The following is a 205,622-nucleotide window of genomic DNA, read 5'->3' on the forward strand; positions in this document are numbered from 1 at the left end:
TCGATAGATCTGTTTGCCCTTGAAAATATTGCTTAAGTAATAATTCATTATCTGCAATACCAGAAGTCGATGTGCCCACCACAATCGCCAAACGTTTATTTTCAAAGGATGCGGTATAAGCTTTTAACTCTGTTTCAATTTCAGATAATGCGGTTAATGCAAAACGTAGATTACGTGAATCTACAGACTGTAAAGCATCAGGAACGCTCGAACATAATGGATGCGTATATTGCCCCACCCAAACATCACGATCAGCGATTAAATCATTACGCAAACTCAAGGTTTGCTGAGGCTGTTGTAATGCCTGTTTAATTTGATTAAGTTCGCAGCCTAATGCAGATAAACCAACACTAAATTGTATGCCTACTGCCATTGGAGCTGCATTTGCTGAAGGTAGATGTTTCATGGCGTAGGACTTTCTTCTGTCTGTAAGGTGTTCTCAATCGAACTCAGCGTCATGGTATAAGGGACTTGTTCATTAATCAATTCAATGCTTCCTTGTCCCTGTTTAAGCTGCAATACAGGTTGCTTTTCAATATAAACAACCTGCTTGTCTGCTTGTTGTTTCATCTCTACAGCTTGCTGCCCTAAATGCGAAAACTGAGGGTATGTCGCAAACAAAAGGTCACGCACCACAAACTCAAAAGGCAATAAACGCATTTGATCAATGCGTTGTTCAACATGAACCCGATGCCCATCAAACTGTAACTTAAATAATTGCTGGCCTGTCAAGCTCAAAGCGACCATATCCAGTACAGCACCCTTTTGCTGTTGATATAACAAGAAGCTAAAACTTTGCTGCTTCCACTGGACTTCAACCTGATCTTGCCTTTGATAAATCTGAGCCTGCCATAGAGGACTTTGCAGCCCTTTAGCATGTGGCATGATCTGACAACCATTTAAAAATATAAAGCTACCGAGTAATATCGTTGCCCATTTGCGTTGCATGGTTATCCCTCAAGTACCTGTTCTTGCGCCAAGCCTTCACGACAATATTCTGCCAAGGTGCTGAGTCTACGTTTGGCATTTTTATGGATTGGATTTTTTTCATCCCACGCATAACCAGCCAATAATGAAGAAATCATACGGCGAATACCTTCATTCTGATTTTGCGAGAACACCACATCTTGGAACTCACCTTCGTACCATGACTCAACATATGCACGAAATACCTGAATACCACGGCGTAATGGTTTTTCATATTCTTGTAACCAGTCGACTTGCTTACCTTGTAAAACTCGTTCAACTAACGGAACAGCCAAACTTGAAGATTTAAGAGCAATTGTCACACCTGATGAAAAGACTGGATCAAGAAACTCACCCGCATTACCTAATAGCGCATAGTTGCGGTCTGCCAAGTGTTTTACATTCGCTGAGTAGCCCACCAAGGTCCGCACTGGTGTATCAAACTTTGCACGGCGCAGGACATGTGACAAGCTTGGTTCATCAGCCAAAATACGCTTAAACATTGCCTCAGGTTCATTATCTTCAGCATTTTTGACCGTGTATTTATCAAAAAAATCTTGTTCTGCAACAACGCCGAAAGAAGCCCGTCCATCTGCAAATGGAATCAGCCAATACCATGCACGATGATCTTTTTCATGGACAGTAATTAAAATTTTATTACGGTCAAACTCCGAATCATCGGCAATACCATCTTCAATATGGGTAAACAGCGCACGTCTTACCGGAAAATTTGATGGGCTCTCTAAATCTAATAATTTTGGCAGAATCCGCCCAAAGCCACTCGCATCTAACAAAAATTTAGTTTGAATCTGATAACGCTGTTGTTCTTCATCGATTACTGTAAGTACAGGCTGTTCAGATGCAACATCAACATCTAAGACTTCATGTCCAAAGCGTATCTCTGCACCATAAGCTTGAGCCTGTTTTGCTAGTAAGTTGTCAAAATCTGCACGGCGAACTTGCCAAGTCGTTCCTGGTCCATCCGTAAATTTTTCTGTAAAGTCATAGAAGCTACGCTGTTTGCCACGTAAAAAAGCCGCCCCGTTTTTAAATTGAAAAGCATATTGTTCAACATGCTCACGGACTGTTTCTAATAAACCAGCCTCTTCTAAAAACACCATAGACTGCGGTAACAATGACTCACCAATCGAAAAACGAGGGAAATGCTGTTTTTCAATGACCGTAACGGTATAGCCCTTTTTTCGAAGAAGTGCAGCAGCAGAACTACCTGATGGCCCAGCCCCAATAATCACGATATCAATTTTTTCTAAAGTGCTCATAGCACAACTTCCTTTTTAATTTATTCAAATTATGAATGGTCTTGTAAATTTACAATATGTTTTTCATCTGCGGGCGTTAACAAAGTCGCATAGATAAACGAGAAAATAACCCCGAATAAAACCGTTAAACCAAAACAATGAATTGCATAAGTATGGCTAAATGAAAGTAATCCGAAGCCGAGTAAGGTCGACATCATACATAAAAATAATGCCATTCCAACTACTTGTGGGTGATCATGTCCATGTCGATAGAATATTGCATAGTCAACGCCAATCCCGATAATCAGAAAAGTCGCCATAATACTAAACAGGTTAATCTCGACACCTAACCATGCCTGAACAGCAAAAGTGCTTAGTAATGCCAAGCTAACTGGCAGGACTAAAGGTACAATCGAACTTAATCCATAAATAAGCGCCAAACCAACTGCCAGACCAATTAAGGCATAAATCAGAAGATGTTGAGCCTGCACTCGATGTTCAGCAAACATTTGCGACATTGCGGTAATCGGTTGTTGGAAATGTATATGCTCATTCTGAAGCTGCTTTAACGCGTCAGGTTGTTTTACCCCTGTCACCATGACTAATCGCTCATTGGCTTGAGGTTGTAAAAAAGCTAAAGGGTGATCTTTAAATACTGAAAAATCTAATAACGGTTGTGCCGCTAGTTGCTGTTGCCACTGTAAAACATCAGTGACATTTAAGCCCATACTTTGTGCATATTGCTGCAAAGTCGCTTTTGGAATATTTCTTAATAATTGTAGATTACTTTGCTGCTCTGCTAATGGTGGAATCCATTGTCCTAAAGCTTGAAATGCACTGATTTTCCCTTGTGACTGTAACTGTTGCAAATGTCCAATCAGTTGCTGCTCTTGTTGCTGCATTTCATTTGCAGATGCTGCACGCACCATAAAATAATCACTACTTTGTTGCTGACCAAATTGCTCACGAACCGCTTGGTCCTGCTGCTTTAAACTCGCATCCATACCTTGTAAGTTACGAATATCATCGTTACTTTTAAGATAGAAAAGACTCGACGTACCTAATGCTAAAATGATTGCAATCAAGCCATAACGAACTTTGGTTCGTTGCTGAAACCATAATCGTGCTTGTCCAATCCATGACAGTGCTTGTATAGCAGGCTGAGCATTGAGTGCTGGTAATCTTGGTAATAGCAGTACACTACTGATCCACGCCGCAGTTAATCCTACAATTGAAAAGACTGCAATCTGCTTAAACCCAGGAAACGGAGTAAAACTCAAAAAGATGTAAGCAACCAATGTAGTCATTAAGCCCATAAACAAACTTGGTAATAGCGGTTTTAAAATTTGAAAACCACCAAGCTTTCTATGCTGCGATTGCATCGCCATAAAATAAAATGAAAAGTCGACACAGACACCAATCAAACTCGCACCGAACACCAACGTCATCAGGTGAATTTCACCAAACACCCAATGTGTGACTGCAAACGCCACAAAGCTTCCAGTCGAAACTGCAATAAACTCGGTCGCTAACGGCCGCAGTGAGCGAAAGCCGAACCAAACCAGAAAAATTAAGCCCAGTGTCGAGCCAACACCAATGGTTGAGATTTCCTGCTTAGCCGATTGCGTCCCAAAATTTGAAAATAAAATAGTTCCAGTCCAATGAGATTTTAATCCCATTGCAGCTAACTTTTGCTTAGTTTGCTCAATCCAAGTAGAGGTCTGTTCTTGATAATCAATATTGTATGGGCTTTGCGTCAACTGTAATAGGAAAAGCCGAGAGATACCTTGCTCATGATGAATCGTGGCAAAGCCCTGCTCCATTTCAATATCTTGTTGCGACGGGGTTGCCAACTGCATGGCATAACGAGGGAACAATAATAGCGGGTCTTGCTTAAGTGACTCAGCAGTGACAGGCATGCCTGGACTCATCATCTGCATCAGACTTTGTTCAGTCAGCGCAGCATAGTCCTTTTTTTGCAATAAAACTTGATCTTGAGCACTCAACAACCCTGCTCGATGTTGATACAACTGTTTTGCAAAATGATCAAAATCAAGCTGTGGTTTGAGTGGCTGCCATAGCGCACTTTGCTTAGCTTGAGCTTTTAAAAAATGCGTCGCTTGTTGTATCGCAACTTCATCTTTGGCATCTACCACCACAAATACTTTATTGTTGAGTTGCTCATTCATGTACTGCTGAGTACGTGCAAGTTCTGGGTCTTGCTGAACTTTAGGCAATAACGCAAAAATATTGGTTTGAATATGAATATCTTTATTCAGCCACGTCACGCCAAGCCCCACCGCGATCAGTAGCAGAGCAATTAACCAAAGCGCGGTGAACTTATTTTGCCAGTTGGAAAATCGCATGCTCAGCAGCCGTTAGAGTCGTCGGTTGAGAAGTCTGGTGACTAAAGCGAATGGTCGTTAAATTATTCGCTTTCTCGGTAATCACGATTTGGTTAACGTACTGTTGACCTTGAGCATCAACACGCACAAATAACTTTTTAAACAAGCTACTTTGGGGAGTTAAGCTCATGCTCCAACCTGCTGGACTATAATTCGCACTTACCACATTAAAATTCTTTGCCAAAGCCTGTTCATTACCAGACATGAGCTGTAAGAATAAAGTCGCGACCGAACTATATGGTGATTGATCAACTTGTATTTGGCTAAATGTACGCTGAGTTTTCTGTACTAATTTGGTTGGGGTAACGATCAAATCTGCTTGCACAGGTCGTTTGATTTGCCACGCTACACCATAAGATTTTGAGAACAACAAAGAGCCGTTCGATACAAAAGTTTTATTCAACGATGGCAATTTTTTTTGCTGTTCGAAATCAGCACGAACCGTAGGAGATTGTGACAATTGCTGAAAAATTTGAGTGATCTGTGTTGGCGCTGCATAGACCGCACTTAAACTGCTCATCCAAACAGCAGCACCTAAACCTAAAGTTTTGATGAATTGAGACATCACGCATTCCTCTTCGGTTGAAACTCAGACCATGCATTCAAGCGATCAAACAAAACTTGTGGCGATTGAAAACACATTTCACGTGCTTCAATATTCACCGCAACCTGTGTGGTATAACCTTTAGTTAAACGTTTCCCTGACTCAGCATCAAAAATCAAATAATCGATTTTCAAACGGTTTTCCCATTCTTTTAAAATGGCCCGAACCCGAATCTTTTGTTCAAACTCAATACCGTATGCATAGCGAACATGGCTTTCAATCACAGGCCATGCATAGCCTGATTCTTTCATCTGCATATAGTTGTAATGAAATTGATCGAGCAATTTACAGCGCGCAATCTCAAAATATTTTAAATAGTGTCCATGCCAAACCACATTCATGGTATCGACATCATGAAATGGAATTTCAATGATTACATCTGCATGCATTGGCCCACCTTATCCCATAAATTCTGGTTGATTAAACAATTCAAGTTGGTCTAAACGATCAACAATCTGTTGTAATTCGGTTTGTAATGGTCGGTCTTCTTCGACAAATGCAAAGCTTTGTAAGGTCCATTGCATAAATGCCTGCAATGTCGGACTGAGCTGTGCCGTTAAACCTTTCAAATGAATCGCCTGCACACTCGCGCAGCAAAGTGCTGCAATGACCTGCTGGGTCAAGGTAATCACACGGCTCGCATCACGCGCAGCAATGGTTCCCATACTGACTTTGTCTTGGTTATGACATTCGGTTGAACGTGAAAAAATTGAAGCTGCCAAAGTGTTTTTTAAGGCTTCAGCCGTCCACGCTGACACTCCGATTTGTACCGCCTTAAAACCATGATTCAATGGTAAACGTTCAGCTGTCGCACCTGTTAAATTACGTGGCAAACCATGATTCATTTTGTGGTCAACCAACTGTGCAATTTGTCTATCCATCAAATCAGCAATATTGGCAATCATAATTTTTAAGCTATCCATTGCTTGTGAAATATGCCCACCGTAAAAATGACCGCCATGCAATACACGCATACCAACAGGATCAATCAATGGGTTATCGTTACTTGAATTCAGCTCATTTTCAATAAACTGACGTAACCATACTTTTGAGTCTTCAAACACACCAATAATATGCGGCGCACAGCGTAATGAATAGCGATCTTGCAAACGTGGGCTTTGATGTGCTGTTTGTACTTCACTGTTTAGCCAATCACGTAATTGTTTGGCAATGTGTTGCTGTCCCGGATGCGGCTTCTGTGCAAACAAGACTTCATCAAAATGACTAGGATTACCCTCTAACGCCAATACATTCAGGGCGGTAATTAAAGTACTTGCGAGTGCAATCTGCTCTGCTTTTTTATAATTCAAACAAGCAATCGCTGTCATCACCGCTGTGCCATTCATGAGCGCCAAACCTTCTTTAGGTCTGAGCGTTAAAGGCTGCATATTCTTTTCAGCATACACCTGAGCAACTGGAACAATTTGTCCATCGACATAAACATCACGCTCACCGACTAAAGTTCCCGCGATGTAAGACAACGGCGTTAAGTCACCACTTGCCCCTACCGAGCCTTCAGAGGGAATGACTGGAGTTACATTTTCGTTCAGCAACCAAACCAAACGCTCAAGTAATGCCAACGACACACCTGAATAGCCTCGTGCCAATGAACATAGACGCGTTACAACCACTGCACGTGCTGTGATGAGATCCAGGTTTTCACCCAAACCACAACCATGAAAACGTGAAAGATGCAGCGGCAACTCATTAACCTGATGTAATGGCACTTCAACTAAACATGAGTCGCCATAACCCGTAGTCACACCGTAGATCACCCCTTCCTCTTCAAGGAGCTGATCAAGAAAATCAGCACCTTTTTGAATCAGTTCACGCCACTCAGACGTTTCTGGTAAAGCAACCTGACATTCGCCTCTTGCTACAGAAACGATATCTTCAATACTCAGTGGCTGTTCACCTACGGTTAACACACGCATGTTATTTCGTCCAAAAATTATAAAAATTAAACCATTGATAAGGCGCACGCAGACAATGCTGTTCTAGGACGGCAACGTATGTTTTAGTGATGGTTTGCATACTTTCAATACGGTTAGCGCGAGGTAAATTTATCTGCTCGGCAATTGAATGAATATGCACTTGAAACTGCTGCTGCACCCGATAGCAAAACACTGCAATAACAGGCACTTTGAGTAAATTTGCTAAAATCCATGCACCTTGTGGGAACGCTGCTGACTCCCCTAAAAAATCAACATGCTGTACACGATCTGACTGCACAGGCACTCGGTCTGCCGCCACAATGACCCACTCACCTTGCTGCATTTTTTCTTGCAGCAACATTGCAGTTTCAATACCCAGCTCATCAACTGATAAAAGACACACATCCGCCTTATCATTTATTTTTTTCAAAAACTCATTAAATTTGGTCGCGTGCTTTTGGTAAACCAGCACATTAATTTTCTGCGGATGCTCTGATTTAATGGCGCGTAGCAATTCAATATTGCCAAAGTGAGAGACAATAATCAGAGCACCTTTTTGATAATGCTGAGAGAAGTTTTCATGTCCAAAAACTTGCAGTTCCTGCTCGGGAATATTACCTAGCCAGCCCTCAATCTTATCTAAAATACATTCACCAAATTGCATGAAATGCGCATAGCTATTTGTCCAATTTGGTTGGTGGCTAAAGGGAGATTGTGATCCAGCAAAATGATGCAGTTTTTGTAAATAAAGTAAGGAGGCCTGTCTTGCTGCGGCAGCAAATAACCAGTACCACATGATGACGAAGTACATCGCAAACTTGCATAACCAACGTCCACCAAAACGGTAAAACCACAACATCAGCATAAGGGGCAACATACCGCCTCGCTCTTTAATATCGTTCCATTTTGGTGAAGCTGAATCTGTCATAATCAACCTTGCAGCTTTTGTTTTAATAGCTTCGGTAAGCGAATCAGCATACCCATAAACAAAGTTGCATGCGCTTTGCTTAGCCCTAAGTTATCTCGCCAAGCATGAAAATGAGAAATACCCTGCTCTGGATAAACCACAGGTGTTGGTACATTAATAAAAGGTGTATTTTCCCATTTTAAACGTACTAAAATTTCACTATCAAACCCCATACGTGGCTGAAATTTAGCATTATTTAAAACCTGTATTGTGCTCTCAAGCGGATACACGCGAAACCCGCACATGCTGTCTTTAATTTCAAAAGACAAACTGTTTAACCACACCCAAAAATGGGTGATGTAACGCCCATATAAGCGCTTTTTAGGAATAGAGGCATCAAAGTATGGCTGACCAATCACCATTGCATCTAAATGTTGTCGAGACTGCTCAATAAATTTTGGAATGTCATCCCAGCAGTGTTGACCATCTGAATCGAGTTGTAATGCATGGCTTAAACCAAGCTCATAGGCTGCACGTAAACCAGTCATTACGGCTTGTCCCTTACCCTTATTCACATCATGTTCAATAAGATGAATTTGAGAATATTGCTCTGCCAATGCTTTTAAAATTTGGCTACAAGCATCATCACTTCCATCATTGACCAACACAATCGGTAGATCAAAACTGTCCAGATAAGAAATCAAATCTGCTAAATAATGTGGATGATTATAAACCGGAACAACAAAGCCGTAATTGGACTGCATTTTTAATCCTCTACTTCCATTTGCAAGGCAAATAATAGTCGCCCTGAAGCCAGAATCTGTTCTGAATCACGTAGTTCAAAACTCACTTTATGCTCTTTTCGAGCAAGCTTGAGTTGTACCACAGCATACGGACGAATCAGGTTTTGAAATTTTAACTGCTCATATCCCTGACACCAGCTCAAATCAGACCAAATTGATTTAGCAAAATGTTGTAAAAAACCTATTTGCCCAACCCCAGGATAAATCGGTTGTGTTGGGAAGTGTCCTTTAAAACAAGCTAACTCGGGTGGAAATTCCAACTCCCAAATGTAGTCATCTGAATTTTGAGACTGTGACAGCACCACAGGTTGTAACATAGGCTTAAATAGAGTTTTCAAATAGTTTTTATTGAGTTTGGACTGAGTATTTTGTGGTAGCTGGCTGAGGAAACGCCATTGACGAGGAATCGCGATCGTTTCCAAGCCGTCTTTCAACTGTTGTTTTAAATGATTAACAAAAGCTGATTTACCCTGTTGCTGTAACTGTTCACGAGCTTGTTCTGTTAGAACGATAATACAACCCAACATTTGGCGTTGCTCATGTTCAAATACCAATACATGACATTGCTTTACGGCATCTAAAGCCTGAATAGTTTGCTCGATCGCATCTAGACTTAAACGTTTTTCTTCAAGTTTTACAATTCGATCTGTACGTCCCATCAGCTTAAAGATCTGACATGTTGTATCTGTCCATACCGCACCATCACCTGTGGTAATCCAGCTATTCTCAAAGGCATGATTACTCTTGACCATAAGCTGTTGATCTTCAATACGAATAGCCACATTACTAAATGTAGTCCAAGCATCTTCATCTTTAGCGCGATGGGCAATACCACCAGTTTCCGAACTTCCCAAAACTTCAATAATCGGACGATTTAGTAAAGGACGAACACCACTTTCTAGCTTGCCCCCGGAACTAAAGACCATCTGGCAGTGTTGTAAAACAACATCGGTTGTCCAGCGTTTTAATAAAGCAGGACTTGAGATCAAATAATTGCTTAACCCCATTGTTTCTAATTGTTTTTGGGCTTGTACCACATCTTCAGGGAATGCCATTTGAGGATTATAAAAACTTCGACCTGTAGCAAGTGGTAGTAATAATTTAAACAGTAATCCATAAATATGTTGATGACTAACTGTTGCAATCGCAGTTGCATGTTCATCAAAGCTAAAACTCTGACTCAACCCTTGGACTTCGTTAAGTAATTGTCTAAGTGTTCTTGGAATTTTTCTAGGTTCTCCAGTTGAACCCGACGTATAAAAATAGAGTTGAGCCTGCTCTAAAAAAGCATCGTCTAACATTAAAGATAAAGGAACAACCTCTCCAATTTCTTGACGCTTTAAAAAATAAATCTGCTGTGCTGCAAAATCTTGTTCTAGTTCACGTAATCGATTGGGTGGCAAAAGTATTTGTTTTTTCGCTAACAAAGCAGCAAAGAATAAAACCAGAAACTCATAGCTATCTGCTTCCCATAAAGCCCAAGTTAGATTTTCCATTTGAGCAATTGCAGCAGCTTGTAACGCCACATCCTGCCAAAATTGATTAAAACTGGTCGAGTTTAGAGTACCGTCTATACAAAGTGACTGAGCTGAATCGATGAATTTCTGAAAATGGCAATACATAGTTTTTAATTAATGATTTGAAGAATGTAAACGCTGATGTCGTTTACGCAAAATAAATTCACCAAGGAACAAAATGCCCATCAGCACATAAGAAATAAAGCCATTATAAATGACCCAAACCTGAGTTGAGGTAAAAAACACTGTGCTTAAAGCAATCAGTGCATTACAAAAAAAGAAAACACACCAAACTTTGGTGACCTGTCTGGTCCACTGTACGCCAGAAGCAGGTAAATCAGGTTCAACAAGTCGGGCAAAGCGCTCAATCATAGACGGCGGCTTAATGAGCGTCAGCGCAAAAATAATTAATGCACCTAAACTCATACCCACTGGATATAGCTTTAGCCAAGCATGATCATGTGACAATAAACTCAGGCTACCGCAAACGATGGCAAAACCCGTTAATGGCCATAATAACGAGTTGCCTTTGCTAAAAAGTCTGATCACACCCAACCCGATGAGTAAAGCACTCACCCAGACAAATTGGCCATGTGTCAAACTCCAGCCCACAATAAAGGGATACAGCACAAAAAGTGCCGTCATTATCCCTTTAAGAATAAACTTCATTCAGCAGTCATATTCTGAATAACCGTCACCACATCAAGCACGGTTCTGACATTTTTAAAGTCTTCAGGCTTTACTTGCTTGCCTGTTAACTCTTTAATTTTTACAACTAAATCGACCGCATCAATACTGTCTACATCAAGATCAGAATAAAGGTTCGAATCGAGTTGAACAGTCTCTGGTTCAATTTCAAACAAATCTTCCATCCATTCGCGGAGTTTAGTTAGTACTTGCTCTTGAGATAACATCATCACGCTCCTTATGACTTCTGTTGTGCTTCAACTAAAGCAACCAAGCTCTGGATTGACTTAAAATGCTGTTTGGTTTCATCCGATTCTGCATTTAAATGAATGTTGTAACGCTTTTTCAAAGCCAGTCCCAACTCAAGTGCATCAATCGAGTCTAATCCTAAACCTTCTCCAAATAATGGAGCTTCTGTATCAATATCGGCAATAGTAATATCTTCTAGTGCTAGAACATCAATAATCATTTGCTTTAGTTCATCAGCAAGATTGCTCATTTCAAGATAACTCTTCATCAAAAATTTTATAAAAACTACGACTTAACTGACGAACTTGTTTAGGTCCTACTGTTAAATCATCTAACAGATCTGATACTTGCACAGCATCTAATACCTTGACCTCGATATGAAATGGTTGAGATGGTACGTGGTACCATTTTTCATTTTTGGTTAAAGTTGATGGTGTACAAGTAATAATTACTGGGCGAATTGGTACATTTGCACGAATGGCAATATTGGCTGCGCCTCGCTGAAACTCGTTTAGGGCCATCCCTTTTTCAGTGCGCGTTCCTTCCGGAAAAATTAAAAGAGAAGCCGCATTATTTTCTTTTAGACGCTTTACACAGTCTTCAACAAACTGCTGAGAACCTGCATTTAAAATATAACCTGCGCTTTGTACGGGTCCTTTGGTAAATGGGTTCGACCAAAGAGACTGCTTCACGACACAATTAGCCTGCTGCATCATACCAATTAGTACTACAACATCAATCAAAGTCGGATGATTGGCAATCACCAGCTCTTGGCGACTATTTTGTAGTTTTTCCAGCCCCTCTACCGAATAAGTCATGATGCCGAGTTTGACCATCATGTCGGTAAAGCCTTTAAAACTATGTTTAATCACATTTTGCGCACGTTGCTGCCGCTTTTGCGGATCAGAAGTGGTTGCATTGAGTACGGGGGCAATCACTGAGGCAATTGCCATACCCCCCAGCCCAAAACTGGCAAAACTAAAGCCAGTAGCAGCCACACGCCAGCAATAATTACTTTTTTGCTTGAGATTTTTAAGATTTAGCATTTGTTCCACCCAAATGCAGATGTTAACTGGTCAGCATCCTGCCAAAAATGAGCAAAAGCAGGAGCATCTGCTTCATCTCTATGCGTCCACGCAGTAATTTGTAAATTAGGTTGCTCTAGAGTAACGACAGCAGCCATCGCATAGGCAGGGAAATTGATTGCCTCAGCATAAATATTAGGTAATGGCTCATCATAAGCGACGACTAAGACCCGCTTAATCTCAGGCATTGACTTTAAAAGTGCATAAGCCTCAATCAAACCTTCAGTCCATGAACAGCTTAAGCTGGTAGAGGGAGTATCATCCTGACATAAAATTGAATAGAGGCCAGAAATTGCATTATGAACAGACGTTGAAAATTGTGTTGGCGATGGGGTTTGATCATTTAAAACATCTTGCAAGATATTTAATGTTTTGGCCTCATCACCATATTTTGATACCCAAACAATATAATCGGCCTTATTACTTTCTAATGCACCGATCGCACTATTTAAAGCAAGTTTAGCCAATGGTGATAAACGTCTACGCTGCATAGCTGGGATGCAGTCGAGAGCCGCATAGGAAGGCTGAGCATGTGTAAATATAAGCTGAGCAAGATGTAATGTTACCATGCTAAAAAATGAACCCTAAGCCGCGTTATTCTGTCGAAATATAAATTATTTTATAAAGATGCTGATTATAGCATTCGTTATAAAATTTACAAAAAATTACGTTTATCACTCACACTTTTTCATAACTCTTCGGAATAGCTCATTTATTTGCAAAAAAAACCCAAAGAAAACTTTGGGTTTTTGAACAGTAAAAAACTTAACGGTTAAATTTTTTCTCTGCTTTCTTAAATTTCTGAATATAGCGACGGCGACGTGCAGCAGTACGTTCATCAACCTGACTCTTACGACCTTCAAACGGGTTTTCAGAAGTTTTAAAGTCAATACGAACTGGTGTACCTTCAAGTTTATATACTTTACGGAACACGTTTTCTAAATAACGACGATAATCGGCAGGTGTCTTATCAACCTTATTACCATGGATCACAATAGTCGGTGGGTTCTGTCCACCCATATGTGCATAACGCATTTTAATACGACGACCGCTAATCATTGGCGGTTGATGAGCTTCTGTCGCGTCACTCAAAATTTGAGTCAATTTAGCTGGTGATACTTTTAAGTTCGCAGACTCATAAGCACGGTGGATAGAAGGATATAAATCACCTACCCCAGTTCCATGTAAAGCAGAAATTAAATGGATTTTTGCCCATGGAATAAAGTCAAAACGACGTTCAACATCAAGCTTACATTGCTTGCGGTCATATTCAGACATGTTATCCCATTTGTTGATGGCAATAACCATGGCACGACCCGCTTCAAGCGCATAGCCAATTAAATGCAAGTCTTGCTCAACAATACCTTCACGCGCATCGACTACAACTACGACAACATGTGCATCTTTCATTGCTTGCAAAGTTTTAACAATTGAGAACTTCTCAATCATTTCATCAACCTTACCTTTACGACGCACACCTGCTGTATCAATTAAGGTGTATTTACGGCCTTCACGCTCAAAAGGAATGTAAATAGAGTCACGAGTTGTACCTGGTTGGTCAAATGCCACCACACGGTCTTCACCCAGCAAACGGTTTACCAATGTTGACTTACCAACGTTAGGACGACCAATAATTGCTAAACGTAAGCCTGTATCTTTGTCATGTTCTTCAGGATTTTCATCTTCTGGAACTTCAGCAAGTACATCTTCCAGCATTTGCTGTACGCCACGACCATGGCTAGCGGCAACCTGTAATGGTTCACCCATACCAAGTTTATAGAACTCAACCAAAGCTGCTTCGGCATGAACACCATCTACCTTGTTCGCAACAAGATAAATTTTCTTACCTAAAGTACGTAGTTCACGAGCAATTTGCTCATCAGAAGCTAACAATCCCGCACGAGCGTCAACCACAAAAATAATAATATCTGCTTCGTTGATCGCTGTTTTTGACTGCTCGGCCATGTAGTTATCGATACCGCCTTCACTCTCACCGATACCACCAGTATCAACAACAATGAAAGACTTATTTTGATAAGTCGCATCACCATATTTACGGTCACGAGTCAGACCCGCGAAGTCGGCTACAAGTGCATCACGACTCTTGGTAATCTGGTTAAATAACGTTGATTTTCCGACATTCGGACGACCAATGAGCGCAATAACGGGTTTCATACAATAACCTTAATTCAAGACCAGCCATATCTCATGGCATGAGCATTAGAAACAATACAGGAGATATATTTTAAGGTCAGATATGACCATAATAAAAGACGGGGCTTTGAACTGATTTAATTCAAACACCCCGATATTTTTTTAACAGCGTAATTTGTTAAGCGGCTATTTTAGCACAAGCAAACGAAATTAACGATTCTGCCAAATACTTAAATCGCCTTTTCTGGTCGAAACGTAAAGTTGGTTCTCAATAACACGTAATGTATTGACCTCACCACTTGTTTTTGAACGACCAATCAACTTACCTGTTGCAGGATCAACAAGATGTAATACGCCATCTAAATCACCAACAATAAGGTCCGATCCCAACACAACAGGGTTACTTAAATGACGGTTTAATAAACTATCATTTTGCCAAACTTGTTCACCTGTCGTTAAATCATAAGCAGTTAACTTACCATCCGCAGAAGAAACAAATACTTTATTGTCATAAACTTCTGGACGCTTGGTGCTGCTTGAGTCTTCACTCCAAATTACACGTTGCGAAGCTAGATCAGTTACGGTCACTTGTCCTTGGAAACTAGTCGTTACCATAAACTGTCCAGCAACAGTAGGATCGCCATCGATATCAATCAAACGTTGAATATCAGAACGACCTTCACTTACCGCAACACGACGTTGGAAACGTGGAATACCACTAATCGTATCAATTGCATAAACATACGCATTCGCAGATGCGATTAATACGGTACGCGGATCAAGACTCACCGGTGATGCCTGACCACGTAAACTAAATTGGACATTTGGTAATTTATAAGCCCAAACTTGTTGGCCTGAAGCAGCATCATGGGCAAATACAGTACCATCATTAGCAATGGTAATAACACGTCCAGACTGAACTAAAGAAGGACTTAATAGTGCACCAGATAACTGTGCAGTCCACTTTTGTTCACCTGTTGCCTGATCTAAAGCAAAAAGCTGACCTTTACTATTACCAACAACAACAATTCCTTCAGCAGCTTCAACACCAGAGCTTAAGCCTAATTTGCTGACTTTTTTCTCCCAAAGGCGTTGCTTACCACGATATGCAGCAACTTCACCTTTTGGATCAAGCGTAAAGACCACGCCTTCACTTGCATCAAGCTGCAAACGTAACGGATCTGCCTTATCAGTAGAAGAAACACTGCGCGAAAACACGGGTACTAGAGTCTTTTTCGACTCAGTCAATTTCGGTAGCGGATTTGGTTTTGCTTCTTTTACTTTGTTGCTAGAACATCCCACCAGTACAGCTGATGCGATTGCAATTGCCAAAGGCAGTTTGAATTTCTGATTCATTAAGACTCTTCCACCTGTGTTTCCAAAATTGGGCGCTCAATCTGTGGATCTTCAACTAAAACGCCAACACTTTCGAGTTTAATTTGTAAAATTTGTCGTTCTTGTTTACGTTCCAGTAACGAATCCCATGCTGCCTGATACGCTTTTTTAGCAGAATCAACATCTTTCTTAGCAACAAAGATATCGCCACGTAACTCTTCTACTGTTGCTTTAAATGCAGGATCGACGTTACCAGACAAGGTTTTTAGTGCTTCATCATATTTGTTTTGCGCCAATTGTGCATCTGCTAAACGCAATTTTACAACCTGAATCAAACCTTCATCTTTGACTTTTGAATTTTCAACTTTCTTCAACGCTTTTTCAGCAGCTGCATAGTCCTGTTTTTCATAGGCTAATTTTGCTAACACAAACTGAGTTTGTATCGCCTGAACAGAATCGATATCATCTTTTACGATCTTATCTGCCGATGCAGTTACCGAAGTTAAAGCATTAGGATTATCAGCACTCGCATTTGCCTCATCCATTAACTGCTGTACTTTTGCAGTTTCTACTTGGCTGCTCGCAAGATTTCTTTTTTGCCAATATTCCCACCCAAAAAAGGCAATCAATGCAATGAGAATCCCGCTAATGATGGCAGAACCATATTTTTTTGCGAACGACTTTAAGCTGTCGAATTGTTCATCATCACTTACACTCATGTGATTGTCCTTTTCCAGATGTTTCAGTTTATTTTGTAAATTTTTCAATTAAGAATGGTACAAGGTCAGCTAGTGCAACTTGTGACTGCTCAGCTGTAGCCAACTCTTTGATAGCAAGTTGCTTCGCTTCCCATTCACGCTCACCCAAAATCATGGCGTAAACAGCCCCGGCCTGATCAGCTTTTTTCATCTGACTCTTCATGCTGCCTTGTGAACCTGTTTTAATTCGAATACTGCTATTTGCAGCTTCTAACTGGTCACGTAATTGCTCCGCTAAAATCAAAGCTTTGGTTTGATAAGCAGGTTCTGCAACCAAAAAGATTTCACAATCACGAATAACTTGAGCCTGTTCAACTTGCTCAAGTAGAAGCAATAAACGCTCCATGCCCATCGCAAAACCAACAGCAGGTACAGATTGATCTGCCTTACCTTTTAGCTGACCAACTAAACCGTCGTAGCGACCGCCAGCACATACAGTACCTTGCGAACCTAAAGCAGTAGTTGTCCATTCAAAAACGGTTTTATTGTAGTAATCCAGACCACGCACCAATTTTTGATTAATGACAAATTGGATACCCGCAGCAGTCAAATAATCTTGTAACTGCTTAAAATGATCCAAGCTTTCTTCTTTCAAGAAGTCATGTAATTTCGGCGCATTTTCTAAAATTTTCTGAGTAGATTCAATTTTAGAATCTAAAATACGTAAGGGATTCGTTGTTAAACGGCGTTGTGAATCTTCATCTAACGCATCTTTATGCTCGTTTAAAAACGCAACCAAAGCATTACGGTACTCTGTACGCTCATCAGTTTCGCCCAAAGTATTTAATTCAAGCTGAACTTTATCTGCAACGCCCATACGTTTCCATAAACGAGCAGTCAACATAATCAATTCAGCATCAATATCAGGAGTTGCAACACCGAAAGTTTCCACACCAAACTGGTGGAACTGACGATAACGTCCTTTTTGTGGTTTTTCATAACGGAACATAGGTCCCATATACCACACGCGTGGCGTAGCACCGCGCAACAAATTATGTTCAACCAAGGCACGAACACAGCCTGCCGTACCTTCCGGACGTAAGGTTAATGACTCTGGTGGATTGCCTTTATCGAAAAAGGTATACATTTCTTTTTCAACAATATCGGTAGCATCACCAATAGCACGTTTAAACAAACCCGTTTGTTCAACGATCGGCAAACGAATTTGTTGATATCCATAAGCATCCATTAAAGATGCTAAATGTTGCTCGAGACGTCTCCACGCTACTGTTTGCGTTGGCAAGATGTCATTAAAACCTTTGATTGCGACGATTGAACTCATGATGAACTACGAATAATTTCTTTAGATTTAGCTTCTTCAAGCTCTTGGACACGTTGACGAACCATTGTTTCGATTTCATCAACCAATTGATCGGTATCGATTAGATGGCTTTTTTCACCATTGCGATAAACCAATGAACGAGGCGCAGCCCCAACAACCCCGATATCAGCTTCTTTTGCTTCACCCGGACCGTTTACCTTACAGCCAATTACCGACACATCCATTGGAGTACGAATATCTTCTAAACGTTCTTCCAACGCTTGCATCACCTGAATAACGTTAAATTCTTGGCGTGAACAACTCGGGCAAGCAATAAAGTTAATTCCGTTAGAACGAAGCCCAAGTGATTTTAAAATATCAAAACCAATCTTGATTTCATCTTCCGGTTCGGCAGCAAGCGAAATACGCATCGTATCGCCAATACCTTCCATCAACAATCCACCAAGGGCAATCGCTGATTTCACCGTACCTGTACGGTAAATACCAGCTTCAGTTACGCCTAAATGTAATGGATTATCAATTTGCTGAGAAAGCAAGCGGTAAGCATCCATGGTTAGAAACACATTTGAGGCCTTTACACTAACTTTAAACTCATGGAAATCAAGACGATCTAAAATATCAATATGACGTAAAGCTGATTCGAGGAGTGCTTGCCCAGTAGGCTCGCCATATTTCTTTTGTAAATCTTTTTCTAGTGAACCCGCATTGACCCCAATACGCATAGAAATGCCATGATGACGCGCCGCAGCAACGACTTCACGCACTTTCTGATCTGAGCCGATGTTACCAGGGTTAATACGTAAACAGTCTGCACCATAATCTGCAACAGCTAAGGCAATTCTATGGTCAAAGTGAATATCTGCAACCAAAGGTACTGAAACGCGCTTGCGAATTGCACCAAATGCTTCAGCAGCCTCCATAGATGGGACCGAAACACGCATAATATCAGCACCTGCATCAACACAACGCTCAATTTGAGCCACGGTTGCATCAACATCGCAGGTTTCAGTGTTTGTCATACTTTGCACACTAATAGGTGCATCGCCACCGACATACACCGACCCAACACGAATTTTACGTGTTGGTCGACGTTTAATTGGGTTCTCTATCATTGTATCGCTCAACTCATGGTATTAGCGGGATAAACGGAATTCAGCTTTACCGTTTACCGTATATGGAGACAATGAAATCTGTTCTTGGTTTAAACTTAATGACACAGCTGTTGCATCATCAAGACGAATCTGGAATGGAGACTCACCATTTAAGCTTAAAGTTGATGACTGACGACCTGTCGCCAAAACTTTACCTGTTGCATCAACAATATGAACAGAAGTTGGTCGGTTAAAGTTTAACACCAATTGGTCACCCACTGTTGAGGTGGTACTTCCCTGCATAGGTAAAACTTCAACATTCGATTGATTTACTTTAGGTAAATCTGCATCGTCTTTCTTTGAAGTCCATTTTTGAATACCCATAACAAGCAATGACACAATACCAAGAATTACAACAGCAAGCAGAGCACGCTTTAACCATTTCTTATTACGATCGCTATTAGAACCCGGGAGTTTGCCCATGATTTTAATTGGCGAGTTATTTAAAGCATGATTTGGTAAAAGGCCCGTATCATTTGCATAAATCTCATCGAAGCGCTGAATAATCGCCGTCGCATCTGTATTTAAATATTTCGCATATGAACGGTAATAACCCTTAATAAAAGTCGCTTCTGGCAATGACTTATAATCATCTTGCTCTAAAGCGGTCAGAGTCTTAACCGGCATATTTAAATCTGAAGAAACTTGCCCTAACTCTTTATTCTGAGCAACTCGAATTTGACGTAAATACTCACCAGGACGTTGAATATTTCCTAAAGCAGAAGTCGGTAAGCTTGAGCCAGTTGGCTGCTGTGAATTAGGATTTATTTCCATACGGCCTCAGTACTATACTGTAATTGCAAATAACGTTGATATTCTGGACTTTCTGGGAACAAGGCACGTAATTGGTTTACTAACGCTTGCGTTCCCATTTTATCCGCATTGGCTCGAGCCACTCTTACACCAATCCAAAGTGCTCTTGCACCCTGATTTTTCTGCCCCACTGTATGAACATATTGCTCATACATTTGTGTAGCAGCCGGAATCTGCTGCTGCAAATAAAAAATTTCCGCTAACTCTAACATTGAAATATAAGAGTCGCGGTTAGCAAGGAGTGCTTGTTTGAATGTTTTTTCAGCATTCACAACATCACCCAATTTTAAATAAATACGCCCCAGATTTTCTAATGCCTGATAGCGTTGGTCATAACCTAATGTTGCGCCAGCAATACGGAATTGCTCAATCGCCTCATTATAACGCTCCATTTGGTATAAATAAGTACCATAATTATTATGTGCTTGAGCATTATCCGGTTCAGATGAAATTGCTCGTTTAAAATAATGTTCTGCTTTTTCTAAGTTGGTTTTGCTACCTTCTTGCTGTAGCAAAATCCCCATCATCATGTTTGCCGTTGCATCGCGGCTATCCACACTTAAAGCTTGATCAAGAGCTCGCTTTGCTGAGTCCAAGTCACCAGAACGGATATGTTCAGCAGCAAGTTGTGTACGAACTTTTACTGCTTTTTCTGGGTCTTTTTTTTGCGTATGCGTTGTCTGGCAACCACTTGCCAGAAATGCAACTGCAATCCCCATACATAAGACCGTTTTCAACTTTGGAATACTCAAAGCCTGCCCTCAATTTATCCTTGTGTACGCAAAATCTCTTGACGCTGTGTCACTTTTTTCTGCCACTGTTCAGCACGGCGGGTTCTGTCAGCCACTTGACCCACTAACTGCCCACATGCAGCATCAATATCATCACCACGTGTTTGACGAATCGTACACACAAATCCCGCATCAGACAAAGTTTTTTGGAACGAGATAATACGATTTCGGCTTGAGCGACCATATGGCGCATGCGGGAATGGGTTAAATGGGATCAAGTTAATTTTACTTGGTAAATTTTTTAATAATTTAATCATTTGCTGTGCATGTTCAGGCTGATCATTTACGCCCTCTAACATCACATATTCGATGGTCACATGTTTACGCGTACTTTCATTACCATCTTTGGCAATATAGCGCTGACATGCTGCAATTAACTGAGCCAATGGATATTTTTTATTAATTGGCACAAGCTCATTACGTAATTCATCATTTGGCGCATGTAAAGAAATTGCTAAAGCAACATCAATGTCTTTTGCAAGCTGATCAATTTTTGGTACAACACCTGATGTCGATAAAGTCACACGACGTTTTGACATGCCATAAGCAAAGTCATCAAGCATAATCTGCATTGAGCTTAATACGGCATCATAGTTGAGCAATGGCTCTCCCATGCCCATCATCACAACATTGGTCACTGAACGTTCGCGCTCAGCAACAGGCACTTCTTCCATATAAGAATAGTTTGCCATCCAGAGTTGCCCAATAATTTCATCTGGCGTTAAATCACGTTGGAAGCCTTGTTTACCTGTTGAACAAAATGAGCAATCTAATGCGCAGCCCACTTGAGAGGAAATACAAAGCGTTTTACGTAACCCAGTTTTATCTTCGGCAGGAATTAATACAGTTTCAACTAAAGAACCTGCACCCTCACCTACGCGAAACACCCACTTACGTGTACCATCTTTTGAATAATGACGGTGAACCACTTCAGGTGCTTTAATTTCACAAATCTGTTCAAGCTTCGCACGTAGTTTGCCTGAAATATTGGTCATTTCAGCAAAGTCAGTAACAAAGTATTGATGTATCCATTTCATGACCTGTCCGGCACGAAACTTCTTCTCACCAATATCTTCAAAGAATTTTTCTAACTCAGGACGAGACATGCCGAGTAAATTCACTTTATTTTCGGCAGCAGGGATTACCGGCGTGGACGAAGATTGCTGCTGTCCATCAAGATTTTCAGATGAAACGACCACTGCAGAACTCATGTGTATTTACCTAAACCATGTCAAAAAACTGAAGATATTGTTCAAGAATCAAACAATATTCTCTTAAGAGAATAAAAAAACCAGATAAGTAGTATACCACTTATCTGGTTTGAATGCTTTCGATTAACGAGTGCGTGGGCAGATCTCGTTGTCAGCAAAGAAGTAAGCAATTTCACGCTCTGCAGAAGCAACTGAGTCAGAACCGTGAGCAGCGTTTTCGTCGATGCTTACAGCAAAGTCAGCACGAATCGTACCAGGAGCAGCTTCTTTAGGGTTTGTAGCGCCTAAGATTTCACGGTGTGCAAGAACTGCATTTTCGCCTTCAAGAACAGATACTACAACTGGACCAGAAGTCATGAATGCAACTAAGTCACCAAAGAAACCACGTTCTTTATGCTCAGCATAGAAACCTTCAGCATCAGCTTGAGAAAGGTGTTTCATTTTAGTCGCAACAATTTTTAAACCCGCTTTTTCAAAACGAGCAAAAATATCACCGATGTGGTTTTTAGACACTGCATCAGGTTTTACGATAGACAAAGTACGTTCAATAGCCATGAGTGGCTCCTTTATTTTAAGATTTAAACTTTAAAAAATTTGCCGCATTATACCGATGTCATAGGCAATAATCAGCTTTGAATGTGTAAAAGTTGCGATTTTTTCTACTGTTTTTAGCGAACTTCGTCTATCCAGGCCATCTGAATGCCTTCTAGCAATCCTTCCGTCGATTTATTTGGGTCATCACTGAAGTCTGGTAATGCGCACACCCATGCATGTAAATCGGTAAAACGAATCCATTGCGGATCAACTTCTGGATGTGCTTCTGACAATTCAATGGCAATATCAATCGTATCTGTCCAACGTAAGCCCATAGCGGCTCCTATCTGTTTAATCTGCTAAATCACGAACTGTGTACTTTAGCAAATCCACAAACCTAATCGATAGCTTAAGCTGATAAAAATTACCGATGCCTATAAAGCGATGTTTAATAATGGCGCTACAAAAATAATCATCGCGGCGACGGCTGCACCAATTAGGGCACCTACGATTACATCACTTGGATAATGAAGGCCCAGTACCATCCGAGACAAAGCGACAAGCACCATAAATGGGAACATTGCTGCAAGTAGAACTGGCTGGATATAACCCAACACAATCGTCACCATGACCGCATGAAGCGTATGACCCGATGGAAAGCTAAAGTGATCAAGTGGTCTTTCACCAAGTACAATCACCTGATGCACCTGATAAGGACGCGGTCGCGTTGTTTTATGTTTTAAAAATTTATAGATTGCTGTTCCGACCGAACCGCCTAATAACAAGTAGATGATTTGAAGACTATAGGTGATGCCTTGCATGCCCCACACGATTGCCAGCATTAGATACCAAAACGGACCATCACCAACACGACTGATAATTTTGAAAAAAAGGGCAACACGCTGTGAGTGAGAGAAATTGTTCAGATATAAACAGCCTCTCAAATCTAAATCGAGTATTTTTATTTTTGCATTCTTAAATTTCATGGTCATTCTCCTATCTTAGGATACTTAGGTGAAGTCCAACGAGGGCTCCTTCACTACCTGATAAAATGCCTGCTCCAATTGCTGAACCGGAAGTTGCCAACCGCTTTGCTGTACTTTATGACAGGCTTGTACGCCCATTTCTCTAAGTTGTTGTACTGAAGGAAGCTGATAAATTTGTTGTATAAAGTGGTTTATTTGACCAAGTGGGCTTAACCAGCCATTCACACCATGGGTTAAATATTGATGTGCACATGCATAATCATACGCGATAACTGGTAAACCGCTTGCCATCGCCTCTAAAACTACGTTACCAAACGTTTCAACTTGGCTCGCAAAAACGAATACATCTGCACTCGCATAGGCAGCCGCCAAATCTTGACCTCTCAGACTTCCGGTAAAGATAACACCCTTCGCTTCAGGTAGTGACTTTAAACGAGCAAAATCTGGGCCATCTCCTACAATTACTAATTTAGTTTTATGTGGCTGAATGGTTTGCAGGTTCGCATAACTTTCAATGAGAACTTGCCCTTCTTTTTCGGGAGACAAACGCCCCACATAAAGCATAACGCGAGTATTCTCATCAGCATCCCATTGTTTTCGTAAATTTTCAGAGCGATGCTTAGGTGAAAATCTTGTTGTATCTACGCCGCGCCCAACCACAACCAGTGGACAAGTAATACCAAAACCGCGTAATGCTTCTTGAGTATCTTTACTCGGCACACAAGTTACTTGAGTGTTATTGTGAAACCAGCACAGATATTTTTGAATCGGCTTGACTAAAAAAGCCAAATCGAAGAATCGACTAAAATCTTGGAATGGTGAATGAAAACCACTCGAAATCGGAATAGCCTTTGCCTTAGCGGCTTGCATGGCAGTTAAGCCTAACGGTCCTTCAGTCACAATATGAACGACATCAGGTACAAACTTTTCAAAAGCTTTCGATACTTTTAAATATTGTGGCCAACCAAACTGTAAAGTCGGATATTTTGGAATCGCCTGCGACATCACCAGACATTCTTGCTCTGGCGTAAAGTCATGGCATTTTGCTTTTTGTTCTGGACGAATCAGTAAAATCTTATGCCCCTGTTTCTGTAAACCTTGGCATAATTGCAATAATGAAAGTGCCACACCATTGATTTCAGGTGGCCAAGTTTCGGTAACAATTGCAATTTTTAAACGTGGACGTACTAAATCATGCAGTGAATGCGTATTAGATAGTTGCTTTTGTTTAAAAAAGAATTGGAAGCTTTCAGGAAGTTGCTGTTGTTTTAATAGTGCTGTCGCGTATGAGCTTTGCATAGCGCCATCCATCAATGTATTTATTTTCATGCTTAAAGATTAAGCAGTTTTTTTGACAATTTGATGATAAATGCATGACAGTTTACTGACATGAAAAATAAAAAAAGCACACTGATAACAGTATGCTTTTTCTTAAATCCTAGCAACTCTTAGCGATTTTGCAATTTTGCATAATCCATCAGTACATTAGCAGCTTCAGTCACAAAAGTTTCTTCTTCTGGTAATGCAGGACGTTGTGATGCTTTCATTTTAGCGCGAGATTCAGCTAGAGCATCCAATGAAGCTTGATAGCTTTCCCAGTTTGCAAAAGGCTTTTGACCAGTTGCAGCACGGCGCTCATTCTCTGCATCTAAAGTTTGTTTTTCTAAGCCAAGTAATTCAGCACGGCGCTTATCAATATCAAGTACCACTTGTTTCTGATCACTCGTTACCTTAGCAATCGCAGTACGCTTATTTAGATATTTAAACTGAGCATCATTGGCAACACGTTGTTCAGAGAATTGAGACAATTTTGTCACATAAGGCTGAACAGAACCTTCTCGCTTAAATGGTGCAGTAGGAATTGTGTCCCACTTCAACGCATTCTTCGATTTACGCTCACCAAACTCTTCGTTATAGATATCGACGAGTTTAATATCTGGCACTACACCTTTATTCTGTGTACTACCACCCGTAATACGATAGAACTTACGCTGAGTTAAAGTCGCTTGACCATATGCAAGAGTATCAAGTTGTACCTGAGCTGTACCCTTACCAGTCGTTGTACTACCAATAATAATACCGCGCTCATAATCTTGAATTGCAGCAGAGTAAATCTCACTTGCTGAAGCAGATGCCAAGTTCACCAATACCGCGAGTGGACCTGTATAAATTTGCTGGCCGCCATCGTTATCTTCAAAGACGCTTACGTTGCCATTGCCATCACGAATTTGTACTACCGGGCCAGACTTAATCACCTGTCCCAACATGCGTGCAACTTCTTCTAATGAACCACCTGGGTCATTACGTAAGTCAATAATAATACCTTCTACTTTCTTCGCTTTTAGTGCTTCGAAAGCATTTGCAGTATCTTCAGAAACTGAACGGTATTGTTGACCCGCACGACGTGAACGATAGTCAAAATAGAATGATGGAATTTCAATTACACCCAACACATGCTTTTTACCATCACGTGTCACTTCAACGGTGCGTGAACGAACACCAGCATCTTCTTCTTGAATAACATCACGTACTAGGGTCACATTACGTGCCTGACTCATTGATGCACCAGCACCAAGAAGTTTTAATGTGACTTTTGTTCCGCGCTTACCACGAATAAGCCCAACAATTTCAGAACTTGTCCAGCCAATCACATCAACCATTTTCTCGCCTTCTTGGGCGACACCAATGATTCGATCTCCTGATTTCACTTGGCCAGACTTACTTGCAGGACCACCTTCTACAATGGTTTCAATCTTGGTGTAATCTTCGTTGCCACGTTCTGGACGAATCGACACACCAATACCTTCGAGTTGCAAAGTGGTTTGGCGATTAAGTTCGATCGCATCAATTGGCGGGTAATAGTTACTATGTGGATCATAAGTCGCCAACATTGCATTTAATGTTTTGTCCAAGACGTCATCGCTTTTCACACGACTAATTCTTTCAAGCTGACGCGTATAACGTTTAGTTAACGTTTGAGCTGGCGTTAAATCCTCTGGGCCAGTTAAGTCTTGACCATCAGCAAGTGAAGGATTCTCTTTAAGCGCTTTTTGTTTCGCCTGCTCTTCTTCACGGCTAATGGTTAAGTTGATTAACTGTGAAACCAACATTTTGCGCCAATGATTTTGTTGCTCAGCAGTCGTTTTAAAATACGGTGCTTTTTCACGATCAACTTCAATATAGCTATTAGGCTGCTTTAAATTTTGCTGTTGTTTTAACTCAGCTAACATGAACTCATAAAACTGTTTTAAACGTTCACGATATTGCTGATGAATGGCAAACGGTCCAGTCAAATTCCCCGCTTTTAATGAAGCACCAAAATTTGAACCATATAGTTTTTTATAATTTTGAACTTCAGCGTCTAAAAATAGTGAGTGATCTGGATCAAGACTATCTAAATACATATCAAGAATACGATTTGATGTCGTCGCATCCAGACGCATATTTAAATAATGTTGGCGATCAACTAAAGTTGCCAGCTGGCGAGCTACCAAAGCTTGTTCTTGCGTTGGCTGGATTGATTGAGAAACCACAGCAGTATTGGTTGCTGCTCTCGCTTCATTCATCGTATGAGTGAAGAATAAACCGCCAGTCGCGATCGCTACTGCACAAGCTATAGTTTGAAGTTTCATAAATTTTTAATACTTCCTTGGGTGTTCCTATCTTACACGCTCTGTTTTCGATATGAACTAAGCAGATTCAAAATCTTAACCAACTAAATTGTTTATACCGTGTAGTTTTATCATATTCTGTACTGACAAAATGTAGCAAAACATTGCAAAATTCGCTTATTGTTTTTCAATCAAAATTCAAATGGAACCAATATGATTGGCGCATTGATGCTGGACATCGCCGGCACAGAACTTACTCAAGAAGATATTGAACTATTACGCGCTCCGCAAGTCGGTGGCATGATTTTATTTGCACGAAATATTGAATCTCCACAACAAGTCCGTGCATTAACGGACCACATGCGTCAAATTCGTCCAGATATTTTAATTGCTGTCGACCAAGAAGGTGGGCGAGTTCAGCGCCTAAGATCAGGTTTTACCTTATTACCGGCCATGGGTCGTTTCGGTGAACTCTATATTACTCAACCTCAAAAAGCACTTGAACTAGCTGAACAGTGCGGCTGGCTCATGGCAACTGAAGTCTTGGCTGTAGGTATCGATTTTAGTTTTGCACCCGTTTTAGACCTCAATGCAATTAGCGATGTGATCGGTGACCGTGGTTTCTCTAAAAATATTGAGGATATCGCACCACTTGCTGGCGCATTTATGCAAGGCATGAAAAAAGCTGGAATGGCAAACACGGGCAAACACTTCCCGGGCCACGGTTCCGTAAAAGCCGACTCTCATGTTGCAGCTGCAATCGATAGCCGTAGCTATGACGAAATTTACAACCATGACATGCAAAGCTTTATTAAACTTATGCCTCAGCTTGATGCACTCATGCCTGCACATGTGATTTATGATCAGATCGATCCAAATCCAGCAGGTTTTTCACCTTTCTGGATTCAAGAAGTTCTACGCAACCGTTTGAAGTTTGATGGTGTACTTTTCTCTGATGACTTAAGCATGCAAGCTGCATGTGTAGCAGGTGGCGCAGATGCACGTATTCAAGCTGCTTTAACTGCTGGTTGTGATATGGGACTGGTGTGTAATGACCGTAGTGCGGCATGTACAGCACTTGAAGGTATTGCAAACTTAGAGCTACCAAATCAAGAACGTTTAGAACGCATGCGTGGTCAAATTCCACAAATTCAGATTGGTGAAACCTTATCGCTTGACGACGAGTGGCAAGCTGTCAAAACAGCCATTGAAGAGTTTAAAAATTCGATTTAAGTTAGTAAAAATTTTAATTGGCTACAAAAACCTATTCACTATCTGATACGCGGTTAAGTCATACGCAACCTGCTCATCTGCTGAAGGATATTGATTGCTTCAATATATTTGATAGATGCAGAAAGTGAACAGGTTTTGCGTATGACAATGGTTTTGGTTACTTTTCCCGAAAGAAAAGTAACTCCAACTGAAAGTTCATCCCAGAATGCCAACCTAATTGACAGGACTCCGTCATGCAGATTCATTCACTATCAATGCATTAGAACCTCTTCATTGTTATTAATAATGAAGATCACACAAAAACAATAAATCGAGCTCAGGACGAATGACACAACAACTTTCAAAACACCGCCACATCTCTTTTACAGCCCACTATACGGGTTATATCTGGTATCAAATGGGAATCTCTCATGAAGCACTTGCCACAACCAAAGGCAAATCATTGGCATATTTAGTTCACCCGATAGAATCATGGGCAGAGAAATATGTGGGCGGTAGCATGCGCACTACGCTCAAACAACGCCATACTATGCTTGATCATCATTTAGAACAACTCATTCAAGAAAATCCTGATTTACAAGTTCTAGAAATAGCATGTGGCCTGTCTCCACGTGGCTGGTGGTTTAGACAACGTTACCCTTCTATTACCTATCGGGAGCTTGATTTACCCGACATGGCACAAACCAAACAAAATGCATTACAACAAATTGAAAAAAATGCGCCCGAAATTTTATCAGTTGATTTATTTACCGAAGCTTTTGCACAAGCATTTGAAGTATTTGACCCAAACCGCCCGCTAGTTGTGATTAGTGAAGGTTTAATTAATTACTTTGATAAAGATTTATTAAAACAGCTGATTCAATCAATTGCACACTATGGTTCGTCTTTTAAAAATTTTCATTATTTAACTGACCTATACCCTGAACCAGTTAAAAACAAACTTGCGAGTATTATTTGGAATAGCAGTAAGTTACTTAAACTCATGTCTCGCAGTTCATTTAGTTTTCATTTCAAAAGTCCACAAGAGGTTAAGGACTTTTTTAAAAACACGGAGTTTCAGCAAGTTACTATTGAACAGCCACAAATATTCTTTGGGCAAATTTCTCAAGATAGCCATGAAGAGCATTTAGGCGATTTAGTCTGGACTATTCACGCGCAAATAAAATAACAAATATAAAAAATGGAAGCTCGAAATAAACGAGCTTCCATCTATAACGATCATGATTAAACTGCTTGTTTTTGACGAGCAATAAAACGGCTTAAACGATCAGCAAGTTCAAAACTACCATGTTTAAATAAAGCTCGAATACCTTGAACTGTACTTTCAAAAATTAAGCATTCAATTGCAAAAGTGCCTTCTTCATCTTCTAAATGTAGTGCCAAGTCACGCGGATGGTCGTTCACAAACTCAAGCTGCGAAACATTATCCATTTTTAAATACATACCGAAGAAAGTGACATCGACAATTGTTACAGGTACCTCTACATCAAACTCTCGGTGATTAAGTTGAGTTTTTGGCTGCAAGACCCGAACTCGCTCCTCACCACGGCGTTCCATGTTTTGCATTTGTTCACGTGTCATAGGAATAATACCATCCAAATTTTGGATAGATTCACCCTTCAAGAATGAAGTGAACAAACTCATAGTTTCTTTACGACGCTGGAGCTGTGGCACATGATCGGCATTCGCAATCAGTGCAAATTCCATATCTGGACATTGCAACGCAAAGTTCGCATTTTCATGAGGCAAAGTAAAACTGTCGTATTGCCCTGCTGCAACCAACGTTTTGCACTCTGGAATAGGTACATCTGTTAAACGCAAAAGACGATTACAGTTAATTTCATAACGTTCTCGCTCAGTACCCGTAAATTCGGCCATTTGTCTAAAAAATAATTTTTTAGCGGTTGGTGACATACGTGTTTTATCTAATTTGGCATGATTCACCAAATATAAAATTACCGCTTGCCCAAACTCTTCCATGCGGTTTTCTTGCATGAGTTTGAGTGACTCTTCCAAAATCATTCGCCAACTTTTACGAGTCTTTTGCATAACACCCATTAAGATCATACGATCCATCAAATCTGGGCGGTGATGAGCAAAACAAGAGGCAATGACTGACCCCAAGGACATTCCCATGACAGAAACTTTTTGTATTCCAACGATATCTAACCAACGTCCTAACATTTCAGATAAATCAGGCAGTTCTAAAGTACCCGCAGATATTCCTGTATCTCGATTGGTAATTTGCTGATTTGCGCCCATCGAAGGTAAATCGATTAAAATGACCGGACCGCTTTCAAACAATTGTTCAACACAATATTTATAAGAATTAAAATTCTGGAAAGCACCGCCCACAATCACAATTGGCGTATTGTGAATCGTTTTTGGATCGGCAATTGCCATATATTCAATTTTCCAGCCGTCGATCCATGTTGTACGAGCAGGTTGTTTAAAACTATCTCTATGGTAGATATCGAAAAAGCCAAAACCGGCATAAGCTTGGTTGATCTCCGAATCCATTTGAATAATGGAATTCATATCCTTGCTTCCTCCTTGCTGTAATTTTTTTATGCTGCAAGAGTTCCTTCTTGAACACGTAATCTTTTATGCACAAATCTTTAAAATTTGTATTTGTTTGTATTGCACAATAACATTCTAAACAATTGTCTGAAATATACGCAATCGCTGAATTGACCGCTCATCCTGTTTAAGCCGCTAATAGTTTGCAAAATATTTAAATGTTTTTTTATAGCGGTCACATTTTTGAAAAAAAGCCATTCATTGTTCCGCATTTGACTGCTACTATCGTAGTCATTGGTAAATGATTAAAAAATGCTATGCAAGATTCAATTGAACAATATATGCAAAAAGTTGGGCAACAAGCACGCGAGGCTTCTCGTGTCCTCACAAGTGCTTCTACCTCACTAAAAAATCATGCGCTCTCTGCTATTTATACTGCTTTAGAAAATAATCAGGCAGCTATTTTGGCAGCGAATCAAATCGACATGGATAAAGGTCGTAGCAACCAGCTCGACAGCGCCCTGCTTGATCGTCTTGAGCTTACACCTGCACGTATTAAAGGCATGTTGCAAGGTTTAAAGGACGTGATTGCACTTGTCGATCCTATTGGGGAAATTACTGATCTTGCATACCGCCCCACAGGCATTCAAATTGGAAAAATGCGTGTGCCTTTAGGTGTCGTTGGTATGATTTACGAATCACGTCCAAACGTTACCCTTGAAGCTGCATCTTTAGCGATTAAATCTGGTAATGCCATTATTTTACGTGGTGGTTCAGAGGCACTTGAGTCAAATAAAGCAATCGCTGAAGCTATTAAACATGGCTTAAAAGTTGCTGGTTTACCTGAACATTCAGTACAAGTCATTGAAACCACTGACCGTGCAGCTGTTGGTCATCTTATTACCATGGCTGAATATGTTGATGTTATTGTTCCACGTGGTGGTAAAAGCTTAATTGAGCGCGTAACCAATGAAGCTCGTATTCCTGTCATTAAACATCTTGATGGTAACTGCCATGTATTTGTTGAAGCACAGGCAGACTTGCAAAAAGCATTACCAATTACTTTAAATGCCAAAACACATCGTTATGGCGTTTGTAATGCGATGGAAACTTTGCTCGTTGATGAAAAAATTGCAGATATTTTCTTACCGCACATTGCTGAACTTTATGCTGAAAAACAAGTTGAGTTACGTGGCTGTCCAGAAACACGCCGTATTTTGGGTGCCTCTGTAAAACCTGCAACAGAAGAAGATTGGTACACCGAATATTTAGGGCCAATTCTTGCAGTTAAAGTGGTGAGCGGGATTGATGAAGCAATTGACCATATCAACAAATATGGTTCACATCACACTGATGCAATTGTGACTGAAAACTACACTTTAGCTCGTCAGTTCTTGGCTCGTGTAGATTCAAGCTCAGTCGTAATTAATGCATCAACTCGTTTTGCTGATGGTTTCGAATATGGCTTAGGCGCTGAAATTGGTATCTCCACCGATAAAATCCATGCCCGCGGTCCTGTTGGCTTAGAAGGCTTAACTTCTCAAAAATGGATTGTGTTGGGCGACGGTCAAATTCGTCAATAATTAAATCTATTAGTTCAAATAAAAAACGCCTGATCAATATCAGGCGTTTTTTATTATTCAAGTTATAAGTAATTATAAAAAAACCAGCCCGCAGGCTGGCTTTTTATTCGTATATTTATTAGAAAATAAAGTCCGTATTCACAAATTTAGAATAGTGCTCAGATACCATAGAGGCCAACATGCCCTTACTGTCATCTGTCTGTTTAGCAGCAATCATTGAACGGATTGAGAATGCACGAAGCGCATCATGCACAGACAGTGTACCTTCCGCAGAATCTTTACGACCACCGAACGGGAATACATCAGGGCCACGCTGACATTGACAATTGATATTCACACGACAAACCTGATGGACCAACGGATCAACTAAATGACCAATTTGCTCAGGGTCGCTACCAAAAATACTCACCTGCTGCCCATGATCAGAAGTAGTGACATATTCCAACACAGTTTCGATGTCATCATAAATAGAGACTGGTATCACAGGACCGAACTGTTCTTCACGATACAGCCTCATTCCCTCAGTCACTGGATAAACTACAGCTGGATAGAACATCGTTTTGCAGAATTCACCGCCTTCCGGATTAACTACTTTTGCCCCCTTAACCACAGCATCTTCAATAACTTCAGTCATGTAGGTCGTACGGTGCATACCTGGTAACGGAGTAATAAACACACCTTTTTCCCAAGGCATCCCTACTTTAAGTTTGGCCAGTTCAGCCGTTAAGCGGTTAACAAATTCATCAGCTATTGAGCGATGTACCATCAACATTTTGAGTGCGGTACAACGCTGACCATTAAACGATAATGCACCCAATAGACACTCTTTCACTGTCAGATCCAAATCGGCATCCGGCAAAATAATAGCTGCATTCTTCGCATCCAACCCCAAAATTGCACGCAGACGGTGAGATTTAGGATGTTGCTTCTTCAAGTGATCAGCTACTTTACTAGAACCAATCAGTGCCAGTACATTAATTTGCCCAGATGCCAGTAAATGAGGTACTACCAGAGAACCTGGTGCATAAATGGTATTGATCACACCTTTTGGAAATGAATCACGGAACGCTTCTAGTAACGGTTCAAACAACAAGGTCCCAAATTGAGGTGGTTTAAAAATGATGGTATTACCCATTAGCATGGCTGGGATCAGAGTCGCAAAGGTTTCATTCAGTGGGTAGTTGTATGGTCCCATACACAACACGACACCTAGTGGAGTACGACGGATTTGACCAATCGTACCTTCAGCAATTACAAAGCGGGAGTTGGCATTATCCAAATCCTTCAGGGCATCAATCGTTTGACGCATGTAGGTAATCGTACGGTCAAATTCTTTTTCTGAATCCGCCAAGCTTTTACCAATTTCCCACATGATCAGCTTAATAATTAGATCTCGCTGCTCCACCATGCGCTGAATAAAATTTTGCATACAGGCAATGCGCTCACCAACCTTCATCATTGGCCATTCGCCACGACCATTATTGTAAGCCCTTACCGCTGCTTCTAATGCTTCATCGCTTTCTTTTTCACCCATGACTGGATAACTACCAAGCTCAACTTGCTGTAGGCTACCGTCAGGCTGCTGAATCCAGATTGGAGATAATGTTTTCTTGGTTGCACCAGCCCATAGCTTTAATTCACCATCCACTAGTGAGACACGCTGATGAATTTGGGAGGGCAGACACACACTTTCAGGAATACTGTCCACTACTGGGAATTTAAGTTGTAGATTATTTAACTGATTCATTCTTCTTAATACCTTATTATTCGTATGTCTTTTATATATTCCCCGAACTCGCCACTGTAATCAGGTTTTATTCGGGTCAATATCACTATTATTATCCGTACTCACCTTGCTTGAACCGTAAACCACAAGGTGAATATCTTAAAGCGTTGATAACCTTTCTAGATGAAGTTACCCCCGACACACGCTATCAGTCACCCCTAGCTTCTGGATAACTTGTTCAATGATCTGTTCTGGTGTGAGAGCAATATCAATAGCAATTGCTTCATTCACATCAGGTTCCTCTAATGTGTCTAACTGTGTTTGTAGCAACGCTGGGTCAAAAAAATGACCTGATCTTTCTGCAAGTCGTTGCTGTAATAACTCATAAGAACCTTTTAAGTAGACAAACTTAACATTCTGGTCCTGCCCTCTTAAAATATCGCGATACATCCGCTTTAAAGACGAGCATGTAAATACAGCTGTTTCACCATCTCTCTGTTTGGTTTCAATGACCTGACGAATTGCTTGTAACCATGGCAAGCGGTCTTCATCAGTTAAGGGAATGCCTTGACTCATCTTACTTTTATTTGCAGCTGAATGAAGCGTATCGCCATCAAGAAACTCACAAGCCAAACGCTCTGATAACAATTCACCAATTAGGGTTTTACCTGTTCCACAGACACCCATTGCAATCACAATCATGGATTACTCACCTTTAATTATAAAATAGTGCTAAGCAGTAGCGTGAAAGATAAACCCAACACCGAAATGATCGTTTCTAATACTGACCAAGTCTTGAGTGTCTGCCCTACTGTCATACCAAAATATTCTTTGATTAACCAGAATCCTGCGTCATTTACATGTGAGAAAACTAATGAACCTGAACCTGTGGCAAGTACCAAAAGTTCTGGTCTAACCGCGACACCTGCCGTGGCTGCAATTGGAGCAACAATGCCACAAGCAGTAGCCATAGCGACTGTTGCCGAACCTGTCGCCAAACGAATCAATGCTGCAACAAACCAACCCAATAATAACGGCGACAAATTTGCCTTTAAGGCTGTAGAGACGATTTCATTAGAAATACCACTGTCACGTAAAATGCCGCCAAAACCACCGCCAGCCCCTACAATCAACATGATTCCGGCAATAGAAGCTAAACATCCGCCACAGAACTTTTCAATCTGTTCACGATTAAAGCCCTGCATTGTACCAAAGGTAATAAAGCTGACCAGTACGGCAATGAGCAATGCAATATCAGAAGTACCAATGAAACGTAGTAAATCGTTAGCGAAAGTTTTTGGTGCAAAGAATAGATCAGCCCAACTTCCAATCAACATTAATACGACAGGCAACATAATCGTAAATAAGGTAATTCCAAAGCTTGGTAACTCACGAGTTTCTTTCTTATCTGCCTCAACAAATTGCTTAAACAATGGATTGTTCTCAGGCAATTTGACATATTTATTGATCCAAAGTGCATACAATGGACCTGCCACAATGGCAGTTGGGATACCCACCAACAAACTGTAAGCAATCGTTTTACCGATATCAGCATGATAAGCCTGTACCGCAAGTAAGGCTGCCGGATGTGGGGGAATTAAGCCATGCACAACCGACAAACCAGCAACCATCGGCAAGCCAACAACCAGTAAGGATTTGCCTGTTCGCTTCGCAATGTTGAATGCAATTGGAATGAGTAGAACGAAACCTACTTCGAAAAATACGGGAAGCCCAACAATAAGGGCAATAAACATCATGGCCCAGTGAATATTTTTCTCACCAAACCACTTAATTAAAGTAATTGCTATTCGCTCTGCGCCACCCGACTCAGCCATCATTTTGCCGAGCATCGTACCTAGTGCGATTACAATCGCGAGGTGGCCTAGGGTTTTACCAGTACCAGCTTCATATGACTTAACAATATCGCCCATTGGCATGCCAACAGCTAAAGCTAAACCAAGTGAAACAATAATAAGAACCAGAAATGGATAAATTCTAAACTTCGCGATCATGACCACTAAAGCAATAATCGCGATTACAGTGTAGATCAGTAACATGCCACCCTGAACCGTCTCCATGGGACACTTCTCCTTGGAATAATTATTTAGGCACACAGCCTAAATAAAGGTCTTCAACCACAGTAATTCCTACTGTTAAGACATTAAATTTTTATATTTAGGTGTGACCAGCACAAACTGGTCACATCAATACAGCCTTTAAAGCACATAAAATGCACTTCATTTTTTATAAATATCGACTACATCTACGGTGCTCTCAACTGACTCGCAATTTGTGCCAAGCGAGTAATTTCAGCCCAGTCTTGTGCAGCTACAGTAGCTTTAGGTGTTAACCATGAACCACCTACACAAACCACGTTAGGTTGCTTTAAGAAATCCGGTGCTGACTCTGCAGTAATTCCACCAGTCGGACAAAAGCGTAAGTTTGGAAATGGACCATAAAATGCTTTTAGCATCTCAACGCCACCTGCTTGTTGAGCTGGGAAGAACTTTACAATGTCATAACCTAATTCAATTGCCTGAATCAGGTCACTTGGTGTCATCACACCAGGCAATAGAGGTAAGCCAGCATCTTGGGCAGCCAAATGTAAATCTTTAGTTAAACCAGGAGATACCCCAAATTGAGCACCTGCTTTTTTAGCTTGAGCACAGTGTTCTGGCTTAGTAATCGTACCTACACCCACCACAATGTCATCAGCTAATTGACTAGCACGCTCAATAGCAGTAAGACCAGCAGCGGTACGCAATGTAATCTCAAGAACTTTCACGCCACCTGCATGTAAAGCACGTGATACATTCTCACCTTGCTCAGCAGAATCAAATGCCAATACAGGAATAACTGGGCCTAATTTGACAATATCTTCAATTTTAATCATTATTTTTCAGTTCCTTTGATTCAAATCTGCTCTGGTGAATTTTCACCAACCAATGCACCAAATACAGATGCTCCATGTTCAGCTGGCGCAGCAGCAGCACGGAAAACACCAAATAATTCACGGCCAAAGCCAACTTCGTTTTCTGCCTGATGTTCTGGCTGAGCAACAGGACGCGACTGCCAAGTCTGTTCATCTATTTCAACATCGAGTACGCCAGCCTCAGCATCAATGATTAACATATCGCCTGTTTGCACTTTAGCAATCGGCCCATTTAGTAAGGCCTCTGGAGATAAATGAATCACCGCAGGAACTTTACCTGAAGCACCAGACATACGCCCATCAGTGACTAAAGCAACGTGGAAACCTTGATCTTGTAAAACACCCAACACAGGAGTTAAACGATGCAATTCAGGCATACCGTTAGCACGCGCACCTTGGAAACGAACAACTGCAATAAAGTCTCGATGTAATTCACCACGATCAAATGCAGCTTGCACTGCTTCTTGAGAATCAAACACAATTGCTGGAGCTTTAACTTTACGGTGTTCTGGCGCAACAGCAGAAATCTTGATCACACCACGGCCAAGGCGACCTTGCATTAAACGCAAGCCACCATCTGGTTGAAACGGCGCATCAATGCTACGTAGAACTTTGTCATCAAGGCTTTGAACCACACCGTCAACCCAAGTGAGCTTACCGTCAATCAGTTTTGGTTCTTTGGTGTAATGCTGCAAACCTTTACCAGCTACTGTCGTTACATCGTTATGCAACAGACCAGCTTCAAGTAAGTTACGAATGAGGAAAGCGACCCCACCCGCAGCTTGGAAATGGTTTACATCAGCCTTACCATTTGGATAGATTTTTGCGAGTAATGGAACAACAGCCGATAACTCATCGAAGTCATCCCAGTCAATCAAGATACCAGCAGCGCGAGCAATCGCAATCAAATGCAAAGTATGGTTGGTTGAACCACCGGTAGCGAGTAACGCCACAATGCCGTTTATAATGGCTTTTTCATCAATCACATGACCAATCGGCGTGTAGTTTCCACGCTCAACTGTTAAATCAAGTACACGAATCGCAGCTTCTGCAGTAAGTGCATCACGTAATGGTGTGTGGGGATGAACAAATGCGGCACTTGGCAAATGTAAGCCCATAACTTCCATCAGCATCTGGTTACTGTTGGCTGTACCGTAAAAAGTACAAGTCCCTTGTCCGTGATAAGCAGCTGACTCAGCTTCTAGCAAAGCATCTCGGCCAACCTGACCCGTTGCAAATTGCTGACGAATTTTAGCTTTCTCATCGTTAGATAGACCACTGGTCATTGGGCCAGCTGGCACAAAAATAGTAGGTAAATAGCCAAACTGCAAAGCACCAATGAGCAAGCCCGGCACAATCTTGTCGCAAACACCAAGACATAAAGCTGCGTCAAACATGTTATGAGACAATGCAATCGCTGTACTCATCGCAATGGTTTCACGAGAGAACAAAGATAGTTCCATGCCAGCATTACCTTGGGTAATACCGTCACACATCGCAGGTACACCACCTGCAAACTGCGCTACTCCCCCATTTTCGCGAGCGGCATTTTTAATTAAATCTGGAAATGTTTTATACGGTGCGTGAGCCGACAGCATTTCGTTGTATGAAGATACGATGCCAATATTTGGTTCACGGCCTACTTTAATAATTAATTTTTCATTATCGTCCATACTGGCAAAACCATGAGCCAGATTGGCACATGAAAGTGCTCCACGAGCAGGAAATTTGCCTTGTGCATGTTCGATACGTTGTAAATATGCAGAACGAGTTTTTTGACTACGTGCGATTACACGCTCGGTCACTTTTGCCAATACTGGATTCGGCAAGTCCATGCTGGACGCTCCTGTACAACCGGATAAGCCGGAACATAAAAATAGACCAAATGATATATTTCATCATCATTTGATAAGGGGAAGGAACAATATTATTAAGGCAAAAAGCGACATGCAAGCCCTAGTCAATTTTACGGTAATACCCGAGCATGGTTATTAAATACAAATTATGTTTAATTTTTAAACAAGAAACTGGTTTTATTTTTGACTATATTTACTGATATATTAGCCCCTAATAACTATGAGAAAATTCTCATAATATCAAAGCAATAAAATATTCTTATAAATGTATTGATACCGGCTTTTTTATACTAAGTTTTATATTAAAAATGTTTATGATTTATATATTTTAACCTATATATAAACGATTAAAATTTAATTTCATTTACGTATATTATTTGTAATACTCCCCTATAGTTTGATTAAAATAACAGCACTTCTTTTTTCTTAAAAAATTTATACCAAATATTTGAAAAATACATTAAATAGAAATTTACCTTTCATAAATATATACAAAAAACTCGTTTCTACATGTATAAAAAACAAGGAATACAGTGGTTAAGCTTTATACTGGACAAATGTTAGTTACAAATAATTTGATGGTCGATAGTGCTTAAGTCTAATGGGCTAAAGTCTATCTTGGACAGAAAAACAACACATGTTAAAACATGACAACCCGTTCAATCTGTATCGAAAAATAATACATCTTGAACAGGAAGTTAGGAAAACTATTTTAAATCAGGACTTGGGTATTTCAACGTGGCTACATCAGTATTAGTTATCAATTGCGGCTCTTCATCTATTAAATACGCACTGGTTTCAGAGCGTCGTGAAGATCGTATTTACGGTTTAGCAGAAAACTTGGGGGCAGCTGATGCTCGTATTAAGGGAATTACTGTAGGTGGTGAACCACTTGAACTTTCAATCCCTTATGCTGACCATGCCAAAGCTTTAGAAACTTTACTTGCACGTCTTGCCAACTACAAACCGCAAGCAATTGGACATCGTGTTGTACACGGTGGTAGTTTAACCAAAGCAGAATTACTCACTCCTGAAATTATTGAACGTATTCGTGCTGCGACACCTTTAGCCCCACTTCATAACCCAGCTCATTTAATTGGTATTGACGCAACCGTACGTCTATTTCCTGAATTACCTCAAGTTGCCGTATTCGACACTGCATTCCACCAAACCATGCCACCGCATGCATACCGTTATGCAATTCCTAAGTTTTTATATACTGACCACAATGTCCGCCGTTATGGCTTCCATGGTACAAGCCACGCCTATGTGTCTGACAAAGCGAGTGAGCTGGCAGGTAACCTGAAAAAAGGTGGATGGTTAACAGCGCATCTAGGAAATGGCAGTTCAACTTGCGCAGTGTGGAATGGACAAAGTGTTGATACCTCTATGGGTCTCACTCCACTTGAAGGCGTAGTGATGGGAACGCGTAGTGGTGACGTTGATCCAAGCTTACATAGCTTCCTTGCAAAAAACCTCGGTTGGGACTTAGCAAAAATTGATAAAGTTTTAAATAACGAAAGTGGCTTACTAGGCTTATCTCAACTGTCTAACGACATGCGTACAGTGATTGAAGCTGCCGAAAATGGCAACGAAGATGCTAGTCTTGCAATTGAAGTGTTTAGTTATCGCCTTGCAAAATCACTTGCTGCATTAAGCTGTGGCTTACCGACTTTGGACGGTCTAATCTTCACAGGCGGTATTGGTGAGAACTCAGCTTATATTCGTGAAAAAACCTTAGCGTATTTACCTCATTTTGGTTTGCAGCTTGATAAAGATCAAAACAACAACCTAAAACGTGGCACTGAAGGCCGAATCGACAATGGAACAGGACCTCAAATTTGGGTCATTCCTACAGATGAAGAAGGCCGTATTGCCAAAGAAACTCGTCAAGTTGTTGAAGCAGCAGAAAATACAGCATCTGTAGCAAGCCTTGCTTAATTAGAGCTTAGCGAAAACTCGATATTCGTTTATTTATAGGTTTATATGAATACAATTTTATTGATTCCTACAGGTGAAGGGGTTGGCTTAACCTCTGCCTGCTTAGGCATGATTTACGCACTTGATTGTAACGGGATTAAAGCAGGCTTTTTAAAACCATTTTCTCAAGAAGACCAAGAGCATCTTGACCGAACCACTTCATTATTTGGTCATTTATTTCAAAATAAAACTGTTCAATCTATTTCGCATGAAAAATTAACTCAGCTTATTGCCGCTGGGGAAGTAGATGAATTACTTGAAGAAGCTGTTAGCCTTCATCGTAGTGTTGCAGCAGACCATGATGTCATTATTGTGGAAGGCTTATTACCTAACGGACAAGACCACTTCGCCAGTGAACTTAACGCAAGTCTTGCACAAGCGCTTGATGCAGAAGTCGTGCTGGTCAGCACAGCAGATATTCAAAACCCGAAAAAAGCAGCAGAAAAAGTAGATGCTCATTTACGTCAGTTTGGCGGTGCAACATCAAATCGTACTGCTGGCGTACTGTTTATGCGTACCCGTGGATTAACCGAAGAAACAGCTCAAATTCCTGTTGCGTTTGATCCATCGTTACGACCGACTGAAGAAATCGCAAAATTTACGACTGAACTGCAAAAATATAATCGTTATTTTGGTTCTAGTGATTTACCGATTATTGGGCTGGTTCCATTTAGTAACACGCTAAGCGTACCTAGAACACTTGATATTGCAAATGTCATTGATGGGCAATGGGTACATCAAGGTGAAGCTAAAACACGTCGTATTTTGCATTCGAGTTTAATTGCTTCAAGCATTGAATACGAACTGAATAAGTTTATTGCAGGCGAATTAATTATTAGCGCATCTGAGCGTACTGACGTTTTACTTGCAAGTAGTTTAGCAACCAGTAATGGTATTCCTCTGGCTGGTTTGGTACTTACCGAAAGAGAAGCACCAGCACCAGAACTTTTAGAGTTTTGCCAAAGTGCAATTAAACAAGGTTTGCCGATTTTACATACCCGTTTAAACACGCTTGAAACTGCTCAGCGTTTATCTAATTTTGGTAATGAAATTCCAACAGATGATACTGAACGTGCTGAGCAAGTGACTCGATTTGTTTCAAGTCATATTGATGTTGAATGGCTTAAGCAGCACAGCAACAATGCCGCTACCCCTCGCCTGTCGCCATCGGCTTTCCGTCATGAACTCGTGCAAAAATCGATTGCAGCGAAAAAACGGATTGTGCTACCTGAAGGTGATGAACCGCGCACCATTCAAGCTGCGGCAATTTGTCAGGCACGTGGTATTGCTGACTGTATTTTGTTAGCTAAACCAGATGCTGTGCACGATGTTGCAAAAGCACGCGGTATTGAATTACCTGCTGAATTGGCAATTGTCGACCCTGATAGTATTCGTGATCAATACGTTGCACCAATGGTTGAGCTACGTAAAGGCAAACTCAACGAGCTGCAAGCGAAAGAACAGCTTCAAGATACCGTAGTGCTTGGCACCATGATGTTAGCCTTAGATCAAGTCGACGGTTTAGTTTCTGGTGCGGTACACACCACTGCAAATACGGTTCGCCCAGCATTTCAGCTCATCAAAACAGCCCCTGATTATTCACTGGTTTCATCAATATTCTTTATGCTTTTACCAGATGAAGTTTATGTATATGGCGACTGTGCGATTAACCCAGACCCGACAGCAGAACAACTTGCTGAAATTGCAATTCAGTCTGCTGACTCAGCGAAAGCATTTGGAATTGACCCACGTATTGCCATGATCAGTTACTCAACTGGTACTTCTGGGACAGGTGCAGATGTTGAAAAAGTACAGCAAGCAACTCAAATTGCTCAGCAGCGTCGTCCTGATTTACTCATTGATGGTCCACTTCAATACGACGCAGCTTCAGTTGAAAGTGTGGGACGTCAAAAGGCACCAGACTCACGCGTTGCTGGCCGTGCCAATGTATTTATTTTCCCAGACTTAAATACAGGTAATACGACCTATAAAGCAGTACAGCGTGCTGCAAATGTTGTGAGCGTTGGACCAATGCTGCAAGGCCTCAACAAACCAGTCAATGACTTATCTCGTGGAGCATTGGTAGATGACATCGTCTTTACCATTGCATTAACAGCAATTCAGGCAGAACAGCAAGCCGCTGCCAAATAATTAATAAATTCACCTTTACTACCTCTCGCCATTTGATATCCGCTCAAATGGCTTTTTTTATTTTAGTCATTCAAAAATAAATAATTTTCCGATTTCTCTCTTTTAAATCACATCAATATGTTCTTATGCGACTTTCGGTCAAAAGATCAACCAATCTCCCACAACACTGTCTTTTTGTCATATAATTTAGCCCGCTAGCTAACAGCCCGCTCAAGAGATTTTCTGGTATGACAACGATTATCAAACAAGATGACTTGATTACATCGATCAAGGACGCCCTACAGTTTATTTCGTACTATCACCCGCAAGACTTTATCCAAGCGATGAGCCGTGCTTATGATCGCGAAGAAAACAAAGCCGCAAAGGATGCAATTGCACAGATTCTAATTAACTCTCGCATGTGTGCGGAAGGTCATCGTCCAATTTGCCAAGATACTGGTATTGTTAACGTTTTCCTTGAAGTGGGCTTAGATGTTAAATTTGACTTAACAATGAGCTTAGACGATGCGGTAAACGAAGGTGTTCGCCAAGGTTACCTTGAAAACAGCAACGTTCTTCGTGCATCTGTACTTGCCGACCCTGCATTTGGTCGTAAAAATACAAAAGATAATACCCCTGCTGTAATTCACTACAAACTCGTTCCGGGTAATAAAGTAGATATTACTGTTGCTGCTAAAGGTGGCGGTTCAGAAAACAAATCTAAACTTGCAATGCTTAACCCATCTGACTCGATTGTTGACTGGGTACTTAAAACTGTTCCAACTATGGGTGCAGGCTGGTGTCCTCCAGGTATGCTCGGTATTGGTATTGGTGGTACTGCTGAAAAAGCCATGATGCTTGCTAAAGAAGCACTCATGGAAGAAATCAATATGGACGAATTACTTCGCCGTGGACCAGAGAACAAAATCGAAGAGCTTCGTATCGAAATCTTTGAAAAAGTAAACGCACTTGGTATTGGTGCACAAGGTCTTGGTGGTTTAACGACTGTTCTTGATATTAAGATTAAAGATTACCCATGTCACGCTGCTGGTAAACCAGTTGGTATGATTCCTAACTGTGCTGCTACTCGTCATGCTCACTTCCAGCTTGATGGTACAGGTGTAGCTCATATTCAAGCACCAAAACTTGAAGACTACCCATCTGTAACTTGGGACTCTTCACAGTCTAAACGCGTAAACCTTGATACCATTACTCAAGAAGAAATGGATTCTTGGAAACCAGGTGACACATTACTCCTTAGCGGAACAATGTACACAGGTCGTGATGCTGCGCACAAACGTATGGTTGAAATGATCGACAATGGTGAAGAATTACCAGTTGATCTTAAAGGTAAGTTTATTTACTACGTTGGCCCTGTTGATCCAGTGGGTGATGAAGTCGTTGGTCCTGCTGGCCCTACAACTGCAACACGTATGGATAAATTCACACGTAAAGTATTAGAACATACTGGCCTATTCGGTATGATCGGTAAAGCTGACCGTGGTCCTACAGCAATTGAAGCAATCAAAGACAACAAAGCAACTTACTTAATGGCAGTTGGTGGTGCGGCTTACCTCGTATCTAAAGCTGTTCGTAAAGCTGAAGTTGTTGCGTTTGCAGACTTAGGTATGGAAGCAATCTACAAATTCGTAGTTGAAGATATGCCAGTTTCTGTTGCAGTTGATGTAAACGGTACTTCAATTCACGCAGTAGCTCCAAAAATCTGGCAAGCGAAAATTGGAAAAATTCCAGTAGTCGATGCAGCAACTGGCTAATCAAGAAAAGCACCGAATTCGGTGCTTTTTTTATACATTCTTTTTTTATTTTAAAATCTGAAAAGAATTGTAACAATTACTTCGTTAATCTGTGCTATTAATGAAAGCACCCTCTTGCCAAATATTGAATATAGGTCATTTCATGACTATTCGCCCTATTCTTAAAAATCTCTCAATCAGCCTCTGCCTAAGCTGTATTACCACAAGCTTATTTGCCTCTCCTGCCAAATTAAGTTCAGTTAAAGAACTCATGCAAATGAGCCAAATTGATTATCTGCTTAAAGAATCAATTAATGAATTAACGCCTTACTATGATCAACAGGCAGAACAGATCGTTAGTAATATCACAGGTATCAAAACTTTAGGTTCAAAAGAAAAAGAGGCCGCGAAGAAGTTAGGTTCTCTCCTAAAAGATTCGAGCAATCAGCTGATTAGTAACCCCAAAACAGCTCAAGCCTTACAGGATATTTATCTTAAGACTTATACTGAAGAGGAAATTCAGGCTAATCTGAAATTTTTAAAAACCCCAGAAGGCCAATCAATTACGCGCAAGAACGTACAGATTATGGGACAAATTTCAGAATATATGATGGAGTTGGGACAGCAAACATTTAATGACCCTAAAGCACGAGATCATATGCAAGAAGAGATGCTTAAAATTCTTGCACCGTTGATGAAAGATAAAGAAAAGTCTTAACTTTTCTTTATCTTTTGCAGCTCATTACCAAGTTAAAGGATTCCATAATTTAAATGGTTTAATCAGATGTACATCTGATTTTTCATCATATTTAGCTGGCTTTAATTCTTGTGGTTTATGACGGATCTTTCCTGAAGCATCTTCAGCCACAAAGTTGTAGCTAGAAGATTTAAGCTCGGTAAATGCTATCTCTCTACGTCCAATATTGTCTTGCATTAACATAAATGGACCAGTATGTTCACTTCGGTCCATTTTATTTTCTTCATCATATTTCAAATAATAAGACGTTCCCGCCTCAACAGTGATATCAATATATTTTGGTTCTTGAAAATGGATACCAAGTAAAGGGCGACTCGCAGAAAGGCGATACGTTCCTGCTGGTAACTCAATCCAGTAATAATGATTATGTAATAGACTCGGGATACGCTTACCATTCACAAAAAGATTAATCGCTGCAATTTCCTGACGATTCCATTTCGTGTCGGGTCGATATAGATAAACTACAGCAGCCTGTTCATTTTGTGGTTTGATTGGAGCAAAAGTCTGACCCAATTTTTGGTTGACCCACCCTCCCACAGTAAAACCGCCTAAATGATATTGATCTAATAAACCTGGTTCTTTTTCAACATCAACTTTAGGTAGAGTCGCAGTCAATTCACTCGGATTTTTTTCTAAATGAGATGAACTTTGACAGCCCACAAATAGTCCGGCACAGCACAAAGATACGATTAAATAACGCATGGCATCCCTCAAAGCGTTTTGTTTTTGATTTATTTTTTACACCGCAAAACTATGCGTATTTTGTATTTTTAAGATTAACACTACCCATATAAATTGAAAACAAAAAAAGCATGAATCACTAACGCGATTCATGCTTTTTAGATGAATGAAATCTATGCAGACTTCGAATCAATAACCTTTAAATCTGCCTTAGCAACACTTTCATGCGTTGCAGCTTCTTTAGGTTGGCGCTCAGCCTGATAAACAGGTTCTGCTTCACCATTAATGACTGCTTCATTAATAATGACTGTTCCAACATCTGTACGACTTGGTAAATCATACATAGTTTCAAGCAGTACGTTTTCCATAATAGAACGTAGACCACGCGCGCCCGTATTACGTTCAAGCGCTTTTTTAGCAACAGCACGCAATGCAGAATCTTCAAAGATCAGATCAACATTTTCCATAGTGAAAAGATATTGATACTGGCGTGTTAATGCATTTTTTGGCTCAGTCAAAATTTGCATTAAAGCTTCTTCGTCTAGCTCTTCAAGTGTAGCAATCACTGGTAAACGACCAATGAATTCTGGAATTAAACCAAATTTCACTAAGTCAGTTGGCTCAACCTGACGGAACAATTCAGCAAGCTTTTTGGTTTCATCTTTGTTTTTAACGTCAGCTGTAAAACCAATACCGCCTTTCTCTTGACGCTGTTGTACAATTTTTTCCAAACCAGAAAATGCACCACCACAAATAAATAAGATATTTGAGGTGTCAATTTGGATAAACTCTTGCTGCGGATGCTTACGACCACCTTGAGGCGGAATCGAAGCAACTGTACCTTCAATCATTTTTAATAATGCTTGTTGTACACCTTCACCAGACACATCACGCGTAATTGATGGATTTTCAGATTTACGAGTAATCTTGTCAATCTCGTCAATATAGATAATGCCCTTCTGAGCCTTCTCTACATCGTAGTCTGCTTTTTGCAAAAGCTTTTGCACAATATTTTCAACATCCTCACCCACATAACCAGCTTCGGTTAATGTTGTTGCATCTGCCATTGCAAATGGAACATCTAAAAGGCGAGCCAATGTTTGCGCAAGTAAAGTTTTACCCGAACCTGTAGGTCCAATCAGTAGAATATTACTTTTAGCAATTTCTACTTCTTTAGACACATGGCCATTATGACCCACTTTCAAGCGTTTATAATGGTTATAAACCGCAACAGATAACGTCTTTTTGGCAAGATCTTGACCAATCACATATTGATCAAGCGCAGCACGTATTTCATGTGGTTTTGGCAATGCCTTACTCGCCCAGTCCCCTGCTTCAACCTGTTGGCTGGTTTGTACAAGGTCTAAGCAGACATCCACACATTCATTACAAATATATGCGTCCTCACCCGCAATCAGTTTCCCGACTTCAGACTGCGTTTTACCGCAAAATGAACAATGTTTTTGTCCTTGAGGATGTTCGGACATATTCACTCCACAAATAGAATCTTAAATATTAGGGCAAGATGCACTGCATAAATAACTAAATGGAGATCTTTTTCAACATCTCAAGTTATTTATATAAGAAGGTCCTTATGGACGCTTACTTAACACCTGATCAACCAGACCATATTCTTTAGCAGCTTGGGCTGTCATAAAGTTATCACGGTCAGTATCACGAGCTACGGTTTCATAGTCTTGACCACTGTGCTCTGCCATTAAGCGGTTCAAACGTTCTTTAATAAAGAGAATTTCACGCGCATGGATTTCGATATCCGATGCTTGACCACGGAAACCACCCAATGGTTGATGAATCATGACACGGGCATTTTCTAAACAATAGCGTTTGCCTTTAGCACCCGCATTTAATAAGAATGCACCCATTGAAGCAGCTTGACCCATACAATATGTCACGACATCAGGTTTAATAAACTGCATCGTGTCATAAATAGCCATGCCTGCTGTCACCGAACCACCTGGAGAGTTGATATAAAGGTGGATGTCTTTATCAGGATTTTCAGCTTCTAAAAACAACATTTGGGCAACGATCAGATTTGCCATATTGTCTTCAACTTCACCTGTCAGAAAAATGACGCGCTCACGTAAAAGTCGTGAATAAATATCAAAAGAACGTTCGCCGCGAGAAGATTGTTCAACCACAACAGGAACTAAAGCATTTTCAATTGTTGGAACATACATACGTTATTTATTCCTAAATTTTTTGTGACTTAACCTATGGCAACAATATGCGGGATAATTTCTCAAATTGCAAAAGGTTCGCACTGAAATATTATATTATTTATACCTAAGTACTTAATACCGCACTCAAATTGACCACTTAAAGAAAAACAAAAAAGGCGCCCGAGGCGCCTTTTTCTGACTTCTTAAAAGATTAGCCCATACGGCGAGCTTGTTGTTCTTTCAATAAGTCGTCGTAAGATACAGCTTTGTCAGTCACTTTAGCACCAGCTAAGATGTGATCAACAACTTGATCTTCTAATACAACTGCTTCGATTTGAGCACGTTGTTGAGCATCATTTTTGAAGTATTCAATCACTTCAGTTGGATCTTCGTAAGAAGAAGCCATGTCGTCAATGTAAGCATCAACGCGAGCTTGGTCAACTTCAAGTTTAGCATCAGCTAAAACTTTGCTTACCAACACGCCAAGCTTAACAGAACGCTCTGCTTGTTCTTTGAACAATTCGTCAGGAAGCATGCTCTTGTCGAAAGATTGCGCACCTGCACCACCAAATTGTTGAGTGAACTGTTGAACCATTTGTTGACGTTGACGGTCAATTTCTTGAGCAACCATTGCAGTTGGAACTTCAACTTCGTTCGCAGCAACAAGAGCATCAAAAGCAGCTTGTTTAACTTGGTTACGTAAACCATTGCGAACTTCACGTTCCATATTCTTACGAACGTCAGCTTTTAACTTCTCAATGCCTTCTTCTTCAGTTACACCGAAGATTTTTAAGAATTCAGCATCAATTTCTGGAAGTTTAGATTTTTCAACTTGCTTCACAGTGATTTTGAACTGAGCTGCTTTACCAGCTAAGTTTTCAGCTTGGTAATCTTCAGGGAAAGTAACGTCAATTACTTTCTCTTCACCAGCTTTCATGCCAATGATGCCATCTTCGAAGCCAGGGATCATACGACCTGAACCTAACACAAGTTTAAAGTCTTCAGCAGAACCGCCTTCAAACTTCTCACCATCGATAGTGCCTTCGAAGTCAAAAGTCACTTGCATGTCTTTTTTCGCCATGCCCTTGGTTACAGCCCAAGTTTGACGTTGTTTTTGCAAGTTTTCGATCATAGCGTCAACGTCAGCGTCTTTGATTTCAGCTGATTTACGTTCAACTTCTAAAGTATCGAATGCTTGTACAACAACTTCTGGATAAACTTCTACAGTTGCTTCAAAAACTAAAGCGTCTTCTTTATGTTCAACTTTCTCAATGTTCGGCATACCTACCGCATTGATTTTTTCTTGTTGAATTGCTTCAAAAACGCTATCACGAATGATGTCATTCACAACTTCTTGATAAATGCTTGCACCGTATTCGCGACGAACAACGTTTTCAGGTACTTTACCTGGACGGAAGCCGTTGATCTTCACAGTTTTGGCAGTGCGCTTCAAACGAGCTTCAAATTGCTCGTTAATACGGCTCGTCGGTACAGACACATTTAAACGACGGGCAACGCCCGAAACCGCTTCAGTCGTTACTTGCATGGCTTCCTCGATAAAAATTAGTTAGTAGGAACAGTTTTTAAAAAAGTGCTGTATTATATGACAACTTTCCAGATATACAAAATTAACCGATCAGTTCCTATAAGTGAATGCTATTTTTCCAAGAAATTTCACAGTAATTTTATGATTCTTTAAATATTTTTCATAAAGCCTTAAGTAAAACTAATTTTTTAGCTATTCTTTATAAATCTAAAATTACAATTAAATTTTGATTTTAATCGCTTTAACAAACAATGACTAATAATCAGTAGATTAGCTACATAAAAGTACAATTCACCATTTAATTATTCATTTTTACTTCATAATTCAATTGGCAAATCCAATTAACACAAACTGTACATATAAATAAGAATTATTATTATTCGCATAACCTTTTAGCTTTAGAGTCCTGAAGTCATGTCTTTGATTAGAACACGTAAAAAAATTGTTTCATCTGCAATAGCCTCATCGCTATCAATGATTGCAACAACAGCTATGGCACAAGAAGCAGTTTCACAATTACCAACGATTCATACTCAAGCGACTCAAGAAGAATCATTAAAAGTAGATCAGTCTGCAAACTCTAAATTCGTAGCTCCTCTCAAAGACACACCAAAATCAGTCTCTATTCTTTCTCAAAAATTAATTAAAGATACAAACTCTAATACCCTTCTCGAAGCTTTACGCTATGAGCCAGGCATTACTTTAGGTGCAGGTGAAGGCGGCACACCGTTTACCGACATGCCTTACATTCGTGGTTATAACGGTCAATCTTCTATTTATGTTGATGGTGTTCGTAATACAACGTCTCAAAATCGCGATATGTTTGCCATTGAACAAGTAGAAGTCATCAAAGGCTCTTCTTCTGCTCTTGGGGGTGGTGGTAGCGTTGGCGGAAGTATTAACTTAATCCCTAAAGTTGCTCATGAAGGTGACGTTTATCAAGGCAGTATCCAAGGCGGTACTGATAACTATCGTCATATCCAACTTGATGCCAACAAAGACTTTGGTAATGGCATTGCTGGTCGTGTAGTTATCATGGGTCACGAAAATGAAAAAGCTGGTCAGAGTAACGGCGCTGAATATGCTCGTGCTGGTATTGCCTCAAGTCTTGCATTTGGTTTAGATACGGCAACTCGCGGAACACTGAGTTACTACTATTTACGTAGTAACGATGAACCTGATGCAGGTATTCCGTTTAACAATGCAAACCCAACCAAACCTCCTGTTGGAGTTATTGTAACTCCTGGTGACGGCAAGCCTGTTGATGTAAAAGCTGGAACCTACTATGGCTGGAAAGCGCGTGATTTCGACAAACGCGAAAACCACATTGGTACGTTTAAGTTGGAACATGATTTTAATGAAAATCTTACCTTGTCTAATATAGCAACCTACAACAAATCTAAATCTGATTATGTTTATACGAATGCTGATGACTCTAAGGGTAATATTTACAGAGGCACAATCGCTCGCCGTGCGTTAAGCCGTATCTTAGATAGCGATGCTTATAGCGATCAGCTTTCTTTAAGAGGTAAATTCAACACAGGTAGCCTAAAGCATTCTTTTAATGTTGGTACTGAGTGGAGCTTCCAAGAAACTGACCAAGGCGTATACACCTTTACTAATGCTGATGGTGAAACCACCTCAACCATTTTGGACAGCAATATTCAAAACTGTACTTCAGCTGCTGCTGTGGCAAATGGCTGGTGTACGAGTTTAAATAATCCAGGCAATGGTGCCTTCTATGACACACGTGGAGCAATTAAAGCGCAATCTACGACACGCAGTCATAATGTAGGGGTTTATGCTTTAGATAGTATTGAATTTAATCCACAATGGTTACTTAACTTAGGTGTTCGTTGGGATAAATTTGAAACTGAGAAAAAATATAATAAGGACGTAAGTGGACGTACTCCTCATAAAACTGGTGATAAATTAGAAAGTGATACAGATTACTTCTCTTACCAAGCTGGTTTAGTTTTCAAACCAACCGAAGATGGTAGTATTTATTTAAGCTACGCTACATCAGCAAACCCTGTAGGTGTACTTGCTGAAGGCGATACAGGTTCAGATTCTATTAGCGACTCAGGTGCTGCAAGTGCGAGTGCAAATGATCTAAAACCAGAAGAAGCTCGTACTTTTGAACTAGGAACTAAATGGGACCTGTTTAACAATCGTGCGAACTTAACAGCAGCAGTTTTCCGTACTGAAAAGCAAAATACGCGTATTCAGATCGACCCAAATACGACAGCCAATGCTGGTAAAAGTAAAGTTGACGGTTTTGAGATTAGTTTGAACGGAAAAATTACAGACAAATGGGATGTTTCTACAGGCTATAGCTATTTAGATAGTGAAATTACTGAAGCGGCATACAATGCAGTTGCTCAAGAAGGTAAACCATTACCATTTGTAGCGAAAAACAGCGCTACTTTATGGTCTACTTACCGAGTAATGCCTCAATTGACTTTAGGTGCTGGTGTTGAATATCGTGATCAAGTTTTCGTAAATACGACTGCTCCGAAATACTTGCCAACCTACACTATTTACAATGCTATGGCTAAATACGACGTGAACAAGAACGTAAATTTACAGCTTAACATCAACAATATCTCTGATAAGCGTTATTTTACTAGTGCACACGCAGCTCACTACGCGTTTGAAGGTAATGGCCGTAATGCTGTCTTAGCGATTAACTTTAAGTACTAAGTTCAAATTCCATAATTTATTTATGGAATTAATTAAAATTCATATAAAATAGCCTCATCACGAGGCTATTTTTACAAATGAAGTCTCTATATAAAAGGTGTTTGTCGTGATTCATCATATCCCCAATGTTTTAAGCAAAGAGCAAGTTGCCGAGTTTCGTAAGCTCATGGAAGACGCCAATTGGGTAGGTGGAAAAGTGACTGCCGGCACCTTGTCTGCTTCTGTGAAAAGAAATCAGCAACTCTCCGAACAAGACCCCCTTACCCATCATTTAAGTGATCTTGTCATCAAAGCAATTTGGCAAAATCCAGTGTTTCAGGCTGCAGCCCTACCCCACAAAATTATTCCACCGCTTTTTAATCGTTATGATGAACATGAAAGCTTTGGTTTCCATGTAGATAACTCAATTCGCCTTATCCGTGGAACTTCTGAACAGCTACGCACTGATTTATCTTGTACATTATTTTTAAGTGAACCAGATGAATATGAAGGTGGTGACCTAGTGATTGAAGACACTTATGGTTATCACGAAGTCAAATTACCGGCAGGTGACGTAGTTCTCTACCCTTCTACTAGCCTACATGAAGTCAGCAGTATTACCTCTGGTACTCGTTTTGCTTCTTTTTTCTGGGTACAAAGTCTGGTTCGAGACGATAGTAAACGCCATCTCTTATTTAATCTTGATGAGAGCATTCGAGAACTACGCAAATCACACGGCGATAACTACCCAGAAGTCATGAAGCTCACCAACATTTATCATAATTTAATTCGTATGTGGTCAGAACTGTAACTATATTTATTTTTGCCTTTTTAATTCTTAACAAACTTTTTTTCCTTAAAAAGGCAAGAATATGAAAATAATTTTCCATAAAAAATAAAACAGCGCAAAATTAGAAAATTATTTTCTAAACTATTTAACTAAAATTATGATAAGAATTTTGCACAAGGTGTAATCATTGTTTAGATGTGATATATCTAAATATCAAGATTACCCCAGCAAACCATCAAACTTATTATTCTACGGTCTAGAGATGAAAACGAATTACTTGTTTGCCCAGCCTACTCAAGCAAGACATCATCTGCAACTCCTGATGCTGCGCCAAGCGCGCGTATAAAAATTTTGTCTGCTTTTTAAAGCAGCACTTCAAAATTACCTTTAATTTTTCTGAATTAGATACCATATATATTAAGTAGAGACGTTGCCTTTTAAATATATCCTAAATATATCCAGAGCAACCGCGCTACGAGACAAGGAGTTTTCTCATGATGTTGGCTGACCCTAGCAAAAAATACCGCCGTATGTACCAACGTGTGGATTTACCAGATCGCCAATGGCCAAATAACGAAATTACAAAAGCGCCAATCTGGATGAGTACCGATTTACGTGATGGTAACCAAGCAATTTTTGAACCGATGAACATGGAACAAAAATTCAAAATGTTCAAAATGCTTGTAAAAATCGGTTTTAAACATATTGAAATCGGTTTCCCTTCTGCGTCTCAAATTGACTTCGATTTTACTCGCATGTTGATTGAAGAAAATCATATTCCTGATGACGTATACATTGAGGTTTTGGTTCAAGCACGTGACCATTTAATTGAACGTACTTTCGAATCTTTGGCAGGTGCTAAACGCGCAATTGTGCATATTTATAACTCGAACTCTCCAACCTTCCGTCAAAAGGTGTTGAATGTAGATGTTAATGGTGCAAAACAGTTAGCAATTAATGCTGCTCAAAAAGTTAAAGAGTATGCTGCACAGTATCCTCAAACTGAATGGATTTTTCAGTACAGCCCAGAATGCTTCTCTGCAACTGAATTAGAAGTGGCTAAAGATGTCTGTGATGCCGTCACAGAAATCTGGGATGCACGTCCTGACCATAAAGTGATTTTAAACTTACCTGCGACTGTAGAAGTTTCTACACCAAATGTTTATGCAGACCAAATTGAATGGATGCATCGTAATTTGGCACGTCGTGATGGTGTGATCATTTCTGTTCACTGCCACAATGACCGCGGCTGTGGTATTGCTGCCTCAGAACTTGCAATTATGGCAGGTGCTGACCGTGTAGAAGGTTGTGTGTTTGGTAATGGTGAACGTACAGGTAACGTTGACGTTGCAGCAATTGCGTTGAACATGTACACCCAAGGCGTAGCGCCTGAGTTAGATTTTTCTAACATTAATGAAGTGATTGCAACGGTTGAAGAATGTACTGGTTTACCGGTACACCCTCGTCATCCATATGCAGGTGACTTGGTATTTACTGCATTCTCTGGTTCACATCAGGATGCGATCAAAAAAGGTTTCGAATACCAGAAAAATGAAGAAGTCTGGGATATGCCTTACTTACCAATCGATCCAAAAGATTTGGGCCGCGACTACGATGCTGTAATTCGTGTAAATAGCCAGTCTGGTAAAGGCGGTATCGCTTACTTATTGGAATCAAACTACAACGTTGTGTTGCCACGACGTTTGCAAATCGAATTCAGCCAAGTTGTTCAGCAATATGCTGATGAGAACGGTACTGAAATTAATGCCAAAGAAATCTGGACATTATTTAAAGACACTTATGTTGATGTGAAAAACCATCATTACACAGTTAAAAACTACAAATTATCTGACATTAACGGTACTCAGATTATCGAACTTGATGTGGATGTCGAAGGTGAAACTCAACAACTTCGCGGTGAAGGTAACGGGCCAATCTCTGCGTTCTTAAATGCTCTTCAATTACCAATTGACGTATTGAACTATGAAGAACGTAGTATTAGTTCAGGTGCAAATGCGAAAGCATTAACCTTAATTGAGCTTCAAGTAAAAGGTACTGGTAAAGGTTCGTTTGGTGCCGGTGTTCATGACAATACGGTCACCTCATCCATTGAAGCAATTATTGCATGTACCAACCGTTTGATTGATCAAGGCGTTTTAAGTACAGATCAGGTTGTTGCCGCTGCTGTTTAATTAAAAAAAAGACTTTGGAAAGGATACCTAGCTTGGTATCCTTTCTTTTTATTCCTGAAAGATTTAAAAGGCGAAATGTTCCCGTGTCTTTTCCAGCTGATTCAGTGGGGTTAGTCACTCCGCAAAAGTTCCAATTTGAAGAACCATTACACCTTGAATGTGATCGTGTTTTGCCACGTTTTGAACTAATGGTCGAAACTTACGGCACTTTAAATGCTGATAAATCAAATGCAATTTTAATCTGTCATGCTCTTTCCGGACATCATCATGCAGCGGGTTATCACCACGAAGATGATAAAAAAGCTGGATGGTGGGATAGTTGTATTGGCCCGGGTAAAGCAATTGATACGAATAAGTTTTTTGTAGTTTCGCTAAATAATATTGGTGGCTGTAATGGCTCAACTGGCCCGACCTCACCAAACCCTGAAAATGACAATCGCCCTTATGGGCCTGATTTTCCATTAGTAACAGTACGCGACTGGGTTAAAACTCAGGCCATGCTTTCTGACCGTTTGGGTGTAGATGTCTGGTATGCAGTAGTCGGTGGATCATTAGGAGGCATGCAAGCACTACAATGGTCCGTAGACTACCCTGACCGCCTACAAAAATGTGTGATTATTGCCAGTGCACCAAAGCTTTCAGCACAGAATATTGCATTCAATGAGGTTGCTCGTCAGTCAATCTTGTCTGATCCAGATTTCCATCATGGCCGTTATTTAGAAAATGATAGTTACCCGAAACGCGGACTAATTTTGGCTCGCATGGTAGGTCATATCACCTATCTTTCAGAAGAAGCCATGAAACAAAAATTTGGCCGTGATTTAAAATCTGGCAAATTTATGTACGGTTTTGATGTCGAGTTTCAGGTCGAAAGCTATCTACGTTATCAAGGTGAACAGTTCAGCCGTAACTTTGATGCCAATACTTATCTCATCATGACTAAAGCTTTAGATTATTTTGATCCATCACGTGAGTACGGTCACTCATTAACTGAAGCAATGGGGAAAACTAAATGTCAGTTCCTGATTGTGTCGTTTACAACTGACTGGCGTTTTGCACCAAGTCGTTCACAAGAAATTGTAGATGCGCTTATTACCAATCATAAGCCTGTAAGCTATCTCGACATTGATGCTGAACAAGGTCATGACTCGTTCTTATTCCCTATTCCACTGTATGTCAAAACCATGCGCGCTTTCTTAGGCGGTGAAGAACACTTAAAATCGACATCACTGGAGGCAAGCTAATGCGTATTGATCAACAACTGGCAGAAAAGTGGATTAAACCCGGCTCAAGCGTACTCGATTTAGGGTGTGGTGACGGTGAATTACTCGCTCATATGAGCCAAAAGCATCAAATTCGTGCTTATGGTTTAGAAATTGATCAAGAAAAGATTGCAATTGCCGTCAGTCGCGGGTTAAATATTATTCAACAAGATTTGAATCTCGGCTTAAGCCGCTTTGCTGACCAGTCATTTGACTATGTGGTTATGGCACAAGCTTTGCAAGCCGTAGATGCACCCGATGTTTTATTAAGAGACATGGTGCGTGTGGGTAAACAGGCCATTATTACTTTTCCAAACTTTGCGCATTGGAAGACTCGCTCTTTTCTTGCATTAAAAGGAATGATGCCTGTATCGGATGCTCTACCATATATGTGGTATAACACCCCCAACATTCATTTATGTACATTTAAAGATTTTGAAGCACTATGTGCTGAAAATCAGATACAAATTATTAATCGACTCGCCGTCAATGGAAATCAGCAGGGAAGCCTGTTAAGCAAACATGTTCCGAATTTGTTTGGTGAAGTCGCTATTTATCGAGTGAGTGCACTATGAAAAAGACATTATTTAGCACACTATTTGCAGGACTGCTAAGTATGCAGGCTCATGCAGATTATATCGCCCAGCCACAATCGGTTGCGAGTCAGGCTGCACGTTTTTCAACAATGGGGATTAATGATCTTCAAAAAGCAGCAAAAGCGGGTCAAGCAGGCGCGCAATTTTACCTTGGTACACACTACCAATATGGTAAAGATGTAGCAAAAGACGAGAAGCAAGCTTTCGCATGGTTTAAAGCAGCAGCTGACCAAGGTTTATCACCAGCGCAACTCAACGTAGGCCGTATGTATGCCGACGGTATTGGTGTTAAAAAAGATGAGTCTATGGCTCGTAAATACTTTGAAAAAGCAGCGAGCAATGGTGATAACCGTGCAAGCTATAACCTCGCGATGATGGAAGAGCAAAAGAAAAACTACGTGGGTGCTTACCAGTGGTATGAGCTTTCAACTCGTGATGGCATGCTCGACAATAAAGTGATTAGCCTCTCTGAAGGTAAGAAAACTGCTCTTGCAGCGAACTTGACTCAAGAACAAATCCGTACAGCACGTGACCGTGCGGATAAATGGATTCAGGCACAATAATAACGGTTTATCCGTAAAAAAACCTTACTCGACTAAAACCACCTTGTATGCTCTACAAGGTGGTTTTAGTTTATTAGGATATTCTCATTTATATTCTATTTGCTTCCCTCTATATCCCCTTCCAAAAAACACGTAACATAACTGATGTTCGATATTAGCTATAAAGTTTGGTTTTATTATGTCTACCCCACATTGGTTTGATCAGGGCAGTTTAGTTCTTGCCAGCAATAACAAAGGTAAAGTCGCTGAGTTTGAAAAACTTTTTGAACAGTTGAAGTTACCAGTAGAAATTATTCCTCAAGGTCGCCTTAATATTCCTGATGCAATTGAAGACGGCTTAAGCTTTATTGAAAATGCCATTATTAAAGCGCGTCATGCTTCTAAAATTTCGGGTAAACCTGCTATGGCTGACGATTCTGGTATTTGTGTACCAGTCTTAGGCGGCGCACCTGGCATTTATTCAGCACGCTATGCTGGAGAACATGGTGACGATGCAGCGAATAATGCAAAATTATTAAATGACCTTTTGCCCTACCGTAAAAATGGTGAAGTGATTGAAGGTATGTTTGTATGTGTACTTGCTTTGGTGACACATGCTGAAGATCCTTTACCACAAATTTTCCAAGGCATCTGGCACGGTGAAATTTTAGAAGCTGCACGTGGTGAAAATGGTTTCGGCTATGACCCACTGTTCTGGTTACCAGAGCTTCAAGTTTCTAGCGCTGAGTTGTCTAAAGAAGACAAGAATAAGATTAGTCATCGTGGACAAGCGATGCAGTTATTCAGAGAGAGCTTAGTATAAAGTTTCTTTCCATATAGCCTTTGAATACCACCTTAGAGAGTATTCGACTTTGTATAGGCAACCCTTACTTTTCAAAGATGAAAAGTAAGCAAAAATCTTTTGTTAGACTGATGGCACTTCCTTGTGCCACAGTCTAACTGGAGGCATCCATGCCGCCTTCGCACAAGCAAGTGTAGGGTTAGAATTAAATAATTAATTAGACGAACATGTGTAAAAACACTGCATAAATCGCAATACACACACAACTCACAATCGTCCCTGAAGCGATATAAGCCGCAGATCTTCCCGTCCCTTGATAATGTGTTTCTAGCGCTACAATATTGGCTGCTGGTGGCAGACAGAACATTAAAAACATCACTCCAATTTGCTGGCTGATATTTGGAATGGGTAAAAATCTATAAGTTAAGCCGCAAAGTACAACCCCACAGGTAACTTTAAATGCTTGAGCTTTCGTACTATAAATCAAGTCTTTTAAATGTACTCGAGTACGACGCAACCACATTCCCAAGACACACATGCCAGCAAAGGTCATTGCGAACTTAGCAACCTCATATACCCAATGTATAGCAGGGCTTTCGATATGCTGGGCCCCTAAAAGTCTGAGCACAACAGCACAAAATATTGAAATACACGGTGGAGATGACAGAACCTTTTTTAATATGCTGAGCTTACTTTGCGGTGCGGTGGTGACCGCCGTAACAGCCCATGCATTTCCAAAAAGAGACATTCCAATATATAGCGCAACAATTGGAGCCGTAGCATCAGGACCAAATAAAGCCATGGCAAAGGGAAAGCCAAGCCAGCCCATGTTGGTATAACTCACGCATAGCGCTAACAATCTGTCTTTAAATAAAGCTAAATAGGCAAAGAAAATAAGAAATGCTGAACCGAAGCTAAACAGCATCAAACTCAAACTACCTGGCTGATAAAATACCATGTTGTAAATAATAACAATTGGAATCAGAAGTCGTGCAAGCCAAGCTGAAAGAATAGGTTTTATGGTTTCTGCAATGGAAGTCTGAGCAAGTAGAAGTCCTGTGATAAATGCCAATACAGGCAGTAGTAGCGCCACACTCTCTCCTCTTGCTCATTAAAACTAGCTTGCTATGCTACACCTTTTCAAAATGAAATGTACTCTCCATTTCAAGTAATTTAAGTGGCTCTTTTCAAACTATGTATAAATAAAAAAAGAAGATGTTAAGTTTATAAAATGAACTTTTTAGGTTTTGAAAGTCATTCATTGTCTTAAAAATGACATATAAATGTCACATTACTGTCATGGCAACCTGTTGATATAAAGCAAACTGAAAAGAGGTATAAAATCATGGCTGGTTTATCTATTTGGCATGTCGTTATTTTTGCAATTGTCGTTATTTTATTATTCGGTACATCTAAATTAAAAAATATCGGTAAAGACGTAGGCGGTGCAGTAAAAGACTTTAAAAAATCAGTTCGTGAAGAAGATGAGACTACTGCTCTTAATACTCCACGTACAATTGATGCCCAAGTCAAAACACCTGACAGCACATCAGTAAAAAGCTAAAGGTTTTCGACCATGCTTGATGTAGGAATGACAGAGCTACTCTGTTTTGCAATTATTGCAATTTTAGTTTTAGGTCCCGATAAACTTCCGGAAGCCGCACGCTTTGCTGGTCGTTGGTATGTTCGTCTAAAACGTTATATTACTAATTTGCAAAATGAGATTGATCAAGAGTTGCGTCTTTCTGAGTTTCGAAAAGAAATGCAAGAAGAACTCAACCGCATTGAAGCACTAGAACGTAAAGTACAACAACAGCTTGAAGAAATTCAAAAGCAGAATATTTCTGAAAATATAGATAAGGCTGAGGCAACCAAATCAGTGCCCCAACCTATTCGGATATGTCTTCCTATATCAGGCCATTATAAAGTCCCATACATTAGAAAATTTATGCCTTTCACATCATCAACTGATATTTCAGAGACATCACCTGTTAAATTGAAGATTGCCGTATGAACCAACTGCCTTCAACCACTGTAAATAATCAGGAAAATTTAGACCAAATGCCAATCATGAGCCATTTGGTCGTTTTACGACGTCATTTATTTAGGATTGTCGGAGTAACCTTATTTTTATTTTTTTGCTTATTACCTTTTAGAAATAATACTTACCAATTACTATCTGAACCTTTGAGGCTGCAACTTCCGACATCCTCGTCAATGATTGCAACCGATGTCACTGCAACCTTTATGGCGCCTTTTAAGCTCAATTTATTTGTCGCGCTTGTGCTGGCAATGCCATTTATTCTTTATGAAATCTGGTCATTTGTTCGTCCAGCACTCTATCAAAAAGAACGTCATTTAGCACTGCCATTACTCATCGGTAGTATTGTCTTGTTTTATGCGGGCGTTGCTTTTGCGTATTACATTACTCTTCCGGCAATTTTACATTTCTTTATTAGTGTATCACCTGAAACTGTTGCACCGATGACGGATATTAATAGCTACCTAAGCTTTTGCTTAAAGTTATTTTTAGTGTTTGGACTGACTTTTGAAATTCCAATCGCGACACTTCTACTGATTTTAATTGGTGTGGTAAATACAAAAAGTCTTGCTGAAAAAAGACGTTTTATCATTGTGGGCTGTTTTTTCGTAGCCATGTTCATTACCCCACCAGATGCAATTTCTATGGTGATGTTGGCAATCCCGATGTGGTTGCTTTTCGAACTTGGATTATTGTTCGGTAAAATTCTTGAGAAAAGAAAAATTCAATCTGCTGAATAAAATAATATTTAAGAAAAAGCCTGAACCTCTAAGTTCAGGCTTTTTTATATAGACCACTTTTTAATCTATAAAGCAATAAACTGTCTTCAAAGTGACTTAAAAATGTAAGAAAAGTGTCATTTACAGTCCATAGAATCAACTCAACAAATATACTCACAAAAGTTACGGATTTATTATGACAACTGCTTCTAACCACCCAACACGTCGCGACATTTTAAAATGGTTTACGGGGATCCCTTTTCTTCCATTAGGTGCGATGGCTACGGCAGCAACGTTAGCAGGATGTAACGATAGTAATGATGATTCAGACGTTACCACTCCATCAAAACCAATTAACTTTAAAAATGCAACGTTCACGTCAATGCCTGCACCGTCTACTGTAGCAGAGATCGCAACAACAGCATGTGCATCAAAGCTTGCTATTTCATGGGAAGATGGCAGTAAAACCGAATATCAACTTGCTTACAAACCATTCTTTTTAACAGGTACAGAAGTTCCTGATGGTAAGGGTGGAAAAATTATTGCGGGTGGTTATTTTGACATTAATAATAAACCAATTATCGATAAATCAGTTGCAGGTAAAGAACGTCAATTCTTCTCTGACTGTCCAGATGGTAGTTCTCTGATTAGCTTCAAACAAGCGACTGGCAAAGATTTTACAGATGCAGACAAGAAAGCATTAGGTGTAACTGGCAACCCAGTGTTCCATGTGGTTCAGTTTGAATATTTATCAAAAGACCAAAACGGTGGTGATACTTACGGAAAATTATCATCTCCGATTGCAGTGCTTACTTTAGATCAAGACCCGAAAACTGGTCATTTGACTTTAATTAAATATCATAATGTAGACACTTCAAGTGCGCATGGTTTATGGATTACTTGTGGTGCAAGCTTATCACCATGGGGAACTCACCTTTCTAGTGAAGAATATGAACCAGATGCTTTCAACCAAAAGTTAGGTCAATCACTCTCAACACTTAAAGCATTCAGTAAAAATGTGTATGGTGATGAAAATGCGGCAAATCCATATAACTACGGTCATTTACCAGAAATTACCGTAAATGCAGATGGTACGGGTCATGTGACAAAGCACTACTGTTTAGGCCGTATTTCACATGAGCTTGTACAAGTTTTCCCAGATAACCGTACTGTATTAATGGGTGACGACTATACCAATGGTGGTCTCTTCATGTTCGTTGCAGATAAAGAGAAAGACCTATCTGCGGGCACACTCTACGTTGCAAAATATACAACAGTACTTACAGATACAACGACGGGTCAGATCTCATGGATCAAGCTTGGTCATGCAACAAGTGTAGAGATTGAAAACCTAATCAAGAGCGGTATTAAAGGAACTGATATTTTTGAATCGGTTCTACAAATTGCTAAATACCCAAGCGATGCAACGACAGCAGAAAAAGATGCTATTGATGCTGGAGATAAAGGTACGCCTGAACAACAAGCTTTGGCAAAAGCTGCGAAAGATCGTTTAAAACTACAACAAGCTGCTCAAAAAGCAGAACTAGAAGCACAAGGTTTCAAATTTACTTATTTGAGTAAAACTGGTGTTTATCTCAAGCTTAAAGATAACAGCGACAAAACTAAACTTGCAGCGGCTTTCCTTGAGACACACCGCTATGCGGCTTACGTTGGTGCTTCAATGGCATTAACTAAAAACGAAGGTACGACTGTAAATATCGCAGATAAACGAGCATATTCAGCTTTAGCTAACATTGTTGATTCAATGGTTGAAGGTGGTAGCGGTTACCTTGCTGAGCACAACGTTAAATTCCCGAAAATCACGGCTGGCGGTATTTTGGAGCATAAACTTACAGGCGGCCAAAAAGACAGCTCAAATGTAGCAATTAACAGTGAATGGGTACCTAGCCAATCTAGTCTTCTCATTAAAGGTAAAGACATTAGCTTTGACAGCTTAGGTAACACTGCTGACCCAGAACAGATTGCTAGCCCTGACAACTTGAAGTTCTCTGAAAAGCTACGTACGTTATTTATTGGTGAAGACTCTGGTAACCACTTAAATAACTTCTTATGGGCTTACAATGTCGACACTAAACAGCTCATCCGTATCTTGTCTACACCAGCAGGTGCAGAATCAACTGGTCTACACGCAGTCGATGAAGTAAACGGTTGGACTTACATCATGAGTAATTTCCAACATCCAGGTGATGAATGGAACCGTTTCTATAAAGAAGCTGATGGTGTTCGTACTGGTATCAGTGCAGATTTACTTTCGCAAATTGATACAGCGATTAATACCAACTACAGCAATAAATTTGCAGCAGCAGTTGGTTATATCACTGCCGACCCAATTGCTCCATCTGTTGTAAAAAAATAATTTCTACACTTTAAAAAGAAACCTGCTTTATGCAGGTTTCTTTTATTTTGGATCATCCGCGATTTTAAAAATCGACTTATACTTTCAACCAAACGATCAAATATTTCATTAACTTATCATCAAAACGTCAAAGCCTCGTCACATTCACAAACTAAGCTCATGAAGACTTTTAGAACAATCTCTTTATTTACTTAGGAATTTCCCATGACAGAGCTGACGCCATATCATGAAGACCAAGAATTGGATAATAATACTTCTGACAATATCCACTTCCGCGACATTTTAGAACAACACATTAGTCGTCGTAGTTTAATTACTAAAGCAGCAAGTGGTGCAGTAGCGTTAACTTTAGCCTCTACCTTAACAGGCTGTAACGATAGTGATGATGACTCAGGTTCAAACAACGGTGGAACCACACCTGTAGATCCAAATAAAAAACCAGAAAAATTAACTTTTACCGCAGTTGCGAAAAACCATAACGATATTGTGACTGTACCTGAAGGTTATGAAGCGAATGTCATTTATGCTTTGGGTGACTCAATCAATCCTAATTTTGGCGAATGGGACGATAATAATATTCCATCTGGCCCAAGCTTCCAGTTCCGTTCTGGTGATTGCCATGACGGTATGCATTTCTTTGGTTTAAATACGTCAAAAAACAACTTTGATGAAAGTGTTTCGACTGAAGGTTTGTTGGTGATGAATCACGAATATATCAACCAGACCTTCCTTCACCCAAAAGGTCCAACAAAAGTTGATGGACGCCGCCCTGAAGATGAAGTCATCCGTGAAACAAATGCACATGGCGTATCTATTGTTCACATTAAAAAAGATCCAACAACTCAACAAGTAACAATTGATAAAAGTTCTGCTTTTAACCGCCGTATTACAGCATCAACAGAGATGGATTTTAAAGGTGCTGCAGCGGGTTCAAGCCTGCTTGCAACTCGCTTCTCACCTGCTGGACGTCAAACACGTGGCACTCATAATAACTGCGGTAATGGTTATACACCTTGGGGCACTTATTTAACCACTGAAGAAAACTTTATTGGTTATTTCCAACGTTCAGGTAGCGATGAATATGCACGTACAGATGCAGAAAAAATTGCATTAAAACGTTACGGATTAGGTGTTAAAAAAGATGAACTTTATCAGTATGAGAAAGATGAAAAAGGTGCTCCTAAAAAAGATAAAGACGGAAAGATCATTTATTTAAAAGATAAAAATGGTGAGTTCATTCCTAACATTGATGAACAAGGGCGACAAATTTATTTAGGCGTAAGTTCACGCTACGGCTGGGAAACAGCAATTGGTCAAGTAGAGTCACAAGACTTGTATGACCGCTGGAATGCCGACGTAAAAGCAGCCCAAGCTACCCAAGATTACCGTAACGGTCCAAATACGTTCGGTTGGATGGTCGAGATTGATCCGTTTGATGGTCGCCAAAATCCGGTTAAACGTACCTCATTGGGTCGTTTTGCACATGAAGATAGTGCTTGCCGTGCCGTAGCAGGTCAACCATTAGCATTTTATATGGGCGATGATTCTCGCGGTGAATACATCTATAAATTCGTCTCTACCGCAGTGTGGGATGTCAAAGATGTAAATCGTGGTTATGCGGCTGGCGACAAATACATGAACGCAGGTAAATTGTATGTTGCCAAGTTTAATAACGATGGTTCAGGTCAATGGATTGAACTTGCTTATGGCAAAAATGGCTTAAATGAAAGCAACACGACCTACCCATTTAAATCTCAAGCGGATGTTGTCACATTTGCGCGCTTAGCAGCAGATTCTGTAGGTACTACAAAAATGGACCGCCCAGAATGGTGTACGGTCAACCCAGTGAACGGTGAAGTTTATGTCACCCTAACCAACAACTCAAATCGTGGTAAAGATTATGCAACTGATGCAGCTAATCCACGTAACTACACCGACCTCTACAACGGCACGAAAGAGCAAAAAGGTAATGTAAACGGTCATATCATCCGTTTTAAAGAAACCGATGACAAAACAACTGCTGAAACCTTCAAGTGGGATATCTACTTATTTGGTGCAGAAGCATCTATGGCTTCAAACATCAATTTATCTGGTTTGACAGACAACAATGATTTGTCATCTCCTGACGGGATGTGGTTCGACCCACGTGGTGTACTTTGGATTCAGACAGATGATGGCGCATATACCGATGTGACTAACTGTATGATGCTTGCTGCGTTACCGGGCCAAATTGGTGACGGCGCTGCCGCCACTACTTCAAACGGCCAACAAACGCTAGTCGGCGCTAAAGTGACAGACTCAACATTACGCCGTTTCTTGGTGGGTCCAAAGCAATGTGAGATTACAGGTATTGCCATGACACCTGACTACAAAGCAATTTTCATTAATGTTCAACACCCCGGTGAAGATTCTGCAAGTTATGCAACACCGGATAGTAACTGGCCAGCAACCCAGAAAGATCCAAGCAACAAAACTGCGCGCCCACGTTCAGCAACTGTGGTAATTACCCGTAAAGATGGTGGTGTGATCGCAGGTTAATTCTTAGATGATTAAAAATGCCGGTCAATTGATCGGCATTTTTATTATCATCGATTTAAAAGGATCTGCTGCTGAACAATTTGCCCACTATGTTCGCCTTGTTGAGTCTTTTCCAACCAAAGCCATTCGTTATTGGTCATTCTTAAAAAATTCGAACAGCGTGTACCATACACAGGACTTTGAATAAAGGTAGATGACAATAACTCTTCCATTTCTGGCTGAATGCCGGTATTGGGTAATAATGCCGTTGTGACCTTACGTTCATCTTCAAGAATATCCCATGCAGCATGTTGCAAAGTTAACTCTTCCGCCTGGTGCTGAAGCATAGGCAAAAACTCTTGCGTAAAACGTGTTCTTAAATGTCTAGTTTTTTCCCAATGTTCAGACATTAAACCATTTGAAACCACATAAACACCGTTAGCCAAGACTTGCGGGGCTTCACCACGATTACTCATATAAACCGCTTGATCAGCATTTCCCATAAACAGGTTAAAGCCAGCAAAGTTCTGTTGCTGCTGTTCTAATTGCTGAGCAAATCGAATCGGCAATAAATCAGATTCTAAAAAAGCCTGAACCAAATGGCCACGAGACGTTTCATATGATTTTTGATCTCGACCATCACGAAAATTGGTCAAGACAGCCCATCGGCCTTGAGGTGTAACGCCCATCCAAGTACCACCCGACTGTAAATCTTGCCCAGCAATAATCGGCGTATGATCCCATTGATGCAATAATGCGGTTGGTCGATGATAGAACTCATCCCGATTTGACATAAGACATAAGGGCATATCATCCAGAACATGCCATGCTAAAGCGACAATACACATCTTTTCTTATTCCCTATCTTTACACATTGAATGTACAACATTTTTCACATCATTCCGCTACAATCTGTCAAAACGTAAGATCAAGGAGCAGCAATGCTGACCTATCCTAATATCGATCCGGTCGCAATACATCTAGGACCTCTTCAAGTCCATTGGTATGGACTGATGTATTTATTGGCATTTTTATGTGCTTGGGGGCTTGCTTCCTACCGTGCCAAACAACGTGATGGCTGGACATCAGAAATGGTTTCCGATCTGGTGTTTTACGGTGCCCTAGGTGTCGTTCTGGGCGGTCGTGTCGGCTATGTCTTTTTCTATGAGTTTGATAAATTCCTTGAAAATCCGATTTGGTTATTCCAAGTCTGGACAGGTGGCATGAGTTTCCACGGCGGCTTTCTCGGTGTTATGGTTGCTATGCTATTTTGGTGTAAAAAATACCAAAAAACATGGTTCCAAACACTCGACTTTATTGCCCCATGTGTACCGACTGGCTTAATGTTTGGGCGCTTTGGTAACTTCATTGGGGGAGAATTATACGGTCGTGCGGTAACCGACCCAAATTATCCATTTGGTATGATCTTCCCAACTGATCCATTACAACTGGTACGCCATCCATCACAAATTTATCAAGCAATTTGTGAAGGCTTAATCCTATTTATTATCTTGTGGTGGTTTAGTTCAAAACCACGTCCACGTATGGCAGTTTCTGCTCTATTCTTAATGGGTTATGGCGTTGCACGCTTTGTGATGGAATTCTTCCGTCAACCAGATGCCGACCAAGGTTTTATTCTATTTGGCTGGATGACTAAAGGACAAATCCTCACCGTTCCAATGTTGCTGATTGGCCTCTGGATGATGTGGTATGCCTACCAAAAGAAAATTTATGATTGGGGCCCACAAAAGAACAGTTAATATGATAAATCAGAGGAGTTTCGGCTCCTCTTTTCTTTTTTATGCTACAGTTTTACTCTCCCAAAAATGAAGATATGCCATGCTGGAATTCTGGTTTGACACACAAGTCCCAACATTTAAAAAATTAGTGATTTTAATTATTACTTTGGCTATTTGTATTGGGCTATATCAATACCAGCCTTTGCCATTAGATACGATTCTAATGTTTACTGGAACGGGTGTTATTTTTTTAATCTGCCGCTATTTTAAATTACATTTTGCTCAAAAAAATCCAACTGGCTTACTTTACCGCCTGCTGACTTGGATCCCTATCGCACTGTTATTTGCACTTATCTTTGTTAAAACAATGCCGAACTTGCTGGTCTGGGGTGTCCAAGGAATCGCTTTTATGGCACTTGCAGCTTTTATCTTTTCACCTCAATCACTTTTTAAGAAATAGGTTTGGTTTTCATGTTGGCTTATTGGTACAACGCTCCGCGCCACATCAAACTTATCTTCATTATTGTTGTTTGTGTTGCAGTTTATGCTGCTAATCAAGTTCAGCCCTTATCGCCGACTTACACTATTCTTAGTCTTGTATTAGGTTTTGGACTTCACTTCGGACAATATTTAAAAACAAAAATTTCAGTTCGTAGCTCACATAAATCTAACTTTCAGTTTCTACTTAAAATTTATCCTCTCATTGTTGTTGCTATTGTGATGTGGGTGCTGCCACCTCAACACAATTGGACTGCAACAATACAAGCTTTAGGCTTTGTACTGATTGGCTTTTTCCTTGTCTCGATTTATCAAAATCGTGCTAAACGTTTTTAAGCATAAAACTTAGCTCGTTTTTACTATTCCCAAAGCATGCTATTATCTTCCACGGTTTATTGATCCATGAACCGTATCCCTTCTATTTTATGGAATTAATCCGAACTCGAGAGTGTTATGCGTGCATATTTAGACCTACTACAACATATCCTTGATAATGGCGGTGACAAAGGCGACCGTACAGGCACAGGAACCCGTTCTGTATTTGGTCATCAAATGCGTTTTGATCTCTCTAAAGGTTTTCCTTTACTCACCACAAAAAAAGTTCACTTTCGTTCTATCGTGATTGAGTTACTTTGGTTTTTAAAAGGCGACACCAACGTCCAATATCTAAAAGACAATAAAGTTTCAATTTGGGACGAATGGGCAACGACAGAACAAACTGCTCGTTTTGGCCGCCCAGAGCATGAGCTTGGGCCTGTTTATGGTCATCAATGGCGTAATTTCGGTGCAACAAAAAAGGCGGATGGTACTTATAACCAAGATGGTTTTGACCAGATTAAATGGTTAATTAATGAAATTAAAACCAACCCAAATTCACGCCGTTTAATTGTTTCTGGCTGGAACCCAAATGAAGCGGGACAAGTTGCATTACCACCTTGCCATACGCTCTTCCAATTTTTTGTACAAGATAACAAATTGTCATGCCAACTTTATCAACGTAGTGCAGATGTGTTCTTAGGTGTGCCTTTTAACATTGCAAGCTATGCTCTACTCACCCATATGATTGCTCAAGTGTGCGGTTTAGGTGTTGGTGATTTTGTCTGGACTGGTGGTGATACACATCTTTATGCCAACCATTTTGAACAAGCTAAACTTCAATTGACACGTGAGCCTTTACCGCTGTGTCAATTGAAACTAAACCCAGAAATAACTGATTTGTTTGATTTCAAATTTGAAGATATTGAAATTGTAGGTTATGAATCACATCCTGCAATTAAAGCACCAGTTGCAGTATAACAAAGGCTTAAATTCATTAGGTTACGGTTTAGAGAATAAAGATTATGGCATGGCAAAATGTAGAAGTTGTCCACGTTGTGGCAATGGACAAGAATCACTGTATTGGTAAAGGCAATGCGTTGCCATGGTATATTTCTGCCGACTTAAAACACTTTAAAGAAATCACCCAAGGCGGTGTGGTCGTAATGGGCCGTAAAACACTTGAGTCTATGGGCCGTGCTCTACCAAACCGTGTGAACTGGGTAATTACCCGTGACATTAACTGGCAATTTGACGGTGTTAAAGTTGCATATTCAATTGAAGATGCTTTAAACGCAGCTTTAGAAGATGTAAAAAATACCGAAAAACAAGCATTGTTCATCATTGGTGGCGGTGAGATATTTAAGCAAACCTTGTCAATTGCAGACCGCCTTGAACTCACTCATGTTGACTTAGATGTGCAAGGTGATGCACATTATCCAACAATACCGAGTGAATTTTATAAAACTGCGAGTGAACAACAAATTGATGAAAAATCAGGAACTTCATTCGAGTTTGCAACTTATAAAAAATAATTGTATGGATGCCTATGCACAATATCGGAACACGTGAATTTATTATTGCTCTACTTTTTGGGCTCCTACATAGTCTATTCACGCTGTTTATTGTGTTCTCTAGTATTTGGGTATGTGTAGCACTCTGGGTTCAACAACCTTTTGGATGGTTAGGCAGCCGCATACTCATCGGTATCTGGATTGCTTTTGCACTGAGTATGGCGGGCTTATATGTTGAAGGTCATATTATTAGCCGCCGTACCGATCTCCTGATTTATCTTTTAGCATTTGCCTGCTCTCTTGTTTGGTATTTTTCCATTACTGCACGTCAAGATCGCGACTGGAATCCAGAAGTTGCCAATATGCTGAGCTATGAAAAGCACGGCGATGTAATCACTTTACACAATGTTCGTAACTTCAACTGGCATCCTGATGGAACTTATGATGTGCGATGGGAAACCCGAACATTTGATCTTAAGCAATTAAATGGCATAAACATCATTGCCTCTTACTGGATGGGACCACAAATTGCTCATACACTGGTAAGCTTCGAATTTAAGAATCAGCAACCTTTAGTCTTCTCAATCGAGATTCGCAAAGAAAAAACTGAAGAGTTTTCAGCCATTGGTGGCTTTTTTAGAAAATATGAACTTAGTTTAATTGCTTCTGATGAAAAAGATATTGTCTATACGCGTAGCAACATCCGTAAAGAGCAGGTTTATAATTTCCCAGTCAATATGCCACGTAGCGAGCAAAAAGCGTTATTTTTAGAATATCTTAAGAAATCGGATGAGCTACGTGCAGAACCGAAGTGGTACAACACCCTTACGAGTAACTGTACAACTTTAATTTTTGATATGGTTCAAGCAATTAACCCCTATGAACTTCCTAAAGATTATCGTTTAATCGCTTCAGGTTACTTACCTAATTATTTATATGACCTTAAAGCACTTAATCAAAATATCAGTTTAAAACAGTGGTATCAAATTGCGCATATCAACCCAAGAACTGAAAATTTTGAACAGCTTTCAGATCAGAGTAGTCAACACTTCTCTCAAATCGTTCGACAAGGTTTACCTAAAGCTAAATGAAATAAGTAATCCACTTTTCTTTACTTTTTTATACATGCTTTACTTTGTATTTTAAATACATAAACCCTATTGTAATAGGCAGGAAATAGAGGGAAAAACAATGCAACAGGCATTATTTGGCGGCGGCTGTTTTTGGTGCGTCGAAGCTGTATTTTTACAAATACGCGGTGTAGAAAAAGTAACTAGTGGTTATGCAGGTGGGCACACGACTAACCCTACTTACGAGCAAGTATGTCAAGGAGACACTCAGCACGCTGAGGTGATCTTAGTCGACTTTGATGAAGAGCAAGTAACTTACTCCCAGTTACTCGACGTGTTCTTTGCGACTCACGATCCAACGACTTTAAATCGCCAAGGTAATGATATCGGCACACAATACCGCTCTGTTATTTACTATTATAATGAAGAGCAAAAGCAGGCAGCGGAACACACGATTCAGACTCTAAAAAATGACGATCTTGATATTGTGACTGAATTGTCTCCTGTTCCGACGTTCTATCCGGCCGAAGAATATCATCAGAATTACTATGCAAAGAACCCTTCACAAGGTTACTGTAACTTTGCGATTCCACCTAAGCTGCTCAAGCTATATAGTAAATTCCAGCATCTGATGAAAGATCAATAAATTAGAGCAATAAAAAAGCAACCAATTTGGTTGCTTTTTTATTAAGTAAACTAAATTTTAGTTTTCACTTACAAAGGCAATATCGCTCAGTCCGGCTTCACTGGCGCGAGACATTACCTGAGCAACAGTATCGTACTTCGACTCTTTATCAGCACGAAGTTGAACTGTTGGTTTAACATCGCCTTGACCTGCTTCTTGAAAACGTTTTTGAAGCTCATCTAGGCTAATTACTTGAGTATCCCAAGCCACTTCACCATTTGCATTGATACTAATCGTAATTGCTTTTGGTGGTGGATCAATAATTTCAGCAGTTGTTTTAGGAAGCGTTAATGGAATCGATGGGTTGGCAACTGTTGCTGTGACCAAAAAGATGATCATTAACACCAACATAATGTCGATTAGCGGAATGAGATTCATCTCATTCATGCCACTATCGTGGTCTTCACCCAATTGAAAAGCCATTAAGCTTGACCTCCAACATAACTTTGCTGTGCAGTTTTAACATCAGACTTTACAGTTGAGTCTTGCTGCAACATCGTGTCAATTAACAAGCTATGCGCTTGATCTTGTAAGTCATGAGCAAGACCACGGTTTGCACGTACACAAATGTTATAAGCCAATACCGCTGGAATCGCAACTGCAAGACCAAGACCTGTCATAATAAGTGCTTCACCTACTGGTGTAGCCACTTGAGCCAAACCTGCTTGTCCGCTTTTACCTACCGCAACAAGTGCATGGAAAATACCCCATACCGTACCAAACAAACCTACGAATGGCGCAATTGAAGCAATCGTTCCTAAAACCGAAATACCTTTATCAGCATTGGCTTTTTCAGCAGAAATCTGACGAAGTAATGCCTGCTCTGCAACCGCTTTACGCTGTTCAAAACTCAAAGGTTGTAACTTTGCTTTTAGCGAAGTAATAGCCTGAGAGAGTTGAGCATAAGCTTGTTGTTTTAGCTGGCGAGTCCCCATCAAACGTAAGATGAAAACTGTCCAGGTAGCAATCGACATTGCCAATAAGATAAAATACAGGGTTTTACTCACTGCATCTGCATGTTGCCAATAGATTGAAAAGTTCATATTGAACTCCTGATTAAGGTTAGCCGTTGGGACTCAAATTCATTTAAGGGGTTAAATCAAAGGGTTGCTCTGCTCTAATTGGATAAGCAACTCCATTTTCCATATAAGGTTTAAATTTCGCACCGCGAACAGCACGGACAACTTTGTCGTCTAGACTTGAAATACCACTACTTCTAGTCACTCGTACATTAATAATTTTGCCTTTTTCATCGGCTTCAATGAGTACAACAACAGAACGTGCTTCGCCTTGTAAATCTTTTGGAGAAACTGTTAAACGTGGTGAACGACTCCATTGTACCCCCGAACCACCGATTGAAACTCGTTTTGGTGATGGGTCTGGAGCAGGTTGAGCTTTAGGCGCTTCTTGTACCACTGGCTTCGGTTTTTCTACGACCTTTTCAGTAACAGTTGTCGTTGTAGTCACTACTTTGGTTTCAACTTTAGGTTCTGTCTTTACTGTTTCTTTTGGTGTTTCAGCTTTTTTCACCTGTTGAATTTTTTCCACTTTTTTCGGTGGTGTCACAGGCTTTTCAACAACTTTAACTTCTTTTACCTCTTTCTTAGGTTCCGGCTTTTTAGGCGGTTCCTTTGGTTTAGGAGGTAGTGGTTTTGGTTGCTCTTGAATTTTTACGAAACGTACCTGTAAAGGCTTCTTATCGATTGGCTTTAATTCAGCAGGCTTAATATGGCTAACTGCCCATAAGACCCCGATATGACCAATTGCAACCGCAATTAGTGCCGTGATGACTTTCTTTTTCATCGGATTGGGAGAGTTTAAGGCTGCGGAAGATTGACTCATAAGAATCTAATTACCTAATGGATGATGATTTCAGATTTCTATTTACAGAAACGATTTCAAACATCGGATAGAACAATAAAGTGCCACAATAATAAATGAGAAGTGTTTTCATTTGCAACTATTTTTTGAGAAAAACATTTGCTCAAGATTACTCATTTGTATTAGTTGAGTGTCTTTGCTTTTGTTTTCTCATAGTTACATGAATTGGAATCTCTTATTCACAATGTGTTTATTCTCACTTATATAGTTAGACTAATTTCACTGTGAATAGTCCGAATCCTAAGTACAACTACCCGATATTGTTACGTTATATCATTTCAACAATATTTTTGATATAAAAAAACACGCAAGAAGCGTGCTTTTTTAAAATAAGCGTTATTTAGAAAACAACTGTCTTATTACCATCAACAATAATACGGTCTTCTAAATGCCATTTTACTGCACGAGCCAACACATTACGCTCAACATCTTCACCTAGCTCACGAAGTTGCTCAACATTATAGTCGTGGCTTACACGCTCAACGTCTTGCTCAATAATTGGGCCTTGGTCTAGATCAGCAGTCACATAATGAGCTGTCGCACCAATCAACTTCACACCTTTTTCATAAGCTTGCTTATATGGATTAGCACCCACGAAAGCTGGCAAGAAAGAATGATGGATATTGATGATTTTCATTTCCCACTTTGCAACAAAATCTTCACTTAGAATTTGCATGTAACGTGCAAGAACCAATAAATCATTGCCCTGCATCATTTCATCAATTTGCGCATAAGCTTCAGCTTTATTGTCTTTAGTTACTTTGATTACTGTAAATGGAATACCGAAGTTCTCAACAGATTCACGTAAATCTTCGTGGTTAGAAATCACGTGTGTAATTTCACAAGGTAACGACCCACGCGCATGGCGCCACAATAACTCAAGTAAAGCATGGTCGACTTTAGAAACTAAAATACCAACCTTTTTAATATCGTTTACGAAAGCAAGACGCCATTGCATGCCATAACGCTCAGCAACGTTCGCAGCAAATGTTTGAATTAGTGCATCTTTACGTGACTGTAAATGATCAAGTTCAAATTCAACACGCATGAAATAACGTCCGCCCTGAGCTTCCGTCGCATACTGGTCAAGCGCGGTAATATTTGCACCCTGATGGTACAAAAAGCTCGATACAGCCTGTACGATCCCAGGCTTGTCTTCACAAGTAATCAGTAAACGGGCTGTATTGGCAGTGGTCATATTCATTTGGTTAATATCACTTAATTGAGTCAAATTTTTAATAAGCCGAGTATTCTAGCGCTCTAAATAGGCAAGCACAACTATTCATCTTTTAGGGACGACAAGCTGGCAAATAGATCAGAAGGTCCCAGTGACTCAAGCAACTGCTCGTAAGTTGCTCGGCTTTCTCCCATAAGATAAGGACCTTCAAGGAAAACCATTTGGCGTAAAGCTTGCCAAACCCATTTTTCTTCTAAATGGTTATTGTCACTAATATGGCCAGACATATATAAAAAGTTTGTCCAATTCGTTAATACAATCCATAAGTTAATAATGAGCGCTTCAATTTCAGATGGCGTCATTTTCATAAGACCGGCATCGACAAAGGCTTGATAAATTTTTTGTCCTTGCTGCATGACCTGCCCTGCAAAACGCGGATAAATCTTTTTAAAGTCTTCGTTACTTTCAACTAGATGATACACATCACGATGAATAAAACGGTAACTCCAGAGTTGACCACTTAACACTTGAAAATAGTTAATTTTATCATTGGTCGTTAGTGGTCTGTCTTCAGGTAAAGAAAGCATGTCCAGAGTCTCAACCTGATATTGGTACATTAATTCCTTAATGATTTCATGCTTATTCCGAAAATGATAATACAAATTTCCAGGACTAATACCTAACTCCGCAGCAATATGATTGGTTGTAACCGACCGTTCACCTCGCTCGTTAAAAAGCTGCAAACTGATTTGTAAAATCCGGTCCTTTGTCTTCAGAGCTTTAGGTTGAGACATTTTAATAACCTTTAATAATTCACATGGTTAAGACTTGAACACATAAACTGACTTGACTATTTAGAGTATTTACTCTAAAAAATAAGTATATCAATATATTTGGTAAGTACCGATGAACAGTCAAACAAAAACAAATCCAGAGACTCAGCTTCCTTATGATGTTAAGCATTTACATGATTTGCTTGAACAACAAAAGCTGGCTTACCTACGCCATCCGGTACCCACTGCTAAAGAGCGTATTGATCGTTTAGCTCGTCTTAAAAGAGTCTTGGTAAAATATCAAGATCAGATTGCCGAAGCAATTAACCTTGATTATGGCAATCGTGCAGTTATGGAAACAAAAATTGGTGAGCTACTCACCAGTTTGGAACAAATTAAATATTACAGTAAGCATCTAACTGCGTGGATGAAACCATCAAAACGCCATATTAGTGTATTACATCAGCCTGCAAAAGGTTGGGTACAATATCAACCTATGGGTGTCATTGGTATTATTACACCTTGGAATTACCCATTATTGCTTTCAGTGGGACCTTTGATCTGTGCGCTAGCTGCAGGCAACCATGCCATGATCAAAATCTCTAGCGCTTCTCCAAACTTTGGACGAGTCCTTGAAAGTGCATTAGCTGAAGCATTCCCACAAGAATTAGTGGCTGTGGTGAATGGTGGTGGTGTGATCTCTGATGCGTTTAGTCATTTGCCTTTTGACAAAATGATTTTCACAGGCTCAACTTCTGTTGGTAAAACAGTAATGGCAGCCGCAGCTCAAAACCTTGTTCCCGTGATTCTTGAGTTAGGTGGAAAATCTCCAGCCCTTGTGCATGCATCAATGGACATGAAAGATGTAGCTCAGCGTATTGCTGTAGGTAAATTATGGAATGCGGGACAAACCTGTGTTGCACCGGATCATATTTTCTTACCACGCGGTAAAACTGCCGAGTTCATTGAAAACTTTAAATTGATTGTGGCTGGAATGTACCCTCATTTCCGCAAGAACAATGACTATACTTCTATTATTAATGATAAACAGTACAACCGTATTCAGGGCTATCTCGAAAATGCCCGTGATCAAGGTGCACGTATTGTTGAAATTAACCCGCAAAATGAAATTTTAGATGATGTCCGTAAAATTGCACCGACTTTAGTCACTGGTGTGACAACTGCAATGGATATTATGCAAAATGAAATCTTCGGGCCTATTCTGCCAATTTTAGAATATGACCAAATAGAAGAAGTCATCGAGTTTATTAATAGTCGTCCGCGCCCTCTAGCAATGTATTATTTTGACTATGATCAAGCACGAGCTGACTATATTGCACAGCACACCCATTCAGGGCATTTCGGAATTAACATGGTGATTACCCATGTGGCACAAGATGATTTACCTTTTGGCGGAATTGGCGCATCAGGTATGGGTAAATATCACGGACCAGAGGGCTTTTTTAGTCTTTCTCATGAGCGTTCGGTGATGTCAAATCCAAAACTTTATAGCCTTAAATACATTCTTCCACCATTCAATAAGCCTATTCATCGTTTCATTTCGAAAACCTTGTTGCGCTAACTGATCAAGGCATGATCTGTTATACTAAATCATGCCTCGTTTTTACCAATTTCGCTTGTCTTTTAATCGTATTTTTGGTATAAAACGCCCCTTGAATGAATTCATCCGTTTACATTTAGTATGACTGGCCACAGATTTGCTGTTGGCTGAATCAATGGAGTTACACCATGTCTAAGGTTTGCCAAGTTACCGGCAAGCGTCCAGTCGTTGGTAACAACGTCTCACACGCCAACAACAAAACCAAGCGCCGGTTCGAGCCGAACCTGCACCACCACCGTTTCTGGTTAGAAAGCGAAAAACGTTTTGTACGTCTTCGTTTAACCACTAAAGGTATGCGTATTATTGACAAATTGGGTATCGAAAAGGTTGTTGCAGACCTTCGTGCTCAAGGTCAAAAGATCTAAGGAGTCTGAGCAATGCGTGATAAGATTCGCCTCGTTTCTTCAGCTGGTACAGGTTACTTCTATACCACGACTAAAAACAAACGTACTATGCCGGAAAAAATGGAAATCAAAAAATTTGATCCAAAAATCCGTCAACACGTGATTTTCAAAGAAGCTAAAATCAAATAATTTTAGCCTCGAAAAAAGCGACTTCTTTATGAAGTCGTTTTTTTTTGCATTTTTTTTATACTTATCTTTTTGTTAAACTTTATCTATATTCCGCCTTGGCATTTTTTATGCTTGTCTTTAGCCTAACTCACGTAAAAGGAGTTTTTAGTGCCGCATGACGTAGATTTAATTATTTTACTTGCTGTTGGTTTCGGCGTTGCCCTCATTTTTGGCTATCTGGCAGCCCGATTACGACTCCCTCCTCTTATCGGCTATTTAATTGCCGGCATTATTATTAGTCCAAATACACCAGGTGTAGAAGCAGATATTCATCTTGCTAACCAGCTCGCAGAACTCGGGGTCATGTTCCTGATGTTTGGTGTAGGGATGCACTTTTCATTAAAAGATTTATTACTTGTTCGACGTATTGCCTTACCAGGCGCAATTTTACAGATCGCTGTTGCAACCTTACTTGGTATTGGGGTTTCAATGCTATGGGGCTGGAGTTTTGGTTCAGCACTTGTTTTTGGTTTAAGTCTGTCATGTGCGAGTACGGTTGTACTATTAAAAGCTTTAGGAGACCGTGGTCTTTTAGATTCAGTTAACGGCAAAATTGCTGTGGGCTGGCTGTTAGTCGAAGACTTAGTAATGGTACTGGTTTTAGTACTCCTTCCTGCTACAGCAGTTTTACTTGGTGGCAAAGCGCCAGCAGGTGCAGATGGTAATATCTGGTTAACCCTTGGAATCACCTTATTAAAGGTGATTGGCTTTATTGCCTTTATGCTCATTGTAGGTAAACGTGTAGTACCTATTATTATGCAGTTCGTTGCACGTTTAGGCTCAAGAGAGCTATTTACACTGACCGTCGTCGCTGCTGCCGTTTCAATTGCTTATGGTTCATATGCCATCTTTGGGGTTTCAATGGCATTAGGCGCTTTCTTTGCGGGCATGGTCGTTAAAGAATCAGACTTTAGTCATCGTGCTGAGGAAGAGACTCTCCCACTACGTGAAATTTTCTCGATTTTATTTTTCGTTTCTGTGGGCATGCTGTTTGATCCACACATTCTTGTTGAGAGCCCACTCCATATTTTAGCTGTTATTGCGATTATTATGGTGGGGAAGACACTTGCTGCAATGGCATTGGTTTTATTTTTCCGCTATCCAATCAATACAGCTTTAACAGTCGGGGCAAGCCTTGCACAAATTGGTGAGTTTTCATTTATTTTGGCCACCTTGGGCGTTTCTTTAGGGCTATTAAGCTTAGAAGCTCAAAATCTGATTCTAGCAGGCGCTTTATTCTCAATTACGCTCAACTCGTTCATCTTCTCAGCCATTGAGCCTGTCCAACGCTGGATTCGTGAGCGTTCTCATTTAGCCCGACTTCTTGAACGTAGTGGTGACCCATTAGCTATGTTACCCGATGAAGTTGATCAAGCTTACTTACGCGATCAGGTCGTGATTGTTGGATATGGCGGCGTGGGGCGACGCATCACTGAAAATCTAATTAATGAGAATATTAAGGTCGTGATTGCAGAAGAGAATCGTGAAATCGTAGAAAAACTGCGTCAGGCAAATATTGCTGCGGTGAGCGGTGTTGCTACCGAACCGAGCGTTTTAATTCAAGCACATATCATGCATGCACGGCTTTTGGTGATCTCCCCTATGGATATTTTAGATATCCACCGTATTGTGAGTATTGCTAAGCAATTAAATCCTCAAATTCAGGTATTAATTTGCGCAGAAAGCAAAGAAGAAGCAGCAATTATCCGTGAAGAAAATATTGGCGAAGTGTTCTATGCAAAAGAAGAAATGGCAAAGAATATGAGTCACCATATATTAAATCAGATCGAGCTTGCCCATCAGTCAACAATTCATTAACCCATATAAAAAGCGTACTTAAAAGTACGCTTTTTTTAACTCAAGAATTTAGGCTGTTCGTCTAATACCTCAGCCTGCCACTCGTTTACCTGCTTCTCTAGCAGTCCAAACAATGCAGCCTGAATCATATGCTGAGCAACAACTGGAGTCTGCTCACCCAAGATTGCTTTGACTTCATCGCTAAATTGAATTTTAACCAAGGGTTCATTTTCAGAACCTGCATTACGCAAGGCGAGTTCACCACCTTCGAGTTGAACCAATTCCAACACTGCTTCTTGATTTCCAAATAACTCTTTCAATTGCTGTATAGACATATACTTCCTCCATGTTTCAACATGGTGGCAAAGCACCCTTGCACTTTGCTTCTCTTGTCTTATTTATATAGGCACACCTAGTCTAAATTTCAAGCATCTAGGCAGTTTAATTTTAGAACTCGACCATTTCATTACGAAAACCATCAATTAAATGGCTTAATTCTCGGTGCCATTCACGCAAGATTTTAACATCTGGCAACCAAGACTGAGGACCTTGTGTCACTTTAATAATGAGATTAGAAGAAGTTTCTTCTTCTGGAGTCGGTTCTTTTGGTTCTGGGGCGTATTGGCACATACGATAAGCACGTTTTAACTCCGCAACAAAACCATCTTTTGCCAATTGCTGCAAAACGGACACTTCAGGAGAAACCTGCCCTTTTGCCGCCATATGTTCCTCAATAGATTTTAAAGTAGGTTGCAAATCATTTAAACGGTAATAACGTACCAATTCTTGTAAGAACGCTAACATTGCGCCATGTAAATGAAATACAGCTGTTTCACGATAAGCTTGTACCTGCTGCACATGATCGGTCTGCTCTGCCTGTTGACACGCTAGACGTGCAAAATAGAGCTTCTGATTGGTACGATCGGCATGATAACGAGCAACACGTGACATAACTAAACTTTCCTGTTCTAAAATCGCCATTGCAATAGCTATTCTTAGCTTAACGACTCCATTGATAAAATCAACGTTATTTATGGTAAATCCAGCTCAACTTGATAAATTTTACGTTTAGCTAAAACTTTTACTGGCTGTCTTAAAAGGCGAACATTACTTAAAACCCAAGCAAAATACCCTTCACACCAAGCAGATGCACATGCTGGCTCAATTTCATCATTTCGCCAACTATGAACAGAGTCGACATCAACTAAAGCGACAGCAACTCCTTCTTCTTGATCACTATCTTTGTTCAGAAAGTTGTGGTTTTCGACAATTAATAGATCTTTCACTGGTAGCTGTGTAGGTGTCCATGAACGTACTTCAAGTGTTTTTATACCTTGAGCGATACGAGTACCATTTGGCGTTACAATCGAAAGGGCTAAAAATTGTCTTTTCATAAGAAAAACTTATTCTTCGGCTGCTTTAACTCGAATTCCATAGCCTTTAACTTTAAGCGTATTTAAGCCTTTAATTGCCTTAATCGCTTCACGTGGATTAGGCATTTCAACAAAACCAAAGCCTTTTGATTTACCTGTGTCTTTATCAGTCACAAGAACACATGTATCAACTTTACCATATGCCTTAAACAACTCTAAAACTTCAGCTTCACTTACAGCACGATCTAAATTACGAACTAATATCTTCATTTTCTAACCTTAATTGGCAATAAAAGGGAGGGCCAATATACATTTAAGTAATCACAGCGTCTTATACAGTAGTTTAGTCCAGATCGATACCAAAACCTAAATTTACTGCAGGAGATCTGTTCCATTGTTTTTTAGTAAATTGCTGAGGTACTTGTCTATGTATCTTTGCTTGAACTAAATGTGTAGGTAAATCATTTAAGAAATAACTCTCGACTTTACGACCTTGCTCGTCATACGTGTCTTGCGACCACGTATTAAGATTTTGTTTCGTCAAGATTAATTCATTTTCAGCACGTGTTAAGGCCACATACAGCACACGGCGTTCTTCCTCAACATCATCAAAATCACCCTGTGCTCTTGCATAAGGATATTGATTTGGCGATACATGAGGTACATAACAAACTTTCTGTTCAGCACCCTTAGCTGAATGAATCGTAATTAGAGTCACCAAATCTTGATCAGCAGCTTTTTCAATTTCAGAAACTGAAATAGGTTCAAGCACATATTCTTCAAGGAATTCACCCAACGATGCATGCTTACGCGCAAGTTGCTTAACCAAATCAAAGTCTTTTAAACGGCGTGACCAGTCTTTAGTTTTATAATTTTGCTCTAGCTGCTCGCCTAAAGCATCAAGAGCCAAGCCAATACTTGCTTCAACATGCTGCTGTAGTACGTCTAGCTGTTTTAAAATTAAAATTGCTTGTAAAGGGACCTTACCATGGCGTTCAAGTCGTTGACAGCGTTCTTCAACATCAGCGATTCCCATTAGCTCTTGGGCTAACTTACTCGCTCCAACATCACCAATTCCATCCCATAAGGTTAAAAACCGCATCCAAGCCAAATCATCATGAGGGTTGCTCACAATACGTAGCAGGCTCAGTACATCTTTTACATGGGCCGACTCAAGAAGTTTTACGCCACCAATAAAGCGATAAGGTATTTCAGCAGCAATAAAAGCGCCTTCTAGATATCGCGCACTATAGCCAGAACGCACCAAGACCATATGATCATGCCAGTTTGCACCTTGTTGATGGCGCGTTATTAAATCTTGTGCAATCCAGTTTGCTTCTTCAAACTCATTACCAAACAAATGTAGCTGTGGCTTTTGTCCTTGGCCACGATGTGCTTGTAGCTGTTTTTGATAATCAATTGAGCTATGCGCCAATAGCCAATTTGATAAATCTAGAATTTCTTGGGTCGAGCGATAATTTAAAGCTAGTGTAAGTACTTCTGCATCGGGTATTCGTTCTTTAAAAGAATGAATATTTTCAAAGTCTGCACCACGAAAGCCATAAATGGACTGCGCATCATCACCCACACAAAATAACTTCACTTTACCAATTAAGGGCTGTAACAAAGCCCATTGCAAAGGGTTTGTATCTTGCATTTCATCAACTAGCAATGCCTGACAGAAGCCTGCCACCCAATTGGTGAGCGCTTCTGAGTTTTGTAAATGCACCGCCACAATCGACAAGATATCATCGTAATCTAAAAAATTACGCTCTTTCTTACGTTGTTCATAAGTTTTCATCAACTCAGCAATTTGTGCCTTGTGCTCATAGGCTTCTGGAAATTGCTTAAGCAGTGCTTCAGAAAGCTTAGTTTGAGTATTTCTTGCATAGGAATATAAATCGCACAGCTCTGCCGCTTTAGGTAAAACATTATCTTTGTCTTTACCTCTTAATAAGCGAAACATCAGCAACTGATCATCACGATCAATAATACTAAATTGATTTAAACCAAAAGCTTGTGGATTACGGCGCAGCAAATACATGCAAAAAGTATGAAAAGTCGAAGCTCTTAGGCCCTTTGCCTGTGCTCCTACATGCTGCTCAACTCTTGCAACAATTTCACTCGCAGCACGTCGAGTAAACGTTAAAATCTGAATTTGGTTCGCAGGCAAGCCTTGATCAATTAAATAAGCGGCACGAGCAACAATCGTCTTAGTCTTGCCACAACCAGCACCCGCCAAAACTAAACAGTTCTGAGCAGTCGTAGTGGCTGCTTTTTTTTGCTGAGCATTTAGTTCATTAATTAATTTTGCAAGACTCATAACACATATCGCTAAAACACCAAGACATAGTTTAACAGACCCCGACAACAGATGCGTCAGCCCTCCTAAAAACAAAAAAGAGCACCTCAAGTGCTCTTTGATACAGTATTTTTATTTAAGATACTGTTTTTGAACTAGATGGCAGATGCTTAATCGCAGAAGCTAAACCTAGAAAATTAATTCCTTGGAACAAGATATCTATGGCAAGAAACATGCCTAACACCCAAAAAGGTGAATCTTTAGAAACCAAAATCAAAATACCTGTAGCGAGTGTTAATAATCCTGAAAATAAGGTCCAGCCCCATCCAGTAATTGGCTTAAGTAAAATCGCGTTTACTGTACGTATAGCCCCGGCAATAATCAGTGCTATAGATAATAAACTCGTCAAAACCACTGCTGTGGTGACGGGAGTAGAAAAAGCATAGTAGCCCGCCATTAGATAAAGCACACCAAAAAGTGCCCATAACCATCGGCTAGCACCTTTAAAAACACTCATGGCCGCGACAAGATGTAAAACACCTCCCACCATCATAAGTATTCCAAATAAAAAAACCACAGAAAAGGTCGCAAATGGTAATGAACTAAACAAAATCAGACCGAAGCCAATAAGCACAAAGCCTAATATCAAATACCACTTACGATCAGCATGTAACTGATTACGCACCAAATCATTACCGACAGTTTTCATCATGGCCACTCTTATTATCAGGTATTAGAATTTCATCTACCTAATAATAGTGATGTACTTCACATTTTTTGTCTGTATAAAATCTGCATCGTTTCTTATCAATTAATGTGGATAAAACAGTATTTATCCACAGTTTTATTTCACCCAGCCAATTTCTTGAGCTGTAGGTAAACCTATGATTGTTTCATGTAAACCATTCGGCATTTTACTGCTCTGCTCAGATAACGGTGTTCGACCACCCATGATTTCAGCATCAGTTTGTGGATATAAAGAGACTTTTTCAGGTTGCGCATAACCTAAAGGATAAAGTGGTTGTCCTGTTTGTAAATCATATTTGTCTTGTGCCCCAAATCCATGTAATAGCTCATGAACAATCACGACCTGATTTTGTGAGGCTTGTGTTTTGGTCGCAAATAAATTCACACTACCAATACGACCTTTTTCTAAAGCAGTCGAATGGATCAAAACTTTTTGATAATTTGGGTCGTAATAGTTTAAGTAAAGTTTGAGTGATGCCCCATTGTCTTCAGGTTGTTGATGGCGCCATGCATAAAAACGGAACTTTAAACTCCACCACATTACATGAAAGATATTGGCATTCTGAGGAACCTCAGGAGGTCGTTGCTGTAACGGTTGCCCTAAACGAATAATAAAGTTCCCTGATTGACCACGATAATGTTGTGACCACTGCTCTAAATATTTTTTTATTTTCTCAAAATCAGAGTTTCGCAACTGATGAATATAGCTCTGTGATGTCTGTAAACCATCGGCATTAATAGGATGTAAAACAACAACAATAGATTGATTCCAATCTTGGTTTTGATCTCGCCATGCCTGAACAGCAACAATCAATAAAATAATTAACAAACATAAAACTCGAATGTTTTTCCACATTCTTTTTCCCCATAAAATTAAAATTTTCTTTTATTGTTTTAGATATAAAAAATGCTAGCTGAGCTAGCATTTTTTATTGTGGACTTAATTAGCCCTCAACCCATTTACCATTTTGATAAATTAGGCTCCATTTAGTTTGTTTGCCTTCTGGAGTTTCCGAACCTACATATTGTGATTGATTCTTACGACTGAATTTCACAACTGTCGGATTACCTTCAGGATCTACATCTGGCGCTTGTAAAATAAATTGATATTTAGGATCAAGCTGGGCTGCAACACTACGTAATTCTGCAACTTTTGGCGCACGTGTTTCACGAATTTTCGGGAATTTACTTGCAGCCAAGAATAAACCAGCAGCACCATCACGTAACACAAAATAGTCATCATGTTTCGTTGAGCGTAAATGTTCCATTTTGATCGGTTCTACACGTGGAGGCGCAGGCTGACCGCTTTTCAAGACCTTACGAGTATTGTCACAGCTTGTACAAGCGAAATACGGACCAAAACGGCCAGTCTTAAGCTGCATTTCACCATCACATTTATCACACGGAATGGTTGGGCCATCGTAGCCTTTAATCTTGAACTCGCCTTCTTCAAGCTCAAAACCGTCACAGTCAGGGTTGTTACCACATACATGTAGTTTACGACCGCCATCAATCACATAGCTGTCCATGGCTGTGCCACATTTTGCACAACGATGTTTTGACATCAAGTCGGCAGTTTCAGCACCATCATCATCAGACAGGGCAGCTAAGGACTCAACAGGTGTTAAGTTCAAAGTACCTTTACAACGCTCTTTAGGTGGTAAGTTATACCCAGAACAACCTAAGAATACGCCTGTTGTACCTGTACGAATCTGCATTGGACGTGAACATTCAGGACAATGTACTGCGGGCACTTCAACCGGTTGGTTACGGCGCATTCCATGCTCGCCCTGAGCATTGGTAAGACGTTTCTTGAAGTCACCGTAGAAAGTATCAAGTAACTCTTTCCAGTTACGCTCGCCTGTTGCAACTTTATCGAGCTGCCCTTCAAGGTCTGCTGTAAAGGCATAGTTCATCAAGTTATTGAAACTTTCATCAAGTCGATCCGTCACAATTTCACCCATTTTTTCGGCGAAAAGACGACGGTTTTCTAACTTAACGTAGCCACGTTCTTGAATCGTAGAAATAATCGCTGCATAAGTCGAAGGACGACCAATACTACGTTTTTCAAGCTCTTTAACCAAAGAAGCTTCAGTAAAACGTGCAGGTGGTTTAGTAAAGTGCTGACTTGGTTCTAACTTCTCTAATTTTAAGATTTCACCTACTTTAATTGCAGGCAAAATAATATCGTCATCAGACTTGTTAGCACCACGCACTCGTGTAAAACCATCAAATACAAGCGTACGGCCTTTTGCTTTTAATTCAACATTTGCAGCTTCAACCGTTAAAGTTGAAGATAAATATTCTGCTGGGGTCATTTGACATGCAACAAACTGACGCCAGATCAAATCATATAAACGCTGAGCATCACGCTCTACACCCGCAAGTTGATCGCCTGTAAGCGCAACATTTGACGGACGAATGGCTTCATGGGCTTCTTGAGCACCCGCTTTGTTACCATAGCGGTTTGGCTTTGCCGGTAAATATTTCTCACCAAATTGGCTTTCAATATGAGCACGTACCATGCTTACTGCATCATCACTCAAGAACGTTGAGTCAGTACGCATATAGGTAATAAAACCTGCTTCATATAAACGCTGCGCCAGCATCATGGTTTTCTTTACAGAAAAACCTAAACGTGTACTTGCAGCCTGTTGCAATGTTGAAGTGATATAAGGTGCACTTGGATTCACCTTAGTCGGTTTATCTTCACGCTGTGCAACTTTATATTCAGCACCTTTTAAAACCTCTAATAGAGCATCGGTTTCAGCTTTATTTTTCAGTTTAAGGGTTTTACCAGCTTGCTTAACTGCTTCAAGACGAATGTCATCTTTCTTGGCTTGCGTGTCTGCAAAAACTTGCCAGTATTCTTCTGGAATAAAAGCACGAATTTCTCTTTCACGCTCTACAACCAGTTTCACCGCTACAGACTGTACACGACCTGCTGACAAACCACGGGCAATCTTTTCCCAAAGTAATGGCGAAACCATAAAGCCAACAACACGGTCTAAGAAACGGCGTGCTTGCTGAGCATTAACTCGGTTTAAATCTAGGCGCGTAGGTTGTTTAAATGCTTCTTGAATGGCATTTTTAGTAATTTCGTTAAATACCACACGGTGATAACGGCTGTCGTCACCACCAATAACTTCTCTTAGGTGCCAAGCAATGGCTTCCCCTTCTCTATCCAAGTCCGTTGCGAGATAGATTGCATCTGCATCTTTTGCAAGTTTCTTGAGTTCAGCAACAACATTTTCCTTACCTGGCAGAACTTCGTAATGAGCTTCCCAACCATGTTCAGGATCAACCCCCATACGATTAACTAAAGCCTGACTGGCTTTTTGTTCTTTTTCTGCTTCAGTGAGTTTCGTCCGGGCAGCCGGCTTTTTCTCAGTTGATTTGCTGCCACCTGTTGGCAAATCACGTACGTGACCTACAGAAGACTTTACAATGTATTGCGAACCCAGATATTTATTGATGGTTTTCGCTTTGGCAGGCGACTCCACAATCACTAAGGCACGTTTATGTGCAGCAGGTGCAGTAGATGCTGTGCTTTGAGATGCAGAGCGCGAGGTATTCGCCATATAAAATGTTATTCCTATACCAATAAATTTAAAAATCAGGCTTTAGCCAAGTTCAACAGATAAGCCTTCATCTCATCTAATTGTGTTGCTCTCAGGTCTGATTCCTCATCCCAATAAAGCCCTACACAGTTTGCCTGCATATCAATAGCATAAATCCCTTTTAATGCAATGGGAGAATCATTAAATTTCTCATCACCCTGAACCACTTTTAATTTGCCGTCTACAACGCGAGCGCGCATTAAAGATAAACGGGCATCGGGAATCAATACACTATAATAAGCAACCATGCTGGCACGCTTTTCAGTCGCCATTGGGACATGTGTCCATTCAGGTGCAACGATTACACGTGGGTGTAAACCCATTTTACGAGTTTTATCACGCATAATACCAAGTGCCTTTTCACGTGGGCTCACTCTTAAACCAAAAATGGAGCCTAGTACGAAAAGAACAATGATAACGGTAACCCAAATTCCCATATTGTCCATAGCAAAACCTATTAATCTCTTTTATTAGAGTTGCATAAGCTGACCAGAAAACGCAAGTTTCATCATAAAAATAATGCCCGATACAGGGGCAAGCTTTAAAATAGTCAGATTTCACAGTGCAAATTGCAATGAGTGGACTCAAATATCTTTAAGGATTCGGATGGCCATCAACAAGTGTCAGCTTTCCAAACTGGTCAATATGAGCATCCCCCCATTGTTTTAAAGCAAACAGAATTTTCTCAAGACTTTGTCCCAAATCAGTCAGGCAGTATTCTACTTTAGGTGGTACCTGAGGATAGACTTCCCGATGAATAATTCCATCTTGTTCCAATTCACGTAGCTGATTTGTCAGCATTCTTTGGGTAATACTCGGAACACGCTTTCGAATTTCATTAAACCTCAAGGTGCCTTCACTAAATAAATGCCAAAGAATGACGCATTTCCATTTTCCATCAATCAAGCTAATCGCTGCCTCCACTGAACAACCCGGAGAGCAATCAAAACTTGAATGTCTTGCCTTTGCCATTTTACAGTATCCTTTTTGACACTATGAGCGTTATTTGTCTGTAGTCACTTATTTTAAGCTTACGTTATGATCAAACTCTCAACAAGAGGAAGGATAATTATGAAAGCTGTGGCATATCAAAAAGCTGGTCCCATTACATCGCCAGAAGCACTCGTTGATATTGAACTCGATGCTCCTATTGCTGAAGGACATGATTTACTTGTTCGTGTACAAGCTGTCTCAGTAAATCCGGTAGATACTAAAATTCGACAGAATGTAAGCCCTGAGAATAATCAGTGGAAAACGCTTGGCTGGGACGCAGTAGGTATCGTTGAAGCGATTGGAGATAGAGTTTCACAATTTAAGATTGGCGATATTGTTTGGTATGCAGGTGCTCTTAATCGTCAAGGTAGTAATAGCGAATTACAACTCGTTGATGAACGCATCGTTGGCCATAAACCAAAAACTTTAGAAGTAACAGAGGCGGCAGCTCTCCCTTTAACTGCAATCACGGCTTGGGAGATGTTATTCGATCGCCTGCAAGTTCCAAAGAACGCGCCAGAAAACACAACAATATTAGTGATTGGTGGAGCTGGTGGTGTTGGCTCAATCACCATTCAACTTCTTAAACAGCTGACTAACCTAACAATTATTGCAACAGCTTCACGAGCAGAAACTCAAGACTGGGTTAAGCAACTTGGAGCAGATTATGTGTTAGATCATCGTCAACCTTTAGCAGCCCAAATCAAGCAATTAGGTTTAACTGCACCTTTATATGTGTTCTCAACTACTCAAACAGATCAGCATTTAGCAGATATTGTAGAGTTGATTGCACCGCAAGGCCGTTTTGGACTCATTGATGATCCTGAACAGTTAGATATCAAACCGTTTAAAACCAAGTCCGTATCAGTGCATTGGGAATTTATGTTTACACGTTCAATGTTCCAGACCGAAGATATGGCAAAACAAAGTGAACTATTAAATGAAGTCAGCAAGCTGGTTGATGAAGGAAAAATCAAAACAACTGTGACTGAAGTTATAAGTCCAATTAATGCTGAAAATTTAAAACGAGTTCATCAGCAAATTGAAAGTGGGACAACAAAAGGAAAGATCGTCTTACAAGGTTTTTAAACAAAATTGAAAATATTCCCAAATAAAAAGGCAAGTATCGAACTTGCCTTTTTATTAATAGTGGGGAGGTTTATTCGTTAATGGATCAAAAGGTGCAATGCCTTCTGATAAATCCGACGATTCCACACGTTGATAAAGAAATTGCATTTGTTTTTTCAAATCAGCTATTTCTTGAGTTTGAATAGCGAGTTGTTGATTTAATTGTTCAACTAAATCATCCAAAAATGTAATTCGCACTTGCAAATCTTCAATGGGTGCGGAAAATGACGCTTGATCATCATGATATGGTGGTTTAGTCATTTAAATCCTCATTTGAGATTCTGGAAAACATTATGGCCTATATTACCCTAAGGGATGTCCAACTTGCTTTTGGCGGACCTGCCCTGCTCGATGGCGCGAACTTTAATCTAGAACGTGGCGAACGAGTCTGTTTAATTGGTCGTAATGGTGAAGGTAAGTCTACTTTACTTAAACTGATCGAGGGAAGCCTATTACCGGATTCTGGTGAAGTTTCTATTCAAAATGGTTTAACTGTTTCAATGTTAGCCCAAGACGTTCCAATGGATTCAGGTAAGGTTGCTGACATTGTGGCTGATGGCGCAGGCGAAGCTGCCGAAGTACTTAGAGCTTATCATGAAGCAACTGATGCTTGTATGCTGGGAGATATGGAAGCTTGTGACCGTATGGGCAACCTACAGCATAAGCTCGACCAACTCGACGGCTGGGCACTCGAAAACAAGGTCAATGCTCTATTAAGTAAAATGGGACTCGATCCAAATGCAGATTTGGCAGATCTTTCAGGTGGACGTAAACGCCGTGTTTTACTCGCTCGTGCTCTTTTAACGCAGCCAGACGTATTACTTCTAGACGAACCAACGAACCATTTAGATGTTGAAAGTATTGAGTGGCTAGAAAAATTCCTACTCGATCAAAATAATTTAACGCTACTATTTATTTCGCATGACCGTTCTTTTGTAGACAGTATTGCAACTCGAATTGTTGAACTTGATCGTGGCATCTTACGTGGCTATGAAGGTAACTATTCACGTTACTTAGAGCTTAAAGCTCAGCAAATGGAAGCAGAAGAGAAACAAAATGCTTTATTTGATAAAAAGTTAGCTGAAGAAGAAGCTTGGATTCGCCAAGGGATTAAAGCTCGTCGTACGCGTAATGAAGGTCGTGTGCGCGCCTTAAAAGCTTTACGTGAAGAATCGAAAGCTCGCCGTTCACAACAAGGCAAAGTGAGCATGGCGACTCAAGAAGCAAATCGCTCTGGTAAATTAGTATTTGATATTGAGCACTTAAGCGTATCTTATGACGACAAACCACTGATTAAAGATTTCTCTACACTAGTCATGCGTGGTGACCGTATTGGCCTAGTCGGTGATAACGGTGTCGGTAAAACAACCTTAATTAAAGCTATTTTAGGTGAAATCGAGCACGGTGGTTCTGTTAAGACAGGTACACAGTTAGAAGTTGCTTATTTTGATCAATTACGTAATGCCTTAGATCTTGAAAAAACAGTAATGGCAAACGTTTCAGAAGGCTCTGACTTCGTTGATGTAAATGGCAACCGCCGTCATATCTACAGCTATTTACAAGATTTCTTGTTTTCACCTGAACGCGCACGTACACCTGTAAAAGCCCTTTCTGGTGGTGAGCGTAACCGTATCTTGCTTGCTAAATTACTGCTTAAACCATCGAACCTGATTGTGATGGACGAACCAACCAATGACTTGGATATGGTGACTCTTGAGCTTCTTGAAGAGATGCTTTCTGAATATAAAGGTACCCTGTTACTCATTTCCCATGACCGTGCATTTATGGACAACGTCGTAACATCGACTTGGGTATTTGATGGTAAAGGCAATATTGCAGAGTACATTGGTGGCTACCAAGACTATTTGCAGCAACGTCCAGATGATAAAGTCGTAGACCAAAAGTCTGATGTTAAAAAAGCTCAGGCAAAAGCCGAAGCTGAAAAAGCCGCTGCACAAAGTAATATTAAAAAGGTCAAACTGAGCTATAAAGACCAACGTGAACTTGAGCAACTTCCTGCCGAAATCGAGAAACTGGAAGTTGAACAAGCAGAGCTTTCTGACAAGCTGGCAGATGGTTCATGGTTTGTCAGTAATGCCGATGAAGCAACTAAAGCAAGTCAACGTCTCGCAGAAATTGAAGAGGTATTACTTGAAAAATTAGAACGTTGGGATGAGCTTGAACAAATGAGCAAAGGAAATTAATTTATTTGCTTTCGCCTAGAGTAAATAAAAAAAGCCTCCTTAAATTAAGGGGGCTTTTTATAAAATATCTATAAATTTGAAAGCTAAAAATCTATGAAAAATACATGATGAGTGATTAAGTTTAGTCAGCCTTAATAGTTCAAAATATCGCCCTGTTTGAATATAAGACTTATAAAAATAATTATGTTATATCTACCAATATAATAATATTCGAGTATTTTTCATGCTAGATCTTTCTCAAATTTTAGCATTCGGATTAATCTGCTTGGCGATGGTGCTTACCCCTGGCCCAAACATGATTTACCTTATTTCTCGTTCAATTTGCCAAGGAAAAACGGCGGGATTTATTTCACTCGCCGGTGTTGGCGTTGGCTTTGTATTTTATATGCTTTGCGCTTCTTTCGGGATTACAGCACTTATTGTTGCAGTTCCTTATGCTTATGACACCATCCGTATTGCAGGGGCAATTTATTTACTCTGGCTAGCATGGAAAGCACTACGTCCCAATGCATCCCCAATTTTTGATGTAAAGCAATTATCAGTAGACTCTCCAGCTAAACTATTTTTAATGGGTTTCGCTACAAATCTACTTAATCCTAAAATTGCGATTATGTATTTATCGTTATTGCCACAGTTTATTCATCCACAGCAAGGCAGTATTTTATGGCAATCCATTCAGCTCGGTACTATACAAATTTTTGTCAGCGTTTCGGTAAATGCGCTGATTGTGCTTTCTGCGGGTAGCATTGCCCTTTTTCTTCAACAAAAGCCTCTTTGGGCAAATATACAACGCTGGCTTATGGGAACGGTGCTAGCTGGACTTGCTGTTCGTATTCTTTTAGAAAATCGTCGATAACCGCGTTTTATTTCCTTATCTTAACAGCTCAATTCAACAGTGTATTACGACGATAAATTCAGTTCGTGATACACTTTTGCCAGTTTTAATTTCGAATTCTTTATATCGCTATGAGCCAAAAGCAGACTTATACGCCCGGTGAGTTTCAATGGTCCTTTTTATTGCCTAAATATTGGGGTATTTGGATTGCCATCGTTTTTTTAATGCTTTTGGCTATTTTGCCGTGGGCAATTCAATGGCGTCTGGCTCATGGCTTAGCAAATCTTGCTTGGAAATATTTAAAATCTCGCCGAAAAACGACTATTCGTAATTTAGAAGTCTGCTTTCCCGAATGGTCAGCCGAAAAAGTACAGCAACAAGCTAAGCAAGTTTTTGTAGATATGATGCTTGGTATTTTTGAGACATTAAACGCATGGTATAAGCCTTACTGGTTTAAAAACCGTGTCACTATTGAAGGCTTAGAACACATTACCAATGCTCAAGCTCAGGGCAAAGGCGTTTTATTATTGGGTACTCATAGTACGCTTCTTGATGCAGGGGGTTATGTGTGCGCTCAATATTTCGAGCCAGATGTCGTCTACCGACCTCAAAACAACCCATTGCTCGATATGCTGATATATCGTTGCCGTGGCACCATTTATAAAGCGCAAATCGATCATGATGATATGCGTGGTTTAATTCGTCATCTTAAAGATGGTGATGCAATTTGGTATAGCCCTGATCAAGACTTCGGACTTAAACAAGGGGTTATGGCACCCTTCTTTGGTGTGCCAGCGGCCACAGTAACTGCACATCGCCGTTTATTAAAAATCTCGAAGGCAGTCGCAGTTCCTTTATATTTTTATCGTCACGGTGATGTACAAGACCCTAAATATCATATCTTGATTGAACCGGCGGTCGACAATATGCCAAGTGAAGATGAAGTTGATGATGCAACACGTGTTAATAAGATTATTGAAAATCAGCTTCGTATCGCACCAACTCAATATATGTGGTTCCATCGTCGCTTTAAAACACGTCCAGAGGGATATGAAGAGATTTATTAAGATAAGGCTGTAATAATTTTAGATTAGTAATAGGCACAGCCTCGATTTAAAGTGATATTCAAATACTATCCAATAGGCAGACCTTACTTTTTAGGGATAAAAAGTAAGCAAAAATCCTTTGTTCCGCTGATGTTACATCCTTGTAACACAGCGAAACGGCGACATCCATGTCGCTATCACGATAGTAAACTCTGGATAATGATTTAGTTTGAGATGATGTATCTGTAGATGATCCATCTTTTATGAACGTATAAGGCAAAAAACAATGAAAGTGATGCAACTTCTCCCAGAACTTAATAGCGGTGGCGTAGAACGCGGCACACTAGAAATTGCACGTGCACTGGTTGCACAGGGCCATCAATCTTTGGTTGTTTCAAATGGCGGACGATTAGTATCTCAACTTGAAGCTGAAGGTTCTACTCATTTAACGCTGCCTATCCATAAAAAATCATTGTCGAGCTTGTGGCAAATCCGTCCTTTACGTCAGTTGATTGAACAGCATCAACCCGATATTGTTCATGTGCGCTCTCGTATACCAGCTTGGCTTACTCACTTCGCTTTGAGAAAAATACCTACAAACAAACGCCCGCACCTCATTAGCACAGTGCATGGCTTTTATTCAGTTAATCGTTATAGTGCGATTATGACTCAAGCTGAAAAAATCATTGCTGTTTCTGACAGTGTGGTTAAGTACATCACTGACCATTATAAAAACTGTCCACCGCAAGATATTGTGCGGATTTATCGAGGGATTGACCCAGCTGCTTTTCCGCATAATTACCAGCCTTCAGCACAATGGTTTAATCAAGTTTTTAATGACTTTCCTGAGCTTGAAAATAAGTTTTTACTTTGCTTACCTGGTCGTATTACGCGTTTAAAAGGGCATGAAAGTTTAATTGAACTGATGCAACAACTTCAGACGCAATATCCTCAGCTACATGCAGTTGTTGTCGGTGGGGCTGATGCCAAAAAGCAAGCCTACTTAAACGAACTACAAAGCACTATCCAAGCCAAAGGTCTTACAGATAAAATCACCTTTGTAGGCCATCGCTCTGATATTCGCGAATGGCTGGCTTTTAGCGATATTGTGCTATCTCTATCCAATCAGGCAGAAACATTCGGTAGAACAGCCTTAGAAGCGCTTTCAGTGGGTACGCCAGTGGTTGGCTGGAACCGGGGCGGTGTTGCCGAGATTTTATCGAATGTCTATCCGCAAGGTCTTGTTGAAGTAGAAAATGAAAAAGCCTTAATAGAGACTGTAAAAAATCATATTGAACAACCTCAAATCGTTGCTCCTGTCACGATGTTTAGCTTAAAAGATATGTGTGATCAAACACTAGAACTCTACCAACGCGTTTTGAAATAACCCAATAAAAAACCCGCGATCTTCGCGGGTTTTTTTAGACTAAAAAACTTCTCTCTTATTTAAGAGATGCTTCATAAGCAGCAGCCTTTTCAGAGTCGTATTGCTTTTCCCATTTACTGATTACAAGTACAGCAAGTGCATTACCGACAACGTTCAATGCAGTACGAGCCATATCCATAATACGGTCAACACCAGCAATAAATGCTAAGCCTTCAACAGGAATACCAACGCTACCTAATGTCGCTAATAAAACAACAAATGATACGCCAGGAACACCAGCAATACCCTTAGAAGTAATCATTAATGTTACAACCAAAATAACTTGTTGGCTGATTGACATTTCAATACCGTAAAGCTGTGCAATAAAGATTGCTGCGATACTTTGGTACAGCGTAGAACCATCAAGGTTAAATGAATAACCTGTTGGAATAACAAAACTGGAAATCGCTTTTGGGGCACCGTAAGCTTCCATCTTTTGCATAATACGCGGTAAAACTGTTTCCGAACTCGCAGTTGAATAAGCCAAAATCAATTCATCTTTCAAAATCTTAAACAAGATAAAGATATTGATACCGAAAAATTTTGCAGTTAAACCAAGTACCACTAAAGCAAAGAATAAAATCGCACCGTATACCAACACGACTAATTTGCCTAAAGGGATAAGTGAAGCAAAACCGAAGTTTGCAACAGTTACAGCGATTAAACCAAACACACCCACTGGTGCATATTTCATAATGATGTGCGTTACGCGGAACATCGTTTCTGAAACTGCATGAAACACGTTCAATAATGGGTCTTTAGTGGTTGCTGGTAAAGAAGATAAACCAATACCAAATAGCACAGCAAAGAAAATCACAGGTAACATTTCGCCATGCGCCATTGAACTAATAATGTTCGTTGGGATAAGCGATAATATTGTTTGAATTAAACCATGTGACTGAGACTGAACTTCTTCAGTTGTATGCTTGTACTGAGAAATATCCGACTGTACCAACTGAGACATATCAATGCCTGAGCCCGGATGGAAGATATTTGCTGCAACCAAGCCAACCAAAATAGCAATAGTCGTAATAATTTCAAAATAGAGAATGGTTTTAAAACCAAGTCGCCCTAAACTTTTCGTACTGCCAACACCTGCAATACCTAAAATCAAGGTAGAGAAAACGATTGGAATAACAATCATTTTAATCAGGCTAATAAAGATCTTACCAAGTGGTGTAAGAACATTATTCACAATACTGTCTTTGATTTCAGGCTGGTTATGTAAAACAGCCCCGACAACTATCCCTAGGATTAAAGCAATTAAAATTTGCCATGCAAGGCTAAATTTAAAATTCTTCATAAGACAATCCTTATGCACCGCAAAGTATCAAATATGAGAGGGAGAAGACCACTAACTAAGAGTGAAACCTCAATATGTACAGTAATTTCCAAACAGAAATTTAAATGCACAAACAAATCACAACTCGCCGATCCGACGAGAAAACAACAATGCCTGTTGACGATCCAACATGTCAACGATCGGCACATTCTATTGAGATTTATTAATTAAACAACCCCAATTTATCTTTAAATAGATCAAAGCCTATATTTATTCACCAATAATCTATAAAAACAAAAACTTAATAAAAAAAAATTTTGTATCTTTTTTCATTAAAAATTGCTCAGTTTTATATAAAAACACATAGGTATTTACCCATTGTTAAATAGATTTAAAAATTAAGATGAGCTTAAAAATATTTGTTTTATTTACACAGAATTAAATAAGGTATATAAAAATATCAACCCGAGTTCTGCGTCCTGCAAAACTCGGGTAAATGAGGTTGTGCTTTCAGGTTAATAATTATTTTTATCGTTTCCGTTCCAACATCTGATCCGTGATGCTATTCCATATCAGCTTTGTGTATCCTTACGTGGGACTATCCATTCCCGGTTCCGTGTGCCGATGAATGTAGAATAAGGTTTTTATAACTCTCTGCCTATTCGCCCTAGACTCAAATCTTTGTACGATATTGCTTACATCAATCTTTATATTCTTTTTATTTATAAGGCTGTGCTATTTTATCAGTCACTATTTTCTCTTCTGCTTCTGCTTTGGCAATTCCTTCTTGGATGGCTCTTTGCGCCTCCTCTTCATCATTTTGAGTTTGCTCTAACTCTTCTTGAATATGTTCAAATATTCGACCAGTCTGCAAAACCACATAGACAGGGAAATGATCAGAGCCGATATGAGGTAAACGCTGCATTTTAACCAAACCAAAATCGGTACTATGGAAAATATGGTCTAAAGACCAACGCAGCAACGGATAGTCTGCATGAAAAGTATTAATGAAATGTCGGCCAACTCGCGGATCAAGTAATCCACTAATTCGCTGAAATAAACGCGTTGTACGCGACCATGCTACATCGTTTAAATCCCCCATCACAATACAGCTTTCATCGAGATCTTTAATTTGATCACCCACAATTAAAAGTTCTGCATCGCGTAAAGTTGAATCTTTCGCCTCAGTCGGACTAGGTGGCTTCGGATGTAAACAATAGAGTTGAACCGGCATACCGGATCGTAAAGTCACAGTAGTATGAATAGAGGGAATTTCATCACTGAGAATAAATTTAACTTCAGTATTTGATAAAGGTAGACGGCTATATAAATGCATGCCGTAGAGGTTATCTAAGGGCACAGGAACACGATAAGGATAGTCGCCTTCAATCTCTTTTAAAGCATTCTCCCATGTCTTATCACTTTCTAGTGTAAGTAATAAATCAGGTTTTAATATCTGGATATGCTCAAGCAATAAATGATATTTATCATTCGGTGTGAGTACATTCGATACGATTAATGAAATCTGCTTTTGTGGATCTAATTGAGACGGCCTCACCTGTTTAACCTGTTTTTTCCAAAACAAGGTATAGGGCAAAACCATTTTAAGCTGGTAAGCAAGGGCGGCAATGAGCACAGCTAGGACTATTTCACGCCAGAGGTTCCATTCGGCAGGCCAAAACAGCATTCCAATAAAGGCTAACAAACCAACAAATAGAATCTGCAAACGAGGAAAATCGGCACCACGAAACCACCACTCATCACGAGGAATAAGTGACCAGAAACTTAACCAAATCACCAGACCAGCTAGAACTTCGATATAAATCATTGAATTTTCTCTTTTAAGATGATTTGTTTTTTAAAGTTTTTGTCATCTTTATCAATTTTGTATGTAACATAAACAAGATATTCTACTCAATAAACATGGTGTTTTGTTTCTGTAACGCTTGCAGTTGTGGACACTTTTGATACACTCAACTCCCCCTAACAATTTTAACGCACCGAGGCAAAATGACATGAAAGTAGGTCTGGTCGGTTGGCGCGGGATGGTCGGTTCCGTCCTTATGCAACGTATGGTTGAAGAGAATGATTTTGCTCATATTGAGCCATTCTATTTCTCTACCAGTAATGCAGGTGGTGAAGCTCCTTCATTTGGTGGTAAGACTGCCCCAGCACTTATGGAAGCTACAGACATTAATAGTCTGAAGCAAATGGATGTCATTATTACCTGTCAAGGTGGTGACTATACGTCTGAAGTTTTTCCACAGTTAAAAGCAACTGGTTGGGATGGCTACTGGATTGATGCAGCCTCTACTTTACGTATGTCAGATGATGCAATCATCGTTCTTGACCCAGTAAACCTTAACGTTATCAAAGACGGCTTGGTTAACGGCACCAAAACTTTCGTAGGCGGTAACTGTACAGTATCGCTTATGTTGATGGGTGTAGGTTCACTTTTCCAAAATAATTTGGTGGAGTGGATGACTGCTATGACTTATCAAGCAGCATCAGGCGCTGGCGCACAAAACATGCGTGAGCTAATTACTGGTATGGGCTATTTATATAACAATACCAAAACATTGTTAGATGATCCTAAATCTGCAATTTTGGATATTGATCGTCAAGTTGCTGAATTACAACGTGGTGAAGGTTTCCCTTCTGCTAACTTTGGTGTGCCATTAGCGGGTTCATTAATTCCTTACATTGATAAGCAACTTGAAAACGGTCAATCAAAAGAAGAGTGGAAAGGTCAAGTTGAAACCAACAAGATCTTGGGTAACTCACAAATTGTTCCTATTGACGGTCACTGTGTCCGTATTGGTGCAATGCGTTGCCACTCTCAAGCACTTACAATCAAGTTGAAAAAAGATGTACCGCTTGATGAAATTGAAGACATGATTCGTACTTCAAACCAATGGGCGAAAGTTGTACCAAACACTCGTGAAGCATCTATGACTGATCTTACACCTGTTGCTGTAACTGGTACTTTAACTGTGCCTGTAGGTCGTCTACGTAAACTCAACATGGGTAAAGAATATCTAGGTGCATTTACAGTGGGTGACCAGTTACTCTGGGGTGCTGCTGAGCCTTTACGTCGTATGTTACGCATCTTAGTTGAATACAAAAACTCATAATTTGATCTGAATTATTCAGTCAAAATAAAAAGCCGATCACATTAGATCGGCTTTTTCGTAACTGGTTTGTGAAAATTTTACAATTTATTTACATTTCATTATTGTATAATTTTGAATGACTTTACGACTTATTAGGTCATGGATTGAGATGACTGTTTATAACAAATTAAAAATTGCCATTTTCACCATTATGTCTTCGCCTTCTATTTATGCGATTACATTAGACCCTATACAAATTCAGTCCGCACCTGGCGATTTGTTATATGCAGAAATGAATTTTCAACAAGCTGACCCCAACGCTACTCTACAAGTCAGTTTGGCAACTCCTGAGGATTTAAGTGCTTTGGGTGTAACTCATCAGCCACCGGGTAATCTTAATTTTTACACACGCCAAAATGGCCAAGGTTCTGGGGTTATTGTGATTACCTCATCTCGTCCTGTGATTGATCCTGAATTAAATATTGTAGTCAAAATTAATGAAGGTTCTGCCACCCGTTTGCAGCATATCAAAACCGTAATTAAGCCTTCTTCTATAAAAAAGACTGAAAATAACGAAAGTACTTTGTCACCTCAGTTTATTGTCAATGAAAAAGACATTGCTCTAAATTTGCCAGAAAGTACTCGATATGCATCACCAACTTTGGCCTCAACTCCAACAGATTCGAATAGTGAACATAGCCTTAATATTAACTCTGGAACTGCTCCAGCTGTAAATACAAATTCATCCAATACACTTAGTGCAAATTCTTCTACTCAACTTGCTCAACAAGTTACAACAGCTACTACTCTAGATCAGACAGAAATTAAACCAACCAGCACTAAGACAGCTACAAATAATTCACCAAAAACTCCGGTCAACAAACTAACAGCGCAAAAGAAATCTGTACCTCAGAAAATGCTCAACCAAGATCCTGCGAAGAAACAATCCTTAAGCTCCTACAAAGGACCAGCAACATCAGGTAAATATGTAGTACAGCGCAACGAGTCTTTATGGAGCATTGCTAATCGTATCGCAGCAAAAACTAAACAACCTGTTGCGAAAGTCATGCATGATATTCAAACTCAAAACCGCCATGCTTTTATTCAGGGTGATGTAAATCGTTTACGTCAAGGAATTGCGCTTAACCTAGCCCACTCTCCTACTATTAAACCTCAGCAAAACAAGCCAAAAACAGACATAGCACATACTGCAAAATCAACTTCTGGCAAAGCAAAATACCGTTTGCAACAAGCCGAAATGAGTATTGTGGCGGAAAACAGTCAAAATTCTACGCATGGAAGTGCTAAAAAGAGCACACAACAAAGTCAAAACAATACTGAGTTAGCAGTAAAAGTTATGACAACACGAGAAAAAACCGTTACATTACAAAGGAGTGTAACTAAATTAAATCAAACTTTACGTTTAAAAGACCAACGTATTCAACTTCTGAATGCACGTTTGGCAGAGTTACAACAGCAGTTACAAGCACAGCAACAGACTCATAAGCAAAAGCATTAAGTTAAAACCAGAGTCAGCTCGCTTTATATTGCAAGTATTTATTTTTTAAGGGGAAAATAATGTTATATGTGATTCCATTCATCATATTGCTCGTGGTCGCTGTCATTTTAAAAAAACGCGAAAATAGTCAGAAGCAAGAGGCGAATTCCCCTAAAACAATAAATAGAAAAATCAATAAAAAAGCGAACGCTAAATCAAGTAAAAACTCGCGTGAAAAAAATAAAGTCAATGTGGTTGAAGAATCTATTCCCTCTACTCCACAAAGCACTCCTGTTCCAGACGCTGTTCGTCAAAAGATTCAGTTACTTATTCAAGAAAGACAATTCTCAGCAGCTGAAGCTCAAGTCAATCAGGCGCTAAAAAAAGATAATACGCAACATGAACTTTATTTATTGCTACTTGAAATTCATATTGCACAAAAGGATGAGTTTGCAATAACTCAACTGATTGGCCATATTCGCAGCTTGTCACTCAATGAAATAGCCATTCAAGCAGAAGCCAGACAAAAAGAATATGAGTCTTCAAGACAACCCGATGCCATCGATTTTCCTCAAGCTCAAACATACCAGGAGCCAAAAAATAAAGCTGAGACAACAGCTCAGTTTGACCAATTAACAGCAAGTTCATCTGAAACTTCTTTTGATGACTTGCAGCAAGACTATACCCCTGTAAAGCAAGAACCCGCTGTTGAAGTTGAACCTTTAGAGTTTAACTTTTCATTCGAACAAACTACGACTACAGAAAGTGGCAGCCAACCGACACAAGAATCAAAGTTATCTTCATCTCAACAAACAAATGACTTGGCTGACTTAGAATTTTCTCTTGATTTAGCGCCCTTGCATGAATCTGAGGAAAAAAACCAGACAGTAGCAGTACCAGCAGCTCAAGAGAACAATACGAATGTTTTGGATTTTAATCTTGAATTAACCCATGAAAATCCAGAAGTAAAAACTAATGAACAGATCTCATCATTAGATGAACTTAAATTGGTAGAACAAGCTCCATTAGAAGCAACTTCAATCGCACCTCTTGAGTTTTCGTTAGATGAGTCTGCGTTAGTTACAGCACCAGAGATTGAAACTCAAAATCATATAGATTTAGTAGGTGAAGAGACTACTCCAGATCAAACTCAAGACCCGCTTCTAGAAGCTTTTCCAGAATTAAAACAGCTAGATGAAAATGAACTTGATCTAAAATTAGCTGAGCAATACATCAAGTTAGGAGCGTACCCAGCAGCTCAAGCGTTATTAGCAAGTAATGAGCAAAAATTAAACACAGAACAACAACAACGCGCGAAAAACCTACTTAATCGCATAGCTTCTTAGAACTGTTCGATTTACCATAAGCAGTCAGAGATGACTGCTTTTTTATGCCTGCAAAAATATGAAAAAAATAGCTTTATTTTATATGGGTGGTACTTTTGGTTGCATTGGTGAACCTCTAGCTCCTATGCCTTATGAGCAATTCTTGCCTCAACTTGAAAAAGTGATTCCCCCACACTTAACAGTTGACTGCTTCGCTGCGCCCAATATTGTCGATAGCAGTGCATGTACGGCGCCTGACTGGTTGCGCCTGATTCAACGTATACAACAACTACAACTTGAAGGTTATCAGCATTTCGTTGTTGTTCATGGTACAGACACGCTCAGTTATGCGGCCGCGACCCTAGCCCGCTTTTTAGGCCAAAGCTGTCATATTGTAATTACTGGTAGCCAATACCCGTTACTCAATATTCAAGGCGATAACACCCGTGAATTTACTGATGCAATTGAGAACTTATACCTTGCATTAGAACAAGTGATTGCTTTACCTGTAGGTGCTTATCTCGCATTCCACCATCAAGTATTCCACGCGCAGACTGCATTAAAAACGCATACGACTGAACTTGATGCTTTTTCAGGATTAAGTAGTAAAGCTGAGTTTACGCCTCAGCAAAATGAATTGATCGTACAAGATGCCCAAATTGAACGAGCAGCTTCCTTCCAGATTTTAAACTGGATGATGCAACCCATTGCAACACAACACTTAGTACAGCAATTACGTCACTTACTTTCAGCCCCACCACACTTTTTAGTGTTACAAGGCTTTGGTACTGGCAATATTGCAGTAAACCAAGAATTACTCGCAACATTAGATGAGCTTTACGCACGTGGCTGTGTTCCGATTCTTACCACTCAGGTGACATTCGGTGGTATTGACCAACGTTATGCGATTAGTGCCTGGGCCAAAACTGCAAAAATTGTCATTAGCGATGCTAATAGTCATGCAGATCTCTATGCAAAAGCACTTCAAATCTATTTAAAATACCCAACCCCGGAACAATGGCTCAGCCATTGGAATGAAAATTAGCATTAAATAGAGGTGAAGCTATGCAACGTTATGCAGTCGGTATTGAATTTAGCGGAGTTCAGTACCGAGGTTGGCAAACACAACAGCCAGGCGTTGCCAGCGTTCAGGAAACGATCGAGCGTGTACTGAGTAAAATTGCAGATGAGCCCATTGCACTTCACGGTGCGGGTCGTACTGATGCGGGAGTACATGCAACAAATATGGTGGCGCACTTCGACACGAACGCTATTCGTCCAGAAACGGGGTGGTTAAGAGGGGCAAATAGCCAACTGCCTAAAGATATTTCCATTCAGTGGATTAAACTGATGGATGAAAATTTTCATGCACGCTTTAAAGCGACTGCACGACGTTACCGCTATATCATCTATAACGCACCGCATCGCCCAGCACTGTTACACAAGCAAGTTACGCACATTTACCAAAAACTAGATGTGCAAAAGATGATTGAAGCTGCCAGTAAATTTGAAGGAACGCATAACTTTGAAACTTTCCGTGCAGCAGCATGTCAATCAAACCAGCCTGTTCGACATGTAAAACATTGCCGTTTATTTGAACATGGACGCTATTTAGTTTTAGATATTCAAGCAGATGGTTTTTTACACCATATGGTGCGTAATATTGTCGGTTGCTTACTCGAAATTGGTCAAGGTATGTATGAGATTGATCATATCGATGCAATGTTTGCGGCACAGGATCGTAAGGCAGCTGGGGTAACGGCCCCACCCGATGGCCTTTATTTTATTCAATGTAATTATCCTGAGCAGTTTGATTTACCGCAGCCACCACTTGGGCCACATTGGCTAAACTTACCTGAGTAAGCTTAGCCAATTCAACATATACTTATCTAACGGTGTTGTTTACGCTTACGGTATTCAACCGGTGTTTCATTCGTCCAACGCTTAAATGCACGATAGAACGTACTTGGTTCAGAGAAACCGGTTAAATATACAATACGCTCAACACTCTCGTTGGTATTTGCCAAAAGCTTTTTAGCCAAACGGCAACGATAGTCAGAAAGTATTTGTTGAAAACTGGTATTTGCCTCACTGAGCTGAGTACGTAAGCGACGAGGGGTAATATTCAACTGAGCAGCCACCGTTTCCAAGGTGGTTTCTCCGCTTTCCAGTGTTGAACCAATCGCACGACGAACTTCACCCACCAAATCATAACGGGCCAGTTCCTGCAATTTTTCAATTGCGAGCTGCTCATGCAATTGCAATAACTCAGGCTCTGCTTGCCAAAGCTGGAAATCTAAAATAGCAGGGTCAAAATATAAACGTGTCTCTTTCTGACCTAAGCTAACTGGGCAGCCGAATACACGGAAATATTCATCCTCAGAAGCACCTTCACTAAAATTAAAATCGATGAAGATAGGATGAAATTGCCCTTCGGTAATGAACTTAAAGAATCTAAGTATGCCTGAAATTGCACATTCGGAAAAATGACGGTTGACTAGATTGTCAGCGCCAATCTGTTCGCCATTGGTTAAATAACAACGTCCTTCTTCAACTACCAGTTTTGCATCAAAAGCATCACTAATGAGTCGTTGATAAGCTAAGGCTCGTTTTAAACCTTCACCAAAGGTTTCACTACTAATAAATAGATGTTCAATCACTTGCCCTCGATACAAAGGCAAATGCTCACCTAAATGCAGACCGATGTCTGGATCTTTACTGACTTCCTGAGCGGCAGTCCAAAAGGCGTACTGTGCACTTAACGGTGTACGTGCATTGGTATCGACCTGATTTAAAGCAACTCCCGCTTTGGTTAATATTTCTTCTGTTGGCAAACCCGCACGACGAATCGCTTGGTAGCCAAAGCGTAATACAACTGATGCATCTGTTAGCTGACCCACGCAGTGCCCTTCCATGTAGATACTTCATTGATATTTAGGGCTGTTGACCTTTATGCAATTAACAGTCCCTAATAACTATGATTTTAGATTAGCGTTGATTGACCAAACTGACAACAGAATTACACTTCTTTTGTGAAAAAAATTACATCTTTTTTGATTAGTCATACTTTAACCAGATGCTTTAGCAGAAGTGTGTCTATCTTGTTTTTTTTAAAAAAATTGACTATAATTTGCGCCTTTCCAATTTGATCATCAGGTAGGCTATGGCCAATAAAGAGGAACTCATTGAGTTCGAAGGCGTTGTCACCGAAACGCTTCCTAATACGATGTTCCGTGTACGTCTTGAAAACGGTCACGAAGTTATTGCACACATTTCTGGTAAAATGCGTAAACACTATATTCGTATTCTTACTGGCGACAGTGTAAAAGTCGAAATGACTCCATATGACTTAACTAAAGGTCGTATTACGTACCGTGCTCGCTAATTAGTGAATGCAAAAAAGCCACTTCATGATGTGGCTTTTTTATTGCGTCATTTATTCATTTAAGCGACTGGTTTTACATCCCACCGTTTGGCATTCACGCAATCTTTCTTGTAGCCAATGGTTTCTTTCTTGCGTTGTCTGTAAACGACATTGCACGTCTACACTATTTCTATTTGAATCTGTACACTCGGCGTCACGTTGACGTATCCACGCGAGCTGAGACTTCTTAAGAATATTTTTCTGCGTGGTGTTTAACTTTACTCGCAGTGCTTGATAATTCTTATTCAGATCAGCATCAGCACTCGCATAAATTTTATTTGTACAGTAAATATCATCGTAAGTATTGCGGGCACTATCACAGTTATCTGCATAGACCGCAGTCATTCCAAAGCTGCATAAAAAAGCAAAAACTATTTTTCCCATACTTTTCTTCCTTAAGTTTTCTACGAAATTATTATTAAAGTGATTCGAATGTAATTGATAAATTGAAAGACAAATTTACCTTCCATTTATCATAATCCTCCTTTTTTACTTTACAAGCTTGCAAATACAACCTATTGTTCTTTAATAATAAATATAATTTTATATAGTGAGAAAAATGAACATATATACCCGATGCCAAATTGGCTTATTGTCTTTCATAATGATTTATCTTAACGGTTGTGCTAGCCACCTATACCAATCTGTAGATTTACAGGAATATTTAAAGGGCTTTCTAGGCAAATCATCGGCTAGCATTCAACAAGATATCAATTTACGTAGTCTTGGTTTTCAAGTCGCCAACACTCCACAAAAAACATCCAACCAGCTCATCTATACGATTTTGCGTCCGTTAAGCATCCCAATCCCGATGGTGAGTAATGTCGATATGAGAGGTGGTTCTGTTCCCATACAATCAGGTAATTTGAGTGGCAATTCTTATGATTTGAATTTCAACTGCAAAGTTATTTTTCAGCTTAAAAATGATATTGCCGAGTCAATTCAATATGAAGGTAAAGCCTGCTAAAACATAGGCACAAAAAAAACGCAGCGTTGAGCTGCGTTTTTTATAACAAGCTTTTAAGCAAGAGCAGCGACAACTGCCTCACCCATCTCAGCTGTACCTACTTTTGTCATACCTTCAGACATAATATCTGCTGTACGCAAGCCTTGATCAAGTACTTGACCTACCGCATCTTCAATTGCTTTTGCAGCAGCTTCTTCACGGAAGGTATAACGAAGCATCATTGCAACAGAAAGAATAGTTGCTAATGGGTTCGCCAAATTTTGACCCGCGATATCAGGTGCAGAACCATGGCAAGGCTCATACATACCTTTGCCATTTTCATCTAATGATGCAGATGGCAACATACCGATTGAACCTGTAAGCATTGCTGCTTCATCAGATAAGATATCGCCAAATAAGTTACCCGTTACGATCACGTCAAACTGTTTAGGCGCACGCACAAGTTGCATTGCAGCATTATCAACATACATATGTGAAAGCTGAATGTTTGAATAATTTGCTTGCTGTAAATCTGTGACCGTTTGCTTCCAAAGCTCTGTTACTTCTAAAACGTTAGCTTTATCTACAGAACAAACCTTTCCACCACGTAGACCTGCAAGTTCAAAAGCTACTTTTGCAATACGCTTAATTTCGCTTTCAGAGTAAACATCGGTGTTATAGCCTTGCTTTTCACCGTTTTCGAGTTCACGGATACCACGTGGCTGACCGAAATAGATCCCACCAGTCAATTCACGAACAATTAAAATATCTAAGCCCGCAACAATTTCAGGTTTTAAGCTAGAAGCATCTGCTAATTGTGGATAAAGAATGGCTGGGCGTAAGTTAGCAAACAAGTTAAGTTCACTACGAATTTTTAACAGACCACGTTCAGGACGAATAGAGCGCTCAATGGTGTCCCATTTTGGTCCGCCTACCGCACCTAATAAAATTGCATCAGCTTTTTTTGCTTGTTCACTTGTTACTGCTGGGTACGGTTCACCATGCGCATCAATTGCAGCGCCGCCTAATAAGCCATGCTCCCAAGTTAACGATAAATTAAATTTTTCATTTACTGTATTTAATACTTTTTCTGCTGCCCCAACAATTTCAGGACCAATACCATCACCAGCTAAAATTAAAATCTGTTTAGACATGAACTTTTTCCATTTTCCAAAAACAAGCAGCGTTACAACTACCGTGGTGTTAGTTTTTTCTGTTCGAGGAATTCACCTAGCCCTGTTGTAACATCAAATGGTCGACAAAAACGGCGAACTACATGCCCATCTTGTTCTAAGTCAACACATAATGGATCTGGTACAGAAACATTCAGCAAACTACCCGAACGGTTAGTTTTGTCTCGGTACATTTTAAATGTATAGCGATGGTTGGCATTAAATTGGTGAATAACATGAATTGTCTCAGCCCGATCTGGAGAAATCGGATAGAAACGGATCACCACTTCATATTGTTTAGCAGGCACAGATAAATATAAGCTGTTAGTTTGGCTAAGCACTGAACCTTGTAATCTCACAATTCCTTGATGAATTGCTTGATTACTAATTCTTCGTGTTTGCGCATCTACTACAGTAATATCATTTAGTCGTTCAAATTCACAACTCTTCGCGCCCGAACAATATATTGCTGCATTCTGCCCCAAATTTTCTTGTTCAGCCTGCTTAATACGGACAGTATCCACTACATTGTAAGTGCTTTGACAAGCACTGAGTGTTATTGCGCACAGGCTCAACAAAAAGCTATGAGTAACGTTCCTCTTCATTGTTCAAGCCCAATCCTCATCTAGTGCATAATTCTAAGGTGTTTTTATGCTTTAGCATGTTAGCAAGAGTTTGAACGCTACGCCATGGCTATGTTTAAAATGTACCAAAAGGTTAATTTAAATCTTGGAATACCCAAGGACGAACTTGTTTAGTTTTTTCTTCATACGCGCGAATTGCATCCGCATTTTGAAGCGTTAAACCAATATCATCCAAACCATTTAACAAGCAGTGCTTACGAAATGGATCAACTTCAAATTTAAAAGCTTCACCTGTTGGCGTACGAACTTCTTGAGCTGCTAAATCAATTATTAATTGATATCCTTCATTGGCAGCGCATTCTTTAAATAACTGCTCAACTGTTTCTTCAGGCAAAATGACAGGTAACATGCCATTTTTGAAACAGTTATTAAAGAAAATATCAGCAAAGCTTGGTGCAATAACAGTACGGAATCCATATTCATTTAATGCCCAAGGCGCATGCTCACGGCTTGAACCACAACCAAAATTAGTACGAGTAATTAAAACGGTTGCACCTTGATAGCGAGGCTGATTTAAAACGAAATCCGGATTTTTTGGACGTACTGAATTGTCTTGTCCAGGATAACCTTCGTCTAAATAACGAAGTTCATCAAATAAGTTGTCGCCAAAACCTGTACGTTTAATCGACTTTAAAAACTGTTTTGGAATAATTAAATCTGTATCAACATTGGCACGATCTAATGGTGCAACGATACCTTGTTCAACTGTATAAGCTTTCATGGTTTGCTCCAGACCGAATTAAAATGAACGAACATCAACGAAGTGACCTGCGATTGCAGCCGCTGCCGCCATTGCAGGGCTCACCAAGTGAGTACGACCACCATTGCCTTGACGGCCTTCAAAGTTACGATTAGAGGTTGATGCACAGTGTTCACCCGGTTGTAACTTATCGGCATTCATTGCTAAACACATTGAACAACCCGGTTCACGCCATTCAAAACCAGCTTCCAAGAAGATTTTATCTAAGCCTTCTTTTTCCGCCTGTTGTTTAACTAAACCTGAACCCGGAACAATCATGGCTTGCTTAATGCTAGAGGCTACTTTACGGCCTTTAACCACCTCAGCCGCAGCACGAATATCTTCAATACGAGAGTTAGTGCAAGAACCAATAAATACACGGTCAAGTTGAATATCAGCTAATGCCTGACCTGCATTTAAACCCATATATTGATAAGCACGCGTCCAGTCATTACGCTGAACATCATCTTTCGCTTGTTCTAAAGTTGGTACAGCTTCAGTAACTGGAATAACCATTTCTGGTGAAGTTCCCCAAGATACTTGTGGCTCGATCTCTGCGCCATTTAACTCAACGACTGCATCAAATACCGCATCTTCATCTGAATGCAAAGTGTCCCAGTAAGCAACTGCTTGTTCCCATTGCTCGCCTTTTGGTGCGTAGCTACGGCCTTTCACATATTCAATGGTTTTGTCATCAACAGCAACCATACCAACACGAGCACCCGCTTCAATCGCCATGTTACATACCGTCATACGTCCTTCAATCGACATATCACGGAAAACTTGGCCACCGAATTCAATTGCATAGCCCGTACCGCCAGCGGTACCAATTTTACCGATAATCGCCAACACCACATCTTTTGGTGTTACACCCTTGCCCAATACGCCATCTACACGCACTAACATATTTTTAGATTTTTTCTGGATCAAACATTGTGTTGCTAACACATGTTCAACTTCAGATGTTCCAATACCATGCGCCAAGCAACCGAATGCACCGTGAGTCGCTGTATGTGAATCACCACATACGACTGTCATGCCCGGCAAAGTTAAGCCCTGTTCAGGTCCAACCACATGCACAATACCTTGACGGATATCATTAATACTAAATTCAACAATATTAAAGGCTTTACAGTTGTCATCTAAGGTTTGAACTTGAATACGAGATGTATCATCTTCAATACCGGCGATGCCTTGGTCACGTTCCTTTTTAGATGTTGGAACGTTGTGGTCCGGTGTAGCAACGTTTGCACTTAAACGCCATGGTTGACGATCCGCAAGTTGCAAACCTTCAAATGCTTGTGGACTTGTCACTTCATGCAATAAATGACGGTCAATGTATAGTAAACATGAGCCATCATCACGCTGTGAAACAACGTGGTCATCCCACAATTTGTCATATAAAGTTTTGCCTGCCATGTCGTCTTGCTCCATTGGACTGGGTAATTCTGATCTTTATTCGATTATAGCCAGAGTTTCACATAAATCTAATTTATCATTTTTATAAATTAGAAAACTTTTTGGAATAAATCATAATTTCTATAAGGTGCATCAAATTTAATAAATCGTTTTTGTTAATGATTATCATTTGCATAATCAATTTTTAATCTTATACTCTAATGCCTATACTAAAAATATCTAAAGTGGCTAAAGAGAATGATCATGGCTAATATTCAAAAATTCGTTATAAATAATCAACGTACCTTAAAGAAAACCTTAAGCTATTACATTATGCATATTAGTGTAGCGATGCTCGTCGCATACTTTGTAACAGGTAATATCTGGATGGCTTTAACATTAAGTATGCTTGAACCAACCGTACAAGCTTTTGCTTTTTTCTTCCATGAAAAAGTATGGGCTGCTAAAGATCGCCGCGTAGCGGCCTTAGCTGAAAAAGAAACAGCGGCTTAGGCTAAGATTAGTGCGGTAATTCACAACTTTCTCACTCGATTCGCTGCAAGCATGATACGATTTTGGCTTGGCAACTTTAGCCTCTCGATTTTTCTATTCCAAGTTGAGTTGTATTATGAATCTTGCAGCCTTTGAAGCTTTTGTAAAAGTTATGGAAACAGGGTCTATCTCTGTGGCAGCAGATCAGCTATTTATTACTCAACCTGCTGTTACCAAACGGATTCATAGCTTAGAAGAATATTTTGGTGTAAAACTCTTTGAGTCCGCAGGCCGAGGTGTTCAAGCAACCCATGCTGCACATTCATTATTACCTAAAGTTAAAAACTGGCTAAATGAGCTGGGTGATATTCACCATACGCTTAGCCATGAACAAACTCAGGTGCAAGGCCGCTTAAAAGTCGGTACGAGTCATCATATTGGTTTGCACCATTTACCTGCACCACTTAGACACTTTGTTCAGCAATTTCCTCAAGTCACCTTAGATGTTCATTTTGTTGATTCAGAGCAAGCGCATGAACAAGTATTGGCTGGTGATTTAGAGCTAGCCTTTTTAACGCTTCCACCTTCAGGTGATGAGCGTCTTAACTATATTACAATCTGGAATGATCCTTTAGTTTTTGTTGCTGCCCCTTTTCATCCACTAGCACAAAAAAAGAATCTCACCTTACAAGATCTCATTGAATATCCAAGCTTATTACCCGCTGCACAAACTTATACTGCTCAAATCACTTTGGCTGAGTTTGAAAAACAAGGGCTCAAACCAAAAATTACCATGAGCAATAACCCTCTTGAGTCTATTCGCATGTTGGTGTCGATTGGTTTAGGTTGGTCAGTTTTACCAAAAACTTTGCTGAATCAAGATATGCAGCAGCTTGATTTAAATGTTGAGATGAATCGTCAATTAGGAATGGTATGGCATCCTGCACGCACTCAATCTAGAGCCATGCAGGAACTAATTAAAATGATGCAGGAGTAGTCAATTAAATCGACCAGTCCTGAATTTCCCATTTATGTTCTTGAGCCAGTTTTTCAAGGCGATCATCAGGATTTACTGCAATTGCATGCGTTGCATATTCAAGTAAAAAACGGTCATTAATTGAATCGGAATACGCCCAAGATTCAGACACGTTACGACCTTCCAACCACGCATCTAGACGTGCAAGTTTGCCCTTTTGGTAACATGCTAAACCAGCAACTTTACCTGTATATTTTCCGTCAGCCACTTCAGCATTGGTGGCTAAAATTTCAGTAATCCCAAATTCACGGAAAATCGGCGCAGTAATAAAATCACTTGTTGCCGTAATACCCACAATAGTATGGCCTAAATCTTGATGTTTTTTGATTGCATCAAAACCTTTTGGACGCATTTGCGGACGAATCACTTTTTGCATGAACAATTGGTGAAGCTCAGTTAAGTAGTCATTGTCATGCTGCGTTAAAAATCCAAAAACAAATTCATTATAAGCATACGGATCAAGTTGGCCTGCTTTGTAATCTTCATAAAATTTATCATTCATCTGACGATGATGAACCGGATCAACCAAACCTTCATTGACTAAAAATTCACCCCAAGAATGGTCTGAATCGGTATTTAACAAGGTATGGTCTAAATCAAACAACGCCAGTTTCATGAAAATTCTCGTTTAAACTGAAATTTAAGAAAAAAAATGTAAATCTATCTCCGCTAGTCGATAGAAATTCGTTAAGATCGTAGCAATTTAAACATTTTACTTTGATCTTTTCGAGCTGGACATAAAAAAGTATTTGTCCCCGCGATTAAAGTCAACGATATAGACAATATTTAGGTAGCCAAATGATCGACTCAGAAGGTTTCCGACCGAATGTCGGGATCATTTTGGCAAACGATGATGGACAGGTTTTATGGGCAAAGCGCATTGGTCACAATGCTTGGCAATTTCCACAAGGAGGCATCCAGTTTGGAGAAACCCCTGAACAGGCACTTTTTCGAGAACTGAGAGAAGAAATCGGCTTATTGCCCGAACATGTCCAGATTATTGCGCAAACCAAAGGATGGCTGCGTTATCGTTTGCCACATCGGTACATTCGGTCAGACTCTGACCCCGTATGTATCGGACAGAAACAAAAATGGTTTTTACTGAAGTTAACTGCGCCTGCAAAAAATATTCAGTTAAACCTCTCCGACCCGCCCGAATTCGATGAATGGCAGTGGGTTAGCTATTGGTATCCTCTTGGCCAAGTGGTGAACTTCAAGCGTGATGTTTATCGTAAAGCCATGGTGGAGTTGTGTACACAGTTGCCGATGCAACAATTACCCTAAAAATCATTTATCTAGCAAATGATTTTTATTAAAAGTGCTGTTATAAATACATTCATAGTCTAAAAAAATACTGGAGTATACATCCATGTCAAACATGCAACTCGACACTCTACGGCGCATTGTCCAAGAGGTTAATGCGTCCGTCAGTTTGCATGAATCGTTAGACATCATGGTCAATCAGGTTGCTGAGGCCATGAAAGTGGATGTTTGCTCCATTTATTTACTCGATGAACGTAACCAGCGCTATGTATTAATGGCCTCTAAAGGCTTAAATCCAGAATCTGTAGGCCACGTATCTTTGCAACTCGGTGAAGGCTTGGTTGGTCTGGTTGGGCAGCGTGAAGAAATTGTTAACCTTGACAATGCACCAAAACATGAACGGTTCTTGTATCTACCAGAAACAGGCGAAGAAATTTATAACTCTTTCCTCGGCGTACCTGTCATGTACCGTCGTAAGGTTATGGGTGTTTTGGTTGTCCAAAACAAACTTCCTCAAGATTTTAGTGAAGCTGCCGAGTCTTTTTTAGTTACGCTTTGTGCCCAGCTTTCTGGCGTGATTGCTCATGCTCATGCAGTGGGTAATATTGACGTATTTCGTAAGCCGAGTAATGGACCTGCCTACAAAACCTTTCAAGGCGCTTCAGGTGCAGGCGGTGTTGCTTTAGGTCGCGCTATTATTTTATATCCGCCTGCCGATTTGGGTTCTGTGCCTGATCGTGAAGCAGAAGATATTAGCGATGAACTTCGAATTTTAGATCAAGCCATTTCATCAGTTCGTTCAGAGATTCGTTCTCTGGATGAAAAAATGCATGATTCACTCATGGCCGAAGAGCGCGCTTTATTTAGTGTTTTCTTAAGAATGCTCGATGAAAATGCATTACCTGCAGAAATTAAAGAACTGATTCGTGATGGACATTGGGCACAAGGTGCAGTACGTCGTGTCATTGAAAAACACACTGCCCTTTTTGCACAAATGGAAGATGACTATCTTCGTGAGCGAGTGTCCGACCTTAAAGATTTAGGGCGACGTATTTTAGCCTCTTTGCAAGAAGAAGACTCTAGCCATCGTGACCTGAGTCCAGACAGTATTTTAATTGGTGAAGAGATTAGTACTGCGGCACTTGTAGAGTTGCCGGTAGACAATATCGCAGCGATTGTGACATCAGAAGGTGCAGCCAACTCACATATGGTGATTGTTGCTCGTGCATTAGGTATTCCGACCGTAGTTGGTGTAACTGAACTACCAGTGAACACACTTGATGATGCAGAAATGATTGTGGATGCCTATCAAGGCCGTGTTTTTGTAAACCCTCCACGTCGTTTACGCCAACGTTATAAGGAAATTCAAAAAGAAGATGAGCAAATCGCAAAAGATCTCAAACAATACGAGACCAAAGAAGCGATTACTCCAGATGGTGTGTCTGTTCAGCTTTATGTAAACACTGGCCTCATGATTGATGTTGTACGTGGTGTACAACGCGGTGCTCAAGGTGTAGGTTTATACCGAAGTGAAATTCCCTTCATGTTACGGGAACGTTTCCCGGGTGAAGAAGAACAACGTGCAATCTACCGTCAACAGTTGAGCCACTTTGCCAACAAACCTGTGGTGATGCGAACTCTCGATATTGGTGCAGATAAAGACCTACCGTATTTCAGTATTGAAGAAGAAAACTCGGCTTTAGGCTGGCGTGGTATTCGTTTCACGCTTGATCATCCCGAGATTTTTTCTTCACAAATTCGCGCTATGCTCAAAGCCAGCATTGGTTTAAATAATTTGCATATTTTATTGCCTATGGTCACTACAGTCAGTGAAGTCGAAGAAGTACTTTATTTACTTGAGCGTGACTGGATTGCAGTGCAAGAAGAAGAACAAGTTAAAATTACCAAACCAAAAATTGGGATTATGGTTGAGGTGCCGAGCGTACTGCTACAAATTGATGAGTTTGCTGAACTCGTTGATTTCTTCTCGGTCGGTTCAAATGACTTAACCCAGTATTTACTTGCAGTTGACCGTAATAATCCACATGTAGCAAACGTTTACTCACACTTTCACCCATCCATTCTACGTGCGCTAACCCGCTTAGTTAAAGAATGTCATGAATACAAAAAACCTATCAGTATTTGTGGTGAAATGGCAGGTGATCCGTTATCGGCAATTTTGCTCATGGCAATGGGCTTTAATACCCTTTCAATGAGCTCGAGTAATATTTTGCGTGTACGAAAAGCAATTTGTCATGTACCAATGACAGATGCACAAAAATTGCTGGATGATGTCATGAAAATGAATAATCCACTCATCGTGAAAAGTTGGCTTGAGTACTATTTTAAAACCCACGGTTTAGCTGATATGGTGAAATCGAATCGAATCGTAAATGTTTAATATATAAACAATAAAGGAGAGCAATGCTCTTCTTTATTATTTTGAGATCGCTTCTACTACAATTAAATATAAAAATTTCATCTCACTATTGCGCTCATCTTAATCTTTTAAATAAATATTTAATCGGTTTTTTAAATCAATATTGACAGTTTAATCCATTTGAAAAATAAGACTCCTACTCCTAGTATATTTACAGAGCGTTATTAAAAGATCCTACGTTGTTCCAACAATTGAAGAGGTAATTCTATGCATCGTTATTTACAAGTTTCATCTTATTTTTCCTCTTGTTTTTTAACCTTCATGCAGTAAATTGGAGGAATAACAACTAAACGAATCTGATGCATTATTAAATAAAAATAATGGGCTGACATCTTAGTGAAAAGACTTTTCAAACAATTTCTCTCACCATTTGTTCACTCATTTCTTTATTTGATAAACATGAGTTTTAAACCAGAAGTCCAGGAAAATGAGCCCTAACATTTTTACGAAGAGCTCAATAATTATTACCCAGAGAGAATATAACCATGTCAGACGAATCAAAATGTCCTTTTTCAGGCCATAAATCAAAACCAGAGATAACGGTCGGTGGTGGCACGCCTAGTTTACACTGGTGGCCAAAACAACTACGCGTTGATTTACTGAATCAACATTCAGAACGCTCTAATCCACTCAGTAAAGATTTTGATTATCGTAAAGAATTTAAAAAAATCGACTATTATGCACTCAAAGCTGATATCAAAAATGTGTTAACCGATTCTCAAGATTGGTGGCCAGCCGATTGGGGAAATTATACAGGCTTATTTATCCGTTTAGCATGGCATGCTGCCGGCACCTATCGTATGGGTGATGGTCGTGGTGGTGCTGGCCGTGGTCAACAACGCTTTGCACCTTTAAATAGTTGGCCTGACAATGCAAGCCTAGATAAAGCACGCCGCTTACTTTGGCCTGTTAAACAAAAATACGGTCAAAAAATATCATGGGCAGATTTATTTATTCTTGCTGGAAACATCGCACTTGAGTCTTCAGGCTTCCGTACCTTCGGTTTTGGTGCAGGCCGTGAAGATGTTTGGGAACCAGACAACGACGTAAACTGGGGCGATGAAAAAGAATGGTTAGCTCATCGTAATTCAGAAGCTTTAGAAGGCAGCAATCTAGCTGCAACCGAAATGGGTCTAATTTATGTAAACCCTGAAGGTCCGCAAGCCAGCGGTGATCCAAAATCGGCTGCGCCATTTATTCGCGCGACTTTCGGCAATATGGCAATGGACGATGAAGAAATTGTTGCCTTAATTGCAGGCGGTCATACCTTAGGTAAAACCCATGGTGCTGGCTCTGCTGACCACGTTCAAGCTGATCCTGAAGGTGCTTCAATTGAACAAATGGGCTTTGGCTGGTCAAACAGTTTTGGTACTGGTGTTGGTAAAGATGCAATCACATCAGGTTTAGAAGTCATTTGGTCACAAACGCCAACCCAATGGAGCAACTACTTCTTTGAAAACCTATTCAAATACGAGTGGGTACAAGAGCGCTCACCTGCTGGTGCAATTCAATGGGTAGCAGCAGATGCTGAGGCGATCATTCCAGATCCATTCGACCCATCGGTTAAACGTAAGCCAACAATGCTTACTACAGATTTGACCTTACGTTTTGATCCTGAGTTTGAAAAAATCTCTCGTCGTTTCCTTAACGATCCACAAGCCTTTGCCAATGCCTTTGCCCGTGCATGGTTCAAATTAACTCACCGTGATATGGGACCAAAAGCACGTTATTTAGGTCCTGAAGTTCCGGCTGAAGATTTAATTTGGCAAGATCCATTACCTGCTGCTAGCCTTATTCCATCTTCTGCTAGTATTGATGAGGCAAAAGCAAAAATCGTTGCACTAGGGCTATCTGCTGGTGAGTTGGTTTCTCTTGGCTGGGCCTCAGCGTCAACTTTCCGTGGTGGAGACAAGCGTGGCGGTGCAAATGGCGCACGTATTGCGTTATCGCCACAACGCGAATGGGAAGTAAACAAAAAAGCTGTTGAGACTTTAACTAAAATTGAAGAACTCAAAGCCTCAACTCAACTGTCATTAGCTGACTTAATTGTGCTTGCAGGTAACGTTGGCGTAGAGCAAGCTGCTCAAGCGGCAGGTTTCAATATTACCGTTCCATTTGCAGCAGGTCGTGTTGATGCATTACAAAGTCAAACTGATGTCGAATCTTTCCAATTACTTCTCGGCCTTGCTGATGGTTTTAGAAACTGGAAAAAAGACGGCGTCGGCGCATCAACTGAGGCATTATTAATTGATAAAGCACAAAAACTGACTTTGACTGCACCAGAATTAACTGCATTGGTTGGTGGGTTACGTGTACTGGGCACTAACTGGGATGGTTCACAACACGGTGTATTCACCCAGCAAGTTGGTGTACTCAGCACAGACTTCTTTACGAACTTACTCGACATGTCTACTGTATGGGCACCTGTTGATTCAACAAACGAAGTATTTGAAGGCAAAGACCGTAAAACAGGCGCATTAAAATTTACTGCAACACGTAATGATTTAGTCTTCGGTTCAAACTCAATCTTACGTGCATTAGCCGAAGTTTATGCTCAAGCAGACGGTAAAGAAAAATTTGTTCAAGACTTTGTTGCTGCATGGACCAAAGTTATGAATCTTGACCGTTTTGACTTAGCATAATTTTGTCAAAATAATAAAAAGCCAGTTCGAATTGAACTGGCTTTTTTAATATCAAGTATTTAGTTTTAGACAGTCAGTTTATGTCCTTCTCGAATGCAATAAAAAGGATTAGCAAGCTTTGAAGAGGCCTTAATTGCTTGACCTAGTGCATGCTCTGGATCTTCTCTGTCCTCATCAGTCAACTGGAAAGTCCGATAATGAATCGCAAGAGAACGATGAGCTTGTAAATCGAAATGTGCATGTAGTGCATCTTGTGGATTCATATGTACATAGCTCATCAGTTCACGAGGCTCATATGCACCTATTGGAAGTAAGGCCACTCGCGGCGCACCGTAACGAGCATGAATTTGCTTAAAGTGCCCCGCATAACCGGTATCACCCGCAAAGAAACAATGACCTGTTTTAGCCACAACCGAAAAGCCTCCCCAGAGTGCTTTATTCTGGTCACGTAAACCACGACCTGAACCATGCTGTGCAGGTGTATAGATTATTCTTAATTCGTGATAGGGAATTTCTTGCCACCAATCCATTTCAATCACATGGAACTCTTTAGGTAGATAAAACCCATTCCCGAGTCCAGTGTAAATTGGCATTTCGAATTTTTTGTGTAGCCATTCAAGCGTAGCCAAATCCATATGATCATAATGATTATGGCTGAGTAGAACTCCATGAATTGTCGGTAATTGCTCTAGTGCAAAACCTGCTGGACATACACGGCGTGGTCCACGCCCATGAGAGGGGCTGGCATAGTCACACCACACTGGGTCAGTAATAAAGTTATAAGGTCCGATCTGAATCAGTACAGTTGCATGCCCAACAAACCAAACTTGCCAATCATCTAGATCTGCTTGAGGTCGATTTTGTGGCAATGCTACAGCCGTATTTATACGGGTTTCATATTCATTTTGAATATCCACTTTCCATGTAAAAGACTCACGCGTAACTAACCAACGCAATAACTCTTTTGAACCACGTGCAGGTGATTTAGGCTGTTGATTATAAAAACGTGTATCCGTTTCATGCCCAGACTCGGGATGACAAAAAGGAGGTTTTATCCATGTATGCGTCCAACAGGACTGAGTCGGCAATTGATATGTTAATGTCGGCTTGTCTTTCATGGGCTTTTCTATGTTTTAGCATCAGCAGAATGGATGTGTTCAGGTTTCTATCTTAACGATTAAAAGAAATTAAGCTATGGCACTTACACTTATTTATCATATAAATATCCTTTTTACCGTGGACACAGCCAACCTAAGTCGAATTAGAGTGCCATAAAAAACACATAGATGTGTTGGGTTTATGCGTCAGTAATTACCATTCTTATTAAGACCTATTGTATAACATAACAATTAGAGAAAACCTAAAGCCACCATAAAACCGTACTGTTTCCTCTTTATCACTTCCAATTTTTAACTTTGAATTAGTTTGCTCAACAAAAAATAATATATTTAGTAACAATTATAGTTCAGTAGATTTAGGCAGCCTACAAGTTATAAAATTATTATATTATTCTCATTTTTGCATATTATGAGAATTTCTTAAATGAATATTCAAAACATTTAAAAAATTCTTTGATTAAGTAAAGATAATGTATTTGTTGACTAATCAATAATATATTTTATGAATTATTAAAGCCTACTCCCCTATATTAAATCTTTAATGAAAATTAAAATTCCATTTATTTTATAAATACCTAAAGCACCTTCACGCTATATCTATTTATGCTTTATACTTCACTTAAATCATAGTAAGACATTTTTTGGATTAGTCTTATGGAACTACGCCATCTCCGATATTTCATTACCGTTGCTGAAGAATTAAATTTTAGTAAAGCCGCTCTTAAACTTTTTACCGCACAACCCTCCCTTAGCCAGCAAATTAAAGATTTAGAAGAAGATGTCGGTGTACGACTTTTAAACCGCACAAAACGTAAAGTTGAGTTAACCGAAGAAGGTGAAGTATTTTTAGAGCATGCTCGGCTCACCCTCGCTCAAGCCGAAAAAGCGGTTGCTATGGCACGGCAGGTTTCTAAGGCGAAACAACAACTCTTACGTATCGGTTTCGTCCCCATCGCAGAAATGAAAATTTTCCCTTATGTTCTTCCCAACCTGCGACTACAACACCCCGACCTTACTATTGAATTATCTAACTTAAACAATACCGAACAGCTTAAAGCCTTAAAAAAAGGTGAATTAGACATTACATTTACCCGTGAAAATACAGATAGTGATGAAATCCAAAGCCAATTTGTTTTAACTGAACCCTTAATTTTCTTGCTTCCTAAAAATCATCCGCTTGCTCAATACGAAAGAATTCCCGTACATGCTTTACAAGGCATTGATTTTATTATTCCCGCTGCCGAACAATCACAAACATTACATAACACGATTTTAGACTTCGCTAAAACACACAATATCGATCTCAATATTGTTCAAAAAGCAGACAGCATGCTATTCAATATTAACTCTATTGGCTCTGGATTAGGTTGTACAATTTTACCCGCTTACGTGGCACCTTTAGGAATCAAAAATACGGTCGTTCGTCCACTTGACGTTGAGTTGCCGACACTTGATTTATTTGTAAACTACCGTAAAAACTCACAATCTGTAGGCGTGCAAAAGTTTATTGATCAACTCACTAAAGTATTTCATCTCGATAAAAACTTAAATCACGCTTAATTATTAAAAATAATTTTACTATTAATAAGACCATCTTTATAAAAAAGTATAAATAAATATTCTTTCTATTTATTTTATACTTTTTATAAACAGTCTAATCTTGATTATTGTTCTATTTTACTTTTCGGGTAAAAGCACACATCTCATAATATAAAAGTGAAAGAAATAGGAATAAAATCTATATAAAACTAGATATTATTTTCACCATTCAATAAAAAACAATATATGTAATACGTAATAAAAGGAGATAAGGAAAAATGGTTGGTATATTTCAACATCTTGGACGTAGTGTACAAAACCGCCCTCATTTCTTTATTGCTTTATTGATGGGAGTGATCACAGCCAGTATTTTGACATGGTTAACTTCATGGAAATGGTCAACTATTTTATTAGTCAGTTGGAATGCTTCGGTTAGCATTTATTTACTCCATGTTTGGCAACTTATGAAAAGTGCCGATCATTCACAAATGCAACAGCAAGCCAAAAAACAAGATGAAAGCAAATGGGTCATTATGCTGATAGTTTTATTGGCCTTAACCATGTGTCTGGTTGCGATTCTAATTCAACTATCACAACTACCTTCTGACAGTTCTGCAAAGTTAGGTCATGTAGCTTTAGCTTTACTCACTATTGTTTCTGCATGGCTTTTTATGCATACTGTTTTTGCCCTACATTATGCCCATGATTTTTATATGGCTTTGTCTAGAAATGAAGAAAATGGAGGGTTAGATTTCCCGGGAACACAACACCCCACTTATCCTGATTTTCTATATTTTAGTTATATTATTGGTACTTCTGCACAAACTGCCGATGTGTCAATTACCACTAAACATATGCGCCTTTTAAACTTATTTCACGCAGTGTTGTCTTTTGGATTTAATACTACCATTTTAGCGATCTGTATTAATGTGGCTGCGGGTTTTCTTACTAACTAAAACCTTTGTTCGAACAACAAAAAAGCCACCCTTTTGGGTGACTTTTAAGAATAGTACGTTTACAACAGTTGGCCCATAGTGCTTTGTTTTAAGCCTTCACGCTGTTTAATCGTTTCAACATAACGGGTAATAGCTGGATGTGATTCAATCGTTTTCATTTTTAATTGCCATAAAAGCATAGCACCAACACTTACATCTGCTGCGGTAAATTGTTCACCACACACATACGGATTGGCTTCACTCAAACCTTGCACTAAAGCTTGATAAGCATCATTATAATCGCCATAGCCAACAAACATTTTTTGCTCAGGCGATACGTCTATTCCTAAAGCTTTATCAACACCAGCAGCTTCCCAAGGACCCGCCATCACAAACAACCAACGATAGTACAAACCGCGTTTTGGATCATCTAAAGCAGGTGCTAAGCCTTTTTCAGAGAACTTATCAGCTAAATAAGCACAGATTGCGCCTAACTCATAAATAACCACATCGCCATCTACCAATACCGGTACTTTTCCAAAAGGATTAAGTTTTAGATATTCAGGTGACTTCATTTCAGTCTTATATGCGACTTCAATTCGTTCACATTCAACACCTAACTCGACCAAAAGCCAGTCAATAACTACACCACGTGACTCTTTGTTAGTATAAAGTTTAAGGCTCATTCTTATTGCTCCTTGTTTATCGTAGTTCCTAGTTTACAAATAACTTTTGTCAGTTTTTGTCAGTAGTCCTTTGCATTTCTTGTTTCCACCATCTTTGAAACAGATGTTTTTTAAATTCAGGATATATTTCCTCACTCATTTGCAAGTCATGGATACGATCTATCCGAAAATGGCGAAATGCCTGCCGTAATTCACACCAAGCAGCAAGTACAACTTTGTCATGTAAATACCCTAAAGCAAAAGGCCAAAGTGAACGTTCACTTAACCGTTTTTGCTCATCGCAATAATCGACTTTTATTTTTACTTGTTTACGAATCGCTAAACGTACTTGTTCTACTAAAGCTTCATCAACCGGATGCCAGTAATGTGTAACGCCTAGTGTCATGTCATCGATCAAATATTTCCGGTGCTCAGGTAGAACTGCATAAAGTTTAGAATAGATTGAAACGGCTGCCGATTTCATTGCCTGATCTGGAACGTCTTTCAACCACTCTAAAGCTAAAAATAGAGCTTCGGCTTCATTCTCATTAAAAGTAACCGGTGGTAATAAGATGTCTTCTTTAAGCTGAAAACCCAAGCCTGCCGAGGCATCAATTCTTACACCTTGCTCACGTAAGCTATCAATATCTCGATAGACACTTCGAATACTAATGTTTAAGCTTTCAGCCAAGACTTGTGCTGTGATTGGGTAACGGGCTTCACGGAGCTGTTGTAAAAGATTTAATAGACGAATTGAACGGCTCATTTTTCTCTTCTTATTGTTTTGTTATTCAGCTTAAAAAAAGAGGGAACGTATTCCCTCTTTAATACTATTTCAATTTAAGCGACATCTACAGTAGGTAACTGAGCATACCCTCTCAAAAAGCTGTGAAGCTCTTGTACATCTTTAGCAATCGTTAAAGGTTGAAACTTTTGCAGAACTTCAACCGAATGTACGCCATAGCCTACTCCGATACGCGGCATCCCTAAACGCTGTGCCATCTCAAGATCATAGCTGCTGTCACCAATCATAACCGCTTGCTCAACATTCACACCAGTTACAGTCAATATTTCTTGCAGCATGAGCGGATCTGGTTTTGAACGTGTTTCGTTGGCTGCCCGAGTCACATCAAAAAGATGAGTACTTTGTGTTTTTGCGATTACACGGTCTAACCCACGTCGGTTTTTACCCGTTGCAACTGCAAGCTTTAAACCTTGGGCTTTTAAATCATGGAGTAGTTCAGAAATACCCTCAAACCATGCGTCACTAGTCGAGTTCGCAATATAGTGATCGCCATATGCCTTTAAGATCGAGTCATGCAATTCTGGCGCTTCTGGAAATAAGGTCTGCATCACCTCAGGCAAGCCTAACCCAATAATACTTTTTGCGGCTTCATCGCTTAGAGACAATTCATGTTGCTCTGCTGCATGTTGTAAGCTAGCAACAATCTGGCCAACAGAGTTATATAAAGTTCCATCCCAGTCAAAAATTACTAATTCGGTTTTCAGACTCATTTTGCTACTCTCAAAGCCTTTAATAACTGGGTCATGTCTTCTGGTAACGGCGCTTCAATCGATGGATAACCCGGAATATCTAAACGCATCGCGTGTAAACATAAACGTCGTGCCTGCGGACCTGTGTACTCAGTGGCGTGTCCATATTTATCATCACCCAACAACGGATGTCCAATACTTAAACCATGTACACGGATCTGATGAGTACGGCCTGACAAAGGTGAGGCATGAACCAAAGTCGCATTTTTAAAGCGCTCTGCAACCACCCATTCCGTTTTACTCGGTTTACCTTCTTTAGACACCCGTACACGACGTTCGCCATTGGCTAACTCGTAACGAAATAAAGGAGCATCAATGAGTTGTTTATCGAGACTTACCTGACCTTTTACAATCGCTGCATAAGTCTTACGAATTTTGTGCTCACGCAACATATCTTGTAGCAGCTTTAAAGTACTACGTTTCTTGCTAATCATGACCAGACCAGAGGTGTCACGGTCGATGCGGTGAATCAGTTCTAAATATTTTTTACCTGTCGCGGCGCGTAAAGCCTCAATCAAACCATACGCCACACCACTACCACCATGTACGGCAATACCTGATGGTTTATTGATGACCAACAGGCCTTCATCTTCATAAACCACACGGCTAAGTAGGCTCTGTGCTACACCATCACTCACAGGAGCAGCTGTTTCATCCTTTTGTTCATAACGAATAGGAGCAACACGAATCTGATCACCAATCTCTAATTTGGTCTCAGCTTTAATACGTTTTTTGTTTACTCGAACCTGACCTTCACGAATCAAACGATAAATACGACTCTTAGGTACACCCTTTAAACGCGAAAACAGGAAATTATCAATTCGCTGTCCTGCTTGATGTTCATCCACCTCAAACCAAGTGACACTTTGCCATTGCTGTGTAGAATTCATACTAATATTTAAACCTGAAATTTTGCTAAATTTGATTAATAAATGACCAATTAGCTTAGTTTTTTCACAAGAAATCTAAGCTTAGCCCATAGGCAGATGCTGCAAGGTTTGATATAGTCAGCGCACGGATACCGCCGTAAGTGAACATCTAATAGGGAATTTCCCTGATTGAAACCTCAATCAAAATGATGCTTTCATCACCAGCTCGGATTGGTCCTAAAGAATTATGCCGACGCCGAAGGCTTATTATATCGGCAAAATGACAAACTGTTGCGTTTAATTCAGTTTGTTCAAAAAAATATGTTACCAACTCTAGTTGGTTATGGAACGTAAACTGATACACATCAGACAAATCGCTCCTTAATGTTGCCTTCAGGCTAAAGCGTTGATGCATTGGAACTGCCGAAAGCACTGATACGATGAGCATTCCGTATCAAACTTCCAAAAAGAAGTCACTTCGCGCCCAATGACAGTGAAAGTCATTAACCAATGCACCGCTCACCCGCCAGTGAAGCACTAAGGAAGTCCGATTTAAAGGTTGAAGCAGTATTGCCTACATCACAGACGAGAATCGAAGCTAAGGCTAAATGTAGCCGGTAACAGATGACTCAGACCACAAATATTTTGAGATCTGGGAAATGATCCGTCATGTTCGATGTTCGTTCAGAACCTTTAAGTTTGTGCGATATGTTTGTGTGGGTCACTATTAGGTGTCACACCCATGAAACGTATGTTGATTAATGCAACTCACGCAGAAGAAGTCCGCGTTGCACTTATCACTGGTAATCGTCTTTACGATTTTGATTTAGAGAATCGTACCCGAGAACAGAAAAAATCCAATATCTATAAAGGCCATGTAACCCGCGTAGAACCCTCTTTAGAAGCTGTTTTTGTTGAATACGGCGCAGGCCGTCAAGGCTTCTTGTCTATGCGCGAAATTGCTAACAGTTATTTCCAAGCAGACCCACGACAAACTTCAAACATTCGTGAACTTATCACTGAAGGTACTGAATTACTTGTTCAAGTCGAAAAAGAAGAACGTGGCAATAAAGGTGCAGCCCTTTCTACTTTTATTTCACTTGCAGGACGTTATTTGGTTCTTATGCCAAACAACCCGAAAGGCGGCGGTATTAGTCGTCAAATTTCAGGTTCTGTACGTGAAGAATTAAAAGAAATTCTAGCTTCTTTAAATTTACCACGTGGTATGAGCGTTATTGTACGTACCGCTGGTATTGGCCGTACCCAAGAAGAATTACAGTTAGACTTACAGCATTTGCTTGACCTTTGGGCACAAATCCAAGGCACAGCGAGCTCTGGTCCTTCTCCAATGCTGGTTCATCAAGAAGCTGGTGTTGTTACTCGTGCTATCCGCGATTATTTACGTGATGATGTTGCAGAAATTTTAATTGATAGCGAACAGGCTTATAACGAAGCTTATAACTTTGTTAAAGCAGTGATGCCTCGTCAATTAGACAAACTCAAAACTTATACTTTAAACGAGCCATTATTTGCTCATTTTGGTATTGAAAGTCAAATTCAAACTGCTTATGAACGTGAAGTAAAACTTCCTTCTGGCGGTTCAATCGTGATTGACCAGACCGAAGCTTTAGTTTCAATCGATATTAACTCTGCGAAATCGACTCGTGGACATGACGTTGAAGAAACTGCGCTTAATACTAATTTAGAAGCAGCAGAAGAAATTGCTCGCCAACTTCGTCTTCGTGACATTGGTGGTTTAGTTGTAATCGACTTCATCGATATGACTAAAGAGCGCAACCAACGCATGGTTGAAGCAAAACTTCGTGAAGCAACTCAAAGCGATCGCGCACGTATTCAGTTTGGCCAACTTTCTCGTTTTGGCTTAATGGAAATGAGCCGTCAACGCTTACGTCCATCTCTTGAAGAAGCAACAGGTTATGTGTGCCCACGCTGTCATGGTACAGGCATGGTTCGTGACCTACGCTCACTTTCGCTTTCAATTATGCGTAAAGTAGAAGAGATCGCGCTTCGTGAACGTCATGGTGAAGTACAAGTAGAAGTACCGGTTGAAATTGCAGCATTCTTGCTCAATGAAAAACGTCATAGTCTTGTTTATTTAGAACAAACTTCTAGTGTTCGTGTGACTGTTTTACCTCACCCGCACTTAGAAACACCTCACTACGAAATTCAGTACAATCCAGATGGATTTGCACCATCTAGCTACGAACGTACTGAAGCAACTCGTTCAAGTGAAAAAGAGTTAGGTTATGAATCTTCTGAATGGCATTTAGAAGAAGCCGATCATGGCCATACTCATGCTGCCCCTGCTGCCAATAATGCAGCTAATCAAAAGAAAGCAAATCAAGCGGCTCAACCTACTGCTCAGGCAAGCGCTCAAAAAGCAGCGAGTCCTTGTGCATGGTTAGAAAACCTTTTTGTTCAAAAACAAGCTCAAACAGTTGATCAATCTCGCTCAGCACAAAATGCTGCTGCCGCAATTGAACAAATGGTGAATACTGGCGCCGTTAGCCGTGGACAGTTTGGACAAGTTGTAGCACCAGCAGTTGCTGAAGTTACTTCGGCTCCATCTAACAATGCTTATATTTCTCAATCTCCTGTTAAGCAGGAAACACGTGAGAATGTTGAGAAAGACGATAAAGTACAACAGCAGCGTCCAAACAACAAAAAACGTAAGCACAAAGAGCAACGTGAACAACATCAACATCACCACAATCAGGAACCACAGCAACAACAGGTTCATGAAGAGGTTGTACAGTTATCACGCCAAGAGCAACGTGAATTAAAACGTCAACAAAAACGTCAACAACAAGATCAGCCGCATGCGCAACATCAAAATGATGGGCAACAAGCTGAACATGCTGTGCCACGTCGTGACCGTAATAATCAACAACGTCCAAACCGCCCGAATCGCCACCGCGATCCAAGCGTATTAAATGAAAATCAAAATACGCCAGCACCAGCAGTTGTTGATGAAAAACAAATTAAGGTTGATTTGATTGATGCTCCACAGCATGAAGTCATGAATACAGCCTTAGTTATCAATGTTGATCAAGCACAAAGCGAAATTATTGCTTTAACGCCTGAGCAACCTCTTGAACGTACTGAAAAAGCACCTGTTGTTGAAGTTGTTCAAGAACCAGCTCCAGCACCTGTTGCTGCTGTGGAAGAGACAGTAACTGCTGAAGCAGAAGCTCCTCAACCAAAGGCTGAGAAAACTCAACCGCAAATTCAACGTGCGAGTAATGATCCTCGTATGCGTCGCCGTGAACAACGCAATGCAAAACGAGCTAAAGCTGTTACACCATCAATTGCCCCATCGCAAATTCCAACTTTGGCGCAATATACGATTGGTAGCTTGATCCGTCATGTTTACGGTGAAGACTGCACAGTACTGATTGAACAGTTTGGTTTAGTTCCAACATTCAATCGTGCATTGCAGAAATTTGCAGAGCAATATGCAAGTACTCTAGTAACTGAAGTCGCAGCTGAAGCTGAAGACAAAAAACCTGTTACTCGTGATGCTGAGCTTCCAAGCAACAAGCCTTCACAAGAAGCAGAACCTGCGCCAGTACTTCCGTTGACGCCACCAAAAGAAGCGACACCACGTGTTGCTAATGATCCGCGTGAACGCCGTCGTTTAGCGAAACTTGCAGCTGAACAAGCTTTTGAGCAAGTTAAACAACAACATTCTGCACCAGAAGAAGCTGCCCCTGTAGCTGAGACTGTAGAAGAAACCGTTGTTGCTCCTACTGCTGAAACACAAGCACCTGTTGAATCAAAACAACAACCGCTTGAGCTTGATCAGGAAACTGAAGTAGCAGCTAATGTAGAAGAGACACCAGCAACAACTGTAGTTGAAGCTCCGGTTGCAAAACAGCCAAAGGCAGCTGCAAAAGCAAAAGCAGCTACAGAACAGGCTGTAGAGCCAACTGAAGCTCCTGCCGAGAGTGAATCAGAAGATTCTAAAGCTGATAAGGACAAACCAAGTCGTCCTCGTCGCCCTCGTGGCCGTCCACCAAAGAAAGCAAATCCTGTAGCTGAGTAAATCATTTGCTCAATTGCAGCTAATTTAAACAAACCTAGTCATTTCGATGACTAGGTTTTTTTTGTTATTTTTAACCAATTAGGTTGATTGCACTAGAAGAAAAGTTTTAAAAGCATGGTGAACCATGAAAAATACTGTACTTTTGCCAACGCAACCTTTTTTGGATTGATCGAAAAATAAATAGGATTGATATGAGCCAGACAACACAGACCGATATCATTACGCTTGGGGATGTTGCCACTAGACTTCCTAGCTTTATTCCCAAAGTACCCCATATCCTGAATGGTCTTAAACAGGCTTATTTAAGAACAGCAAATACACCAACTGGATTAGGCGTAGCTTTTGAGAAAGCTGTTAAGCGAAATCCAAAAGGTACTGCTTTATTATTTGAAGATCAAAGTTACTCATACGAAGCTTTAAATGAATGGGCTAACCAGATTTCTCACTATTATTTATCTCTCGGCGCACGTAAAGGCGATGTGATTGCCGTAATGGTTGAGAACCGTTCAGAGCTCATTGCTACTATTGTGGGTTTAGCTAAAATTGGGGTAACTATTGCGCTTGTAAATACATCTCAAGTCGGTAAAGTTCTCGCTCATAGCATCAATCTTGTAAAACCAATTGCAGTCATTGCAGGTGAAGAAGTTCGTGCTGCAATTGATGAAATTCGTCAAGACTTAAACGTTCCTAAAGACCGTTTCCACTGGTTTGCAGATCAGGCTACTCGTCAAGATGCAGGAACAGCACCTCAAGGTTATGCCAATCTTGCAATAGAAATTGATCAATTCCCGAAATTCAATCCATCGACTACACACTCCGTTCATGGAAATGATGGCCTGTTTTATATTTATACTTCGGGAACAACAGGCTTACCAAAAGCAGTTATTTTTAAACATAGTCGTTGGACTCTCGCCTATGGTACTTACGGTCACATTTTAAACCTTGGCCCAGATGATGTGATGTATGTCACTTTGCCACTATATCATGCAACAGGCGTGGTGGTTTGCTGGTGTGGTGTGATTGCAGGAAGCTCTACCCTTGCCATTCGACGTAAATATTCAACCAGTGCATTCTGGAAAGATGTACAGAAGTTTAATGCGTCTGCAATCGGCTACGTAGGTGAACTTTGCCGTTACTTAATGGATGCCCCAACTACAGAACTTGACCGTGCTCACCGTGTAACCAAAATGATTGGTAACGGCATGCGTCCAAACATCTGGGATAAATTCAAACAGCGTTTTGGTGTTGAAGAAGTTCTAGAGCTTTATGCTTCAAGTGAAGGCAATGTCGGCTTTAGTAATATTTTCAACTTTGACAATACGGTAGGCTTCTCTCCTACGCCATACGCAATTATTGAATTTGATAAAGAGAAAAACGAACCGATACGCGATAAAAATGGCTGGTGCAAAAAAGTTAAAGCTGGTGAAGTCGGTTTATTGGTAGGCAAAATTACTAGCCGCTCCCCATTTGATGGCTATACCGACCCAGAAAAGAATAAATCTGTGATTATGCAAGATGTCTTCAAAAAAGGTGACTCATATTTCAACACAGGTGATCTTGTTCGTAATATTGGTTTCCGTCACGCTCAGTTTGTTGACCGCTTAGGTGATACCTTCCGTTGGAAAGGCGAAAATGTATCTACCACAGAAGTTGAAAACATGGTGTGTGAATATGACAAGATCGCTGAAGCTGTGGTTTACGGTGTAGAAATTCCAAATACTAATGGTCGTGCAGGTATGGCAGCAATCACGCTTGCTGATGGTGCCGAGTTAAATGACGCTGATTTAACAGAAATGGTGACTGTATTTAAAAAATGCTTACCTGCTTATGCGGTACCAGTGTTTTTACGTATACAAGCTAAAGTTGAAACTACAGGTACTTTTAAGTACCAAAAGAATAAATTGAAGGAAGATGCGTTTAATCCAAGCAAAACTTCTGAACGTTTACTCGCTTTATTGCCTGGTGAAAGCAGTTACTGTGACATCACAAGTGAAATTTTTGACAACATTCAGGCATATAAATACCGTTTTTAGTTCATTTTTTAGCTAAACAAGAGGAAATCGTGCTTTTTATAGGCAATCATGCAAATGTTTTTAAATTTCCTCTTGTGTTAGTTGAATAACTTGCTAAAATACGCGACATCAAAACGATACGGGTCGTTAGCTCAGTTGGTAGAGCAGCGGACTTTTAATCCGTTGGTCCCGCGTTCGAGTCGCGGACGACCCACCACTTATCTGTTTTGAACCTATTTGGGTCGTTAGCTCAGTTGGTAGAGCAGCGGACTTTTAATCCGTTGGTCCCGCGTTCGAGTCGCGGACGACCCACCAAATTCTAAAAAGCCTCTCAGTTCGAGAGGCTTTTTTATTGTTAATGTATTTTAGTTTTATGACTAAAAGATGACGATGCACTTCTTATAGAGAACATTCCTAGCCCATTCCATAAAGATTTCCAAGCGTTTAGGAATATAACTTCGGTTCGGATATAGAATATTAAGTGGAAGTGATTGAGCCGTATAAGTGCTTAACACTTCAACTAAAGTTCCCTGCTCAATTTTGTCCTGAACATCGTAGTATGGAAGTTGGATAATTCCTAAACCTGCACTAGCTGCTGCAATATAGGCTTCCGTATTATTTACGCTTAAAGCACTATCCATCATCACAGCTCCATCTTGATATAAAAATACGCCCTGTTTCTCTCCTACCGCTCCTGCATAGTTAATAAGTTTGTGTTGAGATAGATCTTCTAATTGTTCAGGAATACCGTACTGTTCTAAATAGTCAGCACTTGCACAGTTCACCATAATCAAGTTACCAACGAACTTCGCGATCAAACTACTATTATCTATCTGCCCTACTCGAACAACACAATCAATTCCTTTCTCGATTAAATCAGTAATGTCATCAGAGCTATGAAGTTGTAAATGAATGTCTGGATAGCGGCTATAAAAATCGGGCAGTTCAGGAATAATCACTTGATGCACGATTCGGCTGGGCATTGAAATTTTTAGCGTGCCACGATAATGCTGCTTTTGCGTTTGTATGAGTTGTTCGAGCTGTTCATAATCAAATAACAGGTTTTGGCATTCGGGCAATATTCTTTGTCCATCTTGAGTGAGGCTTACTTTACGCGTAGTCCGATGAAATAAGCGTACTCCATAGTGAGTTTCTAACTGTTGAATAGCACTCGTCACTGTAGAGCGAGGTAAATCAAGCTGATTTGCCACTTCACTAAAGCTTTGTCGTTTAGCGACTTCTGTAAAAATAAAAAACTGCTGTAACCGATCCATTTAATTGTTCGTATTTTCTGAATAGTTAAACCAAACTAGCATAATTGATCAACAATTAGCGCCAATCTAGACTAAAAACACATTAAAACAAGTCATCATAGGAACAATCATCATGGCAACTCATACTCTAAAAGATAAAGTTGTACTAATTACAGGCGGTGCAAAAAACTTAGGTGGACTCATTAGCCGTAAATTTGCAGAACAAGGTGCAAAAATTGCAATTCACTACAATAGCGCTGAAACTCAAGCAGACGCAGAGCAAACGCTCGCAGAAGTTAAAGCATTGGGTGCAGATGCTGTTTTAATTCAGGCAGACCTAACGGATATTGATAATATCGAAAAGCTCTTCTTAGACACTAAACAGCATTTTGGTGGAATAGATATTGCCATTAATACCATTGGAAAGGTTTTAAAGAAATCGTTTTTAGACACCACAGAACAAGAGTTTGATAGCATGAGCGATATCAACTCAAAAATTGCCTATTTCTTTATTCAATCGGCGGGTCGTCATTTAAATGACGGCGGCAAGATTTGTTCAATCGTGACTTCTCTTCTTGCAGCCTACACTGGGCTCTATTCAACCTATGAAGGTTTAAAAGCACCTGTTGAACATTACACTCGCGCTGCATCAAAAGAATTTGGTAATCGCCAGATTTCTGTGACTGCTGTTGCCCCTGGCCCAATGGATACACCATTCTTTTATGGTCAGGAATCTGCCGAAGCAGTCGCTTACCATAAATCAGCTTCAGCTTTAGGTGGACTCACCAAAATTGAAGATATTGAACCTCTAGTTCGCTTTTTAGTAACCGATGGTTGGTGGATTACAGGACAGACAATTTTTGCAAATGGTGGCTACACCACTCGCTAAAATCAAAAAAGCCGCATCTCATCGTGCGGCTTTTTAGTTTGCTTCTTACAAGAACTCTTCGAGTACCGAGTTTAAGAAAATATGTCCCTGCTCTGTACAAGCCAAACGAGCGTCATCCTCTACCAATAGCTTTCTAGCTCGTAGTGAAGTGAGTAAGTGGTTCAAATGATCTAAGCTTAACCCTGTACGCTGCTCATATAACTCAGCTTTTACTCCGTCATTTAAACGTAAAGCATTCATCATAAACTCAAAAGGTAACTCTTCTGCCTCGATCTTTTTCATTTGCAAATGTTCGGCTGGAACCTTAGCCAAATAGTCTTTTGGCAAACGGGTTTTTTGGAAACGATACACACCATCTGGTCGTGTCACTTTGCCATGTGCCCCTGCACCAATCGCAAGGTAATCACCAAATTCCCAATAATTTAAATTATGGGCTGACGGTTGTTCTTTACGCCAAGCCGATACTTCATAGTTTATAAAACCATTAGCTTTTAGATAAGCCTCACCCTGCTCTTGAATGTCTTCTAGCACTTCATCTTGAGGTAAAACGGGTTGGGTACGGAAGAATACCGTGTTTGGCTCAATAGTAAGTTGATACCAACTGATATGTGTCGCGCCATGCTCTACAGCGACCTTTAAATCATAAAGCGCTTGTTCTAATGTTTGCTCAGGTAGGCCATGCATTAAATCGACATTAACTCGCTTAAAGCCTGCTTGTCGTGCCTGCTCAATTGCATCCATAGCATTGTTGGCTGAATGAATACGCCCCAGTTTTTGCAAGTGCTCTGTATTAAAAGTCTGCACACCAATCGATAAACGATTAATACCTGCGTCTAAATAGCCTGCAAACGGGTCATGTTCTAGTGTTCCGGGATTTGCCTCTAGGGTGATTTCACAGCCATCTTCAAATTTGAGCAATGACTTAAGCTGTTCAAACAACCATGTATAACCTTTGGCAGAAATAAGTGAAGGCGTTCCACCACCAATAAATACGCTGTGAATTGAACGTCCCTGTGCCATGCCAACTTGAGTTTCAAAGTCGGCCACCAACGCTTTTAAATAGGTTTGCTCAAGCTCTGACGAAAGTACCCCATCAGGCACCGCATGCGAGTTAAAGTCGCAATATGGACATTTACGCACGCACCAAGGCATATGAATATATAAAGATAAAGGAATAGAAGCAGGGTTTAATACGGCCAAGGAACAGGTCCAATTTACACAATATTTCTATTTTAACATGACTGCATCAATGGGCTTATGAAAACATACCTTAATTGCTTTAGACTAAATTTAAATAATCTTAAATATTGATAAAAATGATGAAATTCTCTAGCCAACTTTTCCTATTTTTACCCTTAGCTTTGGGAATCGGTGTTGCCATGGCTTTTCAAACCGCAATTAATGCTCAGCTTCGTGAGCAGTTACATTCACCATTGCAAGCAGCATTATTATCTTTTTTCATAGGTACTATTGTTTTAGCAGTTATGGTTTTCTTTCAAAGTGCCGAGAAGCCTACATTAAGTGAAATATCAAATATTCCATGGCTTCTTTGGACAGGAGGATTCCTTGGGGTTTATGCAATTAGCATGAGCATTTATACTGCACCTAAGCTTGGTTTTTTAACCTTTACAGGGCTAGTTGTTTTTGGGCAATTAGTGATTTCTATGTTACTTGATCATTTTGGCTGGTTAGGTACAGAAAAAACACCTGTTACATGGCAACGGTTTCTTGGTGGAGTCATCATCTTTGTTGGTGTGGTACTCACTTTGCAACGTTAGCTTCATTTTTATATTTATAAAGAGTACCTTTTGTGTCGAATGTCACATCTTTTCGGTCTGAACTAAAACAACTCTTCCACTTAATGCTACCGATTTTAATTACCCAGTTTGCTCAAGCAGGATTTGGGTTAATTGACACTATTATGGCTGGGCATTTATCTGCAACCGATTTAGCTGCAATTGCAGTAGGGGTCGGTTTATGGATTCCAGTCATGCTCCTGTTCAGTGGCATTATGATTGCAACAACCCCTTTGGTCGCTGAAGCAAAGGGTGCAAGAAATACAGAACAAATTCCTGTCATTGTTCGTCAATCATTATGGGTCGCGATTATTTTAGGCGTAATGGCTATGCTTATTTTACAACTTATGCCGTTTTTCTTGCATGTGTTTGGCGTACCAGAGAGCTTACAGCCTAAAGCAAGTTTATTTTTACATGCGATTGGTTTAGGCATGCCAGCTGTGACCATGTATGCAGCTCTACGCGGTTATTCGGAGGCATTAGGCCATCCACGTCCTGTAACGGTCATTAGCTTACTGGCCTTATTGGTTTTAATCCCTCTTAACATGATTTTTATGCATGGATTAGGACCAATACCTGCTTTAGGTAGCGCAGGCTGTGGTTTTGCAACGTCCATTTTACAGTGGCTCATGCTAATTACATTAGCTGGCTATATTTACAAAGCTTCGGCTTACCGAAACACGTCTATTTTTAGCAGATTCGATAAAATTAACCTGATTTGGGTAAAAAGAATTTTACAGCTTGGCCTACCCATCGGTTTAGCCGTGTTCTTTGAGGTGAGTATTTTCAGTACAGGTGCCTTGGTCCTTAGCCCACTAGGTGAAGTCTTTATTGCCGCGCATCAAGTTGCAATTTCAGTTACCTCAGTGCTGTTTATGATCCCGCTTTCACTCGCGATTGCCTTAACTATTCGTGTGGGAACCTATTATGGTGAAAAGAATTGGGCTTCCATGTATCAAGTCCAAAAGATTGGTCTGAGTACAGCAATATTTTTTGCTTTATTGACCATGTCTTTTATTGCTTTAGGTCGTGAACAAATTGTTTCGGTGTACACTCAAGACTTAACTGTATTTCCTGTTGCGATGTATTTACTCTGGTTTGCCATGGCTTATCAGTTGATGGATGCATTACAAGTCAGTGCGGCAGGCTGCTTAAGAGGTATGCAAGATACGCAAGCACCGATGTGGATTACACTCATGGCGTATTGGGTGATTGCTTTCCCTATCGGACTTTATTTAGCACGTTATACCCATTGGGGTGTAGCTGGCGTGTGGTTAGGCTTAATTATTGGTTTAAGTATTGCTTGTGTTTTATTACTTTCAAGGCTTTATTTAAATACCAAACGTTTAAGCAAAACCTAATAAAAAAAGCCGATTATTCATCGGCTTTTTTTATTTTATGCAGACTTGGCTCGCGGGCTTGCTCCAATTTGCCAGACAAAAGGTAAATCGGTACGGTTTACTTCCCAATCTCCAATCACCTTTTCTTTATAGATGAGCGGATTATGTGAAGATACCGTGCGTGCGTTACGCCAGAAACGGTCGAGTTGTTTGACCTGACTACTTGCCGATGCGCCTAAAGCATTAAATAATTGGCTGGTTAAATCCAGTACCAAATTAGAAATCACCACCTGCCCTTGCGCCGACTCAAGCTCTGCATCTACGTTAAATTGATGTTCTTTCACCTCTAACTCACTAAAGTGACTTTCATAAGCCTTTTGTAATGCTTCAGCTGTTTTAATCGTAATTGCTAGACTTCCATAAGCTTGAGCAGAGGCTTTACCCACCACCTGTAAAACTTGTGGATCGTGACGAACAAGGTCTCCATTACCATGACTAAAAATACGCTTTCGCTCTCGTATTTCTTGGCTAAAAGTTTCGACCGCAGCATGCGCAATCCCTGTTAGGGTTGCAAGGTGGACAACCTGATAAAAAGCGGTCTGATATTTAAAACGCTGGTCAAATGGAATAAGGTGCGAAGCCGGCAAGTGAACCTGATGCACTTTTAAAGTACCACTGCCCGTTGTCTTTTGACCAAAGCCATCCCAATCATCAATCACACTCACGCCTGTTTCATGACGATAAATAGCAGCAATCACATGACGGTCATTTACTTCATCGTAGGCAAATAAATCGATCCAGTCTGCAAAGATACTTCCGGTTGAATAGTACTTCTCACCATTCACTATCAGGTTACCCGAAGCATCTTTGGTTACTCGTGTAACGACATCACCAATCTGTACATTTCCAACTTCGGTCCATGCATTCCCGACTAAATCACCTTGCACAAAACGCTGAAACCAGACCTCTTGTGAGTGCTCTTTATGCGCAACCAAACGGTCTTCAACAAAAGCGAAGTGTCCACGCAAAGCTTGCACAATATTCGAGTCTGCTTGGGCTAGCTCTGCTAAAAGCTGGAAAAGTTGTGGCAATGACACCCCATCTCCACCATATTTACGCGGTACCCGTACTGCACCTAACTTGAGTTCTTTTAACCACTGAATCGGTTCAAAAGGCAAGATTCGTTCTTTTTCACGTTGAATTGCACCTTGGGCAATTTTTTCAAAAACTGGACGAAATCTACTTGCTACCTTTTCATAATCGGCGCCTACTGATAGCTCTTCTAATTCAATTTGGGTAATTGTCATCTTTATTCTCCTAATCTTATTTTTTCTTCACTTTAGCTCCATGCATGACGAGGTGGATGGATGCCATTTAGGTAGTAATTACCGACAATGTGATATTTCCAACGTACTGGATCATGCAAGGTGTGAGTACGCGCATTACGCCAATGGCGGTCCAGATTAAGCTCTGACAAAGTAGAACGTGTTCCAGACAACTCAAAAAGCTTATTCGCTGCTAAAATCGCAACTTCTGTAGTGAGTACTTTTGCTTCGGCAACCAGTAATGTGGCTTGGTTTACATGCTCTTCTGTCGTATCGGCAATTGCTTGATCGATCGCATCTCCTGCTAAATCTAATACCGCTTCTGCTGCACGCAGTTTTATTTTTAAATCACCAATATTTGCAATCGTATAGGGATCATCGCTCGCTTTTTCTAAACCTGAATCGACCCATGCACGGCTATGATTTTTGACATAGTGAATTGTTTCTTCAATTGTGCCGCGTGCAATACCTGCGTCGACAGCAGCTTGAATAAATTGTGAAATTGCACCTGCTGGGGTAGGACGTTCGAAAGCCTGATAAATCGGAATTAGATATTCTTCACGTACTGGAACTTGATTTAACTCTACCGTACCACTGGCTGTGGTTCTTTGCCCGAAACCAGACCAGTCATTAATAATATTAACGCCAGAAGTTTCCCGAGGAACTAGCGCCGCATAAGGCTGCCCTTGTTCATTTACAGCGACAATTGGAACCCAATGTGCAAGCAATGCGCCAGTTGCAAAAAACTTCTTCCCATTAATTTCATAACCGTGCTCAGTCTTTTTTAATGTGGTAGTGAGGTCAGCCACTGTTTTGCTATGTTTTTCCGAAAATGCATTGCCAAAACGAATCCCTCTCAACACTAAGTTAAAGAAGAACTGTTGTTGTTCTGGGCCTGCATCAAGGCGTAAATGTTCAATAAAAGCCAAGTGGTTTTGGGGAAGCTGTGCAAGAGATGGATCAACACTCGCAATTGTTTTGATGACCTCAGTCAAAGTTCGATATTTGACTTGTGCACCACCGAATTGCTTAGGAACCGTAATGGCCCATAAGCCGCTTTGTGAGAACTGTTGGATTTCGTTTAGAGGTAACCGGCGTTCTCTGTCTCGCTCAGATGCTTCTTGTGCAAATTCTTGAGCAAGTTGTTTGGCAACCTCAATTGCTTCTTCATCAGAACGAATAATATGCGCATCTTTTGACTGCTCAAACACAGATAAAGGAACCGCCTGAGACCGCCCATGGGCTGAACTTAAACTTGTCATAACTTTTATTGTCTCTATTTCTTATTTAACCTGCCATTCACATTAGCACCAAAAAAATAGACACTTTATAGATATTAAAGCTTTGTTTATGAAATGGATTTTCACAAGCTTTTCATATTTTTTACTATAAAAATAACATTTTGTTTTTCGAAAATTTTCTTACATGAGATAAACAATTTCATATAGGCTTTTTAAGCTTTGTCACCTATGATCAAAACTAGGCAATATTATGTTGTAGTCAATGAGGTATCGAAGATATGGCAAAGAATGCAAGTTCACCCGGCAAACGATTTATGAAACTTGCAGGAATGACCGCGAGCATTGCAACGAAAACCGTTTCTAACTCGATTCGAAACTTGACCGCAGATGAAGAGCAAAAGCTGGCTTCAAAAACCAAGCTATTTCAAGATATTGGTTTGCAAATTGCCGACACCTTAGGTGAAATGAAAGGTGCCGTCATGAAAGTTGGTCAAATTGCATCGCAATATAAAGATATCTTCCCACCAGAAGTTGCTAAAGCAATTTCTAAGTTGCAGCGCCAAGCTCCCCCTATGCCCTTTGCTGCTATTCAGCAACAAATTGAACGCGAGCTTGGAAAGCCGCTGAATGTTGCCTTTAAATCTTTTGATCAAGAACCTTTTGCAGCTGCTTCAATTGGACAAGTTCACAAAGCTGTCCTGCCAAGTGGTGAACAAGTTGTTGTTAAGGTGCAATATCCGGGTGTTGATGAAGCCTGTGAAAGTGACTTAAAACAAGTACGTTTGGCACTTCGTTTAATGGGTGTGCTTAAAATTGATAAAAAGCTACAAGATCAGCTTTTTGCAGAGATTCAAGATAGTCTGTCAGCAGAGCTTAACTATGAAATCGAGGCTCAAAACCTTGAAGTTTTCAAAACATTTCATAGCCAATTAGATGACAAAATTATCATCCCGACTGTTTATAAAGATTACTCTTCAAGACGTATTTTAACCTTGAGTCTCGAACAAGGTGACAGCATTGAAACTGCCAGCGCTTGGCCTATTGAAATTCGAAATACCATTGGACGCCGCTTGATTCGTGCTTTAGGTCAGGAAATGTTCTTTTTAAAACGTTTTCACTGTGACCCTCATCCGGGTAACTTTGCTTTTCGCCAAGATGGCAGTGTCATTATTTATGACTATGGCAGTGTTAAAACGCTTTCAAATGAAATCGTGCAACACTTTAAACGTTTAGTAAATGCAGCTCGCCATGAAAATATTGATTTGATTGAAACTGAGTTACTTGAGCTACATTCACTTGCTGAAAAAGGCAAGTTCCCGAGTGATCTATATAAACTCTGGATTGAAGTGTTATTACGCCCGCTTACCACTACTTATGATTTCGCCGAGAACTCATCACATCATGATGGCATGTTACTTGTGAAAAAATCTTTGAAGTATTGGGATGTCTTTAAACCATCACCCGATACTTTAATGGTCAACAGAACCATTTCAGGACATTACTGGAACCTGATTCACTTAAAAGTTCATGACAATCTAAACGATCTATTTGAAGAGCTTGTTCCACCTTCTAACTAACTTAATTTACTGATCAGTGTAGCCTTTTATGGGTTACATTGACTTTTTAATTGTTATATTATAACATTTCTTTAATCAAAATAATTTAGGACAATCTCTCATGCGTAAAGATATTCATCCTGCTTATCAACAAGTGTTATTTCATGACACCAATGCAGACGTGTACTTCTTAATTGGTAGTACTCTTCAGTCTAAACAAACCAAAGAATATCAAGGGAAGGTTTACCCGTATGTCACTCTTGATATTTCAAGTGCATCACACCCTTTCTACACAGGTGAAGTACGTCAAGCAAGTAACGAAGGCCGTGTAGCAAGCTTCAATAAACGCTTCGCTCGCTTTAATCGTAAGAGTTAATCTTGCGTTAAGATTCGACCAATACACTTAAATCATTGGAAGCCTAAGACTATCTCCTCCACTTAGGCTTCTTTTTTTATGTGGATTTTTTCTATATTTTTTTCAGTTGTGTATAAACTAAAACTTATCCACATCTTGTCTAAAAAATATTCTCAATTTTCCAAATATCCCATCATTTTTTTATAGCTCCCACCCTTTCAAAGCGTGTATTCGATGCTATGCTTAAGCCCCATTTGATAGGAAGTTTAAGATTATGGCACAAGAGTTACTTGCCCAATTACAAGCAGGCACAGCAAAATTTTCAGACGTTTTAGCTCATATTGAAGCACGTTACCAACATACTCCAACAGCTTTTCAAAATGGCACACAGCATAATGCTGCTACTGAAAATCAAGGCAGTGCGAAAGTTTTCTCTTTTGCCAAGTTACAAGGGTTAGACCAAGCACAAACTTTGAGTTTATTTGCAGAACACTACGCATCTGTATTGGCTACACCAGAAGGAACTGATCATCAAAATATTCGTCAGTTTATGCAAAATGGTTGGGATGGTGTGAAGTTTGAAGGTCAAGCTTTAACTGAAAAGTAATTAATAATTTGTGAATACACGACGGAGTCTTACCGTTTATTCTCAAATGAAAGTAGCTAATTCTGTTACTTTGGTTTTGCCCAAAGTAACCAAAGGCATTTGTCATCAACAGAACCTGTTCCCTGTTTACACTTATCAACTATCTTGCAAAAACAATATATAGCTGATTTCAGCCAGGCTGTTGATGACTTTAACGCGTATCAAATCCCAAGAATAAATCAGTTGTTTTTAATTCTTCATTTACTATCGTGACAAGTGGCATGGATGCCGCTGTTTTGCTGTGCTACATGGATGTAGCATCAGCATAACAAAAGATTTTTGCTTACTTTTGATCTTTCAAAAGTAAGGTTCGCCCATACGTATGGCTTATGCAAATCCCATAAAATGGAGGCCGTATCCATCTGCTCTTAAATATAAAAACTCAATGCCCTGCCACCCAATAATAAGTCGCCAGCCCCAAACACGTAAAAATTAAAGACCCGATTAAATGTATAGAAACCCCCAACATCGCCATACCCAACTTACCACTTTGTAATAAAGTGACGATCTCAATCGAGAACGTTGAAAAGGTAGTTAAAGCACCACAAAAACCAGTAATCACAAAAAGCTTATAGTTCGGACTTAAATCACTTTGAGCAAAATAGGCAATTGCAAAACCAATAATAAAACCACCGACCAAATTAACAGTGACGGTACCCAGTGGAATCTGCGGGTAAATCGGGTTGAGTTTTAGACCTAAAAACCAACGCAGCCATGCCCCTAGAACTGAGCCTAAAGCAATTGAAAGTAGAGAATAATACATAGGACCACCCCTTTAGATAGACCCTAAAAGAGCAAAAAATAATGAAGGGAAATATGACATGGCGTACTCCAAAAATAAGCAGAGTACGCAATAACCTACGTACCCAGCGATATAAATACATGAGGGTAACGTAGGCATCATTAGCCAATACGGTGGTTTTTCAAGGGAGGAATGCCATCTCCCCGTTTTAAGTATATTAAATCATCTAAAATTTGATTAAAACATACTTTTTAAAATCATGGGCGTTCATCATATTGCGGTAAATTGTCACAAATGCTTTCCCACTCTGCTTTTGAAGCAGCAAAAATATGCATTGTCGGCTTTTTGTCTAGTGGTGTATCGAGTGACCCAATTCTTAAGCGATATAATTCAGGCTGAGCATCACGAGAACTAATCAAAGGTGAACCACATTCGCTACAGAACCAACGGTATACGCCTTCTACAGCAAATTTTTTGACTAGGTCTTCACCTTGGGTAATTTTAAAATCTGTACTTTTAACAGGAGCATTGGTGGCAAATGCTGTTCCATTGGCTTTTCGGCAGCGTTGACAGTGACATTGAATAATATCTCCGATATCACCTTTAATTTCATAGCGAATACCCTGACATAAACAACTTCCTTGATAAACTGATGATGCTTGAGACATGTTCTCGTAAATCCTATTATTATTGATCGCTCAAAAATAACACTTTTCACATATCAAACATAGCACCAAATTATCCTGTTATTTCTCTAAGAATAAATGCACGCCTTCACCAGCCGCTCGCCCTGTAGCAAAGCATGCTGTAAGTAAATATCCACCTGTAGGCGCATCCCAATCCAGCATTTCACCACAGCAAAAAACACCTGAAGTTTGTTTAAACTCTAAGCTTTCAGTTAATGCATTCTGCTTAACACCACCAGCACAGCTAATCGCTTCCTCAATGGGTCTAAAGCCATCTAACTTAATTTGAAGTGCTTTAATTTGCTGAGCCATAACCTTTGGTTGGTTCCATAGTGCTTTATCAACGACTTCTCTAATTAAATTAATTTTAGCTGTGTCTAAGCCTGCTTTACGCCAGATGTTGGTGAGTGATTGTTTTTTGCTAACTTGTAATTTTCTAACTAACTGTGACAACTCTACATCAGGCAATAAATCTAAAAATAAATTTAAGCTTTGCCCTTGTTTTTGCTGTTCTCTTAAAGCTCGTCCAAGTTTATAAATGACACCACTTTCTAAACCATAGTAAGTAATCACAATATCGCCATGAGTAACTTGGCTGGGTTCAACCCATGCATTGATACGTTTTAAAGGTTCACCAAAACAGCTTTCCATAAAAGCTGACCAAGCGTGCAATACGCCTACATTACTTGGCTGGAAAGGTTCAATATTGGATTGATCCATCCATTGCTGCCATGCACCATCACTACCTAATTGTGACCACGACACCGCACCACAAGCCAACACGACTGCATCGTATTGCTGGTTAAAAGTTTCAGTGCTTTGATTATTTTGGTTTTCTAAAGTCACCGTTGTGCCTTGCAAATTAATACAACGATGACGATAAAAGAATTTAACCTGCTGTTCTGCCAAACGTTTTAGCCAAGCACGTAACAGAGGGGCCGCTTTCATTTCGACAGGAAAAATGCGACCTGAGGTGCCAACGTAAGATTCAATTCCCAGATTTTTCATCCAGTTTTGAATCCAGACTGCATCCCACTTTTCAACCCACGGTTTGAGCCATTCTGCATGGTCATAGCGCTCAATAAACTGCGCTAATGGTTCAGCATGTGAGATGTTTAATCCCGTTTTCCCTGCCATCAGAAACTTACGTGCAGCTGAAGGTTTTTGCTCGTATACATCAATATCATAAGCATATTGGCTCAACACCTCAGCTGCCATTAAACCAGCCGGACCCGCACCAATAATGGCAACCCGCTTATTCGCCATGCACTTGACCTTGTAATGGGGCAAACTCATCAAAACGTGTGCTGTAACCTTCAGGTTTAGTGATCACAAGCTGTTGGCAAAGTTCTCCACGTTCCAAATACTTAATTTCAAAATGAGTACGTGCAGATGTTTGAGCAATTTTTTCTTTTTGGTAAGGCAGCTTCCAGACATTAATTAATTGTTGTTCAGCTTCTTCAATATATTCAGGAATATTACTTGCCAAAGTAATGGTTCCACCTGTTTGCAGACGAGAGATTAAGAACTCAAAAAATGGCATATTCAACCAGCGCTGTGCTGGATTATGGGGTTCTGGGTTTGGATAGAGAATAAAGAAATGTTCAACTTGAGCAGGGTGCAAAGCATGCACTACCCAAGGTAAAGCATCTGCATGTACAGGCACCAAGTTATCTCGTGGTTCCAAACCATGCTGCTTTTGCATTGCCAAGAATTTTTCTCGGGTTCGTTCAATTGCATACAATGTGTGCTGCGGCTGTTGCCCGCTAAAAAGCAAAGCATGTTTACCCTTGCCCGCTCCAATTTCTACACAAATCGGGGTATTTTCAATTGGGGTAAAATCGCGAGGCGCTTGCATACGTTGTGCTTGAAATTGACGAATCTGCATAATCACATCAAACTAAATAAAAATCGGCATAAGTCTAACAAGTCACCTGACTTTTGCCTAATCTATTTCTCTTCACTTTGAGGATATCGCTTTATGCCACGTACATTCCCCTGCCCACGTTGTGGTGAACCAAGTGTTTGGGAAGGTAACGAATTTCGTCCATTTTGCTCTGAACGCTGTAAATTAATTGATTTAGGTGCGTGGGCAAATGATGAGTATAGACTGCCTACCCAAGATGCGCCTCAGCATAACAAGGGTAGTCAAAATGAAGATGATTACGAGGATTAACCTGCTTTACCCGCGATAAACGGGTTAAATTGTTTTTCATAGCCAATGGTACTCATTGGACCATGTCCCGAAATAAACTGAGTATCATCTGGCAAACTAAAACACTCTCGTTTAATCGATTCAATCAACTGATCATGGTTTCCACGCGGGAAGTCTGTTCTGCCAATCGAGCCTTTAAACAAGACATCACCAGTCCAAAGTAAACCATGATTTTTATTATAGAAAATAACATGTCCTGGTGTATGACCCGGCGCAAAACGTACCTCAAACTCATCTTCACCCAGTTTTAGCACTTCACCGCCTTCAAGCCATTGATCGACTTTAACAGGCTGTGGAATTGGAAAGCCATAACGTGCTGAAACTTCCTGAATCATATCTAGCCAGAACTGATCTTCTTTATGGGGCCCAACAACGGGAACACTCCATTCTTTGGCAAGTTCACCCACCGCTCCAGCATGGTCTAAATGTCCGTGAGTGAGCCAAAGAGCTTTCACTTTTAAACCTAAGGCTTCTACTTCTTTTTTCAAAACCGAAGCGTCACCACCTGCATCAATCAAAACTGCTTCTTTGGTTTCACTGTCCCAAACAAGAGAACAATTTTGGGCAAATGCAGTAACTGGAACAATTTTGACTTGCAGCATAAGAACCTCTGGCTAAAACGCAATTAACGGTGGGCTAAGGTATAAGTAAGGGCATCAAGATTAGCCTGAACTAACCCTGCAAGCAAATCAATATGAGCTTGATCGCTATTTAAAGCAGGAATATAAGCATAGCTGCCACCACCAGCTTGTTGAAACAACTCAGCATTTTGGATGGCCAACTCTTCAAGTGTTTCCAAGCAGTCAGCAGAAAAAGCTGGGCTTAAGACCTGAACAGACTTAACGCCCTGCTTCGCCCAATCTTGTAAAAGCTGATCAGTATAAGGTTTAACCCACTCTTGTTTTCCAAAACGTGACTGAAAGCTAATCGCCCATTCATCATCTTTCAAATGTAAGGCTTCAGCGACTAACTTTGCTGTGATGCGACAACGGTCTGCATAAGGATCGCCTTTGTCTGCATAAGGCTGTGGAATACCATGAAATGACATCAACAGTTTTTCAGGTTTCCCATGTTGCTCTTGGTAAGCTAAAACACTTTCTGCCAATGCCTGAATAAACATGGGATGCTGATAATAGTCTTTAATAATTGTTAGACCCGGCAAGTTTCGCTGGGCTGGAATCCACTTGGCAAATGCATCGTATAGCGGTGCTGTAGAAGTGGCTGAATATTGAGGAAATAAAGGCAATAAAATGACATGCTCTTGCGGGTTAGCGGCCAGTTTTTCTAAAACTGCATCAATACCGGGATTACCATAGGTCATCGCCGGTATCACGGTTAAATCAAACTGATTATTTTCTCGCTGCAAATAAGCCTGAATACGTTGAGTTTGCTCAAACACAATTTCACGCATCGGCGAATCTTTTGACCATACCGAAGCATAGGCATGTGCTACCCTTTTTGGGCGAAAAGGTAAAACAAACAGATTTAAAATAATCCACCAAATGAATTTCGGTATTTCAATTACACGTGAATCAGATAAAAACTGCTTTAGAAAACGGCGAACCGCAGGAACAGTGGCCTCATCCGGTGTACCTAAATTCGCTAAAATGACTGTGACTTTCGGTTTTTGTTCAAACGACATGTGTAAATGCCTTTCAATTCATCTTATGTCACTAATGTAACAGCTTTTATTGTCATATATAAATTGAATCGCTCTAAGCTTTTAATCGAATGCCCCGATGATTCCATTTATAGCTAAGTAATAACTTTTGAGCTTTAGCTGTGACTTTCCATAAGCTATAGGATTGTTCAGTCTGAGTTGGAACAATCCAGCCCTGTGACTGCATTTGCTTTTTGATCCGAAACAATGCTTTATGGTTAATCTGAGCGCAGGCAACAGCATGAGCACGAGGTAACTCCTGACGAGCATCTTCTAGGCCAGCCTGATTCAAATATTCATTTAAACATGTCCCAAAATTCTCTTCTGGTGTCGCTGTTTCAAACTGCTTTGCCAATATACTTAACAACTGCGACCAAGTCATTTGTCGTTGTCGTTTAAGCTCTTTAAAATTGCCATCCTGAAATGCTTGAATTTGATATTCAAATACAAAAATATCTTGGGGAGCAACTTCGTTTACTTGAGTTGATGACTCTGTTAATTGCTGTTCTAACTGTAAAATTTTACTTTTTAATAGCTTAATTTCATCTTCTAAGTGATGAGCTTGATGAGCAGGAACCCAACCTTGTCCCATATGCTGTTCAACTATTAAAGGCATATTTAAACGGACAGCCAACTCTAGTTCACGTGGAGTTTTAAAGTAAAAAATATGATTTACATCAAGTAGTAACTTTTTTCTAAATGCGAGAAATTTATCTTTAAGCTGTGGATGTGTTTCTTGTAAATGTATTTCACGACTTTCGGGCTGCTCATGCATGAACACAATAATGGGTTTAGCCTGACTTAACGCATATTCATATTCTAAAGATAAATAACTCACACCAGCAATCGACTGCTCTCCATACTGGCTGCCTAAAAGTAGGATTACATAATCACATTCATCAATTTGTCGACGTGCAAGCGTAGTGGTTAGGGGTGTTCGTTGTTCTAATCCCCAAGCAAAGAAACCCATCCCTACCAAGGTTTGAGACAGAACCATCCGCTCTGGCTGCATATCGCGGCCGGATGTTGAAATAAAAATCTGATAGCGTGTATCGAGCATAACAATACCCTTTCGCCCCATGATCTGTCCGTGACTTAATATCAGCCAAGATCATGAACCGCCCCAAATAAAATAATAAATCTAAAAAAACACTACTTTCTAAATGATGCTAAAAGATCAGTTCAGATTATGAAGTGTCCAAGTTAACTCTTGTGGAATCATATGTTGTAAAACAGGTTGCAGTGCCTCAGCATTATTACCGCTGACATAACATTCAATACGTGCAACATTCTGACCTATTTGGTCACATAATAACTCATTTTTTATTAAAATACGGGCTGTTTGTCGGGCAACTGCCAACCCAGAATCAACCAGTGTGAATTGGTTATCAAAAAGATGATGGATTGCTTGATTTAAGAAAGGATAATGCGTACAACCGAGCACTAAATAGTCGGCACCTTGCTCAGCAGCAGGCTGTAAAACTTCTTTTAATGCCTTTAAACATGTCTCACCCATTTGCTGACCTGCCTCGACACAAGGAACAAGTTCAAGGTTGGTTAAAGTCATCACTTTAACACCTGCCGGAATAGCAAACTTCTCGACAACATCTTTAATGAGTTGGCCACGAAAAGTAGCAGGCGTCGCCAATACAGCAACCACTTTAGAACGTGTCTGTAATACAGCAGGTTTTAATGCTGGAACCAATCCAACAATTGGAAAGTGTTCTCCATAATGCTCACGCAAATGATCAAGGCTAAATGCGGAAGCCGTATTGCAGGCTACGACTGCAATTTTACAACCTTGGCGATATAGCCAATCGACTGCTCGAGCCGTGAGTTCTCTGATTTCTTCATCCGAGCGTGGTCCATAAGGAACGTAGGCAGTATCGGCATAATACACAATACGTTCATTAGGCAAATATTTAGCAATTTCTGCTGCAACTGACATCCCTCCAATTCCCGAATCAAAAATACCAATTGGGGCATCTGCTGATGCTTTAGGCATAGGTTCTAGCTCGAAAAATAAAGGTTGTATGGCGGTCATAGCTGTACTGAAGTGTCAGAAAATTTCACTCCCTAAAGCTTAAACCTCAAGTGCCTAATTGCAAGAGCAAATTACCACTTTTTAGCTCTAAAATGGTTTCACCTTTATCGTTTTCAATCAGTGTTCCATAGTTCACCAAATGATAGAAAGCCTGACGTTGAATCAGCGCATTAATCCCAAAACGGACATGCACATAAGGACGCAACTCTCCTGCATATTCACGCATAAAAATAGGATGTTCTGCATCAACCAAAATTACATCTTGGTTGGTGGTGGTCAGTTGTAAAAACTGCTCACCTGAAATTTCGACCTGATCAGCCTGATTGACTAATAAAGGTTCATCTTCAACTTCGATTTCAATTTGTTCTACAGGGGTTTTCAGGTAGAATTTACCCTCTTCTTTCCATAGGACTTTGGTAAACAGATCTAATAGAGCTTGGCGCTTGATTAATTGACCTTCGTGCCACCATTCTCCATTGGATTTCACCGTCAAATCCATTTTGCCGCAATGCTTTGGATGCCACTGCTCTAAAGGTGGAATTGACCTTTTGTGACTTTGCTGTACACCTTTTAAGTATTGTGCAATGTTCATTAAGTTTTTATCATCAGATAACGGTATTTTTCCCATATCCGATGGTGAATTATTTTGATTTACCATAGTTTATGCCTTGCTGACGAAAAAATGTTACGACTCAGCCAATTGGCTAGATCATGGTTTAAAACTATACTAGCCCAAACGATAAAAGGCACAATAGCATATTTGCGCCTATGGATTAAAACACTCACGGCAGCACCGAATTATCTGAATATGACGGTTGCCACCTTTAAGTATTGAGGAGTCCTACATGGAACACATCGAACGTGAATCGATGGAGTTTGACGTTGTCATCGTAGGTGCAGGACCTGCAGGTCTATCTGCTGCGATTAAGATCCGTCAATTAGCGATTGAAAAAAACTTACCCGATCTTTCTGTTTGTGTAGTTGAAAAAGGCTCTGAAGTAGGTGCGCATATCTTGTCTGGTGCTGTGCTTGAGCCACGTGCCATCAATGAACTTTTCCCGAACTGGAAAGAAGAAGGCGCGCCTCTTAATGTCCCTGTAACTGAAGACAAAACTTTCTTCTTACTTTCAGACACCACCTCAAAAGAAGTTCCTCACTGGATGGTTCCTAAAACCATGCATAACGATGGTAACTATGTGATCTCTTTAGGTAATGTAGTTCGCTGGTTAGGTCAAAAAGCTGAAGAATTAGAAGTTTCTATCTTCCCTGGCTTTGCTGCATCTGAAGTGCTTTATCATGAAGACGGTACTGTAAAAGGTATTCAAACAGGCGACATGGGTATTGGTAAAGATGGCGAACCAACGCATAACTTTACTCCAGGCTATGAGCTTCACGCTAAATATACCCTCTTTGCTGAAGGTTGCCGTGGTCACTTAGGTAAACGCCTAATTGCTAAATACAACCTTGATAAAGATGCTGATCCTCAGCACTACGGTATCGGGATTAAAGAGCTTTGGGAAATTGACCCAGCAAAACATAAACCGGGCTTAGTCATGCACGGTGCAGGTTGGCCTTTAGCAGAAACAGCTTCTTCAGGTGGCTGGTGGTTATACCACGCTGAAAACAACCAAGTGACTTTGGGCATGATCGTGGACTTGTCTTATGAAAATCCACACATGTATCCATTTATGGAAATGCAGCGCTGGAAAACTCATCCACTGATTAAACAGTATTTAGAGGGCGGTAAGCGTATTTCTTACGGCGCACGTGCTGTAGTGAAAGGCGGCTTCAACTCATTGCCTAAATTGACTTTCCCGGGCGGTTGCTTGATTGGTGATGATGCAGGTTTCTTAAACTTTGCAAAAATCAAAGGCTCACACACTGCCATGAAATCAGGCATGTTATGTGGTGAAGCTGTATTTGAAGCGATTGCTGCGGGTGTAGAAAAAGGCGGTGATCTTGCGATTGCACGTGTTACTGAAGGCGAAGATTTATTCGTTAAAGAATTAACTTCATACACTGATAAATTTAACAACAGCTGGTTAAAAGAAGAGCTTTATAACTCTCGTAACTTTGGCCCAGCGATGCATAAATTTGGTCAATGGATGGGTGGTGCATTTAACTTTATCGACCAGAATGTCTTTAAAGTGCCATTCACTTTACATGACTTGAAGCAAGACTTTGCTGCATTGAAAACTGTTGATGCAACAAGCTTTAAGCCAAACTATCCAAAACCGGATGGCAAACTTACATTTGACCGTTTATCTTCAGTATTTATCTCAAACACTGTACATGAAGAAAACCAGCCAGCTCACTTGAAGCTTACTGATCCTTCAATTCCAGTGAATGTGAACTTACCAAAATGGGATGAGCCTGCTCAGCGCTACTGCCCTGCTGGTGTTTACGAAATCATGGAAAATGATGATGGTTCTAAACGCTTCCAGATTAACGCAGCGAACTGTGTTCACTGTAAGACTTGTGATATTAAAGACCCATCTCAAAACATCACGTGGGTAACGCCTGAAGGCGGCGGTGGTCCGAATTACCCTAACATGTAATTCCTTGCGCCGCTTTAGCCGCGGCTCATATCCTAATATGTAATAAAAAAGCCCCGATTATTCGGGGCTTTTTTATTAGTATCTACTTATTGAAAAGGCGGTATTTTTGCTACGTTTAAATTAAAATTCTTTTTATAGAAAATAAATGTGCCTAATAAAAATAAGCTAAGAAAACCAAAGTTTCGCGCTAAATCGTAGTACCAAACTGATTTACCAAATAATAAATCAAGAATTAACATCAGCCCGATAAACCTTGTATGCAAGATCAAACTCATCTTTATCTTTGGTTCAGGAGCAAAATATGTATTTCTATAACCGAGTAGAATTGAACCTAAAACAATGAGAATAGATATAATAATGATAGCAACAGTTGCAGATAACCAAGAGATCTCTAAATGTAATAAACCCGCAATAGTGAAAAACCAAAGACAGATTAATAAGCTTCGTTTCACAAAATAATCATTCATTTTTATACGTCATTTATATACTTAATTTTATAAATTATATAACGATTCTTATTTGTAAAAAATTATCATTTCAAATTAAAGTTGAATTATTCATGGCTTCTAATCGTCTTTATTAGAAGCCTATTATTCTTTTAACCTTTCTTCACTAAATAATGAAATTCTTTATGACCATTTTCATCTAAGCGTTCTTCTTGCAACAACAACTCATGGCCTAAATGCATACAAAACTTAGGAATATCCCACGAGGTCGAATTATCAGTTGCGAAGACTTCAACCACATCCCCGGACTTAGATTTGCGGATGGCTTGATGCAACATCATGACAGGTTCCGGACAACGTAAACCACGCGTATTGAGTTGTACAGTAGGTGAAATGGGTTGCTCTGACATAACAAACTCGAACAAATAGAATTTTCACATTTTAGCATAAACAAATTACTGAGCTGTTAACTGTAACTGGCTTTTACATAACAATATACGTTTTGTCTTTTAGCTTGTTTTATAGATGCATAAGCATCTTTTCTTCGGTATGATCTGTGTATTCATTTGATACATTGAGTCTTTAGGAAAGATCATGCAAGAGGAACCAAGTCCGTCGTGGGGAATGCGAGGCTTACGAAAATGGTTAGGTACAGCGCCAGAAACCCGTGATGAATTATTAAAATTAGTCCAAAATTCACGCCGCTTTTTAGAACCAGATACTGTTGCTATGCTTGAAGGCGTTCTTGACCTTCCAGCTACAAAAATTCGTGAAGTCATGACGCCACGAACAGCAATGATCAGTTTACAAGAAGATGATCAATTACTTGATATTCTTGATGTACTGGTTGAGTCTGCTCACTCACGCTTTCCAGTCTTCTCTGCCGATCAGCCGGACAATGTTGTCGGGATTTTGCTCGCAAAAGATTTGTTGCCGTTTCTAACTGAACCGAATACCAAAGTCGATATTCGAGTTCTTATGCGCCAACCGTTATTTGTTCCTGAAAGTGCACGTTCCGATCAAGTACTACGCATGTTAAAACATACTCAGACTCACATTGCGATTGTGATTGATGAATATGGATCAACAGCCGGTCTCGTTACGCTTGAAGATATTCTTGAAGAGATCGTTGGCGAAATTGAAGATGAGCACGACACGGTCGATGAAGATGCTCAGTACATTGTTCCTGACAATGACCATACGGTAGCAAATGCGTGGATGGTGCAAGCACTTACACCAATCGAACATTTCAATACTGTTTTAGATGCTGATTTTTCTGACGATGAAGTAGAAACTGTCGGCGGTTTATTGCTTCAAGAGATTGGTCTAGTAAGTGATTTACAAGGTCAAACTGTTGAGCTTGGAAATTGGTTATTTACAATCGTTGAAGCAGATGCCCGCACTATTCATCTGATTCGAGCTGTACGTCAATGAGAGCATACTTTGAAAAGCTGTTAGATTCTTCGCAACAACAAAAACAGCTTCCTTTAATTTTTCCTTTACTCATTGCTTTATTTTCAGGTGCCGTGTTCAGTTTTTCACTGGCACCTTATTATTGGTGGTGGTTGGCAATTTTATCTCCAGCCCTACTCTATGCAACATTACATAAGCGCTCAGCTAAACAAGCCTTTGCTATTGGTTGGAGCTATGGCTTTGGTTTATGGTTTGTAGGCGCTTTCTGGCTCTATACTTCCATCCATGTATATGGCGATACCAATGCATTTCTAAGCGTATGTATGATCGCTGTTATGGCCCTTGTCATGGGTTTATTTACAGCATTTCAGACATGGGTTTACCGACGATTCTTCCCTGAAACACCACTTACTTTTGCCCCGCTCTGGATTGTTTTCGAATGGGCAAAAACTTGGGTATTTACAGGTTTCCCATGGTTGTTTGTAGGTTACGCTTTTACTGAACGTTTACTCGATGGTTATGCACCGCTATTTGGCATTTATGCAATTTCCTTCGTCGTCATTGTATTAGCATGTGCTTTAGTTGAAGTTCTGCGTAAACATATTTTCTGGGTTATCCCTTCTGCCCTATTGGTTTTGGGTGCATGGGGAGCATCGTATATACAGTTTGTAAAACCTAAAGCGGCTAAACCACTTAGCGTTTCGCTCATTCAAGGTAACATTCCACAAGATTTAAAATGGCTGACTGAATACCAAGTTAGAACATTAGAAATTTATGCTGGTTTGACTCAATCTGAATGGGGCCGTGACCTCATTGTATGGCCTGAGTCTTCAATTCCGCTCTTCCAAACCGACATTGAACCGTTTTTGGATGCAATGGATGCACAAGCTAAAAAGAACCATACCGCTTGGGTAACTGGCATACCTTATTGGGATGTAGCGAAATCGCATCAAGTTGGTAGCCCGCTGTATTACAACAGTATTATGGCTTCTGGCAGCGATTCAAGCGGCCTTTATAAAAAGCAGCGTCTCGTACCTTTTGGTGAATATATTCCGCTGTCAGGTTTGCTTTCTTGGGTTTTACCAGCCATGCAAAATGATATTAGCATGAGCGGTTTTACACGTGGTGAGAGTGATCAGAAACCACTTTTAATTAAAGGGCACGCGCTTGCGGCTGCAATTTGTTATGAAGTGGCTTACCCGAATCTGACACGCCGTAATGCAGAAGATAGCGACTTTTTGGTAACTGTATCTAACGATGCTTGGTTTACCGGAACAGCTGGCCCATGGCAACATTTACAAATGGTGCAGATGCGTGCGAAAGAAAATGGCCGCTGGTTTATTCGTGCAACTAACACAGGTGTAACAGCGTTTATTGATCAAAATGGTCATATCACTGAACAAGCACCGATTGATAAAGAGTTTGTCTTGAGAGGCGATTTACCAGCCATGCAAGGTCAAACTCTCTATAACCGTCTAGGTGATTATCCAATTTTAGGATTTGCAGTATTACTGCTGGTTTTAGGTTGGATCTATCGTCCACGTAAAGTAGACGTGTCTTACAAATCACGTCGCTAAATTATAATAACTTTGTACCCAGAGGTACTTCAAACTCTGGGATACAAAGTACTACATCCCCATCTGCATTATGAAACCCTGTTACCAAACATTCCGATTGGATAGGACCAATTTGTTTCTTAGGGAAATTCACTACCGCAACAACTAATTTACCAATCAAATCCTGCGGTTGATAAAGTTTAGTAATCTGTGCACTCGATTTACGTACACCCAATTCTTCACCAAAATCTACATGCAAAATATAGGCAGGTTTACGCGCCTTTTCAAAAACCTCAGCTTGAATAATTTTACCAACACGAAGCTCTACTTTTAAAAAATCATTCCACTCGATTTGTTCCATTTCATATTTCTCATTTTCTTAAATTGCTGATTTGAAGCATATAATATGTACAAATGAAGAAACACCCTGTTTTTTAAGTCCAGTTAAAAAATAAAACGTAGATGTTGAGTCTACGTTTTATCTAAAAATTTGGTTTTAAAATATTATTAAAAAGCGATTGATAATTGCAGAGATAAATATGCAACTAAACTCGATAAAAAGACCATAGGTACATAACGATAAGCTTTAAAAAGGAATTGCTCATATTGAGTAGATATTTGTTTAGCTTGCCACACGCTCGCTTTTAATGCAGTAAAGAAGCTCACCATTAACCATGCACTCGCAATACTTAACGCGAAGAAACCAATCATGATTTGGCTACTTCCCTCTGTACTCAGCCATAACTTTAATGAAACTTCAGCAATCGGCAATAAACCCAAAATCAATAGGACAGATTTGAGCATTACCCAATGAAACTGAGTCAGTTCATCTACTATGAGAAATGCTTTCATTTAATCTCTCCTTTTAATTGAATAAAGTGCTTTTTATTTATTATGCAAAGCTTTCATTTAAATATATAGCTTATTTTTCTCTATATTTTAACTTTCTTGTAACTATTAAATATGGGAATAATTCTTATTATAAATCTCAAATATCAATATTAATTTTAGTTTATAATTTTCAATTATTTATTATATTTTTCTGATTGAGAGAGATTATCAATTCGTATTATCATTTTAACTGTTTAACTGAATTGATAATCTCCATTACATTTTAATTAAGGTTGGTAATAAATATCTGCATCATTACCTTCACCACCTTCTTTGCCATCTGCTCCAAATGAGTACAAATCAAAAGCTCGCCCATCTGCCCCAGGAATGACATATTGAATATCATTTTTCCAGCTGTCTTTAGGGTAACCACCTTTTACATAACCACCTGGCATCCAGTTTTTCGCTGTAGCTGGCTGGTTAACCAAAGCATCTAGCCCACCTTCTTGCATGGTTGGGAAATGGCCATTATCAAGCTTGTACTGATCTAAAGCACCGGCCACACCCTTTAATGCAATTTGAGTCGTATCAATTTTAGCTTTTTCACTACGCCCCATGACATTTGGTACGATTAACGCTGCTAACACGCCTAAAATTACAATCACGACCATGACTTCAATGAGAGTAAAGCCTGAGGCACGTTTCATTCGAGCACCGCTCGAACGTGCCGCAAGTCCGAAAGCTGTGCTTGAGGAGCAAACATCTGATAGAGAGCTATGCTCGGAATGGCACGTTGGCTCAAACTGATTTGAAACCGCAGATTCACTATGTTGTTCCATCGCTGTTTCGCTTTGAATATTTTTTACTTTCATCATTATCTCTAATATCAAAGTTATTAAATCATATTGTTCATATTTACGATTGGCAGCATAACCGCGATTACAATAACCAGTACAATGCTTGCCATTAAAACCAGCATAAGCGGTTCAAGTAATGCCAGTAAGGTTGAAATAAATGTCGTCACCTCACGGTCTTGCATGGTCGATGCTCGTTCTAACATTCTGTCAAGCTCGCCTGATGCCTCTCCACTTCGAATCATTTGTACCATCATTGGTGGGAAATAACCACTGCGCTCCAGTTGCGTACCTAGGTTACCACCTTCGGTAACACGCTCAGCCGCGTGGGCAATTGAATCTCGGATGACCCAGTTATTGGTCACAGCAGCACCAATCTTTAAGGCATCTACCAATGGCACGCCTGAACGAGTCAAAATAGATAAAGTACTGGCAAATCGTGCAGCATTAATACCACGTGATAGTTTACCGAATAATGGCAATTTGAGTGTTAATCGATCAAAAGCATAATGTCCAGCAGTGGTTTTTAAAAACCTTACGAATGCAATAACACCCACCACTGCAAAAAGAATAATGAACACCCACGCGTGGCGAATAAAATCACTGGCTTTCATTAAAGCGACTGTAATCCACGGTAAAGCATCTTTATTTTGATCAAAAGTTTTTACAATCTCTGGCACAACATAAGTCATTAAACCCATCACAATACCAAAAGACATCAGCATTAAAATGATTGGATAAATCATGGCACCCTGAACTTTCTTTTGCATGGCAAAGCGGTTTTCAGTGTAATCCGAAAGCTGATCTAAAATGAGATCTAAATGTCCCGAGCGCTCGCCAGCAGCCACCGTTGCAATATAAAGGTCAGGGAAACGTCCAGACTGCTGCATACCTTGTGCAAGTGAATGCCCTTCTAAGACTCGAGAACGAACAGATAATAAAAGATTTTGTACATGTGTTTTTTCACTTTGCCTACTCACGGCGCGCAAAGCTTCTTCAAGTGGAATAGCAGCGGCAACCAAGACCGAAAGTTGTCTGGTCATGAGCGCCAAATCGTAAGCACTGAACTTTTTTTGGAATAACCCCTGACTCTGATGTTTATCTTTTTGTTCAACAGGATCGACACTAATAGGAGTCCATGCTTTATCGCGTAATTGTTGGCGAATCTGGCGCGCTGAGTCTCCCTCAAGCACTCCTTTTTGCTGCTTCCCTGAAGCATCAATGGCAGTAAATTGATATGCAGGCATGGTAATGTTCTAATTTTCCAAAAATAATAGTCGCTGCTGTTGCATCTATGCTACGCAATCATTCATATTCGTTCTATAGCCTGTGTAGAATACCCAAGTCCTCTTCACGACGCTATGCCGTTTTTTAAAATTGACGAAATGAGCCTCTATGACCATAACGCCAAAGCCTGATTCAGTTGTTTATCGTGTGCGTGTAGCCGTACCTGTACATCTGTACGACACTTTTGACTATACACTCACCCAAGCACAATATGAACGGGCTCATGTAGGCTCGCGCGTCGCTATTTCATTTGGACGCCAAAATCTGATTGGCATCATTACTGAAAAAGTTGACCCAAGTGAATCATTTACAGGCACCTTTCAGCTTAAAGCCATTTCTGACCTTTTAGATGAAGAACCAATTTTAGATGAACAAGTTTTAAGTTTATTGACATGGTCCGCGCAATATTACCAATTTCCAATTGGTGAGGTCATGCAAACTGCCCTACCCGCGTTATTGCGTCAGGGCAAACCGATGGATGTTTTGTTCCATCTCTGGAAAATCACACCATGTGATAATGTTGAAGCACTTCTTAAACGCTCTGTTAAGCAACAAGACGCGTATCAAATTTTAAAATTACACTCTGCCGGAACTACAGAGAATATTCTTAATTTAAGTGGTGTAGAAACGGCTACGCTTAAAGCACTTCAAAAGAAAGGACTGGTTGACTGTACGCTTGAACCGCACGACTTTAGCCCATCGCCCGTTGAATTGGCACAAATGCCGCTCACGCTAAATGAAGACCAAAAGAAAGCAACCCAGCACGTCGTAAACGCACAGCATCAATACCAAGCCTTTTTATTAGATGGTTTAACAGGAAGTGGTAAAACTGAAGTTTATCTGCACATCATGCACGAAGTGCTAAAGCAAGGTAAGCAAGTACTGGTGTTAGTCCCTGAAATTGGTCTAACCCCTCAAACGATTTCTCGTTTTAAATCTCGTTTTAACTGTGATATTGCTCTATTACACTCGGGCTTAAATGACTCCAAACGCTTGCAGGCATGGCAACAGGCCCAGACTGGCAAAGCATCTATTATTTTAGGAACCCGCTCTGCCATCTATACGCCACTGCCACGTTTGGGCCTCATCATCTTAGATGAAGAACATGATCTCTCTTATAAACAGCAAGAAGGCTTCCGCTACCATGCACGTGATGTCGCTCTTTATCGAGGTCACTTACAAAGCTGTCCAGTTATTTTAGGTTCAGCAACACCGAGCATAGATAGTTATTATTTGGTCGAAACTGGTAAATTAACTTCACTGCAACTTAACCAACGTGCAGGCCATGCGCTTTTACCTAAAATGCATTTGATTGACCTTAAAATTGTCAAAAAACAGCATGGAATTAGTCAGCCTTTAATCGAGCAGATTAAAAATACGCTAGCAAGAAAAGAACAGGTTTTAATCTTTTTAAACCGTCGTGGCTATGCGCCTGTACTTGTGTGTGAAAGCTGTGGATGGCAAGCGAATTGTCCACATTGCGATGCGCATTTTACTTTGCATACTCAGCCTTATTCTTATTTACATTGCCACCACTGCGGCACTGTTCATCGCTTGCCAGACCATTGCCCTGAATGCCAGCAAAAAAGCTTAAAAACCTTAGGGGCAGGAACTGCCAAGGTTGAAGAGCACTTACAAGAACTATTTCCAGACTATGATGTGATTCGGGTTGACCGTGACAGTACCAGTCGTGTCGGTAGCTGGCAAAAAATTTATGACCGTATTCATCAAAACAAACCAACAATTTTGCTTGGCACTCAAATGCTGGCAAAAGGTCATCATTTCCCACACGTGACTTTGGTTGCCATTTTAGATATTGATGCGGGGTTACTTAGTGTCGACATTCGCGCGCCAGAACGTACTGCGCAGTTAATTGTACAAGTCGCTGGACGTGCAGGCCGTGGTGAACATAAAGGCCATGTTTATTTACAAACCCTAAGACCAGATCACCCTTTACTAACCACACTCATCGAAAAAGATTATCGGGCGGTTGCTAAACAGACTCTTGCGGAACGTAAAGTCGCATTGCTGCCGCCTTATCGCTATGCCGTACTGATACGTGCAGAGTCCAAAGATCGTGACTATACCTTACATTTTTTACATGAGGCGGCAGAACAATTACGCCAAATTGCAGGTGAAATTGTTGATATTTGGGGTCCGATTCCAGCACCGATGGAACGTAAAGCTGGGCGCTACCGCGCCCACATGGTGATTTTATCTGCTGACCGTGCTCGCCTACATTTTTACTTAAGGCAATGGTGGTCACAATTGGTTCATGCACCACGGCAGCATCAACTTCGGCTATCAATTGATGTTGATCCGCAAGAATTTAATTAGATGGCTTGAATATCATGGTGTGAAGAAGCCTTTTTGGCTTTACACTTAAAAGAGACTAATACATTCGAGGCAATGAATGTCATTCTTACTGCAAGCAACAATTTTTCTTGGAGCTTCTCTGATTTTAGTCCCTCTTGGCAAGCGCCTAGGGATAGCAACAGTTTTAGGTTATTTATTTACAGGAATACTTCTGGGCCCTAGTGTTTTAAATATTGCACATGACCCTGAAGCAATTATGGAACTTGCCGAATTCGGTGTCATTTTATTGATGTTCTTAATCGGCTTAGAGTTACGCCCCCAACGTTTATGGGAAATGCGTGACTCTATTTTTGTAATGGGAAGTCTGCAAGTCCTCATTAGTGGGGCTATTCTTATGCTGATCGTACTATTACTCTTTCAACAGCAGCTTTCTGTCAGCTTTGTCATTGGTTTTGCCCTTGCGCTGTCTTCTACAGCTTTTGTATTACAGCTTCTGACCGAAAAGCAGCAACTCAATACGACTTATGGTCAGCAGTCTTTTTCCATTTTACTTTTCCAAGATATAGCGGCTATTCCGTTGCTTGCCATCATTCCACTCTTGGCAGGAACAGAATCAACCCATCACGGCGTCGCTTATTTTGCAGCTATTATTGCAACCTTTACTGGCCTGTTTCTGTTTAGCCGTTATGTAATGCGTCCCTTCTTCCGCTTTGTTGCTAAAAGTGGAGCGACTGAACTTATTACAGCAGTAGGATTATTTATTATTCTTGCTGTTGTCTTGCTTATGGATACTTTGGGAATTAGCACCACATTAGGTGCATTCCTCACAGGCGTATTATTAGCAGATTCAGAATTTCGCCACGAAGTTGAAGCGAGTATTGCACCGTTTAAAGGCCTACTGCTTGGCTTATTCTTTATGACCGTGGGTATGACCACACAGCTATCACTACTGATTGATATGCCTTTGCTTATTATTGGTGGCGCAGTCGGCTTATTGCTCATTAAAACACTGATATTAACTGCAATTGCCCGCTATAAAAAATACAGCTGGAACAATAGTTTGCTTTTAGGTACGTGCTTGGCACAAGGTGGAGAATTTGCTTTTGTAATTTTGAGCCTTGCAAAAAGTGAGAAGATTTTAACTCAAGCTCTATTAGAGCCAGTGACCCTTATTGTGACGTTGTCGATGGTACTTACTCCAGTAATTTACTGGATTATGGCAACTCAGATCATTCCTCTGTTTAATAAAGAACGTCCACCTGAGTATGACGAAATTCCTCAGCAAGACAACCCGATTATCATTGCTGGTTTTGGCCGATTTGGACAAATTATCGCGCGTATTGCCCGCCTACAACATTTAGGCTTTACTGCAATCGACAACAATCTTCATCAAGTAGACTTTGTTCGTCGCTACGGCGGTAAACTCTATTATGGCGATGTAACCCAGCCCGATTTACTGCGTTCTGCCGGTATTGAAAAAGCTAAAGTATTTATTTTAGCGATTGATGATGTTGAAGACTCCATGAATGTTGCTCGTCATCTTAGATTAAATTATCCAAACTTAAAGCTATTAGCCCGTGCTCGCGACCGTCACCATGTCCATCTTTTAAGAGATTTAGGCGTGGAATATATTTGGCGTGAAACGTATTTATCTTCATTAGGTATGGCTTATCGCGCTTTACGAGAACTTGGAATCTCTGATGAACAAGCCTATAACAATATCGAAATCTTTCGGGATTATGATGAGAAATTGCTCATACAGCAGCAAAGTATTTATACTGATGAACAGAAGATTTTTGAAACACATCGTAATGCCTTAGCCGAGCTTGAACATTTGTTTGAAAGTGATGCGCAGCAACAGGCTACATCAAAGCATGATGTTAATTTAAAGCGTCATTTACAACCAAATCGCATCGACATTACAAGAGATCATCTAGAATAACTTGAGATTTCAGAAAATGGCTATATTAAGGACTTATTCACATTGCCTAAATAATTGGACAATGGGCACAAAGCTGCCCCTGTCCGGCTTGCGGCTTAGCTGCATTTCCTGAGCTTGATTAAAACGAAATAGTTATACTCTGCTTAGGGCCCTGGAGAATATTATGTCTGATTTACGCCAACGCTTTTATATAGAGAACTTTCCAGTACGTGGAGAAGTAGTTCATCTAGAAGAAGCCCTACAAACTATCTTAGCTCAACGTGACTATATGCCTGCGGTTAAAATTCTGCTAGGTGAAATGTTGAGTGCGACTGCATTACTTGCAAGTACACTAAAAATCAAAGGCCGTATCAGCTTGCAAATCCAGGCTAGCGGCACCTTCAAATGGGCGATGGCTGAATGTAACCATTTAGGAGAGGTTCGTGCTTTAGCGGACTATGAAACCGACCCTCGCTTTGTTGAAGCAACAGACAGCAGCACAGTTCTTGGTGCTTTAGTTAATCCGGTTTTATTTATTAACATTGAACCGGAATTTGGCGAACGTTATCAAGGGATCGTGCCGCTTGATCAAGTGACTTTAGCGGGTTGCTTAATGCAATATTATGATTTATCTGCACAAATTCCAACTCGTATTGTGTTGGCAAGTACAGATAAGCGTTCTGGCGGTTTACTGATTCAACTCTTACCACGTCATGATGAAGAAGAGCAAAACTTGGTCGATGAAGATTTATGGCCACGTTTGACGATGTTGACCGAAACATTAAAAGCTGAAGAGCTGACCAATTTAGATGCAAATGAAATCTTATATCGTTTATATAACGAAGAAGAAGTTCGTTTACCAGAAATTGAAGCATTAAAATTTGGCTGTACATGTTCAAAAGAACGCTGTGCAAATGCCCTGATTCAAATTGGTGTAGACGCTGTTCATGAAACTCTAGAACAGCAGAACCCGATTCGTATGGACTGTCAGTTCTGTAATACGCAATATACCTTTACCGCTGAAGAAGCTTTAGCGTTATTTGGTGAACATTTAAGTTAATATTTTAACTTTATAAAAAGGCGGTTATACCGCCTTTTTATTTACCTGTATTTTTTGATGATAATTTTCAACATGTTAATTTAAATAGGATAATATAAGGCTACTTTATAGCCTAATAAATAAGATGCCTAAATACCATGAATTATTTTGATTATTTTCTCTTTATTTTTAGTGTAGTTATCATGATTGCGACCCCTGGCCCTGTCATGATTTTAGTTGCAAGCGCTGGACTTAAAGGGGGCTATAAAAAAGCACTAGAAACCATTTTTGGTACAAACCTAGCATCCCTTGTTTTAATTTTTATTTCAGTACTGGTTTTAAAAGGAGTACTGAGTGTCAATGATAGTTACCTCAACATCATTCGTATTTTAGGCTGCCTATATATTGGTTATTTGGGTTTTAGTATTCTCAAAGAAGTGATTCAGGCTCCTCACCCAGAAGCGATACAAACAGTTTCAGCACAAAATGGTGGCTTTAAAAAAGGCTTTCTTGTCGGTATTTCAAACCCAAAAGATATTATCTTTTTCTCGGCTTTCTTTCCGCAATTTGTTTCTATTACACCTCAGTTAAATTTAAGTCTAACCCTACTTACACTGACATGGATTGTTTTAGACTTCCTCACATTATCTTTGGTTTATATCTTTTTCCGCCGCCTTTCTAACAGTCATTTATATCCAAAAATATTAGGCCTCTGCGGTTTATTACTTCTACTTATTGCCCTGTATGGCTTATATCAAAGTTTCATCTAAATCCTGAGAGATATGGGCTTCACTTGCTTATATCTTTTCTATCAATTTCATTTCGTAATAGAACAACTCTTATACAATCTAGCTTATTGAAAACTCTAAAAATCGTTTCATAATGAAATAAACAACACCATCGTGATAAAACATTATGGCAAAAAATTATTATGAAGAATTAGGGGTTACACGCAAAGCCTCTGCTGATGAAATTAAAAAAGCTTATCGGAAATTAGCCCGTAAATATCATCCCGACATCAGCAAAGAAAAAGATGCAGAAGAAAAAATGCAGGCCATTAATGTTGCCTACGACACACTAAGCAATGCGGATAAAAAAGCTGAATATGACCAGATGTTAGATCATCCTCAAGGTTTTAATAACTTTGGTCAAGGTGCTGCACAAGGGGGCTTTGATGGAGCACAGTTTTATCGTCAAGGTTTTACAGGCAGTGAACAAGCAGACTTTAGCGGTTTTGAAGATTTATTTGGTCGCTTTGGTGCAGGCTTTGGCGGTGGACAACAACAATATCAAAGACAACAACGTAGTTATCGCGGTGAAGATCAACATGCCAGCATAGAGGTTGATCTTGATATTGCCTATCATGGTTCAACCCAGCAAATTACCCTGCAAATCCCAACCATGAATGCTTATGGCGAGCCTGAAGTTCAACGCAAAACCTTACAGGTAAAAATACCAAAAGGCATGAAAGAAGGTCAGCAAATCCGCTTAAGTGGACAAGGCCAAAGTGGGATTAATGGTGGTGCTAACGGCGATCTTTATATTGAAATCCAGTATAAAGATACAGACCGTGTTCATGTCGAAGGCAGTGATGTGTATTTGACTGTAGATGTAGCTCCATGGGAAGCAGCATTAGGCCAAGGTATTGAAGTGAAAACACCTGCAGGATCTTTACATGTCAATTTACCTAAAAATGCAAAACAAGGACAACAGCTACGTTTAAAAGACAAAGGGATACCAAATAAAACGCCAGGGCATCTGTATTTAATTTTAAATATTGTATTCCCCCCTGCAAATTCTGAAAAAGAAAAAGAAGCGTATCAGCGATTGGCAGAAGCCTTTGCTTCATTCGAACCTCGTTCATCTCATTAGGGAGCAAGATCATGACAACCATTCACTATCGAGAAATTGTATATGACGGCCATACCTTTAGTGCAGAGGTCGTTGATGAACAATCGACATTTGATTTACAACAATTTGCCCAAGCTTGCGGCCAAAGTCCTGACTGGATTCTTCAGCTCATTGAATATGATATTTTATCAGTCGAGAATAAACCTGAAGCACATCAGTTTATGGGCGAAGATGTCGCACGCGCACGTAAAGCGTATCGTCTACAACGTGACTTTGATGCAAGTTTGGCGGCAGTTGCTGTGATGTTAGATTTGATTGATGAAGTGCAACAACTTAGAAAACAGTTGAAGCATTTTCATTGAGTCTTTTCTTCTAAATAGCCATTCAAACAGGTATGAACTAAGGTGATGGGCGGCATGGATGCCGCCTTTTGGACTGCGGTAACATGGATGTACCGTCAGTCCAATAAGGGGTTTTGTTACTTTTGCCCAGTCAAAAGTAAGGACAAGCCTATATAAAAAATATCTAATTAAACCCTATAGTCGAGGCAATGCTAACCAAACAACTTTGTCATTTTTGGAAGTCTTTATTACTTTAACCGAGTAATCTTCTCCACTTCCTTCAAAGTCTGCTTAATCGGTTCATATTCCAGAAACCAAAACAAATTCATCCGATCTTGGCGATGCTGTTGAGCCAATAAATCAATCACACTTTTTTCACCGCGCCCGACCAAATGTTGACGATAAAAATAGTACAAAAGCAAAATGGTACTCAGTAACATCACCCCTAACATTATCCAGAAGCCAATTGGCGATTTAAGGCCTGGAATAAACTCAAAGTTCATTCCATAAATACCCGTTAAAAGAGTAAGTGGTGCAAATACAGCAGTAATAATGGCAAGAATACGCATATTCTCATTGGTCTGGTTTGCAATTGCCGAGAAATGCAAATCAATCGCCGACTGAATAGCGCTACGTAAACGTAAAGTATGTTTTTGAATACGTTCGACATGACTCATTAAATCATTCAAACGAACTAACAAAAGATCTTGAGAACTATGCGTCTTCTCACCAATAACATGATGATAGTTTTCTACAATTTCATCTCGAAACTCTTGTAAGGTTTCGATTTGCTCTTCGCATAAATTTTCAACCTGCTGAAAGGCCATGTTTTCATGAAACAGCTGATGCCATTGTTTAAAACGGCGATTACCTTGCAGCAATTGTTGTTGCCAATGCTCGACTCTTCTAGTCAAAGGTGAACGGATATCAAGGTAGCCATCCACCATACTATTGAGCAATCGTAAACATAAATCTACAGGTGAATTAGGCAGCTTACGGGTTTTGTTTTGTTCTTCCAAAGTTTTACATAAAATATTTTCGAGACGTTGAATATAGTTTTCAATCGACTTATTGCCCTGCTCACGAACACTAATCAGAACTTTAGGAGTAAAAATAAAGCTAATTGGCGTAGTTGCTAGGCCAAATACACTCTCGTGGGATTCCCCATTTTTAATTTCATCATCAGGTGTAACGAGCTTTCTAAAAATAAGCAAATCATATTCTTCAAGCGTATCAAATGCACAAGGGTGCTCAATATTCGCAATATCCCGTATATGAAATTCATTAATAACCACGCCTGAAAGCTGTTGAATCTTTTGTTGCCATTCTTCGTTATGGTTCACCACATCAGCTCTGACACTATCAATCCAGAAAAACTCCAGAATGTGTTCATTATGCTGTTCACGGCTTAAAAAGACATAGCCGTCAGCTTGATGGCGATAAAAGTAATAAACCTGCATACCACAATGATCTGTTTTTGTATTACTTGCATCATGCCATAAAAAAAGTCCGCATCAAGCGGACTTTTTCATGTCACCAGAACAATTATGCTTGTTCAATGTCTTTCATAGTCAATTTGATACGACCACGATTATCAACATCAGCAACTTGGACTTTCACTTCCTGACCTTCTTTAAGAACGTCAGTTACGTTCGCAATACGTTCATTTGAAATTTGCGAAATGTGAAGAAGACCATCAGTACCCGGCATGATGTTTACAAACGCACCGAATTCTACGATACGGATTACTTTACCGTCATAGATCTTACCTGGTTCAACTTCAGCAGTAATTGCTTGAATCTTAGCAATCGCAGCTTTAGCAGCAGCTTTAGTTTCACCAAATACGCGAACTGTACCATTGTCTTCGATATCAATTGCAGCTTTAGTTTCTTCAGTAATTTGACGGATAGTTGCGCCGCCTTTACCAATAACATCACGGATCTTGTCTGGGTTAATGTTAATCACTTCAAACGTCGGTGCATGAGCACTGATTTCAGCACGAGCACGTGAAATGACTTTATTCATTTCGTTTAAGATGTGCATACGACCAGCAAATGCTTGGTTTAATGCAACTTCCATGATTTCTTCAGTAATACCTTCAATCTTGATGTCCATTTGAAGCGCAGTAATACCGTTTGCAGAACCTGCTACTTTAAAGTCCATATCACCTAAGTGATCTTCATCACCCAAGATGTCAGAAAGTACTGCGAAACGTTCGCCTTCTTTCACTAAGCCCATTGCGATACCCGCAACTGGCGCTTTAAGCGGAACACCTGCATCCATAAGTGATAATGAAGCACCACATACAGAAGCCATTGAAGATGAACCGTTAGATTCAGTAATGTCAGATACAATACGAATTACATACGGGAAGCGGTCAGCAGCAGGAAGAACTGCTTGAACACCACGACGTGCTAAACGACCGTGACCAATTTCACGACGCTTAGGACCAGATTCACGGCCTGTTTCACCTACAGAGTATGCAGGGAAGTTGTAGTGCAACATGAAGTTGTCAGTTTTAGTACCAGCAAGGGTATCAACCATTAACGCATCACGAGTATTACCCAAAGTTGTTGTTACTAACGCTTGAGTTTCACCACGTGTAAATAATGCAGAACCGTGTGCACGATCTAATACGCCAACTTGAACGTCGATTGCACGAACAGTTTTAGTATCACGACCATCAATACGTGGCTTACCTGACAAGATGTTGTCACGTACTGTACGGTATTTAAGGTCTTCGAATAATTCGTTTACTTCATCAGCAATACCAGTTTCGTCATTTTCTGGAACGAACTGAGCTACAGCTTCTGCATAAAGTGCATCAAGTGCTGCATAACGATCTTGTTTAACCGCAATTGTATATGCTTCAGAAATTTTAGCTTCGAAAGCTGCTTTTAATTGCTCAAGAAGAGCTTCGTTTTTAGTTGGAGCAACCCAAGTTGACTCAACAGCACCAGCAGCGGCAGCAAATTCTTTAATCGCTTGAATTGCGATTTGCATTTCGTCATGACCGAAAAGAACAGCACCAAGCATTTGGTCTTCTGAAAGTTCTTTCGCTTCAGATTCAACCATCAATACAGCTGATTCTGTACCTGCAACCACAAGGTCAAGGTCACTTTCTTTCAACTGTTCGAAGTTCGGGTTAAGAACATATTCACCGTTGATTAAACCAACACGTGCGCCACCAATTGGACCACGGAAAGGAGTACCAGCAATAGACAATGCTGCTGATGTACCAAGCATTGCTGCAATGTCAGCATCCATAGTTTTGTCAGAAGAAACAACTGTTGCTGTTATTTGGATTTCGTTGAAGTAACCTTCTGGGAACAACGGACGAATTGGACGGTCAATAAGACGTGAAATTAAAGTTTCAGCTTCAGAAGCACGACCTTCACGCTTACCGTAGCCACCAGGGATACGGCCAGCTGCATATTGTTTTTCTTGATAGTTAACTGTTAACGGGAAGAAGTCTTGACCCGCTTTTGCTTTAGGTTGAGCAACAACTGCAACTAAAACAGTTACGCCACCCATAGTGATTAAAACTGTGTTTGCTTGACGTGCAACGCGACCCGTTTCTAAAACGACTTGATGTTGACCGAATTGGAATTCTTTACGAACGATATTAAACATTGACATGTATTGTATTTTCCTAATTTTATTCTAGTGAGACCCCTAAGGTTTGGCATTCAGACTACACCGATTGGTAGATAAATGACAAAGCTTAGAAGCCATCACACTAGATCAATTATTTAAAATAAGTTAAACGCAAAGAAGGAGCGCACAAGCGCCCCTTCTAAAAATCACTTAACCTAACATTAAGTGAAACTCTCTTTTCAGCGATAAAGCATTGCGACATGCGAAATAGCGAAAACAAAGTGAAAATCGAATTAACGACGTAAACCTAAAGCACCGATCAAAGCAGTGTAACGACCGTGGTCTTTACCATTTAAGTAGTCGAGCAATTTACGACGTTGGTTAACCATACGGATCAAACCACGACGGCTGTGGTGGTCGTGTTTGTGAGCTTTGAAGTGACCTTGTAAATCATTGATTTGAGCAGTCAATAAAGCTACTTGTACTTCTGGTGAACCAGTGTCATTTTCAGCGCGAGCAAATTTAGCAATGATCTCTGCGCGGTCTGCATTAGTTAAAGCCATTCGATTTCTCCGAGATGCTTAAAAAAGTAAACGATATGAATCAGTTGAGGCAACTGACTGCCGTGCATCACTACAGCAAGTCGCCTATTTTAAGGTATCTATAGGTGGATTGCAAAATAGTTTTCAGTAACTTGTCATTTTAGACACTGACATGAGGACCTTAACCCTGCACACTAGCCTCGAATAAAAAGAAAGAAGCGCGAGGGACGTGTGAAAATTTTTTCAACCAACACTTGTCCAGTACCGGACAATATTGAGCAAGTCATTCGACAAAAAGATGAAGTTGCTGCTGAACAGGGTGGAGTGAGTGATTATCAGATTCAAAAAATCTGGAAAAGTATAGAAGCACTATATAAAACCGGAAACTATCCACTCATTACCTTTTGTTTACGCAGGCAAGGTAAAATTTTGCTAAATAGAAGCATTGGATATGCCCAAGGGAACTCTCCGGCAGGACTTCAAGAAAATGCGCTGATTGCAACACCAGACACACCAGTTTGCCTATTTTCAGCATCAAAGATGATCACAGCCATGTTGATTCATTTATTAGATGAAAAAGGCGAAATTAATTTGCTCGATCCCGTGAGCTATTATGTTCCTGAATATGGGGTCAATGGTAAGCGCCGTGCAACGATCTTTCATTTATTAGCACATCGCGGCGGCATTCCCTATATTGATGGCGATGTCACACCAGATTTATTATTTGATAAAGACGAAATTTTAAAACGTTTATATGCTGCCCGACCTGTGTCTCCTGCTGGTAATCATCTTGCCTATCATGCGGTTACGGCAGGTTATATTTTAGGAGAAGTCATTGAACGGGTGACTGGGCAAGACTTACGTGAATTTGTACATCAAACTATCGAAAAACCAATGGGGATGCCTTATTTCAATTATGGCTTAAAACCAGAATATCGTTCAGAAGTCGCCTTAAATTGTGCAACAGGTCTGCACCCTCGCCTTGGTACCGATCACTACCTGAATCATGTATTAGGTGGCGGTTTACAACTTGCAGTTGATGTGACTAATGATAGTCGTTTTATGGACACCATTTGCCCAGCTGGAAACATCTATACCAGTGCAGAACAAGCCGGCCGCTTCTTTGAAATGCTTTTAAGTGGTGGAAGCTACGGCGGTCAGCAAATCTTTAGTGAGAAAACAATTTTCAGAGCAACGCTGCCAACCACAGGCGTTAACATTGACCGTACTTTGCTAATTCCAATGCGCTATGCTCTGGGGCCAATGTTAGGTAGCAATCCTATAGGTCTTTTTGGCCCAATGACGGGGCAAGCTTTTGGTCATTTAGGATTCTCCAACATTTTATGCTGGGCTGACCCTGAAAGAGATATCAGTGTTTCCCTATTAACAACAGGTAAATCTGTAGTGGGTACTCACCTGCCTGCTTTAGCTAAAGTTCTCTATCAAATCTCAACCCAATATCCGCGTATACCGAGAGATCAACGCCGTTCTTTATTCGGTAGCGACTCTCATGAGACTGACTTAGTGTAGAGGCAAATAAAAAACCCAAGCATTTCTGCTTGGGTTTTTGGCGCTGTAGTTTTTGTTTATCGTGTTATTACTGTTTTTTATTGTCGTTGGTGAGATGCTAGTCACATCCTTCTTGTTGTTTTAACTCACTTCCGTTGTTTTTGTTTCTATTTCCTTATGTGATGTATTTTGACATATCCAATTATGAAGAAAAGTAGTATTTTTCTTATCATCATGTAAGTAAAAACGTACAGGTCTGTCTAATATTTGGCAAATGACCACTTTTAACATTTAACGTACAGTTCTGTATAACATTTAACTTAACAATTCACAGGAAAAATGCCTGTTTTAAAAACATATTACAGATAAATATATTGATATTATTGATTTAAATCTTTACAAGAATACATCGTGTGGAGAGCGCTAAAAGCAAAGCTTTCTCATACTTTTTGAAAGGTAATAAAAATTAGGATATAAAAAAGCCTTGTAGTCTCTCCCAAAACTACAAGGCTTAGCGGCTGTAAGTTTCCTCTTTATACACCTACTTCATTGTAAGTTCGCAGTCTCTCGACTTAAGTTGTTATTATTGTGCGATTTTGCCCGACATTCCTTGCCAAGCTCGTTGTGCGTTTATAATCTCAAAAACACGGGGTGTACTCTAGCAGCAAATATCTCGAATCTATGTAAGCTTTTTCTTACAAGTGTAAAAATATTAAGTTTGGCTTAACGAACTAACCGATTAACTTTTTGAACTAAACCACTTTTTCGTGTCGTACGAACTGTAAATGCCTGTAATAAAGCCTCTTGGTCAACTAAAAGACTGACTATCTTCTTAGCTCGTGTAATCGCAGTGTAAATAAGTTCTTGGCTTAATAAGTTCTTTGCAGCCTGATCAAGAACAACAGCAGTATGTGTAAATTCAGACCCTTGTGATTTATGAATTGTTAAGGCAAAAGCACTTTGAATGCTTTTAGGCAATCGATTTGCAGCGACCCATTTATTCAAACTTGGGAAATATACTTCAAACTGCTGTGGCTGAGTTCTATGTTCAAAACACAAACCAATGTCTCCATTTGAAATACCGAGTTGATAATCGTTATAGGTCATCATTACCGGACGGCCCACATACCACCCTCCGACAGTCACGATTGATAACTGTTGCTGTATCCAACGCTGCGCATATTGGTTTAACTGCTGCAACCCAAACGGGCCATGACGAACAGCCGTTAAAATACGGTAGTCATCAAATGCTTTTACTACATTTTGGATCTGTTCAATCGAGCGCTCTTCCTGCAAATAGTTCTTTAGACTTTGTACATACCCTTGGAAACCGAGCATTAGCTTTTGATAATAAAGATCTAGGTCTAATTGATTCCCTTCTGGTAAATATTCAAGCTGAACTACATCGGGCATATCTGTTTGTAGAAGTATAGGCTTTAATTCTGAAGCTTGAACAATATCAACTTCAAACCGCTGTAAAATCTCTACATGATCTTGTTGATGGGTTTGCGCCTGAATAAATTTAGCAACTTGCCCAATCAGTGCCCCTTCAGCGAAACGGCGACTGGTTTGTAATTGTACTCTGTTGTCAGCCAATGCCTGTATTTGTTGCAAATCTGCAAGTACCGCCCCGACATCAACGGAAGCGAGCTGATTTGCATCTCCTAATAAGATAATTCGACAAGACTCTGGCACCGCTTCAAATAGAAGAGTAGCCAGATTTAAATCCAGCATGGAAGCCTCATCCACGACAATGACGTCATAAGGCAAAGGCTGTTTTTGATTAAACCGTGGTGTTTGGCTATGTCCCATCCCTAACAAACGGTGAATCGTTTGTGTTCCTTGATTTCGGAGCTCTTCGCTAACTAATCCGGACTCAAGCAACTTAGGATCGTTAAATGAGTTCTGTAGTGCTTCTTGCATTCGCTGTGCTGCTTTACCTGTTGGAGCAGCCATCGCCACACGAATATGCGGAATTGCCTGGCTCAGCACAGCAATAATACGTGCCAGCGTATAAGTCTTACCTGTACCCGGCCCACCTGTAATAATACTCAAGCTTTGCCGAGCAACCATCTGCAAAGCTGCCTGTTGATGAGGATCAGTAAGTAGGTCCAGATAGTCTTCACAAGCTACGGGTTGAATTAGTTGTTGCTTTAATCGACAAATTTGTTCTGCAAGTCGTTGCTCTAGGTGCCAATATCGGTATAATGCCAACCCCTGCTCATCGTAGACGCACGGCGCAACTTTTGAAGTTGCTTGATCGGCAGATATAGCAAGCTGACCAAGTGCTGCAATTTGCTCTGAACTGATATCGATACAACTATCGCCTTGTAAGCTCGCTTCAATAAGCTGCTGCAAGTAAGAAGTGGCTTCTGATACTTGCGATTGTTCAGTAAATGGAGCCTGATTTAAGAAGCTACTCCATGTTGTTAACCAGCTTAAATCGGCTTGTTCAGGGCTATTTAGGTTGTCCACACACTTATCCACCTAGTTTTCCACACGCTTGTCCACATGGTTATAGACAGGCTTATCCACATATCAAGTATTTGTTAATCTTCAAATTATACATTTTATCAGCATTTTTCATGCTATTTTATCCTCAGCAAAATACCCCAAAATGGCATCAAGACGAAGAATAAATTCGACGCTAGGTTCCCAATAATAATACCCCTGCTCCGCTTCACCATTCATACCACGTAAATAAAGATAAGTTGCCCCACCTAAATGTTGCTCAATTTGGTAATCCTGCATTTTGACTTGCAAATAACGATGTAATGCAACGAGATATAAACCTGCCTGTAGCCAGTAACTTGCTAAAGACATGCTTTGGGCAATGCTATCGCTACGATAATCTGCAAGATCATCCCCTAAGTAATTACTTTTATAATCGGCAATGTGGTAACGATGACCATCAAAATAAACCAAATCGATAGAACCATTGAGATAACGTGCTGAACGAGCTTCAAGCAGTTCTGGCATATGCAAACCATACTCAGCAAAAAGCTGCTGAATACGTGTCATAGCTAAAACCCGATCTGAAAGAGCCAAATAAAAAGGAAACTCTGATAAATACTGATCTTGTTGGAGCTGATTTAGCCGGAAGCCTTGATAAAGCGGTGTTCGCAAAATATCCTTTAACCACTCTGCAACTGACTGGTAAAGCAGATTCTCGGCGTCCTCTTGGTCTGGGAAGCTCTCGTTATATTTATTAAGTAAATCTTGCCAAAGGCTACTATAGTCATTTTTAAAACGACGACGTATTTCTATAACCCATTCATCTGAACATTGAAAATCAATATGCTCAAAGATTTCATGTAAGAAATTACCGGCAAGCGTTCCTCGCGGAAAGTTACTCTTTATCCAGTCAATCGGCTGAGCACTGCTTGCTTCTGCAGTATTGATTAAGTCCAACTCATCTTCTGCCAATACAGCATCATTGCTCTGGCTGGCCAATAAATCTGTGCCAGCCTTATGTTTTAAATGCTGTGCCAAGTAACTGAAACTGGTTTTCCCTCTCGAATAAAAACGTTGTTCAGGAAACCGTTTTGCTTGTATTTCAATAATACTGGTTTGCTTGGTTAAATGAATTGCTTGTGGAATCTGTTCCAAAACCATTTCATCCGTACAGCAACGGTGTTGAAAAGGCTCAGCTCTATTTTTCCAAAATGCGAGTCCTGATACCGATTTACCATCAAGATCTTGTAAGACAGCATAGACACGATGGCTTGCTCGGGTGAGCGCCACATACCAAAGACGATTCTGTTCAGCGAGCGCTCGTTCTTCGTGCTGCTTAAGTTCTATTTCATTCAAATAAGTCTTGTCAGCAATCGCAACGACACGTTGAGTCAAAGTCTGGTTTGAGTCCGGTTTGACAATATTTTGGGTCGAAAAATTGAGTGTTTTATTATTTTCTCGAAAGGGCTTATCTGCACCTAATAAAAATACAATCTTAAATTCCAGCCCTTTTGACTGGTGAATTGTCATGAGCTGAACACCAGCTTCACTCGATAATTTACGTTCTAATTCCCAATCACGGTCAAGAGGAGAACGCAACTGTTTGAGATACCAGTGATAAAGGTTCTGAGCACCTGAGTATTTCTCACTGTGCTGACTCAGAATTTCAGTTAAATGACGCAAGTTCATCACAACCCGTTCATTATCTTTACTTTGAGCTGCAACCAAATTTTGCCATATATCAAACTGGATGAGGCATTGTTGCCATGCCACTAAAAAGCCTTGAGCGGACCACAACTCTCTAATCGTGTCAAAACCAGTCATAAACTGGCTTAACCCTTCGGCTGTCTGCTCAAGTTGCAAGAGTTGTTTTAAATCCATGGCAAATAGACGGCTAATCAAAGCTCGCTTCACTTTTGCCTCATCGTAAGGATGAAGTATGGCGGTCAGCAAAGCCCCCACGTCTTGAGCAATCGTACAATCGAAAACACTTCGTTTTGATGGCCTATTAACCCGAATTCCTAAACGTTCTAGCTCAAATTGAACTTTATCCAGCCCATCATGATTACGAGACAATACCGCAATATCATCTTCGTTTAAGGTTTGAGTCTGAGCATCTTTTTGAAAATATAGTTGTCCAGCATGTGACTGGTTGAGTAGATCTCGAATCTTCCAAGCAACTTGCTGAGCCTCTTTTTCTTTATCTTTGAGCATTAACCAGCGCAAAGGGTGAGGATTATGATTATTCTGCTCAATCAGTACAGGATGAGACCGAGTGCCTGCTCGAATTGGATCATATTGAACTTCTTCACCAAAGTCGATTTGCCTTTGAAATAAGGCATCGACCACTTCAACCAGATCAGCAACAGAACGATGGTTATGAATTAACTTATATTCACGACCATGTTTAGCTTGAATATCTTTATAGGCATTTAAGAAGGTGAGCATATCCCCACCGCGGAAACCGTAAATCGCCTGTTTACGGTCGCCCACCATGATCATGCAACCTTTTTTGTAGCGCTCTGGATGGCGCCAAATGCTCGCCAGCATATCGTCTTGATCTTGGTTGGTATCCTGAAATTCATCAACCAAAATTAAAGGATATCGAGCCTGCACAAATACAGCAAAACGTTGCCCCTGCTCACCTTTTAAAGCCTCAGAAAGTGTACGAATTTGCTGAGAAAAAGTAGTTTCACCTTTATTTTGTAAAACCTGAGGTAAACGTTTTTTAACTTCTACACATAAATAGGCTTTTAAATAAATATGAAGCTGGTCGAACTGCTCGGCGTAGTTTTTCAGCACACCAAATAGCTTCTGAATTTGCTGAATACAGGAATGCTGATAGAAACCATCTGAAATTTCAGCAGGACATTTCTTAAAAACTTTTTGATCAGCAAGTTGGCCTAAAAACTTAAAAACAAGTTCTCGTTGTGCGGTTAATGACCCATCAAAAATTAAAATAATGTCGCTTTGCTTTAGAACTTGTAGTAGCTGCGGTAAACATTCACTAAATAGTTTATTAAATGCCCCATTTCTAAATACTGTCCCGCTCACATGTTTATAGTGCTCGCCATCAAGCAAGTAATATGCTTCTAAAAGGCTGATATCAATTTCTGTCGCTAATTGTTTGAGCTGCGTAAGTTGTTCAAATTGAATGGTTGGTTTTTCGGGAAGTTTAAAATGAGCCGAACTAAAATTAAGTGAGTCTTCAACCAGTTTAACAAAACTATCAACACTCTTAAGCTCACCTGCCAAATACAACGCATCAATCACGGTTTGAGGTTGAGACTGTATCCATTCACGTAAAACATCATGAATCAGTTGTCGGCTATAGGTTTTGGCATCATCGGTAATTTGAGCACGTTCAATTTTGCCACTCTCAAAAGCAAACTCACGTAATAGTTTTTGGCTAAAGCTATCGAGTGTTCCGACAAATAACTCGTCTAACTGATCTATAACCAATTTTAAACGTTCACACGCATAGGCAATACGCGTCGCAAAATGCTTTAGAATATGCTGGAGTAATAAGTCAGGTTCTTGCTCTGCCTGCGTAAGTAATTCTTGTTCTGTAAAACTACGCTTGGCATCTAAATAACGGTACGTTTCAACCAAACGTGCACGAATACGGCTTTTTAACTCAGCAGCAGCAGCACGGGTAAACGTGGTCGCAATCACTTGTCTAGGCAAGTATTTTTCAAGAAAGATACGGACCATCAAACTTGATAAGGTATAGGTTTTTCCTGTACCAGCCGAAGCTTCAATTAAGTGTAAGCCACTAAATTCAATATCAATAATAGGTTGATAAGACACCTGTACTCTTGAGTTCATGCCTTACTCCGAATGTTGAAATTGAAAAACCGGATGATACAAATCATACGCAAACTCATCACAAGCATGTTGAAGCAAAGCTTGCGCATCTTGTTCTTGCAAAATAAAGCTCCAGTCTTGATGCAACTTGCAAGCTTCATTTTGAGTCATATCCATTGTGGTAAATGACCCTGTCTCATTCCAGTATTTTAACAGCTCTGTATAACTCTTCTCATCCAGTTTTGCTTTTTCTGTCTGATTTGTTGTTTCCCACTGATATGCTTTAGCTTTTTCTAGCGGCTTTAATAATAAGGCTGCTGGTAGAACCAAAGGTTGTTGCTGTGCATGGCGCCAGATTTTAAACCATGGCTGTAAATATTGCCGAGCTTGCTCAGAACTAATCCCACTACAAATCACAGTTTGATCGCTAAAAACCACAATACGGCGCTTTTCAGTTCCTGCACTTCCCTCATTTAAGTAAGCTAACCAGAGTAGATATTCTAACCAGACTTTAGCGCGTCTTTTTGCGCGAGCGCTTGAAGGCTCCATACTCACCCAGTCCTGAGTTTCAGACTTCGGAACGGTAATATTCATATGAAGCTGTTTAGCAATTCGCCAAATACGCTGAGTCGTTGGTGTCACTGCTGGTGCATAATGGTGAAGGCGTTCAAGTAAACATTCTTGCTCAAACACACCTTGTTGCCATGCGCTATATTTGACTTTACCTACAGGTAACTGATCAATTAATACTTCAGGTTGTGCTTGCTGTTCAGATTGTTGTAAAAAATGTCGAATCGCATAGCGCCCTAAACCATCTAATAATAAAGGTTCATTTTGGTCGAGCACTCCGACACTTCCTAAGTTTTCTACCCCTAAAGTTTTCAAATATAATCGTGCAGGGAATGTCACATCCTGTATCCACTGCTGGCTTTCTAAAACCAGTATGTCAGGTATTTGTAGCGGATAGGTCGTGTTCGCCCAAGGCTGACGGTTTCCTGAGACTTGCTGAATTTGTGTAGCGACCTTAAACCAGTGATCTTGATAACGAATAACACGCTTCTCTACAGTAAATCCTTTCGGGTCAAAGGGCTGTAAATCATGGAAGTGATGGAGTTGTTTTAACTGTGAAGGTATCTCAATCCCTTCAACAACTATATTTTCAGGTTCACCATCTTCAGCTTTCACAATCAAGGCAAGATGTTCACGGAACTCTTGAAGAATACTGGAAGGTTCGCGTACCTCGCCATCGTTCACATCAAAGCCGTTATAAAACAGCCATAAATTTTCTTGGGCTAATAATAAAGCATCTAAAAAAGCACCTTGATCATCTTCAAGTCGAGAGCGGTCACCTAACTGTTGGCGTAGTGCATCCATCAAATCAAATGGAACGTGGGTATCACGGTTTGGAAATTGCCCTGCATCAAGATTTAACATGACCTTTAAGCGATAAGGTAGCGGCCGAATATGTCCAATTTGGGCAAAGGTAATTTGCCCTGTCGGTTCAGCTTGTGCACTTTGGCTTTCTAAAGTCCGTTGAATTTCTTCAATAATATAAGGCAGAGGCAAGGTAATTTTGCGCAAAGTTCCTGTTTCTGCCTCGGCGTAATAACTTGCGAGCGTTAACATTCGTTCTTGTTTTTTAACAATTTCCCGCACAGCTTTTAAAGCAGCAACACCGACCTGCTCAAATTCAACAATATCTTTGCCTAGCACTTGGAGCCAATATTCAACAGTATAGACTTTTCCTTGTTCGTGCAGAGTTAGCCAATCACGGCGCTCATTCAAATCTTGATAAATCTGAATAAGTGTACCAACCAACTCAAAATCACTGGGCTGAACTTTGGCATAACTCAACACTTGATTGAACGTTGCATGCACAGGTACAGCAATGCCAAGGGCCAATCGCTCTAAGGCAAATTTAAAGCTATATCGATAATCATTATCCTCTTCACACAAACTGCGCTTGAGATGCTCTGCATCCAGCCCTCGTTTAAAGCCCGCATCGGCAAGTAAATTTAGAATTCGCTCAACCTGAACATACTCAAGTTCGTAACGCTGCTGGGTCGCATGCAAACTTAACCAGTCAGCAAAATCATCAAAGCTAAAACGCCCCTGCATCAGCTGAATACGCCCAATCACGGCACGCCATGCATTAAGTGCATCAAGTGATGCAACACCTGCAATTTTCACAGGCAAATGCACCCCCTGTTCAGTGGCAGTAGCGGGAAATACACTTCGAATTAGAGGCTCAATATCAGCCAAATTAGGAACTAAAACTAGAATATCGTTTGGGCGGCGCGGCTGCTCATGTGGTTTAGCCAACCAGCCAATCAACTGCTCTTTTAATACTTCAAGCTGACGTAAAGTCGAATGACAAACATGAATCTGAATCGAGTCATCGTCTGGAGCGAGTTCATATTGTTTCGCTTGCGGTTCTACCAAATGTAAAATATCTGACTGAACTTTACCGAGTAAACTTTCTGGAAAATCATCTACAAAAGCATCCACCCACTTACCTTCTTCGCCCGTGGACAAATTTGATAATAGCGAAAAGTGGTCGCGGGCTTGCTTACCCAATCTGGTTAAAAGCGGATGTCTGGACTCACGCGCTTCAGCATTAAAGTTGAGTGTGAATTTATTAAAAAACTCACTAATTTCAATGTCTGTAGCCTTCGGATTTTTCGCAATAAACCGCTCTTTTACCCCTAAGTCATAACGCTGCTTCCAGAGTGGATCGACACTATCGGCCCAATATTCTTGTGAAGGGTTATAGTGCAAAATCAAGACATCAATGTATTGCCCTAAACGGCGCAAAAACTGTAATTGGCTTGGCGGTAAATCTAATAACGTAAAGATCACCACCTGATTAGGTAATCTTGAAATAGCACGCTTACTGCGGTCCGGATGCTCTAATTCTTGCCAAAACAACTCATCAATTTGCAGCATCTGCAAAAAGTCATCATGAAAATGTTGTTGCCACAACCAACGCTGCCAGCGTTCTAGCTCTTGCGTTTGATGTAATGCAAAAGCAGTCACTTCTTCATCTTTTTGTACAATATATTTTTCAATATCTAATGATCGGCCCTGGCCCCAAGCAGACAACCAATTTTCTGGACAGGTACAACTATTTTCACACCCACGCTGGCACTGTCCGCGATAAATCATATAGTTGCTAAATAAATCGGCAACCTGCTCAGCGACCCAATACAGCATTTTTTGTTTTTTTAATTGTTTATCTATGCCTTGTTCGAGTCGATCTGCGCTGTCATAAATACGCTGAACAATAGAATGTAAAGGATGCGATGAATCTATGCTTATCGTCTCAGGTTGGATAAATTCGTGCAAAGCCTGATGCACCCGCCATTTAAAAATTAAACGGGGGATGTTGGCTTTACGGACCTGCTCTTTATGTGCAGTTAAAACTTGCTGATAGGCAAACCATTGGAAACCTCGTACCCGTTGGTGAAACTGGTAATTGGCACTCATGCCTTGCTGTTCTGCAAGTTTTTGTATCAGCCACTGCTCGACCGCAGGACTTGGAACAATAAAATGTTGGGTTTTCAAAACCTGTAATGGATGCGTTGAAGCTTGAGATGTAGACGCCAATACACCTTGCAACAACACATCAATACGTTGACTTTGAATAACATGGATCCCCATTTATTTCATTTCCTGCTTGCATAATTTATGCACAAAATCATAAACATTCATTACTATACAACTGAATCTGACTATGTCACGTTGGTTTAAACACAGCATAATTTAACTTAAGGTGTCACTTACACTTGGTTTGAATGACGCCATCAAGAACTTATACAGGTAGACATTATGAAAATTGACAAGATTCCTGACTATATTGATCCTAGCCTAAATCTGGAACAAATTCGCGATGAGTGCCATGATCTCATCAAAAAAAGAGCTTACGTCTCAGCCGGAGCGGCAATTGTACCGATTCCTTTTTTTGACGTGGCGGTAGATTTGGGAATTTTGTCGCACCTGATTCCAGATATCAATTCCCGTTTTGGTTTAGCACCTGAACACGTGAGCGTTTACGACCCAAAAACTAAAACTATTCATTGGGATGAATTACGTAAACGCGGTTTTGAATTTTCAGGTTTTGTAGTCGCACGTACTACCGTTAAAAAAACATTTAACGGCTTTTTGGGCAAAATCGTAACAAAACAGGTGACTAAATTTATACCGCTAGGCGGACAAATTGTAGCAGCAAGCTTAGGTTATTTCATGATGAAAAAAATAGCAGAAACTCATCTGAATGACAGTTATAACCTTGCAAAACGTATTCAGCAAAAAAGCCGTGGTACAATTGTAAATTAATATGTGCATTTTAGCTGAGAGCTTAGTCTGCTCTCAGCTGTTTTAAAACTGCTCTTAATACTTCCAGACGTGCAGTATATTTATCATCAGTTGCGACAATATACCAAGGTGCGTAGTTAGTACTGGTCCGCTCAAACATATCTGCGGCGGCTTTTAGATATTCGTCCCACTTATCACGATTACGCCAATCTTCCGCAGTGATTTTAAAGCGTTTATGCGGTGTCTCTTCTCTGGCCTTAAAACGCTGCTCTTGTTCGTCTTTACTAATCGCCAGCCAAATTTTTACTACAACCGTTTGACTATCAAATAAATCCTTTTCAAAGCGGTTAATTTCATCATAAGCACGTTGCCATTCTAAAGGCGAAGCAAAACCTTCAACTCGTTCTACCAGCACTCGGCCATACCAAGTACGGTCAAAAATTGTAATTTTTTCGGCTTCATTAATGCGGTTCCAAAAGCGCCATAAGTAAGGATGCCGAGCTTCAAAGCGTTCAGGTGCACCAATACAATGAATATCGTATTCTCGTGGGTCTAGGTTTTTAACAATTCGCTTAATGGCCCCGCCTTTACCGGCAGCATCCATACCTTCAAAAGCAATCACGACATTGCGTTTATCAAAACGCATGGCATCGGCAATTTTTTTACTCAGTTTATCGAGCTCTTTTTTGTATTCGGCTTTTTCAAGTGGTTCATTAGAAGGTTTTAATAAAATCTCTGGAATTTTAGCTTGCTGCCATTTTCCTTTAACTTCAGTTTCATGCTCTGGAAGTTGACGCATGTGTTGTAAAAGATATTGAGCGAAAAACTGATCACGCTGTTTTTCATCTTCGCCATCAATAATGTACCAATCGTCGGTAAAGCGACGGCGTAACTTTTGCAAAGTGTCATATTGTTTTTTATTACGCCAGTCTAGGCCGTGAAGCTTATGCCAATGTTGCTCTGAGGGGTCTATTTTGTCTAAACGTTTTTGTAGTGATTTCCATGAAAGATCAAACCAGACTTTAATAACATCGACATAGTTATTTTTTAAATCTTGTTCAAATGCCCGCATATTTTCAACGTATTCATCAAAGCGCGCTTCATCTAAAGGTTCGGAAACATGTGTCGCGGTGACGAGCAAATCGCTATACCAGTTGCCGAACATCACCACAATTTGACCTTCAGTCGGAATAAACTCTGAGTAAGATTGCCAAAATGCCTCACTATCCGTCAGCACACGTGGCGCGTCTGCTTTGACTCTTAAATATCTTGGATCTAGCCATTCACGAAGTTGCTTAACCGCTTCCCCTTTTCCAGCCAGTTCAATACCACTCATTAAAATGAGTGTGCTTTTAGCGTTGGGTTTGCCCCGACTTTCTTTTAACGCATATTGTGCTTCAATCAAATCGACTGAAAGCTGTTCTTCATCACGAATCTCAAATTTTGGTTGTTGTTCACTCATAGTCCACGGCTCTAATCTTTTATTGTTTAATTTCGATGATCTTTAACTTATGCGGTTAATTGATGAATTGCTATACAAATTATGTCATTGCGACAAAAATCTGCCTAAGAATTGACGCATGAATCATTTTTTTTACATCTACTCGCCATAGTACAAGGTTACAATGCCTTTTATGATTTTTTGCAAATAGCCCAATATTAGAGCCTTAAATGTCTAAACTCGCTGCTTTTGATGATCTTTTACAACAATATAAAACATTTAATTATCATGATAATCCTGTGCTTGCCCAACGTTTGCAAGATGTACAAACATGGCTAAAAGAGCGGATGAAAGATACGCATCACGACTTTTTTAATTTGCCAGCACATAAGCTCATGTCAGAGTATTTTTTAAATCGTTTATATGGCGGTCCAGAGTTTGATGCTTTGGCAGCTCAAATTGAACGCCTATTGAAATATGCGCATAAAGCCGAAAAAGTTTTACCTGAAAATGCAATTAAAACAGGCACTAAATCGGTAAGTTTAGCTGTACTTGCAACTCAACTTGATGAGCAAGTAGCAATACAACTTCTTGAGGACTATCCGGCAGATACCGTACTCAATGATGAGATTATGCGTTTAACCTTAATCAAGCTCGATCAAGCAGAAGCGCGTTATCAACAGCTTGCCCTTCTTGATGATTTAGGAGCAGCGCTCGATAAGTACATGCGCTCATTTATGATGTTTACTGCTTTTAAAATGTGTAAAGGTATAGCCCAAAAATATCACTTCGAATTGATGTATGATTTCATTCAAGATGGTTTTAGTGCGATGAAACCGTTAAAATCAGCCGAGACCTTTATTAAGACTTTTACTGAAAAAGAACGCCAGATTATTGAAAATGTACATTCAGGGCATCCGAATTCGTTTAGAGTGTGATAAGGTCGGCACATAGAAAAACTCAACCTCGCGAAGTTGAGATTTTATTCATTATATTTGCATGGTGATGCCTGTAAAAATAGACAAAATCTGTCATCATGCAGAACTTATTCCGTTTCACTTGAGTTTGAGTCTAGGAGAGACAATATGTCTAACGAAAACCAAAAGCCAACATCTCCAACTGAGCAGGCACAAAGTTCAGACAAAGTTAGCCCATTCCTAAGCTCACCTTTACCGCAAGGTACACCTCAAGGGCAACAGCAAACTTTACAGCAAACCTTAACAGACACACCTGTGAATGGTTCTGTACCTAAATACAATTTACCTCGTGGTGCTGGTAATACTGGCAATGTTGGGGAAACAACACACTTTGGTTACTCAACAGTTAGAACTGAAGATAAAGCACAAAAAGTTGCAGAAGTTTTCCACTCGGTTGCAAGCAAATATGACTTGATGAATGACTTGATGTCATTTGGTATTCACCGTTTATGGAAGCGTTTTGCAATTAATATGTCTGGTGTTCGCCGTGGTCAACACGTGTTGGATATTGCGGGTGGTACAGGCGACTTAGCAAAAGTATTTAGCCGTGAAGTTGGTCCGCAAGGTCATGTTGTACTTTCAGACATTAACGAATCTATGCTCAATGTTGGTCGTGACCGTTTAATTGATGCGGGCTGTACCAATGTCGATTTTGTACTTGCCAATGCAGAAACATTAGAACCTTTTGCAGACAACAGCTTTGACCTTGTAACAATCAGCTTTGGTTTACGTAACGTGACAGATAAAGACGCAGCACTTGCTTCTATGTTCCGTGTGTTAAAACCAGGTGGCCGTTTACTGATTCTTGAATTTTCTAAACCTGTATTTGAGCCATTCTCAAAACTTTATGACCTCTATTCATTCACCGCTTTACCGATTATGGGTAAATTGGTTGCGAATGACTCAGAAAGCTATAAGTATTTGGCTGAATCAATCCGTATGCACCCAGACCAACGTACTTTAAAAGGTATGATGGAAAATGCTGGCTTCCAGAACTGTGACTATCACAACCTTACTGCGGGTATCGTTGCTGTTCACCGTGGCTTCAAACTGTAAGGGATAACGATATGTGGTCGATTCTGGCACTCGGTGCAGTCGAACGTATCATTCATCATCTGATCGATCTGGATGCGGTTACACGCATTCAGCTTAATCAGTTACAGGGCAAAATGTTGCGTGTTGTGATTGATAGCCCGCAACTTTCTGTCGATGTATTCTTTGACCAAGAAAAAGTACGTCTTGAACCTACCGTAACAGGTCATAGTGAAAAACCTTCTATTTTTGAACAGCGTCCTTTTGATGCGCAATTCAAAATTTCTGAAGCAACAGCAACTTTGCATGTTAAAGATGTCGTTGAACTAATTAAATTATTGGTCAGCGATCCAGACCAGATTGGGAATATCCCGCTCCAAGGTGATTATCACCTCCTACAGGATATTCAAAAGATTATGCAGCAAACTGAACCTGATTTAGCTGCGCATTTATCAAGATGGGTGGGTCCTCAACTCGCTCATGAAATTGGCAAGATTCAACTTGCACCAAAACATTTAAAACGCTCCGTGCAAAGCCATCTATTTTTCGCAGAAGACGCATTAAAAGAAGATAGCGGCCTATTTGCCCCTCGCTGGGAAATGGATGACTTAACTCAAGCAACTCGCAAGCTTAATCAAGACATTGACCGTCTAGAAGCAAGATTGCAGCAACTCAATGCACAACTACAACCCTCTCAAGACTAGGTAAGATTGTATATGATTCCGCACGTTTCACGTTTACTCGAACTTTGGCGTATTGCAGCGCACTATAGACTCGATACGTTGTTCCCTGCGGATGAACTACCAGTTAAAGCTCAACGTGCATTAAGTGTTATTAAAATGCACCCAGCTGCATGGTCAAGTCGCGAACGTAAAAATCCTTTAAAGCTCAAAGAAGCTTTAGAAGAGATGGGGCCGCTTGCAATCAAGCTTGGTCAATTACTGTCAACTCGACGTGATTTAATTCCACCTGAAATACTCGCTCAATTGGTCTTACTTCAAGATCAGGTAAAACCTTTTGATAGCAATGTTGCCAAACAACGTATTCAAGAATCGTTAAAAGCTGACGTAAATACCTTGTTTGCACGATTTGATGACCAGCCATTAGCTGCCGCATCAATTGCCCAAGTTCATACTGCTGCATTGCATGATGGTCGCGAAGTTGTGGTTAAAGTGACTCGCCCTGATATTCGCAATCAAATCTTACAAGATTTTGAAATTTTGGCATGGTTAGGCAACACGCTAGAAAGCCGCCTTGAAGCTGCTCGTGCGTTGCATCTCACCGAAATTATTCAAGACTACCGCCAGATCATTTTAAATGAACTGGACTTGAGTATTGAGGCTGATAACACACGTCGTATGCGCCATTACTTTACTGGCTCAACCATGATGTATGTACCAGAAGTCTACATGGACACCAAAGATGTCATGGTGGCTGAGCGCATTACTGGTGTGCCTATTTCAGATACGGCAACCTTTGACCGTCTAGGCATGGACCGCGCACAACTTGCAGAAAAAGGATTAACCATTTTCTTTACGCAAGTCTTCCGCGATAACTTTTTCCATGCAGACATGCACCCTGGTAACGTCTTTGTAGAAACCATCAACCCAAGCAATCCACGCTTTATTGCGCTGGACTGTGCGATTATGGGCGAGCTATCTAAACACGACCAGATGACGGTTGCCCGCATGTTGCTTGCTGTGATGAACAGCAACTTTATGCAGCTCATTCAAATTGTGCATCAAGCTGGCTGGATTCCACCGGGTACAGACCAAGATGCTCTCGCACGTGAAATGCGCCGTACTGTTGGGCCAATGGTATCTAAACCAATGGACCAACTTGATTTTGCGGGTATCTTAATTCAAGTCATGGATATTGCTCGACGCTTCCATCTTGAGATACCACCACAACTCATGCTGCTACTCAAAACTTTAGTGCATGTAGAAGGCCTAGGGACTGACCTTTACCCGCAGCTCGACATCTGGAAATTGGCAAAACCAATTTTGACGGAATGGGTCAAATCCAACATGAACCCAGTCAAAAATGTAAAAGAGCTGGGCCAGCAGTTACCTGACCTGCTTTTAGGTGCTCAAGATTTCCCTAGTTTAATTATTGATAGCTTAAATGGTTTAAAAAATCAGTCTGCTTGGCAAGACCGTCAGTTACGTGAAATTCAGCAACTTCGTTTGCAAATGGAACACCAACAACGCCGCAGTTGGATGTTCGGTAGTAGCATGCTGATTTTACTGACTATTGCGATTATTAGTCCTTGGTTTGTCTCGATTATTCTAATTGTGCTGAGTAGTTTACTAGCGCTTTGGCGCATCTTGAAATAAGTTCAAAATCCCTTGCACTGGCAAGGGATTTTTTTATGGAAAAACTTTAATTTTAAAAAAATTTATAGCTCAACTATTCATTCATTGCTAAATTGAACCCATAAATGCTTCAAAAGAATAAACAATGAAAACACCTCATTTTGCCATTATTGGTGCAGGCACGGCAGGTTTAGCCACTGCGATTTTGCTCGCCCGTGAAGGCAACCACGTTACTATTTTTGAACAAGTTGATGAGTTATCTCCGGTAGGTGCAGGTTTACTGCTACAACCTGCGGGCTTAGCCGTATTTGAGCACTTAGGTGTGCTCGACAAAACCCTAACCTTAGGTGCGAAAGTCACAGGCTTAGAAGGACAACTTCCAGACAAGCGTCTTTTAGTTAACAGTCACTATCGCGAAGCATCAACAAATCTTTATGGTCTAGGTATACACCGAGCCACTTTATGTCACGTTCTCACTCAAAAACTTAGCGAGTATTCAAGCCAGATTACTTGGCGTATGAACCACTCTGTTGAACGTTTTGAAGAATGTAACGATGAAGTTCGGATATTCGGAAGTCATCAAAACCAAAAGTTTGATGCTCGCTTTGATGCCATCCTTATTGCCAATGGTGCTCGTAGTCAATTAAAACCTAAAGCATGGGTAAAGGTTGACCAAGCTTATCCTTGGGGGGCCGCGTGGAGTATCGTACCTGAGTGCCAAGTGCTCGATTCTGAAATTCTGCATCAATTTTATGATCGCTCGAAAATTATGATGGGAATTCTTCCTACAGGAGCAGTTCCAACCGAACCTCAACAGCGCCTTTCAAGTGTATTTTGGAGCTTACCTAAGCCACAATTACAAAGCTTTTTGCAAGATGAGCAGGCTAAACAAGCTTGGTTAAAGCAAGTCTCTGAGCGTTGGCCCACAGTTGCAGAATGGCTAAAAGAGATTTTATATAACAGTCCAACTCAGCCCAAATGGTTATCTGCAAACTACCGTGATGTCGTTATGACTCAATTTGGTCAAGGTCGAATTGGGGTGATTGGAGATGCAGCTCATGCGATGAGCCCACAGTTAGGACAAGGGGCTAATATGGCATTATTGGATGCTTGGGCTTTTTCTCAATCATTGCAACAAGCTCAAAAGAACCAAAATATTGATTGGTCCCTACTCTGGCAGTATTATCACCAGCTTCGCCGTTCATCTACCCAGTTTTATCAATTTCTCAGTCGTTTACTAACACCACTTTATCAATCTGACCATTGGTGGGCTGGAGGTTTAAGAGATTTAGTTTTCCCTTGGATGTATCAGATCCCTTATTTTCGAAAAGAAATGGCAATCACAATTTCAGGCTTAAAAACAGGGCCATTCCAAAAACTTGATTATGATCGAGTAGCTCAATGGCCTAAAGAAAACAGTGCTTTTAATTTAAAAAGTGAATCTCTGTCGGACTTTTAAAAGCAAACGTATTCAAGCTACTCATTAGGCTGACAAAGACAAAAAGGACAAAGAATTTTTCCTAAAACTGACGTTGATGCCGTACACTATACAAGCTATTTTTTAGCATCTGATTGAAATCAATTTATAGTTCCTATTTCTTTGGTGATTCCTCATGAATAACACGCAATGGCTCGATGAAGTAAAATTTAACGAACAAGGTCTTATCCCTGCCATTGCTCAACATCATCAAACCGGACGTATTTTGATGGTGGCGTGGATGAACCGTGAATCACTTGCGCTCACAGCAGAAAAAAATCAGGCTGTTTATTTCTCTCGCTCTCGCCAAAAACTCTGGCACAAGGGTGAAGAATCAGGTCACTTTCAAACCGTCCATGAAATTCGTTTAGACTGCGACGGCGATGTAATTATATTACAAGTTGAGCAACATGGCGGTATCGCGTGCCATACAGGTCGTGAGTCTTGTTTCTATCGCAAACTTACCCCACAGGGCTGGGAAATTGTCGATGCACAATTAAAAGATCCTAATGCAATTTATGGTGACAAAGCCAAAACTGAAAGCCACGACCATACTCACACTACTGAACAAGTTGATGTACTTGCTCACTTAGGGCAATTGATGCAAGAGCGTAAGCAAGCAGAAGCTGATACTTCATATGTGGCAAGCCTCTACAAAAAAGGCATCAATAAAATCTTAGAAAAAGTCGGTGAAGAAAGCGTAGAAACGATTATCGCTGCCAAAGACTACGCTGCTCAAAATACAGAAAGCAATTTAAATGACTTGATTTATGAAACTGCTGATTTGTGGTTCCATAGCATTGTCATGTTGGGTTATTTCGATCTTAATCCACAACTTATTATTGACGAATTAGCTCGTCGTCAGGGTTTATCTGGTTTAGTTGAAAAAGCTAACCGCAACAAGGTTTAAAATCACTCAGTGTCGAATATCGAAAAACCTAAAGCCACCTATGAGCAAGCCATTGCCATAGATAACGCACGTCTTGGGCAATCATTTAAAGTGATTGCCTATGCGGGTACAGGTAAAACTACTACGTTACAAATGATTAGTGATGCCATGCCTGAACGGCGCGGTATGTATCTAGCATTCAACAAAGCCATTGCTGGTGAAGCACAAAACAAATTTCATCGTAATGTGGACTGCCGTACTTTTCACTCACTCGCTTTTCGCAGTGTGCCACGAGGTGTGACCGATAAATTACGCTTGCCTCGCTTAAGTCCAAGCTTTATTGCCAAAGAATATCGACTAGAACCGATTACCTTACGGCGCATGATGGGTGGACGTTATGAAAAATACGTCTTGATGCCAAGTCGCCTAGCGAGCCTTGTCGCCAATGCAGTGAGCTATTTCTGTTCGACCAGTTCTCAATATCCAGCGCCTCGACATATTCAGGCGCCAAACTGGTTACATCCAGACGATATTACTGCACTTCAAACCCATCTTTACCCTGCTGTTGAACGCCGCTGGTTAGAGTCCATCGACCCAAATCATCAGGCAGGAATTGGTCACGATATTTACCTCAAACTTTGGGCATTATCTGAACCTAACATTCCAGCCGATTATGTGCTATTCGATGAAGCACAAGATGCTGACCCTTTAATGTTGGGTATTTTACTTCGTCAGAAAAATACTCAGGTCATCTATGTAGGTGATGCACATCAGCAAATCTATGCGTGGCGTGGTGCGATTAATGCAATGCAACAATTGCCGCTGCCAGAGTCTCGCCTCACTACTTCTTTTCGTTTTGGTGAAACGATTGCCGACGTTGCCAATGCATTGCTGGGCGGCTTAAATGAAACTGTTCCCCTGCTTGGTAATCCAAACCAGAAATCAAGTGTTGTAAATAAACCACACACTAAAATGCGTGATGCGATTTTATGTCGTACCAATGCTCGGGCAATGGAGCTTTTATTAGCAGGTTTAGTTCACGGCGATAAAGTAAGTCTGCAAGCTGATCATCAAAAACTAAACCGTTTTGTAGACGCTGCCAGCCTCTTAAAGCAAGGAAAACGGGTCACGGATGTGCCTGAATTAGCATGGTTTAATTCGTGGCATGATGTCCATGAATACTGTGAAACCAATGAAGGTAGTGACATTAAGCCATTAGTAAAACTGGTCGATGACCACGGCACTGACCCACTAAAAAAAGCGCTTGCAAAGATTACGCCACTTGAGCAAGCTGACTATGTCATCTCTACAGCCCATAAAGCGAAAGGCTTAGAATGGAACCGCGTTCATATTGAAGATGACTATCAATTTAAAATTAATGGGTTAGAACACAAGATTACTGATGAAGAATTAAGACTACTGTACGTTGCCTGTACTCGTGCTAAAGTAAGTCTAAATATCCATCATCTTTATGATCTGATACAACAATTAAAACTAAGGGCGCCTTTAAGTCTTCGTCAGTCGGTTGGTTGAAGCGCTCATACTTAGGTGAGCCTATGAAACTTGAATCTGTCCAATTTAAACATATTGCTCTGTTTCACGACCTTAAAATACACTTTCATTATGACAAACAGCCGATCACCTTAATTTTAGGTGAACAAGCCACTGGTAAAAGTATGTTGCTCAAACATACTTACCATGCTTTAACTTGGTTGCCCGCTCGTCTTAAAGATTTACGCAGTCCGGGAATTGTCACTCCCGATCAAGACATTACCCAGTCGCGCCTACAATCAAAAATTGAAGTGACTATTCAAATTCCTTCAGAAATTGGCCACTTGCCAGAAAGTACCTCTGCTCAGCAGGTAGATTCTTCGCTGTGTAGCTGGAAACTTTTTAAAACCTTAAATGCAAGTGGTATCGGAATGAGCCAAGTTGAAACTCAGCAACTTGATCAAACCATGGCGCTTTATCAACAAGTTACAAAAAAAGATCCACTGCAAGGACTTCCCTTAATCGCTTACTATCCAGCCGAGCGATTTGTAAATGAAGTCAATCTTTTGAATAAAAATTTACCTGGTATTACCCAAGCTATTTCAGCCTATGACATTAGCCCGCTACCGTTCACAACGTTTGCGCGCTTTTTTGAATGGTTACGAGAAATTAGCGATATCGAAAATGCGCAAGCCGCTCACCTCGTACAACGGATTAGGTCTAAGCAATCAGATCAGCAAGATCACACAGAATTATTAAATGAGCTTCAAAAAGAATTATCTGGGCAACCTAAACAGCTTACTTCACCCAATCTCTACGCTCTCAAGAACGCATTAAATATAGTTTTACCTGAGCTTAAAGATATCTATTTACAATATCAGCCTCGGTTGCAACTTATGGTTGATTATGAAGCTCAAACCTTACCTTTTCAGCAGCTTTCAAATACAACCAAAACTTGGATTGCTTTAGTAGGCGATATAGCCCGCAGACTCTGTTTACTCAATCCATTAAGTTTAAATCCTTGCCTTGAAGGAGACGGCGTTTTACTCATTGACCAGATTGATGCACAGCTCGACTCAACACATTGCTCCGAGATCTTAAATCGACTTCATCAAGCATTCCCACGCCTACAAATTATTGCAACAGGAAGTCGTGAAGAGTTACTCGAACATGCTTCAACCTATCAATGTCTAAAATTAGAGCACGGTAAAATTAGCCATCTTGATTTAAACACCACCAAACAACAGCTTGAACATATCTATACCTTACTTCAAAGAAGCGAACCTTTAACATCACCTATAGAAGTACAGCCTCTAAGCTTAATAGATCCGACGCCAGCACCAGCACAGATTGAAATTTTATTTCAGCAGATTCAGGGTTTAAATGAACAACAAAAAAATGAATTATTAAAGATGATCCATGCGGGAGATACCCCAGAAGAAAGCTCTTCGGTTTGAGTTTTATAATCCCTAGACTGCCTTTTTATAATCAAAAAAATGCTCTCACAAAATATATGGTGGAGGAAGGTTTTTTAGGCACTAAAATAACTAGATGTTGTTACTACATGTAATAACATCAGATTTTCAATGCTTTTTTAGTGTACAATAAATTTCATTTTGCGTTTTTATTCTTCAAGTTGCGCAATACAACTTGTTTCTCGCTTTATTTTCTAATTTGGTTGGGTTTTCGGAATAATAAGCTTTGGAACTCTCTTTGAATTCCTATCTATTCTGAAATTAAAATTTCACCTTTAGGTTTCGGCCTAAATCACATATGGATACGAGTGTGCTACCGATAATTATCTTATTACCGTTAATATTAGGCACCACCCTTGTTTCATTGCTTCAACGGTTCTCGCGTGGAGTAACGGCTTTAGGGGCAATTGGAGTCAGTTTAACCAGTTTCGGATTATTACTGACTCAAGCTAAAACTGTGCTTGGTGGTGCAAGCATTCAACAAAGCTGGGATTGGTTACCTCAATTAGGGATTAATCTAAGCTTCAGACTCGATGCTCTTGGTTTATTATTCTCTTTACTTATTACCGGTATCGGTACACTCATTTATATATACGCCTATTATTATCTCGGCCCTAAAAATTCTTTAAGTAAACTCTATACGTTACTCATGCTGTTTATGGCAGCAATGCTGGGTATTTCGCTCTCTAATAATCTTATTATTTTATTAGTCTTTTGGGAGCTCACCAGTATTTCATCTTTCTTGTTAGTGGGTTATTGGAGTCATTATGAGGCTGCTCAACGTGGCTCTCGCATGGCACTCACGATTACAGGGATGGGTGGTTTAGCAATGCTAGGTGGATTTGTTCTATTAGGACAAATCACCGGAACCTATGAAATTAGCGAAATCATGGGTATGAAAGATGCGATCCAAGCCCACTCTCTTTTTATTCCAATGTTATTGCTAATTTTACTTGGTGCATTTACGAAAAGTGCTCAGTTTCCATTCCATTTTTGGTTACCTAACGCCATGGCTGCACCAACGCCAGTGTCTGCTTACCTACACTCTGCGACCATGGTAAAAGCCGGGATTTTTCTACTTGCCCGCTTACTTCCAATTTTTATAGGCGCTGCGCTTTATCATAATATCGTTACATTTGTCGGCCTATTTACGCTCTGTATGGCAGCATGTTTTGCCATTTTCAAAGAAGATTTAAAAGGACTGTTAGCCTATTCAACCATTAGTCATTTAGGGCTTATTGTTTGTTTACTCGGTATCGGTTCTCCTTTAGCAGTTGCTGCTGCTATTTTCCATATTATTAACCATGCAACATTTAAAGCAGCGCTGTTTATGCTTGCAGGGATTATTGATCATGAAACTGGCACACGTGATCTTCGAAAACTCAGTGGTATTTGGCAATTACTTCCTTTCACTGCCACACTCACCATGATCACCGCTGCCTCTATGGCAGGTGTACCACTCACTAATGGCTTTATTTCAAAAGAGATGTTCTTTACCGAGCTATTGGCAAATCTTTCAGGCTCAACGGTTATCTTTGCCAGCATCATTGCAACTCTGGCAGGTATCTTCGCAGTAAGTTATTCAATTCGCTTAGTGCATGGTGTGTTCTTTGACGGTCCAATTGGTAAACAAGTGCCAAATAAAGATGCACATGAACCACCAATCGGTATGCGTGCTCCAGCCATTCTTCTTGCTGTGCTTTGTATCTTGGTCGGCGTTCTACCTTCGTTATTGGTAGAACCACTGGTCAATAGCGTAACAAGAGCAAGCTTGATGCAACCAGAATTTGCGGGTACACACCTTGCAATTTGGCATGGATTTAACGCCCCTCTTGTGATGAGTATTATTGCTTTGGTTGGCGGTACGCTGTTCTACTTTGCTTTAGCAAAAGACGGCATGATTCGTAAAATTGACCTTGACCCACGTCTAGGCAGATTACAAGGCCGTATCTTATTTGATTTATTTTTAAAACATCTGCTGCTTACAAGCCGAAAAATCAAACAAAAAACTGAAAATGGTTCATTACAAAGTTATTTGTTCTGGATCATTGCTTTTAGCATCATCATGGTTACCATGCCTTTACTCAATCAAGGGTTGAGCACTGGTACACGTGAACTCACCCATGCCCCATGGATTGCTGTAGTTCTTTGGCTGACGTTGTTCTCAGGTTGCTGGATGATGCTCTGGTTCCACCATGAGCGTATTAAGGCAGTACTTATTAGTGGTGCAATTGGTCTAGTGGTAACGATGGTTTTCGTCACCATGTCAGCACCAGATTTAGCGCTGACTCAAATTACAGTAGATGTAGTAACCACTGTTCTCTTACTAATGAGCTTATCGTTACTTCCACAGCTCACACCGTATGAATCTCGTCGCTCTAGACGTTTGAGAGATGCTGCCTTAGCAATTATTGGAGGTTTAGGAATTGGCTGGATTACTTGGCTCATTTTAACCCGTGATCATAATTCGATTTCTTGGTTCTTTGCCCAACAGTCTTTACCACTTGGTGGCGGCTCAAATATTGTAAATGTCATTTTAGTTGACTTCCGTGGTTTTGATACCTTTGGAGAAATTACAGTATTAGGAATCGCTGCGATTGGCGCACTCTGTTTAATGGATGGTATGCGTGTACACGGTACAACCATGACCCCAGGTCTTACCTACCGTTTTAATCCATCTCCGCTTATGTTCCGTATTACGGCCTCTTGGGTATTACCTCTGGCGCTTGTCGTCAGTGTTTATATCTTTATGCGAGGACATAACTATCCAGGCGGTGGCTTCATTGCAGGTCTAATCACCTCAATGGCATTAATCATTCAATATATTGCACTAGGTCAAGATCAAGCAGAACAGCTGTTAAAAGCGAAGTCTGGCCGCCTTTACGAAGTCTGGATTGGCACAGGATTAACGATTGCAGGCCTGACTGGTATAGCAGCATGGTTCTGGTTACGTCCGTTCCTCACTAGCGCTCATGTCTATGTTGAATTACCAATTCTAGGAAAACTACATCTAGCTTCAGCTGCAAGTTTTGACTTGGGTGTTTATATCACCGTTGTAGGCGCGACAATGTTGCTCATCTCCGTATTAGGAGACTCTCGTCATTCGAGTATGTCCGGTCCTGTACCACATCGGGAGGAATCATCATGATCAGTTTAGAATTCTTACTGGCTTCTGCTATTGGTTTACTTGTTGCCACAGGTATTTATCTGATTTTACGTGCTCGTACTTTCCCTGTTGTGCTCGGATTGGCTGTAATCGGTTATGCAGTAAACCTATTTTTATTTGCTATGGGCCGATTACAAATCAGCTCACCGGCAATTTTAACTGAAACCACAAAAATAACCGATCCACTTCCTCAAGCGTTAGTGCTAACCGCTATCGTGATCGGTTTTGCAACTACAGCGTTTATTGTACAACTTGCGCTACGTAGCCGTTATGAATCAGGTAGTGATCATGTTGATGCTAAAGAAGATGCTTCCCCAACATACGACCCGCGTGAGGATGAGCCGTGATGTTTGATTTTTTATCTTTTTGGCAACAACACACGCCTATTTTTAGCATTCTCATCCCAGCATTTACTGCTTTTATCTTATTACTCTTAGGCAACCCTGGGGCAGGTGCTTTAAAAGATGACTGGCGCCAGCCATGGCGCCGTGGCATTAGCCTTGTCTCAGCAATTGCCGGGTTAATTACCGCTATTGTTTATCTTAGTTACGCCAGCACGGGGCAAATTACTGTTTACCAGCTAAGTGAATGGTCAGCACCATTTGGTATTGTGCTTGTACTCGATCGTCTTTCAGCTTTTATGCTGGCACTGACTTACGCATTAGCGGTACCAGTTTTATGGTATGCAAGCGACAATTGGGACACCCGTGGTCGCTATTTCCATGCCATGGTACATTTTCTATTAATGGGGATCTGTGGGGCATTTCTAACAGGCGACTTATTTAACCTTTTCGTCTTTTTTGAAATCCTATTGATGGCTTCGTATGTATTGCTCTTACATGGACAAGGCAAACCTCGTTTTCAGCTTGGCGTTCACTATGTCATTATCAATCTTTTAGCCTCTGCCCTTTTCTTAATTGGGCTTGGTATGATTTATGGCAGCGTGGGTAGCCTCAACATGGCGGATGTCTCACGTCTTATACCGACACTTGAAGCAGATCAGCATAAATTAGCAGTCGCTGGTTCCTTACTTCTCTTTGTTGTTTTCGGTATTAAAGCAGCAATGCTTCCTGTCGGTTTTTGGCTACCAAAAACCTATGCTGTTGCAAGTACGCCTGTAGCTGCAATTTTCACTATTATGACTAAAGTCGGGATCTATTCTATTTTACGTGTAAATGGAACAGTATTTGACGATGCGCTTAGTCAAGAAATCTTAAAAAGCTGGTTATTGCCTATTGGCTTAATTACTTCTCTTTATGGGGTGATTGCAGCAATTGGAGCAGATCGTTTACGTCGATTTGTCGGCTTTATGGTCCTTTCTTCAATTGGTACCTTGCTTACAGCAATTGCCATGTCTAATACGCAAGCATGGTCTGGTGCTTTATATTACTTAGTGCACAGTACATTGATCGGCGCAGCTTTTTATCTATTCTGTGGATGGATCACTTCACAACGTGGAGATTTTAAAGATCATTTAAAAGTTGCCCCAAGAATCAAACAAGAAAAAGCGGCTATGCTGACTTATTTCTTGATTGCGATGATGTTGGCTGGATTACCACCTTTTAGTGGTTTTCTTGGAAAAGTATTTATCCTACAAGCAACAGTTGAAGCTAGCTATCAAGGCTGGATTATTGGTGTTGTGCTTGTTGTGAGCCTATTAAGTATTATTGCACTCACACGTGTTGGTTTTATCTTATTCTGGCGCGCATCCCCTCCAGAAGAAGACCCAATCCACCCTGCTTATATTCTTTATCGTGCTTTACCGGAACGCGCACCACCACGTAACGATCAAGTCATCTATCTATTACTGGCTGGTTTAATCGCTTATGTTGTCTTTGCTGCACCCATTCAGCATTACACATTAAGCACCGCAGAGCAGATCCAAGACCATGCACTTTACCAACACTCTATTCTTAAAGTGGATAAAAACGGCGAAGTGATCAGTGTGCAGCCATATGACCCAGCTTACTTACCGGAAACTAAGTACGGTGGTGAAGTTGAAGATCATAATGCTTATCTTGTTCCAAATATTATTTCGAAAGATACGTTCAATGGCGAACATATTTCTGAATATAAACAACGACAAATTCAGCAACAGGACAAACTCCAAACGCCTACCATTGTTGATGAAAGTCAATTGAAACCTATGGAGCCATAACAATGCAGTTATCTCATTTGCTTGAACGCTGGTTTCCACATCCATTTGTTTCGGTTCTCATCGTTTTATTTTGGTTGATGCTGGCGCATAGTCTTGATGCGAGTGATCTTTTGACTGCGATGCTTTTGGGCTTAATCATCCCTCGTTTAGTCAAACCGTTTATTACCCGCACACCGCATATTCACTGGAAACCTGCGGTTAAACTATGTTTTGTGGTTCTTTGGGATATTATTATTTCTAACTTTAAGGTCGCAAAACTTGTTTTGGGACCTACTAAAAAATTACATCCTAAATGGTATCGCGTACCTTTAGAGACAGAACATGAGCAGGTCAACACCTTACTGGCAATGATCATTACCACAACACCAGGTACGGTTTCTGCAGGTATCGATCAGGAACGTGGGGATATTCTGGTTCATGCTTTGAGTACAGATAATACCGAATCTGATATTCAAGACATCAAAGAACGTTATGAAATTCCTCTTATGGAAATTTTTGATGTGAAAAGTAAAACGGAGGCAAGTGTATGACAATCCTACCCTATGCTCTAGGTATTAGCTTGATTGCCATTACAATCTCGATGCTACTTTGCCTTTTCAGACTAGTTATGGGGCCTTCAATTGTAGACCGCCTTTTAGCGCTCGATACACTTTTCCTCAATGCAACTTGCCTCATTGTTGTGTTAGGCATTTATTGGATGACGACTTCTCTATTTGAAGGAGCACTACTGGTGGCGATGTTAGGTTTCGTATCTACAGCCGCCTTAGCACGTTACTTCACAACCGGTCATGTTATCGATTAAGGAGAGGTCAAATGCAATTTACAATGGAAATTATTGTTTCGGTCTTTCTGGTTTTTGGTGCTTTCTTCATGTTAGTTGGCTCAATCGGTATGGTCCGTTTACCCGACTTATTCATGCGCTTACATGCGCCAACTAAGTCGAGTACGCTCGGCTTAGGAAGCTTTCTGATCGCTTCAATGATCTTTTTTGCTTTCCAAGGGCGATTCGGTTTTGCTGAGCTACTCATTACCCTTTTAGCTTTCATTACCGCGCCAGTTTCGGCTAATTTGATTGCACAAGCTGCGCTACATTTACGTTTACGCTCACTGAGTGGTGAAGTACCTGAAGCTATTGAACGTCCTCTACCTTGGGATCGTTATAAAATTGGCCAACGCTTTTCACAAAACAAACCGCCAATGGAACCTCCTAAAGAATAAGAAATGGAATCAATAAAAAAGCCACCCGAAGGTGGCTTTTTTATTTTTGAGTTTTAATTACTCTTGGTCATCTGACTTACGTTCTGGCAAATCTTGTACCGCTTTTTCGATTAGACCAAACATATAGTTACCATATGCATTCGTCTTATCGTAATGGAAACGTAAGCGAGGCGTAATACGAGTCTTAATGCGACGACTCAATTCATGACGCAAGAAACCAGAAGCTTTATTTAATACATCTAAAGTTTCTTTATTTGCTGCTTCACTTTGCTCATCGCCGAGTTCACGTCCCATAACAGTAACATAAACTTCAGCATAACCCATATCCGCACTGACTTTCACCGCAGAGATGGTCACTAGACCACCTAAGCGAGGATCTTTAAGCTCTTGACGGATCAGCTCAGACAACTCACGTTGTACTGAATCCGCCATGCGCTTTAAGCGTTGGCTACCCGCCATTAAAGACTCCGTTTAATCAATTGAACATCATACACTTCGATCTTATCTTGTGGTTTGATGTCTTTATAACCTTTCACCGCAAGGCCACATTCCATACCGGCACGAACTTCATCAACAACGTCTTTATAACGACGAAGAGATTCAAGCTCACCTTGGAAAATTACAACATCATCACGTAATACGCGAATCGGTTTATTACGATGTAATGTGCCTTCAAGTACCATACAGCCTGCTGCTGCACCAAACTTACTTGAGTGGAATACTTCACGTACTTCCGCAACACCCAAGATTGTTTCACGATGTTCAGGAGCAAGTTTACCGCTCATGGCATCTTTCACATCATCAATTAATTCATAGATGATGCTGTAGTAACGAATATCAATACCATCTTGGTCACTTCGTTGACGAGCAGTCGTATCGGCACGGACGTTAAAGCCTAACAATACAGCTTCTGAAGATTCAGCAAGAATTACATCAGACTCAGTAATCGCACCAACACCTGAGCTAATTACACGAACTTTTACTTCGTCAGTAGATAATTCATGTAGAGCAGCATTCAATGCTTCTAAAGTACCACGTACGTCTGTTTTCAAAACAACGTTCACTGTAGGAACATCTTTTTTGCCCATTGACGACATGATATTTTCAAGGCGCATAGCACTTTGACGATCAATACGTTTTTGACGCTCACGGTCAGCACGAGCATCGGCAACTTCACGCGCTTTCTTCTCGTCATTTACAACAAGAACTTCATCACCTGCCATCGGAGCATCTGGAAGACCCAGAATTTCTACTGGAATAGATGGACCTGCTGATTTAATCGGCTTACCGTTTTCATCAGACATTGCACGGACACGACCATAAGACGAACCTGCAAGAACAAGGTCACCAATGTTTAATGTACCGTTTTGAACAAGAATAGAAGTTACCGCACCACGGCCTTTATCAACACGTGCTTCAATAACAACACCTTGCGCAGCACCTTCAGCAGATGCTTTTAATTCCATCAATTCTGATTGAATAAGAATTAAATCAAGGAGTTCATCAATACCTTGTCCGCTGTGTGCAGAAACTTTAGCAATCGGAACATCACCACCCCATTCTTCTGGAACGATTTGTTTCGTTGTTAATTCATTTAACACACGGTCTGGATCAGCAGATTCTTTATCCATTTTGTTGATTGCAACAATAATTGGAGTACCTGCTGCACGAGCATGGTCAATTGCTTCTGCAGTTTGTGGCATTACACCGTCATCTGCAGCAACAACTAATACAACGATATCTGTTGCTTTAGCACCACGTGCACGCATTGAAGTAAATGCCGCATGTCCCGGTGTATCAAGGAATGTAATAATTCCTTTGTCTGTTTCAACGTGATATGCACCAATATGCTGGGTAATACCACCTGCTTCACCAGCCGCCACTTTCGAACGACGGATACGGTCAAGTAATGATGTTTTACCATGGTCAACGTGACCCATAATGGTAACAACTGGCGGACGAGTTGTTTGCTCACCACGAGCTTCTTCAGCTGCTTCAAGCAAGTTATCTTCCGCTTGTGTATCAGAAACTAAAACAGGGTTGTGGCCCATTTCTTCTACAACAAGTGCCGCTGTGTCTTGATCAATAGCTTGATCTTGATTAACCAATTCACCCATTTTCATAAGTGTTTTGATAACTTCACGTACTTTAATCGCCATTTTTTGAGCAAGATCGGCAACAACAATGCTTGAACCGATTTCTACATCATAAACTTGCTTTTTAACTGGCTTTTCAAATCCATGCTTATTCGCTTGGCTTGATTTTAAACCACGTTTGTTATGGTTAACAAAGCTTTGCTCTTCTTGACCACGACGACCACCTTTTTTACCAGCACGTGGGTTAGTGGTTGCCCCACCGCGTTTAATTTCACGGTCTTCTTGCTTAAATGAATCTTCATAAGCTTGGCCAACTAGACCTGAAGCAAGTGGAGAATCATCAATTACACGAATTGTCGTAGTAGCATCGTCATTTGAATACTTAGACGCCATTTTGCGCATTTGTTCAAGTGTACGTTGCTGAGCTTCTTCAGCTGCTTTACGACGTGCAGCTTCTTCAGTTGCTTTTAACTGAGCTGACTGCTCTTCACGAGCTCTTTTCTGTTCTGGAGTTTCAGCTGGTTTTGGTGCAGGTTTTACTGTGCCACCACCACGCTTTTTCACTACAACAGCAGCTTTTGGAGCTGTCTGTGCAGCACTATCTTGTTGATGAGCAGCACGCATAGCATCTAAAGTTGCTTTTGCTTTTTGCTCTGTTTGAAGACGCGCTTTTTGCTCGGCAGTTTCACGCGTTTGCTGTTCTACACGTGCTTTCGCTTCTGCTTCTGCACGTGCTTTAGCTTCTGCTGCAATTTGTTCAGGGTTTGGTTTAGCAAAAACCTGTTTTTTACGTACTTCTACGTTAATTGTTTTTGCTTTACCTGAAGTACTTGCAACTTTAGCGGTACTGGTTGTTTTACGTTTCAACGCAATTTTTCCTGTGTTACCACTTTCCTGACCATGAACTTTTTTCAAATGATTGACCAAAGTATCCTGTTGTTCAGTGGTAATAATGTCGTCTGCTGTACGTTGAGGCAAACCTGCTTCACGAGCCTGTTCTAGGAGCTTCTCAACAGGACGTCCTACACTGAGAGCTAACTCTTTAATCGACTTGTCCGTCATATTTCATCTCCTAGTTAAACCATGATTCGCGAGCTTTCATGATCAATTGACCTGCTTTTTCATGACCAAGACCTTCAATATCAGAGATATCGTCAGTAGCCTGATCTGCCAAATCGTCGACAGTAATAATACCGCGAGCGGCAAGCGAGTAAGCGATCTCAGAAGTCATGCCTTCCATAGTGAGAAGGTCTGCGCTCGGTTCTTGAATATTTTCTTGCTGTTTCAAAGCATCAGTAAGGGCTGCTTCTTTTGCACGACTTTGCAATAACTCAACCAATTCAGCATCAAGCTCAATTTCGTCAAAAGTCTCAGCAGGAACATAAGCAATCTCTTCTAAAGAAGTGAAGCCCATTTCCACCAATGCCATTGCTAAATCTTCTTCAATATCGAGACGTGATACAAACATATCAAGATATTGCTGAGCTTCATTTTGCTGACGAGCACGATACTCTTCTTCAAGCATCATGTCGAGTTTGTAGCCAGTTAAATCAGAAGCTAAACGAACGTTTTGACCTTGAGAGCCAATCGCGCGAGCTAATTGATCGCTGGTTGCAAAAATAATGTCAGCACTTCTTGCATCTTCATCAAGCACGATGCCTGAAACATCAGCTGGTTCTAATGCGCTAGCAATGTATTGAGCCGGATCATCAGACCAGACCACTACATCAATACGTTCACCATTTAACTCTTGTTGTACAGCTTGAATACGCGTACCACGCATACCAATACATGCACCTACAGGGTCAATACGGTGATCATTTGTTTTCACTGCAATTTTAGCACGAACGCCCGGTTGACGTGCCGCTGCTTTAATTTCAATGATTTCTTCAGAAATTTCAGGAATTTCTTTTTTCATTAAAGCGATTAACATTTCAGGCTTAGCGCGTGATAACAACAACTGAGCGCCACGACCTTCACGGTTAACATTATATAAAATAGCGTTTACACGTTGTTTTGGACGAAGAATTTCTTTTGGAATCATCTCTTCGCGTGCAAGATAAGCTTCTGCGTTGTCGCCTAAGTCGATAATGAAGCCATCTTTGGTTTGTTTTTTCACTTCGCCGTAAATTAACTCACCAACTTTAGACTCGTATGCATCAGCAACTAAAGCACGCTCAGCTTCACGAATTTTTTGTACGATAACTTGCTTGGCAATTTGTGCAGCGATACGACCAAACTCAATAGATTCTACTTCGAGTTCACGTACGTCACCAATTGACCATTTAGCTGGATCAACGTCAGAAATTGCATCTTGGCAAGCTGGCATTTCATGATCTTCATCTGCAACCACAGTCCATTGACGGAACGTACGGTAATCACCAGTTTTACGATCAATTTCTACACGAAGCTGAGCTTCTTCAGCATGCGTACCTTCGTAAAATCTTTTCTTCGTTGCAGCAACTAGAGCTTGTTCTAAAGCCTCGAAGATCGCTTCACGACTAACACCTTTTTCATTACTAACCGTTTCAACAACGGTAAGAATTTCGCGGCCCATAAGTCACCTACCGATTTCTTATAAAATTTAATAAATTTAATCTTGATAGATCAAGTTTGCTTTATCGATATTGTTGCTGTCGATTACAAGCACATGCTTCCCATCAACTTCAACCTGAATTTCTTCATTTTCAAGGTCTACTGCGATAAGCTTTGCTTGAAATTTACGACGGTTTTCTACTGCTGCAATTAGACGCAAAGCAATTTGTTGTCCGATGTAGCCTTGTAACTGTTCTAGTTGGAAAAATGGACGATCCCAGCCCGGTGAAGAAACTTCTAATGAATACTCACCTGAAATTGGATCATGAACATCCAACATTGCGCCAACTTGTTGTGTTACACGCACACAATCTTGTACACCAATACCACGGCCTTGTTCTACTTCACCATCTTCATTAAGTACTGGCTCAGCATCTTCGCTTACCGCTTTATCGATATAAATACGCAATAATGAACGTTTACCTTGTGGGAGAAACTCGATCCCCCAAAGGTCGACACCACATGCTTCCACTGCAGGAACAATTAAGTCATGCAATGCTTGGGATTTATTTGATAATTTCATTTACTCTCGTCATTCTCGTGCGATTCAATCGGTTGTTTTAACCGACACAGACCTACTATAGTGAAGCATGACTATTTGACCAATTGATGTCGACACTACACGATAGCGATACGATAACCAATAAAAAAGGGCGTTAATCGCCCCTATTTAGCACAGAAAACAATAGTCCACTGTGCAAAAAGGCCCACCTGTCTGTGAGCCTCTTTTAAGAAACTTGGTAGCGGGAGCTGGATTTGAACCAACGACCTTCGGGTTATGAGCCCGACGAGCTACCAGACTGCTCCATCCCGCATCAACGTGCAAAAATTATATACAAATATCGAAAAAAGTCAATGTAAACTTATCCAATATTCGCTTGATTAAGTTGCACCTTAATCAAATTGGTAGCGGGAGCTGGATTTGAACCAACGACCTTCGGGTTATGAGCCCGACGAGCTACCAGACTGCTCCATCCCGC

Annotated in this window: 184 protein-coding genes, 3 tRNA genes, 1 pseudogene and 1 riboswitch (1 of these 189 only partly in view); of the genes and pseudogenes, 86 read left to right on the plus strand and 102 right to left on the minus strand. The window is 40.3% G+C overall.

The window, feature by feature from the left end; translation table 11 throughout:
- From KTI79_RS10260 to KTI79_RS10395, 28 genes are all read right to left on the minus strand, one after another.
- A protein-coding gene (locus KTI79_RS10260; RefSeq protein ID WP_032054406.1) for a beta-ketoacyl-[acyl-carrier-protein] synthase family protein crosses the window boundary here: on the minus strand, window positions 1-406 show its beginning. 797 nt of this gene lie to the left of the window's left edge; only the first 406 of its 1,203 coding nucleotides appear in the window; the start codon lies at window positions 404-406; its stop codon lies off the left edge, out of view.
- Window positions 403-948 (minus strand): DUF3261 domain-containing protein, encoded by a 546-nt coding sequence (locus KTI79_RS10265; protein ID WP_032054405.1) that lies wholly within the window; start codon window positions 946-948, stop codon window positions 403-405. The genes KTI79_RS10260 and KTI79_RS10265 overlap by 4 nt, the downstream gene beginning before the upstream one ends.
- A 2-nt stretch (window positions 949-950) precedes the next feature.
- Window positions 951-2,246, minus strand: coding sequence for an NAD(P)/FAD-dependent oxidoreductase (locus KTI79_RS10270; protein WP_032054404.1), 1,296 nt, complete (start codon window positions 2,244-2,246; stop codon window positions 951-953).
- A 29-nt stretch (window positions 2,247-2,275) separates the two neighbouring features.
- A complete protein-coding gene (locus KTI79_RS10275) occupies window positions 2,276-4,591 on the minus strand; it encodes an MMPL family transporter (protein WP_032054403.1) in 2,316 nt (771 codons plus the stop codon).
- Window positions 4,566-5,195, minus strand: a complete 630-nt coding sequence (locus tag KTI79_RS10280; protein ID WP_032054402.1) for a LolA family protein — start codon at window positions 5,193-5,195, stop codon at window positions 4,566-4,568. Before KTI79_RS10280 ends, KTI79_RS10275 begins: the two co-directional genes overlap by 26 nt.
- Window positions 5,195-5,623, minus strand: a complete 429-nt coding sequence (locus KTI79_RS10285; RefSeq protein WP_000542808.1) for an acyl-CoA thioesterase — start codon at window positions 5,621-5,623, stop codon at window positions 5,195-5,197. The genes KTI79_RS10280 and KTI79_RS10285 overlap by 1 nt, the downstream gene beginning before the upstream one ends.
- Before the next feature lie 9 nt (window positions 5,624-5,632).
- The gene (gene hutH, locus KTI79_RS10290) at window positions 5,633-7,168 is read right to left on the minus strand and encodes a histidine ammonia-lyase (protein ID WP_032054401.1); all 1,536 of its coding nucleotides are present in this window, start codon (window positions 7,166-7,168) and stop codon (window positions 5,633-5,635) included.
- 1 nt (window position 7,169) lies between these two features.
- Window positions 7,170-8,096 (minus strand): acyltransferase, encoded by a 927-nt coding sequence (locus tag KTI79_RS10295; protein ID WP_032054400.1) that lies wholly within the window; start codon window positions 8,094-8,096, stop codon window positions 7,170-7,172.
- 2 nt (window positions 8,097-8,098) lie between these two features.
- Complete coding sequence (locus KTI79_RS10300; RefSeq protein WP_032054399.1) at window positions 8,099-8,839, minus strand: glycosyltransferase family 2 protein; 741 nt, start codon at window positions 8,837-8,839, stop codon at window positions 8,099-8,101.
- A gap of 2 nt (window positions 8,840-8,841) precedes the next feature.
- The gene (locus KTI79_RS10305) at window positions 8,842-10,500 is read right to left on the minus strand and encodes an AMP-binding protein (protein WP_032054398.1); all 1,659 of its coding nucleotides are present in this window, start codon (window positions 10,498-10,500) and stop codon (window positions 8,842-8,844) included.
- Window positions 10,501-10,509: 9 nt separating this feature from the next.
- Window positions 10,510-11,064: a septation protein IspZ gene (locus tag KTI79_RS10310; RefSeq protein WP_032054397.1), complete on the minus strand. Its 555-nt coding sequence runs from the start codon at window positions 11,062-11,064 to the stop codon at window positions 10,510-10,512.
- A complete protein-coding gene (locus KTI79_RS10315; RefSeq protein WP_001987856.1) occupies window positions 11,061-11,315 on the minus strand; it encodes an acyl carrier protein in 255 nt (84 codons plus the stop codon). The genes KTI79_RS10310 and KTI79_RS10315 overlap by 4 nt, the downstream gene beginning before the upstream one ends.
- Before the next feature lie 5 nt (window positions 11,316-11,320).
- Entirely contained in the window at window positions 11,321-11,581 is a 261-nt protein-coding gene (locus KTI79_RS10320) for a phosphopantetheine-binding protein (RefSeq protein ID WP_000067033.1), read from the minus strand.
- 1 nt (window position 11,582) lies between these two features.
- A complete protein-coding gene (locus KTI79_RS10325) occupies window positions 11,583-12,386 on the minus strand; it encodes a lysophospholipid acyltransferase family protein (RefSeq protein WP_079284245.1) in 804 nt (267 codons plus the stop codon).
- A complete protein-coding gene (locus KTI79_RS10330) occupies window positions 12,371-12,985 on the minus strand; it encodes a beta-ketoacyl synthase chain length factor (protein ID WP_032054395.1) in 615 nt (204 codons plus the stop codon). Before KTI79_RS10330 ends, KTI79_RS10325 begins: the two co-directional genes overlap by 16 nt.
- A gap of 196 nt (window positions 12,986-13,181) precedes the next feature.
- Window positions 13,182-14,591: a ribosome biogenesis GTPase Der gene (gene der / locus KTI79_RS10335; RefSeq protein WP_005066184.1), complete on the minus strand. Its 1,410-nt coding sequence runs from the start codon at window positions 14,589-14,591 to the stop codon at window positions 13,182-13,184.
- A 189-nt stretch (window positions 14,592-14,780) separates the two neighbouring features.
- The gene (bamB, locus tag KTI79_RS10340) at window positions 14,781-15,926 is read right to left on the minus strand and encodes an outer membrane protein assembly factor BamB (protein ID WP_032054394.1); all 1,146 of its coding nucleotides are present in this window, start codon (window positions 15,924-15,926) and stop codon (window positions 14,781-14,783) included.
- Entirely contained in the window at window positions 15,926-16,624 is a 699-nt protein-coding gene (locus KTI79_RS10345) for a YfgM family protein (RefSeq protein WP_032054393.1), read from the minus strand. Before KTI79_RS10345 ends, bamB begins: the two co-directional genes overlap by 1 nt.
- Before the next feature lie 28 nt (window positions 16,625-16,652).
- Window positions 16,653-17,945 (minus strand): histidine--tRNA ligase, encoded by a 1,293-nt coding sequence (hisS, locus tag KTI79_RS10350; protein WP_032054392.1) that lies wholly within the window; start codon window positions 17,943-17,945, stop codon window positions 16,653-16,655.
- Complete coding sequence (gene ispG / locus KTI79_RS10355; RefSeq protein WP_004698760.1) at window positions 17,942-19,057, minus strand: flavodoxin-dependent (E)-4-hydroxy-3-methylbut-2-enyl-diphosphate synthase; 1,116 nt, start codon at window positions 19,055-19,057, stop codon at window positions 17,942-17,944. The genes hisS and ispG overlap by 4 nt, the downstream gene beginning before the upstream one ends.
- Before the next feature lie 21 nt (window positions 19,058-19,078).
- Complete coding sequence (locus KTI79_RS10360; RefSeq protein ID WP_032054391.1) at window positions 19,079-19,870, minus strand: helix-turn-helix domain-containing protein; 792 nt, start codon at window positions 19,868-19,870, stop codon at window positions 19,079-19,081.
- Window positions 19,861-20,661, minus strand: a complete 801-nt coding sequence (gene pilW / locus KTI79_RS10365; protein ID WP_199936991.1) for a type IV pilus biogenesis/stability protein PilW — start codon at window positions 20,659-20,661, stop codon at window positions 19,861-19,863. Before pilW ends, KTI79_RS10360 begins: the two co-directional genes overlap by 10 nt.
- Window positions 20,662-20,675: 14 nt before the next feature.
- Window positions 20,676-21,911: a 23S rRNA (adenine(2503)-C(2))-methyltransferase RlmN gene (rlmN, locus tag KTI79_RS10370; RefSeq protein WP_002115097.1), complete on the minus strand. Its 1,236-nt coding sequence runs from the start codon at window positions 21,909-21,911 to the stop codon at window positions 20,676-20,678.
- Between the two features lie 123 nt (window positions 21,912-22,034).
- Window positions 22,035-22,466 (minus strand): nucleoside-diphosphate kinase, encoded by a 432-nt coding sequence (gene ndk, locus KTI79_RS10375; RefSeq protein WP_003654870.1) that lies wholly within the window; start codon window positions 22,464-22,466, stop codon window positions 22,035-22,037.
- A gap of 113 nt (window positions 22,467-22,579) precedes the next feature.
- Window positions 22,580-22,780 (minus strand): Fe-S cluster assembly protein IscX, encoded by a 201-nt coding sequence (gene iscX / locus KTI79_RS10380; protein WP_004698764.1) that lies wholly within the window; start codon window positions 22,778-22,780, stop codon window positions 22,580-22,582.
- A 99-nt stretch (window positions 22,781-22,879) separates the two neighbouring features.
- Window positions 22,880-23,431, minus strand: coding sequence for a phosphatase PAP2 family protein (locus tag KTI79_RS10385; protein ID WP_032054389.1), 552 nt, complete (start codon window positions 23,429-23,431; stop codon window positions 22,880-22,882).
- A gap of 24 nt (window positions 23,432-23,455) precedes the next feature.
- Entirely contained in the window at window positions 23,456-24,742 is a 1,287-nt protein-coding gene (locus KTI79_RS10390; RefSeq protein ID WP_079284243.1) for a glycosyltransferase family 4 protein, read from the minus strand.
- A gap of 137 nt (window positions 24,743-24,879) precedes the next feature.
- On the minus strand, window positions 24,880-27,063 hold the full coding sequence (locus KTI79_RS10395) for a carboxy terminal-processing peptidase (protein WP_086376329.1): 2,184 nt from the start codon (window positions 27,061-27,063) through the stop codon (window positions 24,880-24,882).
- A 192-nt stretch (window positions 27,064-27,255) separates the two neighbouring features.
- Between KTI79_RS10395 and nagZ the strand changes: the two genes are divergently transcribed.
- Together nagZ and KTI79_RS10405 are read left to right on the plus strand one after the other, a co-directional pair.
- Window positions 27,256-28,275, plus strand: a complete 1,020-nt coding sequence (nagZ, locus tag KTI79_RS10400) for a beta-N-acetylhexosaminidase (RefSeq protein ID WP_032054386.1) — start codon at window positions 27,256-27,258, stop codon at window positions 28,273-28,275.
- 325 nt (window positions 28,276-28,600) lie between these two features.
- The gene (locus KTI79_RS10405) at window positions 28,601-29,443 is read left to right on the plus strand and encodes a class I SAM-dependent methyltransferase (RefSeq protein WP_032054385.1); all 843 of its coding nucleotides are present in this window, start codon (window positions 28,601-28,603) and stop codon (window positions 29,441-29,443) included.
- 56 nt (window positions 29,444-29,499) lie between these two features.
- Here the strand turns inward: KTI79_RS10405 and KTI79_RS10410 are convergent, their stop codons facing one another.
- Window positions 29,500-30,813 carry an alpha/beta fold hydrolase gene (locus KTI79_RS10410; protein WP_032054384.1) on the minus strand — a complete coding sequence of 438 codons (1,314 nt, stop codon included), beginning with the start codon at window positions 30,811-30,813 and terminating at the stop codon, window positions 29,500-29,502.
- Window positions 30,814-31,112: 299 nt separating this feature from the next.
- On the opposite strand from KTI79_RS10410, the gene KTI79_RS10415 reads away from it, so the two are divergent.
- Window positions 31,113-32,378, plus strand: coding sequence for a glutamate-5-semialdehyde dehydrogenase (locus tag KTI79_RS10415; RefSeq protein ID WP_032054383.1), 1,266 nt, complete (start codon window positions 31,113-31,115; stop codon window positions 32,376-32,378).
- 118 nt (window positions 32,379-32,496) lie between these two features.
- Here the strand turns inward: KTI79_RS10415 and KTI79_RS10420 are convergent, their stop codons facing one another.
- From KTI79_RS10420 to edd, 5 genes are all read right to left on the minus strand, one after another.
- Window positions 32,497-34,125 carry an NADP-dependent glyceraldehyde-3-phosphate dehydrogenase gene (locus KTI79_RS10420; RefSeq protein ID WP_032054382.1) on the minus strand — a complete coding sequence of 543 codons (1,629 nt, stop codon included), beginning with the start codon at window positions 34,123-34,125 and terminating at the stop codon, window positions 32,497-32,499.
- A gap of 168 nt (window positions 34,126-34,293) precedes the next feature.
- The gene (locus KTI79_RS10425; protein ID WP_009390752.1) at window positions 34,294-34,806 is read right to left on the minus strand and encodes a gluconokinase; all 513 of its coding nucleotides are present in this window, start codon (window positions 34,804-34,806) and stop codon (window positions 34,294-34,296) included.
- Between the two features lie 17 nt (window positions 34,807-34,823).
- Window positions 34,824-36,182, minus strand: coding sequence for a GntP family permease (locus KTI79_RS10430; protein WP_009390711.1), 1,359 nt, complete (start codon window positions 36,180-36,182; stop codon window positions 34,824-34,826).
- 185 nt (window positions 36,183-36,367) lie between these two features.
- Window positions 36,368-36,997 carry a bifunctional 4-hydroxy-2-oxoglutarate aldolase/2-dehydro-3-deoxy-phosphogluconate aldolase gene (gene eda / locus KTI79_RS10435; protein ID WP_032054381.1) on the minus strand — a complete coding sequence of 210 codons (630 nt, stop codon included), beginning with the start codon at window positions 36,995-36,997 and terminating at the stop codon, window positions 36,368-36,370.
- 20 nt (window positions 36,998-37,017) lie between these two features.
- The gene (gene edd, locus KTI79_RS10440) at window positions 37,018-38,871 is read right to left on the minus strand and encodes a phosphogluconate dehydratase (protein WP_032054380.1); all 1,854 of its coding nucleotides are present in this window, start codon (window positions 38,869-38,871) and stop codon (window positions 37,018-37,020) included.
- A gap of 658 nt (window positions 38,872-39,529) precedes the next feature.
- Here edd and KTI79_RS10445 point away from each other — a divergent pair.
- The 5 genes from KTI79_RS10445 to KTI79_RS10465 all read left to right on the plus strand — a co-directional run bounded on the left by KTI79_RS10445 (window position 39,530) and on the right by KTI79_RS10465 (window position 45,474).
- Window positions 39,530-39,649: a hypothetical protein gene (locus KTI79_RS10445; protein WP_014208326.1), complete on the plus strand. Its 120-nt coding sequence runs from the start codon at window positions 39,530-39,532 to the stop codon at window positions 39,647-39,649.
- Window positions 39,631-40,833, plus strand: a complete 1,203-nt coding sequence (locus tag KTI79_RS10450; RefSeq protein ID WP_005066132.1) for an acetate/propionate family kinase — start codon at window positions 39,631-39,633, stop codon at window positions 40,831-40,833. Before KTI79_RS10445 ends, KTI79_RS10450 begins: the two co-directional genes overlap by 19 nt.
- Before the next feature lie 45 nt (window positions 40,834-40,878).
- Entirely contained in the window at window positions 40,879-43,023 is a 2,145-nt protein-coding gene (gene pta, locus KTI79_RS10455) for a phosphate acetyltransferase (protein WP_032054379.1), read from the plus strand.
- Window positions 43,024-43,250: 227 nt separating this feature from the next.
- Window positions 43,251-44,777 (plus strand): fumarate hydratase, encoded by a 1,527-nt coding sequence (locus KTI79_RS10460; RefSeq protein WP_032054378.1) that lies wholly within the window; start codon window positions 43,251-43,253, stop codon window positions 44,775-44,777.
- 142 nt (window positions 44,778-44,919) lie between these two features.
- Complete coding sequence (locus tag KTI79_RS10465) at window positions 44,920-45,474, plus strand: DUF2059 domain-containing protein (protein ID WP_032054377.1); 555 nt, start codon at window positions 44,920-44,922, stop codon at window positions 45,472-45,474.
- Between the two features lie 24 nt (window positions 45,475-45,498).
- Here the strand turns inward: KTI79_RS10465 and KTI79_RS10470 are convergent, their stop codons facing one another.
- The 4 genes from KTI79_RS10470 to tig all read right to left on the minus strand — a co-directional run bounded on the left by KTI79_RS10470 (window position 45,499) and on the right by tig (window position 49,920).
- Entirely contained in the window at window positions 45,499-46,215 is a 717-nt protein-coding gene (locus tag KTI79_RS10470; protein ID WP_002115030.1) for a DUF2846 domain-containing protein, read from the minus strand.
- Window positions 46,216-46,367: 152 nt separating this feature from the next.
- Window positions 46,368-47,681, minus strand: coding sequence for an ATP-dependent Clp protease ATP-binding subunit ClpX (gene clpX / locus KTI79_RS10475; RefSeq protein ID WP_002114726.1), 1,314 nt, complete (start codon window positions 47,679-47,681; stop codon window positions 46,368-46,370).
- 105 nt (window positions 47,682-47,786) lie between these two features.
- Window positions 47,787-48,392, minus strand: coding sequence for an ATP-dependent Clp endopeptidase proteolytic subunit ClpP (gene clpP / locus KTI79_RS10480; protein ID WP_002114870.1), 606 nt, complete (start codon window positions 48,390-48,392; stop codon window positions 47,787-47,789).
- A 193-nt stretch (window positions 48,393-48,585) separates the two neighbouring features.
- Window positions 48,586-49,920, minus strand: a complete 1,335-nt coding sequence (gene tig, locus KTI79_RS10485) for a trigger factor (protein WP_032054375.1) — start codon at window positions 49,918-49,920, stop codon at window positions 48,586-48,588.
- A gap of 414 nt (window positions 49,921-50,334) precedes the next feature.
- On the opposite strand from tig, the gene KTI79_RS10490 reads away from it, so the two are divergent.
- From KTI79_RS10490 to rdgB, 7 genes are all read left to right on the plus strand, one after another.
- Entirely contained in the window at window positions 50,335-52,623 is a 2,289-nt protein-coding gene (locus KTI79_RS10490; RefSeq protein ID WP_086376328.1) for a TonB-dependent receptor, read from the plus strand.
- Window positions 52,624-52,729: 106 nt separating this feature from the next.
- Complete coding sequence (locus KTI79_RS10495) at window positions 52,730-53,413, plus strand: Fe2+-dependent dioxygenase (RefSeq protein WP_032054373.1); 684 nt, start codon at window positions 52,730-52,732, stop codon at window positions 53,411-53,413.
- Window positions 53,414-53,886: 473 nt separating this feature from the next.
- A complete protein-coding gene (gene leuA / locus KTI79_RS10500) occupies window positions 53,887-55,584 on the plus strand; it encodes a 2-isopropylmalate synthase (RefSeq protein WP_086376327.1) in 1,698 nt (565 codons plus the stop codon).
- An 83-nt stretch (window positions 55,585-55,667) separates the two neighbouring features.
- Window positions 55,668-56,828 (plus strand): homoserine O-succinyltransferase MetX, encoded by a 1,161-nt coding sequence (locus KTI79_RS10505; protein WP_002114709.1) that lies wholly within the window; start codon window positions 55,668-55,670, stop codon window positions 56,826-56,828.
- Window positions 56,828-57,421, plus strand: coding sequence for a methionine biosynthesis protein MetW (gene metW, locus KTI79_RS10510; RefSeq protein WP_001217230.1), 594 nt, complete (start codon window positions 56,828-56,830; stop codon window positions 57,419-57,421). The genes KTI79_RS10505 and metW overlap by 1 nt, the downstream gene beginning before the upstream one ends.
- Window positions 57,418-58,005 (plus strand): tetratricopeptide repeat protein, encoded by a 588-nt coding sequence (locus tag KTI79_RS10515; protein ID WP_017385717.1) that lies wholly within the window; start codon window positions 57,418-57,420, stop codon window positions 58,003-58,005. The genes metW and KTI79_RS10515 overlap by 4 nt, the downstream gene beginning before the upstream one ends.
- 178 nt (window positions 58,006-58,183) lie before the next feature.
- Window positions 58,184-58,807, plus strand: a complete 624-nt coding sequence (rdgB, locus tag KTI79_RS10520) for an RdgB/HAM1 family non-canonical purine NTP pyrophosphatase (RefSeq protein ID WP_004794770.1) — start codon at window positions 58,184-58,186, stop codon at window positions 58,805-58,807.
- A 196-nt stretch (window positions 58,808-59,003) separates the two neighbouring features.
- Here the strand turns inward: rdgB and KTI79_RS10525 are convergent, their stop codons facing one another.
- Window positions 59,004-59,879, minus strand: a complete 876-nt coding sequence (locus tag KTI79_RS10525; RefSeq protein WP_032054371.1) for an AEC family transporter — start codon at window positions 59,877-59,879, stop codon at window positions 59,004-59,006.
- 252 nt (window positions 59,880-60,131) lie between these two features.
- Here KTI79_RS10525 and KTI79_RS10530 point away from each other — a divergent pair, with 252 nt between their 5' ends.
- From KTI79_RS10530 to KTI79_RS10550, 5 genes are all read left to right on the plus strand, one after another.
- The gene (locus tag KTI79_RS10530; RefSeq protein WP_002114991.1) at window positions 60,132-60,350 is read left to right on the plus strand and encodes a Sec-independent protein translocase subunit TatA; all 219 of its coding nucleotides are present in this window, start codon (window positions 60,132-60,134) and stop codon (window positions 60,348-60,350) included.
- 12 nt (window positions 60,351-60,362) lie between these two features.
- Window positions 60,363-60,800, plus strand: coding sequence for a Sec-independent protein translocase protein TatB (gene tatB / locus KTI79_RS10535; protein ID WP_032054370.1), 438 nt, complete (start codon window positions 60,363-60,365; stop codon window positions 60,798-60,800).
- On the plus strand, window positions 60,797-61,567 hold the full coding sequence (tatC, locus tag KTI79_RS10540) for a twin-arginine translocase subunit TatC (protein WP_032054369.1): 771 nt from the start codon (window positions 60,797-60,799) through the stop codon (window positions 61,565-61,567). Before tatB ends, tatC begins: the two co-directional genes overlap by 4 nt.
- A 175-nt stretch (window positions 61,568-61,742) precedes the next feature.
- Complete coding sequence (locus KTI79_RS10545; protein WP_086376326.1) at window positions 61,743-63,923, plus strand: PhoX family protein; 2,181 nt, start codon at window positions 61,743-61,745, stop codon at window positions 63,921-63,923.
- Between the two features lie 204 nt (window positions 63,924-64,127).
- The gene (locus tag KTI79_RS10550; RefSeq protein WP_086376325.1) at window positions 64,128-66,461 is read left to right on the plus strand and encodes a PhoX family protein; all 2,334 of its coding nucleotides are present in this window, start codon (window positions 64,128-64,130) and stop codon (window positions 66,459-66,461) included.
- 47 nt (window positions 66,462-66,508) lie between these two features.
- On the opposite strand, the gene KTI79_RS10555 is transcribed toward KTI79_RS10550, so the two are convergent.
- The gene (locus KTI79_RS10555; protein WP_032054366.1) at window positions 66,509-67,288 is read right to left on the minus strand and encodes an NRDE family protein; all 780 of its coding nucleotides are present in this window, start codon (window positions 67,286-67,288) and stop codon (window positions 66,509-66,511) included.
- 93 nt (window positions 67,289-67,381) lie between these two features.
- Here KTI79_RS10555 and lgt point away from each other — a divergent pair, with 93 nt between their 5' ends.
- The 7 genes from lgt (at window position 67,382) to msrA (ending at window position 72,222) form a co-directional block, all read left to right on the plus strand.
- Window positions 67,382-68,200, plus strand: coding sequence for a prolipoprotein diacylglyceryl transferase (lgt, locus tag KTI79_RS10560; RefSeq protein ID WP_032054365.1), 819 nt, complete (start codon window positions 67,382-67,384; stop codon window positions 68,198-68,200).
- 79 nt (window positions 68,201-68,279) lie between these two features.
- Window positions 68,280-68,639 carry a hypothetical protein gene (locus KTI79_RS10565; protein WP_032054364.1) on the plus strand — a complete coding sequence of 120 codons (360 nt, stop codon included), beginning with the start codon at window positions 68,280-68,282 and terminating at the stop codon, window positions 68,637-68,639.
- A gap of 11 nt (window positions 68,640-68,650) precedes the next feature.
- Window positions 68,651-69,013, plus strand: a complete 363-nt coding sequence (locus tag KTI79_RS10570; protein ID WP_032054363.1) for a hypothetical protein — start codon at window positions 68,651-68,653, stop codon at window positions 69,011-69,013.
- 117 nt (window positions 69,014-69,130) lie between these two features.
- Entirely contained in the window at window positions 69,131-69,973 is an 843-nt protein-coding gene (thyA, locus tag KTI79_RS10575; protein WP_032054362.1) for a thymidylate synthase, read from the plus strand.
- Window positions 69,974-70,017: 44 nt separating this feature from the next.
- Window positions 70,018-70,527: a dihydrofolate reductase gene (locus KTI79_RS10580; RefSeq protein WP_032054361.1), complete on the plus strand. Its 510-nt coding sequence runs from the start codon at window positions 70,018-70,020 to the stop codon at window positions 70,525-70,527.
- Between the two features lie 14 nt (window positions 70,528-70,541).
- Window positions 70,542-71,597: a DUF4105 domain-containing protein gene (locus tag KTI79_RS10585; protein ID WP_032054360.1), complete on the plus strand. Its 1,056-nt coding sequence runs from the start codon at window positions 70,542-70,544 to the stop codon at window positions 71,595-71,597.
- 100 nt (window positions 71,598-71,697) lie between these two features.
- Window positions 71,698-72,222, plus strand: coding sequence for a peptide-methionine (S)-S-oxide reductase MsrA (msrA, locus tag KTI79_RS10590; protein ID WP_004794799.1), 525 nt, complete (start codon window positions 71,698-71,700; stop codon window positions 72,220-72,222).
- A gap of 57 nt (window positions 72,223-72,279) precedes the next feature.
- Here the strand turns inward: msrA and KTI79_RS10595 are convergent, their stop codons facing one another.
- From KTI79_RS10595 to KTI79_RS10615, 5 genes are all read right to left on the minus strand, one after another.
- On the minus strand, window positions 72,280-72,684 hold the full coding sequence (locus tag KTI79_RS10595; protein ID WP_000885432.1) for an ExbD/TolR family protein: 405 nt from the start codon (window positions 72,682-72,684) through the stop codon (window positions 72,280-72,282).
- On the minus strand, window positions 72,684-73,304 hold the full coding sequence (locus KTI79_RS10600; protein ID WP_001011664.1) for a MotA/TolQ/ExbB proton channel family protein: 621 nt from the start codon (window positions 73,302-73,304) through the stop codon (window positions 72,684-72,686). The genes KTI79_RS10595 and KTI79_RS10600 overlap by 1 nt, the downstream gene beginning before the upstream one ends.
- A gap of 43 nt (window positions 73,305-73,347) precedes the next feature.
- Window positions 73,348-74,103: an energy transducer TonB gene (locus KTI79_RS10605; RefSeq protein ID WP_032054359.1), complete on the minus strand. Its 756-nt coding sequence runs from the start codon at window positions 74,101-74,103 to the stop codon at window positions 73,348-73,350.
- A gap of 379 nt (window positions 74,104-74,482) precedes the next feature.
- The gene (gene purU / locus KTI79_RS10610; RefSeq protein WP_016144263.1) at window positions 74,483-75,346 is read right to left on the minus strand and encodes a formyltetrahydrofolate deformylase; all 864 of its coding nucleotides are present in this window, start codon (window positions 75,344-75,346) and stop codon (window positions 74,483-74,485) included.
- 74 nt (window positions 75,347-75,420) lie between these two features.
- Window positions 75,421-76,113: a TetR/AcrR family transcriptional regulator gene (locus KTI79_RS10615; protein ID WP_032054358.1), complete on the minus strand. Its 693-nt coding sequence runs from the start codon at window positions 76,111-76,113 to the stop codon at window positions 75,421-75,423.
- Window positions 76,114-76,225: 112 nt separating this feature from the next.
- On the opposite strand from KTI79_RS10615, the gene KTI79_RS10620 reads away from it, so the two are divergent.
- The 4 genes from KTI79_RS10620 to KTI79_RS10635 all read left to right on the plus strand — a co-directional run bounded on the left by KTI79_RS10620 (window position 76,226) and on the right by KTI79_RS10635 (window position 80,103).
- Window positions 76,226-77,674 (plus strand): coniferyl aldehyde dehydrogenase, encoded by a 1,449-nt coding sequence (locus tag KTI79_RS10620; protein ID WP_032054357.1) that lies wholly within the window; start codon window positions 76,226-76,228, stop codon window positions 77,672-77,674.
- 167 nt (window positions 77,675-77,841) lie between these two features.
- A complete protein-coding gene (rpmB, locus tag KTI79_RS10625; protein ID WP_000048256.1) occupies window positions 77,842-78,078 on the plus strand; it encodes a 50S ribosomal protein L28 in 237 nt (78 codons plus the stop codon).
- Between the two features lie 12 nt (window positions 78,079-78,090).
- The gene (gene rpmG / locus KTI79_RS10630) at window positions 78,091-78,246 is read left to right on the plus strand and encodes a 50S ribosomal protein L33 (RefSeq protein WP_001205031.1); all 156 of its coding nucleotides are present in this window, start codon (window positions 78,091-78,093) and stop codon (window positions 78,244-78,246) included.
- A gap of 147 nt (window positions 78,247-78,393) precedes the next feature.
- A complete protein-coding gene (locus KTI79_RS10635) occupies window positions 78,394-80,103 on the plus strand; it encodes a cation:proton antiporter (RefSeq protein WP_032054356.1) in 1,710 nt (569 codons plus the stop codon).
- A gap of 35 nt (window positions 80,104-80,138) precedes the next feature.
- On the opposite strand, the gene KTI79_RS10640 is transcribed toward KTI79_RS10635, so the two are convergent.
- The 10 genes from KTI79_RS10640 to KTI79_RS10685 all read right to left on the minus strand — a co-directional run bounded on the left by KTI79_RS10640 (window position 80,139) and on the right by KTI79_RS10685 (window position 89,096).
- Window positions 80,139-80,417, minus strand: a complete 279-nt coding sequence (locus tag KTI79_RS10640) for a hypothetical protein (RefSeq protein ID WP_002114792.1) — start codon at window positions 80,415-80,417, stop codon at window positions 80,139-80,141.
- A gap of 112 nt (window positions 80,418-80,529) precedes the next feature.
- The gene (locus KTI79_RS10645) at window positions 80,530-81,033 is read right to left on the minus strand and encodes a DUF6586 family protein (RefSeq protein ID WP_016142283.1); all 504 of its coding nucleotides are present in this window, start codon (window positions 81,031-81,033) and stop codon (window positions 80,530-80,532) included.
- Window positions 81,034-81,113: 80 nt separating this feature from the next.
- Window positions 81,114-81,476 (minus strand): ASCH domain-containing protein, encoded by a 363-nt coding sequence (locus tag KTI79_RS10650; RefSeq protein WP_032054355.1) that lies wholly within the window; start codon window positions 81,474-81,476, stop codon window positions 81,114-81,116.
- A 9-nt stretch (window positions 81,477-81,485) separates the two neighbouring features.
- The gene (locus KTI79_RS10655) at window positions 81,486-81,725 is read right to left on the minus strand and encodes an RNA recognition motif domain-containing protein (RefSeq protein WP_002115113.1); all 240 of its coding nucleotides are present in this window, start codon (window positions 81,723-81,725) and stop codon (window positions 81,486-81,488) included.
- 73 nt (window positions 81,726-81,798) lie between these two features.
- Window positions 81,799-83,778: an ATP-dependent helicase gene (locus tag KTI79_RS10660; protein WP_032054354.1), complete on the minus strand. Its 1,980-nt coding sequence runs from the start codon at window positions 83,776-83,778 to the stop codon at window positions 81,799-81,801.
- Between the two features lie 115 nt (window positions 83,779-83,893).
- Window positions 83,894-84,475 carry an HdeD family acid-resistance protein gene (locus tag KTI79_RS10665; RefSeq protein ID WP_079284240.1) on the minus strand — a complete coding sequence of 194 codons (582 nt, stop codon included), beginning with the start codon at window positions 84,473-84,475 and terminating at the stop codon, window positions 83,894-83,896.
- A 126-nt stretch (window positions 84,476-84,601) separates the two neighbouring features.
- On the minus strand, window positions 84,602-85,360 hold the full coding sequence (locus tag KTI79_RS10670; protein ID WP_032054352.1) for a hypothetical protein: 759 nt from the start codon (window positions 85,358-85,360) through the stop codon (window positions 84,602-84,604).
- An 88-nt stretch (window positions 85,361-85,448) separates the two neighbouring features.
- Window positions 85,449-88,085, minus strand: a complete 2,637-nt coding sequence (topA, locus tag KTI79_RS10675; protein ID WP_086376324.1) for a type I DNA topoisomerase — start codon at window positions 88,083-88,085, stop codon at window positions 85,449-85,451.
- A gap of 35 nt (window positions 88,086-88,120) precedes the next feature.
- Window positions 88,121-88,570 (minus strand): hypothetical protein, encoded by a 450-nt coding sequence (locus KTI79_RS10680; RefSeq protein WP_086376323.1) that lies wholly within the window; start codon window positions 88,568-88,570, stop codon window positions 88,121-88,123.
- Between the two features lie 148 nt (window positions 88,571-88,718).
- Window positions 88,719-89,096 carry a winged helix-turn-helix transcriptional regulator gene (locus tag KTI79_RS10685; protein ID WP_032054350.1) on the minus strand — a complete coding sequence of 126 codons (378 nt, stop codon included), beginning with the start codon at window positions 89,094-89,096 and terminating at the stop codon, window positions 88,719-88,721.
- Between the two features lie 99 nt (window positions 89,097-89,195).
- Here KTI79_RS10685 and KTI79_RS10690 point away from each other — a divergent pair, with 99 nt between their 5' ends.
- Window positions 89,196-90,206, plus strand: coding sequence for a zinc-binding alcohol dehydrogenase family protein (locus KTI79_RS10690; RefSeq protein WP_032054349.1), 1,011 nt, complete (start codon window positions 89,196-89,198; stop codon window positions 90,204-90,206).
- Between the two features lie 54 nt (window positions 90,207-90,260).
- On the opposite strand, the gene KTI79_RS10695 is transcribed toward KTI79_RS10690, so the two are convergent.
- Window positions 90,261-90,506: a SlyX family protein gene (locus tag KTI79_RS10695; protein WP_002115104.1), complete on the minus strand. Its 246-nt coding sequence runs from the start codon at window positions 90,504-90,506 to the stop codon at window positions 90,261-90,263.
- Window positions 90,507-90,538: 32 nt separating this feature from the next.
- Between KTI79_RS10695 and KTI79_RS10700 the strand changes: the two genes are divergently transcribed.
- The 4 genes from KTI79_RS10700 (at window position 90,539) to KTI79_RS10715 (ending at window position 95,717) form a co-directional block, all read left to right on the plus strand.
- Window positions 90,539-92,449, plus strand: coding sequence for an ATP-binding cassette domain-containing protein (locus KTI79_RS10700; protein ID WP_032054348.1), 1,911 nt, complete (start codon window positions 90,539-90,541; stop codon window positions 92,447-92,449).
- A gap of 223 nt (window positions 92,450-92,672) precedes the next feature.
- Window positions 92,673-93,305 (plus strand): LysE family translocator, encoded by a 633-nt coding sequence (locus KTI79_RS10705; RefSeq protein ID WP_032054347.1) that lies wholly within the window; start codon window positions 92,673-92,675, stop codon window positions 93,303-93,305.
- A gap of 110 nt (window positions 93,306-93,415) precedes the next feature.
- Entirely contained in the window at window positions 93,416-94,351 is a 936-nt protein-coding gene (lpxL, locus tag KTI79_RS10710; RefSeq protein WP_032054346.1) for an LpxL/LpxP family Kdo(2)-lipid IV(A) lauroyl/palmitoleoyl acyltransferase, read from the plus strand.
- Window positions 94,352-94,616: 265 nt separating this feature from the next.
- Window positions 94,617-95,717 carry a glycosyltransferase family 4 protein gene (locus KTI79_RS10715; protein ID WP_032054345.1) on the plus strand — a complete coding sequence of 367 codons (1,101 nt, stop codon included), beginning with the start codon at window positions 94,617-94,619 and terminating at the stop codon, window positions 95,715-95,717.
- 55 nt (window positions 95,718-95,772) lie between these two features.
- On the opposite strand, the gene gltP is transcribed toward KTI79_RS10715, so the two are convergent.
- Both gltP and KTI79_RS10725 read right to left on the minus strand, forming a co-directional pair.
- Window positions 95,773-97,059, minus strand: a complete 1,287-nt coding sequence (gene gltP, locus KTI79_RS10720) for a glutamate/aspartate:proton symporter GltP (protein ID WP_032054344.1) — start codon at window positions 97,057-97,059, stop codon at window positions 95,773-95,775.
- A 697-nt stretch (window positions 97,060-97,756) separates the two neighbouring features.
- Window positions 97,757-98,866 (minus strand): endonuclease/exonuclease/phosphatase family protein, encoded by a 1,110-nt coding sequence (locus KTI79_RS10725; protein ID WP_032054343.1) that lies wholly within the window; start codon window positions 98,864-98,866, stop codon window positions 97,757-97,759.
- A 187-nt stretch (window positions 98,867-99,053) separates the two neighbouring features.
- On the opposite strand from KTI79_RS10725, the gene asd reads away from it, so the two are divergent.
- The 5 genes from asd to truA all read left to right on the plus strand — a co-directional run bounded on the left by asd (window position 99,054) and on the right by truA (window position 104,837).
- Window positions 99,054-100,172 carry an aspartate-semialdehyde dehydrogenase gene (gene asd, locus KTI79_RS10730; RefSeq protein WP_032054342.1) on the plus strand — a complete coding sequence of 373 codons (1,119 nt, stop codon included), beginning with the start codon at window positions 99,054-99,056 and terminating at the stop codon, window positions 100,170-100,172.
- Between the two features lie 148 nt (window positions 100,173-100,320).
- Window positions 100,321-101,670: a FimV family protein gene (locus tag KTI79_RS10735; RefSeq protein ID WP_086376322.1), complete on the plus strand. Its 1,350-nt coding sequence runs from the start codon at window positions 100,321-100,323 to the stop codon at window positions 101,668-101,670.
- Between the two features lie 59 nt (window positions 101,671-101,729).
- Complete coding sequence (locus KTI79_RS10740) at window positions 101,730-102,995, plus strand: hypothetical protein (RefSeq protein ID WP_032054340.1); 1,266 nt, start codon at window positions 101,730-101,732, stop codon at window positions 102,993-102,995.
- Between the two features lie 58 nt (window positions 102,996-103,053).
- The gene (locus KTI79_RS10745) at window positions 103,054-104,019 is read left to right on the plus strand and encodes an asparaginase (RefSeq protein WP_032054339.1); all 966 of its coding nucleotides are present in this window, start codon (window positions 103,054-103,056) and stop codon (window positions 104,017-104,019) included.
- Between the two features lie 20 nt (window positions 104,020-104,039).
- On the plus strand, window positions 104,040-104,837 hold the full coding sequence (truA, locus tag KTI79_RS10750; protein WP_032054338.1) for a tRNA pseudouridine(38-40) synthase TruA: 798 nt from the start codon (window positions 104,040-104,042) through the stop codon (window positions 104,835-104,837).
- A 26-nt stretch (window positions 104,838-104,863) separates the two neighbouring features.
- Here the strand turns inward: truA and KTI79_RS10755 are convergent, their stop codons facing one another.
- Window positions 104,864-105,874: an AraC family transcriptional regulator gene (locus KTI79_RS10755; RefSeq protein WP_016142299.1), complete on the minus strand. Its 1,011-nt coding sequence runs from the start codon at window positions 105,872-105,874 to the stop codon at window positions 104,864-104,866.
- Between the two features lie 263 nt (window positions 105,875-106,137).
- Between KTI79_RS10755 and infA the strand changes: the two genes are divergently transcribed.
- Window positions 106,138-106,359, plus strand: coding sequence for a translation initiation factor IF-1 (gene infA, locus KTI79_RS10760; RefSeq protein ID WP_001284370.1), 222 nt, complete (start codon window positions 106,138-106,140; stop codon window positions 106,357-106,359).
- 51 nt (window positions 106,360-106,410) lie between these two features.
- Here the strand turns inward: infA and KTI79_RS10765 are convergent, their stop codons facing one another.
- Window positions 106,411-106,782, minus strand: a complete 372-nt coding sequence (locus KTI79_RS10765; RefSeq protein WP_032054336.1) for a lysozyme inhibitor LprI family protein — start codon at window positions 106,780-106,782, stop codon at window positions 106,411-106,413.
- 175 nt (window positions 106,783-106,957) lie between these two features.
- Between KTI79_RS10765 and KTI79_RS10770 the strand changes: the two genes are divergently transcribed.
- Window positions 106,958-107,365 (plus strand): hypothetical protein, encoded by a 408-nt coding sequence (locus KTI79_RS10770; protein ID WP_032054335.1) that lies wholly within the window; start codon window positions 106,958-106,960, stop codon window positions 107,363-107,365.
- A 53-nt stretch (window positions 107,366-107,418) separates the two neighbouring features.
- Here the strand turns inward: KTI79_RS10770 and leuB are convergent, their stop codons facing one another.
- From leuB to leuC, 4 genes are all read right to left on the minus strand, one after another.
- Window positions 107,419-108,498, minus strand: coding sequence for a 3-isopropylmalate dehydrogenase (gene leuB, locus KTI79_RS10775; RefSeq protein ID WP_032054334.1), 1,080 nt, complete (start codon window positions 108,496-108,498; stop codon window positions 107,419-107,421).
- A 38-nt stretch (window positions 108,499-108,536) separates the two neighbouring features.
- A complete protein-coding gene (locus tag KTI79_RS10780; protein ID WP_032054333.1) occupies window positions 108,537-109,121 on the minus strand; it encodes a hypothetical protein in 585 nt (194 codons plus the stop codon).
- Between the two features lie 112 nt (window positions 109,122-109,233).
- Entirely contained in the window at window positions 109,234-109,881 is a 648-nt protein-coding gene (gene leuD, locus KTI79_RS10785; protein WP_032054332.1) for a 3-isopropylmalate dehydratase small subunit, read from the minus strand.
- A gap of 18 nt (window positions 109,882-109,899) precedes the next feature.
- Entirely contained in the window at window positions 109,900-111,318 is a 1,419-nt protein-coding gene (gene leuC, locus KTI79_RS10790) for a 3-isopropylmalate dehydratase large subunit (protein ID WP_032054331.1), read from the minus strand.
- A gap of 237 nt (window positions 111,319-111,555) precedes the next feature.
- Between leuC and KTI79_RS10795 the strand changes: the two genes are divergently transcribed.
- Window positions 111,556-111,810, plus strand: coding sequence for a DUF2061 domain-containing protein (locus tag KTI79_RS10795; RefSeq protein ID WP_171073832.1), 255 nt, complete (start codon window positions 111,556-111,558; stop codon window positions 111,808-111,810).
- A 115-nt stretch (window positions 111,811-111,925) separates the two neighbouring features.
- Window positions 111,926-112,786 (plus strand): LysR family transcriptional regulator, encoded by an 861-nt coding sequence (locus tag KTI79_RS10800; protein ID WP_032054329.1) that lies wholly within the window; start codon window positions 111,926-111,928, stop codon window positions 112,784-112,786.
- A gap of 4 nt (window positions 112,787-112,790) precedes the next feature.
- Here the strand turns inward: KTI79_RS10800 and KTI79_RS10805 are convergent, their stop codons facing one another.
- On the minus strand, window positions 112,791-113,441 hold the full coding sequence (locus KTI79_RS10805) for an HAD family hydrolase (RefSeq protein ID WP_032054328.1): 651 nt from the start codon (window positions 113,439-113,441) through the stop codon (window positions 112,791-112,793).
- A 182-nt stretch (window positions 113,442-113,623) separates the two neighbouring features.
- On the opposite strand from KTI79_RS10805, the gene KTI79_RS10810 reads away from it, so the two are divergent.
- From KTI79_RS10810 to katG, 3 genes are all read left to right on the plus strand, one after another.
- A complete protein-coding gene (locus tag KTI79_RS10810) occupies window positions 113,624-114,109 on the plus strand; it encodes an RNA pyrophosphohydrolase (RefSeq protein ID WP_000567255.1) in 486 nt (161 codons plus the stop codon).
- An 85-nt stretch (window positions 114,110-114,194) separates the two neighbouring features.
- Complete coding sequence (gene ptsP, locus KTI79_RS10815; protein WP_005066019.1) at window positions 114,195-116,489, plus strand: phosphoenolpyruvate--protein phosphotransferase; 2,295 nt, start codon at window positions 114,195-114,197, stop codon at window positions 116,487-116,489.
- Window positions 116,490-117,013: 524 nt separating this feature from the next.
- Window positions 117,014-119,170, plus strand: a complete 2,157-nt coding sequence (gene katG, locus KTI79_RS10820; RefSeq protein WP_086376321.1) for a catalase/peroxidase HPI — start codon at window positions 117,014-117,016, stop codon at window positions 119,168-119,170.
- Window positions 119,171-119,235: 65 nt separating this feature from the next.
- Here the strand turns inward: katG and KTI79_RS10825 are convergent, their stop codons facing one another.
- Window positions 119,236-120,288, minus strand: coding sequence for an MBL fold metallo-hydrolase (locus tag KTI79_RS10825; protein WP_032054326.1), 1,053 nt, complete (start codon window positions 120,286-120,288; stop codon window positions 119,236-119,238).
- Window positions 120,289-120,942: 654 nt separating this feature from the next.
- Here KTI79_RS10825 and hcaR point away from each other — a divergent pair.
- A complete protein-coding gene (hcaR, locus tag KTI79_RS10830) occupies window positions 120,943-121,848 on the plus strand; it encodes a DNA-binding transcriptional regulator HcaR (RefSeq protein WP_032054325.1) in 906 nt (301 codons plus the stop codon).
- 257 nt (window positions 121,849-122,105) lie between these two features.
- Entirely contained in the window at window positions 122,106-122,783 is a 678-nt protein-coding gene (locus tag KTI79_RS10835; RefSeq protein WP_016142312.1) for a DUF1345 domain-containing protein, read from the plus strand.
- Window positions 122,784-122,842: 59 nt separating this feature from the next.
- On the opposite strand, the gene KTI79_RS10840 is transcribed toward KTI79_RS10835, so the two are convergent.
- The 4 genes from KTI79_RS10840 to KTI79_RS10855 form a co-directional block, all read right to left on the minus strand.
- Window positions 122,843-123,448, minus strand: a complete 606-nt coding sequence (locus KTI79_RS10840) for a glutathione S-transferase family protein (protein WP_032054324.1) — start codon at window positions 123,446-123,448, stop codon at window positions 122,843-122,845.
- Window positions 123,449-123,497: 49 nt separating this feature from the next.
- Window positions 123,498-124,193 (minus strand): helix-turn-helix transcriptional regulator, encoded by a 696-nt coding sequence (locus KTI79_RS10845; protein ID WP_032054323.1) that lies wholly within the window; start codon window positions 124,191-124,193, stop codon window positions 123,498-123,500.
- A gap of 74 nt (window positions 124,194-124,267) precedes the next feature.
- Entirely contained in the window at window positions 124,268-124,942 is a 675-nt protein-coding gene (locus KTI79_RS10850; protein WP_014208277.1) for an HAD-IA family hydrolase, read from the minus strand.
- Window positions 124,939-125,871 (minus strand): RluA family pseudouridine synthase, encoded by a 933-nt coding sequence (locus KTI79_RS10855; RefSeq protein WP_032054322.1) that lies wholly within the window; start codon window positions 125,869-125,871, stop codon window positions 124,939-124,941. Before KTI79_RS10855 ends, KTI79_RS10850 begins: the two co-directional genes overlap by 4 nt.
- Before the next feature lie 721 nt (window positions 125,872-126,592).
- Here KTI79_RS10855 and KTI79_RS10860 point away from each other — a divergent pair.
- The 4 genes from KTI79_RS10860 (at window position 126,593) to KTI79_RS10875 (ending at window position 132,243) form a co-directional block, all read left to right on the plus strand.
- Window positions 126,593-129,916: an Rne/Rng family ribonuclease gene (locus tag KTI79_RS10860; protein WP_032054321.1), complete on the plus strand. Its 3,324-nt coding sequence runs from the start codon at window positions 126,593-126,595 to the stop codon at window positions 129,914-129,916.
- Window positions 129,917-130,107: 191 nt separating this feature from the next.
- Complete coding sequence (locus KTI79_RS10865; RefSeq protein WP_086376320.1) at window positions 130,108-131,949, plus strand: long-chain-acyl-CoA synthetase; 1,842 nt, start codon at window positions 130,108-130,110, stop codon at window positions 131,947-131,949.
- A 120-nt stretch (window positions 131,950-132,069) separates the two neighbouring features.
- Window positions 132,070-132,145: transfer RNA gene (locus KTI79_RS10870), tRNA-Lys, on the plus strand.
- A 22-nt stretch (window positions 132,146-132,167) separates the two neighbouring features.
- Window positions 132,168-132,243, plus strand: a tRNA-Lys gene (locus tag KTI79_RS10875).
- A gap of 62 nt (window positions 132,244-132,305) precedes the next feature.
- On the opposite strand, the gene KTI79_RS10880 is transcribed toward KTI79_RS10875, so the two are convergent.
- Window positions 132,306-133,202 carry a LysR family transcriptional regulator gene (locus KTI79_RS10880; RefSeq protein WP_032054319.1) on the minus strand — a complete coding sequence of 299 codons (897 nt, stop codon included), beginning with the start codon at window positions 133,200-133,202 and terminating at the stop codon, window positions 132,306-132,308.
- A 112-nt stretch (window positions 133,203-133,314) separates the two neighbouring features.
- On the opposite strand from KTI79_RS10880, the gene KTI79_RS10885 reads away from it, so the two are divergent.
- A complete protein-coding gene (locus KTI79_RS10885; RefSeq protein ID WP_032054318.1) occupies window positions 133,315-134,070 on the plus strand; it encodes an SDR family oxidoreductase in 756 nt (251 codons plus the stop codon).
- Between the two features lie 45 nt (window positions 134,071-134,115).
- Here KTI79_RS10885 and hemW read toward each other — a convergent pair whose 3' ends face one another.
- Window positions 134,116-135,270 carry a radical SAM family heme chaperone HemW gene (gene hemW, locus KTI79_RS10890; protein ID WP_032054317.1) on the minus strand — a complete coding sequence of 385 codons (1,155 nt, stop codon included), beginning with the start codon at window positions 135,268-135,270 and terminating at the stop codon, window positions 134,116-134,118.
- 116 nt (window positions 135,271-135,386) lie between these two features.
- On the opposite strand from hemW, the gene KTI79_RS10895 reads away from it, so the two are divergent.
- Both KTI79_RS10895 and abeM read left to right on the plus strand, forming a co-directional pair.
- Window positions 135,387-135,848, plus strand: a complete 462-nt coding sequence (locus KTI79_RS10895; RefSeq protein WP_032054316.1) for a DMT family transporter — start codon at window positions 135,387-135,389, stop codon at window positions 135,846-135,848.
- 32 nt (window positions 135,849-135,880) lie between these two features.
- The gene (gene abeM, locus KTI79_RS10900) at window positions 135,881-137,227 is read left to right on the plus strand and encodes a multidrug efflux MATE transporter AbeM (protein ID WP_032054315.1); all 1,347 of its coding nucleotides are present in this window, start codon (window positions 135,881-135,883) and stop codon (window positions 137,225-137,227) included.
- 35 nt (window positions 137,228-137,262) lie between these two features.
- Here abeM and KTI79_RS10905 read toward each other — a convergent pair whose 3' ends face one another.
- Both KTI79_RS10905 and KTI79_RS10910 read right to left on the minus strand, forming a co-directional pair.
- Window positions 137,263-138,513 carry an acyl-CoA dehydrogenase family protein gene (locus tag KTI79_RS10905; RefSeq protein ID WP_086376319.1) on the minus strand — a complete coding sequence of 417 codons (1,251 nt, stop codon included), beginning with the start codon at window positions 138,511-138,513 and terminating at the stop codon, window positions 137,263-137,265.
- A gap of 32 nt (window positions 138,514-138,545) precedes the next feature.
- Complete coding sequence (locus KTI79_RS10910; protein WP_032054313.1) at window positions 138,546-139,793, minus strand: SfnB family sulfur acquisition oxidoreductase; 1,248 nt, start codon at window positions 139,791-139,793, stop codon at window positions 138,546-138,548.
- Window positions 139,794-140,050: 257 nt separating this feature from the next.
- Between KTI79_RS10910 and KTI79_RS10915 the strand changes: the two genes are divergently transcribed.
- The 3 genes from KTI79_RS10915 to KTI79_RS10925 all read left to right on the plus strand — a co-directional run bounded on the left by KTI79_RS10915 (window position 140,051) and on the right by KTI79_RS10925 (window position 142,290).
- Window positions 140,051-141,349, plus strand: a complete 1,299-nt coding sequence (locus KTI79_RS10915) for an ABC1 kinase family protein (RefSeq protein ID WP_032054312.1) — start codon at window positions 140,051-140,053, stop codon at window positions 141,347-141,349.
- A 100-nt stretch (window positions 141,350-141,449) separates the two neighbouring features.
- Window positions 141,450-141,704, plus strand: a complete 255-nt coding sequence (locus KTI79_RS10920) for a type B 50S ribosomal protein L31 (protein ID WP_002114896.1) — start codon at window positions 141,450-141,452, stop codon at window positions 141,702-141,704.
- 253 nt (window positions 141,705-141,957) lie between these two features.
- Window positions 141,958-142,290: a HopJ type III effector protein gene (locus KTI79_RS10925; RefSeq protein ID WP_032054311.1), complete on the plus strand. Its 333-nt coding sequence runs from the start codon at window positions 141,958-141,960 to the stop codon at window positions 142,288-142,290.
- A 135-nt stretch (window positions 142,291-142,425) separates the two neighbouring features.
- Here KTI79_RS10925 and KTI79_RS10930 read toward each other — a convergent pair.
- The 5 genes and pseudogenes from KTI79_RS10930 to KTI79_RS10950 form a co-directional block, all read right to left on the minus strand.
- A pseudogene (locus KTI79_RS10930) lies at window positions 142,426-142,552 on the minus strand (hypothetical protein).
- Window positions 142,553-142,711: 159 nt separating this feature from the next.
- Window positions 142,712-143,092, minus strand: a complete 381-nt coding sequence (gene crcB / locus KTI79_RS10935) for a fluoride efflux transporter CrcB (protein ID WP_032054310.1) — start codon at window positions 143,090-143,092, stop codon at window positions 142,712-142,714.
- Window positions 143,093-143,216: 124 nt separating this feature from the next.
- Window positions 143,217-143,283, minus strand: a riboswitch (Fluoride riboswitch).
- Between the two features lie 45 nt (window positions 143,284-143,328).
- Window positions 143,329-143,739, minus strand: coding sequence for a GFA family protein (locus KTI79_RS10940; RefSeq protein ID WP_032054309.1), 411 nt, complete (start codon window positions 143,737-143,739; stop codon window positions 143,329-143,331).
- 78 nt (window positions 143,740-143,817) lie between these two features.
- Window positions 143,818-145,023, minus strand: coding sequence for a TIGR03862 family flavoprotein (locus KTI79_RS10945; RefSeq protein ID WP_086376318.1), 1,206 nt, complete (start codon window positions 145,021-145,023; stop codon window positions 143,818-143,820).
- Window positions 145,013-145,651 (minus strand): SAM-dependent methyltransferase, encoded by a 639-nt coding sequence (locus KTI79_RS10950; protein ID WP_079284238.1) that lies wholly within the window; start codon window positions 145,649-145,651, stop codon window positions 145,013-145,015. The genes KTI79_RS10945 and KTI79_RS10950 overlap by 11 nt, the downstream gene beginning before the upstream one ends.
- Before the next feature lie 87 nt (window positions 145,652-145,738).
- Here KTI79_RS10950 and KTI79_RS10955 point away from each other — a divergent pair, with 87 nt between their 5' ends.
- Window positions 145,739-145,933: a DNA gyrase inhibitor YacG gene (locus KTI79_RS10955; RefSeq protein WP_002114956.1), complete on the plus strand. Its 195-nt coding sequence runs from the start codon at window positions 145,739-145,741 to the stop codon at window positions 145,931-145,933.
- On the opposite strand, the gene KTI79_RS10960 is transcribed toward KTI79_RS10955, so the two are convergent.
- The 5 genes from KTI79_RS10960 to KTI79_RS10980 form a co-directional block, all read right to left on the minus strand.
- Entirely contained in the window at window positions 145,930-146,574 is a 645-nt protein-coding gene (locus KTI79_RS10960) for an MBL fold metallo-hydrolase (protein WP_032054306.1), read from the minus strand. The genes KTI79_RS10955 and KTI79_RS10960 overlap by 4 nt on opposite strands.
- Window positions 146,575-146,597: 23 nt before the next feature.
- Window positions 146,598-147,614: a ferrochelatase gene (gene hemH / locus KTI79_RS10965; protein ID WP_032035412.1), complete on the minus strand. Its 1,017-nt coding sequence runs from the start codon at window positions 147,612-147,614 to the stop codon at window positions 146,598-146,600.
- 73 nt (window positions 147,615-147,687) lie between these two features.
- Window positions 147,688-148,692 (minus strand): DUF4062 domain-containing protein, encoded by a 1,005-nt coding sequence (locus KTI79_RS10970; RefSeq protein WP_086376317.1) that lies wholly within the window; start codon window positions 148,690-148,692, stop codon window positions 147,688-147,690.
- A 117-nt stretch (window positions 148,693-148,809) separates the two neighbouring features.
- A complete protein-coding gene (murI, locus tag KTI79_RS10975; RefSeq protein ID WP_032054303.1) occupies window positions 148,810-149,676 on the minus strand; it encodes a glutamate racemase in 867 nt (288 codons plus the stop codon).
- Between the two features lie 46 nt (window positions 149,677-149,722).
- Complete coding sequence (locus KTI79_RS10980) at window positions 149,723-150,334, minus strand: DUF1285 domain-containing protein (RefSeq protein WP_002114653.1); 612 nt, start codon at window positions 150,332-150,334, stop codon at window positions 149,723-149,725.
- A 187-nt stretch (window positions 150,335-150,521) separates the two neighbouring features.
- Between KTI79_RS10980 and KTI79_RS10985 the strand changes: the two genes are divergently transcribed.
- Window positions 150,522-152,234 carry an electron transfer flavoprotein-ubiquinone oxidoreductase gene (locus tag KTI79_RS10985; RefSeq protein WP_005065953.1) on the plus strand — a complete coding sequence of 571 codons (1,713 nt, stop codon included), beginning with the start codon at window positions 150,522-150,524 and terminating at the stop codon, window positions 152,232-152,234.
- A gap of 86 nt (window positions 152,235-152,320) precedes the next feature.
- On the opposite strand, the gene KTI79_RS10990 is transcribed toward KTI79_RS10985, so the two are convergent.
- Both KTI79_RS10990 and tusA read right to left on the minus strand, forming a co-directional pair.
- Window positions 152,321-152,701, minus strand: a complete 381-nt coding sequence (locus KTI79_RS10990; protein WP_032054302.1) for a hypothetical protein — start codon at window positions 152,699-152,701, stop codon at window positions 152,321-152,323.
- A gap of 131 nt (window positions 152,702-152,832) precedes the next feature.
- Window positions 152,833-153,090: a sulfurtransferase TusA gene (gene tusA, locus KTI79_RS10995; protein WP_002053527.1), complete on the minus strand. Its 258-nt coding sequence runs from the start codon at window positions 153,088-153,090 to the stop codon at window positions 152,833-152,835.
- A 184-nt stretch (window positions 153,091-153,274) separates the two neighbouring features.
- On the opposite strand from tusA, the gene KTI79_RS11000 reads away from it, so the two are divergent.
- Both KTI79_RS11000 and lnt read left to right on the plus strand, forming a co-directional pair.
- Window positions 153,275-154,114: an HlyC/CorC family transporter gene (locus KTI79_RS11000; protein ID WP_002114976.1), complete on the plus strand. Its 840-nt coding sequence runs from the start codon at window positions 153,275-153,277 to the stop codon at window positions 154,112-154,114.
- Window positions 154,111-155,670, plus strand: coding sequence for an apolipoprotein N-acyltransferase (lnt, locus tag KTI79_RS11005; RefSeq protein ID WP_086376316.1), 1,560 nt, complete (start codon window positions 154,111-154,113; stop codon window positions 155,668-155,670). The genes KTI79_RS11000 and lnt overlap by 4 nt, the downstream gene beginning before the upstream one ends.
- Window position 155,671: 1 nt before the next feature.
- On the opposite strand, the gene KTI79_RS11010 is transcribed toward lnt, so the two are convergent.
- The 4 genes from KTI79_RS11010 to gspF all read right to left on the minus strand — a co-directional run bounded on the left by KTI79_RS11010 (window position 155,672) and on the right by gspF (window position 158,581).
- Window positions 155,672-156,010: a tRNA-binding protein gene (locus KTI79_RS11010; protein WP_032054300.1), complete on the minus strand. Its 339-nt coding sequence runs from the start codon at window positions 156,008-156,010 to the stop codon at window positions 155,672-155,674.
- A gap of 146 nt (window positions 156,011-156,156) precedes the next feature.
- The gene (locus KTI79_RS11015; protein ID WP_002114661.1) at window positions 156,157-156,501 is read right to left on the minus strand and encodes a hypothetical protein; all 345 of its coding nucleotides are present in this window, start codon (window positions 156,499-156,501) and stop codon (window positions 156,157-156,159) included.
- 266 nt (window positions 156,502-156,767) lie between these two features.
- The gene (gene gspG / locus KTI79_RS11020; RefSeq protein ID WP_005065943.1) at window positions 156,768-157,352 is read right to left on the minus strand and encodes a type II secretion system major pseudopilin GspG; all 585 of its coding nucleotides are present in this window, start codon (window positions 157,350-157,352) and stop codon (window positions 156,768-156,770) included.
- Window positions 157,353-157,375: 23 nt separating this feature from the next.
- Complete coding sequence (gene gspF / locus KTI79_RS11025; RefSeq protein ID WP_005065941.1) at window positions 157,376-158,581, minus strand: type II secretion system inner membrane protein GspF; 1,206 nt, start codon at window positions 158,579-158,581, stop codon at window positions 157,376-157,378.
- A gap of 148 nt (window positions 158,582-158,729) precedes the next feature.
- On the opposite strand from gspF, the gene KTI79_RS11030 reads away from it, so the two are divergent.
- The 6 genes from KTI79_RS11030 (at window position 158,730) to KTI79_RS11055 (ending at window position 166,110) form a co-directional block, all read left to right on the plus strand.
- A complete protein-coding gene (locus KTI79_RS11030; RefSeq protein WP_032054299.1) occupies window positions 158,730-160,958 on the plus strand; it encodes a primosomal protein N' in 2,229 nt (742 codons plus the stop codon).
- A 76-nt stretch (window positions 160,959-161,034) separates the two neighbouring features.
- Complete coding sequence (locus KTI79_RS11035) at window positions 161,035-162,879, plus strand: monovalent cation:proton antiporter-2 (CPA2) family protein (RefSeq protein WP_032070412.1); 1,845 nt, start codon at window positions 161,035-161,037, stop codon at window positions 162,877-162,879.
- Between the two features lie 163 nt (window positions 162,880-163,042).
- The gene (locus tag KTI79_RS11040; protein WP_002114728.1) at window positions 163,043-163,918 is read left to right on the plus strand and encodes an Hsp33 family molecular chaperone HslO; all 876 of its coding nucleotides are present in this window, start codon (window positions 163,043-163,045) and stop codon (window positions 163,916-163,918) included.
- Window positions 163,919-164,055: 137 nt separating this feature from the next.
- Window positions 164,056-164,667, plus strand: coding sequence for a LysE family translocator (locus KTI79_RS11045; protein ID WP_002115157.1), 612 nt, complete (start codon window positions 164,056-164,058; stop codon window positions 164,665-164,667).
- A gap of 145 nt (window positions 164,668-164,812) precedes the next feature.
- The gene (locus tag KTI79_RS11050) at window positions 164,813-165,769 is read left to right on the plus strand and encodes a DnaJ C-terminal domain-containing protein (protein WP_032054297.1); all 957 of its coding nucleotides are present in this window, start codon (window positions 164,813-164,815) and stop codon (window positions 165,767-165,769) included.
- 11 nt (window positions 165,770-165,780) lie between these two features.
- The gene (locus KTI79_RS11055; RefSeq protein ID WP_016142348.1) at window positions 165,781-166,110 is read left to right on the plus strand and encodes a chaperone modulator CbpM; all 330 of its coding nucleotides are present in this window, start codon (window positions 165,781-165,783) and stop codon (window positions 166,108-166,110) included.
- Between the two features lie 227 nt (window positions 166,111-166,337).
- Here the strand turns inward: KTI79_RS11055 and KTI79_RS11060 are convergent, their stop codons facing one another.
- The 3 genes from KTI79_RS11060 to rpsO form a co-directional block, all read right to left on the minus strand.
- Window positions 166,338-167,549: a magnesium transporter CorA family protein gene (locus KTI79_RS11060; RefSeq protein ID WP_032054296.1), complete on the minus strand. Its 1,212-nt coding sequence runs from the start codon at window positions 167,547-167,549 to the stop codon at window positions 166,338-166,340.
- Window positions 167,550-167,634: 85 nt separating this feature from the next.
- Window positions 167,635-169,722, minus strand: coding sequence for a polyribonucleotide nucleotidyltransferase (gene pnp, locus KTI79_RS11065; protein WP_171073835.1), 2,088 nt, complete (start codon window positions 169,720-169,722; stop codon window positions 167,635-167,637).
- 257 nt (window positions 169,723-169,979) lie between these two features.
- On the minus strand, window positions 169,980-170,249 hold the full coding sequence (rpsO, locus tag KTI79_RS11070) for a 30S ribosomal protein S15 (RefSeq protein ID WP_002114951.1): 270 nt from the start codon (window positions 170,247-170,249) through the stop codon (window positions 169,980-169,982).
- 210 nt (window positions 170,250-170,459) lie between these two features.
- Between rpsO and KTI79_RS11075 the strand changes: the two genes are divergently transcribed.
- The gene (locus KTI79_RS11075; protein WP_086376315.1) at window positions 170,460-171,758 is read left to right on the plus strand and encodes a serine hydrolase domain-containing protein; all 1,299 of its coding nucleotides are present in this window, start codon (window positions 170,460-170,462) and stop codon (window positions 171,756-171,758) included.
- Window positions 171,759-172,460: 702 nt separating this feature from the next.
- Here KTI79_RS11075 and recD read toward each other — a convergent pair.
- The 3 genes from recD to KTI79_RS11090 form a co-directional block, all read right to left on the minus strand.
- Window positions 172,461-174,212 carry an exodeoxyribonuclease V subunit alpha gene (gene recD, locus KTI79_RS11080; RefSeq protein WP_032054293.1) on the minus strand — a complete coding sequence of 584 codons (1,752 nt, stop codon included), beginning with the start codon at window positions 174,210-174,212 and terminating at the stop codon, window positions 172,461-172,463.
- Window positions 174,213-174,320: 108 nt separating this feature from the next.
- Complete coding sequence (locus KTI79_RS11085; RefSeq protein WP_032054292.1) at window positions 174,321-178,019, minus strand: UvrD-helicase domain-containing protein; 3,699 nt, start codon at window positions 178,017-178,019, stop codon at window positions 174,321-174,323.
- A 3-nt stretch (window positions 178,020-178,022) separates the two neighbouring features.
- A complete protein-coding gene (locus tag KTI79_RS11090) occupies window positions 178,023-181,658 on the minus strand; it encodes an exodeoxyribonuclease V subunit gamma (protein WP_086376314.1) in 3,636 nt (1,211 codons plus the stop codon).
- 168 nt (window positions 181,659-181,826) lie between these two features.
- Here KTI79_RS11090 and KTI79_RS11095 point away from each other — a divergent pair, with 168 nt between their 5' ends.
- On the plus strand, window positions 181,827-182,333 hold the full coding sequence (locus tag KTI79_RS11095) for a hypothetical protein (protein WP_016142355.1): 507 nt from the start codon (window positions 181,827-181,829) through the stop codon (window positions 182,331-182,333).
- Between the two features lie 22 nt (window positions 182,334-182,355).
- On the opposite strand, the gene KTI79_RS11100 is transcribed toward KTI79_RS11095, so the two are convergent.
- Window positions 182,356-183,774, minus strand: a complete 1,419-nt coding sequence (locus KTI79_RS11100; protein WP_032054290.1) for a phosphate--AMP phosphotransferase — start codon at window positions 183,772-183,774, stop codon at window positions 182,356-182,358.
- Window positions 183,775-183,983: 209 nt separating this feature from the next.
- Between KTI79_RS11100 and KTI79_RS11105 the strand changes: the two genes are divergently transcribed.
- From KTI79_RS11105 to KTI79_RS11170, 14 genes are all read left to right on the plus strand, one after another.
- Window positions 183,984-184,691, plus strand: coding sequence for an FFLEELY motif protein (locus KTI79_RS11105; protein WP_086376313.1), 708 nt, complete (start codon window positions 183,984-183,986; stop codon window positions 184,689-184,691).
- 147 nt (window positions 184,692-184,838) lie between these two features.
- Window positions 184,839-185,786 carry a bifunctional demethylmenaquinone methyltransferase/2-methoxy-6-polyprenyl-1,4-benzoquinol methylase UbiE gene (ubiE, locus tag KTI79_RS11110; RefSeq protein ID WP_002114829.1) on the plus strand — a complete coding sequence of 316 codons (948 nt, stop codon included), beginning with the start codon at window positions 184,839-184,841 and terminating at the stop codon, window positions 185,784-185,786.
- Window positions 185,787-185,797: 11 nt separating this feature from the next.
- Complete coding sequence (locus KTI79_RS11115) at window positions 185,798-186,466, plus strand: SCP2 domain-containing protein (RefSeq protein ID WP_032054288.1); 669 nt, start codon at window positions 185,798-185,800, stop codon at window positions 186,464-186,466.
- A gap of 12 nt (window positions 186,467-186,478) precedes the next feature.
- Window positions 186,479-188,098: an ABC1 kinase family protein gene (locus KTI79_RS11120; protein WP_031966347.1), complete on the plus strand. Its 1,620-nt coding sequence runs from the start codon at window positions 186,479-186,481 to the stop codon at window positions 188,096-188,098.
- A gap of 124 nt (window positions 188,099-188,222) precedes the next feature.
- The gene (locus KTI79_RS11125) at window positions 188,223-189,536 is read left to right on the plus strand and encodes an FAD-dependent oxidoreductase (protein ID WP_032054287.1); all 1,314 of its coding nucleotides are present in this window, start codon (window positions 188,223-188,225) and stop codon (window positions 189,534-189,536) included.
- Between the two features lie 154 nt (window positions 189,537-189,690).
- Entirely contained in the window at window positions 189,691-190,464 is a 774-nt protein-coding gene (hisIE, locus tag KTI79_RS11130) for a bifunctional phosphoribosyl-AMP cyclohydrolase/phosphoribosyl-ATP diphosphatase HisIE (protein WP_032054286.1), read from the plus strand.
- Between the two features lie 9 nt (window positions 190,465-190,473).
- Complete coding sequence (locus tag KTI79_RS11135; RefSeq protein ID WP_016144176.1) at window positions 190,474-191,976, plus strand: UvrD-helicase domain-containing protein; 1,503 nt, start codon at window positions 190,474-190,476, stop codon at window positions 191,974-191,976.
- A 23-nt stretch (window positions 191,977-191,999) separates the two neighbouring features.
- Window positions 192,000-193,391, plus strand: coding sequence for an AAA family ATPase (locus KTI79_RS11140; protein ID WP_032054285.1), 1,392 nt, complete (start codon window positions 192,000-192,002; stop codon window positions 193,389-193,391).
- Window positions 193,392-193,707: 316 nt separating this feature from the next.
- Complete coding sequence (locus KTI79_RS11145) at window positions 193,708-196,557, plus strand: monovalent cation/H+ antiporter subunit A (protein ID WP_032054284.1); 2,850 nt, start codon at window positions 193,708-193,710, stop codon at window positions 196,555-196,557.
- Window positions 196,554-196,922: a Na+/H+ antiporter subunit C gene (locus tag KTI79_RS11150; protein WP_002115033.1), complete on the plus strand. Its 369-nt coding sequence runs from the start codon at window positions 196,554-196,556 to the stop codon at window positions 196,920-196,922. The genes KTI79_RS11145 and KTI79_RS11150 overlap by 4 nt, the downstream gene beginning before the upstream one ends.
- A complete protein-coding gene (locus KTI79_RS11155; RefSeq protein WP_032054283.1) occupies window positions 196,922-198,733 on the plus strand; it encodes a monovalent cation/H+ antiporter subunit D in 1,812 nt (603 codons plus the stop codon). The genes KTI79_RS11150 and KTI79_RS11155 overlap by 1 nt, the downstream gene beginning before the upstream one ends.
- Window positions 198,734-198,735: 2 nt before the next feature.
- Entirely contained in the window at window positions 198,736-199,263 is a 528-nt protein-coding gene (locus tag KTI79_RS11160) for a Na+/H+ antiporter subunit E (RefSeq protein WP_032054282.1), read from the plus strand.
- On the plus strand, window positions 199,260-199,535 hold the full coding sequence (locus KTI79_RS11165; RefSeq protein WP_016142368.1) for a monovalent cation/H+ antiporter subunit F: 276 nt from the start codon (window positions 199,260-199,262) through the stop codon (window positions 199,533-199,535). Before KTI79_RS11160 ends, KTI79_RS11165 begins: the two co-directional genes overlap by 4 nt.
- 11 nt (window positions 199,536-199,546) lie before the next feature.
- A complete protein-coding gene (locus KTI79_RS11170) occupies window positions 199,547-199,951 on the plus strand; it encodes a Na+/H+ antiporter subunit G (protein WP_005065884.1) in 405 nt (134 codons plus the stop codon).
- Between the two features lie 57 nt (window positions 199,952-200,008).
- Here KTI79_RS11170 and KTI79_RS11175 read toward each other — a convergent pair whose 3' ends face one another.
- From KTI79_RS11175 to KTI79_RS11195, 5 genes are all read right to left on the minus strand, one after another.
- Window positions 200,009-200,410, minus strand: coding sequence for a ribosome-binding factor A (locus tag KTI79_RS11175; RefSeq protein ID WP_002114836.1), 402 nt, complete (start codon window positions 200,408-200,410; stop codon window positions 200,009-200,011).
- Window positions 200,410-203,109: a translation initiation factor IF-2 gene (gene infB / locus KTI79_RS11180; RefSeq protein WP_002114697.1), complete on the minus strand. Its 2,700-nt coding sequence runs from the start codon at window positions 203,107-203,109 to the stop codon at window positions 200,410-200,412. The genes KTI79_RS11175 and infB overlap by 1 nt, the downstream gene beginning before the upstream one ends.
- Window positions 203,110-203,119: 10 nt before the next feature.
- Window positions 203,120-204,604 (minus strand): transcription termination factor NusA, encoded by a 1,485-nt coding sequence (gene nusA / locus KTI79_RS11185; RefSeq protein WP_002115134.1) that lies wholly within the window; start codon window positions 204,602-204,604, stop codon window positions 203,120-203,122.
- Between the two features lie 36 nt (window positions 204,605-204,640).
- Window positions 204,641-205,165, minus strand: a complete 525-nt coding sequence (gene rimP / locus KTI79_RS11190; protein WP_016142372.1) for a ribosome maturation factor RimP — start codon at window positions 205,163-205,165, stop codon at window positions 204,641-204,643.
- Between the two features lie 215 nt (window positions 205,166-205,380).
- A tRNA-Met gene (locus tag KTI79_RS11195) sits at window positions 205,381-205,457 on the minus strand.
- Window positions 205,458-205,622 lie beyond the last annotated feature (165 nt).

The organism is Acinetobacter sp. WU_MDCI_Abxd143 (assembly GCF_025514195.1).
GTDB lineage: Bacteria > Pseudomonadota > Gammaproteobacteria > Pseudomonadales > Moraxellaceae > Acinetobacter > Acinetobacter pittii_H.

What these genes read in the sequence shown, in the direction of transcription:
- tusA (WP_002053527.1), bottom strand. Translation starts at nt 153,090, where the DNA reads ATGTCAGAGCAACCCATTTCACCTACTGTACAACTCAATACGCGTGGT.
- KTI79_RS10570 (WP_032054363.1), top strand. Translation starts at nt 68,651, where the DNA reads ATGTTGGCTTATTGGTACAACGCTCCGCGCCACATCAAACTTATCTTC.
- KTI79_RS10600 (WP_001011664.1), bottom strand. Translation starts at nt 73,304, where the DNA reads ATGAACTTTTCAATCTATTGGCAACATGCAGATGCAGTGAGTAAAACC.
- KTI79_RS10395 (WP_086376329.1), bottom strand. Translation starts at nt 27,063, where the DNA reads ATGAAACTTCAAACTATAGCTTGTGCAGTAGCGATCGCGACTGGCGGT.
- KTI79_RS10465 (WP_032054377.1), top strand. Translation starts at nt 44,920, where the DNA reads ATGACTATTCGCCCTATTCTTAAAAATCTCTCAATCAGCCTCTGCCTA.
- KTI79_RS10550 (WP_086376325.1), top strand. Translation starts at nt 64,128, where the DNA reads ATGACAGAGCTGACGCCATATCATGAAGACCAAGAATTGGATAATAAT.
- KTI79_RS11175 (WP_002114836.1), bottom strand. Translation starts at nt 200,410, where the DNA reads ATGGCGGGTAGCCAACGCTTAAAGCGCATGGCGGATTCAGTACAACGT.
- KTI79_RS11035 (WP_032070412.1), top strand. Translation starts at nt 161,035, where the DNA reads ATGTCATTCTTACTGCAAGCAACAATTTTTCTTGGAGCTTCTCTGATT.
- KTI79_RS11015 (WP_002114661.1), bottom strand. Translation starts at nt 156,501, where the DNA reads ATGAAAGCATTTCTCATAGTAGATGAACTGACTCAGTTTCATTGGGTA.
- KTI79_RS10685 (WP_032054350.1), bottom strand. Translation starts at nt 89,096, where the DNA reads ATGGCAAAGGCAAGACATTCAAGTTTTGATTGCTCTCCGGGTTGTTCA.
- KTI79_RS10810 (WP_000567255.1), top strand. Translation starts at nt 113,624, where the DNA reads ATGATCGACTCAGAAGGTTTCCGACCGAATGTCGGGATCATTTTGGCA.
- KTI79_RS10390 (WP_079284243.1), bottom strand. Translation starts at nt 24,742, where the DNA reads ATGGATGGCGCTATGCAAAGCTCATACGCGACAGCACTATTAAAACAA.
- KTI79_RS10690 (WP_032054349.1), top strand. Translation starts at nt 89,196, where the DNA reads ATGAAAGCTGTGGCATATCAAAAAGCTGGTCCCATTACATCGCCAGAA.
- KTI79_RS10855 (WP_032054322.1), bottom strand. Translation starts at nt 125,871, where the DNA reads ATGAATTCTACACAGCAATGGCAAAGTGTCACTTGGTTTGAGGTGGAT.
- KTI79_RS10740 (WP_032054340.1), top strand. Translation starts at nt 101,730, where the DNA reads ATGTTATATGTGATTCCATTCATCATATTGCTCGTGGTCGCTGTCATT.
- KTI79_RS11125 (WP_032054287.1), top strand. Translation starts at nt 188,223, where the DNA reads ATGAAAACACCTCATTTTGCCATTATTGGTGCAGGCACGGCAGGTTTA.
- KTI79_RS11120 (WP_031966347.1), top strand. Translation starts at nt 186,479, where the DNA reads ATGATTCCGCACGTTTCACGTTTACTCGAACTTTGGCGTATTGCAGCG.
- KTI79_RS10330 (WP_032054395.1), bottom strand. Translation starts at nt 12,985, where the DNA reads ATGGTAACATTACATCTTGCTCAGCTTATATTTACACATGCTCAGCCT.
- KTI79_RS10945 (WP_086376318.1), bottom strand. Translation starts at nt 145,023, where the DNA reads ATGGCGAATAAGCGGGTTGCCATTATTGGTGCGGGTCCGGCTGGTTTA.
- gspG (WP_005065943.1), bottom strand. Translation starts at nt 157,352, where the DNA reads ATGAAAGTAAAAAATATTCAAAGCGAAACAGCGATGGAACAACATAGT.
- KTI79_RS11140 (WP_032054285.1), top strand. Translation starts at nt 192,000, where the DNA reads ATGAAACTTGAATCTGTCCAATTTAAACATATTGCTCTGTTTCACGAC.
- KTI79_RS10645 (WP_016142283.1), bottom strand. Translation starts at nt 81,033, where the DNA reads ATGTCACGTGTTGCTCGTTATCATGCCGATCGTACCAATCAGAAGCTC.
- KTI79_RS11045 (WP_002115157.1), top strand. Translation starts at nt 164,056, where the DNA reads ATGAATTATTTTGATTATTTTCTCTTTATTTTTAGTGTAGTTATCATG.
- infB (WP_002114697.1), bottom strand. Translation starts at nt 203,109, where the DNA reads ATGACGGACAAGTCGATTAAAGAGTTAGCTCTCAGTGTAGGACGTCCT.
- KTI79_RS10385 (WP_032054389.1), bottom strand. Translation starts at nt 23,431, where the DNA reads ATGAAATTTAAGAATGCAAAAATAAAAATACTCGATTTAGATTTGAGA.
- KTI79_RS10980 (WP_002114653.1), bottom strand. Translation starts at nt 150,334, where the DNA reads ATGGTAAATCAAAATAATTCACCATCGGATATGGGAAAAATACCGTTA.
- KTI79_RS10800 (WP_032054329.1), top strand. Translation starts at nt 111,926, where the DNA reads ATGAATCTTGCAGCCTTTGAAGCTTTTGTAAAAGTTATGGAAACAGGG.
- clpX (WP_002114726.1), bottom strand. Translation starts at nt 47,681, where the DNA reads ATGTCCGAACATCCTCAAGGACAAAAACATTGTTCATTTTGCGGTAAA.
- KTI79_RS10970 (WP_086376317.1), bottom strand. Translation starts at nt 148,692, where the DNA reads ATGCTCGATACACGCTATCAGATTTTTATTTCAACATCCGGCCGCGAT.
- KTI79_RS10320 (WP_000067033.1), bottom strand. Translation starts at nt 11,581, where the DNA reads ATGAGCAATCTTGCTGATGAACTAAAGCAAATGATTATTGATGTTCTA.
- KTI79_RS11040 (WP_002114728.1), top strand. Translation starts at nt 163,043, where the DNA reads ATGTCTGATTTACGCCAACGCTTTTATATAGAGAACTTTCCAGTACGT.
- KTI79_RS10940 (WP_032054309.1), bottom strand. Translation starts at nt 143,739, where the DNA reads ATGTCTCAAGCATCATCAGTTTATCAAGGAAGTTGTTTATGTCAGGGT.
- KTI79_RS10725 (WP_032054343.1), bottom strand. Translation starts at nt 98,866, where the DNA reads ATGATTTATATCGAAGTTCTAGCTGGTCTGGTGATTTGGTTAAGTTTC.
- rdgB (WP_004794770.1), top strand. Translation starts at nt 58,184, where the DNA reads ATGTCTACCCCACATTGGTTTGATCAGGGCAGTTTAGTTCTTGCCAGC.
- KTI79_RS10895 (WP_032054316.1), top strand. Translation starts at nt 135,387, where the DNA reads ATGATGAAATTCTCTAGCCAACTTTTCCTATTTTTACCCTTAGCTTTG.
- KTI79_RS10715 (WP_032054345.1), top strand. Translation starts at nt 94,617, where the DNA reads ATGAAAGTGATGCAACTTCTCCCAGAACTTAATAGCGGTGGCGTAGAA.
- hemH (WP_032035412.1), bottom strand. Translation starts at nt 147,614, where the DNA reads ATGTCGTTTGAACAAAAACCGAAAGTCACAGTCATTTTAGCGAATTTA.
- crcB (WP_032054310.1), bottom strand. Translation starts at nt 143,092, where the DNA reads ATGTATTATTCTCTACTTTCAATTGCTTTAGGCTCAGTTCTAGGGGCA.
- KTI79_RS11030 (WP_032054299.1), top strand. Translation starts at nt 158,730, where the DNA reads ATGACCATAACGCCAAAGCCTGATTCAGTTGTTTATCGTGTGCGTGTA.
- KTI79_RS10295 (WP_032054400.1), bottom strand. Translation starts at nt 8,096, where the DNA reads ATGACAGATTCAGCTTCACCAAAATGGAACGATATTAAAGAGCGAGGC.
- KTI79_RS10360 (WP_032054391.1), bottom strand. Translation starts at nt 19,870, where the DNA reads ATGGAAATAAATCCTAATTCACAGCAGCCAACTGGCTCAAGCTTACCG.
- KTI79_RS10410 (WP_032054384.1), bottom strand. Translation starts at nt 30,813, where the DNA reads ATGAATTCCATTATTCAAATGGATTCGGAGATCAACCAAGCTTATGCC.
- lgt (WP_032054365.1), top strand. Translation starts at nt 67,382, where the DNA reads ATGCTGACCTATCCTAATATCGATCCGGTCGCAATACATCTAGGACCT.
- KTI79_RS10555 (WP_032054366.1), bottom strand. Translation starts at nt 67,288, where the DNA reads ATGTGTATTGTCGCTTTAGCATGGCATGTTCTGGATGATATGCCCTTA.
- KTI79_RS11000 (WP_002114976.1), top strand. Translation starts at nt 153,275, where the DNA reads ATGCAAGAGGAACCAAGTCCGTCGTGGGGAATGCGAGGCTTACGAAAA.
- KTI79_RS10640 (WP_002114792.1), bottom strand. Translation starts at nt 80,417, where the DNA reads ATGTCTATACAGCAATTGAAAGAGTTATTTGGAAATCAAGAAGCAGTG.
- KTI79_RS11010 (WP_032054300.1), bottom strand. Translation starts at nt 156,010, where the DNA reads ATGGAACAAATCGAGTGGAATGATTTTTTAAAAGTAGAGCTTCGTGTT.
- KTI79_RS10595 (WP_000885432.1), bottom strand. Translation starts at nt 72,684, where the DNA reads ATGGCTTTTCAATTGGGTGAAGACCACGATAGTGGCATGAATGAGATG.
- KTI79_RS10955 (WP_002114956.1), top strand. Translation starts at nt 145,739, where the DNA reads ATGCCACGTACATTCCCCTGCCCACGTTGTGGTGAACCAAGTGTTTGG.
- KTI79_RS11115 (WP_032054288.1), top strand. Translation starts at nt 185,798, where the DNA reads ATGTGGTCGATTCTGGCACTCGGTGCAGTCGAACGTATCATTCATCAT.
- nusA (WP_002115134.1), bottom strand. Translation starts at nt 204,604, where the DNA reads ATGGGCCGCGAAATTCTTACCGTTGTTGAAACGGTTAGTAATGAAAAA.
- tatC (WP_032054369.1), top strand. Translation starts at nt 60,797, where the DNA reads ATGAACCAACTGCCTTCAACCACTGTAAATAATCAGGAAAATTTAGAC.
- KTI79_RS10770 (WP_032054335.1), top strand. Translation starts at nt 106,958, where the DNA reads ATGAACATATATACCCGATGCCAAATTGGCTTATTGTCTTTCATAATG.
- KTI79_RS10960 (WP_032054306.1), bottom strand. Translation starts at nt 146,574, where the DNA reads ATGCTGCAAGTCAAAATTGTTCCAGTTACTGCATTTGCCCAAAATTGT.
- katG (WP_086376321.1), top strand. Translation starts at nt 117,014, where the DNA reads ATGTCAGACGAATCAAAATGTCCTTTTTCAGGCCATAAATCAAAACCA.
- KTI79_RS10925 (WP_032054311.1), top strand. Translation starts at nt 141,958, where the DNA reads ATGGCACAAGAGTTACTTGCCCAATTACAAGCAGGCACAGCAAAATTT.
- murI (WP_032054303.1), bottom strand. Translation starts at nt 149,676, where the DNA reads ATGACCGCCATACAACCTTTATTTTTCGAGCTAGAACCTATGCCTAAA.
- KTI79_RS11170 (WP_005065884.1), top strand. Translation starts at nt 199,547, where the DNA reads ATGCAATTTACAATGGAAATTATTGTTTCGGTCTTTCTGGTTTTTGGT.
- KTI79_RS10780 (WP_032054333.1), bottom strand. Translation starts at nt 109,121, where the DNA reads ATGAAGAGGAACGTTACTCATAGCTTTTTGTTGAGCCTGTGCGCAATA.
- KTI79_RS10670 (WP_032054352.1), bottom strand. Translation starts at nt 85,360, where the DNA reads ATGTGGAAAAACATTCGAGTTTTATGTTTGTTAATTATTTTATTGATT.
- KTI79_RS11155 (WP_032054283.1), top strand. Translation starts at nt 196,922, where the DNA reads ATGTTTGATTTTTTATCTTTTTGGCAACAACACACGCCTATTTTTAGC.
- hutH (WP_032054401.1), bottom strand. Translation starts at nt 7,168, where the DNA reads ATGCGTGTGTTAACCGTAGGTGAACAGCCACTGAGTATTGAAGATATC.
- KTI79_RS10285 (WP_000542808.1), bottom strand. Translation starts at nt 5,623, where the DNA reads ATGCATGCAGATGTAATCATTGAAATTCCATTTCATGATGTCGATACC.
- KTI79_RS11095 (WP_016142355.1), top strand. Translation starts at nt 181,827, where the DNA reads ATGAAAATTGACAAGATTCCTGACTATATTGATCCTAGCCTAAATCTG.
- KTI79_RS10845 (WP_032054323.1), bottom strand. Translation starts at nt 124,193, where the DNA reads ATGAGCCGTTCAATTCGTCTATTAAATCTTTTACAACAGCTCCGTGAA.
- eda (WP_032054381.1), bottom strand. Translation starts at nt 36,997, where the DNA reads ATGATTAAAATTGAAGATATTGTCAAATTAGGCCCAGTTATTCCTGTA.
- KTI79_RS11050 (WP_032054297.1), top strand. Translation starts at nt 164,813, where the DNA reads ATGGCAAAAAATTATTATGAAGAATTAGGGGTTACACGCAAAGCCTCT.
- KTI79_RS10605 (WP_032054359.1), bottom strand. Translation starts at nt 74,103, where the DNA reads ATGAGTCAATCTTCCGCAGCCTTAAACTCTCCCAATCCGATGAAAAAG.
- KTI79_RS11085 (WP_032054292.1), bottom strand. Translation starts at nt 178,019, where the DNA reads ATGAACTCAAGAGTACAGGTGTCTTATCAACCTATTATTGATATTGAA.
- KTI79_RS11090 (WP_086376314.1), bottom strand. Translation starts at nt 181,658, where the DNA reads ATGGGGATCCATGTTATTCAAAGTCAACGTATTGATGTGTTGTTGCAA.
- KTI79_RS10460 (WP_032054378.1), top strand. Translation starts at nt 43,251, where the DNA reads ATGACAACGATTATCAAACAAGATGACTTGATTACATCGATCAAGGAC.
- KTI79_RS10745 (WP_032054339.1), top strand. Translation starts at nt 103,054, where the DNA reads ATGAAAAAAATAGCTTTATTTTATATGGGTGGTACTTTTGGTTGCATT.
- KTI79_RS10345 (WP_032054393.1), bottom strand. Translation starts at nt 16,624, where the DNA reads ATGAGTGTAAGTGATGATGAACAATTCGACAGCTTAAAGTCGTTCGCA.
- KTI79_RS11060 (WP_032054296.1), bottom strand. Translation starts at nt 167,549, where the DNA reads ATGCAGGTTTATTACTTTTATCGCCATCAAGCTGACGGCTATGTCTTT.
- leuD (WP_032054332.1), bottom strand. Translation starts at nt 109,881, where the DNA reads ATGAAAGCTTATACAGTTGAACAAGGTATCGTTGCACCATTAGATCGT.
- KTI79_RS10655 (WP_002115113.1), bottom strand. Translation starts at nt 81,725, where the DNA reads ATGAAGATATTAGTTCGTAATTTAGATCGTGCTGTAAGTGAAGCTGAA.
- KTI79_RS10905 (WP_086376319.1), bottom strand. Translation starts at nt 138,513, where the DNA reads ATGACAATTACCCAAATTGAATTAGAAGAGCTATCAGTAGGCGCCGAT.
- KTI79_RS11145 (WP_032054284.1), top strand. Translation starts at nt 193,708, where the DNA reads ATGGATACGAGTGTGCTACCGATAATTATCTTATTACCGTTAATATTA.
- KTI79_RS10420 (WP_032054382.1), bottom strand. Translation starts at nt 34,125, where the DNA reads ATGAATCAGTTAAATAATCTACAACTTAAATTCCCAGTAGTGGACAGT.
- KTI79_RS10425 (WP_009390752.1), bottom strand. Translation starts at nt 34,806, where the DNA reads ATGATTGTGATTGCAATGGGTGTCTGTGGAACAGGTAAAACCCTAATT.
- bamB (WP_032054394.1), bottom strand. Translation starts at nt 15,926, where the DNA reads ATGAATCAGAAATTCAAACTGCCTTTGGCAATTGCAATCGCATCAGCT.
- KTI79_RS10735 (WP_086376322.1), top strand. Translation starts at nt 100,321, where the DNA reads ATGACTGTTTATAACAAATTAAAAATTGCCATTTTCACCATTATGTCT.
- KTI79_RS10565 (WP_032054364.1), top strand. Translation starts at nt 68,280, where the DNA reads ATGCTGGAATTCTGGTTTGACACACAAGTCCCAACATTTAAAAAATTA.
- nagZ (WP_032054386.1), top strand. Translation starts at nt 27,256, where the DNA reads ATGATTGGCGCATTGATGCTGGACATCGCCGGCACAGAACTTACTCAA.
- edd (WP_032054380.1), bottom strand. Translation starts at nt 38,871, where the DNA reads ATGGACTTGCCGAATCCAGTATTGGCAAAAGTGACCGAGCGTGTAATC.
- KTI79_RS10445 (WP_014208326.1), top strand. Translation starts at nt 39,530, where the DNA reads ATGTTAAAACATGACAACCCGTTCAATCTGTATCGAAAAATAATACAT.
- KTI79_RS10650 (WP_032054355.1), bottom strand. Translation starts at nt 81,476, where the DNA reads ATGAAAAGACAATTTTTAGCCCTTTCGATTGTAACGCCAAATGGTACT.
- KTI79_RS10885 (WP_032054318.1), top strand. Translation starts at nt 133,315, where the DNA reads ATGGCAACTCATACTCTAAAAGATAAAGTTGTACTAATTACAGGCGGT.
- topA (WP_086376324.1), bottom strand. Translation starts at nt 88,085, where the DNA reads ATGGCGAATACCTCGCGCTCTGCATCTCAAAGCACAGCATCTACTGCA.
- pnp (WP_171073835.1), bottom strand. Translation starts at nt 169,722, where the DNA reads ATGTTTAATATCGTTCGTAAAGAATTCCAATTCGGTCAACATCAAGTC.
- KTI79_RS10835 (WP_016142312.1), top strand. Translation starts at nt 122,106, where the DNA reads ATGGTTGGTATATTTCAACATCTTGGACGTAGTGTACAAAACCGCCCT.
- gspF (WP_005065941.1), bottom strand. Translation starts at nt 158,581, where the DNA reads ATGCCTGCATATCAATTTACTGCCATTGATGCTTCAGGGAAGCAGCAA.
- KTI79_RS10660 (WP_032054354.1), bottom strand. Translation starts at nt 83,778, where the DNA reads ATGAGTCTTGCAAAATTAATTAATGAACTAAATGCTCAGCAAAAAAAA.
- KTI79_RS10490 (WP_086376328.1), top strand. Translation starts at nt 50,335, where the DNA reads ATGTCTTTGATTAGAACACGTAAAAAAATTGTTTCATCTGCAATAGCC.
- KTI79_RS10470 (WP_002115030.1), bottom strand. Translation starts at nt 46,215, where the DNA reads ATGCGTTATTTAATCGTATCTTTGTGCTGTGCCGGACTATTTGTGGGC.
- tig (WP_032054375.1), bottom strand. Translation starts at nt 49,920, where the DNA reads ATGCAAGTAACGACTGAAGCGGTTTCGGGCGTTGCCCGTCGTTTAAAT.
- KTI79_RS10530 (WP_002114991.1), top strand. Translation starts at nt 60,132, where the DNA reads ATGGCTGGTTTATCTATTTGGCATGTCGTTATTTTTGCAATTGTCGTT.
- rpmB (WP_000048256.1), top strand. Translation starts at nt 77,842, where the DNA reads ATGTCTAAGGTTTGCCAAGTTACCGGCAAGCGTCCAGTCGTTGGTAAC.
- KTI79_RS10860 (WP_032054321.1), top strand. Translation starts at nt 126,593, where the DNA reads ATGAAACGTATGTTGATTAATGCAACTCACGCAGAAGAAGTCCGCGTT.
- hisS (WP_032054392.1), bottom strand. Translation starts at nt 17,945, where the DNA reads ATGAGTTCAATCGTCGCAATCAAAGGTTTTAATGACATCTTGCCAACG.
- KTI79_RS10840 (WP_032054324.1), bottom strand. Translation starts at nt 123,448, where the DNA reads ATGAGCCTTAAACTTTATACTAACAAAGAGTCACGTGGTGTAGTTATT.
- KTI79_RS10300 (WP_032054399.1), bottom strand. Translation starts at nt 8,839, where the DNA reads ATGCAGTCCAATTACGGCTTTGTTGTTCCGGTTTATAATCATCCACAT.
- metW (WP_001217230.1), top strand. Translation starts at nt 56,828, where the DNA reads ATGCGTATTGATCAACAACTGGCAGAAAAGTGGATTAAACCCGGCTCA.
- KTI79_RS10415 (WP_032054383.1), top strand. Translation starts at nt 31,113, where the DNA reads ATGCAAGATTCAATTGAACAATATATGCAAAAAGTTGGGCAACAAGCA.
- hisIE (WP_032054286.1), top strand. Translation starts at nt 189,691, where the DNA reads ATGAATAACACGCAATGGCTCGATGAAGTAAAATTTAACGAACAAGGT.
- KTI79_RS10805 (WP_032054328.1), bottom strand. Translation starts at nt 113,441, where the DNA reads ATGAAACTGGCGTTGTTTGATTTAGACCATACCTTGTTAAATACCGAT.
- KTI79_RS11165 (WP_016142368.1), top strand. Translation starts at nt 199,260, where the DNA reads ATGACAATCCTACCCTATGCTCTAGGTATTAGCTTGATTGCCATTACA.
- clpP (WP_002114870.1), bottom strand. Translation starts at nt 48,392, where the DNA reads ATGTATGTTCCAACAATTGAAAATGCTTTAGTTCCTGTTGTGGTTGAA.
- KTI79_RS10270 (WP_032054404.1), bottom strand. Translation starts at nt 2,246, where the DNA reads ATGAGCACTTTAGAAAAAATTGATATCGTGATTATTGGGGCTGGGCCA.
- KTI79_RS10985 (WP_005065953.1), top strand. Translation starts at nt 150,522, where the DNA reads ATGGAACACATCGAACGTGAATCGATGGAGTTTGACGTTGTCATCGTA.
- KTI79_RS11100 (WP_032054290.1), bottom strand. Translation starts at nt 183,774, where the DNA reads ATGAGTGAACAACAACCAAAATTTGAGATTCGTGATGAAGAACAGCTT.
- KTI79_RS10430 (WP_009390711.1), bottom strand. Translation starts at nt 36,182, where the DNA reads ATGGAGACGGTTCAGGGTGGCATGTTACTGATCTACACTGTAATCGCG.
- KTI79_RS10695 (WP_002115104.1), bottom strand. Translation starts at nt 90,506, where the DNA reads ATGACTAAACCACCATATCATGATGATCAAGCGTCATTTTCCGCACCC.
- KTI79_RS10280 (WP_032054402.1), bottom strand. Translation starts at nt 5,195, where the DNA reads ATGTCTCAATTCATCAAAACTTTAGGTTTAGGTGCTGCTGTTTGGATG.
- KTI79_RS10275 (WP_032054403.1), bottom strand. Translation starts at nt 4,591, where the DNA reads ATGCGATTTTCCAACTGGCAAAATAAGTTCACCGCGCTTTGGTTAATT.
- leuC (WP_032054331.1), bottom strand. Translation starts at nt 111,318, where the DNA reads ATGGCAGGCAAAACTTTATATGACAAATTGTGGGATGACCACGTTGTT.
- thyA (WP_032054362.1), top strand. Translation starts at nt 69,131, where the DNA reads ATGCGTGCATATTTAGACCTACTACAACATATCCTTGATAATGGCGGT.
- ndk (WP_003654870.1), bottom strand. Translation starts at nt 22,466, where the DNA reads ATGGCTATTGAACGTACTTTGTCTATCGTAAAACCTGATGCAGTGTCT.
- KTI79_RS10265 (WP_032054405.1), bottom strand. Translation starts at nt 948, where the DNA reads ATGCAACGCAAATGGGCAACGATATTACTCGGTAGCTTTATATTTTTA.
- KTI79_RS11150 (WP_002115033.1), top strand. Translation starts at nt 196,554, where the DNA reads ATGATCAGTTTAGAATTCTTACTGGCTTCTGCTATTGGTTTACTTGTT.
- KTI79_RS10865 (WP_086376320.1), top strand. Translation starts at nt 130,108, where the DNA reads ATGAGCCAGACAACACAGACCGATATCATTACGCTTGGGGATGTTGCC.
- KTI79_RS10515 (WP_017385717.1), top strand. Translation starts at nt 57,418, where the DNA reads ATGAAAAAGACATTATTTAGCACACTATTTGCAGGACTGCTAAGTATG.
- KTI79_RS10680 (WP_086376323.1), bottom strand. Translation starts at nt 88,570, where the DNA reads ATGGACAATATGGGAATTTGGGTTACCGTTATCATTGTTCTTTTCGTA.
- asd (WP_032054342.1), top strand. Translation starts at nt 99,054, where the DNA reads ATGAAAGTAGGTCTGGTCGGTTGGCGCGGGATGGTCGGTTCCGTCCTT.
- infA (WP_001284370.1), top strand. Translation starts at nt 106,138, where the DNA reads ATGGCCAATAAAGAGGAACTCATTGAGTTCGAAGGCGTTGTCACCGAA.
- KTI79_RS10700 (WP_032054348.1), top strand. Translation starts at nt 90,539, where the DNA reads ATGGCCTATATTACCCTAAGGGATGTCCAACTTGCTTTTGGCGGACCT.
- rpsO (WP_002114951.1), bottom strand. Translation starts at nt 170,249, where the DNA reads ATGGCTTTAACTAATGCAGACCGCGCAGAGATCATTGCTAAATTTGCT.
- KTI79_RS10990 (WP_032054302.1), bottom strand. Translation starts at nt 152,701, where the DNA reads ATGAATGATTATTTTGTGAAACGAAGCTTATTAATCTGTCTTTGGTTT.
- KTI79_RS10405 (WP_032054385.1), top strand. Translation starts at nt 28,601, where the DNA reads ATGACACAACAACTTTCAAAACACCGCCACATCTCTTTTACAGCCCAC.
- KTI79_RS11160 (WP_032054282.1), top strand. Translation starts at nt 198,736, where the DNA reads ATGCAGTTATCTCATTTGCTTGAACGCTGGTTTCCACATCCATTTGTT.
- hcaR (WP_032054325.1), top strand. Translation starts at nt 120,943, where the DNA reads ATGGAACTACGCCATCTCCGATATTTCATTACCGTTGCTGAAGAATTA.
- iscX (WP_004698764.1), bottom strand. Translation starts at nt 22,780, where the DNA reads ATGGGCTTACGTTGGACAGATACGATTGATATTGCCATTGAATTGTCA.
- KTI79_RS10910 (WP_032054313.1), bottom strand. Translation starts at nt 139,793, where the DNA reads ATGACAAGTTTAAGTTCAGCCCATGGGCGGTCTCAGGCGGTTCCTTTA.
- KTI79_RS10615 (WP_032054358.1), bottom strand. Translation starts at nt 76,113, where the DNA reads ATGTCTCAACCTAAAGCTCTGAAGACAAAGGACCGGATTTTACAAATC.
- rlmN (WP_002115097.1), bottom strand. Translation starts at nt 21,911, where the DNA reads ATGAGTTCTGCAGTGGTCGTTTCATCTGAAAATCTTGATGGACAGCAG.
- KTI79_RS10580 (WP_032054361.1), top strand. Translation starts at nt 70,018, where the DNA reads ATGGCATGGCAAAATGTAGAAGTTGTCCACGTTGTGGCAATGGACAAG.
- KTI79_RS10765 (WP_032054336.1), bottom strand. Translation starts at nt 106,782, where the DNA reads ATGGGAAAAATAGTTTTTGCTTTTTTATGCAGCTTTGGAATGACTGCG.
- KTI79_RS11055 (WP_016142348.1), top strand. Translation starts at nt 165,781, where the DNA reads ATGACAACCATTCACTATCGAGAAATTGTATATGACGGCCATACCTTT.
- der (WP_005066184.1), bottom strand. Translation starts at nt 14,591, where the DNA reads ATGAAACCCGTTATTGCGCTCATTGGTCGTCCGAATGTCGGAAAATCA.
- purU (WP_016144263.1), bottom strand. Translation starts at nt 75,346, where the DNA reads ATGAATATGACCACTGCCAATACAGCCCGTTTACTGATTACTTGTGAA.
- KTI79_RS10915 (WP_032054312.1), top strand. Translation starts at nt 140,051, where the DNA reads ATGGCAAAGAATGCAAGTTCACCCGGCAAACGATTTATGAAACTTGCA.
- KTI79_RS10620 (WP_032054357.1), top strand. Translation starts at nt 76,226, where the DNA reads ATGAACAGTCAAACAAAAACAAATCCAGAGACTCAGCTTCCTTATGAT.
- leuA (WP_086376327.1), top strand. Translation starts at nt 53,887, where the DNA reads ATGATGTTGGCTGACCCTAGCAAAAAATACCGCCGTATGTACCAACGT.
- tatB (WP_032054370.1), top strand. Translation starts at nt 60,363, where the DNA reads ATGCTTGATGTAGGAATGACAGAGCTACTCTGTTTTGCAATTATTGCA.
- KTI79_RS10545 (WP_086376326.1), top strand. Translation starts at nt 61,743, where the DNA reads ATGACAACTGCTTCTAACCACCCAACACGTCGCGACATTTTAAAATGG.
- KTI79_RS10305 (WP_032054398.1), bottom strand. Translation starts at nt 10,500, where the DNA reads ATGTATTGCCATTTTCAGAAATTCATCGATTCAGCTCAGTCACTTTGT.
- KTI79_RS10880 (WP_032054319.1), bottom strand. Translation starts at nt 133,202, where the DNA reads ATGGATCGGTTACAGCAGTTTTTTATTTTTACAGAAGTCGCTAAACGA.
- KTI79_RS10585 (WP_032054360.1), top strand. Translation starts at nt 70,542, where the DNA reads ATGCACAATATCGGAACACGTGAATTTATTATTGCTCTACTTTTTGGG.
- KTI79_RS10920 (WP_002114896.1), top strand. Translation starts at nt 141,450, where the DNA reads ATGCGTAAAGATATTCATCCTGCTTATCAACAAGTGTTATTTCATGAC.
- ispG (WP_004698760.1), bottom strand. Translation starts at nt 19,057, where the DNA reads ATGATAGAGAACCCAATTAAACGTCGACCAACACGTAAAATTCGTGTT.
- KTI79_RS10310 (WP_032054397.1), bottom strand. Translation starts at nt 11,064, where the DNA reads ATGAAGTTTATTCTTAAAGGGATAATGACGGCACTTTTTGTGCTGTAT.
- KTI79_RS10705 (WP_032054347.1), top strand. Translation starts at nt 92,673, where the DNA reads ATGCTAGATCTTTCTCAAATTTTAGCATTCGGATTAATCTGCTTGGCG.
- KTI79_RS11105 (WP_086376313.1), top strand. Translation starts at nt 183,984, where the DNA reads ATGTCTAAACTCGCTGCTTTTGATGATCTTTTACAACAATATAAAACA.
- lpxL (WP_032054346.1), top strand. Translation starts at nt 93,416, where the DNA reads ATGAGCCAAAAGCAGACTTATACGCCCGGTGAGTTTCAATGGTCCTTT.
- rimP (WP_016142372.1), bottom strand. Translation starts at nt 205,165, where the DNA reads ATGAAATTATCAAATAAATCCCAAGCATTGCATGACTTAATTGTTCCT.
- lnt (WP_086376316.1), top strand. Translation starts at nt 154,111, where the DNA reads ATGAGAGCATACTTTGAAAAGCTGTTAGATTCTTCGCAACAACAAAAA.
- leuB (WP_032054334.1), bottom strand. Translation starts at nt 108,498, where the DNA reads ATGTCTAAACAGATTTTAATTTTAGCTGGTGATGGTATTGGTCCTGAA.
- truA (WP_032054338.1), top strand. Translation starts at nt 104,040, where the DNA reads ATGCAACGTTATGCAGTCGGTATTGAATTTAGCGGAGTTCAGTACCGA.
- KTI79_RS10850 (WP_014208277.1), bottom strand. Translation starts at nt 124,942, where the DNA reads ATGAGTCTGAAAACCGAATTAGTAATTTTTGACTGGGATGGAACTTTA.
- KTI79_RS10795 (WP_171073832.1), top strand. Translation starts at nt 111,556, where the DNA reads ATGATCATGGCTAATATTCAAAAATTCGTTATAAATAATCAACGTACC.
- rpmG (WP_001205031.1), top strand. Translation starts at nt 78,091, where the DNA reads ATGCGTGATAAGATTCGCCTCGTTTCTTCAGCTGGTACAGGTTACTTC.
- ptsP (WP_005066019.1), top strand. Translation starts at nt 114,195, where the DNA reads ATGTCAAACATGCAACTCGACACTCTACGGCGCATTGTCCAAGAGGTT.
- gltP (WP_032054344.1), bottom strand. Translation starts at nt 97,059, where the DNA reads ATGAAGAATTTTAAATTTAGCCTTGCATGGCAAATTTTAATTGCTTTA.
- ubiE (WP_002114829.1), top strand. Translation starts at nt 184,839, where the DNA reads ATGTCTAACGAAAACCAAAAGCCAACATCTCCAACTGAGCAGGCACAA.
- msrA (WP_004794799.1), top strand. Translation starts at nt 71,698, where the DNA reads ATGCAACAGGCATTATTTGGCGGCGGCTGTTTTTGGTGCGTCGAAGCT.
- pta (WP_032054379.1), top strand. Translation starts at nt 40,879, where the DNA reads ATGAATACAATTTTATTGATTCCTACAGGTGAAGGGGTTGGCTTAACC.
- KTI79_RS10825 (WP_032054326.1), bottom strand. Translation starts at nt 120,288, where the DNA reads ATGAAAGACAAGCCGACATTAACATATCAATTGCCGACTCAGTCCTGT.